General features: G+C 53.3%; 205 protein-coding genes, 11 tRNA genes, 2 other RNA genes, 9 pseudogenes and 1 riboswitch (1 of these 228 running past the window's edge). Of the genes and pseudogenes, 109 read left to right on the plus strand and 118 right to left on the minus strand.

Annotation, left to right across the window (positions count from 1 at the left end):
• Positions 1 to 57: 57 nt before the first annotated feature.
• Positions 58 to 486 carry a universal stress protein UspG gene (gene uspG / locus N7E69_RS15330; RefSeq protein ID WP_000278499.1) on the minus strand — a complete coding sequence of 143 codons (429 nt, stop codon included), beginning with the start codon at positions 484 to 486 and terminating at the stop codon, positions 58 to 60.
• Positions 487 to 708: 222 nt separating this feature from the next.
• Here uspG and N7E69_RS15335 point away from each other — a divergent pair, with 222 nt between their 5' ends.
• On the plus strand, positions 709 to 1,947 hold the full coding sequence (locus N7E69_RS15335; RefSeq protein ID WP_000646104.1) for a zinc-dependent alcohol dehydrogenase: 1,239 nt from the start codon (positions 709 to 711) through the stop codon (positions 1,945 to 1,947).
• 82 nt (positions 1,948 to 2,029) lie between these two features.
• On the opposite strand, the gene rnk is transcribed toward N7E69_RS15335, so the two are convergent.
• From rnk to citC, 9 genes and pseudogenes are all read right to left on the minus strand, one after another.
• Positions 2,030 to 2,440, minus strand: a complete 411-nt coding sequence (rnk, locus tag N7E69_RS15340; RefSeq protein ID WP_000089748.1) for a nucleoside diphosphate kinase regulator — start codon at positions 2,438 to 2,440, stop codon at positions 2,030 to 2,032.
• Between the two features lie 234 nt (positions 2,441 to 2,674).
• Positions 2,675 to 3,479, minus strand: a pseudogene (gene rna / locus N7E69_RS15345) (ribonuclease I).
• Between the two features lie 109 nt (positions 3,480 to 3,588).
• On the minus strand, positions 3,589 to 5,052 hold the full coding sequence (citT, locus tag N7E69_RS15350) for a citrate/succinate antiporter CitT (RefSeq protein WP_000059029.1): 1,464 nt from the start codon (positions 5,050 to 5,052) through the stop codon (positions 3,589 to 3,591).
• Between the two features lie 37 nt (positions 5,053 to 5,089).
• On the minus strand, positions 5,090 to 5,986 hold the full coding sequence (citG, locus tag N7E69_RS15355) for a triphosphoribosyl-dephospho-CoA synthase CitG (protein ID WP_000982658.1): 897 nt from the start codon (positions 5,984 to 5,986) through the stop codon (positions 5,090 to 5,092).
• The gene (citX, locus tag N7E69_RS15360) at positions 5,958 to 6,509 is read right to left on the minus strand and encodes a citrate lyase holo-[acyl-carrier protein] synthase (protein ID WP_001236075.1); all 552 of its coding nucleotides are present in this window, start codon (positions 6,507 to 6,509) and stop codon (positions 5,958 to 5,960) included. The genes citG and citX overlap by 29 nt, the downstream gene beginning before the upstream one ends.
• Positions 6,510 to 6,512: 3 nt before the next feature.
• Complete coding sequence (citF, locus tag N7E69_RS15365) at positions 6,513 to 8,042, minus strand: citrate lyase subunit alpha (RefSeq protein ID WP_261743129.1); 1,530 nt, start codon at positions 8,040 to 8,042, stop codon at positions 6,513 to 6,515.
• Between the two features lie 9 nt (positions 8,043 to 8,051).
• The gene (locus N7E69_RS15370) at positions 8,052 to 8,960 is read right to left on the minus strand and encodes an aldolase/citrate lyase family protein (protein ID WP_001751630.1); all 909 of its coding nucleotides are present in this window, start codon (positions 8,958 to 8,960) and stop codon (positions 8,052 to 8,054) included.
• Entirely contained in the window at positions 8,957 to 9,253 is a 297-nt protein-coding gene (gene citD / locus N7E69_RS15375) for a citrate lyase acyl carrier protein (RefSeq protein WP_000700679.1), read from the minus strand. Before citD ends, N7E69_RS15370 begins: the two co-directional genes overlap by 4 nt.
• Positions 9,250 to 10,326 carry a [citrate (pro-3S)-lyase] ligase gene (gene citC, locus N7E69_RS15380; protein ID WP_000467872.1) on the minus strand — a complete coding sequence of 359 codons (1,077 nt, stop codon included), beginning with the start codon at positions 10,324 to 10,326 and terminating at the stop codon, positions 9,250 to 9,252. The genes citD and citC overlap by 4 nt, the downstream gene beginning before the upstream one ends.
• Before the next feature lie 384 nt (positions 10,327 to 10,710).
• On the opposite strand from citC, the pseudogene dpiB reads away from it, so the two are divergent.
• Positions 10,711 to 12,369: pseudogene (dpiB, locus tag N7E69_RS15385) on the plus strand (sensor histidine kinase DpiB).
• Positions 12,338 to 13,018 (plus strand): two-component response regulator DpiA, encoded by a 681-nt coding sequence (gene dpiA / locus N7E69_RS15390; protein WP_000138778.1) that lies wholly within the window; start codon positions 12,338 to 12,340, stop codon positions 13,016 to 13,018. Before dpiB ends, dpiA begins: the two are co-directional and overlap by 32 nt.
• Before the next feature lie 53 nt (positions 13,019 to 13,071).
• Here the strand turns inward: dpiA and dcuC are convergent, their stop codons facing one another.
• Entirely contained in the window at positions 13,072 to 14,457 is a 1,386-nt protein-coding gene (gene dcuC, locus N7E69_RS15395) for an anaerobic C4-dicarboxylate transporter DcuC (protein ID WP_000958611.1), read from the minus strand.
• Positions 14,458 to 14,835: 378 nt separating this feature from the next.
• Here dcuC and pagP point away from each other — a divergent pair, with 378 nt between their 5' ends.
• Together pagP and cspE are read left to right on the plus strand one after the other, a co-directional pair.
• On the plus strand, positions 14,836 to 15,408 hold the full coding sequence (pagP, locus tag N7E69_RS15400; protein ID WP_001574017.1) for a lipid IV(A) palmitoyltransferase PagP: 573 nt from the start codon (positions 14,836 to 14,838) through the stop codon (positions 15,406 to 15,408).
• 187 nt (positions 15,409 to 15,595) lie between these two features.
• A complete protein-coding gene (gene cspE / locus N7E69_RS15405) occupies positions 15,596 to 15,805 on the plus strand; it encodes a transcription antiterminator/RNA stability regulator CspE (protein ID WP_000034826.1) in 210 nt (69 codons plus the stop codon).
• Positions 15,806 to 15,862: 57 nt separating this feature from the next.
• Here cspE and crcB read toward each other — a convergent pair whose 3' ends face one another.
• Complete coding sequence (gene crcB / locus N7E69_RS15410) at positions 15,863 to 16,246, minus strand: fluoride efflux transporter CrcB (RefSeq protein WP_000939753.1); 384 nt, start codon at positions 16,244 to 16,246, stop codon at positions 15,863 to 15,865.
• A 90-nt stretch (positions 16,247 to 16,336) separates the two neighbouring features.
• Here crcB and N7E69_RS15415 point away from each other — a divergent pair, with 90 nt between their 5' ends.
• Positions 16,337 to 17,125: a deaminated glutathione amidase gene (locus N7E69_RS15415; RefSeq protein WP_000495790.1), complete on the plus strand. Its 789-nt coding sequence runs from the start codon at positions 16,337 to 16,339 to the stop codon at positions 17,123 to 17,125.
• Positions 17,126 to 17,253: 128 nt separating this feature from the next.
• Positions 17,254 to 17,457, plus strand: coding sequence for a twin-arginine translocase subunit TatE (gene tatE, locus N7E69_RS15420; RefSeq protein WP_000503938.1), 204 nt, complete (start codon positions 17,254 to 17,256; stop codon positions 17,455 to 17,457).
• Positions 17,458 to 17,542: 85 nt separating this feature from the next.
• On the opposite strand, the gene lipA is transcribed toward tatE, so the two are convergent.
• From lipA to N7E69_RS15475, 11 genes are all read right to left on the minus strand, one after another.
• Positions 17,543 to 18,508 carry a lipoyl synthase gene (gene lipA / locus N7E69_RS15425; protein ID WP_000042640.1) on the minus strand — a complete coding sequence of 322 codons (966 nt, stop codon included), beginning with the start codon at positions 18,506 to 18,508 and terminating at the stop codon, positions 17,543 to 17,545.
• 205 nt (positions 18,509 to 18,713) lie between these two features.
• Positions 18,714 to 19,667, minus strand: coding sequence for a YbeF family transcriptional regulator (locus N7E69_RS15430; RefSeq protein ID WP_001282817.1), 954 nt, complete (start codon positions 19,665 to 19,667; stop codon positions 18,714 to 18,716).
• Positions 19,668 to 19,968: 301 nt separating this feature from the next.
• Positions 19,969 to 20,610: a lipoyl(octanoyl) transferase LipB gene (lipB, locus tag N7E69_RS15435; RefSeq protein ID WP_000284009.1), complete on the minus strand. Its 642-nt coding sequence runs from the start codon at positions 20,608 to 20,610 to the stop codon at positions 19,969 to 19,971.
• Positions 20,611 to 20,709: 99 nt separating this feature from the next.
• The gene (ybeD, locus tag N7E69_RS15440) at positions 20,710 to 20,973 is read right to left on the minus strand and encodes a DUF493 family protein YbeD (protein ID WP_000850547.1); all 264 of its coding nucleotides are present in this window, start codon (positions 20,971 to 20,973) and stop codon (positions 20,710 to 20,712) included.
• A gap of 108 nt (positions 20,974 to 21,081) precedes the next feature.
• The gene (dacA, locus tag N7E69_RS15445) at positions 21,082 to 22,293 is read right to left on the minus strand and encodes a D-alanyl-D-alanine carboxypeptidase DacA (RefSeq protein ID WP_000858711.1); all 1,212 of its coding nucleotides are present in this window, start codon (positions 22,291 to 22,293) and stop codon (positions 21,082 to 21,084) included.
• A 139-nt stretch (positions 22,294 to 22,432) separates the two neighbouring features.
• Complete coding sequence (gene rlpA, locus N7E69_RS15450; protein ID WP_001231303.1) at positions 22,433 to 23,566, minus strand: endolytic peptidoglycan transglycosylase RlpA; 1,134 nt, start codon at positions 23,564 to 23,566, stop codon at positions 22,433 to 22,435.
• Between the two features lie 10 nt (positions 23,567 to 23,576).
• Positions 23,577 to 24,689 carry a peptidoglycan glycosyltransferase MrdB gene (gene mrdB, locus N7E69_RS15455; protein WP_000131713.1) on the minus strand — a complete coding sequence of 371 codons (1,113 nt, stop codon included), beginning with the start codon at positions 24,687 to 24,689 and terminating at the stop codon, positions 23,577 to 23,579.
• Between the two features lie 2 nt (positions 24,690 to 24,691).
• The gene (mrdA, locus tag N7E69_RS15460) at positions 24,692 to 26,593 is read right to left on the minus strand and encodes a peptidoglycan DD-transpeptidase MrdA (protein ID WP_000828700.1); all 1,902 of its coding nucleotides are present in this window, start codon (positions 26,591 to 26,593) and stop codon (positions 24,692 to 24,694) included.
• 30 nt (positions 26,594 to 26,623) lie between these two features.
• Positions 26,624 to 27,091: a 23S rRNA (pseudouridine(1915)-N(3))-methyltransferase RlmH gene (gene rlmH / locus N7E69_RS15465; RefSeq protein WP_000776107.1), complete on the minus strand. Its 468-nt coding sequence runs from the start codon at positions 27,089 to 27,091 to the stop codon at positions 26,624 to 26,626.
• A 3-nt stretch (positions 27,092 to 27,094) separates the two neighbouring features.
• The gene (gene rsfS / locus N7E69_RS15470; RefSeq protein ID WP_001161673.1) at positions 27,095 to 27,412 is read right to left on the minus strand and encodes a ribosome silencing factor; all 318 of its coding nucleotides are present in this window, start codon (positions 27,410 to 27,412) and stop codon (positions 27,095 to 27,097) included.
• Between the two features lie 328 nt (positions 27,413 to 27,740).
• Positions 27,741 to 28,349, minus strand: coding sequence for an adenosylcobalamin/alpha-ribazole phosphatase (locus N7E69_RS15475; RefSeq protein WP_001241913.1), 609 nt, complete (start codon positions 28,347 to 28,349; stop codon positions 27,741 to 27,743).
• 96 nt (positions 28,350 to 28,445) lie between these two features.
• Here N7E69_RS15475 and cobD point away from each other — a divergent pair, with 96 nt between their 5' ends.
• Positions 28,446 to 29,540 carry a threonine-phosphate decarboxylase CobD gene (gene cobD / locus N7E69_RS15480; RefSeq protein WP_001173267.1) on the plus strand — a complete coding sequence of 365 codons (1,095 nt, stop codon included), beginning with the start codon at positions 28,446 to 28,448 and terminating at the stop codon, positions 29,538 to 29,540.
• Here the strand turns inward: cobD and nadD are convergent.
• Genes nadD through leuS form a run of 4 tightly spaced genes read right to left on the minus strand, consistent with a single transcriptional unit; the run spans position 29,515 to position 34,376 of the window.
• On the minus strand, positions 29,515 to 30,156 hold the full coding sequence (nadD, locus tag N7E69_RS15485) for a nicotinate-nucleotide adenylyltransferase (protein ID WP_001518902.1): 642 nt from the start codon (positions 30,154 to 30,156) through the stop codon (positions 29,515 to 29,517). The two genes, cobD and nadD, sit on opposite strands and share 26 nt — an antisense overlap.
• A gap of 1 nt (position 30,157) precedes the next feature.
• Complete coding sequence (gene holA, locus N7E69_RS15490) at positions 30,158 to 31,189, minus strand: DNA polymerase III subunit delta (RefSeq protein WP_000620491.1); 1,032 nt, start codon at positions 31,187 to 31,189, stop codon at positions 30,158 to 30,160.
• Positions 31,189 to 31,779 (minus strand): LPS assembly lipoprotein LptE, encoded by a 591-nt coding sequence (gene lptE, locus N7E69_RS15495; protein ID WP_024139194.1) that lies wholly within the window; start codon positions 31,777 to 31,779, stop codon positions 31,189 to 31,191. Before lptE ends, holA begins: the two co-directional genes overlap by 1 nt.
• A 14-nt stretch (positions 31,780 to 31,793) precedes the next feature.
• Positions 31,794 to 34,376: a leucine--tRNA ligase gene (gene leuS, locus N7E69_RS15500; RefSeq protein WP_001157918.1), complete on the minus strand. Its 2,583-nt coding sequence runs from the start codon at positions 34,374 to 34,376 to the stop codon at positions 31,794 to 31,796.
• 236 nt (positions 34,377 to 34,612) lie between these two features.
• Between leuS and N7E69_RS15505 the strand changes: the two genes are divergently transcribed.
• The 5 genes and pseudogenes from N7E69_RS15505 to N7E69_RS15525 all read left to right on the plus strand — a co-directional run bounded on the left by N7E69_RS15505 (position 34,613) and on the right by N7E69_RS15525 (position 39,708).
• Positions 34,613 to 34,954 carry a UxaA family hydrolase gene (locus tag N7E69_RS15505; protein ID WP_001574029.1) on the plus strand — a complete coding sequence of 114 codons (342 nt, stop codon included), beginning with the start codon at positions 34,613 to 34,615 and terminating at the stop codon, positions 34,952 to 34,954.
• 16 nt (positions 34,955 to 34,970) lie between these two features.
• Positions 34,971 to 36,143 carry a UxaA family hydrolase gene (locus N7E69_RS15510; protein WP_001675440.1) on the plus strand — a complete coding sequence of 391 codons (1,173 nt, stop codon included), beginning with the start codon at positions 34,971 to 34,973 and terminating at the stop codon, positions 36,141 to 36,143.
• Between the two features lie 49 nt (positions 36,144 to 36,192).
• The gene (locus N7E69_RS15515) at positions 36,193 to 37,146 is read left to right on the plus strand and encodes a 2-keto-3-deoxygluconate permease (RefSeq protein ID WP_000694480.1); all 954 of its coding nucleotides are present in this window, start codon (positions 36,193 to 36,195) and stop codon (positions 37,144 to 37,146) included.
• Between the two features lie 67 nt (positions 37,147 to 37,213).
• A pseudogene (locus N7E69_RS15520) lies at positions 37,214 to 39,142 on the plus strand (sigma 54-interacting transcriptional regulator).
• A 92-nt stretch (positions 39,143 to 39,234) separates the two neighbouring features.
• Positions 39,235 to 39,708, plus strand: coding sequence for a zinc ribbon-containing protein (locus N7E69_RS15525; RefSeq protein ID WP_001044884.1), 474 nt, complete (start codon positions 39,235 to 39,237; stop codon positions 39,706 to 39,708).
• A gap of 38 nt (positions 39,709 to 39,746) precedes the next feature.
• Here the strand turns inward: N7E69_RS15525 and N7E69_RS15530 are convergent, their stop codons facing one another.
• The gene (locus tag N7E69_RS15530; RefSeq protein ID WP_001016627.1) at positions 39,747 to 40,742 is read right to left on the minus strand and encodes a tetratricopeptide repeat protein; all 996 of its coding nucleotides are present in this window, start codon (positions 40,740 to 40,742) and stop codon (positions 39,747 to 39,749) included.
• Between the two features lie 124 nt (positions 40,743 to 40,866).
• On the opposite strand from N7E69_RS15530, the gene N7E69_RS15535 reads away from it, so the two are divergent.
• From N7E69_RS15535 to N7E69_RS15550, 4 genes are read left to right on the plus strand one after another with little or no spacing between them, the layout of a single operon-like run.
• The gene (locus N7E69_RS15535; RefSeq protein WP_001575803.1) at positions 40,867 to 41,574 is read left to right on the plus strand and encodes a DUF1266 domain-containing protein; all 708 of its coding nucleotides are present in this window, start codon (positions 40,867 to 40,869) and stop codon (positions 41,572 to 41,574) included.
• Positions 41,571 to 43,004 carry a J domain-containing protein gene (locus N7E69_RS15540; RefSeq protein WP_000845205.1) on the plus strand — a complete coding sequence of 478 codons (1,434 nt, stop codon included), beginning with the start codon at positions 41,571 to 41,573 and terminating at the stop codon, positions 43,002 to 43,004. The genes N7E69_RS15535 and N7E69_RS15540 overlap by 4 nt, the downstream gene beginning before the upstream one ends.
• A gap of 11 nt (positions 43,005 to 43,015) precedes the next feature.
• Positions 43,016 to 43,711, plus strand: coding sequence for a DUF1266 domain-containing protein (locus N7E69_RS15545; protein ID WP_000356626.1), 696 nt, complete (start codon positions 43,016 to 43,018; stop codon positions 43,709 to 43,711).
• Complete coding sequence (locus tag N7E69_RS15550; RefSeq protein ID WP_001017751.1) at positions 43,708 to 45,180, plus strand: J domain-containing protein; 1,473 nt, start codon at positions 43,708 to 43,710, stop codon at positions 45,178 to 45,180. Before N7E69_RS15545 ends, N7E69_RS15550 begins: the two co-directional genes overlap by 4 nt.
• Before the next feature lie 21 nt (positions 45,181 to 45,201).
• Here N7E69_RS15550 and hscC read toward each other — a convergent pair whose 3' ends face one another.
• From hscC to miaB, 12 genes are all read right to left on the minus strand, one after another.
• Positions 45,202 to 46,881, minus strand: a complete 1,680-nt coding sequence (hscC, locus tag N7E69_RS15555) for a molecular chaperone HscC (protein WP_000368030.1) — start codon at positions 46,879 to 46,881, stop codon at positions 45,202 to 45,204.
• A gap of 75 nt (positions 46,882 to 46,956) precedes the next feature.
• Complete coding sequence (locus N7E69_RS15560; RefSeq protein ID WP_000498869.1) at positions 46,957 to 48,195, minus strand: hypothetical protein; 1,239 nt, start codon at positions 48,193 to 48,195, stop codon at positions 46,957 to 46,959.
• Positions 48,196 to 48,226: 31 nt separating this feature from the next.
• Positions 48,227 to 49,162, minus strand: coding sequence for a pyrimidine-specific ribonucleoside hydrolase RihA (gene rihA, locus N7E69_RS15565; protein WP_001207442.1), 936 nt, complete (start codon positions 49,160 to 49,162; stop codon positions 48,227 to 48,229).
• A gap of 116 nt (positions 49,163 to 49,278) precedes the next feature.
• Positions 49,279 to 50,004: a glutamate/aspartate ABC transporter ATP-binding protein GltL gene (gene gltL / locus N7E69_RS15570; protein ID WP_000631369.1), complete on the minus strand. Its 726-nt coding sequence runs from the start codon at positions 50,002 to 50,004 to the stop codon at positions 49,279 to 49,281.
• Positions 50,004 to 50,678, minus strand: a complete 675-nt coding sequence (gene gltK / locus N7E69_RS15575; RefSeq protein WP_000272794.1) for a glutamate/aspartate ABC transporter permease GltK — start codon at positions 50,676 to 50,678, stop codon at positions 50,004 to 50,006. Before gltK ends, gltL begins: the two co-directional genes overlap by 1 nt.
• On the minus strand, positions 50,678 to 51,418 hold the full coding sequence (gene gltJ / locus N7E69_RS15580; RefSeq protein ID WP_000020930.1) for a glutamate/aspartate ABC transporter permease GltJ: 741 nt from the start codon (positions 51,416 to 51,418) through the stop codon (positions 50,678 to 50,680). The genes gltK and gltJ overlap by 1 nt, the downstream gene beginning before the upstream one ends.
• A 159-nt stretch (positions 51,419 to 51,577) precedes the next feature.
• Positions 51,578 to 52,486 carry an amino acid ABC transporter substrate-binding protein gene (locus tag N7E69_RS15585; RefSeq protein ID WP_001518176.1) on the minus strand — a complete coding sequence of 303 codons (909 nt, stop codon included), beginning with the start codon at positions 52,484 to 52,486 and terminating at the stop codon, positions 51,578 to 51,580.
• 354 nt (positions 52,487 to 52,840) lie between these two features.
• Complete coding sequence (lnt, locus tag N7E69_RS15590) at positions 52,841 to 54,379, minus strand: apolipoprotein N-acyltransferase (RefSeq protein WP_001574036.1); 1,539 nt, start codon at positions 54,377 to 54,379, stop codon at positions 52,841 to 52,843.
• Positions 54,380 to 54,398: 19 nt separating this feature from the next.
• The gene (gene corC / locus N7E69_RS15595; RefSeq protein WP_001278615.1) at positions 54,399 to 55,277 is read right to left on the minus strand and encodes a CNNM family magnesium/cobalt transport protein CorC; all 879 of its coding nucleotides are present in this window, start codon (positions 55,275 to 55,277) and stop codon (positions 54,399 to 54,401) included.
• A 157-nt stretch (positions 55,278 to 55,434) separates the two neighbouring features.
• Positions 55,435 to 55,908, minus strand: coding sequence for an rRNA maturation RNase YbeY (gene ybeY, locus N7E69_RS15600; protein WP_000084480.1), 474 nt, complete (start codon positions 55,906 to 55,908; stop codon positions 55,435 to 55,437).
• Entirely contained in the window at positions 55,905 to 56,951 is a 1,047-nt protein-coding gene (locus tag N7E69_RS15605) for a PhoH family protein (protein ID WP_001018045.1), read from the minus strand. Before N7E69_RS15605 ends, ybeY begins: the two co-directional genes overlap by 4 nt.
• A 204-nt stretch (positions 56,952 to 57,155) precedes the next feature.
• Complete coding sequence (gene miaB / locus N7E69_RS15610; protein WP_001519200.1) at positions 57,156 to 58,580, minus strand: tRNA (N6-isopentenyl adenosine(37)-C2)-methylthiotransferase MiaB; 1,425 nt, start codon at positions 58,578 to 58,580, stop codon at positions 57,156 to 57,158.
• 143 nt (positions 58,581 to 58,723) lie between these two features.
• Here miaB and ubiF point away from each other — a divergent pair, with 143 nt between their 5' ends.
• Positions 58,724 to 59,899: a 3-demethoxyubiquinol 3-hydroxylase gene (gene ubiF, locus N7E69_RS15615; RefSeq protein ID WP_000184633.1), complete on the plus strand. Its 1,176-nt coding sequence runs from the start codon at positions 58,724 to 58,726 to the stop codon at positions 59,897 to 59,899.
• 66 nt (positions 59,900 to 59,965) lie between these two features.
• On the opposite strand, the gene N7E69_RS15620 is transcribed toward ubiF, so the two are convergent.
• The 13 genes from N7E69_RS15620 to nagB form a co-directional block, all read right to left on the minus strand.
• On the minus strand, positions 59,966 to 60,541 hold the full coding sequence (locus N7E69_RS15620; protein WP_001109069.1) for a hypothetical protein: 576 nt from the start codon (positions 60,539 to 60,541) through the stop codon (positions 59,966 to 59,968).
• Between the two features lie 135 nt (positions 60,542 to 60,676).
• Positions 60,677 to 60,751, minus strand: a tRNA-Gln gene (locus N7E69_RS15625).
• A 43-nt stretch (positions 60,752 to 60,794) separates the two neighbouring features.
• Positions 60,795 to 60,869: transfer RNA gene (locus tag N7E69_RS15630), tRNA-Gln, on the minus strand.
• 46 nt (positions 60,870 to 60,915) lie between these two features.
• A tRNA-Met gene (locus tag N7E69_RS15635) sits at positions 60,916 to 60,992 on the minus strand.
• Between the two features lie 15 nt (positions 60,993 to 61,007).
• A tRNA-Gln gene (locus N7E69_RS15640) sits at positions 61,008 to 61,082 on the minus strand.
• Between the two features lie 35 nt (positions 61,083 to 61,117).
• Positions 61,118 to 61,192 (minus strand) — tRNA-Gln (locus tag N7E69_RS15645).
• A gap of 23 nt (positions 61,193 to 61,215) precedes the next feature.
• Positions 61,216 to 61,300: transfer RNA gene (locus tag N7E69_RS15650), tRNA-Leu, on the minus strand.
• 8 nt (positions 61,301 to 61,308) lie between these two features.
• Positions 61,309 to 61,385 (minus strand) — tRNA-Met (locus N7E69_RS15655).
• A gap of 222 nt (positions 61,386 to 61,607) precedes the next feature.
• Positions 61,608 to 63,272, minus strand: a complete 1,665-nt coding sequence (asnB, locus tag N7E69_RS15660) for an asparagine synthase B (RefSeq protein WP_108610920.1) — start codon at positions 63,270 to 63,272, stop codon at positions 61,608 to 61,610.
• Positions 63,273 to 63,562: 290 nt separating this feature from the next.
• Positions 63,563 to 64,315 (minus strand): ribonucleotide monophosphatase NagD, encoded by a 753-nt coding sequence (gene nagD / locus N7E69_RS15665; protein ID WP_000153143.1) that lies wholly within the window; start codon positions 64,313 to 64,315, stop codon positions 63,563 to 63,565.
• A 46-nt stretch (positions 64,316 to 64,361) separates the two neighbouring features.
• Positions 64,362 to 65,582, minus strand: a complete 1,221-nt coding sequence (gene nagC / locus N7E69_RS15670) for a DNA-binding transcriptional regulator NagC (protein WP_000187578.1) — start codon at positions 65,580 to 65,582, stop codon at positions 64,362 to 64,364.
• A gap of 4 nt (positions 65,583 to 65,586) precedes the next feature.
• Positions 65,587 to 66,741: an N-acetylglucosamine-6-phosphate deacetylase gene (gene nagA, locus N7E69_RS15675; protein WP_000271186.1), complete on the minus strand. Its 1,155-nt coding sequence runs from the start codon at positions 66,739 to 66,741 to the stop codon at positions 65,587 to 65,589.
• A gap of 59 nt (positions 66,742 to 66,800) precedes the next feature.
• Positions 66,801 to 67,601, minus strand: coding sequence for a glucosamine-6-phosphate deaminase (gene nagB / locus N7E69_RS15680; protein ID WP_001237059.1), 801 nt, complete (start codon positions 67,599 to 67,601; stop codon positions 66,801 to 66,803).
• Positions 67,602 to 67,927: 326 nt separating this feature from the next.
• Here nagB and nagE point away from each other — a divergent pair, with 326 nt between their 5' ends.
• The 4 genes and pseudogenes from nagE (at position 67,928) to chiQ (ending at position 74,208) form a co-directional block, all read left to right on the plus strand.
• A complete protein-coding gene (gene nagE / locus N7E69_RS15685; protein WP_001023069.1) occupies positions 67,928 to 69,880 on the plus strand; it encodes a PTS N-acetyl glucosamine transporter subunit IIABC in 1,953 nt (650 codons plus the stop codon).
• 210 nt (positions 69,881 to 70,090) lie between these two features.
• Positions 70,091 to 71,758, plus strand: a complete 1,668-nt coding sequence (gene glnS / locus N7E69_RS15690) for a glutamine--tRNA ligase (protein WP_001287181.1) — start codon at positions 70,091 to 70,093, stop codon at positions 71,756 to 71,758.
• Positions 71,759 to 72,418: 660 nt separating this feature from the next.
• A pseudogene (chiP, locus tag N7E69_RS15695) lies at positions 72,419 to 73,826 on the plus strand (chitoporin ChiP).
• A 49-nt stretch (positions 73,827 to 73,875) separates the two neighbouring features.
• Positions 73,876 to 74,208 carry a ChiQ/YbfN family lipoprotein gene (gene chiQ / locus N7E69_RS15700; protein ID WP_000722258.1) on the plus strand — a complete coding sequence of 111 codons (333 nt, stop codon included), beginning with the start codon at positions 73,876 to 73,878 and terminating at the stop codon, positions 74,206 to 74,208.
• 48 nt (positions 74,209 to 74,256) lie between these two features.
• Here the strand turns inward: chiQ and tcuC are convergent, their stop codons facing one another.
• From tcuC to ybfF, 9 genes and pseudogenes are all read right to left on the minus strand, one after another.
• Positions 74,257 to 75,561, minus strand: coding sequence for a tricarballylate/proton symporter TcuC (gene tcuC, locus N7E69_RS15705; protein WP_000057014.1), 1,305 nt, complete (start codon positions 75,559 to 75,561; stop codon positions 74,257 to 74,259).
• A 50-nt stretch (positions 75,562 to 75,611) separates the two neighbouring features.
• The gene (tcuB, locus tag N7E69_RS15710; RefSeq protein WP_000811134.1) at positions 75,612 to 76,751 is read right to left on the minus strand and encodes a tricarballylate utilization protein TcuB; all 1,140 of its coding nucleotides are present in this window, start codon (positions 76,749 to 76,751) and stop codon (positions 75,612 to 75,614) included.
• A complete protein-coding gene (tcuA, locus tag N7E69_RS15715; protein WP_000228709.1) occupies positions 76,738 to 78,141 on the minus strand; it encodes an FAD-dependent tricarballylate dehydrogenase TcuA in 1,404 nt (467 codons plus the stop codon). Before tcuA ends, tcuB begins: the two co-directional genes overlap by 14 nt.
• Before the next feature lie 97 nt (positions 78,142 to 78,238).
• A complete protein-coding gene (tcuR, locus tag N7E69_RS15720) occupies positions 78,239 to 79,165 on the minus strand; it encodes a tricarballylate utilization LysR family transcriptional regulator TcuR (RefSeq protein ID WP_000423384.1) in 927 nt (308 codons plus the stop codon).
• A 114-nt stretch (positions 79,166 to 79,279) separates the two neighbouring features.
• Positions 79,280 to 79,732, minus strand: coding sequence for a ferric iron uptake transcriptional regulator (gene fur / locus N7E69_RS15725; RefSeq protein ID WP_000131700.1), 453 nt, complete (start codon positions 79,730 to 79,732; stop codon positions 79,280 to 79,282).
• A pseudogene (locus tag N7E69_RS15730) lies at positions 79,725 to 79,810 on the minus strand (ryhB-regulated fur leader peptide). Before N7E69_RS15730 ends, fur begins: the two are co-directional and overlap by 8 nt.
• A 203-nt stretch (positions 79,811 to 80,013) precedes the next feature.
• The gene (gene fldA / locus N7E69_RS15735) at positions 80,014 to 80,544 is read right to left on the minus strand and encodes a flavodoxin FldA (protein ID WP_001018621.1); all 531 of its coding nucleotides are present in this window, start codon (positions 80,542 to 80,544) and stop codon (positions 80,014 to 80,016) included.
• Positions 80,545 to 80,694: 150 nt separating this feature from the next.
• Positions 80,695 to 80,988, minus strand: a complete 294-nt coding sequence (gene ybfE / locus N7E69_RS15740; RefSeq protein ID WP_001040939.1) for a LexA regulated protein — start codon at positions 80,986 to 80,988, stop codon at positions 80,695 to 80,697.
• A gap of 133 nt (positions 80,989 to 81,121) precedes the next feature.
• On the minus strand, positions 81,122 to 81,892 hold the full coding sequence (gene ybfF / locus N7E69_RS15745) for an esterase (protein ID WP_000773245.1): 771 nt from the start codon (positions 81,890 to 81,892) through the stop codon (positions 81,122 to 81,124).
• A 184-nt stretch (positions 81,893 to 82,076) separates the two neighbouring features.
• Between ybfF and seqA the strand changes: the two genes are divergently transcribed.
• A complete protein-coding gene (gene seqA / locus N7E69_RS15750; protein ID WP_000848395.1) occupies positions 82,077 to 82,619 on the plus strand; it encodes a replication initiation negative regulator SeqA in 543 nt (180 codons plus the stop codon).
• Between the two features lie 24 nt (positions 82,620 to 82,643).
• Complete coding sequence (gene pgm / locus N7E69_RS15755; RefSeq protein WP_000974384.1) at positions 82,644 to 84,284, plus strand: phosphoglucomutase (alpha-D-glucose-1,6-bisphosphate-dependent); 1,641 nt, start codon at positions 82,644 to 82,646, stop codon at positions 84,282 to 84,284.
• Between the two features lie 114 nt (positions 84,285 to 84,398).
• Here the strand turns inward: pgm and N7E69_RS15760 are convergent, their stop codons facing one another.
• The 10 genes from N7E69_RS15760 to kdpF all read right to left on the minus strand — a co-directional run bounded on the left by N7E69_RS15760 (position 84,399) and on the right by kdpF (position 97,010).
• Complete coding sequence (locus N7E69_RS15760; RefSeq protein WP_001751712.1) at positions 84,399 to 84,884, minus strand: pyridoxamine 5'-phosphate oxidase family protein; 486 nt, start codon at positions 84,882 to 84,884, stop codon at positions 84,399 to 84,401.
• 64 nt (positions 84,885 to 84,948) lie between these two features.
• Positions 84,949 to 86,268 carry a putrescine-ornithine antiporter gene (potE, locus tag N7E69_RS15765; protein WP_000042658.1) on the minus strand — a complete coding sequence of 440 codons (1,320 nt, stop codon included), beginning with the start codon at positions 86,266 to 86,268 and terminating at the stop codon, positions 84,949 to 84,951.
• Complete coding sequence (gene speF / locus N7E69_RS15770; protein WP_001292402.1) at positions 86,265 to 88,463, minus strand: ornithine decarboxylase SpeF; 2,199 nt, start codon at positions 88,461 to 88,463, stop codon at positions 86,265 to 86,267. The genes potE and speF overlap by 4 nt, the downstream gene beginning before the upstream one ends.
• Before the next feature lie 379 nt (positions 88,464 to 88,842).
• A complete protein-coding gene (speFL, locus tag N7E69_RS15775) occupies positions 88,843 to 88,947 on the minus strand; it encodes a leader peptide SpeFL (protein ID WP_015632840.1) in 105 nt (34 codons plus the stop codon).
• A 277-nt stretch (positions 88,948 to 89,224) separates the two neighbouring features.
• Positions 89,225 to 89,902 carry a two-component system response regulator KdpE gene (gene kdpE, locus N7E69_RS15780; RefSeq protein ID WP_000186059.1) on the minus strand — a complete coding sequence of 226 codons (678 nt, stop codon included), beginning with the start codon at positions 89,900 to 89,902 and terminating at the stop codon, positions 89,225 to 89,227.
• Positions 89,899 to 92,583, minus strand: a complete 2,685-nt coding sequence (gene kdpD / locus N7E69_RS15785) for a two-component system sensor histidine kinase KdpD (protein WP_000997469.1) — start codon at positions 92,581 to 92,583, stop codon at positions 89,899 to 89,901. Before kdpD ends, kdpE begins: the two co-directional genes overlap by 4 nt.
• On the minus strand, positions 92,580 to 93,164 hold the full coding sequence (kdpC, locus tag N7E69_RS15790) for a potassium-transporting ATPase subunit KdpC (protein WP_001518103.1): 585 nt from the start codon (positions 93,162 to 93,164) through the stop codon (positions 92,580 to 92,582). Before kdpC ends, kdpD begins: the two co-directional genes overlap by 4 nt.
• Before the next feature lie 8 nt (positions 93,165 to 93,172).
• Entirely contained in the window at positions 93,173 to 95,221 is a 2,049-nt protein-coding gene (kdpB, locus tag N7E69_RS15795; RefSeq protein ID WP_000088025.1) for a potassium-transporting ATPase subunit KdpB, read from the minus strand.
• A gap of 20 nt (positions 95,222 to 95,241) precedes the next feature.
• On the minus strand, positions 95,242 to 96,921 hold the full coding sequence (gene kdpA, locus N7E69_RS15800) for a potassium-transporting ATPase subunit KdpA (RefSeq protein WP_000730072.1): 1,680 nt from the start codon (positions 96,919 to 96,921) through the stop codon (positions 95,242 to 95,244).
• A complete protein-coding gene (gene kdpF / locus N7E69_RS15805) occupies positions 96,921 to 97,010 on the minus strand; it encodes a K(+)-transporting ATPase subunit F (RefSeq protein ID WP_001670793.1) in 90 nt (29 codons plus the stop codon). Before kdpF ends, kdpA begins: the two co-directional genes overlap by 1 nt.
• A gap of 336 nt (positions 97,011 to 97,346) precedes the next feature.
• Here kdpF and N7E69_RS15810 point away from each other — a divergent pair, with 336 nt between their 5' ends.
• Together N7E69_RS15810 and phrB are read left to right on the plus strand one after the other, a co-directional pair.
• A complete protein-coding gene (locus N7E69_RS15810; protein WP_000401435.1) occupies positions 97,347 to 97,553 on the plus strand; it encodes a YbfA family protein in 207 nt (68 codons plus the stop codon).
• A gap of 111 nt (positions 97,554 to 97,664) precedes the next feature.
• On the plus strand, positions 97,665 to 99,086 hold the full coding sequence (gene phrB / locus N7E69_RS15815; RefSeq protein ID WP_001142033.1) for a deoxyribodipyrimidine photo-lyase: 1,422 nt from the start codon (positions 97,665 to 97,667) through the stop codon (positions 99,084 to 99,086).
• 38 nt (positions 99,087 to 99,124) lie between these two features.
• Here the strand turns inward: phrB and N7E69_RS15820 are convergent, their stop codons facing one another.
• Positions 99,125 to 100,606 (minus strand): MFS transporter, encoded by a 1,482-nt coding sequence (locus tag N7E69_RS15820; protein ID WP_001041123.1) that lies wholly within the window; start codon positions 100,604 to 100,606, stop codon positions 99,125 to 99,127.
• Between the two features lie 328 nt (positions 100,607 to 100,934).
• Here N7E69_RS15820 and ybgI point away from each other — a divergent pair, with 328 nt between their 5' ends.
• The 5 genes from ybgI (at position 100,935) to nei (ending at position 104,913) form a co-directional block, all read left to right on the plus strand.
• Positions 100,935 to 101,678: a radiation resistance protein YbgI gene (gene ybgI / locus N7E69_RS15825; RefSeq protein WP_000798844.1), complete on the plus strand. Its 744-nt coding sequence runs from the start codon at positions 100,935 to 100,937 to the stop codon at positions 101,676 to 101,678.
• 15 nt (positions 101,679 to 101,693) lie between these two features.
• A complete protein-coding gene (pxpB, locus tag N7E69_RS15830) occupies positions 101,694 to 102,350 on the plus strand; it encodes a 5-oxoprolinase subunit PxpB (RefSeq protein ID WP_001188371.1) in 657 nt (218 codons plus the stop codon).
• A complete protein-coding gene (pxpC, locus tag N7E69_RS15835; RefSeq protein WP_000932042.1) occupies positions 102,344 to 103,276 on the plus strand; it encodes a 5-oxoprolinase subunit PxpC in 933 nt (310 codons plus the stop codon). Before pxpB ends, pxpC begins: the two co-directional genes overlap by 7 nt.
• A complete protein-coding gene (pxpA, locus tag N7E69_RS15840; RefSeq protein ID WP_001017925.1) occupies positions 103,266 to 104,000 on the plus strand; it encodes a 5-oxoprolinase subunit PxpA in 735 nt (244 codons plus the stop codon). The genes pxpC and pxpA overlap by 11 nt, the downstream gene beginning before the upstream one ends.
• 121 nt (positions 104,001 to 104,121) lie before the next feature.
• Complete coding sequence (gene nei, locus N7E69_RS15845) at positions 104,122 to 104,913, plus strand: endonuclease VIII (protein ID WP_001113972.1); 792 nt, start codon at positions 104,122 to 104,124, stop codon at positions 104,911 to 104,913.
• Positions 104,914 to 104,967: 54 nt separating this feature from the next.
• On the opposite strand, the gene N7E69_RS15850 is transcribed toward nei, so the two are convergent.
• Together N7E69_RS15850 and N7E69_RS15855 are read right to left on the minus strand one after the other, a co-directional pair.
• Entirely contained in the window at positions 104,968 to 106,014 is a 1,047-nt protein-coding gene (locus N7E69_RS15850) for an AbrB family transcriptional regulator (protein WP_001122036.1), read from the minus strand.
• 136 nt (positions 106,015 to 106,150) lie between these two features.
• Positions 106,151 to 107,434 (minus strand): citrate synthase, encoded by a 1,284-nt coding sequence (locus N7E69_RS15855; protein ID WP_000785811.1) that lies wholly within the window; start codon positions 107,432 to 107,434, stop codon positions 106,151 to 106,153.
• A gap of 100 nt (positions 107,435 to 107,534) precedes the next feature.
• Between N7E69_RS15855 and N7E69_RS15860 the strand changes: the two genes are divergently transcribed.
• The 28 genes from N7E69_RS15860 to pnuC all read left to right on the plus strand — a co-directional run bounded on the left by N7E69_RS15860 (position 107,535) and on the right by pnuC (position 131,636).
• Positions 107,535 to 107,780, plus strand: a complete 246-nt coding sequence (locus N7E69_RS15860; RefSeq protein ID WP_001539488.1) for a hypothetical protein — start codon at positions 107,535 to 107,537, stop codon at positions 107,778 to 107,780.
• Between the two features lie 393 nt (positions 107,781 to 108,173).
• Entirely contained in the window at positions 108,174 to 108,578 is a 405-nt protein-coding gene (gene sdhC, locus N7E69_RS15865) for a succinate dehydrogenase cytochrome b556 subunit (protein WP_000263340.1), read from the plus strand.
• On the plus strand, positions 108,572 to 108,919 hold the full coding sequence (sdhD, locus tag N7E69_RS15870) for a succinate dehydrogenase membrane anchor subunit (protein ID WP_000254356.1): 348 nt from the start codon (positions 108,572 to 108,574) through the stop codon (positions 108,917 to 108,919). The genes sdhC and sdhD overlap by 7 nt, the downstream gene beginning before the upstream one ends.
• On the plus strand, positions 108,919 to 110,685 hold the full coding sequence (sdhA, locus tag N7E69_RS15875; RefSeq protein ID WP_000775561.1) for a succinate dehydrogenase flavoprotein subunit: 1,767 nt from the start codon (positions 108,919 to 108,921) through the stop codon (positions 110,683 to 110,685). Before sdhD ends, sdhA begins: the two co-directional genes overlap by 1 nt.
• Positions 110,686 to 110,701: 16 nt before the next feature.
• Positions 110,702 to 111,418 (plus strand): succinate dehydrogenase iron-sulfur subunit SdhB, encoded by a 717-nt coding sequence (sdhB, locus tag N7E69_RS15880; RefSeq protein WP_001537859.1) that lies wholly within the window; start codon positions 110,702 to 110,704, stop codon positions 111,416 to 111,418.
• Between the two features lie 525 nt (positions 111,419 to 111,943).
• Entirely contained in the window at positions 111,944 to 114,745 is a 2,802-nt protein-coding gene (gene sucA / locus N7E69_RS15885; protein WP_001181500.1) for a 2-oxoglutarate dehydrogenase E1 component, read from the plus strand.
• A gap of 14 nt (positions 114,746 to 114,759) precedes the next feature.
• Positions 114,760 to 115,968: a 2-oxoglutarate dehydrogenase complex dihydrolipoyllysine-residue succinyltransferase gene (gene odhB / locus N7E69_RS15890; RefSeq protein ID WP_108610922.1), complete on the plus strand. Its 1,209-nt coding sequence runs from the start codon at positions 114,760 to 114,762 to the stop codon at positions 115,966 to 115,968.
• A gap of 141 nt (positions 115,969 to 116,109) precedes the next feature.
• Complete coding sequence (gene sucC / locus N7E69_RS15895) at positions 116,110 to 117,276, plus strand: ADP-forming succinate--CoA ligase subunit beta (protein WP_001048588.1); 1,167 nt, start codon at positions 116,110 to 116,112, stop codon at positions 117,274 to 117,276.
• Complete coding sequence (sucD, locus tag N7E69_RS15900; protein ID WP_000114635.1) at positions 117,276 to 118,145, plus strand: succinate--CoA ligase subunit alpha; 870 nt, start codon at positions 117,276 to 117,278, stop codon at positions 118,143 to 118,145. Before sucC ends, sucD begins: the two co-directional genes overlap by 1 nt.
• Positions 118,146 to 119,727: 1,582 nt before the next feature.
• A complete protein-coding gene (gene cydA, locus N7E69_RS15905; RefSeq protein WP_024139210.1) occupies positions 119,728 to 121,296 on the plus strand; it encodes a cytochrome ubiquinol oxidase subunit I in 1,569 nt (522 codons plus the stop codon).
• A 15-nt stretch (positions 121,297 to 121,311) separates the two neighbouring features.
• Complete coding sequence (gene cydB / locus N7E69_RS15910) at positions 121,312 to 122,451, plus strand: cytochrome d ubiquinol oxidase subunit II (protein ID WP_000568258.1); 1,140 nt, start codon at positions 121,312 to 121,314, stop codon at positions 122,449 to 122,451.
• Between the two features lie 14 nt (positions 122,452 to 122,465).
• A complete protein-coding gene (gene cydX / locus N7E69_RS15915; RefSeq protein WP_000270278.1) occupies positions 122,466 to 122,579 on the plus strand; it encodes a cytochrome bd-I oxidase subunit CydX in 114 nt (37 codons plus the stop codon).
• The gene (gene ybgE / locus N7E69_RS15920; RefSeq protein WP_000148790.1) at positions 122,579 to 122,872 is read left to right on the plus strand and encodes a cyd operon protein YbgE; all 294 of its coding nucleotides are present in this window, start codon (positions 122,579 to 122,581) and stop codon (positions 122,870 to 122,872) included. The genes cydX and ybgE overlap by 1 nt, the downstream gene beginning before the upstream one ends.
• A gap of 228 nt (positions 122,873 to 123,100) precedes the next feature.
• Positions 123,101 to 123,505 (plus strand): tol-pal system-associated acyl-CoA thioesterase, encoded by a 405-nt coding sequence (ybgC, locus tag N7E69_RS15925; RefSeq protein ID WP_001046240.1) that lies wholly within the window; start codon positions 123,101 to 123,103, stop codon positions 123,503 to 123,505.
• A complete protein-coding gene (gene tolQ / locus N7E69_RS15930) occupies positions 123,502 to 124,194 on the plus strand; it encodes a Tol-Pal system protein TolQ (RefSeq protein WP_000131318.1) in 693 nt (230 codons plus the stop codon). The genes ybgC and tolQ overlap by 4 nt, the downstream gene beginning before the upstream one ends.
• A gap of 3 nt (positions 124,195 to 124,197) precedes the next feature.
• Positions 124,198 to 124,626: a colicin uptake protein TolR gene (tolR, locus tag N7E69_RS15935; RefSeq protein WP_000124676.1), complete on the plus strand. Its 429-nt coding sequence runs from the start codon at positions 124,198 to 124,200 to the stop codon at positions 124,624 to 124,626.
• A gap of 64 nt (positions 124,627 to 124,690) precedes the next feature.
• Complete coding sequence (gene tolA / locus N7E69_RS15940; RefSeq protein WP_001713081.1) at positions 124,691 to 125,824, plus strand: cell envelope integrity protein TolA; 1,134 nt, start codon at positions 124,691 to 124,693, stop codon at positions 125,822 to 125,824.
• A 123-nt stretch (positions 125,825 to 125,947) separates the two neighbouring features.
• Positions 125,948 to 127,240 carry a Tol-Pal system beta propeller repeat protein TolB gene (gene tolB / locus N7E69_RS15945; RefSeq protein ID WP_001562341.1) on the plus strand — a complete coding sequence of 431 codons (1,293 nt, stop codon included), beginning with the start codon at positions 125,948 to 125,950 and terminating at the stop codon, positions 127,238 to 127,240.
• Positions 127,241 to 127,274: 34 nt separating this feature from the next.
• The gene (pal, locus tag N7E69_RS15950) at positions 127,275 to 127,799 is read left to right on the plus strand and encodes a peptidoglycan-associated lipoprotein Pal (RefSeq protein ID WP_001176621.1); all 525 of its coding nucleotides are present in this window, start codon (positions 127,275 to 127,277) and stop codon (positions 127,797 to 127,799) included.
• Positions 127,800 to 127,808: 9 nt separating this feature from the next.
• Positions 127,809 to 128,597 (plus strand): cell division protein CpoB, encoded by a 789-nt coding sequence (gene cpoB, locus N7E69_RS15955; protein WP_000097553.1) that lies wholly within the window; start codon positions 127,809 to 127,811, stop codon positions 128,595 to 128,597.
• 164 nt (positions 128,598 to 128,761) lie between these two features.
• Positions 128,762 to 128,837: transfer RNA gene (locus tag N7E69_RS15960), tRNA-Lys, on the plus strand.
• Positions 128,838 to 128,874: 37 nt separating this feature from the next.
• Positions 128,875 to 128,950 (plus strand) — tRNA-Val (locus N7E69_RS15965).
• A 3-nt stretch (positions 128,951 to 128,953) separates the two neighbouring features.
• Positions 128,954 to 129,029: transfer RNA gene (locus N7E69_RS15970), tRNA-Lys, on the plus strand.
• 139 nt (positions 129,030 to 129,168) lie between these two features.
• Positions 129,169 to 129,244, plus strand: a tRNA-Lys gene (locus tag N7E69_RS15975).
• A gap of 29 nt (positions 129,245 to 129,273) precedes the next feature.
• A non-coding RNA gene (locus N7E69_RS15980) (RtT sRNA) lies at positions 129,274 to 129,399 on the plus strand.
• A 29-nt stretch (positions 129,400 to 129,428) separates the two neighbouring features.
• A non-coding RNA gene (locus tag N7E69_RS15985) (RtT sRNA) lies at positions 129,429 to 129,554 on the plus strand.
• Positions 129,555 to 129,848: 294 nt separating this feature from the next.
• Positions 129,849 to 130,892, plus strand: a complete 1,044-nt coding sequence (nadA, locus tag N7E69_RS15990) for a quinolinate synthase NadA (protein WP_000115339.1) — start codon at positions 129,849 to 129,851, stop codon at positions 130,890 to 130,892.
• Between the two features lie 24 nt (positions 130,893 to 130,916).
• Positions 130,917 to 131,636 (plus strand): nicotinamide riboside transporter PnuC, encoded by a 720-nt coding sequence (pnuC, locus tag N7E69_RS15995; protein ID WP_000345361.1) that lies wholly within the window; start codon positions 130,917 to 130,919, stop codon positions 131,634 to 131,636.
• Here the strand turns inward: pnuC and zitB are convergent.
• Both zitB and N7E69_RS16005 read right to left on the minus strand, forming a co-directional pair.
• Positions 131,633 to 132,571: a CDF family zinc transporter ZitB gene (gene zitB / locus N7E69_RS16000; protein ID WP_000951250.1), complete on the minus strand. Its 939-nt coding sequence runs from the start codon at positions 132,569 to 132,571 to the stop codon at positions 131,633 to 131,635. The two genes, pnuC and zitB, sit on opposite strands and share 4 nt — an antisense overlap.
• 110 nt (positions 132,572 to 132,681) lie before the next feature.
• Positions 132,682 to 133,068, minus strand: a complete 387-nt coding sequence (locus tag N7E69_RS16005) for a YbgS-like family protein (protein WP_000784385.1) — start codon at positions 133,066 to 133,068, stop codon at positions 132,682 to 132,684.
• 318 nt (positions 133,069 to 133,386) lie between these two features.
• Between N7E69_RS16005 and aroG the strand changes: the two genes are divergently transcribed.
• Positions 133,387 to 134,439 (plus strand): 3-deoxy-7-phosphoheptulonate synthase AroG, encoded by a 1,053-nt coding sequence (aroG, locus tag N7E69_RS16010; RefSeq protein ID WP_001109233.1) that lies wholly within the window; start codon positions 133,387 to 133,389, stop codon positions 134,437 to 134,439.
• Positions 134,440 to 134,532: 93 nt separating this feature from the next.
• On the opposite strand, the gene N7E69_RS16015 is transcribed toward aroG, so the two are convergent.
• Both N7E69_RS16015 and N7E69_RS16020 read right to left on the minus strand, forming a co-directional pair.
• Positions 134,533 to 135,078, minus strand: a complete 546-nt coding sequence (locus N7E69_RS16015; RefSeq protein ID WP_000970374.1) for a FumA C-terminus/TtdB family hydratase beta subunit — start codon at positions 135,076 to 135,078, stop codon at positions 134,533 to 134,535.
• A gap of 14 nt (positions 135,079 to 135,092) precedes the next feature.
• Positions 135,093 to 135,938, minus strand: coding sequence for a fumarate hydratase (locus N7E69_RS16020; RefSeq protein WP_000086834.1), 846 nt, complete (start codon positions 135,936 to 135,938; stop codon positions 135,093 to 135,095).
• Positions 135,939 to 136,067: 129 nt separating this feature from the next.
• Between N7E69_RS16020 and N7E69_RS16025 the strand changes: the two genes are divergently transcribed.
• On the plus strand, positions 136,068 to 136,958 hold the full coding sequence (locus N7E69_RS16025; RefSeq protein ID WP_000405927.1) for a LysR family transcriptional regulator: 891 nt from the start codon (positions 136,068 to 136,070) through the stop codon (positions 136,956 to 136,958).
• Here the strand turns inward: N7E69_RS16025 and N7E69_RS16030 are convergent, their stop codons facing one another.
• Positions 136,959 to 137,942 (minus strand): LysR family transcriptional regulator, encoded by a 984-nt coding sequence (locus N7E69_RS16030; protein ID WP_000282117.1) that lies wholly within the window; start codon positions 137,940 to 137,942, stop codon positions 136,959 to 136,961.
• A gap of 222 nt (positions 137,943 to 138,164) precedes the next feature.
• Between N7E69_RS16030 and N7E69_RS16035 the strand changes: the two genes are divergently transcribed.
• From N7E69_RS16035 to N7E69_RS16065, 7 genes are all read left to right on the plus strand, one after another.
• Entirely contained in the window at positions 138,165 to 139,433 is a 1,269-nt protein-coding gene (locus tag N7E69_RS16035) for an SLC13 family permease (protein WP_000074128.1), read from the plus strand.
• Positions 139,434 to 139,482: 49 nt separating this feature from the next.
• A complete protein-coding gene (locus N7E69_RS16040; protein ID WP_001089085.1) occupies positions 139,483 to 139,731 on the plus strand; it encodes an oxaloacetate decarboxylase subunit gamma in 249 nt (82 codons plus the stop codon).
• Between the two features lie 15 nt (positions 139,732 to 139,746).
• A complete protein-coding gene (oadA, locus tag N7E69_RS16045; protein WP_058113789.1) occupies positions 139,747 to 141,519 on the plus strand; it encodes a sodium-extruding oxaloacetate decarboxylase subunit alpha in 1,773 nt (590 codons plus the stop codon).
• 12 nt (positions 141,520 to 141,531) lie between these two features.
• Positions 141,532 to 142,833: an oxalacetate decarboxylase subunit beta gene (locus N7E69_RS16050; RefSeq protein WP_000444846.1), complete on the plus strand. Its 1,302-nt coding sequence runs from the start codon at positions 141,532 to 141,534 to the stop codon at positions 142,831 to 142,833.
• A 118-nt stretch (positions 142,834 to 142,951) separates the two neighbouring features.
• The gene (locus N7E69_RS16055; protein ID WP_001005987.1) at positions 142,952 to 143,650 is read left to right on the plus strand and encodes a triphosphoribosyl-dephospho-CoA synthase; all 699 of its coding nucleotides are present in this window, start codon (positions 142,952 to 142,954) and stop codon (positions 143,648 to 143,650) included.
• A gap of 379 nt (positions 143,651 to 144,029) precedes the next feature.
• Complete coding sequence (locus N7E69_RS16060) at positions 144,030 to 145,109, plus strand: FecCD family ABC transporter permease (RefSeq protein ID WP_000128331.1); 1,080 nt, start codon at positions 144,030 to 144,032, stop codon at positions 145,107 to 145,109.
• Complete coding sequence (locus N7E69_RS16065; RefSeq protein ID WP_001214704.1) at positions 145,109 to 145,885, plus strand: ABC transporter ATP-binding protein; 777 nt, start codon at positions 145,109 to 145,111, stop codon at positions 145,883 to 145,885. The genes N7E69_RS16060 and N7E69_RS16065 overlap by 1 nt, the downstream gene beginning before the upstream one ends.
• A gap of 90 nt (positions 145,886 to 145,975) precedes the next feature.
• Here the strand turns inward: N7E69_RS16065 and gpmA are convergent, their stop codons facing one another.
• The 8 genes from gpmA to modE form a co-directional block, all read right to left on the minus strand.
• Positions 145,976 to 146,728, minus strand: coding sequence for a 2,3-diphosphoglycerate-dependent phosphoglycerate mutase (gene gpmA / locus N7E69_RS16070; protein WP_000301552.1), 753 nt, complete (start codon positions 146,726 to 146,728; stop codon positions 145,976 to 145,978).
• Positions 146,729 to 146,951: 223 nt separating this feature from the next.
• On the minus strand, positions 146,952 to 147,992 hold the full coding sequence (gene galM, locus N7E69_RS16075; protein ID WP_000931426.1) for a galactose-1-epimerase: 1,041 nt from the start codon (positions 147,990 to 147,992) through the stop codon (positions 146,952 to 146,954).
• On the minus strand, positions 147,986 to 149,134 hold the full coding sequence (galK, locus tag N7E69_RS16080; protein ID WP_001049364.1) for a galactokinase: 1,149 nt from the start codon (positions 149,132 to 149,134) through the stop codon (positions 147,986 to 147,988). The genes galM and galK overlap by 7 nt, the downstream gene beginning before the upstream one ends.
• 2 nt (positions 149,135 to 149,136) lie before the next feature.
• Positions 149,137 to 150,183 (minus strand): galactose-1-phosphate uridylyltransferase, encoded by a 1,047-nt coding sequence (gene galT / locus N7E69_RS16085; protein WP_000187473.1) that lies wholly within the window; start codon positions 150,181 to 150,183, stop codon positions 149,137 to 149,139.
• Between the two features lie 10 nt (positions 150,184 to 150,193).
• Positions 150,194 to 151,210: a UDP-glucose 4-epimerase GalE gene (gene galE / locus N7E69_RS16090; protein ID WP_001265465.1), complete on the minus strand. Its 1,017-nt coding sequence runs from the start codon at positions 151,208 to 151,210 to the stop codon at positions 150,194 to 150,196.
• A 222-nt stretch (positions 151,211 to 151,432) separates the two neighbouring features.
• The gene (locus N7E69_RS16095; protein ID WP_000885531.1) at positions 151,433 to 152,341 is read right to left on the minus strand and encodes a DUF2167 domain-containing protein; all 909 of its coding nucleotides are present in this window, start codon (positions 152,339 to 152,341) and stop codon (positions 151,433 to 151,435) included.
• 170 nt (positions 152,342 to 152,511) lie between these two features.
• Positions 152,512 to 153,987 (minus strand): molybdate ABC transporter ATP-binding protein ModF, encoded by a 1,476-nt coding sequence (gene modF, locus N7E69_RS16100; RefSeq protein WP_000096940.1) that lies wholly within the window; start codon positions 153,985 to 153,987, stop codon positions 152,512 to 152,514.
• Positions 153,988 to 154,054: 67 nt separating this feature from the next.
• The gene (gene modE, locus N7E69_RS16105; protein WP_261743131.1) at positions 154,055 to 154,843 is read right to left on the minus strand and encodes a molybdenum-dependent transcriptional regulator; all 789 of its coding nucleotides are present in this window, start codon (positions 154,841 to 154,843) and stop codon (positions 154,055 to 154,057) included.
• Positions 154,844 to 154,971: 128 nt separating this feature from the next.
• Between modE and N7E69_RS16110 the strand changes: the two genes are divergently transcribed.
• The 4 genes from N7E69_RS16110 (at position 154,972) to modC (ending at position 157,811) form a co-directional block, all read left to right on the plus strand.
• Positions 154,972 to 155,121, plus strand: coding sequence for an AcrZ family multidrug efflux pump-associated protein (locus tag N7E69_RS16110; protein WP_000891513.1), 150 nt, complete (start codon positions 154,972 to 154,974; stop codon positions 155,119 to 155,121).
• Between the two features lie 166 nt (positions 155,122 to 155,287).
• Positions 155,288 to 156,061: a molybdate ABC transporter substrate-binding protein gene (modA, locus tag N7E69_RS16115; RefSeq protein WP_000951416.1), complete on the plus strand. Its 774-nt coding sequence runs from the start codon at positions 155,288 to 155,290 to the stop codon at positions 156,059 to 156,061.
• On the plus strand, positions 156,061 to 156,750 hold the full coding sequence (modB, locus tag N7E69_RS16120) for a molybdate ABC transporter permease subunit (protein ID WP_000604026.1): 690 nt from the start codon (positions 156,061 to 156,063) through the stop codon (positions 156,748 to 156,750). Before modA ends, modB begins: the two co-directional genes overlap by 1 nt.
• A 2-nt stretch (positions 156,751 to 156,752) precedes the next feature.
• On the plus strand, positions 156,753 to 157,811 hold the full coding sequence (modC, locus tag N7E69_RS16125) for a molybdenum ABC transporter ATP-binding protein ModC (RefSeq protein ID WP_000891710.1): 1,059 nt from the start codon (positions 156,753 to 156,755) through the stop codon (positions 157,809 to 157,811).
• On the opposite strand, the gene N7E69_RS16130 is transcribed toward modC, so the two are convergent.
• The gene (locus tag N7E69_RS16130; protein WP_000127031.1) at positions 157,812 to 158,630 is read right to left on the minus strand and encodes a pyridoxal phosphatase; all 819 of its coding nucleotides are present in this window, start codon (positions 158,628 to 158,630) and stop codon (positions 157,812 to 157,814) included.
• A 163-nt stretch (positions 158,631 to 158,793) separates the two neighbouring features.
• Between N7E69_RS16130 and pgl the strand changes: the two genes are divergently transcribed.
• Positions 158,794 to 159,789: a 6-phosphogluconolactonase gene (gene pgl / locus N7E69_RS16135; protein ID WP_000815468.1), complete on the plus strand. Its 996-nt coding sequence runs from the start codon at positions 158,794 to 158,796 to the stop codon at positions 159,787 to 159,789.
• A 143-nt stretch (positions 159,790 to 159,932) separates the two neighbouring features.
• Here the strand turns inward: pgl and N7E69_RS16140 are convergent, their stop codons facing one another.
• Positions 159,933 to 161,216, minus strand: coding sequence for a putative acyl-CoA thioester hydrolase (locus N7E69_RS16140; RefSeq protein ID WP_001094776.1), 1,284 nt, complete (start codon positions 161,214 to 161,216; stop codon positions 159,933 to 159,935).
• Positions 161,217 to 161,453: 237 nt separating this feature from the next.
• Between N7E69_RS16140 and hutI the strand changes: the two genes are divergently transcribed.
• From hutI to hutH, 5 genes are all read left to right on the plus strand, one after another.
• A complete protein-coding gene (gene hutI / locus N7E69_RS16145; protein WP_001249485.1) occupies positions 161,454 to 162,677 on the plus strand; it encodes an imidazolonepropionase in 1,224 nt (407 codons plus the stop codon).
• Complete coding sequence (gene hutG, locus N7E69_RS16150; protein WP_000195683.1) at positions 162,674 to 163,615, plus strand: formimidoylglutamase; 942 nt, start codon at positions 162,674 to 162,676, stop codon at positions 163,613 to 163,615. The genes hutI and hutG overlap by 4 nt, the downstream gene beginning before the upstream one ends.
• Before the next feature lie 44 nt (positions 163,616 to 163,659).
• Complete coding sequence (locus N7E69_RS16155; RefSeq protein ID WP_000287413.1) at positions 163,660 to 164,385, plus strand: histidine utilization repressor; 726 nt, start codon at positions 163,660 to 163,662, stop codon at positions 164,383 to 164,385.
• Between the two features lie 196 nt (positions 164,386 to 164,581).
• Complete coding sequence (hutU, locus tag N7E69_RS16160; protein WP_001115195.1) at positions 164,582 to 166,267, plus strand: urocanate hydratase; 1,686 nt, start codon at positions 164,582 to 164,584, stop codon at positions 166,265 to 166,267.
• A gap of 1 nt (position 166,268) precedes the next feature.
• Positions 166,269 to 167,789 (plus strand): histidine ammonia-lyase, encoded by a 1,521-nt coding sequence (hutH, locus tag N7E69_RS16165; RefSeq protein WP_001095241.1) that lies wholly within the window; start codon positions 166,269 to 166,271, stop codon positions 167,787 to 167,789.
• Positions 167,790 to 167,873: 84 nt separating this feature from the next.
• Here the strand turns inward: hutH and N7E69_RS16170 are convergent, their stop codons facing one another.
• Entirely contained in the window at positions 167,874 to 168,350 is a 477-nt protein-coding gene (locus N7E69_RS16170) for a kinase inhibitor (RefSeq protein ID WP_000767403.1), read from the minus strand.
• Positions 168,351 to 168,397: 47 nt separating this feature from the next.
• On the minus strand, positions 168,398 to 169,696 hold the full coding sequence (gene bioA, locus N7E69_RS16175; RefSeq protein ID WP_000205516.1) for an adenosylmethionine--8-amino-7-oxononanoate transaminase: 1,299 nt from the start codon (positions 169,694 to 169,696) through the stop codon (positions 168,398 to 168,400).
• Between the two features lie 86 nt (positions 169,697 to 169,782).
• On the opposite strand from bioA, the gene bioB reads away from it, so the two are divergent.
• The 7 genes from bioB (at position 169,783) to slrP (ending at position 178,824) form a co-directional block, all read left to right on the plus strand.
• Positions 169,783 to 170,823 (plus strand): biotin synthase BioB, encoded by a 1,041-nt coding sequence (bioB, locus tag N7E69_RS16180; protein WP_000090727.1) that lies wholly within the window; start codon positions 169,783 to 169,785, stop codon positions 170,821 to 170,823.
• On the plus strand, positions 170,820 to 171,977 hold the full coding sequence (bioF, locus tag N7E69_RS16185) for an 8-amino-7-oxononanoate synthase (protein WP_000118940.1): 1,158 nt from the start codon (positions 170,820 to 170,822) through the stop codon (positions 171,975 to 171,977). The genes bioB and bioF overlap by 4 nt, the downstream gene beginning before the upstream one ends.
• A complete protein-coding gene (bioC, locus tag N7E69_RS16190; RefSeq protein WP_000079917.1) occupies positions 171,961 to 172,716 on the plus strand; it encodes a malonyl-ACP O-methyltransferase BioC in 756 nt (251 codons plus the stop codon). Before bioF ends, bioC begins: the two co-directional genes overlap by 17 nt.
• Entirely contained in the window at positions 172,709 to 173,395 is a 687-nt protein-coding gene (bioD, locus tag N7E69_RS16195) for a dethiobiotin synthase (protein ID WP_000167219.1), read from the plus strand. Before bioC ends, bioD begins: the two co-directional genes overlap by 8 nt.
• Positions 173,396 to 174,045: 650 nt before the next feature.
• Complete coding sequence (gene uvrB / locus N7E69_RS16200; protein WP_000042502.1) at positions 174,046 to 176,067, plus strand: excinuclease ABC subunit UvrB; 2,022 nt, start codon at positions 174,046 to 174,048, stop codon at positions 176,065 to 176,067.
• A 308-nt stretch (positions 176,068 to 176,375) separates the two neighbouring features.
• A complete protein-coding gene (locus tag N7E69_RS16205; protein ID WP_001575831.1) occupies positions 176,376 to 176,549 on the plus strand; it encodes a hypothetical protein in 174 nt (57 codons plus the stop codon).
• Positions 176,550 to 176,556: 7 nt separating this feature from the next.
• Positions 176,557 to 178,824 carry an SPI-1 type III secretion system effector E3 ubiquitin transferase SlrP gene (slrP, locus tag N7E69_RS16210; RefSeq protein ID WP_000482010.1) on the plus strand — a complete coding sequence of 756 codons (2,268 nt, stop codon included), beginning with the start codon at positions 176,557 to 176,559 and terminating at the stop codon, positions 178,822 to 178,824.
• A gap of 91 nt (positions 178,825 to 178,915) precedes the next feature.
• Here the strand turns inward: slrP and yvcK are convergent, their stop codons facing one another.
• A complete protein-coding gene (yvcK, locus tag N7E69_RS16215; protein ID WP_001246038.1) occupies positions 178,916 to 179,824 on the minus strand; it encodes a uridine diphosphate-N-acetylglucosamine-binding protein YvcK in 909 nt (302 codons plus the stop codon).
• Between the two features lie 264 nt (positions 179,825 to 180,088).
• Positions 180,089 to 180,233, plus strand: a riboswitch (molybdenum cofactor riboswitch).
• On the opposite strand from yvcK, the gene moaA reads away from it, so the two are divergent.
• The 9 genes and pseudogenes from moaA (at position 180,221) to N7E69_RS16260 (ending at position 185,727) form a co-directional block, all read left to right on the plus strand.
• Positions 180,221 to 181,210, plus strand: coding sequence for a GTP 3',8-cyclase MoaA (moaA, locus tag N7E69_RS16220; RefSeq protein WP_000168181.1), 990 nt, complete (start codon positions 180,221 to 180,223; stop codon positions 181,208 to 181,210). Its footprint overlaps the riboswitch before it by 13 nt.
• 21 nt (positions 181,211 to 181,231) lie before the next feature.
• The gene (moaB, locus tag N7E69_RS16225) at positions 181,232 to 181,744 is read left to right on the plus strand and encodes a molybdenum cofactor biosynthesis protein B (protein WP_000084604.1); all 513 of its coding nucleotides are present in this window, start codon (positions 181,232 to 181,234) and stop codon (positions 181,742 to 181,744) included.
• A gap of 2 nt (positions 181,745 to 181,746) precedes the next feature.
• Complete coding sequence (gene moaC, locus N7E69_RS16230) at positions 181,747 to 182,232, plus strand: cyclic pyranopterin monophosphate synthase MoaC (protein WP_000080898.1); 486 nt, start codon at positions 181,747 to 181,749, stop codon at positions 182,230 to 182,232.
• Positions 182,225 to 182,470 (plus strand): molybdopterin synthase sulfur carrier subunit, encoded by a 246-nt coding sequence (gene moaD, locus N7E69_RS16235; protein ID WP_000598596.1) that lies wholly within the window; start codon positions 182,225 to 182,227, stop codon positions 182,468 to 182,470. Before moaC ends, moaD begins: the two co-directional genes overlap by 8 nt.
• Before the next feature lies 1 nt (position 182,471).
• Positions 182,472 to 182,924, plus strand: a complete 453-nt coding sequence (gene moaE / locus N7E69_RS16240; protein ID WP_001209387.1) for a molybdopterin synthase catalytic subunit MoaE — start codon at positions 182,472 to 182,474, stop codon at positions 182,922 to 182,924.
• 47 nt (positions 182,925 to 182,971) lie between these two features.
• Positions 182,972 to 183,676, plus strand: a complete 705-nt coding sequence (locus N7E69_RS16245; RefSeq protein ID WP_000373611.1) for a Bax inhibitor-1 family protein — start codon at positions 182,972 to 182,974, stop codon at positions 183,674 to 183,676.
• 144 nt (positions 183,677 to 183,820) lie between these two features.
• On the plus strand, positions 183,821 to 184,528 hold the full coding sequence (locus N7E69_RS16250) for a Bax inhibitor-1 family protein (protein WP_000529062.1): 708 nt from the start codon (positions 183,821 to 183,823) through the stop codon (positions 184,526 to 184,528).
• 23 nt (positions 184,529 to 184,551) lie between these two features.
• Positions 184,552 to 185,160, plus strand: a complete 609-nt coding sequence (locus N7E69_RS16255; protein ID WP_001574057.1) for a hypothetical protein — start codon at positions 184,552 to 184,554, stop codon at positions 185,158 to 185,160.
• Positions 185,161 to 185,167: 7 nt separating this feature from the next.
• Positions 185,168 to 185,727 (plus strand): annotated as a pseudogene (locus N7E69_RS16260) (hypothetical protein).
• Between the two features lie 2 nt (positions 185,728 to 185,729).
• Here the strand turns inward: N7E69_RS16260 and N7E69_RS16265 are convergent.
• From N7E69_RS16265 to N7E69_RS16275, 3 genes are read right to left on the minus strand one after another with little or no spacing between them, the layout of a single operon-like run.
• Positions 185,730 to 186,692 (minus strand): YbhN family protein, encoded by a 963-nt coding sequence (locus tag N7E69_RS16265; RefSeq protein WP_001129817.1) that lies wholly within the window; start codon positions 186,690 to 186,692, stop codon positions 185,730 to 185,732.
• A complete protein-coding gene (gene clsB / locus N7E69_RS16270) occupies positions 186,692 to 187,933 on the minus strand; it encodes a cardiolipin synthase ClsB (protein ID WP_000649641.1) in 1,242 nt (413 codons plus the stop codon). Before clsB ends, N7E69_RS16265 begins: the two co-directional genes overlap by 1 nt.
• Positions 187,930 to 188,688, minus strand: coding sequence for an endonuclease/exonuclease/phosphatase family protein (locus tag N7E69_RS16275; protein ID WP_000192039.1), 759 nt, complete (start codon positions 188,686 to 188,688; stop codon positions 187,930 to 187,932). Before N7E69_RS16275 ends, clsB begins: the two co-directional genes overlap by 4 nt.
• A gap of 132 nt (positions 188,689 to 188,820) precedes the next feature.
• Here N7E69_RS16275 and N7E69_RS16280 point away from each other — a divergent pair, with 132 nt between their 5' ends.
• Complete coding sequence (locus N7E69_RS16280; RefSeq protein ID WP_000871968.1) at positions 188,821 to 189,231, plus strand: YbhQ family protein; 411 nt, start codon at positions 188,821 to 188,823, stop codon at positions 189,229 to 189,231.
• Here N7E69_RS16280 and N7E69_RS16285 read toward each other — a convergent pair.
• The 5 genes from N7E69_RS16285 to cecR form a co-directional block, all read right to left on the minus strand.
• Complete coding sequence (locus N7E69_RS16285; protein ID WP_000469051.1) at positions 189,193 to 190,299, minus strand: ABC transporter permease; 1,107 nt, start codon at positions 190,297 to 190,299, stop codon at positions 189,193 to 189,195. The two genes, N7E69_RS16280 and N7E69_RS16285, sit on opposite strands and share 39 nt — an antisense overlap.
• Before the next feature lie 115 nt (positions 190,300 to 190,414).
• Positions 190,415 to 191,545 carry an ABC transporter permease gene (locus N7E69_RS16290; RefSeq protein WP_000045765.1) on the minus strand — a complete coding sequence of 377 codons (1,131 nt, stop codon included), beginning with the start codon at positions 191,543 to 191,545 and terminating at the stop codon, positions 190,415 to 190,417.
• Positions 191,538 to 193,274 (minus strand): ATP-binding cassette domain-containing protein, encoded by a 1,737-nt coding sequence (locus tag N7E69_RS16295; protein WP_001287611.1) that lies wholly within the window; start codon positions 193,272 to 193,274, stop codon positions 191,538 to 191,540. The genes N7E69_RS16290 and N7E69_RS16295 overlap by 8 nt, the downstream gene beginning before the upstream one ends.
• Positions 193,267 to 194,262 (minus strand): secretion protein HlyD, encoded by a 996-nt coding sequence (gene hlyD / locus N7E69_RS16300; protein ID WP_000743436.1) that lies wholly within the window; start codon positions 194,260 to 194,262, stop codon positions 193,267 to 193,269. The genes N7E69_RS16295 and hlyD overlap by 8 nt, the downstream gene beginning before the upstream one ends.
• A complete protein-coding gene (gene cecR / locus N7E69_RS16305) occupies positions 194,262 to 194,936 on the minus strand; it encodes a transcriptional regulator CecR (protein ID WP_001025254.1) in 675 nt (224 codons plus the stop codon). The genes hlyD and cecR overlap by 1 nt, the downstream gene beginning before the upstream one ends.
• A 229-nt stretch (positions 194,937 to 195,165) precedes the next feature.
• On the opposite strand from cecR, the gene rhlE reads away from it, so the two are divergent.
• From rhlE to ybiB, 3 genes are all read left to right on the plus strand, one after another.
• Positions 195,166 to 196,527: an ATP-dependent RNA helicase RhlE gene (gene rhlE, locus N7E69_RS16310; protein WP_000007065.1), complete on the plus strand. Its 1,362-nt coding sequence runs from the start codon at positions 195,166 to 195,168 to the stop codon at positions 196,525 to 196,527.
• 207 nt (positions 196,528 to 196,734) lie between these two features.
• Positions 196,735 to 198,879 (plus strand): ATP-dependent DNA helicase DinG, encoded by a 2,145-nt coding sequence (dinG, locus tag N7E69_RS16315; RefSeq protein WP_001218635.1) that lies wholly within the window; start codon positions 196,735 to 196,737, stop codon positions 198,877 to 198,879.
• A 29-nt stretch (positions 198,880 to 198,908) separates the two neighbouring features.
• Entirely contained in the window at positions 198,909 to 199,883 is a 975-nt protein-coding gene (ybiB, locus tag N7E69_RS16320) for a DNA-binding protein YbiB (RefSeq protein ID WP_000386476.1), read from the plus strand.
• A 155-nt stretch (positions 199,884 to 200,038) separates the two neighbouring features.
• Here ybiB and ybiJ read toward each other — a convergent pair whose 3' ends face one another.
• Both ybiJ and N7E69_RS16330 read right to left on the minus strand, forming a co-directional pair.
• Positions 200,039 to 200,299 (minus strand): DUF1471 family protein YbiJ, encoded by a 261-nt coding sequence (ybiJ, locus tag N7E69_RS16325; RefSeq protein WP_000849089.1) that lies wholly within the window; start codon positions 200,297 to 200,299, stop codon positions 200,039 to 200,041.
• Between the two features lie 284 nt (positions 200,300 to 200,583).
• Positions 200,584 to 200,850, minus strand: a complete 267-nt coding sequence (locus N7E69_RS16330) for a DksA/TraR family C4-type zinc finger protein (protein ID WP_000146332.1) — start codon at positions 200,848 to 200,850, stop codon at positions 200,584 to 200,586.
• Positions 200,851 to 201,054: 204 nt separating this feature from the next.
• Here N7E69_RS16330 and rlmF point away from each other — a divergent pair, with 204 nt between their 5' ends.
• A complete protein-coding gene (gene rlmF / locus N7E69_RS16335; protein ID WP_001275962.1) occupies positions 201,055 to 201,981 on the plus strand; it encodes a 23S rRNA (adenine(1618)-N(6))-methyltransferase RlmF in 927 nt (308 codons plus the stop codon).
• Here the strand turns inward: rlmF and ybiO are convergent.
• The 6 genes from ybiO to rhtA form a co-directional block, all read right to left on the minus strand.
• Complete coding sequence (gene ybiO / locus N7E69_RS16340; protein WP_001267699.1) at positions 201,978 to 204,200, minus strand: mechanosensitive channel protein; 2,223 nt, start codon at positions 204,198 to 204,200, stop codon at positions 201,978 to 201,980. The two genes, rlmF and ybiO, sit on opposite strands and share 4 nt — an antisense overlap.
• Positions 204,201 to 204,318: 118 nt before the next feature.
• The gene (gene glnQ / locus N7E69_RS16345; RefSeq protein ID WP_000569093.1) at positions 204,319 to 205,041 is read right to left on the minus strand and encodes a glutamine ABC transporter ATP-binding protein GlnQ; all 723 of its coding nucleotides are present in this window, start codon (positions 205,039 to 205,041) and stop codon (positions 204,319 to 204,321) included.
• On the minus strand, positions 205,038 to 205,697 hold the full coding sequence (gene glnP / locus N7E69_RS16350) for a glutamine ABC transporter permease GlnP (RefSeq protein WP_001159076.1): 660 nt from the start codon (positions 205,695 to 205,697) through the stop codon (positions 205,038 to 205,040). The genes glnQ and glnP overlap by 4 nt, the downstream gene beginning before the upstream one ends.
• Before the next feature lie 143 nt (positions 205,698 to 205,840).
• Positions 205,841 to 206,587: a glutamine ABC transporter substrate-binding protein GlnH gene (glnH, locus tag N7E69_RS16355; protein ID WP_000838673.1), complete on the minus strand. Its 747-nt coding sequence runs from the start codon at positions 206,585 to 206,587 to the stop codon at positions 205,841 to 205,843.
• 476 nt (positions 206,588 to 207,063) lie between these two features.
• On the minus strand, positions 207,064 to 207,567 hold the full coding sequence (gene dps / locus N7E69_RS16360) for a DNA starvation/stationary phase protection protein Dps (protein WP_000100805.1): 504 nt from the start codon (positions 207,565 to 207,567) through the stop codon (positions 207,064 to 207,066).
• 302 nt (positions 207,568 to 207,869) lie between these two features.
• Positions 207,870 to 208,730: a threonine/homoserine exporter RhtA gene (gene rhtA / locus N7E69_RS16365; protein WP_001119556.1), complete on the minus strand. Its 861-nt coding sequence runs from the start codon at positions 208,728 to 208,730 to the stop codon at positions 207,870 to 207,872.
• Positions 208,731 to 209,083: 353 nt separating this feature from the next.
• On the opposite strand from rhtA, the gene ompX reads away from it, so the two are divergent.
• Positions 209,084 to 209,599: an outer membrane protein OmpX gene (ompX, locus tag N7E69_RS16370; RefSeq protein ID WP_000716763.1), complete on the plus strand. Its 516-nt coding sequence runs from the start codon at positions 209,084 to 209,086 to the stop codon at positions 209,597 to 209,599.
• A 61-nt stretch (positions 209,600 to 209,660) separates the two neighbouring features.
• On the opposite strand, the gene N7E69_RS16375 is transcribed toward ompX, so the two are convergent.
• Together N7E69_RS16375 and mntS are read right to left on the minus strand one after the other, a co-directional pair.
• The gene (locus N7E69_RS16375; RefSeq protein WP_079945309.1) at positions 209,661 to 211,241 is read right to left on the minus strand and encodes a phosphoethanolamine transferase; all 1,581 of its coding nucleotides are present in this window, start codon (positions 211,239 to 211,241) and stop codon (positions 209,661 to 209,663) included.
• A gap of 264 nt (positions 211,242 to 211,505) precedes the next feature.
• Positions 211,506 to 211,634 (minus strand): manganase accumulation protein MntS, encoded by a 129-nt coding sequence (gene mntS, locus N7E69_RS16380; RefSeq protein ID WP_001001755.1) that lies wholly within the window; start codon positions 211,632 to 211,634, stop codon positions 211,506 to 211,508.
• Positions 211,635 to 211,819: 185 nt separating this feature from the next.
• Here mntS and mntR point away from each other — a divergent pair, with 185 nt between their 5' ends.
• Both mntR and N7E69_RS16390 read left to right on the plus strand, forming a co-directional pair.
• Entirely contained in the window at positions 211,820 to 212,293 is a 474-nt protein-coding gene (gene mntR, locus N7E69_RS16385; RefSeq protein WP_000533542.1) for a manganese-binding transcriptional regulator MntR, read from the plus strand.
• Positions 212,290 to 213,402 (plus strand): anion transporter, encoded by a 1,113-nt coding sequence (locus N7E69_RS16390; protein ID WP_000050089.1) that lies wholly within the window; start codon positions 212,290 to 212,292, stop codon positions 213,400 to 213,402. The genes mntR and N7E69_RS16390 overlap by 4 nt, the downstream gene beginning before the upstream one ends.
• A gap of 43 nt (positions 213,403 to 213,445) precedes the next feature.
• On the opposite strand, the gene ldtB is transcribed toward N7E69_RS16390, so the two are convergent.
• Positions 213,446 to 214,366 carry a L,D-transpeptidase gene (ldtB, locus tag N7E69_RS16395; RefSeq protein ID WP_001056409.1) on the minus strand — a complete coding sequence of 307 codons (921 nt, stop codon included), beginning with the start codon at positions 214,364 to 214,366 and terminating at the stop codon, positions 213,446 to 213,448.
• Positions 214,367 to 214,584: 218 nt separating this feature from the next.
• Here ldtB and N7E69_RS16400 point away from each other — a divergent pair, with 218 nt between their 5' ends.
• Together N7E69_RS16400 and N7E69_RS16405 are read left to right on the plus strand one after the other, a co-directional pair.
• On the plus strand, positions 214,585 to 216,177 hold the full coding sequence (locus N7E69_RS16400) for an ABC-F family ATPase (RefSeq protein WP_000961477.1): 1,593 nt from the start codon (positions 214,585 to 214,587) through the stop codon (positions 216,175 to 216,177).
• Positions 216,178 to 216,784: 607 nt separating this feature from the next.
• A pseudogene (locus tag N7E69_RS16405) lies at positions 216,785 to 217,528 on the plus strand (DUF4261 domain-containing protein).
• A gap of 28 nt (positions 217,529 to 217,556) precedes the next feature.
• Here the strand turns inward: N7E69_RS16405 and N7E69_RS16410 are convergent.
• Positions 217,557 to 218,288, minus strand: a pseudogene (locus N7E69_RS16410) (Cof-type HAD-IIB family hydrolase); the annotation flags it as partial.
• Between N7E69_RS16410 and N7E69_RS24595 the strand changes: the two are divergent.
• Positions 218,279 to 218,362, plus strand: a pseudogene (locus tag N7E69_RS24595) (hypothetical protein); the annotation flags it as partial. The pseudogenes N7E69_RS16410 and N7E69_RS24595 overlap by 10 nt on opposite strands.
• 121 nt (positions 218,363 to 218,483) lie before the next feature.
• Here N7E69_RS24595 and N7E69_RS16415 read toward each other — a convergent pair.
• Positions 218,484 to 219,749: a DUF1479 domain-containing protein gene (locus N7E69_RS16415; RefSeq protein ID WP_000210956.1), complete on the minus strand. Its 1,266-nt coding sequence runs from the start codon at positions 219,747 to 219,749 to the stop codon at positions 218,484 to 218,486.
• 261 nt (positions 219,750 to 220,010) lie between these two features.
• Here N7E69_RS16415 and N7E69_RS16420 point away from each other — a divergent pair, with 261 nt between their 5' ends.
• Entirely contained in the window at positions 220,011 to 220,820 is an 810-nt protein-coding gene (locus N7E69_RS16420; protein WP_000217910.1) for a Cof-type HAD-IIB family hydrolase, read from the plus strand.
• 77 nt (positions 220,821 to 220,897) lie between these two features.
• Here the strand turns inward: N7E69_RS16420 and N7E69_RS16425 are convergent, their stop codons facing one another.
• The 4 genes from N7E69_RS16425 to moeA form a co-directional block, all read right to left on the minus strand.
• On the minus strand, positions 220,898 to 223,330 hold the full coding sequence (locus N7E69_RS16425; RefSeq protein ID WP_000192665.1) for a glycyl radical protein: 2,433 nt from the start codon (positions 223,328 to 223,330) through the stop codon (positions 220,898 to 220,900).
• Positions 223,331 to 223,335: 5 nt separating this feature from the next.
• Entirely contained in the window at positions 223,336 to 224,235 is a 900-nt protein-coding gene (locus N7E69_RS16430) for a glycyl-radical enzyme activating protein (protein WP_000576953.1), read from the minus strand.
• A 277-nt stretch (positions 224,236 to 224,512) separates the two neighbouring features.
• A complete protein-coding gene (gene moeB / locus N7E69_RS16435; RefSeq protein WP_000829280.1) occupies positions 224,513 to 225,262 on the minus strand; it encodes a molybdopterin-synthase adenylyltransferase MoeB in 750 nt (249 codons plus the stop codon).
• Positions 225,262 to 226,497, minus strand: coding sequence for a molybdopterin molybdotransferase MoeA (moeA, locus tag N7E69_RS16440; RefSeq protein ID WP_000395783.1), 1,236 nt, complete (start codon positions 226,495 to 226,497; stop codon positions 225,262 to 225,264). The genes moeB and moeA overlap by 1 nt, the downstream gene beginning before the upstream one ends.
• A gap of 203 nt (positions 226,498 to 226,700) precedes the next feature.
• Here moeA and iaaA point away from each other — a divergent pair, with 203 nt between their 5' ends.
• The 3 genes in view from iaaA to gsiB are tightly spaced (at most 32 nt apart) and all read left to right on the plus strand, a layout consistent with a single transcriptional unit that may run on beyond the window.
• Positions 226,701 to 227,642 carry a beta-aspartyl-peptidase gene (gene iaaA / locus N7E69_RS16445; protein ID WP_001030488.1) on the plus strand — a complete coding sequence of 314 codons (942 nt, stop codon included), beginning with the start codon at positions 226,701 to 226,703 and terminating at the stop codon, positions 227,640 to 227,642.
• 10 nt (positions 227,643 to 227,652) lie between these two features.
• Positions 227,653 to 229,524 (plus strand): glutathione ABC transporter ATP-binding protein GsiA, encoded by a 1,872-nt coding sequence (gsiA, locus tag N7E69_RS16450; RefSeq protein WP_001120577.1) that lies wholly within the window; start codon positions 227,653 to 227,655, stop codon positions 229,522 to 229,524.
• Positions 229,525 to 229,556: 32 nt separating this feature from the next.
• Positions 229,557 to 230,686: the 5' portion of a glutathione ABC transporter substrate-binding protein GsiB gene (gene gsiB / locus N7E69_RS16455; RefSeq protein WP_000191440.1), read on the plus strand. The gene runs 409 nt beyond the window's last position; 1,130 of the gene's 1,539 nt are visible here — the first part of the coding sequence; it begins with the start codon at positions 229,557 to 229,559; its stop codon lies beyond the right edge, outside the window.

Genomic DNA, 230,686 nt, shown 5'->3' on the forward strand with positions numbered 1-230,686 from the left:
GTAAAAAGCCCTGCCAGGCGTGACCTGGCAGGGCGTGTAAGTTTTTAGCCACCAGGGTTAACGCACGACCAATACTGGCAGCGTCGCATGGCGCACCACGCTTGAGGCGTTAGACCCCAACAGGTGTGTCGTGATGGACGGATTACGCGAACCGATTACCACGACATCCGCATCCAGTTCTTCGCCCATCTCATTGACGACATCGCGCACGCTACCAAAGCGAACATGCGTTTTAATTCGTGAAGGATCGATACTGAAGTGTCCCACCATCGTTTGCAGACGCGTTTCCGCCTCATGCTGTAAATGTTCTTCAAAGCGACGCACGTCGGCGGCAAAGCGGTGCAGACTCATGCTCGCGGACCCAGGCAGTACATGCAACAGATGAATGACGCCATCCTGTTGCGCCAGAAACTCAGCGTGGCGAATGGCTTTATCGCTAAGTTCCATTTCAAAAACATCAACCGGCATAATGATTGTCTTATACATACCCGTTACTCCCTGTTAATCAATACTGAATTTATTCAAGCATATAATAATGTTTCTTTCTGCTATTTGTCTGGCAATTTTAAATATTACGGCAACCTGACGTTAAAAAAGTCGTGTATTTTCCAGGAAAAATCCTAAAGCCGCCTGTTTTGCCGGCAGTCTCTCCGGGATAGCTACCCTTTTATAGTCGAACGCAACATTCACCGTTACCCCGGAGGCTGCATGAAAGCATTGACGTATCACGGTCCACATCACGTAAAGGTTGAAAACGTACCCGATCCCGGCATTGAGCTGCCTGACGATATCATTTTGCGTGTTACCGCCACCGCAATTTGCGGATCTGATTTGCATCTCTATCGCGGCAAGATCCCACAGGTAAAACATGGTGATATTTTCGGCCATGAATTTATGGGCGAGGTGGTGGAAACCGGACATGATGTGAAGAATATTCGGAAAGGGGATCGGGTCGTTATCCCGTTTGTCATTGCCTGTGGTGACTGTTTTTTCTGTCGGCTACAGCAATATTCAGCGTGTGAAAACACTAACGACGGACACGGCGCGGCGATGAATAAAAAACAGATCCCGCCACCGGCGGCGCTGTTTGGGTATAGCCATCTGTATGGCGGCGTTCCCGGCGGACAGGCCGAATATGTTCGCGTGCCAAAAGGTAATGTTGGTCCATTTAAGGTGCCGCCGCTGTTATCTGACGATAAGGCGCTGTTTCTTTCTGATATTTTGCCTACCGCCTGGCAGGCGGCAAAAAATGCCCAGATTCAGCAAGGTTCCAGCGTGGCGGTTTTTGGCGCAGGGCCTGTAGGATTACTGACTATCGCCTGTGCGCGACTGCTGGGCGCGGAGCAGATCTTCGTCGTTGATCACCACGCCTGGCGCTTGCGTTTCGCCGAAGAACGTTACGGCGCGATACCGATCAACTTCGATGATGAGAACGATCCGGCGGAAAAAATCATCGAGCAGACGGCAGGACACCGCGGCGTGGACGCGGTAATTGATGCCGTAGGCTTTGAAGCGAAAGGCAGCTTGACGGAGACGGTGCTGACGAACCTTAAACTGGAAGGCAGCAGCGGCAAAGCGCTGCGACAATGTATCGCGGCGGTCAGACGCGGCGGCGTGGTCAGCGTGCCCGGCGTGTATGCCGGTTTTATTCACGGCTTTTTATTCGGCGACGCCTTTGATAAGGGGCTAACTTTTAAAATGGGTCAAACCCATGTTCACGCGTGGCTGGGGGAACTATTACCGCTTATTGAAAAAGGGTTGCTGAAGCCGGAGGAGATTGTCACGCACTATATGCCGTTTGAAGAGGCAGCGCGCGGCTACGAAATTTTCGAAAAACGCGAAGAAGAGTGCCGGAAGGTTATCTTGGTGCCGGGAGCGACGTCGGCACAAGCGGCGCAGAAACAGGCGACGGGAGTAATCAATCCGATGCCAGGCGGCGTTGTCTGAAGCAGGCAGAAATGAAAGGGCTAACGGAAAGAGGATGCGCAGGCATCCTCTGTGTAAACGCATTAACGCTTATGCAGATGGTTTAACGCAGGAAGTCGCCCGCGGCTTCAGGCTGATATTCGAGTTCCAGCACTTCGAGATGGGTGGAGGCGCCGCCCGGCAGTTCCCAGTGAATGGTGTCGCCGACGCGCAGTCCCAGCAACGCCGCGCCGACGGGCGCCATTACCGAAAGCTGGGTACTGCTATCCGTCATATTGGCGGGGTACACCAGCGTCCGCACGCGTGTTTCACCATCGCTCAAATTGCGGAATTTAACGCGGCTGTTCATGGTGACGACATCGTTCGGCATCTCTTGTGGGGAACACATTTGCGCGCGATCCAGTTCGGCGTTGAGCGCGTCGGCAATCGGCAGATCCGCATACGCAGGCTGTTCCAGAAGACGATCAATACGTTCGGCGTCAAGGTCGTTAATGATAATAGTGGGTCTGGACATTTCTTACTCCATGTCATCGATACTGCGAGTAGTGCAGGTAAATGGTCCCAAAAGAAAACCCTCACCGTCTGGCGGCGAGGGTTTAACTCTCATGATGATACTGAGACTTACCCCGTCTTTGAAGTGATTTAGTTCACATTCGGGTAAATCCTCAAACGTCATAGCCCTGAGTGAATTTTAGTCTACATTCGGGCGTGTTCTCAAATGTGGCTACGGTTTTAAACCTCTGCTTCGTCAATAACCGGCTTTATCGATAATAAACTGTTTCCCGCAGTTGCCGGGATGCGGCTGTGGCAGGAATGAGGCAGAGGAGAGCGACGCGTTAATCATCGACGCCTTTAATGAAAACTGAATCTCTGTTAAATAGGCGGGATTGCCATGGCAGTTTACTTTAACGGCTTTGACATTATCCTGGCCCCACATTTGTGCGACGACGCTATCAAACTCAGCGCGGCTAACGGTCTTGCCGTAATTATCCGCCAGAAACTGCCCCAGCGCGCTGTCTTTTATCGCCTTATCCAGCCGTATCATGGTGCCGAAATAGGCATTGTGATCAAACCCGAAACAGGCGCCATGTTTGGCATATTCGTAGCGCTCCAGACAGGAATTCCCCCCCGCGCCGGGCATCACTTCCTTAAGCGCTGTCGCGATGTCAGGCGAAAGTCCGGGGGGGGGCTGAGCATTTCCGACTGGCCTTGACTTCAGGCAGATTCGGGATTGGCCGCGTCGCACAACCAAAGCGCTGCCAGCGTCTCTGGTCAACACCGCGTGCGGCGATAGATTTGGGTAATCCTGGCCGCAGGCCGTGGACGGTCAGAAAGTCTGCTTTGTTGGCTGGCTCTTTTTGCAGACGGCACTCATCGGGCTCCCGATGGCGGCGTTCATGCTGGCTTTGACAAAAACCGGTTTGCCAGGAAAGCGCCAGCACATAGTCAGTGAAATCACCGTACTGTTGCGCCTGAAGTTCGTCGGCGTTGGCGGCAAAAATCGGGGTTAAGAGGGCAGCCAGCAGCGGACTGTAATGCCATATTGTGTTCATGATGAATTCGATAATTTATACACATTATGAATGTTACCCATTTAATCATAAAAAATGCCGCTCAGGTGAACCTGAACGGCATCATTTTTAACCTGCGTTGGCGTAATGTTTAATTCCACATTGCCAGAATCGGCCAGCCCACCAGCAACAGCATCGCGATATAGATAACGCCAAAGATTGCGCCAAGCCGCCAGTAGTCTCTGGATTTCACGTAACCGCAGCCGTAGATAATCACACCAGGGCCGGTGGCATACGGCGTCAGACAGCCCATGATACCGATAGACAGCACCAGCAGAATACACAGTTGTTCCATCGGAACGCCCGGAATGCCTTTACCCACCGCCAGAATGACCGGCAGCATGGTCGCGGTGTGAGCGGAAAGACTGGCGAACAGATAGTGCGCGAAATAGAACACCAGTACCAGTACAATCACGGTTGCATCCGGCGAGAAACCTTCCAGATGCGTACTCATGGTATTGGCGAACCAGTCAATAAAGCCGGAGCGGGTTAAGCCATTGGCCATGACCACCAGCGTAGCGAGGTTCACCAGGGTGTTCCAGGCGCTGTTGTAGCGCGTAATATCTTTCCACGGCACAACATGCAACGCCAGCATCAGCGAGACGGCCAGCAGACCCACGGCAGTGGCGTTGATGATTTTTCCACCAAAAACCCACAATCCTAAGCTAAGCAGCACCAGGCCAATCAGCGTCCACTCTTTGCGGGACAGACGCCCCATGTTTTTTAACTCGCCGCCAGCCCAGGCCGCGACTTCCGCACTGTGGGTCACTTCAGGTTTATAAAGTACATAGGAGAGCCACGGCGCAACGATCAGTAAAATAATCCCTACCGGCAGAAAGCTGAGAAACCACTGCAGCCAGCTAATCTGGACGCCAGCGATCTTGCTGACGAACTCCAGACCTAATACGTTCGGGGCCGCGCCAGTGACAAACATCGAAGAGCTCAGGCTGGTACTGATCACCATCATCCACATCAAATAACCGCCGATGCGGCGTGCGGAAGGATCGTTTGGAAACGATTTAAACAGCGGCGGCAGGTTCTTGATGACCGGGAAGACAGTCCCGCCGGTACGAGCCGTATTGGAGGGAGTAAACGGCGCCAGCAAAATATCGATAATGACAATCGCATAGCCGAGCGTCAGCGTGCGTTTACCCATGAATTTTACCAAAAACAGCGCAATGCGGCGCCCCAGCCCGGTCACTTCGTAGCCCAGCGCGAAAATAAACGCGCCGAAAACCAGCCAGACCGTGGTGCTGGAGAAACCGGCAAGCCCCCATTTCAGCGCCTGTTTACTGGCTTTAAACGCCGGATCGGCCAGTTCTGAAGCGTCAAATAGCAGGTAATTGCTGCCGATAACGCAAATGGTTACGGCGATAAAACTGATCGCTGTCGCCGGGATCGGCTCCAGGATCATACCGACAATCATCGCGACGAAAACCGCAAAATAGTGCCAGGCCTGCGGCGGCATACCATCTGGAACAGGAATTAGCAACATGACGCCCATCACCACTAATGGGGCCAACAACTTCCATATATTATCTTTGGATAAAGACATAACTGACTCTCCGGAAAGGATATTTTCTATAATTGTGTTAATGATTAACTTGCGAAATTTGCGCTAAAAACCAGGTCACGATCAGCAGATCGGCGCTACCGCCTGGGCTGAGATTGCGTTCAATGCATTGCTGATCGAACCGGTGGAGATAAACGAGATCATCAGGCGTCCGTATGCCGCCCTGATGTAATAAGACCGCCGCCTGCTGCTGTAACCAGCGCAGACCGTCCGCCCCGCTGCGCGACGCGACGTTGGTATCGCCGTTAAGCGACATCAGCAGCAGTAAGGTATCAAGCAGCGCCAGTTCCGGATCGCGCCCCTGCGCCAGCAATGCGCGGTAGTGCGGCAACGCGTGGCGGATGACCAGCGGATAGCCCGCTTCCGCTTCACCGCGCGCGCCGGTTAATCCCAGTTGCTGATACAGCCGCTGGCCTGCGGTGAGCTGTAGGTTGTTCTGGCGCAGTTCGCGCGTGGTCAGGCCGCGGCAAAAATCGGCGGCGGTAGCGCAGAGTGTTTCTGCGGCGATCGGCTGGCGTAGCTGATACAGGCGGCCAATGGCGGCGCACAGTAACCCCAGCGAGAAAATGCTGCCTTTATGGGTATTGACGCCCGCCGTTGCGCGAAACATCGCTGCTTCACAGGCCATCCCCAATGGACGCAGGCCCGCCAGAACTGACTCTGGCGGCAGGCGCGTGCAGCTGGCGCCATATTCCATAAAGCGCGGCAGCCAGTGTCGAATCGCCTCCGCGCTGCGGTGAAAATCCGCCAGCGCCATATCTTTGTGCGCGCCGCAGTTTAGTCGGTCTACCAGACCGGGTTTTGGCGATAAATTTACCTCGGTCAGCATGGCGCGCCAGGCCAAATCGGCCCAGGCGTCATACAGCGACTGAGGCTGAATGGAGGCGTTAGTCGGGTTGGCGGGAATCGGCATCATGCAGCAGCGCCTCCATATGAGTCAGTAAATCAGTCAGCGCGTGGGTTTTACCCCGCGCGCATTCAGCCGCGCTTTGCCCGCACAGCAGACAGCGGCGAGCGGGAAGCGCGAAATGGCGGCGGGAGAGTATTTCGCCTTCCGCCGTCAGGACATCGATATCCCACAGGCGACCCAGTGGATAACGCTGTTCAAGTGCGATGGTCGCCTGTTTGAGCGCCTGAGCGGGCGCGTCAATCGCCAGCAGCCCTTCCGGCCCGCTGGCGGAAACCAGTGCAGCCTGCTCCCGGATAGTCCAGCCATACTCTTCTGCCAGCGTGTGCAGGGCAGTCACGCCGTGATTAAAGATCCGGCGGGTTAACGCGCTGTCTTTCATCGGGCCTGGCGCCACCACGGTAAAGGAGACCAGCGGAGTGGCGTGACGCGTTAGCCAGGCGCGCTGTCTTGCTTGTCTCTCATCCCGGCTGGCGAGCAGCTCAGGAATAGAAACGTCGTGACAGGTGGCGAGTTCAGGAAACAGGCGCATGGCTTATTCCTTCACCTGATGCACCACATCGATCACTGAACCGTCGCGATAACGCACGACAGCAATCACGCGGTCGGTGAATTCGATAGGGCGGGGCTGACCGGTAAGCAGTTGCGCGCGTTCGCGCAGCCACTCAATCGATACCACTTTCATTCCCGCTGCTTGCAGTCGTTCAGCCAACTCCGGACGCGCCGGATTGACGGCGATACCGTGATCGGTGACCAGAATGTCAACGCTGGAGCCCGGTGTGACGCAGGTGGTGACGTTATCAACCAGCGTTGGGATGCGACCGCGCACCAGCGGCGCGACGATGATGGACAGCGCCGCCGCGACGGCGGTATCGCAGTGACCGCCGGACGCGCCGCGTAGAACGCCGTCGGAGCCGGTCAGCACGTTAACATTGAAGTGGGTGTCTACTTCCAGCGCGCTCAGTACCACCACGTCCAGACGGTCGACGGAAGCGCCTTTAGAGCCCCAGTTGGCGTACTGGTTAGCGCTGATTTCGATATGGTTCGGGTTGCGGGCCAAAGATTGCGCAGCGTTACGATCGAAGCTCTGAACGTCAAGCAGTTTGCGGATTAAGCCCTTTTCATGCAGGTCGACCATGGTGGCGGTGATACCGCCCAGCGCGAAATTAGCCACAATGTTGCGGCTACGCATTTTGTCTTCCAGGAAGCGGGTGACCGCCAGCGATGCGCCGCCGGTGCCGGTTTGTAGGGAGAAACCTTCGTTGAAGTAGCCGGAGTGAGCAATGACTTCCGCCGCGCTGCGGGCGATCAGCAGTTCACGCGGATTAGTGGTCATGCGGGTCGCGCCAGCGCCGATTTTGTTTGCATCACCGACTTCTTCGATTTGCACGATCAGATCAACCTGATCCTGAGCGATGCTTGCCGGGTTATGCGGATACGGCAGCAGTTGCTCCGTCAGCATCACGACCTGCTTCGCGCTATCGGCATCCACCATCGCGTAGCCCAGTGAACCGCAACAGGCTTTGCCGGTATAACCATTAGCATTACCGAATTCATCGCAGGAGGGCACGCCAAGAAACGCAACATCAATGTTGAGTTCGCCGCTTTGTACCAGATGTACACGACCGCCGTGGGAGTGAATCTGAACCGGCTCAGCCAGCAGGCCGCGAGAAATTTCTTCCGCCAGCGGGCCGCGCAAGCCTGACGTGTAGATGCGGCTGACCACCCCGTTACGAATGTGTTCAACCAGCGGCGCATGGCAGTCGCTCAGCGAACTGGAGGCCAGGGTCAGGTTTTTGAAGCCCATCTTCGCGATGGTTTCCATCACCAGGTTAATCGTCAGATCGCCGCTGCGAAACGCGTGGTGAAAGGAGACCGTCATGCCGTCGCGTAAACCGGAACGGCGGATGGCCTCTTCCAGGCTGGCGCACAGTTTGTGGTCGCGCGGTTTTTGCGCTTGTAGATCCAATTTTGCCGCACTGTGGTAAGCGCTCAGTTCGCTTTCAGCGTGACGGCTCCAGGCGGCTACGCGATTCTGGCGTTGAGATTCATTTTTCTGCGTCATTTTTTTGCCTTATTCTTCGCGAATACCGGAAAGTTCTGCACGGGAGAGCACCAGACGGGCGCGTTCAATCACCGGGCTGTCGACCATCTTGCCGTTAAGGGAAACGACGCCGAGACCTTCGCGGGCGGCGGCTTCTGCGGCCTCAACGACCAGACGCGCATGGGCGACCTCTTTACGCGTCGGCGCATAAAGGTTGTGCAGCAGTTCTATTTGGCGGGGGTTGATCAGTGACTTACCGTCAATGCCCAACTGTTTAATGTGGGCGGCTTCTTGCAGGAAACCGGCTTCGTTGTTGGCGTCGGAATAGACGGTATCGAAGGCCTGAATGCCGGCGGAACGCGCGGCCTGCAAAATGGCGCAGCGGGCGAACAGCAGTTCGGTGCCTTCCGGAGAGCGTTCGGTGCGCAGGTTGCGAACATAGTCTTCCGCGCCCAGCGCAATCCCGATCAACCGTTCAGAGGTGTGGGCGATTTCTACCGCGCGGGTAATACCCAGCGGCGATTCCACGGCGGCTAACAGGCCGGTACTGCCCGGTTCGCGACCGCAGGCGTTTTCAATGCGCAGAATTTCGTTTTCGATATCAATGACGTCCTGCGCGGTGTCGGTTTTCGGTAAACGCACCACGTCCGCGCCGCCGCGCACGACCGCTTCCAGATCGTTGACGCCCCATTCGGAATCCAGCGCATTCACGCGGACAATGGTTTCGACGTCACGGTAAAGCGGGTGTTGCAGCGCGTGATATACCAGACGGCGCGCCGCGTCTTTTTCGCGTAATGCAACGGAGTCTTCCAGGTCGAACATCAGCGCGTCGGCCGGGTAGATAAACGAATTGCTCACCATCGCCGCGTTGGCGCCCGGTACGAATAACATACTGCGGCGGGTGCGGGTTTTACGTTGTTGCAGAGAGGCGGAAATCATTGGCGATCCTCCCAGGGCAGAGCGGCAATACCGCTGGCGCGCGCCAGTAGTGTTTCCAGTCGGGCGCGCAAAATGCAGTCCAGAGCGCCTTTATCATCAACGTTCAGTTGTACGCCGCGCACGTCGTAGCGAGAAAGCACCTCCAGGATGGTGGCGCGAATGGCCTCGCCAAACTGTTTTTCAACGCTACTGTTGATTTGCAGGTCAATATCCTGCGTATCGAGCGGCGCAATGCGTATCATCACATCGCCGGACTCAAGCGTGCCTGCGACGGCTAGCTGGTTTATTTTCATTTTTCACCTGTTGCTAATACGGGGGACTTTTGACGGGCTGCCGCGCTGCCCGGATGGCGTTCGACCATGCCCTGCAAATAGCGCAGGGTGGCGTCGGGAACCAGCGGCGCGATAGCCGTGAGATCGTGTTTAACCAGCAGCTTGCGTACCCAGGAGGCGGATATCGGCGTCTCCTGGAAGCAAAGCCGCTCTATTTCCACCAGCGTAATGGGTGGGGCGGGAAGCGTTGGCGTCTCCAGCCAGAAACGCATATCAAGGTTGTACTGGGCGGTAACGGTGCAAAACGGCTCCGTACCGACAAAGCGGTGTGTGATGCCAAGCGCGGGCGCCAGATACTGGCGGAAAATCTTCAGGTCGATTTCGGTATAACAGTGATTAATGACGCTCTGCTCTTTAATGAAATAGCAGGGGAACGTCGCCCGAGAGATAATGTATTCGGAGCCGCGGTGAACGGTTAAGCGCGGGATATCGGTGGTCCCTTTAAGGACCAGATCGAGTCGGTCTTCATAGGGAAAGCGTGACGTATCTTCTTTGACCAGGAACAGATGCAGCCAGTCGCACTGTGCCGCCGCCTGTTGGATCAGATAGCGATGGCCGTGCGTGAAAGGATTGGCGTTCATCACAATACAGCCAATTTTCTTTCCCTCATGACGCAATGTCGCCAGCGATTCCGCATACCGTTTCAAGCGGGTCGCGCTATTTTCCATTAAGACCATTACGCCAGGGACGCTGGCTATCGTCGAAAAGCTGCACTGTTTAAACAGCGCTTCGTATTCCGTTTTGGTATAAATAAAAAGATGGGTGCAGTGCCGTTCCCAGGCGAGATTAATCAATTCCGTCGCCAGCGTTAACGCTAAGCCTTCGCCGCGTACTGATTCGCTAATGGCCACGCATTTAATGATATTTCCGGCAATACCGCCGCAGGCAATAAGACGGTCATCACGGCTGACGGTAATAAACACTTCTACAGTGGTATCGACGCTTAAATCATTCTCTTTGAGAAAGTGAGCGATCTCCGCCATTTTTTTATTTTCAGAGCGTTTTACCCGAGTGAATACATTATTGCCAAACATAGTAAGAAATATCCTGGTGATATGCTTGTTGCCACTTTTCTGTATATGTTGCGCTGTGTTGCAACTTGATAACTTTTTCTTTTCAGTCAGAGTGGGAGTTTTTTTATGACGAGTTATTTATTTTTCTCTCTGACGTATACATCGTAAGGAGTATTTTGGTGGTAAATTTTGATTTATTTCACAAAGCGTTAGATGGTTTTTAAGTGTTTTATGGTTTTAAGTTTTTTAATTAATTTAATCGCCATTCCGGCGGTGGGTTTTAGTTGTTTAATTGATTTAATGTGGGGAATCTGTAACGATTGGTTTTTATATGCATCAAGATGCTGAAAACATTTTTATTACATTTGCGATAAATCTGAAGAGAAATGCCCATAAGGAACCTTAATGTCCTATCAGAAAAATAAAAAGCTGTTTCCTTTTTTTCGGCAACTCGCGTTTCCGTTACGTATTTTTCTGCTCATTCTGGTGGTTTCTGTTTTCATCGTGGCAGCGTTAGCACAATATTTGTCTGCCAGTTTCGAAGATTATCTGGCGTCCCATGTTCGTGATATGGCGATGAATCAGGCAAAAATTATTGCTTCTAACGACAGCATTATCGCTGCCGTAAAAAGCCGGGACTATAAACGCCTGGCGATAATTGCGAATAAACTGCAGCGCGGGACGGATTTTGACTATGTGGTGATAGGCGATCGCCACTCGATCCGGCTTTACCATCCGAATCCGGAAAAAATCGGCTATCCCATGCAGTTTACGAAACCCGGCGCGCTGGAAAGAGGAGAAAGTTATTTCATTACCGGTAAGGGCTCAATAGGGATGGCGATGCGCGCCAAAACGCCTATCTTTGACAACGAAGGCAACGTGATCGGCGTTGTTTCAATTGGCTATCTGGTCAGTAAAATCGACTCCTGGCGGCTGGACTTCTTATTACCGATGGCGGGGGTTTTTGTCCTGTTGCTGGTGGTATTAATGCTGCTTTCCTGGTTTTTCGCCGCGCATATCCGCCGACAAATGCTGGGCATGGAGCCGAAACAGATTGCGCGCGTGGTACGCCAGCAGGAGGCGTTGTTTAGCTCGGTTTATGAAGGGCTGATCGCCGTTGATCCGGAGGGACATATTACCGCGATTAACCGCAGTGCGAGAAAAATGTTGGGGCTGCCGTCGCCGGGGCGTCAGTGGCTGGGCAAGCTGATCGCGGAAGTCGTCAATCCGGCAGACTTTTTTACCTGCCAGATCGCAGAAAGACGCAAGGACGTGATGGCCAACTTCAATGGCCTGAGCGTCATCGCCAATCGTGAGGCTATCCGTTCCGGCGAGGAGCTGCTGGGCGCTATTATTAGTTTTCGCAGCAAGGATGAAATCGCGACGTTGAACGCGCAGCTAACCCAGATTAAACAGTATGTTGAGAGCCTGCGCACGCTACGCCATGAGCACCTGAACTGGATGTCGACTCTGAACGGCCTGCTGCAAATGAAAGAGTATGATCGGGTCAGAGAGATGGTGCAGGGTGAGTCGCAGGCGCAGCAGCAACTTATTGATAGTTTACGCGGCGCCTTCGCCGATCGCCAGGTGGCCGGTTTGCTGTTTGGCAAAGTTCAGCGCGCGTGAACTGGGGCTCAAGATGGTGATTGTTCCCGGCAGCCAGCTACATCAACTGCCGGAGGGGCTGGATAGCACGGAGTTCGCCGCCATCGTCGGGAATCTGCTGGATAACGCGTTTGAGGCGAGTTTGCGTACACAGGAAGGCGACAATACCATCGAACTTTTCCTGAGCGACGAGGGCGACGAGGTGGTGATAGAGGTCGCTGACCAGGGCTGCGGCGTTCCTGAAGCGCTGCGGGAAAAAATTTTTGAACAGGGCGTAAGTACCCGCACCGACGAACCCGGTGAGCATGGTATCGGGTTATATCTGATTGCAAGTTATGTGGGGCGCTGTGGCGGGGTCATTACGCTGGAAGACAATGATCCTTGTGGCACCTTATTTTCTTTATTCCTTCCGAAAGTGAAAAAAACGATGACAGAACCATTAACCCTATTGATCGTTGAGGATGAAACGCTGCTGGCGGAAATGCACGCAGAATATATCCGCCATATTCCTGGCTTTAAGCAGATATGGCTGGCGGGCAATCTGGCGCAGGCGAGAATGATGATTGACCGGTTCAAACCTGGATTAATTCTGTTAGATAATTATCTGCCGGATGGGAAGGGGATTACGCTGCTGCATGAATTAATGCAGTCGCGCTATCCCGGCGGCGTCGTGTTTACGACCGCCGCCAGTGACATGGAGACGGTAGCGGAAGCGGTACGTAGCGGCGCGTTTGATTATCTGGTCAAACCTATTGCTTATGAACGTTTGGGACAGACGCTGACCCGCTATCAACAGCGCAGACGTATGCTGGCGAGCGCGGATAGCGCAAGCCAGAAGCAGATAGATGAAATGTTCAACGCCTATGCGCGCGGCGAACCGAAAGGGGATTTGCCGACCGGTATTGATGCCTTAACCCTTAATGCGGTGATGAAGCTGTTTGCCGATCCAACCGTACGCCATACGGCTGAAACGGTCGCGCAGGCCTTAACGATAAGCCGCACCACATCCCGACGCTACCTGGAATATTGCGCGAGTCAGCACCTGATTGTCGCAGAGATTATTCATGGCAAAGTGGGCAGGCCGCAGCGTATTTACCACGGCGGCTAAGCCTGGTTTAAGATGCCGGGGCGATGTTTTCCCTCGCCCCGGCTTACCGGCTATCAGCCGCCAGTAACGGCGGAAGAGGCGCCTGGCACCATAATTTCCGTGGCGATAATGACGATCAACAGACCGACGATGACCGGAACGGACGTGCGCTTCACCACTTCAAACGGTGATATTTTAGCCATCCCGGCGACAGCGACCACGACGCCGGAGACCGGCGAAATCGTGCGCCCCAGGTTTGAGGCTTGCAGCATTGGGATGGATAAATAGGCTGGGTTGATACCGGAGGAGTGCGCCAGTTTAGGGATCATCTCAACAAAGGCGTAAAAAGGCGCATTGCCTGAACCGGTGGTCATCGCGGCCAGCATGGTTAAAATCACTAAGACCAGCATCAGAATAATGCTGGCGGAGCCAAAAGAAGTGGCAATCGAGATCAGACTTTGGATAAAGCCAATGGTGCTCAGCCCCTGGGCGAAAACGCCCGCCGAGACCAGCAGCATCACGACGCCGGCAAACGCATCCGCCATGCCGCGATAAGCCACTTCCAGGCCGGAAAACACATTTTGCGTGTTGAAGCCGCGCACGAATTCCAGCACGGCGGCCAGCAGCATACAGATCACCAGGATGGTAATAATGTGCAACTGCGGCCCCCATTTACCGTCAAAAATCAGTACGCCGATAATGGGCGTGAACGGCAAAAGGGCATAAAACGCCGGGGCCGTGGTGGTAATCTCCGCCACGTCCAGCATCTCATGTGAAATGTTCTCTTTTTTATCCAGATAGCGTTGCCAGAAAAAGTGCGCAATCGCCATACCGATAATTGCGGCGATGGAAATCGGCAGCGTGGTTTTGAACGCGAAATCGATTAACGGCATCTCCGCCGCTTTTGCGGCTAAAACCACATCGCCAGACGTTGGCGAGAGGATGATGGCGGCCGGAGAGGCGCAAATAGCCGCCGCCGCGCCGCGGCTAATGCCGACGTTGACCATCACCGGGAAGAGAGTAGCCATGAGCAGTACGCCAAGCCCCGTCGCGGAAGAGACGGCCAGCGACATCAGGCAGGCGACAAAATAGGCAGCAATCATCAACAGGTAGGGCGAGTTTATGTACTGTAAAGGTTTCGACGCCAGCTTCACGACCATATCATTCGCGCCGATATGCGTCATATAGGCGGCAAAGCCGCACAGCATCATGATCATCATGCCAAGATCGCCGCCGCGACTCATAAGCAAAATTTTGATGTATTCAACAATATCTGTTGCGGTATAGCCGGTACTGGTTTCGCTGGCAGGTAATACCTTATGCCCCATCAGCGCGCTGATAATAAGCAGAGCCAGACCGCCGACAAATAAAACGCCAGTGGCGGAATATCCCTTAATGATGTAGCGCGCTACACCCACAATAACGACGACTCCGATAAGGAGCTCTATAACTGTTAGCATTGTTTCCCCTGTCTTATCGACACCCAGAGTAAAAATAAGAACCACAAAAGTGGTATAAAAATGTACCGAATAAAGGATGGCGCCTTACTGATTAAAATCACGGCGCGGTTATTTTTTCATGTCATTGCTAAAGATGAAATATACTTATACGAATTTTCTGTAGCACTATAAGTATTAATTTATTGTTATTTTATTGTTTTATTTGTTGTGCTTTGTTTTGTGTTTTTTGTGAAAGCTTATTAAGGAGCGCGTGACGGTTCTGAGTGCTAAATCAAACGCCGTTAACCCGATACTCTCTCAGATTATTCTCTGTTTATAGTTTGTTAAGATTTTATTCAGGTTAATGTTGTTATTATCACAGTCGAATTTTTGAACGGTATGTATGTTGTGATGATCATCAGAAAGTATTTTCTTATTATTGCTCTCCTTTTGATGCCATGGCTGGCTATTCCTTCAGTCTCTGCGGCGGATAAAGGGTGGTTTAACACGTTTACCGATAACGTCGCAGAAACGTGGCGACAGCCTGGGCATTATGATTTGTATGTCCCCGCCATTACCTGGCATGCGCGCTTTGCCTACGATAAAGAGAAAACGGATCGCTATAACGAGCGGCCGTGGGGCGTTGGTTTTGGTCAGTCGCGCTGGGACGACAAAGGCAACTGGCATGGCCTCTATATGATGGCCTTTAAAGATTCATTTAACAAATGGGAACCCATAGGCGGTTATGGTTGGGAAAAAACCTGGCGACCGCTGGAAGACGATAATTTTCGTCTGGGACTGGGCTTTACCGCAGGCGTTACCGCGCGCGACAACTGGAATTATATTCCCATCCCTGTGCTGTTGCCTTTAGCGTCGATAGGCTATGGTCCCGCTACCTTTCAGATGACCTACATTCCGGGTTCGTATAACAACGGAAACGTCTATTTCGCCTGGATGCGTTTCCAGTTTTGACGGGGAAGGGCATTGTTCTGTTGTGAATTAAAAATCCTTAAAAAACAATAAGTAGATAGGGTTAGCTAAAAATTAACGCGATATTTATCACTTTTTCGCAAAGTTCGACTGGACAAAATGCATCACAATTGTTGTACTGGTATCCGACACAGCATTTGTGTCTATTTTTCATGTAAAGGTAATTTTGATGTCTAAGATTAAAGGTAACGTTAAGTGGTTTAATGAATCCAAAGGATTCGGTTTCATTACTCCGGAAGATGGCAGCAAAGACGTGTTTGTACACTTCTCTGCAATCCAGACCAATGGTTTTAAAACTCTGGCTGAAGGTCAGCGCGTAGAGTTCGAAATCACTAACGGTGCCAAAGGCCCTTCCGCTGCAAACGTAACTGCTCTGTAAGCATACGTCCGACAGCAAGATTTCAAAACCCGCCCTTTCGGCGGGTTTTTTTTGCGCTTAACGCGCCGCTGCGGCGGAAAATAGCCAGAATGCCAGCGCCGTCATGGCAAACGAACCCAACAGGTTAATCAGCACATTCAGCAGCGCCCAGCCAAAGCGCCCCTCTTGCAGCAAGAATACCACTTCGGCAGAAAAAGTAGAAAAGGTCGTCAGGCCGCCGCAAAAGCCGGTCGTAATGAGCACTTTCCACATCGGATCGATATGTGTCATGCGGTTAAACCAGGCGAACCCCATGCCGATAATAAACGCGCCAAGCAAATTTGCTGTTAGCGTACCGATGGGAATCGCCTGATGAAGCGGATTAAAACGCATACTTAGCATCCACCGGGCTACGCTCCCCGTTCCACCGCCGATAAAAACTGCTAAAAGAAGCTGTAACACTGCCGAATCCTTTATTTAGTTGCTATACAGGAGGAGTGTAACGCCGAACACGCATAATTGGCGAGTCCTGACAGAGGTGTGGGAGGGGATATGTTCGTTGCAGCCGGGCAGTTTGTGGTGAGTTCTGTATGGGAAAAGAATGCGCAAGTTTGCGTTTCGTTAATGGCTCAGGCGGCGGGCCGCGGCGTATCGCTTCTGGTGCTGCCTGAGGGGATATTAGCGCGAGATGACATCGACCTTGACCTGCCGATTCGCGCCGCGCAGCCGCTGGATGGCGCGTTTATGACGCGGCTTCTGGAAGAAAGCGCTCATAATAATATGACGACGATATTCACTATCCTTGTCCCGTCAACGCCTGGACGGGCGGTTAATATGCTGGTGGCGCTACGGGCGGGTCACATTGTCGCGCGTTACGCGAAGCTGCATCTCTATGATGCGTTTTCGATGCAAGAATCCCAAAGTATTGATGCCGGAACCGTTATCGCGCCGGTGCTGGACGTGGAGGGGGTTAAGGTGGGGCTTATGACCTGTTATGACCTGCGCTTTCCGGATATGGCGTTAGCGCTGGCTTTACAGGGGGCTGACGTATTGGCGCTGCCGACGGGCTGGGTTCGCGGCCCGTTGAAAGAGCAGCAGTGGTCGACGCTGCTGGCGGCGAGAGCGCTGGATACCACCTGCTATCTGATTGCGGCCGGGGAGTGTGGTAATCGTAATATTGGTCAAAGTCGTATTATCGATCCGTTGGGGGTAACGATAGCCGCGGCAGCCGATCGTCCGGCGCTGATCGTCGCGGAAATATTCAGAGAACGAATAGACCAGGTGCGGGAGCAACTTCCTCTTTTGCAGCAACGACGATTTGCGCCACCGCAATTATTATGATGTTTTTTTACGCAAAGCTTGATTCACCTTGTTACAGATTGCTATTGTGTGCGCGCGTCGAAAGACCGTTAATATTCTCAGGTTAATCCGGCGCGTTACGCAGCCTGTTTTTAGTGAAGAAGGTATCTATGGGTGAGATTAGTATTACCAAACTGCTGGTGGTTGCCGCACTGGTTGTTCTGCTGTTTGGTACCAAGAAGTTACGTACGCTGGGCGGAGACTTGGGCACGGCGATTAAAGGATTCAAGAAAGCAATGAACGATGAAGACGCGGGCGTTAAGAAAGACGTCGACGGTAGCGTTCAGGCTGAAAAACTCTCGCATAAAGAGTAATAGCGCAACGCGCTTGCTCCGCAGAGTAAAAAAACCGGCGAGTTGCCGGTTTTTTTTGCCTGAAATGTAAGCGTCTATTACACGATCATTTCACTTCCATGCCTTTGGCCTGGAGATCAGCATGGTACGAAGAACGTACAAAGGGGCCACAGGCGGCATGGGTAAAGCCCATCGCCAGAGCTTCCGCTTTCATCTCGTCAAACTCTTCCGGGCTCACATAACGCTGTACCGGCAGGTGATGGCGGCTTGGCTGTAGATACTGACCAAGCGTCAGCATGGTAACGCCGTGACGGCGTAAGTCGCGCATAACCTCAATGATTTCCGCATTGGTTTCGCCTAAGCCCACCATCAGACCCGATTTTGTCGGAATTTCCGGGTGCGCTTCTTTGAAGCGTTCCAGTAATTTCAGCGACCAGTTGTAATCGGCGCCCGGACGAACCTGGCGGTAAATACGCGGCACGTTTTCCAGGTTGTGGTTAAACACATCCGGCGGCGTCGCGTTAAGGATATCCAGCGCGCGATCCATACGTCCACGGAAGTCTGGCACCAGGGTCTCTATTTTTATCTCCGGGCTTTTGGCGCGGATGGCGGTGATGCAGTCAGCAAAGTGCTGGGCGCCGCCGTCACGCAGATCGTCACGGTCGACAGAGGTGATGACCACATAGCGTAGCGCCATGTCGGCGATCGTTTGCGCCAGTTTCTGCGGCTCTTCCGCATCCGGCGCAACGGGGCGGCCATGGGCGACATCACAGAACGGACAGCGGCGAGTGCAAATGGCGCCAAGGATCATAAACGTAGCGGTACCGTGGTTGAAACATTCAGCCAGGTTTGGGCAAGACGCTTCCTCGCAGACAGAATGCAGGCCATTTTTGCGCATTGCGGCTTTGATGCCCTGGATACGGGTAGAATCCGCCGGAAGTTTTATTTTCATCCATTCCGGTTTACGTAGTAGAGCGTCGCGCTCTGTGACCACATTTTTAACCGGGATAAGAGCCATCTTATCGGCATCGCGGTATTTTACACCGCGTTCCATCACAATGGGTTTACTCATAGCGTGCGTGTTCCAGTTGCGAATAACGAAGGAAAGCGTTTCAATTCAAGGGAAAGTTGTATTTATCAACTATTTTTGAATTTGTGACACGCAGTATATCATTGATAAGGGCCATAAAGCAGCCTGACAGCCCGGCAAAATGTAAAATAGTTGTTGTTTTGTGCTGTTTGCCCATATCTTCCGTGACCTGAATGCAACATTTTTGTCAGAACGCCTCACGGATGATATCAATGACGTTCTCCAGCACCGGATCGCGCAGACTCAGTTTATTGTAATGCAGCGAGAACTCGACCTGTTCACTATTCACCGGCGCGTAGGGAAGGCGTTCAAGCGGCCAGCAACGGCTAAATAAGTCGTAGAAGCGGGTGGGCATCAGTCCCAGCAGATCGCTGCTGGCGATCAGCGAGGCAATGGTAAAAATATTGTAGCTGCTAAAACTGATTTGCTGATCGGGAAATGTCTCCTGCAGTCGCTGGCGCAGGAGGGAAAGATGTTGTCCCTCCAGCATCAGAAAGGTGTGATCCGCGCTGTTCAGTCTCTCTTCAGTAATGGCGTTCGCCAGACACGGGTGATGCTGGCGGCAGACAATCTCAAGCGTATCGCTAAACAGGACGTGATGCTGGATGCTCCGGTTGTTATAGCTATGGGTATTGATAATGAGATCGGTCTGAAACTGGCTAAGCTGGCTTTCGGCATCGTCTACCGGAATGTTGCGCAGCAAAAGCTGAGGATAACGCGGCCTGATGGCCTGGTAAATAATCGGCATCACTAGCGCGCCGACCGAAGGCGTCGTGCCAATTGTAATGGTGCGTTGCTTATCATAGCTGCCCGTAAGATCCAGGGCGCCAAGAATAGATTCCAGCCCCTGGCTGATGTATTCGTGCAGATGCGTAGCATACGTCGTGGGCGTTACGCCCTGGCCTTTGCGAATAAACAGCGGATCGGGAAATATAGTCCGTAATTTTTGAATGGACTGGCTAATGGCTGACGGCGTCAGGTTAAGAATTTTCGCTGCATTGACGATCCCTTTATGGACATATACGGCCTCGAAAATCGTCAACAGATTGAGGTCAATATTTCTCAGTGTTCTGAAAATTTGCGGTTTGTCCTGTAGGTGTTGATCGGCCGGTTGTCTTTCTGCCTGATTATTATCACTCACGCTCTGGCTCCGAATTCATTCGTATTATGAATAATAGATGAAATAGTATATTTTGCATTTATGGGTTGGTTTTAAAATTACTCTTATGAATGTATTTTTAGTCATTTCAATAAGATAAGTAACAGCAAGGCCGGGATTTTGTTCACGGAAAATTCCTCATCATGAGGACTGAAGAGGCCATGCCGCCTGGCGGCTACAGCAGGGATATAACGAAAATATAGAAAGCGGGGGGAGAAGTAAAGCATTCAAATCATATATGATTAATGACCCATAAATTTCTTGGGCCATTATATTTTACGCATTAAGCAGCAATATATTCATACGGTGGATTATTTAGCAGAGCTAAAATATTCGCCAGCAAGCGGGGCGCAATATTATCCGTGGTAGCGTCTTCCTTCCACTGCGTTATTTTGGCCATTTCCATGCCGGCATAACCACACGGGTTGATGCGCAGGAAAGGAGAAAGATCCATGTTAACGTTTAGCGCTAAACCGTGGAATGAGCAGCCGCGACGGATACGTAAACCTAGCGAGCAGATTTTCTTTTCACCCACATAGACGCCCGGCGCATCGGCGCGCGGATGCGCCTCAATACCAATTTCAGCCAGCGTATTCACCACGGTCTGTTCAAGTAGGGTGACTAAATCACGCACGCCCAGTTTACGTCGTTTCAGGTTAAGTAAAACGTACATTACCTGTTGGCCCGGACCATGATAGGTCACCTGTCCTCCACGATCGCTCTGCACAACGGGAATATCGCCAGGCATCAATATATGTTCCGCTTTACCGGCCTGGCCCTGGGTAAACACCGGGTAATGCTCAACCAACCAGATTTCATCATGGCTGTTTTCATCGCGCATATCGGTAAAGTTATGCATGGCCTGAGAGATAGCTTCATAGGGCTGAAGGCCGAGCTGGCGGACAAGGATTTTATCCTGATACAAAACGGCATCTCCGTAGAGAATGAAAAAAGAGAGGAAAGTATATCACAGCGGGGGAGGCGGGGAGTTACCCGGATAAGACCGGGTAACCGTCTGGATGTATTACAATACCATTCGCACGATATCAATATTGCCCAGTTCTTCGTACAGCGTTTCAACCTGTTCAATATGGGTGGCATTAATGGTGATAGAGACCGAGTGGTAGTTGCCTTTGCTGCTCGGTTTTACCGTCGGAGAGTAATCACCAGGCGCATGGCGCTGTACCACTTCAACCACCTGATCAACCAGCTCAGGTAACGCCTGCCCCATTACTTTGTAAGTAAATGGCGTAGGGAATTCAAGCAGTTCGTTAAGTTTGGTTTTCATGTCAGCTCCGGCATTACGTAAAAAAAATAACAACTCCCGCCACAGGGCGGGAGTTTTACTGATGCATAGTATATGGGGACGAAAATCACACTTTCAAGCGTGCAATTTTTATCCAAACCAGTGATGGAACATTAATTTAATGTAATCAATGATTTTACCGAAGAAGTTCCCTTCCGGGATCTCTTGCAGTACGACCAGCGGACGCTGCTCGATGGTTTTACCGTCCAGCTGGAAGTTGATGGTGCCGACCACCTGGTTTTTCTGCAGCGGCGCGTGCAGTTCTGCGGTATTCAGTACATAGCTCGCTTTCAAATCTTTCATGCGGCCGCGAGGGATCGTCAGGTAAACGTCTTTATCAACGCCCAGCGAGGCGCGATCGGTATTACCAAACCAGGCGGGTTCAGAGGCGAACTCTTTACCAGCCTTCAGCGGATTAACGGTTTCAAAGAAACGGAAGCCCCACGTCAGCAGTTTTTTGCTTTCTGTTTCACGGCCTTTATAGGTCCGTCCGCCCATCACGGCGGAAATCAATCGCATCTGGCCTTCGGTTGCGGAAGCGACCAGATTATAGCCCGCTTTGCTGGTATGGCCGGTTTTGATGCCGTCCACATTCAGGCTGTTATCCCACAGCAGACCGTTACGGTTTAACTGGCGAATGCCGTTAAAGGTGAACTCTTTTTCTTTATAAACGGCATATTCGTTAGGCACATCGCGAATTAACGCCTGACCAATCAGCGCCATATCGCGAGCTGAACTGTATTGTCCGTCGGCGTCCAGGCCGTGTACGGTCTGGAAGTGGGTATTTTTCAGCCCCAACGCGTTCACATAGCTGTTCATCAGCCCGACGAAAGCATCCTGGCTACCGGCGGCGAAATCAGCCATCGCCACACAGGCGTCATTGCCGGATTGCAGATTGATGCCGCGTATCAACTGAGAGACCGGTACCTGCATTCCCGGCTTGAGGAACATCAGCGAGGAACCTTTAAATACCGGATTGCCGGTGGCCCAGGCGTCATTACCGACGGTAACCAGGTCGGTTTCTTTAAATTTACCCGCTTTCATTGCCTGTCCGATGACGTAACTGGTCATCATCTTTGTCAGACTGGCCGGGTCGCGACGTTCGTCGGCGTTTTGTTCCGCCAGAACTTTGCCGGAGTTGTAGTCGATCAGGATGTAGGATTCCGCATCGATCTGCGGAACGCCCGGGATCATAGTTTTGATATTCAGGTCATCGGCATGTGCGGTTGAGATAAACGCGGCACAAAGCGCCGTGGTGAGCGCCATGCGCTGCATAAAACGAGCGGAAAAAGTGGTCTTCATGGTCTGAACTACGACGTCCGTGATGAAATTAAAAAAAGAGCCCTACTATAGCAAAAGCATAACTGGCAGGCATCTGACTTTCCGCGTGACTTTGTTAATGTCATTTACAGAAATTGACAGTACAGATACCTGCGATCGGTTACTGCGCGCTGGCGATAAAGGACTGTAATTGTGCTTCTGTTTGCAAACGTTGCTGTAACGCGCTGGCTTCGGCTTTACTGGCAAAAGGCCCCAGTTGAATACGCCAGACCGCGCCGTTTTGTATTACGCGCCCTGGTACGCTGAACTGCTGGCTTAAACGCTGTTGGTACTGCTGCGCACGCGTTTGATCGCTGACGGCGCCGACCTGGACGACGAAACGACCGCTCGCCGCGGCGGCAGGCGCGCTCACCGGGGCAGATACCGGGGCCGCGGCAGCAGGCGCGCTCACCGGCGTCGCAGTCGCTGGAGCCGTCACCGGCGCGGAAACCGGCGCTGTCTGTGGTGCCGGCGTCGGTTCATTACTCTCCAGCACGCCAGGCGCCAGCGTAGTCGGCGCGCCGAGGAAGCCGCTGCTGCTCACCGGCGCGCCGGTGGTATCGTCACTTTTCAACGTGGAATTACTGACCGGAAGAACGTCGCCTTGCGGTTGCGCAGGCGCTGAAGAGGCGCTTCCCATTCCGCCGCTTAAATCAGGGCGCGGGGGCAGAGCGTAGGTCTGTTTCGCCACCGTCGTACAGGCCATCCCCGGGCCGGAGAGCGAACCATCCGGCGCTACGATAATGGGGTCAATCCGTACTTTAGTATTATTCGAGGTATTCAGACGATCCGCCGCTGCGCGGGACAGGGAGATGACCCGATCGGTGCCATAGGGGCCGCGATCGTTAATACGCACGACGATCATGCGACCGTTGGCCAGGTTGGTGATTCGCGCATAGCTGGGGATAGGCAGTGTCGGATGGGCGGCGGTAAGCTGCATCGGATCGAACATCTCCCCGGAGGCGGTTAAATTACTGCCGGGTTCCGCATCATAAATAGCGGCCAGGCCAGCCTGGCTAAAGCGGGACGGGTCCTGAACGATTTTATAACTTTTACCGTCACGCTGATAATCCTGGTTTGCGGTCGGATTCAGAGGTTCATAACGCGGTTCCGCTCCGCTGATTTCCACAGTCGGACCATTACATACCGCAGGTTGCGGCGCGACGGTGGTTTGCTGCTGACCGCCGTCATTAGTACATGCCGCGAGTAGTACTATCCCTGCCGCGACGCAGATTACAGGCAACTGCTTACGCATTGCGCACCCCTTATACGCTTTTCGACAACATTTTTCTGTGGGTGTGGATCGACATCACAATCCCGAACCCGGCCATCAGCACAATCAGTGCGGAGCCCCCGTAGCTGACCAGGGGTAAAGGTACTCCAACCACAGGCAGAATACCGCTCACCATACCAATATTTACGAAGACATAAACGAATAATATTAACATTAATCCGCCAGCCATCACGCGACCAAATGTAGTTTGCGCTCTGGCGGCAATCCACAGACCGCGCATTATTAGCAAAATATAGAGCGCGAGCAGAATCAGGATGCCCACCAGACCGAGCTCTTCCGCCAGTACCGCGAAAATAAAGTCGGTATGGCGTTCGGGTAAAAACTCCAGCTGCGACTGGGTGCCGTGGAGCCAGCCTTTACCGCGCAGGCCGCCTGAGCCAATGGCGATTTTAGACTGAATAATATGATAGCCCGCGCCCAGCGGATCGGTCTCCGGATCAAGGAGCATCATGACGCGCTGGCGTTGGTAATCGTGCATCAGGAAAAACCACAAAATAGGAATAAACGCAGCGATCAATACAATGGCGACCCCAATTAAGCGCCAGCTCAGGCCAGACAAAAATAGGACAAAGAGACCGGAAAGGGCGACCAGAATAGACGTCCCCAGGTCCGGCTGGGCGGCGACCAGCAGGGTAGGCATAAAGATTAATACCAGGGCGATGGCGGTATTTTTCAGCGAGGGCGGGCAGACGTCACGGTTAATAAAGCGGGCGACCATCAGCGGCACGGCGATTTTGGCTATTTCCGAAGGCTGAAAGCGAACGATTCCCAGATCGAGCCAGCGCTGCGCGCCTTTGGATATTGCGCCGAAGGCATCAACGGCGACCAGCAAAATGATACAAATGATATAAAGATAGGGCGCCCAGCCTTCATACACGCGCGGCGGGATCTGCGCCATCACCACCATGACCACCAGCCCCATCGCAATCTGACCGATTTTACGCTCCATCATGCCGATGTCCTGGCCGCTGGCGCTCCAGATGACCAACGCGCTGTAAACCAGTAACGCCAGCAGAATGAGTAGCATCGTGGGATCGATATGAATTTTATCCCAGAAGGTTTTTTTGTTCGGATTATCCGTCATGATTATTGGTCCTCCGCCGCTGCAACCACCGGGTTTTCCGCAGGCAAATGGGTGTTGTTGTCGCCCAGCATGATGTGATCAAGGATTTGGCGCATGATTGTGCCTACTGCCGGGCCTGCACCGCCGTTTTCAAGGATGATCGCGACGGCGACCTGGGGATTGTTATACGGCGCAAAGGCGGTCATTAATTTATGGTCGCGCAGGCGCTCGGCGATTTTATGCGCATTGTACGTTTCGTTGGCCTTCAGGCCAAAGACCTGCGCGGTGCCCGACTTCGCCGCGATTTTATAGGGCGCGCTGGCAAAATATTTATGCGCTGTGCCGTTAGGGCGGTTGGCGACGCCATACATGCCATCTTTCGCAATTTCCCAGTAGCCGGAGTGAATATCGCCCACCGGCGGCTCATGCGGCTGTACCCACGGCACCTGTTTACCGTTTTCCGCGGTGCTCATTAACAGGTGCGGGACTTTAACTACACCGTCGTTAATAAGGATCATCAGCGCCTTACTCATCTGAATCGGCGTCGCTGTCCAGTAACCCTGGCCGATGCCCACCGGAATCGTATCGCCCTGATACCACGGTTTTTTAAAGCGTTTCTGTTTCCACTCGCGGGTCGGCATATTACCAGAGCGCTCTTCTGCGAGATCAATTCCGGTGTAGTGACCATAGCCGAACTTACCCATCCATTCTGACAGGCGATCGATCCCCATATCATAGGCAACCTGATAGAAGAAGGTATCCGCCGACTCTTCAAGGGATTTGGTGATATTCAGATGCCCGTGGCCCCATTTTTTCCAGTCGCGATAACGTTTCTCAGACCCCGGCAACTGCCACCAGCCAGGGTCGAAAAGACTGGTGTTACGGGTGATGACGCCAGCGCTTAACGCCGATACGGCGACGTAAGGCTTAACGGTAGAAGCAGGTGGGTAGACACCCTGAGTCGCGCGGTTCACTAATGGCGTGTTCGGGTCGTTAAGCAGCCCGGAATAATCTTTGCTGGAGATGCCATCCACGAAAAGGTTAGGGTCGTAACTTGGCATGGAGACCAGCGATAGCACGCCGCCGGTACGCGGATCGGTGACAATCACCGCCGCGCGACTGCCTGCCAGCAGCGTTTCAATATACTGCTGGAGCTTGAGATCCAGCGTCAGGTAGATATCGTGTCCGGCCTGCGGCGGCACCTCTTTGAGTTGGCGAATAACGCGACCGCGGTTGTTGACTTCAACCTCTTCATAACCGGTTTGCCCATGCAGAATATCTTCATAGTAGCGCTCAATGCCCAGCTTGCCGATGTCATGGGTGGCGGCGTAGTTCGCCAGTTTGTTTTCTCTGTCGAGACGCTCGACGTCTTTATCATTGATTTTCGATACGTAGCCGATAACGTGGGTCAGCGCCGATCCGTATGGATAATAGCGGCGTTTATAGCCTTTGACTTCGACGCCCGGAAAACGGTACTGGTTGACGGCAAAGCGCGCGACCTGAACTTCCGTCAGGTTTGTTTTCACCGGAATAGAAGTAAAGCGATGGGATCGGGCGCGCTCTTTTTTAAAGGCGGCGATATCGTCGTCGTTTAAATCGACCACACTGCGTAGCGCATCCAGCGTTTGCTGAACGTTATCCACCTTTTCCGGCATCATTTCAATCTGATAGATAGTGCGGTTCAGCGCAAGGGGAATGCCGTTACGGTCGTAGATTATCCCGCGGCTTGGCGCAATTGGCACCAGCTTGATACGGTTTTCGTTCGAGCGGGTCTGGTAATCGGTAAAACGAAGGATTTGCAGATTATACAAATTGGCGATCAGTACGCCGGTCAGCAGCAAAATACCCAAAAAGGCGACCAGCGCCCGACGCACAAACAGTGCGGACTCAGCCGTATAGTCACGAAAAGAATTTTGTCGTTTCATCCGCTGCTTAATCTTCTCAAGACTTCACGATCACTCACGGTGATAAGGGTGGTTGGTTGTGATGCTCCACGCCCGGTACAAACTCTCCGCGACCAGAACCCGAACCAGCGGGTGAGGGAGCGTTAACGCCGAGAGCGACCAGCTTTGTTCCGCTGCCGCTTTGCAGGCGGGAGATAATCCTTCCGGGCCGCCAATCAGCAAACTGACGTCGCGCCCGTCCTGTTTCCAGCGCTCCAGCTCATTGGCTAACTGCGGCGTATCCCACGGCTTGCCTGGAATATCCAGGGTAACAATGCGATTCTTACCGGCGGCGGCCAGCATCTGCTCGCCCTCTTTGTCGAGAATGCGTTTGATATCCGCGTTCTTGCCGCGTTTGCCCGCAGGGATTTCGATCAGCTCAAAGGGCATATCTTTCGGAAAACGACGCAGATATTCCGTAAATCCCGTTTGAACCCAGTCGGGCATCTTCGTGCCGACAGCGACAAGTTGCAGCTTCACGCATTAACTCCAGAGTTTTTCCAGTTCATACAGGCGGCGACTTTCTTCCTGCATGACATGCACAATCACATCGCCCAGATCGACGACAATCCAGTCAGCCGCATTTTCGCCTTCGACGCCTAACGGCAGCATACCGGCCGCGCGCGACGACTGCACCACGTGGTCGGCAATAGACATAACGTGACGGCTGGAGGTGCCGGTACAAATAATCATACAGTCGGTGATACTGGATTTACCCTGAACATCTAAGGCGATGATGTCCTGACCTTTCAGGTTATCAATTTTGTCGATAACAAAATCCTGGAGTGCTTTACCCTGCAAGTTTTCCCCCTGGGTGAATAATTGCGTTATAACGATAGAAAAAAGGCCAACAGGCTGGACCGGTAAGGCGTTGCGAGTTAACGCTAACCTTCCGGCGGGACGCCGTGTAGTATACCTGAATCAGCGGCGATACCGGGACTTATGTCGCCGGATCGGCGTTTAAAACCAGATTATCATCCCATCCCACGTCACAGAAAGCATCGCCATTTTTGTAAAACAATTTCTGCAAAGCTCTGCAAGGTGAAAAAAGCCTGGCTGCGGAGAATAACAGCCTGTCGGGGGCTGTCAATGGGCGAAACCGCTGCGGCGAGAAAAAACGGAAAATTCATCACTCAGGCCGCCAGACGGCACGACTATTTAATACTTTCAGGGTGGCGAACCCTTCGCATATGTCGATTGCGCTCCAGCATCCCTGTTCTACCCGGAAATGCCATAGCGAGGCGGCGGGCATTGCGAGAAGACGGGCAATCAACAGGCTGAGTACGCCCTGATGGCTGACGATCAGCAGGTTCTGGCAATCGCTGAACGCGTCGAGTCGCGAGATAAAGCGCTCTACGCGCCGGGTAAAAGCCTGAAAACCCTCGCCATTGGTCGGAACCGCATTCTGCCAGTCCGTACACCAGGCGGCATAGCTTTCGGCATCTTCATGGGTGAGGTCGCGGTGATGGCGCATTTCCCAGTCGCCGAAGTACATCTCATTAAGCTCAGGTAAGATGTGTTGCGGCGTATCCCGGCCCTCCAGTACGAGCTGGGCGGTATGGCGCGCGCGCTCCAGCTCGCTGCATAACACTCGGTCAAATGGCGCGTGGCGCAATAAAGTATGTAGCGTTTTCGCCTGGCCAATCCCTTTTTCCGTTAACGGCGTGGGAGCATGTCCGCTATACAACCCGGCGACATTGGCCTCGGTTTCGCCATGACGCACCAGCCACAATCGCATGGTATTCCTCATGAGGTTAAATGCGCAAAACATGATAATGCCCCTGATTGCGCAACGTTTTTTTCACTAAAATAGCGTTTTTTGGCCGGAGGCATAATGGCGTTATTCAACAGCGCGCATGGCAGTAATATTCGGGAAGCCGCGACGGTGTTGGGCATCTCGCCTGACCAGTTACTGGATTTTAGCGCAAACATTAATCCGCTGGGTATGCCTGTCAGCGTGAAACGCGCGCTTATCGACAATCTGGACTGCATTGAGCGCTACCCGGACGCCGATTATTTTCATTTGCACCAGGCGCTGGCGCGTCATCATCAGGTGCCGGCATCGTGGATACTGGCGGGAAATGGCGAGACGGAGTCAATCTTTACCGTGGCGAGCGGTCTTAAACCGCGTCGTGCAATGATTGTCACGCCAGGTTTCGCGGAGTATGGCCGGGCGCTGGCGCAAAGTGGCTGTGAAATTCGTCGCTGGTCTCTACGCGAAGCGGATGGCTGGCAGCTTACCGATGCCATTCTTGAGGCGTTGACGCCCGATCTGGACTGCCTGTTTCTGTGTACGCCCAATAATCCTACCGGCCTGCTGCCGGAGCGGCAGTTATTACAGGCCATTGCCGATCGCTGCAAATCGCTGAACATTAACCTGATCCTGGATGAAGCGTTTATCGATTTTATTCCGCATGAGGCGGGCTTTATTCCTGCTCTTAAAGATAATCCGCATATCTGGGTGCTGCGTTCGCTGACCAAATTTTATGCCATTCCCGGCCTGCGGTTGGGATATCTCGTCAACAGCGATGACGCGGCGGTAGCGCGGATGCGTCGCCAACAAATGCCGTGGTCGATTAACGCGCTGGCGGCGCTGGCCGGTGAGGTAGCGTTACAGGATAGCGCCTGGCAACAGGCGACCTGGTATTGGTTACGGGAGGAGGGCGCCCGGTTTTATCAGGCGCTTTGTCAGCTCCCCCTGCTGACGGTCTATCCCGGGCGGGCAAACTATCTGTTGTTACGCTGTGAGCGAGAGGATATTGATCTGCAGCGACGGTTGCTGACGCAGCGGATTTTAATCCGTAGCTGCGCTAACTACCCGGGGCTGGACAGCCGCTATTATCGTGTGGCGATACGCAGCGCTGCGCAAAACGAGCGTCTGCTGTCGGCGCTGCGCAATGTGCTTACCGGTATAACCCCTGCTGATTGATGTAGTTCAGCACGTTTTCCGGCAACAGATCGTCGCAGGACTCGCCTTTTTCCAGCCGTTCGCGGATGAGGGTTGCGGAGATATTAAGCCAGGGCGTTTCCGCCAGGTAAATTTTACCGGCTGGCAACTGGTGCAGATCGTCTGGCGTATGGGTCAGATGCTGTTCCAGCCACTGCTGGTGTTGCGCCTGCGTCATTTCAAGGGGATAGCCCGGACGACGACAAACGATCAGGTGAGTGTTATCAAGGATGGTGTCGTAATCATGCCAGGTGGGGAAGTTAAGCAGCGAGTCCTGGCCGATAATAAACGCCAGCGGCGCTTCGGGGCCCTGTTCTTCGCGCCATGCTTTCAGCGTTTGCGCAGTGTAAGAGGGCGCGTTTCGCTGTAGCTCGCGTTCATCCAGCGTAAAAAGCGGCTTATCGGCGATAGCCAGCTCCAGCATATATTTACGCTGCGCGCTGGAGGCTTCCGGCTGGGGGCGATGCGGCGGCACATTGTTAGGCATAATAATCACCCGCGATAAGCCGATCAGATTCGCCAGCGTTTCAACAGGTTTAAGATGTCCATAATGCACCGGATCAAAGGTGCCGCCGAATAAAGCCTGTAACGATTTCATATCACCCATCAATAAATACGTCTGCCAGCGCCTTATGGCAGAGCAGGAGCGACAGCCCTTCAAGATCTGCCCATACCGACTGACCATAATCCTGTTTGAGCGTAATTTCTGTACGCGTCAGTAACTGCACGGCCTGGCGAAGCTGCGCAGGATGGAGACGCTGCAACGCGTCGCCGATCATGGGGCGACGGTTTTGCCAGACCCGGTGTTTATCAAACAGCGCGCGTAACGGCGTATGCGCGGACTGACGTTTGAGATTTACCAGTAGCAGCAGCTCTCGCTGGAGGGTGCGCAGCAGAATAACCGGTTCGCTGCCTTCAAGGCGTAGCTGTTGCAGAATATGCAGCGCGCGTTTGCTTTTCCCCATCAGTAACGCATCCACCCAGTGGAAAGGGGTAAAGTGGGCGGCGTCATTGACGGCCTGCTCTACGCGAGGAAGCGTTAACTTACCGTCAGGCCAAAGCAGCGACAGCCGTTCCAGCGCCTGCGCCAGCGCCAACAGATTGCCCTCATAGCAATAGCACAGCAGTTGGTTCGCGGCGTCATCCAGTTGCAAATTCTGTGCTTTCGCTCTGGCGGCCACCCAGCGGGGAAGCTGCGCCTGCTCCGGCGTCTGACAACTGACCTGAACGCTACGGTCTGCCAGCGCGGTATACCAGGCGGCGTTTTCCTGCGCTTTGGTGAGTTTGTTTCCGCGTACTATTAATAACAGGTCGTCATGCAGCAGCTCGCTCAGGGTGGCGAGTTGCTCATTCATTGCCGCGTTAGGCCCGTTTTCCGGCAGTTGCAGCACCAGCGTTTGACGGCTGGCGAACAGGCTCATCGCCTGGCAGAGTGAGAAAAGCGATCCCCAGTCGGTACTGGGATCGAGAGTAAAAGCGTGGTGCTCTTCGAAGCCTTGCGACGCAGCCGCCAGACGAATAGCGTCCTGACTTTCCTGCAGCAGCAGCGGATCGTTGCCCAATAGCAGATATGCCGCGCGCAGCCCTTCGTTGAGCTGCGCGCGGAGTTGTTCAGGATACAACCTGATCATTAGTTACTCAGCGTAGTGGAGACGCGTGCTGGCGTAGAGGCGGGCGCCGCCGTCTCATTGTCGGCGGTAGCCTCCTCTTTCGTCGCCTGAATATCCGCCGCGCGGACGCTGGTCAGCTTACGAATCAGCTGTTCAGCGGCTTTGTCGTACATCTCCTGAACGAGCATGGCCTGCTCGTTATCCTTCGCCAACGCCATCTGCGGGTTATCGAAGAACGAACGGTACACTTTCGTGCTGATAGGATAGATGTCATGGCCAGGAATCAATACCGAGGCATTGACGGTCATCACCATCTGATATTCCGCCGTCTGGCCGTCCTGGAACACTGACGCCGTATCCTGCGAAATAGTCACCGTTCCAAGCCGCAGAGACGGAACGTCTTTGCGCGTTGTGTCTTTATCAAGCAGGTTTACGTTATTCAGCCGTAACTGATTACGTACCGCACGACTTAGCGGACCGTTCGGATCGCCGGAATCGAGGATCATCGTTTTCATTGAAGCCGGAACCTGCGTAGTGCTACGCAGATGCCAGCCGCATCCGGCGGTGACCAGCACCGCCAGAGATAACAACAGTGTTACCAGATATCGCACGCTTCCTCCCGCGCTTAGCCAACAACCAGATTGAGGAGTTTACCCGGAACGTAAATCACTTTACGCACGGTAACGCCATCAAGATATTTTGCCACCAGATGTTCCTGGCCTGCACGTTCACGCACCTGTTCTTCGGTAGCATCCACCGGTACGGTGATTTTCCCGCGAACTTTACCGTTAACCTGCACGACAACCAGCGTGGTGTTTTCCACCATTGCCTGCTCGTCGGCTACCGGCCACGGCGCGTTGTCGATATCGCCTTCGCCACCCAGCTCCTGCCACAAGGTAAAGCAGACGTGCGGCGTGAACGGGTTAAGCATACGCACGACGGCCTGCAGCGCTTCCTGAAGCAGTGCGCGGTCTTGTTCGCCTTCCTGCGGGGCTTTCGCCAGTTTGTTCATCAACTCCATGATCGCCGCAATGGCGGTGTTGAACGTCTGACGGCGGCCGATATCATCGGTCACTTTGGCAATGGTTTTATGCACATCGCGACGCAGCGCTTTTTGATCTTCGCTCAGCGCATCGACGTTCAGCGCCGCGACAGGACCTTTAGCGGTGTGTTCGTAAACCAGCTTCCAGACGCGTTTAATAAAGCGGTTTGCGCCTTCTACGCCGGACTCCTGCCATTCCAGAGTCATATCCGCCGGAGAAGCGAACATCATAAACAGGCGTACCGTGTCCGCGCCATAACGTTCAACCATTACCTGCGGGTCGATACCGTTATTTTTCGACTTGGACATTTTACTCATGCCAGTGTAGACCAGCTCATGACCCGCTGCGTCTTTTGCTTTGACAATGCGGCCTTTTTCATCGCGCTCGACGATAGCGTCAACTGGCGAAACCCAGTTACGTTCGCCGTTCTCGCCGACATAATAGAACGCATCCGCCAGTACCATGCCCTGGCACAGCAACTGTTTAGCCGGCTCGTCAGAGGTGACCATGCCCGCATCGCGCATCAGCTTATGGAAGAAGCGGAAGTAGAGCAGGTGCATGATGGCATGTTCAATACCGCCGATGTAGATGTCGACCGGCAGCCAGTAGTTTGCCGCTTTCGAATCCAGCATTCCTTCCTGATACTGCGGGCAGGTGTAACGCGCGTAGTACCATGACGATTCCATAAAGGTGTCGAAGGTGTCGGTTTCACGCAGCGCCGGCATACCGTTAACGGTGGTTTTCGCCCACTCAGGATCGGCTTTAATCGGGCTGGTGATGCCGTCCATGACGACATCTTCCGGCAGAATAACCGGCAGTTGATCTTCCGGCGTCGGCAGCACGGTGCCGTCTTCCAGGGTGACCATCGGGATCGGCGCGCCCCAGTAACGCTGACGGGAAACGCCCCAGTCACGCAGACGATAGTTCACTTTACGTTCGCCGACGCCTTTTTCCGCCAGTTTATCGGCAATGGCGTTAAACGCCGCTTCAAAGGCCAGACCGTCGAACTCGCCGGAGTTAAACAGCACGCCTTTTTCGGTCAGCGCCTGTTCGGAAAGATCCGGCTCGGAACCGTCGGCGGCCAGAATCACCGGCTTGATGGTCAAACCGTATTTGGAGGCAAATTCGTAGTCGCGCTGATCGTGACCCGGAACGGCCATCACCGCGCCAGTGCCGTACTCCATCAGCACAAAGTTTGCCGCCCAGACCGGGATCTCTTCGCCAGTTAACGGATGAATCGCTTTATAGCCGGTGTCGACGCCTTTTTTCTCCATGGTCGCCATTTCGGCTTCGGCCACTTTGGTGTTACGGCATTCGTCGATGAACGCCGCCAGCTCGGCGTTGTTCGCCGCCGCTTTTTGCGCCAGCGGATGACCGGCGGCCACCGCCAGGTAAGTGGCGCCCATAAAGGTATCCGGGCGGGTGGTATAGACGGTCAGGGTGTTATCGTAACCCTTCACATCGAAGGTGATTTCCACGCCTTCAGAGCGGCCAATCCAGTTGCGCTGCATCGTTTTTACGGTATCAGGCCAGTGGTCCAGCTTATCCAGATCGCGCAACAGCTCGTCTGCGTAAGCGGTGATTTTGATAAACCACTGTGGGATCTCTTTACGCTCAACTTTGGTGTCGCAGCGCCAGCAGCAGCCGTCGATCACCTGTTCGTTGGCGAGAACGGTCTGATCGTTCGGGCACCAGTTAACGGCAGAAGTCTTCTTGTACACCAGGCCTTTTTTATACAGCTCGGTGAAGAACTTCTGTTCCCAACGGTAGTATTCCGGGGTGCAGGTCGCGATTTCACGGCTCCAGTCATAGCCAAAACCCAGCGTTTTGAGCTGGTTTTTCATGTACGCGATGTTGTCGTACGTCCACGGCGCTGGCGCGGTGTTGTTCTTCACCGCCGCGCCTTCCGCCGGCAGGCCGAAGGCGTCCCAGCCGATTGGCTGCAGCACGTTTTTGCCCAGCATACGCTGGTAGCGGGCAACCACGTCGCCGATGGTGTAGTTACGTACGTGGCCCATGTGTAGTCGGCCAGAAGGATAGGGAAGCATCGACAGGCAGTAATACTTCTCTTTGCTCTCGTCTTCGGTCACTTCAAATGTGCGCTTCTCATCCCAGTGAAGCTGTACTTTGGATTCTATCTCTTCCGGGCGGTATTGCTCTTGCATGGCAGCCAGTAGTCCTGTTTTCGATACAGCTACAAATGTAGCTTTAGAGGTGGTGTTTAGATCCGCATAGCATAGCCCAAACACGCACGTCAAAACAGGGGGTAGAACATTTGTCGCGCCAGGCGTCCATGAGCAGGTGACGCAAAATGCGACACGACTGAGGCAAATTACCGCAGTTCCTGTCACCGCCAGATCGGCCCATAAAAATAAAGTCATATAAAACATACAATTAAAAAATGGCACGCCTTTTGATTAGGGAAGACAGGACTAAAGCAAAGGAGTTAATCGTGAAAAAAAATGCAGTGGTGATTCACCCTCAGGATTGCGTCGCGACGGCTATTACGGCGCTCAAGGCCGGCGAAACCGCCACAATGTTCATTGGCGAACGCGAGATAAGCGTTGTGTTACATCAGGATGTGCCATTTGGCCACAAATTCGCCATCTGCGATGTGCCTTTTCATGGCGAAGTTTATAAATATGGCGAATCCATTGGCCGCGCCACTCAGGAAATAAAAAGTGGCGACTATGTGCACGTCCACAATGTGGAAAGTGAACGCGGACGTGGTGACTGGAAATAATATAAAACAAGGGAAAATGATTATGAGCAATGAGACTTTTTTGGGGTTCCGCCGCCCTGACGGCCGTTTTGGCATCCGTAATTATGTACTGATTTTACCTACCAGCGTTTGTGCGAATAAAGTCGCCCGGGATATTGCCCGGCAGGTAAAAGGCGCGACATGGGTGAATAACGATTTTGGCTGCTGCCAGGTAGCAGGCGATGCGCGTCTGACGGAAAAGACATTGATTAATGTGGCGAATAATCCCAACGTCGGCGCTATTGTGGTTGTGGGCTTAGGCTGTGAAGGCGCGGAGCCGCTGCGCATCGCAGAAGAGATTACCGCATTTGGCAAACCGACTTCCTGCATTACCATTCAGGAAGAGGGCGGCACGCTTAAATGTCAGGCCAGGGGGATTTCGCTGGCCCGCGACTATGCGCAACAACTCTCCATGCAAAAACCGCAGCAAGCACCGGTTAGCGAGCTGCTGCTGGCGATGGAGTGCGGCGGGTCAGATACGACATCGGGGCTGGCGTCTAACCCTTCCTGCGGGGTCGCCTCGGATAAGCTGATACGCTGTGGCGGAAGCTCAATTCTTTCTGAAACGACGGAATTTATTGGCGCCGAGCATGTGATGGCGAAACGCGCGGTGACGCCGGAGGTTGGTCAACAGCTCATTGATTTAGTGGTCGGCTGCGAGGCGCGAGCAAAAGCGCTGGGCGAGGATATTCGCGGGGGACAGCCGACGCCGGGCAATATTAAAGGCGGGCTGACTACCATTGAAGAAAAATCGTTAGGCTGTATGCATAAAGCAGGCCATGCGCCGTTACAGGGCGTCCTGGAATATGCCGATAGTCCAACGCATCCGGGCCTGTGGATTATGGATACCCCGGGGCAGGATATTGAATCTATTTCCGGCATGGTGGCGGGTGGAGCGCAGATCGTTATTTTTACTACCGGTCGCGGAACGCCTGCCGGTAACCCAATAGCGCCGGTAATAAAAATTACGGGTAATAAAGCAACGTGGGAAATGATGCAGGACAATATTGATATTGATGTGTCCGCCATTATGTCTGGCGAGGCTTCTATTACGCAAATGGGCGAGGAAATTTATCAGGAAATTTTACGCGTCGCGAATGGGAAAACGACTAAATCAGAAGATTTAGGTCATAACGAATTCTCTATTTATAAGATCGCGCCGACGTTCTGATACCAAATCGGGCAGCACAAGCTGTCCGGTTATCTCCTGGGAATAAGCTATGAAAATTAAAAAAACACTGGAACGTTTTCCTGGTGGTATGATGGTTGTACCGCTAATCATCGGCGCATTGTTTAAAACTTTTGCGCCGGAGGCGCTGGAAATAGGCGGTTTTGTCACCTCTATTTCGCATGGCGCAATGGCGATTTTAGGCATGTTTTTAGTCTGTATGGGCGCGGATATCCAGTTTAAAGCCGCGCCGAAAGCGTTGAAAAAAGGCGCTGCTATCACCTTTGCGAAATTTGCCAGCGGCGTGATTATTGGCATTCTGGTCGGAAAATTTTGCGGCCCGGATGGGTTATTAGGTCTGTCGGCTTTAGCGATTATTTCGGCGATGACCAACTCGAACAGTGGGTTATATGCAGCGTTGGTGGGGGAGTACGGCGATGAAACCGACGGCGGCGCGATTGCGGTAATATCGTTGAACGATGGTCCCTTTTTCACCATGCTGGCGTTAGGATCGGCAGGCATGGTGTCGATACCCTTTATGAATCTGGTGGCGGTTATTATTCCCATTATCATTGGCATGATTTTGGGTAATCTGGATGAGGACATGCGCAAGTTTCTTAAACAGGGCAGCGTGGTAACGATTCCCTTTTTTGCCTTTGGGTTAGGATACGGTATTGATTTCGCAAGACTTATCACGGCAGGTTCTTCAGGCATTTTACTGGGACTCATGACGGTGGCGATTGGCGGATTTTTTAATATTTTCGCCGATCGTGTGACGGGAGGCAGTGGCGTGGCAGGCGCGGCGGTATCCACCACCTCTGGCAACGCCGTCGCGACGCCAGCGGCAATCGCGCTGCTCGATCCGCATTTTACCGACCTGGCGTCGACGGCGGCGGCACAGGTGGCGGCCTCGACGATTATTACCGCTCTGTGCGCCCCCTTCCTGACCGTATGGATAAAAAAACGCTACGATCGTAAACTGAACCCAGCCGCCGCAGGCGGTTAGCGTTTCGGCGGAAAATAAATCACGACGGGCGGTCTCGCCCGTTCATAAACCAACAGGATGGTGAGTGATGAATAAGACGAAAGATATAGCCGCATCTCCTCTCTGTTTTGTCTCTCCTTACCCGCAACTGGCAAAGGCTGCCGAGGCGCTGGTCGCGCAGTTGGATTACGCCGTCACTATTCATCAAACGACGCTTAATCGTATCCTGGATGAGCTACCTTTATTAGAGTCCCGTGGGCACCAGGTACTGATTAGTCGTGGCGGCTGTGCGGAAATATTAAAAAAGCACAGTAAATTACCGGTAGTCGAAATTAAAATGTCCGGCTACGACATTCTTGATGCGCTTATCCCTTTTAAAGGACAAAAAGGCACTGTCGGTATTGTCGGCTTTTCCAGTGTGATCAAAGGATGCGCGCGCGTAGCGGAACAGTTAAATATTAACTATAAAATTTTTACCTTACAGGGAAATGATAAAGAAACGATTTCTTGCCTGAAGCGGCAATTAGCGTCCACGCCATTAGATTGCATTGTTGGCGATACCGTTTGTCAGGATTATTTTTCACCGCTGGGCTCGCAATTCCGTTTACTTGATTCCAGCCCCGCCTCAATAACCGAAGCTCTGGAAGAAGCCCGCTCATTATATCTGGCTTTTCGCAGCCAATTACTCGAGCGTCATCATCTGCAGCTGATTCTCGATCAGTTTGATAAAGCTGTTATCACGCTTGATGATACCGGCGCGTTACTGCATTACAATAAATATGCGAGCCAACTTTTTAAAATTAACGCCTCCGGTGAGATTTATGACGCATCTTTCCTGAAACAGGTATTGCACTAGGAGCGGCATACATTACGTGAGGGAAAAACCGTCAGCGCGAAAGTCGTCGATACGCCGCAAGGCGCGATGGTGGTTAATCTGTATCCGGTATTTGCGGCCAGACAGTTAAGCCGGGTAGTGTTGACGATGCAAACCGTCTCCAGTTTACAGGGGGCAGAACATCATGTTCGCCGCCAGGAACTGTCTCGCCGCGGCTTGAGCGCCCGCTATCATTTCGACGATCTGCTTACCGAAAACCCGGAAATGCTGCGTCGTCTGGCGATCATTAAAAATTATGCCGGTACGGACGCGACTATCTTAATTAATGGCGAAAGCGGGACGGGGAAAGAGGTGCTGGCGCAAAGTATTCATAATGCCAGCCAACGCGTCAACGGCCCGTTTGTCGCCATTAACTGCGGCGCGATGGCCCCTCAGATTCTGGAGAGCGAACTCTTTGGCTATGTCGCCGGCGCATTTACCGGCGCGTCGCCGAAAGGCAAAATAGGCCTGTTTGAATTAGCGCACCACGGTACCATTTTTCTGGATGAGATTAGCGAGCTGGATAAACCGCTACAGACGCGCTTATTACGGGTATTGCAGGAGCGGCAGATTATGCGGCTGGGCTCAGACCAGATGATACCTGTTGATATTCGCGTGATTGCGGCGACCAATCAGACGTTAACGAAGCTCATTGCGGACGGGACATTTCGCGAAGATCTTTACTATCGGCTTAACGTATTAAAAGTGACCACCATCCCGCTACGCAAACGTCCGGAGGATATCAAAGCCATCGGCCTGTCGCTGCTTACTAGTTTCAGCCAGCATTATAAACGCCCGGCACTAACGTTAACCCCGGCGCTGTGGCAAGAGCTTCAGCGCTTCGCCTGGCCCGGAAACGTCAGGCAGTTAAGCAATATTATCGAACGGCTGGTGCTCTCTATTGATCACTCCCCGGCAACGCTGGATGAGGGCCGCCTCTTGCTGGACGATCTGGAAGAGGGGAGCCGACGCGAGCCAAGTACCTGCCACGACTGCCAGATGCTGGCTGGCGATTATAAAACGATTCGCCTGCGTATTTTGAGAAAATTATTAGAGGCGGAAAGGGATAATAAATCGTTAGTGGCGAAACGGTTAAATGTCGATCGTACCTCGCTGACGCGCTGGATACGCGAGTCGGCCTGACAAGAATTTACAGACTCTGTGGGCAGCCTTGCAAAGCGTAACGCAAATAACGTCTATTATTATAGGCAGTTAACGATCCAAGAGGTGAAGTGATGAACAAGGTTGCTCAATATTACCGTGAACTGGTGGCCTCATTAAGCGAGCGTTTACGCAATGGCGAGCGCGACATTGATGCGCTGGTGGAGCAGGCGCGCCAGCGCGTGATGCAAACAGGGGAGTTAACGCGAACCGAGGTGGACGAACTGACGCGCGCTGTCAGACGCGATCTGGAAGAGTTCGCCATGAGCTACGAAGAGAGCCAGGACGATAGCGTCTTCTTACGGGTGATTAAAGAGAGTCTCTGGCAGGAACTGGCGGACATTACCGACAAAACCCAGCTGGAATGGCGCGAGGTATTCCAGGATTTGAATCACCACGGCGTGTATCACAGTGGCGAAGTGGTGGGATTGGGGAATCTGGTGTGCGAGAAATGCCACTATCATCTGGCGGTTTACACGCCGGATGTGCTGCCGCTCTGCCCGAAGTGTGGGCACGATCAGTTCCAGCGCAGGCCGTTTGAGCCGTAAGGTTCATTATCGTGAGCGGACGGTTGCCGTCCGCCATGTTAAGCGTGCAGTTGGGCTTCCAGTTTGCGGATCTCTTCGTCGACGTTCCATTTGCCCGTGGGCTGTGCTTTTTTGAACCAGTAGAGCGCTTGTTGTAGGTCTTGTGCGGTACCGTATCCATCTCTGTACATGCATCCGAGGTTGTACCAGCCCGATGAATTGTTACATTCTGCTGATTTGTGGAACCATTCCAGTGCTAGCGAATAATTTTGCTCGACGCCATGACCGCATTTGTACATCCAGCCGATACTGTTATAGGCATCATCGTCACCCTGGTCTGCCGCTTTTCGAAACCAGTATATTGCCTGCTGGTAATCTTGTTTGATACCTTTTCCGATGTAATAACAATAGCCCATCTGATATTGCGAGTAGCTGCTCTCTTGTAGCGCGCTCTTCTTGTACCAAAGGGCGGCAAGGGATAAATTTTTCCGACATCCTTTCCCATTGCCATACATATACGCCAGTCTTTCCTGGCTGGCGCAATGGCCTTGTAATGCTGCCTGTTTAAACCAGTAGAGTGCCTGTGTATCATTTTGCTCTACGCCAGTTCCTGAATGATACATTCTCCCGAGATTATATTGCGCAAGGTTGTGGCTCTGTTCTGCTCCTTTGCGATACCAGGCAACGGCCTGGGCATAATCTGGCGCCATCCCGGTTTCTCCTTCCTGAACCCAGCCTAATGTGTTGAAAGCGTGGCGGTGTCCTTGCTGTGCAGCTTTTTCTGACCAGAATAAAGCCAGCGTATTATCTTTCATGTCGGTAGGCGTGTCTTTGTATCGTAAGCCGAGCCAATATTGTGCCTCGCAGTGTCCTTGTTCAGCTGCCTGCTGCAACCAATAAAAAGAGAGCTTATCCTCTTCGCTGCCATCTATACGTTCGTCATTATATAAACGGCCTAATATATATTGAGCTTCACTATTTCCTGACTGCGCCAGTTCGGTTAATTGTGCTAAAGATACGTTGTCGCAGGGATGACTGGTTATGGAATGATTCATTTTTTAATTTATCCCGCCATTGTTTTTTAGATTAATAATATATTGCGATTTGGCTTTGTTGTACTCTATTTTAGTTTTCAATTGCGTTTTTATTTGTGGTGTGAATATATTTTGGCGATTTATTATGGATAAAGAATCACAATATTTACTCTTTGCACTTTCCTCGCCGATGGAAGTATTGAACGAGGACTGTTTACCTTCACATTCGTCACCGAAAATGTATTTAGGTGTAAAACGTTTCGATCTTGAATCGTCGTGGGGTATTGAAAATCGCGATGAACTGCTTCAGACCATTTCCCGCATGACGGATGACGGTCATGCCACGCAACTGGAATGGCTATATCGCCGCTGGTTTAGGTATGCGCCGCAGGAGTGGCAGGAGTATACCGACGCGCTGGACGAGGGAGATCGCATTTATGCCCGATTCGTCGCTGATACCGCCGTGTGTTGCGGCGAAGGTGGTATTCGCAGTTGGGATTATGTGCGGATGGGATTTCTCTGCCGCATGGGCGTGCTCAATGAATGGCTGACGGAAGAGGAGAGCCTGTGGCTGCAGTCGCGGATACAGCTTCGCGCGCTCAGCTATTATTCCGGCTGGTTGCCGTATTTCAGCGCTTATTACACCGGGCGTTTGTACTGGCAGTTACGGAATGGCGATAACCTACCGTTGCTACGCGAGACATTCGCCCGTAAGGAGTTTGATGACGCGGGGCGACGTATGATGAATAAGCTGATCGCAGGGAAGGACAGTTTTTACGCCACGCTGCCGTGGCGCTACCTGCCCCATTACCCTGAATGCCCGGACACGCTTCAGGAGGTGAGCGATCTATGAAAACCTGTTGGCAAGTCCTTGGCATTGAGGCCACCACGGATACCGACGCCATTCGTCAGGCTTATCTGGCGCTGCTGCCGTCATTTCATCCGGAAACCGATCCGCAGGGTTTTAAGCAATTGCGAGAAGCCTATGAGAATGCATTGCAGGGGACAACATCGCCCGCCATTACGGTGGTTGATGAGGATCCCGATACCCCGTGGGTGAATTATCTCAGGGAGATATTCGGTGATTTGCTGGCGGATGGCGAACGGCGATTTCAGCCGCAGGCATGGCAGGAGTTTATCCAACAGATCAATAAATTATCGATTTCACAGGTCGAAAAATCGCGCTGGTGGCTGTGCGCTATCGCGATGAAGACCTTTCCTATTTCGTACTCGTGTCTGAAACTGCTGTCAGATCGCCTGGCCTGGGAACAGGGGAGTGATAATCGAGATGTCGATGCCGAGGAGGTGGAGGATCTTTTGTTTGAAATCCGCCGTGGCGACCTGTTTGATTATTCGCTATTGCTGCATTTGCCAGTGGCGGTACAAAACCAGACCATTGCTTTTTATGATGCCCTGGACAACACCTTTTTCGAGCATCCTCTCTATTTCGCCCAACTTATGGCCCAGCACGGCCCGTGGATTATCCCGGACAATCTACGCTTTCAACGACGTCTGTTACGCTGGTTCAGCACCTTGCACTGGGGTATTGCGGAGCTGCTGCCTGTCGCCCTGGCATGGCAGGAAGCCGAACCCGATAACGCAACGCCGGGTTATTACTACTTAGCCCAGCGCGTATTTTGCGGTGAAGGCGATAGCCTGCTGCCAGAACTTTACGCGCAGTGGTGGGCGCATCCTTCTACCCAGCTTGACGATCTGTTGCTGCGCTGGTGCCGTCAGCATCGACCGGACTTTTTCCCGCTGCTGGTGATGGCGGTTGAGGGGCGTGAGCAGGTGGATATTAACGCTGAACAGCTGCTGTATATTCCCGGCTCAAGCGCTCGTTCCTGCTTGCTGTGGGCCGAGGCGCTGCACAGCGGCGCATTATCGCCACTAAGCGAAAGTTTTATTGCGCGGCGTTTGAATTATGGCGCGCCAGCGGTGAGTGAGGCGCATAGCCAGCATCCATACTGGCTGTTGTATCAGGTGGCGGATAGCCTGGCGTGCGCCGAGGAGCCGTCAGCGGCATTGTTACAGAGTCTGGTAACGAAGCTTGATGCGCCGGATATCTGCCCGTTGGAAGCGCTGGTTATTCGCGGGGTGCTGGGGCGGGCTGCGGCTGTCGCCACACCGTGTGAAGCTGTAGTCGCAGATGAAGAACCGGTGACGACGGTGACTTCGCCGAGTACGGAGGAATCTGGCGGCGGCTTTGGCCTCTGGCAGGTGATTAAAATCATTTTATTTATTGGCGTTGTCGGCCATGTATTACGCCAGTTTATGCATTAGGGATATCGAATATGGACAAGGAAGAACAATATTTACTTTTTGCGCTCTCCACGCCGATGGAGGTGCTATATATCGGCAATGAGCCTTCGCATACCTCTCCAGCAATGTATACCGGAATTCCTGCTGTCGATCTCTCCGATTCATGGGGGATTGATAACCGTGAAGATCTTATTCAAACCATCTATCGGATGACGGACGATGGTCATGCGGCAGATTTGGCTCCCTTTTATATCCGCTGGTTTACGCTATCTCCTCGTCAATGGCGCGAATTTACCGTGCAGTTTGGCGAGCAGGGCCAGATTTATGCGCGATTTGTTGCCGAAACCGCACTATGCTGCGGGCGCGGAGGCATTAAAGCCTGGGACTATGTGCGTATGGGGTTTTTATGCCGGATGGGGGTGTTGAATCAATGGCTGACGGAAGAGGAAAGCCTGTGGCTGCAATCGCGTATCTATGCGCGGGCGTACTATTTTTACGACGGTTGGACGCAATATTTTGCCGCCTATTCGTTGGGTCGGCTGTACTGGCAGGCTAAAGGGGACACCATACAGGCATATTTCGCTCACCTAAAGTACGACGCTTCAGGCGCGCGGATGTTTAATGAACTGGCCTCTACGACAGAGAGTTATTATGCGCAGCTACCGTGGCGTCCGCTCAACGAACAACCGACATGCCCGGAAACGCTTAAAGGAGTGAGCGATTTATGAATATCTGTTGGGAAATCCTGGGCATTGAACCTACCACCGATCTGGAATGTATCCGTCAGGCTTATCTTGCCCTGTTGCCCTCATTCCACCCTGAGAGCGATCCGCAGGGTTTTAAGCGATTGCGCCAGGCCTATGAAGAAGCGCAGCACTGGGCCGCCTCGCCTGCGGAGGACGCAAAAACGGAAGAGGTGGGCGACGAACATGAAATACTGGTGGCGTTCAGGGAATTGCTGGCATCAGAGCGCGATCGCTTTCAGCCCTCGGCATGGCAGAAATTTATTCAGCAATTGAACCAGTGTTCAATGGATGAGATAGATAAGCTGCGCTGGCAGTTGTGCGACATCGCCATGAAAACGGAAACGATCTCGCTGTCTTGCCTGGCATTGTTGGCGCAGCGTCTGAACTGGCAGCCGCAGGAAGCAGACGATGATGCTGATGGAGAAGAGCTGGAAGCATTTCTGGAGACCGTAAAGCGGGGCGATGCGTTTGATCTGCTAAGTCTGGCCAAATTGCCTCTTGTTGTTCAAGACCAAACTGACGCCTACTTTTTTAAGCTTGAGCGTATCTGGCGCTTTTATCCCGAACATTTTGCCGACGCTCTGCAGGTTCAGGTAGCCTGGATAATTCCCGATGATAAACAGCTGCATCGTAAACTATTACACTGGTTTAGCGCCGAGCAGTGGGGCATGGCGGAACTGGTCGATATTGCTCGTCGCTGGCAGGCCGCGGAGCCGGATAACGAAGATGCGCACTATTACCTGTGCAAACAGCGTTTGCTCTGCGGTGAAGGGGAAAGCCTGTTGGCCGATCTTTGCGATTTCTGGCAGCGTTATCCCTCCACGCAGGCGGACGACCTGTTGCTGGGCTGGTGCCGCCAGCATCGGCCTGATTTCTTCCCGCTGGCGGTGATGGCGGTCGAAGCGCGCTGTATGGTGGATGCCGAATATGTGCCCGGTGAAAGCGCGCGCACGCGTTTACTGTGGGCGGGTATTTTGCACAGCGGTAGGTTATCACCGCTGGGGCGTTCATTTGTTGACTCCCTGTTTTATAAGCGAAAAGCGATGGCGTGGGCAAATTCGCGGCTGAGTACCCAGGGGGAACCCGAAACGCCGCTGTTGGATCTGTACCGGACGGCGGAGCAGGTGGTGCTGGAAGCGTTTCCCAAAGAAAAGCCCTTTTTTCGCCTGCTGATCCGGCTGGAGGAGGGGCAATCCTGTCCGCTGGAGGCGCTGATAACGCAGGCATTGTCATCTAAAATCGCCATGAAGCCAGGCGATATTCGTGACAAAAAGGAGCTGGCGGAAGAGCTCAGGCTGGCAGCTGAGAAAGAAGAGACAAAATTGTCTTCTGAAGCGAAAACCGAAGCACCCCGTCAGGCGGAATCTGGCGGGGTGATGAAAATCATGAAGATTGTCGGTTTGATCGCGTTGATTGTCTGCGCGTTAAATCGATTCTTCCATTTTTTCTGAACAGGGGCAGTGAAAGCGCCGTTACGGCGCTTTCGGCTCGTCAATACCCAGATATTCACAGGCGCGACGGCGCACGTCATCGACGCGCTGCATATCATTAGACAGCAGGGCCGCGTCGAAATCGGTAATAATCTCCCCCAGCATTTCGCGTTCATCGCCTAACGCGCGTGACCACTGCTCCTCTAACTGTGCTTTAAACGTCCGGTTAATCAGCATATCGCGGGGATAAATTTTCAGCGCCAGCAGCCGCTCGCGGCTGGCGTCGATTTGCTGCGTCGTCAGTGAGGTGGCATTGTGACTGATGATTCTAGATTCACTCTTGCCGTCTTCCAGCAGCACGTCAACTTCCAGCAGACCATTAATATCGTAGCTAAAACGAATATCAATGGCCTGAATGTGCCCGTTCGGCTTCAGCATGACGTCAAAAGAATCGATCAGGATATTATTTTTCACCTTGTGACTTTCGCCCTGGTATACCCTGACGCAAATAGAGTCCTGCTCAGGGTGCATGGTGGAGTACGTTTCCACTTTTGACACCGGAACGGTGGTATTGCGTTCAATGATGGGCGAGAAAATACCTGGCACGCCCTGTCGGTTGACTTCCACGCCCAGCGAGTAGGGGCAGATATCCGTGAGGATCACCTCTTCAACGTCTTCATGGCGCAGGCGACAGGCGGCCTGAGTCGCGGCGCCAAGCGCCACGATGGTACTGGGATCGTAACTTTGATAGGGCAATTTACCGAATAAGCGCACCGCGATGCGTTGCACCAGCGGCATCTGTGACGCGCCGCCGACCAGCACCAGGCTGTCAATTTGCTCCGGTTTGAGTCGGGAATCGCGCAGCGCCTGCTCAATGGGCGTGCGCAGCCGGTTGAGCAACGGTAGCCACAGGGCTTCCAGCTCATCGTCATAAAACGTGCTTTCCAGAACGCTCTCCTGATAAAGCCAGCTCATGCGCAGCGGGGAGCCGCTGGCGCATTTTGCGGCTTCAACACAGGCATACAGCGCAGCCAGATCGCTATCCGTCAGCGCTGATTTATCGAGGTTCCAGCGTTTCAGCACTTCATCAAGCAACAAATGCGTGAAATCTTCGCCGCCGAGGTAGTTATCGCCAGCGGAGGCGTGAACTTCGATAATCGGCGTAGCGTATTCCAGAACGGTTACATCAAAGGTTCCGCCCCCCAGATCGAAAACCAGCGAACGGCTGTTTTGCTGCGTATGCAGGCCATAAGCCATTGCCGCCGCCGTGGGTTCATTGATCAAGCGCACGGCGTTTAACCCCGCAAGCTCAGCGGCAAGGCGTGTATGCTTACGCTGCTCATCGCTGAAATAAGCCGGAACCGAGATCACGACATCCTTGATTGGCTGCTGAAGGTAGTCTTCCGCATCTTCTTTCAGCGAGCGTAAAACCAGCGAAGATAATTCCGGCGCATTAAACGACTCTTCACCCAAATGCCAGTGAGTATTACTGCCCATTGCGCGTTTAAATAAGGCAGCGGTTTTATCTGGATGAGATGTTTTACGGGCTGCGGCAGGTTTTCCCACCAGAATTTGTTTATTTTCATCCATACTAATTATGGATGGTGTTAAATATTCACCAAATTTATTAGGTATTAATTGTGCGGCTCCGTCTTGCCAGACGGCGATTAAACTATTAGTGGTGCCGAGATCGATACCAATCGCTAACGTTGCATTATCCATTGCGTTTAATTTATCGGGAAAGAGAGTTTATAGAATAAAGAACACCACCCTCTGGCGTGGTGATCTTTATCAATGTCACGCCTGGAGAAAGTATTCATCCATAATGTTCGTCAACTCCGGGCGCTCGCCGTCATCATTGATGGCGAAATCGAGGAAAAAAGCATCGGCCTGTGGCGTGCGTTTCTGGGCCAGTAAACGAAACGCCAGCGGGTAGTGGCAAGCATAATCGGGGGTGCGAGTCAGAAAACGGACAAAATCAATCAACAAGGGGGAATGGGTATAAAACAGCGCGCGTAACAATACGGCGGGAAATCCCTCTTCGGTGATCCCTTGCGCCATGATTTTGTTGAGGCCGGCCTCGCTCAGATCGCCTGCGGCAATAATGTCTGCGCAGGCCGCAAGATTGGGATAATTCGCCGCGCAGTTAGCCAATGCGTTCGGCCAGTTGACGCGGGTATAACGTTCGTCATGGCGAGTAAAGTAATCCTCCCAAAGGGATGGCGGTAGTTTTTCGTACTGTATTTTCAGGGGGATGCGGCGCTGAAACTGGGCTTCTTCCAGGCGCGCGCCGTTATAAAATCGCAGGTATTGCTGTCGCGTCTCGTAGCATGACACCGCTACCGGCTGGCTGATGACCCAGGTCTTCACGGGCCGGCCTTCCAGCGCGGCGGCGGTGGCTTTATGGTGACCATCAAGCAGGACGCAAAGCCAGCTGTCATTCATATACCAGGCCAGCGCGTGGCTCTCTGGCTTATCGCGGTAATACTCGGCGCGTTGTGGGTTAAATCGCGATGGGGGCTGGCCTGGCAGTAAAAAACAGGGTTCGCCGGACTGGTAGTGATAGTCCACGTCAGCAATCCACTGCCCTGTGGTCGCGGGATTCGGTTGTTTTTCGTTACCCACCGCCCAGAAAAAATGCCCGTTGCCATCCGTCGGATAAAGTTCGCGTTCTTCCAGCCGGTAATAGCCATCGGCAAAGAGTGAAAACAGCGGCGTCAGGGCGGTAAATGCTTCGTTCAACCCGACTCCTGGCTGATTCCACTCGGCAAGTGAGGATAAAAACTGCGCGGCGCCTTCATCATCATTGCTAAAACCGGCATAAACAAATTCTGCGCAGGTTGGGCACCAGGATTCAGAGAAAAAACGAATCAGCGGCGAGCCATGCCAGGAGAGCGTATGAATACCGGCGTCAGAGTCGGGAGCGTGGATAACGCAGGGACGAAGCAATGCTTTTCCGTTACGTACTGAAAACGTTATATGGGCTACGTCGTGCTGTAGCAGGCTGATTTCAGGTCTATTGTTACGCCAAAACATCGCTGTTCATCCCTGGGTTCTACTTTGCGCTTTATGCGTAGTATTGCAGCCGTTCCGCCAGCAAATCGACAAATCCCTGGCGGTCTACATCGACCATCACCGTCGCATTCGGCTTATTCCCCGTCAGAAAATAATAATCCACCACCGTCATCCCCTGGGTGTATTTCCCCTGGGTTTCCACGCCAACCCAACGCTCAACGGTGGTGAAAATCTCGGGCTTGAGCAGCCAGGCGATGGTGCACGGGTCGTGCAGCGGCGCGCCGACAAATCCCCATTTTTCGTCTTTGTGGTACTCCATAAAGAAGTCCAGCAGTTCGGCGACGATGGTGGAAATCGGGTTACCGATGGCGCGAAAGCGTTCGATATCGGCGGCGTGAATCTGCGCCTTATGGGTGACGTCCAGCCCGGCCATCACCACCGGAATGCCTGACTGGAAGACAATTTCTGCCGCTTCCGGGTCGACGTAAATATTAAATTCCGCAGCGGGCGTCCAGTTACCCAATCCCATTGCGCCGCCCATGATCACAATGCGGGCGATTTTCGTATGCAGTTCCGGATGGCTATTCAGCAGCAGCGCCACGTTGGTCTGTGGGCCAGTAGAGACGATGGTGACCGGCTGTGAGCTCTCGCGCAGTGTTTTTGCCATCAGCTCAACGGCAGTGCCGCTTTGCGGGGCGAATGACGGCTCGGGCAGCGCCGGGCCGTCGAGGCCGCTTTCGCCGTGAACGTTATCGGCGATAATCAGTTCGCGCATGAGAGGTTTCACCGCGCCGCCCGCCACCGGAATATCCGGGCGTTTGAGCAGTGTCAGCATCCGCAGCACGTTGCGCAGGGTCTTCTCCGGCGTCTGGTTACCGGCGGAAGAGGTGATCGCTTTCACTTCCAGTTCAGGGGAGGCGAGGGAGAGAACGAGGGCGATCGCGTCATCATGACCCGGATCGCAATCAATAATAATGGGCAGTGCCATTGTGGCTCCTTGTAAGCGGTACTTTGTGACAAGGTTAACGCCCGGCTGGATACGTTTCGAGAAGCGAAGAAGTAAAGCGTGAGATAGCGCGCACTCTGACGTGCGCGCCGGGAAGATTAGTGCAGGATTTTCGCAAGGAAGTCTTTTGCGCGATCGGAACTGGGGTTAGCGAAGAACTCCTCTTTTGGCGAATCTTCGACGATTTTACCTTCATCCATAAAGATCACCCGGTTAGCCACTTTACGGGCAAAGCCCATTTCGTGCGTCACCACCATCATGGTCATCCCTTCGTTCGCCAGTTCGACCATCACGTCCAGCACCTCGTTGATCATTTCCGGATCGAGCGCGGAAGTCGGTTCATCGAATAACATGGCAATGGGGTCCATACATAGCGCGCGGGCGATCGCCACGCGCTGCTGCTGGCCGCCGGAAAGCTGCGCCGGGAACTTGTTGGCATGTGCAGACAGGCCAACGCGCTCCAACAGCTTCAGGCCTTTATCGCGGGCGGCGGCCTTATCGCGTTTCAGCACTTTCACCTGCGCCAGCGTCAGGTTTTCGATGATCGACAGGTGGGGAAATAGTTCGAAGTGCTGGAATACCATGCCCACGCGGGAACGCAGTTTCGCCAGATCGGTTTTTTTGTCGTTCACAATAATGCCGTTAACGGTAATTTCGCCTTTTTGCACCGGTTCCAGACCATTGACGGTCTTAATCAGCGTGGATTTACCGGAACCCGATGGCCCGCAGACTACCACCACCTCACCTTTTTTCACTTCTGTTGAACAATCGGTCAGCACCTGAAAGTGACCATACCATTTTGAAACATTTTTCAGGGTAATCATTAAACTGTCCTTTTCTTCAAATAGCTGACCAGCAACGACGCGCTCAGGCTGATAACAAAATAAACGGCGCCGGCGAACAGAATCATTTCGACCTGAGTTCCGTCACGCTCGCCGATAGTCGACGCGGTGCGGAAGAAGTCCGCCAGGCTGAGTACATAAACTAAAGAGGTGTCCTGAAATAGCACGATGCCCTGCGTAAGCAACAGCGGCACCATCGCCCGAAACGCCTGCGGCAGAATAATGAGCTTCATCGACTGCCAGTGGGTCATCCCCAGCGCCAGCGCGGCGCTGGACTGCCCGCGGGAAATACTTTGAATACCGGCGCGAATAATCTCGGAATAGTAGGCCGCTTCAAACATGGAGAATGCCACCATCGCGGAGATCAGGCGGATATCGGTTTTCGGCGATAGTCCCAGCACGTTTTGCAGAAAGCCGGGTACAATCAGATAGAACCACAGCAAGACCATCACCAACGGGATGGAACGGAAAACGTTAACATACGCTTTAGCAAACCAGGCGATAGGGGCAAAGCTTGAGAGGCGCATGACGGCCAGAATGGTTCCCCAGACTATCCCCACGATAACGGCGGTGACGGTGATCTTCAGCGTGATGACCAACCCGGCCAGTAGGTAAGGCAGTGAGGGGATAATCGAACTCCAGTCAAATTCGTACATTATTTGCTCCCCACGTTGCCCGGCAGGCGGACTTTGCGTTCAACCAGGCTCATGACCAGCATGATAACGGCGTTAATCAGCACATAGGCCAGCGTAATGGCGGTGAAGGATTCCCAGGCGTGCGCCGAGTAATCCAACAGTTTGCCTGCCTGCGCCGCCATATCCACCAGGCCGATGGTTGAGGCAATAGCCGAGTTTTTCACCAGGTTCATCATCTCTGACGTCATTGGCGGTACGATAACGCGATAGGCATTCGGCAGCAGGACATAGCGATAAGCCTGCGGCAGCGTTAGCCCCATCGCCAGCGCCGCGTTCTTCTGCCCGCGAGGCAGAGACTGAATCGCGGCGCGCACCTGTTCGCAAACGCGGGCGGCGGTAAACAGTCCCAGACAGATCATTGAGGAGAGGAAAAACTGAATATTGGGATCGAGTTCCGCCTTAAACCACATGCCAAGATCTTCCGGCAACAGTTCAGGCACCACCAGGTACCAGGTGAAGAATTGCACGATCAGCGGCACATTACGGAACAGTTCTACGTACAACGTGCCCAGTCCGGAGAGGAAACGGTTGGGAACGGTACGTAAAATGCCGAAAATAGATCCTACCAGGAAAGCGATAATCCAGGCGGTAATCGAAAGGGCGACGGTGACCTGAAAACCACTCCATAGCCAGCCGAGATAGGTGGTATTGCCGAAGGGGGCTTCCTGTAAAAAAATACCCCAGTTCCAGTCTATTGACATACATCTACTCCGAAAAAAAAGGGTAGCAGCGCTACCCTCGAAGATTGTTGCCCGGCGATTTGCGGCTTCAGGCCCGATGGGGAACGACCATCAGGCTTATAGTCTGTCCGTGCTGAGCGACAATCGAGAGGACAGGAGTCCCGTCCCATTTAGTTTTAGTTAGTTAAGCGCTTTATCATTCGGTGCTTTGAACAGGGCTTTCATCTCGTCAGACAACTCGAAATTCATGTTCAGGTTTTTCGGTGGGATCGGATTTTTAAACCACTTATCAAACCACTTTTCCGCTTCGCCGGAGGTTTGCGCCTGGGCGATGGTATCGTCCATCAGCTTTTTAAACTCAGGGTCGTTTTTACGCAGCATACAGCCGTAGGCTTCCTGGGACTGCGGTTTACCGACAATCTCCCAGTTATCCGGTTTCTTGGCTTTGGCGCGCTCGCCGGCCAGCAGCGCGTCATCCATCATAAAGGCGACGGCGCGACCGCTTTCCAGGGTGCGGAACGAGTCACCGTGGTCTTTCGCGCTAATAATACGCATCCCCATCTTTTGCTCTTCGTTAAGCTTATGCAGCAGAATTTCAGAGGTCGTCCCGGAGGTGACGACGACCGCTTTGCCTTTCAGATCCGGGAAATCTTTAATATCGCCGCCTTTTTTAGTCAGCAGTCGCGTCCCGACGACGAAAATCGTATCGGAGAAGGCGGCCTGTTTTTGGCGCTCAAGGTTGTTAGTCGTTGAACCACATTCAAAATCGAAGGTTCCGTTTTGCAACAGCGGAATACGGTTTTGCGAGGTGATCGGGATCAGCTTCACCTGCAGATCGGGCTTGTTAAGTTTCTTTTTTACCGCTTCTACAATGGCGTTGGAGTAGTCCTGGGAATAGCCGACCACTTTCTGCTGGTTGTCGTAATAAGAAAAGGGCACAGAAGATTCGCGATGCCCGACGACGATCACGCCATTTTTAGCGATCTTGTCCAGGGTGCTACCAGCGGCAGGCGCGCCATCTTCTGCGTGCGCAAGGCCCGCAGACAGTCCCATGACCAGCATTGCTGTGGTTAGCTTACGTAATTGCATATCCAACTCCTTTATCATCTGCGCCGTCGACGCATTGATAGCTATTGTGATGTTGTTATTGCCTGCAACTTGCGCGTGCAGTGTTATGTGTGTTTGTTAACATTTAGTGTGGCTTGTTGTAAATATTTTGCTGCGATATTGTTTATTTTTGCGAAGTGCGCCGCACCGTTCAGAGGCAAAAATCCTACATTGCACCGTTCAGGTGCTACCGATGATCGATTTTGGTGCGACCAGGTTGCACAAGCAGCCAGAACAGGTTTGCCATGTTTAACAAAGCAATAGACGTGCCAGAATGAGGGAAAAAGGAGGATTTTCAGGCCGGATAAATGAAGCGCTATCCGGCCTGGGGAGAGATTATTTCCGTCGTTGTCGCAGACTCATCACTACCGCGCCAAAAGCAAACAGCGCGGTCAGTACCCATAGCGGCCAGTTGCCGGTACGGGCATAGGGAGTTAACCCCGTGGTTGGCGTGACGTGGGTGGTCAGTACCTGGCGTGTGAACTGCGGGATCATCGCCTGGATTTCGCCCTGCGGGCCAATCACCGCCGTAATACCGTTATTAGTACTGCGCAGTAACGGACGCGCCAGCTCCAGCGAACGCATCCGCGCCATCTGGAAATGTTGCCACGGGCCAATGGACTTACCAAACCAGGCGTCGTTAGAAATCGTCAGCAGGTAGTCGGTGTCCGGGCGGAAGTTATCCCGCACCTGTTCGCCAAGAATAATTTCATAACAGATTGCCGCCGTCAGCTTATAGTCGTGCGCATGTAACTGCGGCTGGATATAAGGGCCGCGGCTAAAGGAGGACATGGGCAGATCGAAGAACGGCGCCAGCGGACGCAAGATAGACTCCAGCGGAACGAACTCGCCAAAGGGTACAAGGTGATTTTTATTGTAGCGATTGGGCGAGTCATAACTGTATGGATTATCCTTGCCCAACGTAATAATCGTATTGTAGGTGTCGTATCGATTCTGTTTATTGAGACGCGCATCGACAATACCGGTGATCAGCGTGCTATTTTTTTCGCGTAACATCTCGTCCAGCGAACGAAGGAAAGGCTGCTGATTGATTTCGAGATCCGGAATCGCCGACTCAGGCCAGATAATAATCTGTGATTTGCCTAACTCTGGGCGAGTTTCGTTGAGATAAATTTTTAGCGTATTCAGTAGCTGGTTTTCGTCCCACTTCAGCGACTGCGGAATATCGCCCTGCACCAGCGATACCTGGGTCGCTTTGGTAGGTTCCAGCGTAAACCACTGGATATAACGTAGCGGAAAGGGCAAAGCAAACAGAATCACGGCGACAGCCAGCGGACGCCAGTTCCGCGTCGCCAGTGCCAGCGCTAACAGGCCGCTGACCATCATCAGCAGGAAGTTGATCGCTTCGACGCCCATTACCGGCGCCAGGCCTTTTAGCGGGCCATCGACCTGACTATAGCCAAATTGCAGCCAGGGGAAGCCGGTCAGCACCCAGCCGCGTAAAAATTCGGTGATTTGCCATATTGCAGGCGCGGCGATAGCGACGCGCAGCCAGTTGGTTTTTGGCCACAGGCGCGACAAAATCCCGGCAAACAGTCCGGTATACAGCGAGAGATAAGCTGCAAGCAGCACCACCAGAAAAACGTTAACCGGGCCCGGCATGCCGCCAAACTGCGCGATACTGACATAAACCCAGTTAATCCCGCTACCGAAAAGTCCGAGTCCCCAGCAATAGCCGATGGCGGCAGACTGGAGCGGGCGGCGATTAAACGTTAAGGCCTGCAGCCCGATAAGCGACACTATCGCTGCGGGCCAGACGTCATACGGAGAGAAAGCCAGTGTTCCGCAGGCGCCGAATAATAACGCCAGCAGCAGGCGAATACGCTGGCGTTCAATTAACGAGGCAAATGCCATTTTTAGTCCACTATTGCTGTTATTCGTCCAGTTTTGGCTGGGGCGAGTCATCCGGGATCCTGACATGCACCTGAATAATACGACGACTATCGGCCATCGCCACTTTGAACTGGTAACCATCAATGTCAATGGTTTCGCCGCGGGCCGGTAAATGGCCGAACGCCTGCATCACCAGCCCGCCGATGGTATCGACCTCTTCATCGCTGAAGTGGGTGCCGAAAGCGTCATTGAAGTCTTCAATCGACGCCAGCGCGCGAATCGTCCAAGTATGGCGGCTAAGCTGACGGAAGTCAATATCGTCTTCTTCGTCATACTCATCTTCAATTTCACCGACAATCAGTTCGAGGATGTCTTCGATAGTCACAAGGCCGGAAACGCCGCCAAACTCATCAATCACGATCGCCATATGGTAGCGCTGGGAGCGGAATTCCTTGAGCATACGGTCAACCCGTTTGCTTTCCGGTACGACAACCGCGGTGCGTAACACTTTGTCCATGCTGAAGGCTTCGGCATCGCTGCGCATAAACGGCAGCAAATCTTTGGCCATCAGAATCCCTTCAATGTGATCTTTATCTTCGCTGATCACCGGAAAACGCGAGTGGGCGGACTCGATGATAACATCGAGACATTCGTCCAGCGTCTGGTTGCGTTTCAGGGTAATCATCTGGGAGCGCGGGATCATAATATCGCGAACGCGCTGGTCGGCGATGTCCATTACGCCTTCGAGCATATCGCGCGTATCTTCATCGATAAGCTCGTTCTGCCCGGAATCACGGATCAGCGCCAGCAACTCATCACGGTTTTTAGGTTCACCGTGGAAAAGCTGGCTGAGTAGCAGGGAAAAAAATCCCTTTTTACTGTTTACTGTGTCACTACTGTGTGAATTGTCGTCGCTCATGGCGTCGTATGGGTTCTCATGTTAGTTAATACAAAGCTCGTCATGCGTATACTCAGCTGTGACGGCATGTTTTGCCTGATGGCGCTACGCTTATCAGGGCTACAAAAGGCATTAATGTAGGCCGGATAAGGCGCAAGCGCCGCCATCCGGCAAGCTACTATTCTGCAATCTTCTCGGCAATGTACGGATCCTCATAGCCCATAGCAAGCATAATCTCCGTTTCGAGAGACTCCATCTCTTCCGCTTCGTCATCGTCGATATGATCGTAACCCAGCAAATGCAGGCTACCGTGCACGACCATGTGCGCCCAGTGCGCTTCCAGCGGCTTGCTCTGTTCCTGCGCTTCCTGCTCCACGACCTGACGGCAAATAATCAGATCGCCCAGTAGCGGCATTTCAATACCGGGGGGCGCTTCAAACGGGAAGGAGAGAACATTAGTGGGTTTATCTTTCCCGCGGTACGTCAGATTAAGGTCGTGGCTTTCGGTCTCATCCACCAGACGGATTGTGACTTCCGCCTCTTCCTGAAACTGCGGAATAACGCCGTCCAGCCAGCGTTGAAACTGAGCTTCATCCGGCAGGCCCGCGTGGTTTTCACAGGCCAACTGTAAATCGAGGATCACCTGGCTCATTTCTGTTCCTGCTCCTGGGCTTCACGCTTACGCTCTGCCGCCAACGCCGCTTTGCGTTTTTGTTCGGCCTCTTCCCAGGCTTCATAGGCGTTAACAATGCGGGCAACGACCGGATGGCGCACCACGTCTTCGCTGTGGAAGAAGTTGAAACTGATTTCATCGACTTCCGCCAGCACTTCAATGGCATGACGCAAGCCGGATTTGGTGTTGCGTGGCAGGTCAATCTGCGTCACGTCGCCGGTGATCACCGCTTTCGAGTTAAAGCCGATACGCGTCAGGAACATCTTCATCTGTTCGATAGTGGTGTTCTGGCTTTCATCCAGAATGATAAAGGCGTCGTTTAATGTGCGTCCGCGCATATAGGCCAGCGGCGCGACTTCAATCACATTGCGTTCAATCAGCTTCTCGACTTTTTCAAAGCCGAGCATTTCGAACAGCGCGTCATACAGCGGACGCAGGTACGGGTCCACCTTCTGACTTAAATCGCCTGGCAGAAAGCCGAGTTTTTCGCCCGCTTCCACCGCCGGACGGGTCAGTAGAATACGGCGAATCTCCTGGCGCTCCAGGGCGTCTACCGCAGCGGCGACCGCAAGATACGTTTTACCGGTACCCGCCGGGCCGACGCCAAAGGTAATATCATGATCGAGAATATTGGCGATGTACTGTGCCTGGTTCGGGGTACGCGGTTTAATCACGCCGCGCTTGGTTTTGATATTAATCGCTTTGCCATAGTCAGGCACACTTTCCGCGCTCTGTTCCAGCACCCGCGCTTCTTTGATCGCCAGATGAATTTGTTCCGGTTCGATATCCTGAGTCTGACCGCGCATCGGTGCGGTATCGACATACAGACTTCGCAAAATATCTGTCGCCGCGGTCACGCAAATCGGACGACCGGTCAGTTTAAAGTGATTGTCACGGCGGTTGATTTCAATACCGAGACGACGTTCGAGCTGTTTAATATTGTCATCAAACGGCCCGCAAAGGCTCAACAGACGGGCGTTGTCTGCAGGCTCAAGGGTAATTTCGCGAGTGTCTATATTCAAACTGTTCCTCTTGTGTCTGTATCGCCGGACGCTGAACATTTACCGGCATCTAAGGAAATTATTCACGCCATAGGGAAAAGGCGCAAGCATTGCAATGAAGATGGGGATGAAGAGAGAAAATTGCAAGGCCCGTCGGGCGACAGGCCATGACCAGGAAGCCCGACAGGCGTAGCGCCATCGGGCATTATTGCCTTTCCTGCAGGATTAAGGCTGGTAGAATCCTACGCCCAGCTCATTTTCTTTACGGGTACGGGCAATGACGGACTCCGGCGTTTCGGCGACGCGCAGCCCCATTTCATCTTCGGTACGCACCACTTTTCCGCGCAGGGAGTTCGGATAGACGTCAGTAATTTCCACATCGACAAACTTACCAATCATCTCCGGCGTGCCTTCAAAGTTCACCACCCGATTGTTTTCGGTACGGCCAGACAGTTCCATAATGTTTTTACGTGACGTGCCTTCCACCAGAATGCGCTGTGTCGTGCCGAGCATACGGCGGCTCCATGCCATCGCCTGCTGATTGATACGCTCTTGCAGAATATACAGACGCTGCTTCTTCTCTTCTTCCGGTACGTCATCAACCATATCGGCAGCCGGCGTTCCCGGACGCGCAGAGAAGATAAAGCTGTAGCTCATATCAAAGTTGACGTCAGCGATAAGCTTCATGGTTTTTTCGAAATCATCGGTAGTTTCGCCAGGGAATCCGACGATAAAGTCAGAGCTTATCTGAATGTCCGGCCGCGCCGCGCGCAGTTTACGGATGATTGCTTTATATTCCAGCGCAGTGTGGGTGCGCCCCATCAGATTCAACACGCGATCGGAACCGCTCTGTACCGGCAGATGCAGGAAACTGACCAGTTCCGGCGTATCGCGGTACACCTCGATAATATCGTCGGTGAACTCAATCGGATGGCTGGTGGTAAAGCGAATACGGTCAATGCCGTCGATGGCGGCAACCAGACGCAGCAGATCGGCAAAGGTACCGGTGGTGCCGTCGTAGTTTTCTCCGCGCCAGGCGTTAACGTTCTGGCCCAGCAGGTTGACCTCACGCACGCCCTGCGCCGCTAACTGGGCGATTTCGAACAGGATATCGTCTGAGGGACGGCTGACTTCTTCACCGCGGGTATACGGTACCACGCAGTAAGTACAATATTTATTGCAGCCTTCCATGATAGAAACGAAAGCGGTCGGGCCTTCGGCGCGCGGTTCCGGCAAACGGTCGAACTTCTCGATTTCCGGGAAGCTGATATCGACCACCGGGCTGCGGTCGCCACGCACGGAGTTAATCATCTCCGGTAGGCGGTGTAAGGTTTGCGGGCCAAAAATAATGTCGACGTAATGGGCGCGTTGACGAATGTGCTCGCCTTCCTGGGAAGCCACGCAGCCGCCGACGCCGATAATCAGATCGGGATTTTTCTCTTTTAACAGTCTCCAGCGACCTAATTGATGGAAGACTTTTTCCTGAGCCTTCTCGCGGATTGAGCAGGTATTCAACAGCAGCACATCCGCCTCTTCCGCCACGTCGGTCAGTTGATAGCCGTGGGTGGCGTCCAGCAGATCGGCCATCTTCGATGAATCGTACTCGTTCATCTGACAGCCCCAGGTTTTAATATGGAGTTTTTTAGTCATCGACTTGCTCTTGCGAAATAGTGGCTGAAAAGCAGGGCGCATAGTGTAATGCTTTGGCGCGGTTGTGACCAGTATGACTGACGTCAGCCCTAATGGGTAAAAAATCCTGTAAACTTGTCTAAAACGTAACAGGATGAATGACCATGACAAATCAACCAACGGAAATTGCCATTGTCGGCGGGGGAATGGTCGGCGGCGCGCTGGCGCTGGGTCTGGCGCAGCAAGGGTTTACGGTGATGGTAATAGAACATGCCGCGCCTGCGCCGTTTGTGGCGGACAGCCAGCCTGACGTGCGGATTTCGGCCATTAGCGCGGCATCCGTGGCGCTGCTCAAGGGACTGGGCGTTTGGGAGGCGGTGCAGGGGATGCGTAGCCATCCTTATCGGCGACTGGAGACCTGGGAGTGGGAAAACGCCCATGTGGTGTTCGACGCCGCTGAACTCAAGCTGCCGCTGTTAGGCTATATGGTAGAGAACAACGTCCTGCAACAGGCGCTATGGCAGGCGCTGGAAGCGCACCCCGGCGTGACGCTGCGCGTTCCGGCTTCACTGGCGGCATTGCAACGCCGCCACGATGGTTATGCGCTGGAACTGGCCGACGGCGAATGTATCACGCCGAAGTTAGTGATTGGCGCCGACGGCGCGAATTCGCAGGTTCGGCAAATGGCGGGAATTGGCATTCATGCCTGGCAATATGCGCAGTCGTGTATGCTTATCACCGTCAAGTGTGAAAATGCGCCAGGCGACAGCACCTGGCAGCAGTTTACGCCAACGGGGCCGCGCGCTTTTTTGCCGCTGTTCGACGATTGGGCGTCGCTGGTGTGGTATGACGCTCCGGCACGTATTCGCCAGTTGCAGGGTTTATCGATGACGCAATTGCAGGTGGAAATTAACCAGCACTTTCCGGCGCGTCTGGGGGCGGTGATGCCTGTCGCGGCGGGCGCGTTTCCGCTAACCCGTCGTCACGCGTTGCAGTATGCGCAACCGGGGCTGGCGCTGGTAGGCGACGCGGCGCATACCATTCATCCGCTGGCCGGGCAGGGCGTCAACCTGGGGTATCGGGATGTTGATGCGTTGATTGATGTGCTGGCGAGTGCCCGTAGCTATGGCGAGTCCTGGGCCAGCCATTCGGTGTTGAAACGCTATCAGACGCGGCGCATGGCAGATAATTTTATGATGCAAAGTGGAATGGATCTGTTTTATGCCGGGTTCAGCAATGAACTGCCGCCGCTGCGTATTTTACGCAATATGGGGCTGATGGCGGCGCAGCGCGCAGGCGTGCTAAAACGTCAGGCGCTGAAGTATGCGTTGGGGTTGTAACCCGCTGAATGCCTTACCCGGTTTGTAAAAACGCTCAATTGCAGGTCGGGTAAGCGTATTGACATCTTACTTTACTGCAAATAAAGCACATAAACCTAATTTCCCTTTGAAATCAATTTCATACCAAGGTGATGCCATTTCAATTGTGCATACGTTGTATTGGCAACGTACTACTTTATGTAGCATCAGTAATGTGGAACTCATTGATTTTACAAGAATCGCCAGGGTGATTAATGCGGCGAGAATCCGATACCACGTCAGTGTTGCATGTTGGACATCAAACCACAGAATATAAAAAGTGATGATGTGAAGAATGACTTTGCTGGACAGGGCGCGAATATAGAATCCGTGCAGCGCCGTTTTCGAGGAAAACGCGACATTAATCAGCGCGCTTTGTTTTTCTTGCACAGGGATCCCTGGCAGATACACTATCCATTCCGCACTATTCTGGCGTAGCATGACCGCCTTTTTCTGGTGCAGTATATGTAGCCTCATTGACACTGCCACGGGGTAAATCAGACCCAAAATAATCAACCAGGCGGCGCTGGCCGTGATATCAATGAAGGTGAAAGCGCAGAGCAAGACGACCATAAAAAATGTTAATGGCTGCAAAAAGAGATACCAACAAAACTGGTAATTCATTGTGAGGTTACCGAACGCTCCCTGTAAGGCTTTATCATAGCGTTTTACTGATAGCAGGGCATTAAGGGGGAAACCTCTTTCGGAATTTATAAACGCAGAAAAGCAAAAAGCTCGCCGAAGCGAGCTTTTTAAAGGTGGCTGGGGTACGAGGATTCGAACCTCGGAATGCCGGAATCAGAATCCGGTGCCTTACCGCTTGGCGATACCCCAATTGTCGTACTTCTTGCGCTCGTTAGTAGAGCGTCTTTAAAACTGGCTGGGGTACGAGGATTCGAACCTCGGAATGCCGGAATCAGAATCCGGTGCCTTACCGCTTGGCGATACCCCAACAAATTATTTTCGAACCGGTCGAATACCTCAACGCGTTCTGAATATGGTGGCTACGACGGGATTCGAACCTGTGACCCCATCATTATGAGTGATGTGCTCTAACCAACTGAGCTACGTAGCCAGATGATTTCTTCGATGGCTGGGGTACCTGGATTCGAACCAGGGAATGCCGGTATCAAAAACCGGTGCCTTACCGCTTGGCGATACCCCAATACCGTCGCGGTGAACCGCAAACTCGAAGAAATATGGCTGGGGTACCTGGATTCGAACCAGGGAATGCCGGTATCAAAAACCGGTGCCTTACCGCTTGGCGATACCCCATCCGTACAACGCTTATCGGTGAATGGTGCGGGAGGCGAGACTTGAACTCGCACACCTTGCGGCGCCAGAACCTAAATCTGGTGCGTCTACCAATTTCGCCACTCCCGCAAAAAAGATGGTGGCTACGACGGGATTCGAACCTGTGACCCCATCATTATGAGTGATGTGCTCTAACCAACTGAGCTACGTAGCCATCTTTTTTTCGCGTTACCTTATCGGCGTTGCGGGGCGCATTATGCGTATTGAGCCTTGAAGCGTCAACCTCTTTTTCATCGAAAAACGTCGGAAAGTGTCTGTTTGGTTAGGTTGCGAACAGCGTGGCGCAATATTCGGCAATTATTGGTTATTAATCGTTTTTCCGAAAGTAGTTTGCTATAAAAAAAGAGCCCCTAAGGGCTCTTTCGTCATCGTTAATTTACTGGTACGCCGACTGATGCACGCCGACCGCGCGGCCTGACGGGTCATCCATCGTTTTGAATGCTTCATCCCACTCAATGGCTTTGGCGGAAGAACAGGCCACGGACGGGCCGCCGGGTACGCATTCCGCCGCGCTCGGCACCGGGAACAGCTCTTCAAAAATTTCGCGGTACAGATACGCCTCTTTAGACGACGGCGTGTTGTATGGAAAGCGGAAGCGGGCGGTTTCCAGTTGTTGATCGGAAATCTGTTTCGCCGCCACCTCTTTCAGCGTATCAATCCAGCTGTAGCCTACGCCGTCAGAGAACTGCTCTTTCTGACGCCACGCGACGCTTGCTGGCAGATAAGACTCGAAGCACTCGCGCAGCACGTGTTTTTCCATCTTGCCGTTGCCGCACATTTTATCCTGTGGGTTGATACGCATCGCCACGTCGAGGAATTTTTTATCCAGGAACGGTACGCGCGCTTCCACGCCCCAGGCGGACATCGCTTTGTTGGCGCGGGCGCAGTCATACATATGCAGCGCCTGTAGCTTACGGACCGTCTCTTCATGTAACTCTTTGGCGTTCGGCGCTTTATGGAAGTACAGGTAGCCGCCAAACACCTCATCGGAACCTTCGCCGGAGAGCACCATTTTGATGCCCATCGCTTTGATCTTACGCGACATCAGATACATCGGCGTTGAGGCGCGGATAGTGGTCACGTCATAGGTTTCAATGTGATAGATAACATCACGAATGGCATCAAGGCCTTCCTGCACGGTGAAGTGAATTTCATGGTGCACGGTGCCGAGGTGGTTAGCCACTTCCTGGGCCGCCTTCAGGTCAGGCGAACCTTCCAGACCGACCGCAAAAGAGTGCAACTGTGGCCACCAGGCTTCGGAGCGCTCCTGATCTTCGACGCGACGGGCGGCGAATTTTTTGGTGATTGCCGAAATAACCGACGAGTCCAGACCGCCGGAGAGCAGCACGCCATAGGGCACGTCGGACATCAGGTGGCTTTTTACGGATTCTTCCAGCGCCTGGCGCAGCGCGTTTTTGTCGGTGACGTTGTCTTTTACCGCATCGTAATCGAACCAGTCGCGCTGATAGTACTGACGAATTTCGCCGTCTTTGCTCCACAGGTAGCTGCCCGCCGGGAACTCTTTAATGGTGCGGCAGACCGGGGTCAGCGCTTTCATTTCTGACGCTACGTAGAAGTTGCCGAATTCGTCATAGCCCATATAGAGCGGAATAATACCGATATGGTCACGACCAATCAGATAAGCGTCTTTTTCGCTGTCATACAGGGCGAAGGCGAACATCCCCTGTAAATCGTCAAGGAAATCCGGCCCTTTTTCCTGATACAGCGCGAGAATAACTTCGCAGTCGGAGCCTGTCTGGAACGCGTAACGATCGCCATACTCCGCGCGTAACGTCTGATGGTTATAAATTTCACCGTTCACCGCCAGTACGTGGGTTTTTCTGGCGTTATACAGGGGCTGGGCGCCAGCGTTAACATCAACAATCGACAAGCGTTCATGTGTGAGAATCGCGTTATCGCAAGCGTAGATGCCGGACCAGTCCGGGCCGCGATGGCGCATCAGGCGTGACAGTTCAAGGGCTTTTTTACGCAGTTCCGCTGCATCTGTTTTGATATCGAATACGCCGAAAATAGAACACATAGCCTTCTCCGTTAATCTGTTGCGTCGTACTTTTTGTATTTGCTTGACTAAAAAATGCCGCAAAGGCGTGGAAGGCGCAAGGGGATTACGGTCTGAAAAAATGAAAAATGCAATCGTCATTGTTGATTAGTGAAAAATGATTACGTATTGCGCGGATTTATTGATGGATCTTCAGTTTTATCGTGGTTTAATTGAATTATGTTTTTCCTGATGACGTTTCGCTTATCAGGCCTACAATGTTGTTCGAACCGTAGGCCTGAAAGCGGCGCGTCATCGGGCAGGGGACAGGTTTAGATAACGTCTATCTCGGCGACGGAAGGGTAAATCCAGCTTGGGCGGAACGGCATACTGTCAATATCATTGATTGTTGATACGCCTGAAAGCACCAGAATGGTCTCCAGACCGGCCTGGAACCCCGCCAGAATGTCGGTGCGCAGGTTGTCGCCGACGATAACGGTCTCTTCCGAGTGCGCCTGCATTTTGTTTAACGCCGCGCGGATGATCCACGGGCTGGGTTTGCCGACATAAAACGGCTTCCGGCCGGAAATTTTTTCAATGCCTGCGCACAGCGCGCCGCAGGCCGGATAAAAGCCGCGACCGTGAGTATCCGGGTTGGTAGCGATAAAGCGCGCGCCATTGGCGACGAAAAATGCTGCTTTATGCATCATGTCCCAGTTGTAGGAGCGGGTTTCTCCAACGATGACAAAATCAGGGTTCACATCGGTAATGGTAAAACCTGCTTTATAGAGCTCGTGAATAAGCGCGCCTTCGCCCACGACATACGCTTTTTTACCTTCCTGACGGCGCAGAAAATCGGCTGTCGCCATTGCTGACGTATAAAACACGCTGTCCGGCACGTTAACGCCAGCGGTAGCAAAACGGTTCGCCAGATCCTGGCCGGTTTGCGACGGGTAATTGGTCAGCAGCACCAGCGGCAGACCTTTTTCCAGAATCCCCGTCAGAAATTCCGCCGCACCGGGTACGGCTACGTTGTCGTGCATCAGCACGCCGTCGATATCGCAGATTACATTCTTGATGGTCATGAACTACCCGGGGAATTTGTGAATAATCCGATACTATAAGAGCGCATCAACTTTCCAGCAAACGTTGCAGCAATGTTCCGTTGAGCATGGCGCGTTTAACTAAGGCAAATGCGCCGATAGCAGAACGGTGATCCAGCGTGGAGCGTACCACCGGCAAATTTTTGCGAAATGCCTTTAACGCCTGCGTATTGATACAGCTTTCGATAGCGGGCAACAGGACTTTATCGGCTTCAATGATCTCGCCGGCAATGACGATTTTTTGCGGGTTAAACAGGTTGATAGCAATGGCGATCGTTTTGCCCAAATGGCGACCAACATGCTCAATGACTTCCGAGGCCAGGCTGTCGCCCCGGTTTGCCGCCTTACAGATGGTTTTAATCGTGCAGTCGTCAAGCGGAACACGGCTTTGATACCCTTGTTTAAGCAAATTCAGCACCCGTTGTTCAATCGCCGCATTGGCGGCAATGGTTTCCAGACAGCCGAAATTACCGCAGTGGCAGCGCTCGCCCAGCGGCTCCACCTGAATATGCCCAATTTCACCGACGTTGCCGTTACGGCCAATGAAGATGCGTCCGTTGGAGATAATCCCGGCGCCTGTACCACGATGAACGCGCACCAGAATCGAGTCCTCGCAATCCTGACTGGCGCCGAAGTAGTGTTCCGCCAGCGCCAGGCTACGGATATCGTGTCCCACGAAACAGGTAACGTGAAACCGTTTTTCCAGCGCTTCGACCAGTCCCCAGTTTTCAACCTGAATGTGCGGCATGTAACGAATCACGCCGCTTTCCGGATCGACAAGCCCTGGCAGGATCACCGAGATAGCGATCAATTCACGAATTTTACGCTGACAGCTATCAATAAAGACGGCGATGGTGTTGAGCAGCGCATGTTCCAGCGTCTCCTGGGTGCGCTCCGGTAGCGGATAATGCTCCTCAGCGACCACTTTACTGCTCAGATCGTAGAGCGTTAAAGTGGTGTCATGACGGCCCAGGCGAACGCCAATGGCGTGGAAGTTACGGGTTTCCGTGACGATAGAGATAGCGCGGCGGCCTCCGGTAGAGGCCTGCTGATCGACTTCTTTGATCAGCCCGCGTTCAATGAGTTGACGCGTAATTTTCGTTACGCTGGCGGGAGCAAGCTGGCTTTGCTCGGCAATTTGTATGCGCGAGATAGGACCATGCTGGTCAATCAGGCGGTAAACGGCCGCGCTGTTAAGCTGTTTTACGAGATCAACGTTACCTATCTGAGCTTGTCCGCCTGGTGTCATATTCTCACTTACTCAAGTCAACGACCTCGTCACCATTAACGATGGTCTTGATAATTTTAAAATCGTGGGTGAACGCGGTCAGGTTGGCGACTTTACCCGGCGCAATGCTACCGAGATGCTTATCAACGCCGATAGCGCGTGCCGGATAGAGTGTTGCCATGCGCAGCACTTCATCCAGCGCGATGCCGCAATGCGCGACCAGGTTGCGTACGCCTTCAATCATGGTTAAGGACGAACCGCTCAACGTACCGTTTTCATCCACACACAGTCCATTGCGGTAGTATATTGTTTTACCTGCGAAAATGAACTGCTCAATATTGGCCCCCGCCGGTGCGGTGGCGTCTGTCACCAGACAAAGTTTGTCGCCTTTAAGGCGTTTGGCATTGCGAATGTTGGCGTAGTCGACATGCAGACCATCGGCGATAACGCCGCAATAAATATCCGCTTCGTCCAGAACAGCGCCAGCAAGGCCCGGCTCACGCCCTGTAATGTACGGCATCGCGTTAAACAGGTGAGTCGCAAAAGTAATCCCGGCGCGGAAGCCTGCTTTCGCCTCTTTTAACGTCGCGTTGGAGTGACCTGCGGAAACCACAATGCCCGCATTCGCCAGTTTAGCGATTACGTCAGCAGGCACCATTTCCGGCGCGAGAGTGACTTTGGTGATGACGTCGGCATTATCGCATAAGAAATCGACCAGCGCAGCGTCTGGTTTACGCACGAAATCAGGATTATGGGTGCCTTTTTTTACCAGATTAAGCCAGGGGCCTTCCAGGTGGAGACCCAGCGCCTGGTGCGGATGTTTTTCCAGGTATTCGCGCATGACGCGAATGCCCTGTTTCATCAATTCGTCGCTGGTAGTGATAAGCGTTGGCAGAAAGTTAGTACAGCCCGATTTTTCATTGGCTTTCTGCATAATTTCCAGCGTTTCAACGCTGACGGCTTCTGCGGTATCGTTAAACTGCACGCCGCCGCAGCCGTTTAGCTGCACATCAATAAAACCGGGGGAGAGAATGGCCCCATTCAATGAGCGTTGTTCTATTCCCGGCGGCAGTTCGGCCATCGGACAAACGCGGTCAATCAGGCCATTAGCGACAACAAGCGCATGGTCATCAAGAATTTCGTGACCGGTAAAGATCCGGCCCTGGGTTAAAGCATACATTCCGACCCCCGATATCAAAAATTTACCGCCCCGCATTGACTGGCGGGGCGGAGACAACATTACAGACCTTTAATATTTTCTGCTTCTAATTCATTGAAATATTTCAATGTTTTAACTTTAAGTTCCATTGTGGACGGCTCATCGCATACCACAACCGCTTTCGGATGGAGTTGCAGGCAGCTAATGGTCCACATGTGGTTGACGTTGCCTTCAACCGCCGCCTGCAGCGCCTGGGCTTTCTGATGGCCCAGCACCAGAATCATCACTTCTTCCGCATCCAGCAGCGTGCCTACGCCTACCGTCAGCGCGTATTTCGGCACCTGGTTTACGTCACCGTCAAAGAAGCGGGAGTTCGCTACGCGAGTATCATGGGTTAACGTTTTGATACGGGTACGGGAAGCCAGGGAAGACGCCGGTTCGTTAAAGGCGATGTGACCGTCGTTGCCGACGCCGCCCATAAACAGATGGATTTTACCGTAAGAACGAATTTTTTCTTCATATTGACGGCATTCCGCATCGATATCCGGTGCGTTACCGTTGAGAAGATTGATGTTTTCTGCTGGAATATCAACGTGATCGAAAAAGTTACGATGCATAAAGCTGTGGTAGCTTTCCGGGTGCTCTTTCGGCAGGCCAACATATTCGTCCATATTAAAGGTGACCACATGCTTAAAGCTGACCTCGCCCGCTTTGTGCATCTCAACCAGCGCTTTGTACGCCGTTAGCGGCGTGCCGCCGGTAGGCAGTCCAAGGACAAACGGACGATCGGCGGTCGGTTTGAACGCATTAATACGGTTAACGATATGGCGAGCGGCCCATTTGCCAACCTGTTCTGCGGTACTCAGGGGGATCAGTCTCATTCTTCACCTCGATAATCAATGTCAAAATTTGGCGGATCGTATTAAGCGTAACCTGGATATCCAGGGTTCGTGTTCAATCCGTCCTGATTTTTTGAATCATAAAATAAGTTTTCCGTGTTAGCCAGTGGATGGTGGGGGTGATTACGATATTTAGTGATTATAATCACAAAAAACACCCGTTTAATTTGCGAGGCGAATTAATTTTCCACACACTCTGCAGAAGATGATCTCACCGTTCGATTACAGAACATCACGTTTTTAACGTTTGCAGCACAATAAAAAACGGCTTCAAAGAAGCCATATCGGCGTCTCGTAGGGGGAATAAGATGAATATTTTAGGTTTTTTCCAGCGGCTGGGTAGGGCGTTGCAGCTCCCTATCGCCGTGTTGCCGGTGGCAGCGTTGTTGCTGCGATTCGGCCAACCAGATTTGCTGAATATGCCGTTTATCGCGCAAGCGGGCGGGTCTATTTTCGATAACCTGGCGCTGGTTTTCGCTATCGGCGTGGCCTCCAGTTGGTCTAAAGATAGCGCGGGCGCGGCAGCACTGGCGGGAGCCGTGGGTTACTTCGTCATGACCAAAGCGATGGTGACGATTAACCCGGAAATCAACATGGGCGTGCTGGCGGGGATTATTACCGGTCTGGTCGGCGGCGCGGTTTATAATCGTTGGTCTGGTATCAAACTGCCTGATTTTCTCAGTTTCTTCGGTGGAAAACGTTTTGTGCCGATCGCAACGGGCTTTTTCTGTCTGGTGCTGGCCGCTATTTTCGGTTACGTCTGGCCGCCGGTACAGCATGGCATCCATGCGGGCGGTGAATGGATCGTTTCCGCAGGCGCGCTGGGTTCCGGTATCTTTGGCTTCATCAACCGTCTGCTGATCCCCACCGGTCTGCATCAGGTACTGAACACCATCGCCTGGTTCCAGATTGGCGAATTCACCAATGCCGCAGGCACTGTATTCCACGGCGACATCAACCGCTTCTATGCTGGCGACGGCACGGCGGGGATGTTTATGTCCGGCTTCTTCCCGATCATGATGTTTGGTCTGCCGGGCGCCGCTCTGGCGATGTATTTCGCCGCGCCGAAAGAACGTCGTCCGATGGTGGGCGGTATGCTGCTGTCTGTCGCGATCACCGCGTTTCTGACCGGCGTAACCGAGCCGCTGGAATTCCTGTTTATGTTCCTGGCGCCGCTGCTGTACCTCCTGCACGCCATTTTGACTGGTATCAGCCTGTTCGTCGCGACGTTGCTGGGTATCCATGCGGGCTTCTCTTTCTCGGCAGGCGCGATCGACTATGTTCTGATGTATAACCTGCCAGCGGCCAGCAATAACGTCTGGATGTTGCTGGTGATGGGCGTTGTATTCTTTATCATCTACTTCCTGCTGTTCAGCGCGGTTATTCGTATGTTTAACCTGAAAACGCCGGGCCGCGAAGATAAAGTTGATGAGATGGTAACGGAAGAAGCCAACAGCAACACCGAAGAAGGGTTAACGCAACTGGCGACCAGCTATATTGCTGCGGTTGGCGGTACGGACAACCTGAAAGCGATCGATGCGTGTATTACCCGTCTGCGCCTGACCGTGAATGACTCTGCTCGCGTTAACGATGCGGCCTGCAAACGCCTCGGCGCTTCCGGGGTGGTTAAACTGAACAAACAGACCATTCAGGTTATTGTCGGCGCGAAAGCAGAATCGATTGGCGATGAAATGAAGAAAGTGGTGGCGCGGGGGCCGGTCGCGGCAGCGTCTGCTGATGCGGCTCACGTTGCAACACCTGCTCCGGCGGCCAAACCCCAGGCGGTGCCGAATGCGGTGACTATCGCTGAACTGGTCTCTCCGATTACCGGTGAGGTAGTGGCGCTGGATCAGGTACCGGATGAAGCTTTCGCCAGCAAAGCGGTCGGCGACGGCGTGGCGGTGAAACCCACCGATAAAACCGTGGTTTCTCCGGCGGCGGGTACTATCGTGAAAATCTTCAACACTAACCACGCGTTCTGTCTGGAAACCGAAAAAGGCGCGGAGATCGTTGTCCATATGGGTATCGATACCGTCGCGCTGAACGGTCAGGGCTTTAAGCGTCTGGTAGAAGAGGGTGCGGAAGTCACGGCGGGTCAGCCGGTGCTGGAACTGGATCTGGACTTCCTGAATGCCAATGCGCGTTCCATGATAAGCCCGGTTGTTTGCAGCAACAGCGATGACTTCAGCGCTCTGGTCATCAAAGCGGATGGTCACGTGGTGGCGGGTCAAACGCCACTGTACGAGATCAAGAGCAAATAATCGCTTCCTGGCCGGATAAGGCGTAAGACGCCATCCGGCGATATCACAGAAAACATAAGCGGCAGAGGGGGACCTTCGCCGCTTTTTTTTACCGCAATTAGCCCCAATATTTTCTGCAAAGCCACTTTTTAAGTAACTAAAGGTTGTCAGTCTGTCCGGCTTATAAGATCATATGCCGTTATACGTTGTTTACGCTTTGAGGAATCCACGATGAGTGAGGCTGAAGCCCGCCCGACTAACTTTATTCGTCAGATTATTGATGAAGATCTGGCGAGTGGTAAACATACCACTGTCCATACCCGTTTTCCGCCGGAGCCGAATGGCTATCTGCACATCGGCCACGCGAAATCTATCTGCCTGAACTTTGGCATCGCGCAAGATTATCAGGGCCAGTGCAACCTGCGTTTCGATGACACCAACCCGGTAAAAGAAGATATCGAGTACGTTGATTCGATCAAAAACGACGTCGAGTGGTTAGGCTTTCACTGGTCTGGCGATATTCGCTACTCCTCCGATTACTTTGACCAACTGCACGCCTATGCGGTCGAGCTAATCAATAAAGGCCTGGCCTACGTTGATGAGCTGACGCCGGAGCAGATCCGTGAATACCGCGGTACGCTGACCGCGCCGGGTAAAAACAGCCCGTTCCGCGATCGCAGCGTGGAAGAGAACCTCGCGCTATTTGAAAAAATGCGTACCGGCGGTTTTGAAGAGGGTAAAGCCTGTCTGCGCGCTAAAATCGACATGGCGTCGCCGTTTATCGTGATGCGCGATCCGGTGCTGTACCGCATTAAATTTGCTGAACACCACCAGACCGGCAACAAGTGGTGCATCTACCCGATGTACGACTTTACTCACTGCATCAGCGATGCGCTGGAAGGCATTACTCATTCTCTGTGTACGCTGGAGTTCCAGGATAACCGTCGTCTGTACGACTGGGTGCTGGACAACATCACCATTCCGGTTCACCCGCGCCAGTACGAATTCTCGCGCCTGAATCTGGAATACACCGTGATGTCCAAGCGTAAGCTGAACCTGCTGGTGACCGACAAACACGTCGAAGGTTGGGACGATCCGCGTATGCCGACTATTTCCGGTCTGCGCCGTCGCGGCTATACCGCAGCTTCTATTCGTGAGTTCTGCAAACGCATCGGCGTCACCAAGCAGGACAACACCATTGAGATGGCGTCGCTGGAATCCTGCATTCGCGAAGATCTGAACGAAAACGCGCCGCGCGCGATGGCGGTAATCGATCCGGTAAAACTGGTTATCGAAAACTACCCGCAGGGCGAGAGCGAAATGGTTACCATGCCTAACCATCCGAATAAACCGGAGATGGGCAGCCGTGAAGTGCCGTTTAGCGGTGAGATCTGGATCGATCGCGCAGATTTCCGCGAAGAAGCGAACAAGCAGTACAAGCGTCTGGTGATGGGCAAAGAAGTGCGTCTGCGTAATGCCTACGTCATTAAAGCGGAGCGCGTAGAGAAGGATGCCGAAGGGAATATCACCACCATCTTCTGTACCTATGATGCCGATACGCTGAGTAAAGATCCGGCTGACGGGCGTAAAGTGAAAGGCGTAATCCACTGGGTTAGCGCAGCACATGCGTTGCCGATTGAAATTCGTCTCTACGACCGTCTGTTCAGCGTGCCGAATCCAGGCGCCGCGGAGGACTTCCTGTCTGTTATCAACCCCGAATCATTAGTGATTAAGCAGGGTTATGGTGAGCCGTCGCTGAAAGCGGCGGTAGCAGGAAAAGCTTTCCAGTTTGAACGTGAAGGCTACTTCTGCCTCGACAGCCGCTATGCAACGGCCGATAAGCTGGTCTTTAACCGCACCGTGGGCCTGCGTGATACCTGGGCGAAAGCGGGCGAGTAAGCACTGCGCCAACAGACGAATGCTGTAAAAATACCTTGTCAACGCCGCGTTTTGCGGCGTTTTTTCTCTGCATTTCCAAGAGCCTATCCCATTAGGGCTATTTTACTTGCCATTTTGGACCTGGGCAGTGCTCGCCAAAACGCGTTAGCGTTTTGAACGCCGCTAGCGGCGGCCCGAAGGGCGAGCGTAGCGAGTCAAACCTCACGTACTACGTGTACGCTCCGGTTTTTGCGCGCTGTCCGTGTCCAAACTGGCTGCGCCAATAACGCCTGGTGGGATAGGCTCTAAGTCGATTCTCTTTTTTGCGAGGCGAATTAATTATTCTCTGAAAATTATTGATCTGATAAATGATTATTAATCTAAATGTTATAAGCGTCAGGTCAACAGGAGACAATTATTTTCATGCCTATGGAAAACAAGTCAATTTTCTTTCTGGCGGTCTGCTTCCCCCACCAGCAGTCGAATGTAACAGAAAGCAATTAAATATGTGCGGTTGCTCATATTATTACATACTGGTTACAGAAAGAGATTGATAATTCGCATCGCGAAAAATGGTCTATTTAACGTAGTAAATGAGGTTTCTCAGCGCTACTTTTTATTTTTATTTTTTCGCTGTTCGCTTTTGTCGGCAGCAATTTATACGTCAAAGAGGATTAACTTATGCGTACGTTTAGTGGCAAACGTAGTACGCTGGCTCTGGCTATCGCCGGTATCACAGCAATGTCGGGGTGGATCGTTGTTCCGCAGGCGCAAGCCTCCGGCTTTTTCGACGACTCCACGTTAACGGGCGGCATCTATTATTGGCAGCGTGAACGCGATCGCAAAGATGTGACCGACGGCGACAAATATAAAACTAACCTTTCTCATGCGACCTGGAACGCTAACCTGGATTTTCAGTCTGGTTACGCTGCGGATATGTTCGGTCTGGATATCGCGGCGTTTACCGCGATTGAAATGGCAGAAAACGGCGACAGCGGTCATCCAAACGAAATTGCCTTCTCGAAAAAGAATAAAAGGCTACGACGAAGACTATTCCGGCGATAAGAGCGGTATCAGTCTTTATAAAGCCGCCGCGAAATTTAAATATGGCCCGGTCTGGGCGCGTGCCGGTTATATTCAGCCTACCGGTCAGACGCTGTTAGCGCCGCACTGGAGTTTTATGCCGGGTACTTATCAGGGGGCGGAAGCCGGCGCCAGTTTTGACTATGGCGATGCGGGCGCGTTAAGTTTTTCCTACATGTGGACTAACGAATATAAAGCGCCGTGGCATACCGAAATGGATAAGTTTTATCAGGCGGATAAAAAAACTAATGTGGACTACCTCCACTCCATCGGCGCGAAGTACGACTTCAAAAATGATCTGGTGCTGGAAGCGGCGTTTGGTCAGTCCGAAGGCTATGTCGATCAATATTTCGCAAAGGCCAGCTATAAATTTGATTTAGGCGGCAATCCGTTCACCACCAGTTACCAGTTCTACGGCGCGCGCGACAAAGTAGACGATCGCAGCGTGAATGATATTTACGACGGTACGGCCTGGCTGCAGGCGTTGACCTTCGGCTACAAAGTCGCGGAAGTGGTTGACCTGCGTCTGGAAGGCACCTGGGTGAAAGCGGACGGTCAGCAGGGCTATTTTCTGCAACGTATGACGCCAACCTACGCCTCTTCAAACGGTCGTCTGGATATCTGGTGGGATAACCGCTCCGACTTTAATGCTAACGGTGAAAAGGCGGTTTTCTTCGGCGCGATGTATGACCTGAAAAACTGGAATCTGCCGGGCTGGGCTGTGGGCGCGTCTTACGTTTACGCTTGGGATGCTAAACCGGCAACCTGGCAAAGTAACCCGGATGCTTACTACGACAAAAACCGCACTATCGAAGAGTCCTCATACAGTCTGGATGCGGTCTATACCCTGCAGGAGGGGCGTGCCAAAGGCACCATGTTCAAACTGCACTTCACCGAATATGACAACCACTCCAATATTCCAAGCTGGGGCGGTGGTTACGGCAACATCTTCCAGGATGAACGTGACGTGAAATTTATCGTTATTGCGCCATTCACTATTTTCTGATGTCAGATGCGGCAGGCTGCCGGTCTGCCGCGCTGTTGAGGAACGACCTATGAAAAAAATTTTACTCATCGCCAGCATGACCGCCGGTTTGACGGCCTGCGCGTCATCACCCGCGCCGGAAGAAGATAGCCGGCTGAAAGAGGCGTACAGCGCCTGTATCAATACCGCACAGGGCTCGCCTGAGAAGATAGAGGCCTGCCAAAGCGTACTGAATGTCCTTAAAAAAGACCGCAAACATCAGCAATTTGCTAACGAAGAAAGCGTGCGGGTACTGGACTATCAGCAGTGCATTCAGGCGACGCGCACGGGTAACGATCAGGCGGTCAAGGCTGACTGCGACAAGGTCTGGCAGGAAATTCGCAGTCATAATAACGTGCAATAAAAACCTGCCTTGCCACCCACGGGCGAATGTTTTCCGCCCGTGGTTTTTTCAGGCTTTATTTTCTGCCGCGATATAGCCGCGACTCAGACGTACAAACAGCATCGCCGTCGCGGCAAGTCCACATAATGCCGCGCACATCAGCCACCAGCCGGGCGAGCTTTTGTCGCCGGTTAACTTTACCAGCGCGGTAGAGATGGCCGGCGTCAGGCCGCCAAAAATCGCCGTCGCCAGGCTAAAGGCCAGCGAGAAACCAACGGTACGCACATAGACTGGCATCACTTCGGTTAACGCCGCGACCATTGCGCCGTTATACATGCCAAAAAAGAAAGAGAACCACAGCAGTACCAGCGTCATGCGGGTAAAGTCGGGCGCGGCGGTCAGCCATTGCATGACGGGCCAGGTGGTGATCAGCGCCAGCAACGTAATGCCCATTAATACGGCGCGACGGCCAATCCGGTCGGAAATCGCGCCGCCAATGGGTAACCAGATAAAATTGGACACCCCCACCAACATGGTGACGATCAAACTGTCCCGCGCGCTGAGATTAAGCACGGTTCTGCCATAGGTCGGCGTATAAACGGTGATAAAATAAAACGTTGTGGTGGTCATCGCCACCAGCAGCGTTCCGGCCGTAATAATGCGCCAGTTTTTGGCGATAGTTGCAAAAATTTCCCTGGTGTCGGGGCGATGCTTGCGTTGTAAAAACGCCTCTGTTTCTTGTAATGAACGACGTAAAACAAAAATCAGCGGAATGATCATACAGCCGATAAAGAACGGAATTCGCCAGCCCCACTCCGATATCGCGTCGTGTCCCAGCGTGATATTCAGGCTATAACCAATCAACGCGGCAACAACGATCGCGACCTGCTGACTGGCGGATTGCCAGCTGGTATAAAACCCTTTATTGCCTGGCGTTGCGATTTCGGACAGATAGACCGAGACGCCGCCTAACTCAACGCCCGCAGAAAATCCTTGTAATAACCGGCCCAACAGCACCAACGCAGGCGCTGCCAGGCCGATCGTTTGGTAGCCGGGGACGAGGGCGATGAGCAACGTACCGCAGCCCATAATCGCCAGTGTCACCATCAGCCCTTTACGGCGTCCGATTCTGTCAATATAGGCGCCAAGCACAATCGCGCCGACGGGGCGCATTAAAAAACCGGAGCCAAAGACGGCAAAGGTCAACATTAATGAGGCAAATTCGCTTTCCGCCGGAAAAAACGTTCTGGCGATATAGGTGGCGTAAAATCCGAACAAGAAAAAATCAAACTGTTCAAGAAAATTGCCGCTTGTCACGCGCAGTATTGCGCCGAACGTGCCGGCGCGCGATGTTGCAGGTGTGTGTTGTGCCATAGGGTTTGCTCTCCACTGTCTTTATTGTTTTATGGGTAAGATGTTGCGGGTCAGTTGCCTGTATCCCCCGCATGTTTTCCGCGTCGCTTCTCAACTGCCCATTTGAGTAAGGCCGCGCAGCGGAAAAATCCGTGGGCGAATTTTCCGTAGGGAAGGGTGAGAAAGAGCGCCATCACCACGCCTAAATGGAGCGCCAGCAGTATGCCCATTCCGCTGGTGTCTCTGCCTGCCAGCAGCGCCAGCCCGGTCAGACTGGTTAAGAACAGCAGCAGAATAAAGCCGCGATCCATGGGTTTCTGGCGCGCATCGCCATGTAACGGCGACCGCCGCAGATTGAGCCACAGTAGCCCGGCCGGGCCGATAAGCAGACCGATACCGCCCAGCGTGCCGAGCATGACCGGCAGGCTAAAAAACGGGTAGGGCGCTTCCCAACCGGCGACGTAGTGATAGCCCGTCGCCACGACCGTGGCGGCAAAACAGAGCATAAAACCGTAAAAGGTAAAGTGATGAAAGCGACGGCGCAGCAGCGTGAACGCATCGTCCGCTTCGTTACAGCCTTTGCCGTGACCGCCGTCGAGATATTTCAGCGTTAACGCATTGTGCGACGCTTCCGCAATCTCTGCCGAACGCGGTACGCCCGGCGAGATCTCACGCCAGAAGCGAATTACGCCCGCCATAAGCAAACCGATTGCCAGCACAAAAACTGAGCCAAACATCCATGCCAGCAGGCTATGCGGAAAAATTTGATAGAAGTCACCGGCCAGCGGCGGATGAATCAGCGACCCTTTCAGCGCCATCGCCAGTAATAAAAAGAGCGTCAGACCGACTATCAGCGCCAGCGCGACGGTGATCCCCGCCCGGCGGTATAACGCGCCAAAAGCGGCGGGCTGGGCATACTGTTGATACGTCTCCAGGCGGGCTTGCGCCATCGCTTTCGGCACGTTAATGGCAAATTCATGGGGCGGCGCATACTGGCATGCGTGCAGGCAGGCGCCGCAGTTATGACATAAATTCGCCAGATAATGAATATCGGCTTTACCGAATTCGAGCCGCTGGGTCATCGCCGGAAATACCGCGCAAAAACCTTCGCAGTAGCGACACGCGTTACACACTTGCATGACGCGTTCGACCTCGGCTTCCGGTTCGGTAAGCACGGTGGCCTCAATGATTAATTTTTCAAGCTGTTTCATGCTGCGCCTCCTTGTGCGCCGCGCGGGCGGCTTCTATTCCCGCAATGCGGCCAAAGGTTGTGCCGATAGACATGCCTACGCCTGCGGTATACCCCTTGCCCAGTACATTTCCTGCCATCATCTCGCCGGCAACAAACAGGTTGCGGCTTGGATGACCGGCAAAATGCACCGCGGCACGTTCATTGACTTTCAGACCCAGGTAGGTAAACGTGATGCCGGGTCGCAGCGCATAACCGTAGTAGGGCGGCGCATCAAGCGGGCGCGCCCAGTGGGTTTTCGCCGGCGTCAGGTTTTTAGTGGCGCAGTCATCAAGCAAGGTATGATCAAAATGACCGGGCTGGCAGGCCTGGTTATACTGCGTGACGGTATGGGTAAATTTTTCCGCGTCCAGCCCCAACTGGCAGGCCAGCTCAGCCAGCGTATTGGCCTGCGCGCCAGGAAAAACCGGCGGCATAAAGTGGCCGATGGCTTTGCTGTCAATAATCGAATAGCCAATTTGTCCTGGCTGTTGAGCCACCAGCCGCCCCCAAATGGCGTAACGCTTCGGCCAGAAATCTTCGCCTTCATCATAAAAACGTTCGGCGTCGCGATTCACGACAATACCCAGCGATACGCAATCCACGCGAGTACAAATACCGCCGTCGTACAGCGGCGCCCTGGCATCAATCGCTACGCAGTGCGACTGGGACGGATCGCCAATGATATCCGCGCCGGCATCCATCATAAATTTGAGTAATACGCCCTGGTTAAAACGCGTGCCGCGAATCAGGAAATTATCCGCGGGCCATTCGCCGCGGGCGTTTTCTCCCCAGGCCTCCCGCAGCCATTCACGGTTTGATTCGAAACCGCCAGCCGCTAATACGCAGGCTTTGGCGGTAATCCGTTCGCTACCCGCCAGCGCCGCCACGAATTCGCCGTCATGAAGTTCAAGCGCGTGAACCGGCGTGTTATAGCGAACCTGTACGCCCAGCCGTTCGGCGCTACGGTAATAGGCATTGACGAGCGCTTTCCCGCCGCCCATAAAAAACGCATTGGTGCGCGCAACGTGGAGCGCACCTGATAGCGGCGGTTGAAAGTTAACGCCATGTTTGCGCATCCAGTCGCGGCATTGCGAAGAGGTGCGAATGACCAGCCGCGCCAGCGCCTCGTTGGTGTTGCCGTCGGTGACTCGCCACAGATCCTGCCAGAATTCCTCTTCAGGATAGCTTTCTACCAGCACATCCTGCGGCGCATCATGCATACAGCGCAGGTTTCGTGTGTGCTGAGAATTTCCGCCGCGCCATTCCCGCGGGGCAGCCTCCAGCAGCAGAACCGATGCGCCCGCTTCCCGTGCGGTCAGGGCGGCGCATAATGCGGCATTGCCTCCGCCTATCACCAGTACATCAACCATCTTATACTCCCGTACCATTTAACTATTTGTTAAATTTGTAATTGAAATGTATACGGATAAATAAGCGGCGCGCTATCAGGTAGCGCTAAACAGGGGTTTAGTAAGCGTAAAGGGTTGCGCCTGGCCATTCACCGGCGTCGACTAACTGACGCATAACTTTGGTAAGGACTACTCTGGCGGCAAGGCCGGCGGGCGTCAGTTCATCATCCGACAGGCTGACTAAAAAATTGGGGCGGCTGAGTACCGGATTATGGACGCCGATCACGCGTAGCGCGTCGTTATCCAGATGAGAAATCGCCGCGCCGGGCTGCAACGTGGCGCCAAGACCGTCGCGCACGGCGCGCATCAACAACGCCAGACCGTCAATTTCCGCGACGATCTCAACGTTAAGCGCATGTTCCTGGCAGACAGCGTCCAGCCTGCCGCGCAGCCCATGTCCCTGGCTTGGCATAATGAGCGGAATGCCTGCCAGTTGTTCAGGTGTGATCGGGTTATCAGGAAGCGCCGCCAGCAGGGCATGGGAGCCAATCAGAAAAAGCTGTTCTTCAAGGATCGGTCTGGCGCTCCAGCGCAGGATTTTATCTTTTTGAAAGACAACGGCTAAATCAATCTGGCGGGTATTGATCATTCTTTCCAGATTACCGGACAAGCTTTCCACCACATGCAGTCGAACATCGGCATAGTTTTCCTGCATGGCATGGATAAACGGTATACCCAGTATGGAGGCGGTACTGGGGGCCGTTCCTACGCTCACATGACCGGAAAGGCGCGCTTCTCTGGCGGCGAGAATTGCGTCGTCGGCATGACGCAGGGCGAGTTGCGCCTGCGAATAAAAGGCCAGCCCGGCGTTGGTTGGCGTTACGCCGCGCGAAGTGCGCTGCAGCAGACGGATGGCAAGCTCGTTTTCCAGACGGGACATCTGTTGACTTAATGCTGAAACGCCAATATCAAGATCCTGTGCGGCGCTGCCCATACTGCCGGTTTCAATAATACGCACGAAATAGCGTAACTGGCGAAGCTCCATTCCTGCTCTCCTGAGATGCGATAGCGTTTTTTACATTAAATCAACATCAAGCGGCAGGAAAGAGGAGGATATAAAAAAGCCAACCGGGCGGTTGGCTCTTCGAAAGATTTACACTTATTTAGTCACGTCATCGTGCGCGTGCTCGTCTTCGCGGCAGTCGCCTTCAGCGCAGTGGCCGTAAAGATAGAGGCTGTGATTAGTTAAACGAATACCGTGTTTCGCCGCAATTTCACGCTGGCGCGCTTCAATAGAGTCATCACTAAATTCAATCACTTTTCCGCAGTCAAGGCAGATAAGATGGTCGTGATGATGCTGTTGCGTCAGTTCAAAAACGGATTTACCGCCTTCAAAATTATGGCGGGTCACGATACCGGCATCGTCAAACTGGTTCAGCACACGGTATACTGTTGCCAGACCGATTTCTTCACCCATGTCGATCAGGCGTTTGTATAAATCTTCCGCACTGACGTGATGGTTATCTGGTTCCTGAAGAACTTCCAGAATTTTTAAACGAGGAAGCGTTACTTTCAGGCCAGCCTTCTTTAATGCGGTATTGTTGTCAGTCATGCGGAATCTGTCCTGTTGCTAAACGATTCACTTCATTAGAGAAGTGACAGAAATTGCACTCAAGATAATGCGTATCATTATAGGACTGCCATGCCGAAATGAAAACCGCAAGTCTCTCGCAGATGTTAATAAAACTGTGGTTTTGCCTGCAAATTCTGGCGCCACCTGATTACACCCGGACATTGTACAGGGATGGGTGCGAAAGTTACAAATTTGTAGCAATTATTTTGATTGGTCTTGTCTATTGATGCGGCGCAGATATAACGCTGCGCCGCATAAGATTAGGCGTTGAGGATGTCGTCGAGGTGCAATTCAGCCGAAACTTGCTTAACCCATTTTTCAACACGCTCGGCGGTCAGTTCAGGCTGACGGTCTTCGTCAATCGCCAGACCGACAAAATGATCGTCGTCAGCCAGACCTTTAGAGGCTTCAAAATGATAGCCTGCAGTTGGCCAGTGACCCACAATCGTGGCGCCGCGCGGCTCAATAATGTCGCGAATCGTGCCCAGCGCATCACAGAAGTATTCCGCGTAGTCTTCCTGATCGCCACAGCCAAACAGCGCCACCAGCTTACCGTTAAAGTCAATCTCTTCGAGAGTCGGGAAGAAGTCATCCCAGTCACATTGCGCTTCGCCATAGTACCAGGTTGGGATGCCCAGCAGCAGAATGTCATACCCTTCCAGGTCTTCTTTACTGCTTTTTGCAATGTCATGCACATCGGCAACGTCTTTACCAAGCTGTTTTTGAATCATTTTTGCGATATTTTCGGTATTACCGGTGTCGCTGCCGAAAAAGATGCCAGTGATTGCCATGAGTAAAATAACCTCTTGAAACTTATTGAAATGGTGGTGGCGAATTGCCCACGGATAAGGGCAATCATAGCAGAACAGGCAGATATGCGGAAACAGCAATCACGCGGGACTGCACGCTCTGCTACACGAAATATGAAACAAAACTTATTTTCAGACTAAACCCTGGCCGCGCAGCGCCATAAGCTGCTTCATTAATATTTCTTCAATGAGCTCGCTGCGGCTAATGTTGCGCGCTTCGGCCAGCTCATTCAGCGCGTCAACCGCTTGTGCGTTGAGTTTTAATTCGACACGCTTGAGGCCACGAACTTTGTCGCGTTTTAACTGGTTGCGCTTGTTGATGCGTAACTGTTCATCGCGCGAAAGCGGATTCGTTTTAGGTCGTCCCGGGCGACGCTCGTGCGCGAACAGATCTAATGTCGTACGGTCCGTTTGTTCTTTGGCCATGATTTTGGTGACTTCGGGGGAAACAATCAGCCAGGCTTATGCCCGGATGGATAGCGCGCCATCATACATCAGCGAGGAAGCGACGCCAACGCCCGCGCGCGTAATCGCGCACAGGCGATGAGTTTTTAATCAGTTAGCGTTTATCGTGCAGATAACGGCGGATGGCGCGCAGAACCGCCTCTGGTTTTTCGGCATGTACCCAGTGGCCCGCGCCGGCGATCACATGCGCGCGCGCCAAAGGGAATTGCGCCAGCAGCGCGTCGCGGTACGCTTCGGTCACGTACGGCGAGTTACCGCCTGGAATAAACAGCGCCGGATGTTCCCAGGGCGGAATGGTTTCCCAGCCGACGATATGCGGATACTGCTCCCATAATACCGGAACATTAAAACGCCATTCGCCTTCAGCCCAGGATTTTAACAGAAACTGGATCACGCCTTCTTCGTTGAGGTGTTGGCGCATAATCCCTGCCGCCTGTTGGCGGGATGTCGCGTCGGATTCGCTGACGGCATTAATGGCCGCGAAAATGCGATCGTGGCGGCGAACGTGATAATCCACGGGGGCGATATCAATCGCGACCAGACGATCGATGCGATCGGGCGCCAGCGCCGTCAGCGCCATTACCGCTTTTCCGCCCATGGAATGACCAATAAACGTCGCTTTTTCAATCTGCTGCGCGTCAAGCGTATCCAGAAGATCCTGGGCCATTGCCGGATAATCCATGACCGGATCGCGCGGCGATAAACCATGATTGCGCATATCGACCTGAATAATGTCGTGATCGGTCACCAGATCGCGCGCCAGTACGCCGAGGTTGTCCAGGCTGCCAAACAGACCATGAACGAGAACGATGGGGGAATTATTGTGCAGGTTTTGTGCAGATTGCGCTCGGATGTTTAATTTCATGGCAAAGTTCTTTTTTTCGCTCTGTCGGGTTAGGGTATTATGTTGACCATTCTGCCACTGGGCTGCAACCTCTAAGGTTTACTCCGAGTTTTTTTGTCAGCCGGGCTTAACGCTATCCGCTGTTGGGATTTGTTCCTATAATCCCAATGACTTGTATTCAGCAAAGACATCGCACTGGATTAAGATGAAAACGATTGAAGTTGATGATGAACTCTATAGCTATATTGCCAGCCACACCAAGCATATCGGCGAGAGCGCATCCGACATTTTACGGCGTATGTTGAAGTTTTCCGCCACGACACAGCCAACGGCTTCAGCGGTGAAGGGGACGCCTGCGGCGCAACCCGTTGCCGAAGCGAAACCGGTTAACCCGGTAAAAGACAAAGTTCGCGCGATGCGTGAGCTGTTGTTGTCTGACGAATATGCCGAGCAGAAAAAAGCGGTCAACCGCTTTATGCTGATTCTGACTACACTCTATTCACTGGATCACCACGCGTTTGCGGAGGCGACGGAGTCGTTGCATGGCCGCACGCGCGTCTATTTTGCGGCGGATGAACAAACGCTGCTGAAAAATGGGAATCAAACTAAACCTAAGCACGTTCCCGGCACGCCGTACTGGGTGATCACCAACACCAACACCGGCCGTAAATGCAGCATGATCGAACACATCATGCAGTCAATGCAATTCCCGGCGGAATTGATTGAAAAGGTTTGCGGAACAATTTAATCCTTGCATTAGAAGGACCAGGCAATGGCAATCCACAACCGCGCAGGACAACCCGCGCAACAGAGTGATTTGATTAACGTCGCCCAACTGACGGCGCAGTATTATGTACTGAAACCGGAGGCAGGGAATGCAGAACATGCCGTGAAATTTGGCACTTCCGGCCATCGCGGTAGCGCAGGTCGTCACAGTTTCAACGAACCGCATATTCTGGCGATCGCCCAGGCGATTGCTGAAGAGCGGGCGAAAAATGGCATTACCGGCCCCTGCTATGTGGGGAAAGACACCCATGCGCTCTCGGAACCGGCCTTCATTTCCGTGCTGGAAGTGCTGGCGGCAAACGGCGTAGACGTTATCGTGCAGGAAAATAATGGCTTTACGCCAACGCCTGCCGTGTCAAATGCTATCCTGGTCCATAACAAAAAAGGCGGCCCGCTGGCTGATGGTATTGTCATTACGCCGTCGCACAACCCGCCGGAAGATGGCGGTATTAAATATAATCCGCCCAATGGCGGCCCGGCGGATACCAACGTCACTAAAGTGGTAGAAGATCGTGCCAATGCGCTGCTGGCGGGCGGCCTGCAAGGCGTTAAGCGCATCTCTCTGGATGCGGCAATGGCCTCGGGCCACGTTAAAGCGGTAGATCTGGTACAGCCGTTTGTCGAAGGGCTGGCGGATATCGTTGATATGGCGGCGATTCAGAAAGCCGGTCTGACGCTGGGTGTCGATCCGCTGGGCGGCTCCGGTATTGAATACTGGAAACGTATCGCTGAGCATTACAAACTTAACCTGACGTTAGTTAACGATCAGGTTGATCAAACCTTCCGCTTTATGCACCTTGATAAAGATGGCGCGATCCGTATGGATTGCTCCTCCGAATGTGCGATGGCGGGTTTGCTGGCGCTGCGTGACAAGTTTGACCTGGCCTTCGCCAACGACCCGGACTACGACCGTCATGGCATCGTGACGCCTGCAGGGCTGATGAACCCGAACCATTATCTGGCGGTCGCCATTAACTATCTGTTCCAGCATCGTCCGCTGTGGGGCAAAGACGTGGCTGTCGGTAAAACGCTGGTCTCTTCCGCGATGATTGACCGCGTGGTGAATGATTTGGGACGCAAGCTGGTAGAAGTGCCGGTTGGCTTCAAATGGTTTGTTGACGGTTTGTTCGACGGCAGCTTTGGTTTCGGCGGGGAAGAGAGCGCGGGCGCTTCGTTCCTGCGTTTCGACGGTACGCCGTGGTCTACCGATAAAGACGGGATCATCATGTGCCTGCTGGCGGCGGAAATCACCGCCGTTACCGGGAAAAACCCGCAAGAGCATTACAATGAACTGGCAGCGCGTTTTGGCGCGCCGAGCTATAACCGTCTGCAGGCGGCAGCGACCTCGGCCCAGAAAGCGGCATTGTCTAAACTGTCTCCGGAAATGGTGAGCGCCAGCACGCTGGCAGGCGACCCGATTACCGCGCGTCTTACCGCAGCGCCGGGTAATGGCGCATCGATTGGCGGCCTGAAGGTAATGACCGACAACGGCTGGTGCGCCGCGCGTCCATCCGGTACGGAAGACGCTTACAAGATCTATTGCGAAAGCTTCCTGGGGGAAGAACATCGCAAGCAGATTGAGAAAGAAGCCGTTGAAATCGTTAGCGAAGTATTGAAAAACGCCTGATGGGCGATATGGAAGAAAAAGGAGCCTTACGGCTCCTTTTTTGTATTAACGGCGCTGCGCTTATCAGGCCTGTAAACCGCCTCCAGGCCGGATAAGGCGCTTGTGATATCTGACTTATTCGCTCTGAGTCGCCAGATGTCGGCGGCAGGTGAGGGCGTCGCATTCAATACGCACCACGCAAACCACTTTCATCATATCTTCCCGATAACTGAAGGTTTTTCCCGGATCGGTCTGACGCATAATGACGTCCAGGCCGTAGCGCATCTCCTCGCGTGTTTGCAATATCGATGCCAGTCCGGTGGCGAAAACGCTGGTGTAGGCGTAGGTATAATCACAGGGGTCATCGGCACGTAGTAATGCATGGTCGCCGTCCATTTCAATGCATACTGCCGGGTTCTTACGTAACAGACGCATCTTTTTCCCGGTGCGTGCGCCGTGAAAATAAAATATCCAGCGTCCGTTCTGATACTCGTAGCCAAAATTTACGGGGACAACATACGGACAGAGATTGTCGTTAAACCCTATCCGACACACTTCGTGTTTACTGAGAATAGCCTGTATTTCTGCTATATCAGTGACTTCCCGTTCTGGATTACTCATTTCTATTATCTTATTCAAAGAGTGAAAATGCCCGGACTACCGTTACCGCAGCCCGGGCGCGCCATCAGCCGTGTTTATTTTTCAATTCAAAACGCGGTGAGACCAGGCCGTATAACGTCCAGCCGAGGAAGGTCACAATTGAGCCGTACAGCATGGCTTCTTCACCGGAGGAATAGAGCGCGTAGAAGCTATACATGGCGCCAACGAAGGCCACGAAGTTAGCGACTTTCGCTTTTGATGACGGCACATTCGCCATTTTCTGAATGATAACCAGCGCGGCCATCGACAGAATATACGGAATAATGTTCGTCACCACCGCCAGGTTAACCAGGACGTTAAACTGACTATTCAGCGACGGGCTAATGGTCATCAGCGACAGGCCAGTCTGAATAATCACAATAATCAGCATCCCCTGTACCGGCGCGTCGACTTTCGTTACACGAGAGAAGACTTTCGGGAAATAGCCTTCGTCAGCGGAGGATTTAAATACCTGGGCGATAGTGAACTGCCAGCCCAGCAGCGAGCCGCAGCAGGACATTACCATCAGCGCCATGATCACTTTACCTACCGCAGGCGTGAACATCTGTGCAAACGCCAGACCAAACGGCGCCGTGGAGTTCGCCAGATCCATGTTCGGCACAATCCCGGCAATCACGTTAGTCGAAACGATATAGATGACCGCCGCGCCCAGCGTACCGCCCAGTACCGCGATGGGGACGTTCTTTTCCGGATTCTCGACCACGTCTGCGTTGGCGCAGGCGGATTCCAGTCCAAGAAATGCCCATAACGTCATGGCGATGGAAGAACCGACCGCGCTAAAGAACGGAACATGGTGCGGGTTCCATGACGCTACGTACATGCTGGGGCTAAACCAGAACCAGCCAATGATGCACAGGCCGACAACCGGAATGATGACGCCCCAAACGGTAACGCTACTGATCTGTCCGGTAATACGCGCGCCGCCAAAGTTTGCGATGGTACAAACCCACAATACGGCGATAGTCGCCAGACCGATCTGGAGCGGCGTCAGCGCGGCGCCGAACAGTTCGGTACCATAGCCGACAGCGGAGATGGCGATAGCCACGTTGGCGATCAGCAGCGAGACGCCGTAGGTATAGTTCGCCATAAAGTTGCCGGATTTACCGAAGGCATATTCGGCGTAACCGCCCATGCCGCCGGATTTACGGCTAAACATACCGCATTTCGCAAACGCCCAGGCCAGTGCCATCGAGCCGACGGCGGTGACCAGCCAGGAGATAATGGATATCGTGCCGACTTCAGACAGTTTGGTCGGTAGCATGATGATCCCGGAGCCCATCATGTTGACCATAGTCAGAATTGTGAGCTGCACGACACCCATTTTATTGGATTTAGGTTTACTCATAATTTTTCCTCCTTCAGCAGGGAGCGCTGCGCGTCACGAGGTTTAATGACGTAGCACCAGACCTGCTTACGGCCGTCGTGTTCTTCGATATAAACGCCCTGCAGTTCAGGCGCAAAGCCCGGCAGCAGGTTGATCCCTTCTTCCAGGGCGCTGAAGTAACGCAGGACAGAACCGCCCCAGATTTCACCCGGAACTACACACAGCACTCCCGGCGGGTAAGGCAGAGCGCCTTCAGCCGCGATACGACCTTCCGCTTCCGGCAGGCGAACCAGTTCGACCTCGCCGCGCAGATAGGCATAGTTGGCCTCTTGCGGATTCATACTGACTTTCGGGAAATGCGATTTACGGAACATCTCTTTTTGCAGCTGTTTCACGTTGTGCCGCGCATAGAGATCGTGCATCTCCTGGCAAAGCTGACGCAGGGTATAGCCGGCATAACGCGCTTCATGCTGTTTGTAGATGGACGGTAATACTTCCGCTAACGGCGCATCAGCTTCCAGCAGTTTTTCGAAACGAGCCAGCAGGGCGACAAGCTGTTGTAACTTCGCCATGTCTTCTGCCGGCGTCAGCAGGAACAGAATGGAGTTGAGGTCGCATTTTTCCGGCACAACGCCGTTCTCGCGCAGGAAGTTGGCGAGGATCGTGGCAGGAACGCCAAAGTCTTCATATTCGCCGCTCGCTGCATTAATGCCCGGTGTGGTGAGCAGCAGTTTGCAAGGGTCGACAAAGTACTGATGTTCGGCATAGCCTTCAAACGCATGCCAGTGTTCTCCCGGAACGAAGTGGAAGAAGCGCAGATCGCTGGCGATCTCTGACGTCGGGTATGACTGCCACGGCTTACCATCAATCAGTTCCGGTACGAACGGACGGATGTGATGACAGTTTTCGAGGATCAATTTACGGGCATCGATGCCGTTAACCACGCAATCCATCCACATATTGCGACCGCTGACGCCTTCGTGCATTTTGGCGTTAACGTCCAGCGCAGCGAACAGCGGATAGAACGGGCTGGTGGAGGCGTGCATCATAAAGGCGTTGTTCATGCGCTTATGCGGAACGTAGCGCGATTGCCCTTTGATATGGCTATCTTTTTTATGGATCTGCGAGGTCTGGGAGAAACCGGCTTGTTGTTTGTGAACGGACTGCGTCACCAGAATACCCGGATCGTTTTCGTTCAGTTCCAGCAGCAGCGGCGAACAATCGGCCATCATCGGAATAAATTGTTCATAGCCGACCCAGGCGGAGTCAAACAGGATGTAGTCGCACAGATGACCAATTTTATCGACGACCTGACGGGCGTTATAAATGGTACCGTCGTAGGTGCCTAACTGGATGACGGCCAGACGGAATGGACGTGCTTCGCGGGCACGCTGCGGCGCGACTTCGCTAATCAGCTCGCGCAGGTAATCTTCTTCGAAGCAGTGAGCGTCGATCCCGCCGATAAAACCATACGGGTTACGCGCGGTTTCCAGATAAACTGGCGTTGCGCCCGCCTGCAATAATGCGCCGTGGTGGTTAGATTTGTGGTTGTTACGGTCAAACAGTACCAGATCGCCCGGCGTTAACAGCGCGTTGAGTACGACTTTGTTAGAGGAGGAGGTCCCGTTCAGCACAAAGTAGGTCTTATCGGCGTTAAAGACTTTCGCCGCATGTTGCTGCGCAATGCAAGGCGCGCCTTCGTGAATCAGCAGATCGCCCATCGCCACGTCCGCGTTGCATAGGTCGGAGCGGAAGAGCGTTTCGCCAAAGTATTCCACGAACTGATTACCGGCAGGATGACGGCGGAAGAATTCGCCGCCCTGATGTCCCGGGCAGTCAAATGCGCTGTTGCCCTGGTTGACATAATCCACCAGCGCGCGGAAAAACGGCGGACGTAACTGCGTTTCGTAGTGGCTTGCTGCGGTTTCCAACTGGCGGCCATAGAAGGCAGTACGGGATTCATTATATTCGAATACACCAGAGATACGCGGCAAATACTCAGGCGGTACGCGCCCTTCGTCATGAGTCGCGACAAACACGGGAATACCGTAACCCGTTGCGTCGATTTCATCGAGTTTTCCGTGTTCAATGTCGTCGATGGATAACACGATGGCAGCCACGTCGATGAAACGACTCTCATCAACATTTACAATATTACGGTGTGTAGAAAAACAATCCGGGCAATGACGGCTAACGGCAATTTTTAATTCTGACATTTTTCATCTCTTTATTTCAGGTAATAGCAGGCCCTCAATTTCTCGCATGAGAAACTGATTCTTCCGGAAAAAATCAAAGCTATCCCGCTGATAAAAAAATCAGTAAATTAGCTTTATTTTAGATGTAATAAATCCCAACCCGTCCGGTTGCAGGAAATTCAGGATTTAAGGAGTTGAGTACTACGATATACAGGCAGAAACCGCGATAACTAAAATTGCGCTGAGTCGGAATTTCTTCTGTCAAACTATATAGTTAGCTGGCTTGGTGTAAAAGAATTACCGTACTGTCGCTTTTAACAATTCGAGTTATTTAGGCAATAGACCTGAATGACATAAGGGTCGGAAAGACCTGTATGCTGAAGTACCCGTAGCAGAAAAACTACCGGGCATTAAAAAAATGAAAGTCGAAACTATTACGGTGGGCAAACATCATAATATGCGTTGTCCGCCTTATATGGGGCATAAAACGATTATTATTTTCCATTTTGAGGTCCTTTCATTGATTTATTGAAAGCATGGATATTTTATCCAGGAAGCGCCAGCAATCTGTGAACCAGATCAACAAAAAACGATCATTTGAAAAATAATTAGTCGGCGATTATGCATATCGTGCTGTGAAATAACGGATTGTTTCTTAAATGTTAATTATATGTTTTTTATATCCTCTATAAAATATAATATCGCCGCGAAAATAATTATTCGCGACGCCGAAAATAAATGACATAAAAATTAGAAGTTATTTAAAAATAATGAATAGCTATTCACGGCATAAAGCGATAGCCAATTCCGGTTTCGGTAATAAAATGGCGTGGGCGGGTGGGATCTTGTTCCAGTTTCTGGCGTAAATGTCCCATATAGATGCGCAAATAGTGGCTATGCTCCACGGCGTTAGGCCCCCAGACCTGGTTTAATAACTGCCGTTGGGTTAATACTTTGCCGGTATTATTGAGTAATACCGCCAGCAGGCGGAACTCAATCGGCGTCAGATGGATTTCTTCGTCGCCACGGTGGATCAACCGTGCGGCGAGATCGACCGTCACGCCGGAAAAACGGACGATCGGATCGGCGCTAGGGCTGGCGGCGTGCCGTCGCAGCGCGACACGCAAACGCGCCTGCAACTCGCCAATGCCGAATGGCTTGCTCAGGTAATCATCAGCTCCGGCGTCAAGCGCGGCAATCTTATCGCTTTCTTCGCTGCGGGCGGAAAGGACAATCACCGGTATTGCGCTCCACTGACGCAGGTCGCGAATGAAATCGATTCCGTCGCCGTCCGGCAGGCCGAGATCGAGAATAATCAGATCGGGCTTTCGCGTGGCGGCTTCCAGTAAACCACGTTGTAATGTTTCAGCTTCATACACGCGCAGGCCGTCGCCTTCCAGCGCGGCGCGCAGAAAGCGGCGGATGGCCTGTTCATCTTCAACAATCAGAACGTTTGTCACATATCCTCATGAAAATCGTCAAGTTCAGGTGGTTTTCCTTGCGGCAGCGTAACACGGAAACAGGCGCCGCCCTGCGGTCGATTATAGGCGGTAAGCGTGCCGCCGTGTACCTCTACGATAGCATGGCAAATCGCCAGCCCCAGCCCCACGCCGGGGACGGCGGACTCTTTGTTGCCGCGGGCGAACTTATCGAAAATCTTCTGTTCTTGCCCCGCAGGAATACCCGGCCCGTTATCCCAGACATCCAGTTGTAAACGATCGTCCTTAACCGCAGCATCAATGCCGATACTGGCCTGCGGCCCGGCGTACTTAACGGCGTTTTCCAGCAAGTTGATCAGGACGCGCTCAAATAAGGGGCCATCGACATGGATAAGCGTTAACTGTTGCGGCAGCGACAATGTAATCGGATGCAATAAACCCGGCTCTAACATCTGTAACGCGCTCCCGACGACCTCTTCCAGCGTCAGCCACTCTTTTTTAAGATTAAACCCGCCGGACTGAATACGCGCCATATCCAGCAAATTATTCACCAGCCGGGTGGTGTTGAGAATATGCTGGCGGATTTCACTGGCCTGACGCGCGTGGGGCGATCCTGCGCTGGCTAAATCCAGCGTCAAAATTTCCGCCTGGCCGAACAATACCGTCAGCGGCGTGCGTAAATCATGCGACAGTGCCGCCAGCAGAGCGTTGCGAATACTTTCGCGCTCGCTGGCGAGACGCGCCTGTTCTTCGCTGGCGGTCAGCGTCAGTCGTTCCAGCGCGTTGGCGACAAGCAGAGTAAATGTTTCCAGCAGGCGTTGCTGCTCCGGCACCATTAACTGACGCAAATTACCCGGTTCGACGATAGCCAGACCGTACGTTTTATCGGCGCTTTTCAGCGGCAGGATTTGATAAGGCACGCCAGGGAGGGTATCGGTGCCTGCGCCGGCAGGCTGGCCTTTATCAAAACTCCAGCGCGCAATTGCGTCGTCCCACGGCGTCATGCCTTGCTGGTGGGTGAGAGGCAGCAACTTACCGTTAGCATCAGGTAATAAAATTTGGCTGCGCGCCTGAAACGTCGAGGCGATAAACCGCTCGCTGGTCGCGGCGATATCATGTTCACTACGCCCGACGGCCAGCGCTTTAGACATTTCATATAAATGACGGGTACGCTGTTCCCGATAACGGGCGACGCGCGCCTGATAGCGCACCCCGGCAGTAAGATTGCCAATCACCAGACCAACCGTCAGCATCACGGCAAAAGTCAGCAGATACTGCACGTCCGAAACGGCGAGCGTACCGCGTGGCGCGATAAAAAAGAGATCGAAACTCGCCACGTTAATCACCGTCGCCACCACCGACGGCCAGCGCCCGTAAAGCAGCGCAATCACCACTACGCCCAGCAAATAGAGCATCACCAGATTGGCGGCGTCGAAGGTGACAAGCCACTGCATAGCGATAAGCGTGGTGATGGCGCAAAGCGCCACGGCGACCAGACAGCCCTGAATCTGCCCACGCCATTTCTCTTTAAAAGGACGGTTATCAGGCGTTTGCGCCAATGCGCGGGCTGGCGGCTCTTCCAGCGCGACGATCACCTGATCGAGATCCGGCGCGCGCCTGGCAAGACGGTCGGCGAAAGCGTCACGTCGCCACCAGCGTCGCGACGCCGGGCGGCCCATGACGATTTTCCCCAGATTATGCTCGCGGGCATAGCGCACGACCGCTTTCTCTTCGGCGGGATCGGACAGGGTGGCGGTTTCCGCGCCAAGCTCCTGCGCCAGGCGCAGCGCGCTTAAAATAGCCCGCCGTTGTTTTTCCGGTAAGCGGTGTAACGTTGGCGTTTCGACATAGACGGCGTGCCAGACGCTGCCGAGCCGGGAGGCCAGACGCGCCGCGGTACGCACCAGTTTTTCGCTGCCGGTGTTATGCCCGATACACAGTAAAATCGCATCGCGGGTGTGCCATACTTTTTCTTCGCCCGGATGCGCGCGCCAGGCGCGCATCTGATCGTCCACGCGATCGGCTGTCCGGCGTAGCGCCAGCTCGCGGAGGGCGATCAGATTGCCCTTGCGGAAAAAATGTTCAATAGCGCGTTCCGCCTGACCGGCGATATACACTTTACCTTCGTTGAGCCGTTGGCGCAGATCGTCGGGCGGCAGATCGACCAGTACGACTTCATCAGCGGCATCAAAAAAGGGATCGGGGACGGTTTCGCGCACCTGAATCCCCGTGACGCCGCTCACCACATCGTTCAGACTTTCCAGATGTTGTACGTTCACGGTGGTGAAAACGTCGATTCCCGCTTCCAGCAGCTCTTCAATATCCTGCCAGCGCTTAGGATGGCGTGAGCCAGGCGCGTTACTGTGCGCCAGCTCATCCATTAAAATCAGCGCCGGACGCCGGGCGAGGGCGGCATCCAGGTCAAATTCGCGAATTTGCCGCCCCCGGTGCGAGTGACGTTTTGGCGGCAGAATGGTCAGCCCGTCAAGTAGTGCGGCGGTCTCTTCACGGCCGTGCGTCTCTACCACGCCGATCACCACATCCAGCCCCTGCGCTCGCAGCCGCTGCGCTTGCGCCAGCATCGCCCAGGTTTTTCCGACGCCTGCGCAGGCGCCGAAGAAAATTTTCAACTTCCCCCGGTGGGGCGGGGGCGTTTGTTCCAACAAGCGATCCGGATCAGGACGCAAGGGTTCGTCGTTCATTTCGCTCTGTGTCCCTGTAGCGCATCCAGCGCCAGATTAAGCTCAACAATATTCACCACCGGTTGCCCAAGAAAGCGCGCCAGCGGCCTGTGCGTATATTCTGCAACCAGTTGCGCGACCTGTTCAACGGGAAGCTGGCGAGCCGCCGCCACGCGGGGGATTTGCCATGCCGCGGCGCCGGGCGTCAGATTATTATCCAGCCCGCTTGCCGAGGCCGTCGCCAGCTCAACCGGAACCGCGGAACTCGCCTGGGGGTTAGCGGCGCGTAGCGCGGCGACGCGGGACTGTATTTGCGCATCCAGTTCGGGATTGCTGGCGGCCAGGTTGCTTCCGCCCGACGCCAGTGGATTATAAGGCGTATCGGCGGTGGCGGAGGGCCGGCCATGAAAATAACCCGCGGCGGTAAACGATTGTCCGATAAGCGCTGAGCCGCGTATCACATTGTCTTTATGAATCAGCGAGCCATTAGCCTGCCAGGGAAACCACCACTGCCCCAGCGCCGTGGTCAGAAGCGGATACACGCCGCCGGTCAATAACAGCAGAAATAACATTGTCGAAAAAGCAGGACGTAAACCGATCATCATACACCTCACGCCAGACCCAGCAGGGTCAGCAGCACATCAATCACTTTGATACCAATAAACGGCACCAACAGACCACCCAGACCATAGATCCATAAATTACGGCGCAGCATGGCCGATGCGGAAAGCGGCTTATAACTCACGCCTTTTAATGCCAGCGGGATCAGAAAAATAATAATCAGGGCGTTAAAGATCACCGCGCTCAGAATGGCGGAGTTCGGCGAATGCAGCCCCATCACGTTGAGCGCGTTTAGCTGCGGATAGGTAGCGGCAAACGCGGCGGGAATAATGGCGAAATATTTCGCTACATCATTCGCGATACTGAAGGTGGTGAGCGAGCCGCGCGTCATCAGCATCTGCTTACCGATATGCACCACTTCAATCAACTTGGTTGGGTTAGAGTCCAGATCCACCATATTACCGGCTTCTTTCGCCGCCTGGGTGCCGGAGTTCATCGCCACCGCGACGTCAGCCTGCGCCAGCGCCGGGGCATCGTTAGTGCCGTCGCCGGTCATGGCGACCAGCCGTCCTTCCGCCTGATATTGACGGATCAGCGCCAGCTTGGCTTCCGGCGTGGCTTCGGCAAGAAAATCGTCCACACCGGCTTCGGCGGCAATCGCTGCCGCCGTCAGGCGGTTATCGCCAGTGATCATCACCGTTTTAATACCCATCTTTCGCAGCTGGGCGAAACGTTCTTTAATACCGCCTTTAACGATATCCTTGAGGGCGATAACACCCAGTACGCGCGCGCCCTCCACGACCACCAGCGGCGTCGCGCCCAGGCGCGCCACGTTCTCGACGTTTTGCTCGACATCGGCGGGAAAATGGCCGCCATTGCTCTCGACATGACGCCGAATCGCGTCCACCGAGCCTTTACGGATCATCCGGTTATCGATATTAATCCCGCTCATGCGGCTTTGTGCGGTAAACGGAACAAAGGTGGCATGAAGCGACTGCACATCGCGTTCACGCAGGTTAAAGCGCTGTTTGGCGAGGATCACAATGCTGCGACCTTCCGGCGTTTCGTCGGCCAGCGAAGCGAGCTGCGCGGCGTCAGCCAGCGTGCGTTCGTCCACCCCTCGGGCGGGTATAAAATCGGACGCCTGGCGGTTGCCGAGCGTGATAGTGCCGGTTTTATCCAGCAGCAGCACGTCGACATCGCCCGCGGCTTCTACGGCGCGGCCGCTGGTGGCGATGACGTTCGCGCCCAACATTCGGCTCATTCCGGCTACGCCAATGGCGGAGAGTAGCCCGCCGATGGTGGTGGGGATCAGGCACACCAGCAACGCCACCAACACGGTGACGCTGACCGCATTACCGCCCCAGGCGGAGAAGGGCCACAGGGTGGCGGTCGCCAGTAAAAAGACAATGGTCAGGGCGATGAGCAAAATCGTCAGGGCAATCTCGTTAGGCGTTTTCCGCCGCTGCGCGCCTTCCACCATCGCGATCATCCGGTCAAGAAAGGTTTCGCCAGGATTGACGCTACAGGCAATCACCAGCCAGTCGGAAAGAATTCGCGTGCCGCCGGTGACAGAGGCGAAATCGCCGCCGGACTCGCGGATCACCGGGGCGGATTCGCCGGTAATCGCACTTTCATCCACCGACGCGCCGCCTTCGATGACCTCGCCGTCGCAGGGAATAATATCGCCCGCTTTGACCAGGACAATGTCGCCTTTTCGCAGTTCAGCGGCGGGCACGTTATCGGCCTGCGCATCATGGCGCGGGGCGCGCAGCCGACGAGCGAACGCGGTCTTTTTCACCCCTTTCAGACTGTTTGCCTGGGCTTTGCTGCGGCCTTCCGCCAGCGCTTCGGCAAAATTGGCGAACAGTACGGTGAACCATAACCACAGGCTGATAATCCCTGTAAACAAGGCGCTTCCCGCTATTTGTCCTGTTACCATAGCGAGCGTTAACAGAGTGGTTAGCACGCTGCCGGCCCAGACCACAAACATCACCGGGTTACGCCACTGGGCGCGTGGGCTTAATTTTTTTACGGCATCCGTTAGCGCCTGTACGAGTAAAACAGGTTCAAACAGCGCCAGTTGCTTGCGACTCATATCAATGTACTCCGCATCGCTCAAGGTAAAGAGAAATGTTCCGCTACCGGGCCAAGCGCCAGGGCAGGAATAAACGTCAGCGCGCCGACCAGCAGTACCGTGCCGATGAGCAGCCCAATAAATAGCGCGCCGTGGGTCGCCAGCGTTCCCTGACTGGCCGGCTGTACTTTTTTACTGACCAGCGATCCGGCGATGGCCATGACAGGAATAATCACGCCGAAACGGCCGACGAACATGCAGAACGCCAGCAAACAGTTCCAGAAAGGCGAGTTAGCGCTCAGACCCGCAAAGGCGCTACCGTTGTTGTTGGCGGCAGAGGAGACGGCATATAGCACTTCGCTAAAACCGTGCGGGCCAGGGTTCAGCATTGCGCTGCGTCCGGCATCCGTCATCATCGCCAGCGCCGAACCCAACAAGACCAACATCGGCGTGACCAGAATCGCCAGCGCGGTCATTTTCATTTCGCGCACGTCGATTTTTTTCCCCAGATATTCCGGCGTGCGACCGATCATCAGCCCCGCGATAAACACCGCCAGCAGGACAAACAGCAACATGCCATACAGGCCTGAACCGACGCCGCCAAAGACCACTTCGCCAATTTGCATCAGCCACATCGGCACCATACCGCCCAGAGCGGTAAACGAGTCGTGCATGGCATTTACCGCCCCGCAGGACGCCGCGGTCGTGACGACGGCAAACAGGCTGCTGGCCAGCACGCCAAAGCGCGTTTCTTTACCCTCCATGTTGACGCTACTGTCCGCGCCCGCCGCCAACAGATGTGGATTTCCCTGAACTTCCGCCCACATCACTACCGCTACGCAGACCACAAAAATGAATGACATTGCCCACAGTAGCGCGCGTCCCTGACGGCGATCGCCCGCCGCTTCGCCAAAGGCGAAACAGAGCGCGGCTGGAATCAAAAATATCGCCAGCATCTGCGCCAGATTAGTGAGCGCGGTAGGGTTTTCGAACGGATGCGAAGAGTTGGCGTTAAAGAAACCGCCGCCGTTGGTGCCAAGCATTTTGATCGCCTCCTGCGAAGCAACCGGACCCATCGGCAAAAGTTGTTTAGCGCCTTCAAGGGTGGTGATGGGCTGATAAGCCGACAGATTTTGCGGTACGCCTTGTTGGATAAAAAACAGCGCGATAATTAACGCGACAGGAAATAATATCCATAGCGTAATGCGTACCAGATCCTGCCAGGCATTACCCAGCGTGTGCACATTCTGGCGCGTAAAGGCGCGGATAAGCGCAAAAACCACCGCAATCCCGGTCGCCGCCGACAGGAAATTTTGCACCGTCAGCCCGGCCATCTGGCTAAAGTAGCTCAGCGTGCTTTCGCCGCTGTAGGCTTGCCAGTTGGTATTGGTGACAAAGCTGACGGCGGTATTCAGCGCCAGATCCCTGGACAGCCCCGGTAGCCGCTGCGGATTTAAGGGCAGCCACTCCTGCCAGAACAGCAGGCAAAACAGGATGCCCAGTCCCAGCAGATTGAGCGTCAGTAGCGCCAGTAAATACTGACGCCAGTTCATTTCGTGGTCGGTAATGCCAAGAGTCCGCCAGAGGATACGCTCAACGCCAGCCACGCCCGGCAACGGAACGGCGGCGATGAGCCTTGCCAGGCCCGAACCCAACGGTTTCGCCAGTACCAATAAAATCAGTAAAAAACTGGCGATCAGTAAAAATCCTTGCGCGGCCATCAGAACGCCTCCGCATTAATCAGGGCATAGACCAGATAACCTAAAAGTAAGAAAACCAGCACGATGCCGGTTATCACGCCTGCACTCACAGAGCACCTCCAGTGGCATTGTTTTACTCCTGAGAAAGGTAATTTTTTGGCTGCAAAGATTTCGCAAAAATTGGCGGGCAGAGTGTAAAAAAAGTATAAAAATGGCAAAGACCATTATTTAACTAATGATTAGTATTAATTTAACCTTTTTGTAACTAATTTACGCTTTGAATGTAAATCTGCTGGAAAAGCGTGAAAATAAGTGGTCGGATGAGTAGTAAAATTACACCGAAAGCGGTACTATTTTAATCAGGTAACGAGGTTCAATTTTTCGGTGCTATTCACCGATTCAATCTATACCGGGGCGGATAGCGTCGGTATAAAGGGGGGAAACGTATGGAACACTATAAAGACTATCCAGCGCATGTCATTTTTGCACGTCGTGCTTTCGCGGTGACCGCAGGCGTGCTGGCGTTGCCGGTGATGCTCTTCTGGAAAGACCGCGCGCGTTTTTATAGTTATCTGCACCGTGTCTGGTCGAAAACCAGTGATAAACCGGTATGGATGGCGCAGGCTGAAAAAGCCACCTGCGACTTTTATTAATCGCGACCAGCCTGAAAAAACCGTCAGCCGCCACGCTGGCGGTTTTTTTATGCGCCAGGGTCTACACTGTTTAACGCTATTCGCCGTGACGTTTTATCTTTCAGGAGTTGTATGCCCACCCATTTAGTCTGGTTCAGGCGCGATCTGCGTTTACAGGATAACCTTGCGCTGGCCGCCGCCTGCCGCGATGCATCCGCGCGGGTGCTGGCGCTTTATATTTCCACCCCCGCGCAGTGGCAGGCCCATGGTATGGCGCCGCGGCAGGCGGCATTCATCAGCGCGCAGCTCAATGCGCTACAGGCGGCCCTTGCAGAGAAAGGCATTCCGCTGCTGTTTCATGAAGTGGCGGATTTTAACGCCAGTATTGAAACGGTCAAAAACGTTTGCCGACAGCATGACGTCAGCCATCTGTTTTATAACTATCAGTATGAGTTTAACGAGCGTCAGCGTGATGCGGCGGTGGAAAAAACGCTGCCCTCTGTCATCTGCGAAGGCTTTGACGATAGCGTGATTCTGGCGCCCGGCGCGGTGATGACCGGCAATCATGAAATGTATAAAGTTTTTACGCCGTTTAAAAATGCCTGGTTGAAACGGCTAAAAGAGGATATTCCGCCGTGCGTTCCGGCCCCGAAGATCCGGGTGAGCGGCGCGCTTTCTACACCCTTAACGCCAGTCTCGCTTAACTACCCGCAACAGGCGTTTGACGCCGCGCTTTTCCCGGTGGAAGAAAACGCGGTCATCGCGCAGCTACGTCAGTTTTGCGCGCAGGGCGCAGACGGGTATGCGTTACGGCGCGATTTCCCTGCGGTTGACGGCACCAGTCGGCTTTCCGCCAGCCTGGCGACGGGCGGCCTGTCGCCGCGACAGTGCCTGCACCGATTACTGGCGGAGCATCCGCAGGCGCTGGACGGCGGACCGGGAAGCGTCTGGTTGAATGAACTCATCTGGCGGGAATTTTACCGTCATTTAATGACCTGGTATCCGGCATTATGCAAACACCAGCCGTTTATCCGCTGGACAAAACGCGTCGCGTGGCAGGAGAACCCGCACTATTTTCAGGCATGGCAGAAAGGCGAAACCGGTTATCCCATTGTCGATGCGGCGATGCGCCAGCTTAACGCGACGGGCTGGATGCATAACCGTTTACGCATGATTACCGCCAGCTTTCTGGTAAAAGATCTGTTGATTGACTGGCGGTTGGGGGAGCGCTATTTCATGTCGCAGCTTATTGACGGCGATCTTGCCGCCAATAATGGCGGCTGGCAGTGGGCCGCCTCAACCGGTACTGACGCCGCGCCTTATTTTCGTATTTTTAATCCCACGACTCAGGGAGAGAGGTTCGATCGCGACGGCGAATTTATCCGCCAGTGGCTACCGGCATTACGCGATATCCCTGGAAAAGCGATTCACGAGCCGTGGCGGTGGGCGGAAAAAGCGGGAGTCGTGCTTGATTATCCTCGGCCTATTGTGGAACACAAACAGGCGAGAATCGCGACGCTTTCCGCCTATGAGGCGGCGAGAAAAGGGGCGTGATACAGGCCCGGTAGCGCAAACTACCGGGCCTTCTGCTATCAGGATTCGACGGCCAGCGCGCGGCTTTTGAATTTGAAGGACTGATACAGCCAAATCAGCAGGACAACCCCTACGCAGGCTAGCGCGCCCCAGGTGATCTGTTCAAAAACATCCACATAGGCGTTGATGGCGTAATTAACCGCGCCGCTGGCGTCGAAGGCGCTTTGCGAGGTCTGGTCAGCGATGACGCCTGCCAGATAGTTAGCTATCGCGCCGGACAGCAGCATATAAATTCCGGTTAATACGCCGGTGACGCCGGGGATATCAATGCGCGTAATTTGCGACATGGCGACCGGGTCGATAAACAGCTCGGCAAAGCCCATCACCGCCAGTCCCAGCACCATTAGCGGCATTGAAGAGTGTCCGTAAGCGGCGGACCAGCGTGCGCTCAGGGTCAGAATACAGAATCCGGCGCTCATCAGACCGAGACCCAGCGCGAATTTGCCCCAGATACGCACGGTGCGATTACCGCTTACGCTCTCTTTAACCAGCCAGGCCAGGACGACCCCACACAGCATCACGGCAAAGGCGTTCACCGACTGGAACATGGCGGTAGGAACGGAATAGCCCAGAATATCGCGGTTCACAAAGCGGTCGATATACAGGCTGATAGAACTGCCGCCCTGCTGGGCAAACGCCCAGAACAGCATACTGAACAGGGTCAGGGTGACAATCAGCCCCAGTTCTTTGCGCTGTTTGGCCGTTTGCGCCTGACGATAAATTTTTGCCAGCACGACCAGGCCGATCGCGGTCGCCACGATTAAGGCATAGACAGACCATTCTTTCCAGAACAGAACGGTAATCAGCAACGGCGCCGCTACCAGCAGAATTAACAGCCAGCCCCAGTTCGGCAGCAGGTAGTTTCTGGCGCACAACACGGCTTTATTAACGCCGGTGGTGTGGGTGAAATGACGATTTCCACACAGGAAGATCACTAACCCCGCCAGCATACCAATGGCGGCGAGCGCAAAGCCCATCGCCCAACTGTACTCCTCTTGCACATAGCCGCAGGCGATAGGCGCCACGATCGAACCAATATTGCCCGCTGCGTAAAGCAGCGAGAACCCGCCGTCGCGGCGCGGATCTTCCGGCTGGTACAGTTCGCCCAGCAGGCAGCTAATATTCGATTTAAACAGGCCGTAGCCGCAGACAATGATCGCCAGCGACAGATAAAGGAATGTCGGCGCGATCTCACTGGCGCCCAGCACTAAATGACCTATAGCCATTAAAAATGCGCCCAGCATGACTGCCATTCGGTTGCCAAGCACCTTATCCGCCAGATAGCCGCCAAGAATCGGCGTTACGTAGACCAGCGAACAATAAGCGCTGAATAACTCATAGGCGTGGTTATCGTCGTATTTTAGCTGATTGGTGAGATAAAGAATCAGTAGGGCGCGCATACCATAAAAGCTGAAGTACTCCCAAATTTGCAGGGCGACAACGTAGTAAATAGCGCGGGGTTGAGATGCTTGTTTATTCATCGTATTTCCGGGATAGAGACGCTGCGGCAAGAAAGCGGCATTCTCAGATAATGCCTTTCTTTGTGGGCTTATTAAGCCTGCCGCATCGCCGTGTTTCCTTAAAGTTACCAACATGATACAGAACTGATTTTTTCTGCAATATGCGTTCTGATTGCATAAATATACATGAAACCGATCGTGTTTTGCTAAGTAATTTGCGCCAAACCCGGGGGTGATTGTTTCTTGATGTGTCAAACAAATGTTTATCGACGAACGGCTAACGGGAGGCTATGTTAACGGAGGCTGAACCCGTAACGGGAAAGTAGAACGTGGGTTAAAGGGAGCGATGATGAAAAACACCGAGCTGGAACAACTGATTAACGACAAGCTGAACAGTGCGGCAATAAGCGATTATGCGCCGAATGGTTTACAGGTCGAAGGAAAAGAGACGGTACAGAAAATCGTTACCGGCGTGACCGCAAGTCAGGCGCTGCTCGATGAGGCGGTGCGTTTGCAGGCCGATGCGGTCATTGTTCATCATGGTTACTTCTGGAAAGGCGAGTCTCCGGTTATTCGCGGTATGAAACGCCGTCGCTTAAAAACGTTACTGGCAAATGATATTAACCTTTACGGTTGGCATCTGCCGCTGGATGCGCACCCTGAGCTGGGCAACAATGCGCAGTTGGCGGCGCTATTAGGCATTACCGTGAAAGGAGAAATTGAGCCGCTGGTGCCGTGGGGAGAGCTCTCAATGCCGGTGCCAGGGCTGGAACTGGCCTCATGGATTGAAGCGCGTCTGGGGCGTAAACCGCTATGGTGCGGCGATACCGGGCCAGAGAATGTGCAGCGTGTCGCCTGGTGTACCGGCGGCGGGCAAAGTTTTATTGATAGCGCCGCCCGCTTCGGCGTGGATGCTTTTATTACCGGCGAGGTGTCTGAACAGACCATTCATTCCGCGCGCGAACAGGGGCTGCATTTTTATGCCGCCGGGCACCATGCCACTGAACGCGGCGGTATTCGCGCCCTGAGCGAATGGTTGAACGAAAACACGGCGTTGGATGTGACGTTTATTGATATCCCTAACCCGGCATAACTGAGAGGCAATAAAGTGCAGCGAGCGCGTTGTTATCTGTTAGGCGAAACGGCGGTCGTTCTGGAACTTGAACCGCCGATTACGCTGGCGAGCCAGAAACGCATCTGGCGTCTGACGCAGCGTCTGGTCGATATGCCGAACGTGGTGGAAGCCATTCCCGGGATGAACAATATCACCGTGATCTTGCGGGAACCGCAAACCCTGGCGCTGGATGCGATTGAGCGTCTGCAGCGCTGGTGGGAAGAGAGCGAGGCGCTGGAGCCGGACTCGCGTTCGGTTGAGATCCCGGTGATCTATGGCGGCGCAGGCGGGCCGGATCTGGCGGCGGTGGCACGGCACAGCGGTTTGAGTGAAAAGCAGGTCGTGGAGCTACATGCCTCCGTTGAGTATGTCGTCTGGTTTTTAGGCTTTCAGCCTGGCTTTCCCTATCTTGGGAATTTACCAGAGCCGCTCCATATGCCCAGACGCGCGGAGCCGCGCCTGCAGGTTCCGGCCGGTTCTGTCGGCATCGGCGGCGCGCAGACGGGTATTTATCCATTATCCACGCCGGGCGGCTGGCAGCTGATCGGCCTCACGCCGTTGAAGTTATTCGATCCGATGCGGGAGCCCCCGGTTCTGCTACGCCCTGGCGACAGCGTACGCTTTGTGCCGCAAAAGGAGGGAATATGCTGAATATTATTCGCGCGGGGATTTATACCTCCGTGCAGGATAGCGGGCGTCACGGCTTTCGTCAGTCGGGGCTGAGTCACTGCGGCGCGCTGGATAAACCCGCCTTTCAGACCGCTAATCTCCTGGTCGGGAACGATGCGAATGCCCCGGCGCTGGAAATCACTCTCGGCCAACTGGTTGTCGAATTTGAAAATGAGACCTGGTTCGCTCTTACCGGCGCAGGCTGCGAGGCGCAGTTGGATGATCAACCGGTCTGGACCGGCTGGCGATTGCCGGTAAAAGCGGGTCAGCGTCTTACGCTGCATCGACCGCTTCACGGGATGCGTAGCTATCTGGCGGTGGCGGGCGGTATTGCTGTGCCGGAGGTGATGGGATCGTGTAGTACCGATCTGAAGTCCGGCATCGGTGGGCTGGAAGGACGGCTGCTAAAAGATGGCGATCGGCTGGCGACGGGTAAACCATCGCGACAGTTTAGCGGGCCGCAGGGCGTGAAGCAGTTACTGTGGGGGAATCGCATCCGTGCGCTACCGGGGCCGGAATACCGTGAGTTCGATCGCGCCTCGCAAGAAGCGTTCTGGCGTTCGCCATGGCAGCTCAGCCCGCAAAGTAATCGCATGGGCTATCGTTTGCAGGGACAATCGTTAACGCGGACAACGGATCGCGAACTGCTGTCGCACGGTTTGCTGCCCGGTGTCGTGCAGGTGCCTTACAACGGCCAACCTATTGTGCTAATGAATGATGCCCAGACAACTGGCGGCTATCCGCGCATTGCCTGCATCATCGAGGCAGATATGTACCATCTGGCGCAGATCCCGCTAGGGCAACCGATCCATTTTATGCAATGTTCGCTGGAAGAGGCGCTCAACGCGCGCCGCGAGCGTCAGCGCTATCTGGAACAGCTTACCTGGCGGCTTCAGCATGAACATTGATTTAAATGCGGATGTGGGCGAAGGCTGCGCCAGCGACAGCGAATTATTAACGCTGGTCTCCTCCGCCAATATCGCCTGTGGTTTTCACGCCGGTGATGCGCAAACCATGCTGACCAGCGTGCGCGAGGCGCTGAAAAACGGCGTGGCGATCGGCGCGCATCCCAGCTTTCCGGATCGGGATAATTTTGGGCGGACGGCGATGGCTTTGCCGCCGGAAACGGTATACGCCCAGACGCTGTACCAAATCGGCGCGCTGGGGGCGATTGTTCAGGCGCAAGGCAGCGTGATGCGCCATGTCAAACCGCACGGTATGCTCTATAACCAGGCGGCGAAAGATCCCCATCTGGCACAGGCGATTGCGAAAGCGGTACACGACTATGATCCGTCACTGATACTGGTTGGACTGGCGGGAAGTGAGCTGATCCGGGCCGGTGAGCGCCATCGCCTGGTGACGCGGCAGGAGGTGTTTGCCGATCGCGGCTATCAGGCCGACGGTAGCCTGGTGCCGCGCATGCAACCTGGCGCGCTGATTCACGACGAAGAGCAGGCGCTGGCGCAAACGCTGGATATGGTACAAGCCGGGAGAGTGAAAAGCGTTACTGGCGTGTGGACGACTGTCACGGCGCAAACGGTGTGCATTCATGGCGACGGCGAGTATGCGCTTGCATTCGCTCGCAGGTTACGCGCCGCGTTCAATGCGCGTAATATACACGTTATTGCCTGAGAGCCCGACGATTGAAGCTATTATATTACGGCTGTGGATATTCATTATGGCGTTCGATGTGCATTCCCGATAGTCAGAGGCGGTGTAGTCCATTAATCAACTGTTAACAAAGGATATTATTATGCCTGAAGGCCCGGAAATTCGTCGTGCGGCGGATAATCTGGAGGCGGCAATCAAAGGCAAACCCTTAACCGATGTCTGGTTTGCCTTTGCACAGTTAAAACCGTATGAATCGCAGCTTACCGGTCAACTTGTTACCCGGATAGAGACGCGGGGAAAAGCGTTATTGACCCACTTTTCAAATGGCCTGACGCTCTACAGCCACAACCAACTCTATGGCGTATGGCGGGTGATCGATACTGGTGAAATACCGCAGACCACGCGTATATTGCGCGTCAGGCTACAAACGGCGGATAAAACTATTCTGCTTTATAGCGCGTCTGATATCGAAATGCTGACAGCAGAGCAGCTCACGACGCACCCTTTTTTACAGCGGGTCGGTCCGGATGTGCTGGACGCGCGTCTCACTCCGGAAGAGGTTAAAGTTCGATTGCTGTCGCCGCGTTTTCGCAACCGACAATTTTCTGGGCTGTTGCTGGATCAGGCCTTTCTGGCGGGATTGGGGAATTATCTGCGCGTTGAAATCCTCTGGCAGGTAGGGTTAACCGGACAGCATAAAGCGAAAGATCTCAACGAGGCGCAACTGAATGCGCTTTCTCACGCGCTGTTGGATATTCCGCGCCTGTCCTACACGACTCGCGGTCAGTCGGATGAAAACAAGCATCATGGCGCACTGTTTCGCTTTAAGGTTTTCCATCGTGACGGCGAAGCGTGCGAGCGGTGCGGCGGCATTATTGAAAAGACAACACTGTCCTCACGCCCGTTTTACTGGTGCCCGCATTGCCAGAAATAGCCGGAACCGCCATCGGCGAGCGGCTATTGCCTGATGGCGCGACGCTTATCAGCCCTACAAAGGTTGTCTGGGCGCATAGGTTGATATAAAACGGGCCACTGCTGGCCCAGTTAACAGAATGCTGAACAGCCGTAGGGTTTGCATTGCCATGATGAGCGCCATATCGGCACTGCTTCCTGCCGCGATCGCGGCAACCGTATCCAGACCACCGGGACTGGTGGCGAGATAAGCCGTCATAAAATCAATCTGCATGTAGTAAGCCATTCCCCACGCCATCGCGGCGCAAATCGCCATCAGCGCGAAAATTGACAATAAGATTTGCGGCAATGGCCGCAGCGCCATAAAAAACACCTGTCTGTCAAAACCCAGCCCAATACGCCAGCCTATCGCCATATACGCCACGGCCAGCAGCCATTCGGGTAATTCAATTTCAATGATGCCTTGCGAATGGAGAATCGCGCCTGCCAACATGGGGAGCAGCATCGTGCCGGAAGGGATACGCAACAGGCGACCGGCAATGCCCGCCACGATCGCTAATAGCAGCGTCGTCAATAAATTACCGCTAAGCGGTGGAAACCAGATCACCTGTTGGCTGACCGCTGCCGCGCTGTCGCCGAGTATCAGGCGTGTCACCAGCACCGCCGCGCCAGCCACAAACAGTACCCGTAGATACTGCATAAACGCCACCAGGCGGATATCCGCCCCGTAATCTTGCGCCATCGCTACCATTGCCGCCGCGCCGCCCGGCGAAGACCCCCATGCGCCGGTGTTGCCGGGCAGCGAGCTGTAGCGTACCAGCAGCCAGCCGACTATCGCGCTGGAAAGCAGCGTCACCAGCAACACTAAAAGCACGACCGGCCAGTAGAGGGCGAGGGTGGTCAATATCGAACCGGTTAGATTTTGGGCGATCATACAGCCGAGAATCGCCTGCGCGGCGAGAAAAATACCGCGCGGAAGTTGTAGCGTACTACCTCGCAAACTCAACACGATACCCGCAATCATTGGACCGAGCAGCATCGCCGCCGGAAGGTGCAGCCAGAGAAAAATAAGGGAAATGAGCAGCGATAACAGGAACAACAAAAACCACTGCAGAATCGGCATTCCATGCTCCCTGAATGATATTTAGCGAAACCTTAATTAATCATAGAGAGTAACGGGGTAAGAATAAAATAATGAGGATAAGAAAAAAGGGAAAATGTACCGGATGGCGAGGGTTGCGTCGCCATCCGGTTGTCAATTAACGCTTCAGCGCCGATTTAAAATCGCGTTTATCGTAGCCGGTATACAGCTGACGAGGACGGGCGATTTTCATGCCGTCAGTGTGCATTTCATTCCAGTGTGCAATCCAGCCAACGGTACGCGCCATGGCGAAGATCACGGTGAACATGGAGGACGGAATGCCCATCGCTTTCAGAATGATGCCGGAGTAGAAGTCTACGTTCGGGTACAGTTTCTTCTCGATGAAGTACGGGTCGTTGAGCGCAATGTGCTCAAGCTCCATCGCCACTTCCAGCAGATCATCTTTGGTGCCCAGCTCTTTCAGCACTTCATGGCAGGTTTCACGCATCACGGTGGCGCGCGGATCGTAGTTTTTGTAAACACGGTGACCGAAGCCCATCAGGCGGAAAGAATCATTCTTGTCTTTCGCACGGCGAACAAATTCCGGAATGTGTTTAACAGAGCTGATTTCTTCCAGCATTTTCAGCGCGGCTTCGTTGGCGCCGCCGTGCGCGGGTCCCCACAGGGAGGCGATCCCGGCGGCAATGCAGGCGAATGGGTTGGCGCCGCTTGAACCTGCGGTACGTACCGTTGACGTTGAGGCGTTCTGCTCATGGTCAGCGTGCAGGATCAGAATACGGTCCATCGCGCGCTCCAGTACCGGATTCACTTCATAGGTTTCACACGGCGTGGAGAACATCATGTTCAGGAAGTTACCGGCGTAGGAAAGGTCGTTGCGCGGATAAACAAACGGCTGACCGATGGAATATTTGTAACACATCGCCGCCATGGTCGGCATTTTGGACAGCAGGCGGAACGCCGCGATTTCACGGTGGCGCGGATTGTTCACATCCAGCGAGTCGTGGTAGAACGCCGCCAGCGCGCCAGTGATCCCGCACATTACCGCCATCGGATGTGAGTCGCGACGGAAAGCATGGAACAGGCGAGTGATTTGCTCATGGATCATCGTATGGCGGGTGACTGTCGTTCTGAACTCGTCATACTCTTCCTGCGTCGGTTTTTCGCCGTACAGCAGGATGTAACAGACTTCCAGATAGTTGGAATCGGTAGCAAGCTGGTCAATCGGGAAACCGCGATGCAACAAAATGCCTTCGTCGCCGTCGATGAAGGTGATTTTAGATTCGCAGGATGCGGTAGAGGTGAAACCAGGGTCAAAAGTAAAAACTCCTTTTGAACCGAGACTACGAATATCAATAACATCTTGACCGAGTGTACCTTTTAGCACATCCAGTTCAATAGCAGTGTCACCAGTAAGGGTGATTTTTGCCTTTGTATCAGCCATTTACGGTCTCCTTAGCGCCTTATTGCTTAAGACTGCCGGAACTCAGACTTGCCTTCTCCACGTCATCTTCCTCGTCGTTAGTGCAGGGAAGATTCTGTGTATGCATCAATCAACCGTTACCAGTTTGTTATTTGGCTCGCCGCTCTGTGAAAGAGGGGATGACCTGGGTACAGAGCAATGGGCGCTTGCAGGTAACGGCTTGATTAATTTCGAATTAGCAGCAAATCAGGAACGTAGCAATCCGAGTAATGTAACCTGTCTATCACTAATAACTGTCCTGAAAGAATGGGTCAATATCATTGTACTGTTACATAACTTATTAACAGGTGAAAGAGTGACCCCATAACTTTTACGCATTATATGCTTTTTCTGGTGTCGTTTGTAACAATTTTGTTTAATGTTTGTCAAATCAGATGATTGAAAATTAAAAAAATGTTGTTATCGTGACCTGTGTCACTGTTCAGGATAAAACCCGACAAACTATATGTAGGTTAATTGTAATGATTTTGTGAACGTCCTATACTGCCGCCAGGTCTCCGGAATACCCTGCAATCCCGAGCCACCCAGCGTTGTAACGTGTCGTTTTAGCTACTGGAAGCAGTGTTTTACATGACGCGCAGTTATAGAAAGGACGCTGTCTGACCCGCACGCAGACCGGAGGAAGGAAATCCCGTCGTCTTTCTGGCTACAGGTAGATTCACCTCTGTAACCGAAGTCTTAAGGGAATAATAAGAACAGCATGTGGGCGTTATTCATGATAAGAAATGTGAAAAAACAAAGACCTGTCAATCTGGATCTACAAACGATTCGGTTCCCCATCACAGCGATAGCGTCCATTCTCCATCGCGTATCCGGTGTGATTACTTTCATCGCCGTCGGCATACTACTGTGGCTACTGGGCACCAGCCTCTCTTCTCCGGAAGGATTCCAGCAGGCCGCCGATATCATGGACGGCTTCATCGTTAAATTTATCATGTGGGGCATCCTTACCGCGCTGGCGTATCACGTCATCGTGGGAATTCGTCACATGTTAATGGATTTTGGCTATCTGGAAGAAACATTCGAAGCGGGTCAACGCTCTGCCAAAATCTCTTTTGTTATCACTGTCGTGCTTTCACTTCTCGCAGGAGTCCTCGTATGGTAAGCAACGCCTCCGCATTAGGACGCAATGGCGTACATGACTTCATCCTGGTCCGTGCTACCGCTATCGTTCTGACGTTATACATCATCTACATGGTGGGTTTTTTCGCCACGAGCGGCGAACTGACCTTTGAAGCCTGGACCGGTTTCTTCTCATCGGCCTTCACCAAAGTCTTCACCCTGCTGGCGCTTTTTTCCATCTTGATTCATGCCTGGATCGGCATGTGGCAGGTGTTAACCGACTACGTTAAACCACTGGCAGTGCGTCTGATACTGCAACTCGTTATTGTTGTTGCGCTGGTGGTTTACGTCATCTATGGATTTGTTGTGGTGTGGGGTGTGTAATGAAACTGCCAGTCAGAGAATTTGATGCTGTTGTGATTGGTGCCGGTGGCGCAGGTATGCGCGCGGCGCTGCAAATTTCCCAGAGCGGCCAAACCTGTGCGCTGCTCTCGAAAGTCTTCCCGACCCGTTCCCATACCGTTTCCGCGCAGGGCGGTATCACCGTGGCGCTCGGCAATACCCATGAAGATAACTGGGAATGGCACATGTACGATACCGTAAAAGGGTCGGACTACATTGGTGACCAGGATGCTATCGAATATATGTGTAAGACCGGACCGGAAGCGATTCTGGAACTGGAGCACATGGGGCTACCGTTCTCCCGTCTTGATGATGGACGTATCTATCAGCGCCCGTTCGGCGGCCAGTCGAAAAACTTTGGCGGCGAGCAGGCGGCACGTACCGCGGCGGCGGCTGACCGTACCGGTCACGCCTTGCTGCACACGTTGTATCAACAGAATTTGAAAAACCACACCACGATTTTCTCCGAATGGTATGCGCTGGATCTGGTGAAAAACCAGGATGGCGCGGTGGTGGGGTGTACCGCACTGTGCATCGAAACCGGTGAAGTGGTGTACTTCAAAGCCCGCGCGACGGTGCTGGCGACCGGCGGCGCAGGCCGTATCTACCAGTCCACCACCAACGCTCACATCAACACCGGTGACGGTGTCGGTATGGCGCTGCGTGCCGGTGTCCCGGTGCAGGACATGGAAATGTGGCAGTTCCACCCGACCGGCATCGCCGGGGCGGGCGTGCTGGTGACAGAAGGCTGCCGCGGCGAAGGCGGTTACCTGCTGAACAAACACGGCGAGCGCTTTATGGAGCGTTATGCGCCGAATGCCAAAGACCTGGCGGGTCGTGACGTGGTGGCGCGTTCCATCATGATCGAAATCCGTGAAGGCCGCGGCTGTGATGGTCCGTGGGGGCCGCACGCTAAACTGAAACTGGATCACCTGGGTAAAGAGGTGCTGGAATCTCGCCTGCCGGGTATCCTGGAGCTGTCCCGTACTTTCGCCCACGTTGACCCGGTGAAAGAGCCGATTCCGGTTATCCCGACCTGCCACTACATGATGGGCGGTATTCCGACTAAAGTGACCGGTCAGGCGCTGACCGTGAACGAGCAGGGCGAAGACGTGGTCATTCCGGGGCTGTTTGCGGTAGGCGAAATCGCCTGTGTATCGGTTCACGGCGCCAACCGTCTGGGCGGTAACTCACTGCTGGATCTGGTGGTCTTTGGCCGCGCGGCGGGGCTGCATTTACAGGAATCCATCGCCGAGCAGGGCGTGCTGCGCGACGCCAGCGAGTCTGACGTTGAAGGTTCTCTGGAGCGCCTGAATCGCTGGAACAATAACCGCAATGGCGAAGATCCGGTGGCTATCCGCAAAGCGTTGCAGGAGTGTATGCAGCATAACTTCTCCGTATTCCGTGAAGGCGACGCGATGGCGAAAGGGCTTGAGCAGTTGAAAGTGATCCGCGAGCGTCTGAAAAACGCCCGTCTGGATGACACGTCCAGCGAGTTTAATACCCAGCGTGTTGAGTGTCTGGAGCTGGATAACCTGATGGAAACCGCCTACGCCACTGCCGTATCAGCCAACTTCCGAACGGAAAGCCGCGGCGCGCATAGCCGCTTCGATTTCCCGGAGCGTGATGATGCCAACTGGTTGTGTCATACCCTGTATCAGCCGCAAACGGAATCCATGACGCGCCGAAGCGTCAATATGGAGCCGAAACTGCGTCCGGCGTTCCCGCCGAAGATTCGTACTTATTAATTGCGGAGACAGGATGATGAAACTCGAATTTTCGATTTATCGTTATAACCCGGATGTCGATAACGCTCCGCGTATGCAGGATTACACCCTGGAAGGCGAAGAAGGGCGCGACATGATGCTGCTGGATGCGTTAATCCAGCTTAAAGAAAAAGATCCCAGCCTTTCTTTCCGCCGTTCCTGCCGCGAAGGTGTGTGCGGTTCTGATGGTTTGAATATGAACGGTAAGAATGGTCTGGCCTGTATTACCCCTATTTCGGCGCTGACTCAGCCGGGTAAGAAGATTGTGATTCGCCCGCTGCCCGGTTTGCCGGTGATCCGCGATTTGGTGGTAGACATGGGGCAATTCTACGCACAATATGAGAAGATTAAGCCTTACTTATTGAATAATGGGCAAAATCCACCGGCTCGTGAGCATCTGCAGATGCCGGAGCAGCGTGAAAAACTCGATGGGCTGTATGAATGTATTCTTTGCGCCTGTTGCTCAACATCCTGCCCGTCATTCTGGTGGAACCCGGATAAGTTTATCGGTCCGGCGGGGCTGCTCGCGGCGTATCGATTCCTGATCGATAGTCGTGATACCGAGACCGACAGTCGTCTGGAAGGGATGAGCGATGCATTCAGCGTATTCCGCTGTCACAGCATTATGAACTGCGTCAGTGTATGTCCTAAGGGACTGAACCCGACGCGCGCTATCGGCCATATTAAGTCGATGCTGTTGCAGCGTAGCGCATAAGTAGTTGTAGTGGTTGCCGGATGGCGACGTACCGTCTTATCCGGCCTACAGGTTACGTATTCTGTAGGCCTGATAAGCCAGGCGCCATCGGGCAATAGAAGTGCAGGAAACCTCTAAAAACTGCCATATGATTAGTAATAATCGAGATGTTCAGAGCGAGACAAGGCGCGGTCTGAACGAATCTTCGGGAGCATAGTTAACTATGTGACCGGAGTGAGCGAAGGCCGCAACGCAGTCGTAGCCTGAACAGCGAAGATTATTAGACAGTTTTTAAAGGTTCCTTAGCGGACGCAGATGACACGACAGTCCGCAACAAGTGAACCCCGGCACGCATACGGCGTATGCGTGGTTAGTATCCACGGCGAAATACTCGTCATAGTTCACGTTGCATGTGCGTTGGCTGCACTTGCTCACCCCGGTCACTTACTGGATGTAAGCTCCCAGGGATTCGCAAGCTTGCCGCCTTCCTGAAACGTGACCTATTTAGAGTATTAAATAAGCAGAAAAGATGCTTAAGGGATCACGATGCAGAACAGCGCTTTGAAAGCCTGGTTGGACTCTTCTTACCTCTCTGGTTCGAATCAGAGCTGGATAGAACAGCTCTATGAAGACTTCTTAACCGATCCTGACTCGGTAGACGCTAACTGGCGTTTGACGTTCCAGCAGTTACCTGGTACCGGAGTCAAACCGGATCAACTCCATTCAAAAACACGTGAATATTTCCGGCGGCAGGCGTTGGCTGGCTCACGTCACTCTTCTACGATTTCCGACCCTGACACCAATGTGAAGCAGGTTAAAGTCCTGCAGCTTATCAACGCTTATCGTTTCCGTGGCCATCAGCATGCAAACCTCGATCCGCTGGGACTGTGGAAACAAGAACGCGTGGCGGATCTGGACCCTTCTTTCCATGATTTGACCGAGGCCGATTTCCAGGAAACCTTCAATGTCGGCTCCTTTGCCAGCGGCAAAGAGACGATGAAGCTGGGCGAGCTGCTCGACGCGCTCAAACAGACCTACTGCGGCCCGATTGGCGCTGAGTATATGCACATCACCAGCACCGAAGAGAAACGCTGGATCCAACAGCGCATCGAATCCGGTCGTGCGGCCTTTAGCGCTGACGAGAAAAAACGTTTCCTGAACGAACTGACCGCCGCTGAAGGGCTGGAACGTTATCTGGGTGCCAAATTCCCGGGTGCGAAACGTTTCTCGCTTGAGGGGGGAGATGCGCTGATACCCATGCTGAAAGAGATGGTTCGCCATGCGGGTAACAGCGGAACTCGCGAAGTGGTGCTGGGGATGGCGCACCGCGGTCGCCTGAACGTGCTGATCAACGTACTGGGTAAAAAACCGCAGGATCTGTTCGACGAGTTTGCCGGTAAACATAAAGAACATCTGGGTACCGGCGACGTGAAGTATCACATGGGCTTCTCGTCAGATATCGAAACCGAAGGCGGTCTGGTTCACCTGGCGCTGGCGTTTAACCCATCGCACCTGGAAATTGTGAGCCCGGTGGTGATGGGCTCCGTGCGTGCCCGTCTGGACCGACTGGACGAACCGAGCAGCAACAAAGTGTTGCCGATCACTATTCACGGCGACGCCGCGGTGACCGGCCAGGGCGTGGTTCAGGAAACCCTGAACATGTCGAAAGCGCGCGGTTACGAAGTGGGCGGTACGGTACGTATCGTTATCAACAACCAGGTGGGCTTCACCACCTCTAACCCACTGGATGCGCGTTCAACGCCTTACTGCACCGATATCGGTAAAATGGTCCAGGCGCCGATTTTCCACGTCAATGCGGACGATCCGGAAGCCGTCGCTTTTGTGACCCGTCTGGCGCTGGACTTCCGTAACACCTTTAAACGCGATGTGTTCATCGATCTGGTGTGCTACCGCCGTCACGGCCACAACGAAGCCGACGAGCCAAGCGCAACCCAGCCGCTGATGTACCAGAAAATTAAAAAGCATCCGACGCCGCGTAAAATCTACGCCGACAAGCTGGAAGCGGACAAAGTCGCGACGCTGGAAGATGCCACCGAAATGGTTAACCTCTATCGCGATGCGCTGGATGCAGGCGAATGCGTGGTGAAAGAGTGGCGTCCGATGAATATGCACTCGTTCACCTGGTCGCCGTATCTAAACCACGAATGGGATGAAGCATACCCGAACAAGGTAGAAATGAAGCGTCTGCAGGAGCTGGCAAAACGTATCAGCACTGTGCCGGAAGCCATTGAAATGCAGTCTCGCGTGGCGAAAATTTATGGCGACCGTCAGGCAATGGCGGCAGGCGAGAAATTGTTTGACTGGGGCGGCGCGGAAAATCTGGCTTACGCCACGCTGGTCGATGAAGGCATTCCGGTGCGCCTGTCCGGGGAAGACTCCGGTCGCGGCACCTTCTTCCATCGTCATGCGGTGATCCACAACCAGACGAACGGCTCAACGTATACGCCGTTGCAGCATATTCACAGCGGTCAGGGACAGTTTAAAGTCTGGGACTCCGTGCTGTCTGAAGAAGCGGTACTGGCTTTTGAATACGGTTATGCCACGGCGGAACCACGTACCCTGACTATCTGGGAAGCGCAGTTTGGCGATTTTGCCAACGGCGCGCAGGTAGTGATTGACCAGTTCATCTCCTCCGGCGAGCAGAAATGGGGCCGGATGTGCGGTCTGGTGATGCTGTTGCCGCACGGCTATGAAGGGCAGGGGCCGGAGCACTCTTCCGCGCGTCTGGAACGTTATCTGCAACTTTGCGCCGAGCAGAATATGCAGGTTTGCGTGCCGTCCACCCCGGCGCAGGTCTACCATATGCTGCGCCGTCAGGCGCTGCGCGGGATGCGTCGTCCGCTGGTGGTGATGTCGCCGAAATCGCTGCTGCGTCACCCGCTGGCGGTTTCCACGCTTGATGAACTGGCGAACGGTTCCTTCCAGCCGGCCATTGGCGAAATTGACGAGCTGGACCCTAAAGCCGTAAAACGCGTGGTAATGTGTTCTGGTAAGGTTTATTACGACCTGCTGGAACAACGTCGCAAAAACGACCAGAAAGATGTCGCTATCGTGCGCATCGAACAGCTCTATCCGTTCCCGCATAAAGCGGTGCAGGAAGCGCTGCAACCATACGCTCACGTCCATGATTTTGTCTGGTGCCAGGAAGAGCCGCTCAACCAGGGCGCATGGTACTGCAGCCAGCATCATTTCCGTGAAGTGATTCCGTTTGGGGCCGCTCTGCGTTATGCAGGTCGCCCGGCCTCCGCCTCTCCGGCGGTAGGGTATATGTCCGTTCACCAGAAACAGCAACAAGATCTGGTTAATGACGCGCTGAACGTCGATTAAATAAAGGATAAATAATGAGTAGCGTAGATATTCTTGTTCCCGACCTGCCTGAGTCCGTAGCGGACGCGACCGTCGCCACCTGGCATAAAAAACCGGGCGATGCGGTTGTTCGTGACGAAGTGCTGGTAGAAATCGAAACTGACAAAGTGGTACTGGAAGTACCGGCATCAGCGGACGGCATTCTGGATGCGGTTCTGGAAGAGGAGGGGACGACTGTCACCTCTCGCCAGATCCTGGGTCGCCTGCGTGAAGGCAACAGCGCGGGTAAAGAGACCAGCGCGAAATCTGAAGAGAAAGCGTCTACGCCGGCACAGTGCCAGCAGGCTTCGCTGGAAGAACAAAACAACGATGCGCTCAGCCCGGCGATCCGTCGCCTGCTGGCTGAACACAATCTGGAAGCCAGCGCCATTAAAGGCACTGGTGTGGGTGGGCGTCTGACCCGTGAAGATGTGGAAAAACATCTGGCGAAAGGCGAGTCTAAAGCACCCGCTGTTGAACCTGCAGCGCAACCCGCTCTGGGCGCGCGCGGCGAAAAACGCGTGCCAATGACCCGCCTGCGCAAGCGCGTGGCCGAGCGTCTGCTGGAAGCGAAAAATTCCACCGCCATGCTGACGACCTTCAATGAAGTCAACATGAAGCCGATTATGGATTTGCGTAAGCAGTATGGCGAAGTGTTTGAAAAACGTCATGGTATCCGCCTGGGCTTTATGTCCTTCTACGTGAAAGCGGTAGTGGAAGCGCTGAAGCGTTATCCGGAAGTGAACGCCTCTATCGACGGCGATGACGTGGTGTATCACAACTACTTTGATGTGAGCATGGCGGTGTCTACGCCGCGCGGCCTGGTCACGCCGGTCCTGCGTGACGTGGATACGCTGGGCATGGCTGACATCGAGAAAAAAATTAAAGAACTGGCTGTCAAAGGCCGCGACGGCAAGCTGACCGTAGAAGATCTGACCGGTGGTAACTTTACCATTACCAACGGCGGCGTATTCGGTTCGCTGATGTCTACCCCGATCATCAACCCGCCGCAGAGCGCGATTCTGGGAATGCATGCTATTAAAGACAGGCCGATGGCGGTGGATGGCAAGGTGGAAATCCTGCCGATGATGTACTTGGCGCTCTCTTACGATCATCGCCTGATCGATGGTCGTGAATCCGTGGGCTTCCTGGTCACCATCAAAGAGTTGCTGGAAGATCCGACCCGTCTGCTGTTGGACGTGTAGTCAGCAAGAGCATCACCTGCTACCTGTAGGCCGGATAAGGCGTTCACGCCGCCATCCGGCGATGGTGTAATGCCTGATGGCGCGCAGCTTTCAGGCCTACAGGTCTAAAGATAACGATTACCTGAAGGATGGACAGAACACATGAACTTACATGAATATCAGGCAAAACAACTTTTTGCCCGCTATGGCTTACCGGCGCCGGTGGGTTATGCCTGTACTACTCCGCGTGAAGCCGAAGAAGCCGCGTCTAAAATCGGTGCCGGCCCGTGGGTAGTGAAATGTCAGGTTCACGCTGGCGGCCGCGGCAAAGCGGGCGGTGTGAAGGTAGTAAAAAGCAAGGAAGAGATTCGCGCCTTTGCGGAAAACTGGCTGGGCAAACGTCTGGTGACCTATCAAACAGACGCTAATGGCCAACCGGTAAACCAGATTCTGGTTGAAGCGGCGACCGACATCGACAAAGAACTGTATCTCGGCGCGGTGGTTGACCGTAGTTCTCGTCGCGTGGTCTTTATGGCGTCTACCGAAGGCGGCGTAGAGATCGAAAAAGTCGCGGAGGAAACCCCGCATCTGATCCATAAAGTCGCGCTCGATCCGCTGACCGGCCCGATGCCGTATCAGGGGCGGGAGCTAGCGTTCAAATTGGGTCTGGAAGGTAAACTGGTGCAGCAGTTCACCAAAATCTTTATGGGCCTGGCAACCATTTTCCTTGAGCGCGACCTGGCGCTGATCGAAATTAATCCGCTGGTGATCACTAAGCAGGGCGATCTGATTTGCCTCGACGGCAAGCTGGGCGCTGACGGCAACGCGCTGTTCCGCCAGCCGGATCTGCGTGAAATGCGCGACCAGTCTCAGGAAGACCCGCGTGAAGCGCAGGCGGCGCAGTGGGAACTGAACTACGTCGCGCTGGACGGCAACATCGGTTGCATGGTGAACGGCGCGGGCCTGGCGATGGGCACCATGGACATCGTTAAGCTGCATGGCGGCGAACCGGCTAACTTCCTTGACGTAGGCGGCGGCGCAACCAAAGAGCGCGTCACCGAAGCGTTTAAAATTATCCTCTCGGATGACAACGTGAAAGCGGTTCTGGTTAACATCTTCGGCGGTATCGTCCGTTGTGACCTGATTGCCGACGGTATCATCGGCGCGGTGGAAGAAGTGGGCGTTAACGTTCCGGTGGTGGTGCGTCTGGAAGGCAACAACGCCGAACTCGGCGCGAAGAAACTGGCTGACAGTGGCCTGAATATTATTGCAGCGAAAAGTCTGACGGATGCAGCTCAGCAGGTTGTTGCCGCAGTGGAGGGGAAATAATGTCCGTTTTAATTAATAAAGATACCAAGGTTATCTGCCAGGGCTTCACCGGTAGCCAGGGGACTTTCCACTCCGAACAGGCGATTGCTTACGGTACGCAGATGGTCGGCGGCGTAACGCCGGGCAAAGGCGGCACCACGCATCTGGGTCTGCCGGTGTTCAACACCGTGCGCGAAGCGGTAGAAGCTACCGGTGCGACCGCATCCGTTGTCTACGTGCCGGCGCCGTTCTGCAAAGACTCCATTCTGGAAGCGATCGACGCAGGCATCAAACTGATTATCACCATCACCGAAGGTATTCCGACGCTGGATATGCTGACCGTGAAAGTGAAGCTGGACGAAGCGGGCGTACGCATGATCGGCCCGAACTGCCCAGGTGTGATCACCCCGGGCGAATGCAAAATCGGCATCATGCCGGGTCACATTCATAAGCCGGGTAAAGTGGGTATCGTTTCCCGTTCCGGCACGCTGACCTATGAAGCGGTTAAGCAGACCACCGACTACGGTTTCGGCCAGTCCACCTGCGTGGGTATCGGCGGTGACCCGATTCCGGGCTCTAACTTCATCGACATCCTGAAATTGTTCCAGGAAGATCCGCAGACTGAAGCGATCGTGATGATCGGCGAGATCGGCGGTAGCGCAGAAGAAGAAGCGGCGGCTTATATTAAAGACCACGTGACCAAGCCGGTTGTTGGCTATATCGCGGGTGTTACCGCGCCGAAAGGCAAGCGTATGGGCCACGCTGGCGCCATCATTGCCGGTGGTAAAGGCACTGCGGATGAAAAATTCGCCGCGCTGGAAGCCGCGGGCGTGAAAACCGTTCGCAGCCTGGCCGATATCGGCGAAGCGCTGAAAGCAATTATAAAATAAAACTCGCTGTTCCTGCGGGAACAGATAAATGTCCGTTTTCGACATGGTTGGCCACCTTTACGGTGGCCTTTTTTATGGCTTTATTGTTTGTGGCAAAGTACGGGTGAAGCATCCGGGATATAAAATTATTGGCTTTGTAAATATTGAACTATAGGAAAATGATGCCTCATTAAAAAAACATGGTGGAGTCTAAAAATAATTGATAATAACCGTCTGGCAGCGGCAGTAAATTTACTCAGATTGCTGGTTAACTCTTTTTCAGCAAATACAGATGCTGTCTTAGTGAAAGACCTGCCGACCTCACTGGAGACGGATTATGCGCTTTCCGCCATGAAAAAAACGCATCGCAGCATTACACTATGTTGACGCTAACCTCTATAGTAAATTGACGCTTGACTCTGTGGCCGCGCATGTTTGCCTGAGCGCGAACTACATGTCTCCTCAGATGTATCGCGCTTACACAGACTGCTTGTTTAATAGCAGAATAAAACAGCTATTTTAATCATAAGAGTACCGACATTATTTCCATGAAGTATTAAAGATATCGTTTAATAAATCATATGAACTTTTGCTGGTTAAAAGAGGTTAACTTTAAAAATTATTAAGAACTTATTGGCACTATTCGTTCGTGATTAATCATGTTTAAAGGGTATTTATGGCTGCGAATAAACAGAATTATTACTATGAGTGACGTAGAAATTGAGGGTAAATCTGTGAAGGTGATAACAGAATCTTCACTATAATAATTATAGAGAGGCAAATACGGTGTTATTGAAATAAAGAAAAATTAGCGAATAAAATGTTTGTTTCTGGCTATCTGGAAAGCTTATTAGCGATAATTAAGGCGATAACCTGGCAAGATGATCCTGGCCGTTAGTCGTCGGGAAAGGGAAGTTGGGGCAGGGTAATCCCGGTGGGATGATGGCGCGTGTGCAATGAGATAGTTTCTTTGCGGTGTTAATTATAAGTAAAATAAAAATAGACTAAATGTATAAAATAATAAGTGTTGATAATCTGCAGAAAAAATCTGTGAGCTATTTAGCAATAATTGAACATCAATGTGGAATGTTTTTTACGGGATGCGGGGCAGTAAAAAACGCACAAAATGTTTAGCCTTATCGAATAAGCCTCTTTTTACAGGGGGTTTGAAATTACTCTTTGCAAAAACAAAAAGTTAACAAAAAATTCACCATGCATTCAATGAATAAACATTATTAACATTAACTTCAAAAATTGATTTTAATCAATATTTAAATGTTGGAAAAGAGCATCAAAACTGGTTAAATTGTCCGTGATCAAATTCCCTGAAAAGCGATAGATTAGCCATAAATTGATCGCTGTCGAAAAAAGCAAATCTGACCCACTAAAAACCTGTTTATTGTAAGGGTTTTACGGCGTAATATATTTGCGGGATCAATTTGGGTTTTTTATTAACATGTTTGTAACCTTTCATCATTACTGTTTCCTTCCCGAGGGGATAGTACGATGGAAGGCCGCAAATAAATTTGTATTGGGGCATGCGTGTGACCCTTTCTAACGGGGTTCACTCTCGGAGTCTTCATGCGATGAGCAAGGAGTCATGATGTTAGATATAGTCGAACTGTCGCGCTTACAGTTTGCCTTGACCGCGATGTACCACTTCCTGTTTGTGCCGCTAACGCTCGGTATGGCGTTCCTGCTGGCCATTATGGAAACGGTATACGTCCTTTCCGGCAAACAGATTTATAAAGATATGACCAAGTTCTGGGGCAAGTTGTTTGGTATCAACTTTGCTCTGGGTGTGGCTACCGGTTTGACCATGGAGTTCCAGTTCGGGACAAACTGGTCGTACTACTCCCACTATGTTGGGGACATCTTCGGTGCGCCGCTGGCCATCGAAGGTTTGATGGCCTTCTTCCTCGAATCCACCTTTGTAGGTCTGTTCTTCTTCGGCTGGGATCGTCTGAGTAAAGTTCAGCATATGTGCGTCACCTGGCTGGTGGCTCTGGGGTCCAACCTCTCCGCGTTGTGGATTCTGGTAGCGAACGGCTGGATGCAAAACCCAATCGCTGCGGATTTCAATTTCGAAACCATGCGTATGGAAATGGTGAGCTTCTCTGAACTGGTGCTGAACCCGGTAGCACAGGTGAAATTTGTTCACACTGTGGCGTCCGGCTATGTCACCGGCGCGATGTTCATCCTCGGTATCAGCGCTTACTACATGCTGAAAGGTCGTGACTTCGCCTTTGCTAAACGCTCCTTTGCTATTGCTGCCAGCTTCGGTATGGCTGCCGTACTGTCCGTTATCGTACTCGGTGACGAATCCGGTTACGAAATGGGCGACGTGCAGAAAACCAAGCTCGCTGCGATTGAAGCAGAATGGGAAACGCAACCTGCTCCGGCCTCCTTTACCCTGTTCGGCATTCCTGACCAGGACAAACAGGAAAACCATCTGGCGATTCAGATCCCTTATGCGCTCGGCATTATCGCTACGCGTTCCGTGGACACGCCGGTTATTGGTCTGAAAGATCTCATGGTTCAGCATGAAGAGCGTATCCGTAACGGGATGAAAGCCTATGAACTGCTGGAGCAGCTGCGCGCCGGTTCTACCGACCAGGCTGTTCGCGACCAGTTTAACAGCATGAAGAAAGATCTCGGTTACGGCCTGCTGCTGAAACGCTATACGCCTAATGTGACTGACGCGACCGAAGCGCAGATCCAGCAAGCGACGAAAGATTCCATTCCTCGCGTTGCGCCGCTGTACTTCGCTTTCCGTATCATGGTGGCGTGCGGCTTCCTGCTGCTGGCGATCATCGCACTTTCCTTCTGGAGCGTGATTCGTAACCGCATCGGTGAGAAAAAATGGCTGTTGCGCGCGGCGCTGTACGGTATTCCACTGCCGTGGATTGCGGTTGAAGCAGGTTGGTTCGTCGCCGAGTATGGTCGTCAGCCGTGGGCGATCGGCGAAGTGTTGCCGACAGCCGTGGCGAACTCATCGCTGACCGTGGGCGATCTGCTGTTCTCCATGTTCCTGATTTGCTGCCTGTATACCCTGTTCCTGGTGGCAGAATTGTTCCTGATGTTCAAATTTGCACGCCTTGGCCCAAGCAGCCTGAAAACCGGTCGCTATCACTTTGAGCAGTCCACCGTGACTTCTCAGCCGGCACGCTAAGACAGGAGTCGTCAAATGATCGATTATGAAGTACTACGTTTTATCTGGTGGCTGCTGGTTGGCATTTTGCTAATTGGTTTCGCCGTCACCGATGGGTTCGACATGGGGGTGGGGATGCTCACCCGTTTCCTCGGTCGTAACGACACCGAACGTCGAATTATGATTAACTCTATCGCCCCACACTGGGACGGTAACCAGGTGTGGTTGATCACCGCGGGCGGTGCGTTGTTTGCTGCCTGGCCGATGGTTTACGCCGCGGCGTTCTCCGGTTTCTATGTAGCGATGATCCTGGTGCTGGCGTCTTTGTTCTTCCGTCCGGTCGGTTTTGATTACCGTTCCAAGATTGAGGACCCGCGCTGGCGCAACATGTGGGACTGGGGCGTGTTCATCGGTAGCTTTGTGCCGCCGCTGGTGATTGGCGTGGCCTTTGGCAACCTGTTGCAGGGCGTACCGTTCCACGTGGATGAGTATCTGCGTCTGTACTACACCGGTAACTTCTTCCAGTTGCTGAACCCGTTTGGTCTGCTGGCGGGTATCGTAAGCGTAGGGATGATCATCACGCAGGGGGCGACTTACCTGCAAATGCGCACCGTTGGCGAACTGCACCTGCGCGCGCGCGCCACCTCGCAGATTGCGGCGCTGGTGACATTAGTGTGCTTTGCGCTGGCGGGCGTTTGGGTAATGTATGGTATTGATGGTTATGTCGTGACATCCGCGATTGACCATCATGCCGCCTCTAACCCGCTGACTAAAGAAGTGGCGCGTGAAGCTGGCGCCTGGCTGGTGAACTTTAATAATGCTCCGATCCTGTGGTTGGTTCCGGCTCTGGGCGTGGTTCTGCCGCTGCTGACTATCCTGACTTCCCGTATGGAGAAAGGCGCGTGGGCATTCCTGTTCTCTTCGCTGACCCTGGCCTGCATTATTCTGACGGCGGGTATCGCTATGTTCCCATTTGTGATGCCGTCCAGCACGATGATGAATGCCAGCCTGACCATGTGGGATGCGACATCCAGCCAGATGACGCTGAACCTGATGACCTGGGTTGCGGCGGTGTTCGTACCGATCATTCTGATCTACACCAGCTGGTGTTACTGGAAAATGTTCGGTCGTATCACTAAAGAACATATTGAAAGCAACACCCACTCTCTGTACTAAGTAAGGAGCTTAAAATGTGGTATTTCGCATGGATTCTGGGAACGCTTCTTGCCTGTGCATTCGGGATCATTACCGCCCTGGCGCTTGAGCACGTTGAAGCGGGTAAAACCGGTCAAGAAGAAAGCTAATGACCCATATTATCGCAAAACTGTATGCGGTAATGGACAAGCGCCCGTTAAGGGCGCTTTCCTTCGTGATGGCGATAGTGCTGGCAGGATGTATGTTCTGGGACCCGTCACGGTTTGCCGCCAGGACCAGCACGCTTGAAATCTGGCACGGATTATTGCTGATGTGGGCGGTTTGCGCAGGCATAATCCACGGCGTGGGTTTTCGCCCTGAATCCGTACACTGGCAAGGGATTTTTTGTCCGCTCCTTGCGGATATCGTCCTTATCGTCGGCCTGATTTTCTTCTTCTTGTGAATAAGAAACCTCCTTAAAAATATAGGGGCTTGCATAAGCCCATATATTTTTACTCTCCCTTAACTTCCCCCCATTCCCAAGCCTCATTCCCACGCGTATAGTAGCAACGTTTAAAAGCTCTACTTTTGTTGCATTACCGGGATGTAAAGTGAATACAAGGCGATATACAACGGCATTCTTGAGGCATTACGGCGGCAAGCGGATGACGCCAATAAAGAGGCTGCAGGGATGAATAAGTATATGTTTCGATGGCCAATTCGAGTTTATTACGAAGACACGGACGCCGGCGGTGTGGTTTATCACGCCAGCTATGTCGCTTTTTATGAAAGAGCGCGCACGGAGATGCTGCGTCACCATCACTTCAGCCAACAGGTGCTGCTGGCGGAGCGGGTCGCCTTTGTGGTGCGCAAGATGACGCTGGAATACTATGCGCCTGCGCGGCTCGACGATATGCTTGAAGTTCAAACAGAAATTACGTCAATGCGTGGCACCGCTTTGGTTTTCACGCAACGCATTGTCAACGCAGAGAACACGCTGCTAAATGAAGCAGAGGTTCTGATTGTTTGCGTTGATCCACTCAAAATGAAGCCTCGTGCGCTTCCTAAGTCTATTGTCGCGGAGTTTAAGCAGTGACTGACATGAATATCCTTGATTTGTTCCTGAAGGCAAGCCTTCTGGTTAAACTTATCATGTTGATTTTGATTGGTTTTTCAATAGCATCCTGGGCCATCATTATCCAGCGAACGCGTATTCTGAACGCCGCTGCGCGTGAGGCGGAAGCGTTTGAAGATAAATTCTGGTCCGGAATCGAACTATCGCGTCTGTACCAGGAAAGCCAGGGGAGGCGCGATAGTCTGTCGGGCTCGGAACAAATCTTTTATAGCGGGTTCAAAGAGTTTGTCCGGCTCCATCGCGCCAACAGCCATGCGCCGGAGGCAGTGGTAGAGGGGGCGTCGCGTGCGATGCGCATCTCCATGAACCGAGAGCTGGAAACGCTGGAAACGCATATCCCGTTTCTTGGCACGGTAGGCTCAATCAGTCCTTATATCGGTCTGTTTGGCACCGTATGGGGGATTATGCATGCGTTTATCGCCCTGGGCGCGGTGAAACAGGCGACTCTGCAAATGGTTGCGCCGGGTATTGCCGAAGCATTGATTGCCACGGCGATTGGTCTGTTTGCCGCCATCCCTGCGGTTATGGCTTACAACCGACTGAATCAGCGCGTGAACAAGCTGGAACTGAATTACGACAACTTTATGGAAGAGTTCACCGCGATTCTGCACCGCCAGGCGTTTACCGTAAGCGAAAGCAACAAGGGGTAAGCCATGGCCAGAACGCGTGGACGAGGTCGTCGCGAACTTAAGTCCGAAATCAATATTGTACCGCTACTCGACGTACTGTTGGTGTTGCTGCTGATCTTTATGGCAACCGCGCCGATCATTACCCAGAGCGTGGAGGTCGACTTGCCGGAGGCGAATCAGTCGCAGGCGGTCAGTAGTAACGACGATCCACCGGTCATTATTGAGGTTTCCGGAGTAGGGCAATACAGCGTAGTGGTTGATAAAGATCGAATGGATCAACTGCCGTCTGAACAGGTGATCGCAGAAGTAAAGCGTCATCTGCAGGCTAATCCGAAAACAGTCTTTTTAATCGGCGGCGCGAAAGAGGTGCCGTACGATGAAATAATTAAAGCGCTGAACTTGTTACACAGCGCGGGCGTAAAATCGGTTGGCTTAATGACGCAGCCAATCTGAAGTCTGCGTCCCGTTGGCTTGAAAGACGGCGAGTAACAGGCGAACAGTTTTTTGGGAACCGAGAGTGTCAAAGGCAACCGAACAAAACGACAAGCTCAAACGGGCGATAATTATTTCAGCCGTGCTGCATATCATCTTATTTGCAGTGCTGATCTGGAGTTCGTTTGATGAGCATATAGAGGCTTCTGCCGGCGGCGGCGGTGGTTCCGCTATCGACGCGGTGATGGTCGATCCTGGCGCCGTTGTGCAGCAGTACAACCGTCAGCAGGATCAACAGGCCAGCGCCAGACGCGCGGAAGAAGAGCGTAAAAAGCTGCAACAGCAGCAAGCAGAGGAGCTGCAGCAGAAGCAGGCTGCCGAACAGGAGCGGTTGAAACAACTTGAGAAAGAACGTTTAGCGGCTCAGGAGCAGCAAAAGCAGGCTGAAGAAGCGGCAAAACTGGCGCAACAGCAGCAGCAACAGGCCGAAGAAGCGGCGAAAGCGGCGGCGGACGCGAAGAAAAAAGCGGAGGCCGAAGCGGCGAAAGCGGCGGCGGACGCGAAGAAGAAAGCGGAGGCCGAGGCGGCGAAAGCGGCGGCGGACGCGAAGAAGAAAGCGGAAGCCGAGGCGGTAAAAGCGGCAGCGGACGCGAAGAAGAAAGCGGAAGCCGAAGCGGCGAAAGCGGCGGCGGAGGCGAAGAAGAAAGCGGAAGCCGAAGCGGCGAAAGCGGCGGCGGAGGCGAAGAAGAAAGCGGATGCCGCGGCGGCGAAAGCAGCGGCGGACGCTAAGAAGAAAGCGGCTGCCGAAAAAGCGGCCGCCGCAGAAGGCGTCGACGATCTGCTTGGCGATCTCAGCTCGGGTAAGAATGCGCCGAAAACCGGCGGCGGCGCGAAAGGGAATGGTCAGCCATCGAAAGATAGCGGTACATCGGGCGCTAACGGTGGGGCGACAGGCGCTGATATCAGCGCCTACGCGAAACAGATTCAGGTCGCCATTCAGAGCCGTCTGTATGATGCGAGCCTGTATCAGGGCAAACAATGTGTCTTGCATATTAGCCTGGCGCCGGATGGCTCATTAAAAAGCATTACGTCTGAGGGCGGCGATCCGGCGCTTTGTCAGGCGGCGTTAATGGCGGCAAAAACCGCGAAAATTCCTAAACCGCCAAGCCAGGCTGTTTATGAGAAAATAAAGGATGCCAAACTAGACTTTAAACTGTAGATACTTTTCTTTATGGAAGTTGGAGCGGTTGAGTTGTTACTGGTCCTGGTGGTTTTGTGTATTTGAGTTTGTTAACATTCTGCTAAATTATCGTGGGTCGCAGGCCCAGGTATGGGAGATATGATGAAGCAGGCATTACGAGTAGCATTTGGTTTTCTGATGCTGTGGGCGGCGGTGCTGCACGCAGAAGTCCGTATCGAGATCACCCAGGGGGTGGACTCGGCGCGACCGATTGGCGTTGTGCCTTTTAAATGGGCCGGGCCGGGCGCTGCGCCTGAAGATATCGGCGGCATCGTGGCGGCAGATTTACGTAATAGCGGTAAATTTAATCCGTTAGACCGGTCCCGACTGCCGCAGCAGCCAGCCACCGCTCAGGAAGTTCAGCCTACCGCATGGTCTGCGCTGGGTATTGATGCCGTCGTCGTTGGGCAGGTAACGCCGAATCCGGACGGTTCCTACAATGTTGCTTATCAGCTGGTTGACACTGGCGGCGCGCCGGGGACTGTACTGGCGCAAAATTCTTATAAAGTGAACAAGCAGTGGCTGCGTTATGCAGGTCATACCGCCAGTGACGAAGTCTTTGAAAAACTGACGGGCATTAAGGGCGCGTTCCGTACTCGTATCGCCTATGTGGTACAGACTAATGGCGGTCAGTTCCCGTATGAACTGCGTGTGTCGGATTACGATGGTTACAATCAGTTTGTGGTGCACCGTTCTCCGCAGCCGTTGATGTCTCCGGCGTGGTCTCCGGACGGCTCAAAACTGGCTTACGTGACATTTGAAAGCGGTCGCTCCGCGCTGGTTATCCAGACGCTGGCAAACGGCGCAGTGCGTCAGGTTGCGTCCTTCCCGCGTCACAACGGCGCGCCGGCCTTCTCGCCGGATGGGACGAAACTGGCGTTCGCGTTATCGAAAACCGGAAGTCTGAACCTGTACGTTATGGATCTTGCTTCCGGCCAGATTCGTCAGATAACGGACGGGCGTAGCAACAATACGGAGCCGACCTGGTTCCCGGACAGCCAGACTCTGGCCTTTACCTCTGACCAGGCTGGACGTCCGCAAGTGTATAAAATGAACATTAACGGCGGTGCGGCGCAGCGTATTACCTGGGAAGGTTCGCAAAACCAGGATGCGGATGTCAGCAGCGACGGTAAATTTATGGTAATGGTAAGCTCAAATAACGGGCAGCAGCACATTGCCAAACAAGATCTGGTGACGGGTGGCGTACAGGTTCTGTCGTCAACGTTCCTGGATGAAACGCCAAGTCTGGCACCTAACGGCACGATGGTAATCTACAGCTCTTCTCAGGGGATGGGATCTGTGCTGAATTTGGTTTCTACAGATGGGCGTTTCAAAGCGCGTCTTCCGGCAACTGATGGTCAGGTGAAATCGCCTGCCTGGTCGCCGTATCTGTGATAATAATTAATTGATTACTAAAGGAATTAAAGAAATGCAACTGAACAAAGTGCTGAAGGGCCTGATGATTGCCCTGCCTGTTATGGCAATCGCGGCATGTTCTTCCAACAAGAACGCCAGCAATGACGGTAGCGAAGGCGGCATGCTGAACGGCGCCGGCACTGGTATGGACGCTAACGGCAACGGCAACATGTCATCTGAAGAGCAAGCGCGTCTGCAGATGCAGCAGCTGCAGCAGAACAACATCGTTTACTTCGATCTCGACAAGTACGATATCCGTTCTGACTTCGCGGCAATGCTGGATGCGCACGCTAACTTCCTGCGTAGCAACCCGTCTTACAAAGTCACCGTAGAAGGTCACGCGGACGAACGCGGTACTCCGGAGTACAACATCTCCCTGGGCGAACGTCGTGCTAACGCCGTTAAAATGTACCTGCAGGGTAAAGGCGTTTCCGCTGACCAGATCTCCATCGTTTCTTACGGTAAAGAAAAACCTGCCGTACTGGGCCACGACGAAGCGGCTTACGCTAAGAACCGTCGCGCTGTACTGGTTTACTAAGAGAATTGCATGAGCAGTAACTTCAGACATCACCTGTTGAGTCTGTCGTTACTGGTTGGCATAGCGGCCCCCTGGGCCGCTTTTGCTCAGGCGCCAATCAGTAGTGTCGGCTCAGGCTCGGTCGAAGACCGCGTCACTCAACTTGAGCGTATCTCTAACGCTCACAGCCAGCTTTTAACCCAACTTCAGCAGCAGCTCTCCGATAATCAGTCCGATATCGATTCTTTGCGCGGCCAAATCCAGGAAAATCAGTATCAACTGAATCAGGTGATGGAGCGCCAGAAGCAAATTATGCTGCAGCTGGGGAGCTTGAATAATGGCGGCGCAGCGCAGCCAGCAGCTGGTGACCAGAGCGGGACGGCAACCACTGCGACCCCCGCCCCGGATGCCGGTACGGCAACCTCAGGGGCGCCGGTACAAAGTGGCGATGCGAATACCGATTACAATGCGGCAATTGCGCTGGTGCAGGATAAGTCTCGCCAGGATGATGCGATTGTGGCGTTTCAGAACTTCATCAAGAAATACCCTGATTCTACTTATCAGCCGAACGCCAATTATTGGCTGGGCCAGTTGAATTACAACAAGGGTAAAAAAGATGACGCCGCCTATTATTTCGCCTCGGTAGTAAAAAACTATCCTAAGTCGCCGAAGGCTGCGGACGCGATGTACAAAGTTGGCGTTATCATGCAGGACAAAGGTGATACGGCAAAAGCGAAAGCGGTTTATCAGCAGGTGATTAACAAATATCCTGGCACTGATGGCGCGAAACAGGCGCAGAAGCGTCTTAACGCGATGTAATGCGTACCATGCGACCAGAAAACGCCTTTTTTCTGGTCGCGTCGTGCGATTCCTAAGCAGTTGAGCCCTCTGCGTCGAAATTTTTGTTGCGCTCAAATCTGAAATCAGTAATATATGCCGCCGTTGCCACGGGATATTAAACAACTCGAAAGCAACGCAAAAGTGGGTCGTTAGCTCAGTTGGTAGAGCAGTTGACTTTTAATCAATTGGTCGCAGGTTCGAATCCTGCACGACCCACCACTAACTTCGGTTAGTCAGTAATATCCAGCGTAGTATCGGGTGATTAGCTCAGCTGGGAGAGCACCTCCCTTACAAGGAGGGGGGCGGCGGTTCGATCCCGTCATCACCCACCACTTGGGTCGTTAGCTCAGTTGGTAGAGCAGTTGACTTTTAATCAATTGGTCGCAGGTTCGAATCCTGCACGACCCACCAATTTAACATCAAACTCAGATGTTGAACGTGAAGGATAACGTTGCGTCAGCAACCTGTAGGGCGAGGCGAAGCCGAGTCATCCTGCACGACCCACCATCTTTAGATGGTCCGAGTAAAATCTTTCAGGCAGCACCTGTATGGGTCGTTAGCTCAGTTGGTAGAGCAGTTGACTTTTAATCAATTGGTCGCAGGTTCGAATCCTGCACGACCCACCAATGTAAAAAAGCGCCCTAAAGGCGCTTTTTTGCTATCTGCGATATGGAAGATTCGAACCTGCCGCAGGTCCGGGTCTCACGTAGTGAGACAACGGAGCCGCTTGCGGCGACGGCCCGAAGGGCGAGCAAAGCGAGTCATCCTGCACGACCCACCAATGTAAAAAAGCGCCCTAAAGGCGCTTTTTTGCTATCTGCGATATGGAAGATTCGAACCTGCCGCAGGTTCGGGACTCACGCAGTGAGACAACGGAGCCGCTTGCGGCGACGGCCCGAAGGGCGAGCGAAGCGAGTCATCCTGCACGACCCACCAATGTAAAAGAGGGCGCTGGCGGCGCCTTTTTGCTATCTGCAATATGGAAGATTCGAACCTGCCGCAGGTTTGGGTCTTGCCTGATGCGCTGCGCTTATCAGGCCTACAGACGGCACCGCTCACGTAGGCCAGATAAGACGTTACGCCGCCATCAGATATGGGGCTACGTAATTATTGTGACTTTCCTTATTGAATCAGCTATCTTGTTTAGCATATAAAACAAATTAACCGATTGTGGCGTTTGTTACGCTTTCATTCGGTTATTTCGTTAAGTCAGTAAAACGAGAAACCACGATGAGCGTAATGTTTGACCCACAAGCCGCAATCTACCCGTTCCCGCCGAAACCAACGCCGTTGAACGACGATGAAAAGCAATTTTATCGTGAGAAAATCAAGCGTTTGCTCAAAGAGCGCAATGCCGTCATGGTGGCGCACTACTACACCGATCCGGAAATTCAACAGTTAGCAGAAGAAACCGGCGGCTGTATTTCCGACTCGCTGGAAATGGCCCGTTTCGGCGCGAAGCACGCCGCATCCACGTTACTGGTAGCGGGCGTACGGTTTATGGGGGAAACCGCCAAAATCCTCAGCCCGGAAAAAAACATTCTTATGCCTACGCTGGCGGTGGAATGTTCGCTGGATTTAGGCTGCCCAATAGACGAATTTAGCGCTTTTTGTGATGCGCACCCTGACAGAACCGTAGTGGTCTATGCTAACATCTCGGCTGCTGTTAAAGCGCGTGCGGACTGGGTTGTGACCTCCAGTATCGCCGTAGAACTGATTGAGCATCTGGATAGTTTGGGGGAAAAAATTATCTGGGCGCCGGACAGACACCTGGGGAATTACGTGCAAAAACAGACCGGGGCCGATGTACTGTGTTGGCAAGGGGCGTGTATCGTGCATGACGAGTTTAAAACCCAGGCGTTGACCCGTTTAAAAAAAATCTATCCCTATGCCGCTCTTCTGGTTCACCCTGAATCGCCGCAGTCCATTGTCGAGATGGCCGATGCGGTGGGCTCCACCAGTCAGCTTATTAAGGCGGCAAAAACGCTGCCGCACAGACAGCTTATCGTGGCGACCGATCGCGGCATCTTCTACAAAATGCAGCAGGCGGTGCCTGAAAAAGAACTGCTTGAAGCGCCCACGGCTGGCGAGGGGGCGACCTGCCGTAGCTGCGCGCACTGTCCGTGGATGGCGATGAATGGCCTGAAAGCCATTGCTGAAGGGCTGGAGCAGGGAGGCGCGGCGCATGAAATACAGGTTGATGCGGCGCTACGCGAGGGCGCATTACTGCCGCTCAACCGGATGCTGGATTTTGCGGCTACACTTCGGGCGTAAAGACGGAAATCTTTGGGGGAGAGAATGGATTTTTTTAGTACGCACAACATACTGATTCATATTCCGATTGGCGCTGGCGGGTACGATCTCTCGTGGATCGAAGCGGTAGGAACCATCGCCGGCCTGCTCTGTATTTGGCTTGCCAGTCTGGAGAAGATCAGCAACTACTTTTTTGGACTGGTTAACGTCACCCTGTTTGCGATTATTTTCTTTCAGATCCAGCTTTATGCCAGCCTGTTGCTGCAACTCTTTTTCTTTGCCGCCAATATTTATGGCTGGTATGCGTGGTCGCGGCAAACAAAGGATAATGAAGCCGAGCTTAAAATCCGCTGGCTGCCGTTGCCAAAAGCAATGGCATGGCTGGCGATATGTGTGATAGCTATCGGTTTGATGACGCGATATATCGATCCCGTATTCGCCGTCCTGACGCGCGTGGCCGTCGCCATTATGCAGATGCTGGGGTTACAGGTGACAATGCCTGTACTGCAACCGGACGCTTTCCCGTTCTGGGACTCTTGCATGATGGTGCTGTCTATCGTGGCGATGATTTTGATGACACGCAAATATGTCGAAAACTGGCTCCTGTGGGTGATAATCAACGTAATCAGTGTGGTGATTTTTGCTTTGCAGGGCGTCTATGCGATGTCGCTGGAATATCTGATCCTGACATTTATCGCCGTGAACGGTAGTCGCCTGTGGATAAACAGCGCGCGGGAGCGAGGATCGCGCGCGCTTTCCCGTTAATGGTGATGAACATGCCCGGATGGCGTCTGATTCAGATGACAGTCCGGGCCGTGACACACTTGATACTCCATCTGAATCGTAGCGTGCGCAATATGGTATTCGTGCATCAGGAAATCCTGGATACGTTCCAGCAGCGCATCATGGTCGTGTGGCGGAATGACCTGAGCGTGCAATGTCATGACCGGTTTTTCGCCGACCATCCAGACATGCACATGGTGTACGTTGCGGACTTCGGGGATTTCCCGGCTTAAATGGCGCTGTAAGGCATTAATATCCAGTGAAACCGGCGCGCCTTCCAGCAATTCGTTGACGCTATCTTTTAACAAACGCCAGGCGCTGCGTAGTACCAGTACCGAAACCAGAATAGAGAGAATCGGGTCCGCTGGCGTCCAGCCCGTCCAGATAATGATCAACGCGGCGACTATTGCGCCGACGGAACCCAGCAAATCGCCCATCACATGTAGCGCGGCAGCGCGCACGTTCAGGTTTTTTTCATCGCTTCCCCGATGGAGTATCCAGAACGCAAACAGGTTCGCCAGCAGACCCGCAACCGCAATTACCATCATCAGATTGCCCGCCACCGGACGTGGCGTGTAAAAGCGCTCTATCGCTTCCCAGACAATGAGAAGGGTAATGACCACCAACGCAATGGCATTCACAAAAGCCGCCAGTGTGGTGAGTCTTAGCCAGCCAAAAGTGTGGCGAACAGTCGGGGGACGACGGGAAAATTGAACCGCCAGCAGCGCAAAAAGAAGGGCCGCCGCGTCGGTGAGCATATGTCCCGCATCCGCCAACAACGCCAGAGAGCCGGAGAGTATCCCGCCCACCACCTCAAGGAGCATAAATCCGGCAGTGACGATAAAGGCGAAAAGCAGGCGACGAGCATTATTATCTTTCGGCAGGTGTGAATCGGCATGAGAGTGTGAGTGCGCCATAACGTCATTCCTTTGTTATTCTCATCAATACTGTAGACATCATACTGATTTTTCGCTGACAAAATAAAAAGGAGAGCGAAAGCTCTCCCGTTATCAGACTTTTTTCTGCATTACTGTGTGGTACCGTCGGTTTTGGTATTCACGTCATTATTGACGCCATTACCGGTTTCCACTTTTTTATTAATATCCGGGCAGCGACCGTCTTTACACATGGTATTTTTATGCTCTTCATCCTTGGTCATTCCGTCATGATTCATGGTTGAACCGTCTGGATGCTGCATCGTGCTGTTAGTATTGCCGTTGGTATTGATGTCGTTGTTATTCACATCATTCGGCGCCACATTCTGGCGGGCGTCCGGGGCAACCTGACCGGCATTTGCCGCCGAGTTCGCCTGGCCATTACTGGATTGCGCGTTAGATTCAGCAGCTAACGCTGTGCCGCTGGCAAGGCCGAGGGTAGCGGTGAGTAAAAGCGTAGTCAGTTTTGTCATTTTCATAAGATGCTCCTGTTATGGTGGATATGTCGGATAACCTCTTCCAACAGTGCACGTGTCAGTCAAATCCTCAAATAAGGGATAAAAAACGTTCGCCGCCGCGGGTTAACGCAGCAGAGAATCTTGCAATAATTCATAAACAGAGTGGTTACAGTTAAAAAGTGTAGGTTAGATCCCATTTTTCGCTACATTTGTGCGTTTTTTCCTGAATTCCAGGATTATTCCGTTCAAAGTGTAAAAGCCCGTTTACACTATTTAATTGAAGAGATAGATTGGAGGGATTGCATTCATTGGGATAAGTACGGCAACACTGGAATAAACATGAATTATCAGAACGACGATTTACGCATTAAAGAAATCAACGAGTTATTACCTCCGGTCGCGCTGCTGGAAAAGTTTCCCGCCACGGAAAATGCAGCAAATACCGTTGCTCACGCGCGCAAAGCCATCCATAAAATTCTCAAAGGCAATGACGATCGTCTGCTGGTGGTGATCGGTCCTTGTTCAATTCATGATCCGGCAGCGGCGAAAGAGTATGCCGCCCGTTTGCTGGCGCTACGTGATGAGCTTCAAGGCGAGCTTGAAATTGTCATGCGCGTCTATTTTGAGAAACCGCGTACCACCGTCGGCTGGAAAGGGCTGATTAACGATCCGCACATGGATAACAGCTTCCAGATTAACGACGGTCTGCGTATTGCGCGCAAACTGCTGCTGGATATTAACGACAGCGGCCTGCCTGCCGCCGGCGAATTCCTCGATATGATCACGCCGCAATATCTGGCCGATCTGATGAGCTGGGGCGCCATTGGCGCGCGGACTACTGAATCCCAGGTTCATCGCGAACTGGCGTCTGGCCTCTCTTGTCCGGTCGGTTTTAAAAATGGTACTGATGGCACGATTAAAGTTGCCATTGACGCCATCAACGCCGCCGGCGCGCCGCATTGCTTCCTCTCCGTCACTAAATGGGGTCATTCGGCGATTGTGAATACCAGCGGCAACGGCGACTGCCATATCATTCTGCGCGGAGGTAAAGCGCCAAACTATAGCGCGCAACATGTTGCTGAGGTGAAAGAAGGCCTCATCAAAGCGGGACTGACGCCGCAGGTCATGATCGATTTCAGCCATGCCAACTCCTGTAAGCAATTTCAAAAGCAGATGGAGGTTTGCGCCGATGTCTGTCAGCAGATAGCGGGCGGTGAAAAAGCGATTATTGGCGTGATGGTAGAGAGTCATCTGGTAGAAGGAAACCAGAGTCTGGAAAGCGGTCAGCCGCTGACCTACGGTAAAAGCATTACTGACGCCTGTATTGGCTGGGAAGATACCGATGCGCTGCTTCGTCAGTTGTCGGCAGCGGTAAAAGCCCGTCGCGGCTAAGTTTAGTTTCTATCCTGTGGTGAAGTGCAGGATAGAAAACATATCGGTCCGGTAACAGCCTACCGGACCGATATTGCCAATATTAATGTATTATTATTTGGCGTACTTGGGTACTTCCTGCTTCTGGAGAGTATTTCCTTCCGAATCAATTCCTACAATGACTCTATAGCGGTCAAAATATAACTTCTTAATGGATTCTGTTCCTAATTCTTCGTAGGCAACAATTTCTACTGATTTAACATGTTTTGTATTAATTGCAGACGCTCCTCCAATCCCGAGTAGCGAAACCCCACCGTATTTTTTACAAAGCTCAGCGACATAATCAGCACGATCGCCTTTGCCAAGAAACGCAGTTGCCCCTTGTTGAAACATCATTTCTACAAATGGGTCCATACGCGCGGCCGTTGTAGGACCGTTGGAGCCAATAGGTAAACCAGGTCTGGCAGGGCAGGGGCCAGCATAGTAAATCGTTTGGTTTTGAAAATCGACCGGTGATTTTTCTCCGTTACTAAGCGCTACTTCGATTTTTTTATGCGCGGCGTCACGGCAGGTGTAAGCAAATCCAGTGAGAAATAATATATCGCCGACCTTAAGAGTTTTCGCTTTCTCTTTAGTCAATGGTAATGTTAATTCCATCATAGCTTCTCCAGGTATTAAATGATTTCACTAGCGTGGCGGCTTGCATTACATTGGAAATTGATTGCGACTGGCAGTGCAGTGATATGGCAAGGATAGTAATCGACATGCACGCCTAACGCCGTAATACGCCCGCCCATACCTAAAGGGCCGATCCCTGTATTATTCACGGCCTCTAATAATTCAGCTTCGAGCTGGGCATAAAGTGGTTTAGCATTGAACTCACCAAGAGGGCGTAATAATGCTTTCTTAGCCATCCACGAACAGTGATCCATTGTACCGCCAACGCCGATACCAATAATATAAGGAGGGCATGGATTGCCTCCTACACGACGGACAGTTTCCAGAACAAAATCTTTTATACCATCAATACCATCGCCGGGAAGCAATGTTTTAAAAGTTCCCATATTTTCGCTACCGCCGCCCTTTGGCATAACGGTAATTGTCACTCGGTCACCATCAACAATTTCAGTATGTAAAATTGCAGGAGTATTATCATTAGTATTAATACGTTCTAATGGATCTGCAACCATGGATTTTCTTAAGTATCCATTTTCATAGCCCTGGCGAACACCCTGGTTCACCTGATCTTTAAGCGGCTTACCTTCCCAGCATACATGTTGTCCAATTTCCATTATAACGATACAAGTGCCGGTATCATGGCAGCATGCAAGTTGTTCTTTTTTTGCATACTCTCCATTATCAATTAATATCTTAATGGTTTCCTTGCCGATCTTTGACTCTTCTTTATCATATGCTTTACGAAAAGAACACATGAGATTATCATCCAGTTCATAACAAGCTTTTTTTACAAGTTTTTCGATAACCGAAATGATAATTTCTGTATTTAATATACGACTCATACTCCCTCCAGTGCTATGTTGCATTGTTTTATCCATTGATCACATTTTCATGATATTCGTATTCATTGTAGGAAGGAAATATGTTATTTTTATTAAATGATAAATTTTATTTATAGTAGTGGAAAATAGATGGAAATTAGACAATTAGAATATTTTGTAAGCGCTTCTTTGTTAGGTAACTTAACCAGAGTTGCTGAGCGGCATTTTGTTTCTCAACCTAATATCACCATTGCTATTAAGAAGTTAGAGACTGAATTAGGGGTGACATTATTTGATAGAAAGAAAAATAAACTTGTCCTTACTGAGGAGGGCATGTTTTTCTTACAAAAAATTGAACCTATCCTTATTGCGTTAAAAAATAGCGTAGCGGAAATGAAAGATTATCGTAATGAAAATGGTGGCATAGTAACTTTGGGGATCCCACCGATGATAAGTTTGTTTCTTTTTTCACCGCTCTTCAAGCATTTCCGAGAGATTTATCCAGAGATGGAACTCTCTCTTGTTGAAGAGGGGACTTTTGGTTTACATGATAAACTTTCTGCTGGAGAGCTGGATCTTGCTATTGTTATTATTAATGACTGTCCAAAAGAATTAGTTACGGTACCATTAATGACTCAGCAGCACGTGGTATGTATGTCAGATAAACATCCCCTGGCAAAAAAGGATAGTATCGATTGGGAAGATCTACAATATGAGCCATTGATACTAATGAAAAAAGATTCCTGGCATAGAAAAACGATTATTGAAGAATGTACAAAGCGAGGAATTCATACACATATTTTTCTATCATCAAACAGGGTTCAAACCAACATAGATCTGGTTGCTAAAAATGAAGGAATTTCTTTCATTTTGGACGCTGTCGATCTTAAAGCCGAAAAAGTAATAACCAAGGCCATGACTGAGCCGACTTATGTTACGATTGGTTTGGCCTGGAAGAAAGATAAATATTTATCATATGCAACCAGAGCGTTAATTAAATTTATTGAGGATTATATTAAAGAACATTTTACAATTAAATAATTATATTTGTTCTTCAACAAAAATTTCCCATAGCTCTTCGGCATCTGGAGGCATTCTCTTGGCTGGTCTATAAAGTCTTATTTCTATGGGTACCCATAAATTGCTTTCTTTTTCCGCTGCAGTAACAATAGTTTTAGCCTCTATATCTTGCCTGGCAAGGCTTTGAGGTATCCAGGCAACACCATCGCCAGATCTGACCATTGCCAATAGTGTTGCTGCCAGATCGGCCACAAAGGCAACATTTATATTATGGGTAATTCTGTTAATAGACGCTGTATTTGCTATTATTCTTCCCAGACCTGATTGTGATGAAAAAGAAAGGTAAGGGAATTGAATCTTATTATTTATATTCCACAACGGTTTTAACGTTTCTGAGTCTGGTTTACTGAATGGAATTAATGTATCAAACCCAAGACGAATGCTCATAAAGTGATTTTTATTTAAATTTAGATGCATATGTGGGTGATGGTGACACAGCAAAAATTGTGAATCTCCCTGCCGCATCATTTTTTCGCACGCATTCAATGAGTCAGATAAAAGACGAAATGAACCAAATTTTGCAATTTTATCACTTTGCTTTAACAAGTGCGGTACAAAAGAGAAAGACAAAGCATGCGTTGCTGAAAAAACAAGACTAGGTTGTTTATTACCTGCAGCCTCAAGGGTATCACTTTTCAATGTGTACAAGGAGTGGATCAGTTCGGGAAGCTGGTCTGTAAATACTTCTCCGGCCTTGGTAAGGGTGACTCCCCGTTTACTTCTTTCAAAAAGGGGCGTACCCACCCATTCTTCGAGAGATTGTATCCGACGACTAAATGCGGGTTGAGTCACATATCTTGAGGCAGACGCTTTTGAGAAATTCAACGTTTCTTTTAGAGCCAGACAGTCTTCGAGCCATGTTAGTTCGAGGTGATGCCGATATTGCATAAGCTGCAACCTTATTAGCATTGGATGAGTTTCATTTATATAAGTAGCATTATACACAGACAGATTTTAAGAGGAAATTATTTGATTAAACAGAAACAAAAGCAGTAAGAATATGTTATTCCTTTGTCGGGTAAGTGTTGTTATTTATGTGAGTGTATTCTTTCTCAATAGAAATTAATTAGATGTAATTTTAGTATAATATGTGATTTATGCTTGTTGCAGTTGTATTCATGACTGTAATGAGTTGTTTTTATACCCTAATAATATAAGGACGTATACATGTCACCAGCGATTATTACTTTGTTGGTTTTAGTGGTTGCAATAATTATCTTTGTTAGCGATCGTCTTCCTATGGGATTAGTTGCATTTATGGTCCCAATGGCACTTTATTTTACCGGTGTTATCGATGCTAAGGATATTTTTGCTTCAATCGTAAATGCGAATGTTATTCTTATCGTCGCCATGTGTGTACTCGGTGCGGCATTTTTTAAAACAGGTTTGGCATGGCAATCAAGTAAAATTTTACTAAAATATGCTAAAACAGAAAGAAGCCTTAGTGTATTGATTTTTCTTATTGGTGGAGTTATGTCTGCCTTTGTTTCTAATAGCGGAACAGTTGCTGTGCTAATTCCTATTGTTTTAGGTATTGCCGCCAGTAGTCAGATTAAGCCTATTAAACTTCTTATGCCTCTGGTTTTTGGGGCAACAATCGGTGCTGATATTTCTATTATCGGTTCGCCAGGAAATCTGATTGCTAAAAATACTATTGAAACTTTTAGTAAGGGAAGTCTGTCGGTGCCATTTTTCGAATACGCTAAAATTGGTATTCCTTTGCTGATTGCATGCTCTATATTTCTCTATTTCTTCGGTTCAAAACTCATCGCAGATCGTGATGGAAATACACAATCTGATTCTCAAATGGATTATAGCCAAATTCCGGCCTGGCATAGAAATTTAACTTTAGCCGTTTTTATTCTGTCTATCGCTGGAATGGTGGCAACTGATTATATTAAGTTTCTGCCTCCAATGCATATTATTGCGTGTTGTGCGGCTATTGTTCTTGTATTTGCTGGCGTTTTGACACAAAAGGAAACTTTTAATTCTTTTGAAACACTAACTGTTTTCATGCTTGCGTTTATGATGCCTTTAGGAGCCGCGCTGAATTCTACTGGTGCTGGAGAAATGATTGCTAATGCCGTTATTTCAGTAACCGGAGATTCTGGCGTTATGATTATTATGGCGTCATTGTGGATACTTACATGGGCTTTGACTCAAGTTATGAGTAACACTGCAGCATGTACGTTGTTATGCCCGGTAGGATGGACTATCGCACAGTCTATTGGCGCAGACCCTCGTGCAGTTGTTATTGCTGTTTTTATTGCGAGTAGTGTTGCTGTTTGTACCCCAATGGCTATTCCAGCAAACTCAATGATTATTGGCCCGGGGAATGTTAAATTTAAAGATTTTTTAAAACCCGGATTGGCGATTAGTTTGGTTTGTTTTATCGTTAGTATGATTTTACTACCGATATTTTATCCCTTCTATTAATGCCTGATATTACTTTTCTATTTTAGATTATTAAATTTGAGACTTTATTATGAATAGTTCGGTGCTATTAGGTGAAGGCTTCACCCTGATGTTCCTCGGCATGGGGTTCGTGCTGGCGTTTCTGTTCCTGCTGATTTTCGCCATCCGCGGCATGTCCGCCGCCGTCAACCGCTTCTTCCCTGAACCGGCTCCGGCGCCAAAACTGGCACCTGCCGCCGCCGCGCCCGCGGACGACTTTGCCCGCCTCAAGCCGGTGATTGCCGCCGCTATCCACCACCATCGCCGCCTTAACCCTTAATTCCCGGAGGAATCCATGACCATTGCCATTACCGACGTCGTCCTGCGTGACGCCCACCAGTCCCTTTTCGCCACCCGTCTGCGCCTTGACGATATGCTGCCGATTGCCGCCGCGCTCGACGACGTGGGCTACGGGTCGCTGGAGTGCTGGGGCGGCGCCACCTTTGACGCCTGTATCCGCTTTCTCGGCGAAGACCCGTGGGTCCGCCTGCGCGAACTCAAAAAAGCCATGCCCAAAACCCCGCTGCAGATGCTGCTGCGCGGCCAGAACCTGCTCGGCTACCGCCACTACGCCGATGATGTGGTGGAACGCTTCGTTGAGCGGGCGGTGAAAAACGGCATGGACGTGTTCCGCGTCTTCGATGCCATGAACGACCCGCGCAATATGAAGGCCGCCCTGCAGGCGGTGCGCAGCCACGGCGCGCACGCCCAGGGCACGCTGAGCTATACCACCAGCCCGGCGCACACCCTGCAGACCTGGCTGGATTTAACGGAGCAACTGCTGGAAACCGGCGTTGACTCGATTGCCATCAAGGATATGTCCGGCATTCTCACGCCGATGGCGGCGTATGAGCTGGTCAGCGAAATCAAAAAACGTTTTGAGGTGCGCCTGCACCTGCACTGTCACGCCACCACCGGGATGGCGGAGATGGCCCTGCTGAAGGCTATCGAGGCGGGTGTTGACGGCGTGGACACGGCGATTTCCTCCATGAGCGCCACCTACGGCCACCCGGCCACCGAGGCGCTGGTGGCGACGTTGGCAGGTACTGAGCACGACACCGGGCTGGATATCCTGAAGCTGGAAAACATCGCCGCCTACTTCCGCGAGGTGCGCAAAAAGTATCACGCCTTTGAAGGCCAGCTGAAGGGCTACGACAGCCGTATTCTGGTGGCCCAGGTACCGGGCGGAATGCTCACCAACCTCGAAAGCCAGCTGAAGCAGCAGAACGCGGCGGACAAACTCGACCAGGTGCTGGCGGAAATCCCCCGCGTGCGCGAGGACCTCGGCTTTATCCCGCTGGTGACCCCGACCTCGCAGATTGTCGGCACCCAGGCGGTGCTCAATGTCCTGACCGGCGAGCGCTACAAAACCATTGCCAAAGAAACGGCGGGCATTCTGAAAGGCGAATACGGCCACACCCCGGTGCCGGTGAACGCCGCGTTACAGGCCCGCGTGCTGGAAGGGGGCGCTCCGGTGACCTGCCGCCCGGCGGACCTGCTGAAGCCGGAGCTGGCTGAACTGGAAGCGGACGTCAGGCGCCAGGCGCAGGAGAAGGGCATTCAGCTTGCGGGAAACGCCATCGACGACGTGCTCACCGTGGCGCTGTTCCCGCAGATTGGGCTGAAATTCCTCGAAAACCGCCATAACCCGGCGGCGTTTGAGCCACTGCCGCAGGCGGAAGCCGCGCAGCCGGTGGCAAAAGCAGAGAAGCCTGCCGCTTCCGGTATCTACACCGTGGAAGTGGAAGGCAAAGCCTTTGTGGTGAAGGTCAGCGACGGCGGCGATATCAGCCAGCTTACTGCGGCTTCGTCTGCGCCGGTTCAGGCGGCATCCCCGGTTGCTCCGGCGGGCGCCGGCACACCGGTCACCGCGCCGCTGGCGGGCAACATCTGGAAGGTGATTGCCGCTGAAGGCCAGACGGTGGCCGAAGGCGACGTGCTGCTGATTCTGGAAGCCATGAAGATGGAAACCGAAATCCGCGCCGCGCAGGCCGGGACGGTACGCGGTATCGCGGTGAAGTCCGGGGACGCGGTTTCCGTGGGCGACACCCTGATGACGCTGGCGTAACGGAGAACTGAAATGGAAAGTCTGAACGCCCTGCTTCAGGGCATGGGGCTGATGCACCTTGGCGCAGGCCAGGCCATCATGCTGCTGGTCAGCCTGCTGCTGCTGTGGCTGGCGATTGCGAAAAAGTTCGAACCGTTACTGCTGCTGCCGATTGGCTTCGGCGGCCTGCTCTCCAACATCCCGGAAGCGGGTATGGCGCTGACCGCGCTGGAGAGCCTGCTGGCGCATCACGACGCCGGGCAGCTGGCGGTGATTGCCGCGAAGCTCAACTGCGCGCCGGACGTGCATGCCATTAAAGAGGCGTTAGCGCTGGCGCTGCCCTCCGTCCAGAACCAGATGGAAAATCTGGCGGTGGACATGGGCTACACGCCTGGCGTACTGGCGCTGTTCTACAAAGTGGCGATTGGTTCCGGTGTCGCGCCGCTGGTCATCTTCATGGGCGTCGGCGCGATGACCGACTTCGGCCCGCTGCTGGCCAACCCGCGCACCCTGCTGCTGGGGGCGGCGGCGCAGTTCGGTATCTTCGCCACGGTGCTCGGGGCGCTGACGCTGAACTACTTCGGCCTTATCAGCTTCACCCTGCCGCAGGCGGCGGCCATCGGCATTATCGGCGGCGCGGACGGCCCGACGGCGATTTACCTGTCGGGCAAGCTGGCGCCGGAGCTGCTGGGGGCCATCGCGGTGGCGGCGTACTCGTATATGGCGCTGGTGCCGTTAATCCAGCCGCCGATTATGAAGGCGCTGACCACGGAGACGGAGCGGAAAATCCGCATGGTGCAGCTGCGCACCGTCAGCAAGCGGGAAAAAATCCTCTTCCCGGTGGTGTTGCTCATGCTGGTGGCGCTGCTGCTGCCGGACGCCGCGCCGCTGCTGGGGATGTTCTGCTTTGGCAATCTGATGCGTGAAAGCGGCGTGGTGGAGCGTCTGAGCGACACGGTACAGAACGGGCTGATTAATATCGTCACCATCTTCCTCGGGCTGTCGGTGGGCGCGAAGCTGGTGGCGGACAAGTTCCTGCAGCCGCAGACGCTGGGCATTCTGCTGCTGGGGGTGGTTGCCTTTGGTATCGGGACGGCGGCCGGGGTACTGATGGCGAAGCTGCTGAACCTGTGCAGTAAGAACAAAATTAACCCGCTTATCGGTTCGGCGGGGGGCTCGGCGGTGCCGATGGCGGCCCGCGTATCGAACAAGGTGGGCCTGGAGTCGGACCCGCAGAACTTTCTGCTGATGCACGCGATGGGCCCGAACGTGGCCGGGGTGATTGGCTCGGCGATAGCCGCCGGGGTGATGCTGAAGTACGTGCTGGCGATGTAAATCTGTTCCTTTCCCGGAGGCGGCGCGTTGCGCCTGTCCGGGCTACCGGATTGCATGGATCTGTAGCCCGGACAGATGCGCAGCATCGTCTCCGGGAATGTCCCATAAGGAGACTTTGATGAATGAAACCATAGCATTTCGTCCGGAAGGCCGGGCATCGATAAAAGATGTGGTTGTCAATTATACGCTGGCATCACTGGACGAGCTTGAACAACTGCACCCGGCGCTGAATCTGCTGGCGCACCCGTCAATTGTCCGTGGCAGCCATGATTTCTTTGTCTGTTGTTATAACGCGGGCGTACAGCATGCGCAGGCCGGGGCGGCTGAAACGGTAGCGGTTTTGCCTGATTCGCTGCCACAAGAACGGCAAAGGAGCGGGCTGCTGTGTGCCGCAGCAGGTCGTCTGGATGCCCTGCGCCAGCCGCTGACGCACAATCGTTTATGTTACCTGGCCAGTCAGTTCTGTGCTGGCATGGCAGATGTTGACAGCGAAACCCGCAGCGGTTTTTATACCGTGCGCAGCATATCGCTGCCGGTTTACCGGCGGCTGTTGCGGGATCAACATTCTCACGGTGTCTGCCTGCAGCAGGCTCTACTGCACCTGCTGGCCTGGAAGAGCGATTCCCCCTGGGCGCGGCAGCAGGCGCAGCGGCTGCTCTGGCAGGGCGGCGTGCTGGGCGATAAAGGTGAGTTTGCGCTTATGACGCTGGATGATGAACTGCGGGAGCGCCAGATTGAGTGGCCCGGGCTGTGGTCGCTGCTGGCCGTCACCGGGTTTCTGGCGAAATTCCCTGCCGGACCGATATTTGCTGACTGAAAAATGAGGACTGCTGACAATTATCTGTTGTGTTGGCATTTCTGCGAGAGGCAGCTAGCGCTTTGCCTGACTTACGAAACGAGAATATCAACAGATTACGTACTTTTTGTAGGTCCGTGGTTGGAACATTGCCACCTGGTTACATTTTGTCAACAGCCTCAAGCGTGGATGGCTCCACGCTTTTTTTGTCTATGGAAAACCCCCAGCCAGGCCCTGTGTCTTGATCAGGAGATCTGATCAAGACACAGGGCTATGCCGGAGGATATTTATTGGAAACCGGTGAGATAGGCCACCGTGTCATTAATCGAAATATAAATAAATATATAACGAAATAATTCGGCGCTATAATTCTCCTCTGATTAATAACGTAGCCCGAACCATGACCTGTCAGGACAAATCACTTTTAGCCCCCGCTCTCGCTTCCACGCCCGTCATTCCGCGCTATCGCCAGATCATACGCAAACGGGCTGTGCTCATGTTAGCTATTGCGTTGGCGATGATGACTTCACTGATGGTGGATGTAACCTGTGGGTCTTCTGGTTTACCGCTCAGTGCGCTATGGCAGGCGCTTTTTCAACCGGAAAAGGTGAATGCGGGCATACACGTTATTGTCTGGGATATTCGTTTACCCTATGCCCTGATGGCCCTACTGGTGGGCATGGCGTTAGGGTTAGCGGGCGCCGAAATGCAAACCATTTTAAATAATCCGCTGGCGACGCCGTTTACCCTCGGCGTATCGTCCGCGGCGGCTTTTGGCGCTGCGCTGGCGATTGTGTTGGGGATCGGTATTCCCGGTATTCCTGCCGCCTGGTTTATCCCGGCCAATGCGTTCATCTTTGCGCTTTTATCCGCGTTACTCCTGGACGGTATTACCCGTTGGACAGGCGTCGCCGCATCCGGAGTGGTGTTGTTCGGTATTGCACTGGTATTCACCTTTAACGCGTTGGTCGCCATTATGCAGTTTGTGGCTGATGAAGATACGCTGCAGGGGCTGGTATTCTGGACGATGGGGAGCCTGGTCCGCGCGTCGTGGGAAAAATTGGGCGTACTGGCCGTGGTGTTTATTGCTGTGCTTTTTTGCGCGTTACGAAGCGCCTGGCAACTCACGGCATTACGTCTGGGCGAAGAGAGGGCGATGAGCTTTGGGATTCATGTCCGCCGTTTACGCCTGCTGTCATTGTTGCGTATCAGCTTGTTATCAGCGCTGGCGGTAGCTTTCGTCGGGCCGATTGGTTTTATTGGTCTCGTTGCACCGCACATTGCACGAATACTTTTGGGGGAAGATCACCGTTTCTACCTTCCGGGCAGCGTGCTGATAGGCGGGCTGGTGTTATCGCTGGCCTCTATTGCGGCGAAAAATAGTATTCCGGGCGTCATGGTGCCGGTGGGGATTGTCACCTCGCTGGTCGGGGTTCCGTTCTTTTTAAGCATTGTATTGCGACATCGGGGGAGTCTCTGATGCGCGGGTTAATGCTCCGCTCATTTAGCGCCGGCTATTCCACTCAGCCGGTTATTGCAGATCTCAACGTTCCCTTACTGCCGCGCGGGAAAATTACCATTTTGCTGGGGCCGAACGGCTGTGGTAAATCGACGTTACTACGTTCGCTGGCCGGGCTGAATAACGCCGACGGCGAGGCGCTGCTTGATGGCGAAGATCTCATGTCGTTATCGTTTGCCGAGCGGGCGCAGAAAGTTGTGTTTTTGCCGCAGTCATTACCGCAGGGCGTACATCTGCATGTACTGGAGTCGATTATCGTGGTATTGCGGGCATCAGGCGGCAGAGACAATGCGCAGGGCAGAGCGCAGATACTGGCTATCCTTGAGCAATTGGGCATAACGCATCTGGCGTTGCAGTATCTCGACCAGCTTTCCGGCGGTCAGCGGCAGTTAGTGGGTCTGGCGCAATCGCTGATTCGTCGCCCTGAACTTCTGTTGCTGGATGAGCCGTTCAGCGCGCTGGATTTAAACTATCAGTTTCACGTAATGGATCTCGTGCGTCGGGATACCCAGGCGCAAAATAGGGTGACGATAGTCGTGGCGCATGACATTAATATTGCACTGCGTCATGGTGACCATGTCCTGATGCTAAAAGACGGCAGGCTGGTCGCCAGCGGCGCGCCGGAGACGGTGATTACTGCGGAGCGTCTGGCTGAAGTGTACCGGGTACGAGGACGCGTGGAGCGCTGTTCGCAGGGGAAATTGCAGGTGGTGCTGGATGGCGTGATCGCTGTTTAAGACATATTGTCTGATGGCGCTGCGCTTACCCGGCCTACCCATTGCTCGTAGGCCGGATAAGGCAGTTATACCGCCATCCGGAAAAGGTGATTACTTCGCTTTACCCTGATTCGCCACGGCAGCCGCTTTCGCAGCGATCTCGTCAGCGTTGCCCAGATAGTAATGTTTGATCGGCTTGAAGTTTTCGTCGAACTCATACACCAGCGGCACGCCGGTTGGGATGTTTAACTCAAGAATCTCATCTTCACTCATGTTATCCAGGTATTTCACCAGCGCACGCAATGAGTTACCGTGAGCGGCGATGATCACGCGCTCACCGCTCTTCATACGCGGCAGGATGGTGTCGTTCCAGTAAGGAATAACGCGGTCGATGGTCAGCGCCAGACTTTCGGTCAACGGCAGCTCTTTCTCGCTCAGTTTGGCATAACGTGGATCGTGACCCGGATAACGCTCATCATCTTTGGTCAGTTCCGGCGGCGTCACGGCAAAACCGCGGCGCCACTGCTTAACCTGCTCGTCACCATATTTTTCTGCCGTTTCCGCTTTATTCAGCCCCTGCAACGCACCATAGTGACGTTCATTGAGTTTCCAGGATTTTTCCACCGGCAGCCACGCCTGATCCAGTTCATCCAGTACGTTCCACAGCGTATGGATAGCGCGTTTCAGTACGGAAGTGTAGGCAAAATCAAAGCTGAAACCTTCTTCTTTTAGCAGTTTACCCGCTGCTTTTGCTTCGCTTATGCCTTTTTCAGACAGGTCAACATCATACCAGCCGGTGAAACGGTTCTCTTTGTTCCATTGACTTTCACCGTGACGTACCAGAACCAGCTTAGTTACAGCCATACTCTCACTCCTATAAATCATATGTAATGATAATAATTCTCATTATATTGCCGCGAGGTGTTGGCGGCAATGCTTACGCATAACCATAGCGAAAATAGTGGCGCAGTGTAAGGTTCTTGTGAACTCAGAGTTGCGATTTTGTCTTTAAGTGGTGGAGGTTTGAGCAGGGCAATGGCGCGTAGGCCCGATAAGCTTGCGTCATCGGGCATGTAGCGGCATATCGTTAGAACGGAATAAACTGATACTCGGTCAGGCTGGCGTACTCCTCGCCAGGGCGAAGGATACAGTCAGGCTGCGGCCATTCAGGATGATTCGGACTGTCCGGCAGCAGTTCGCTTTCCAGCGCCAGCCCTTGCCAGTCGGCATAAGGTTCCGGCCCGCGGGAAGGTGTACCCGCCAGATAATTGCCGGAATAAAACTGTAACGCCGGGGCGGTGGTGTAAACCATCATTTGTAGCTTTCCATCCTGTGACCACAGACGGGCCGCCGGCTTTTTGCCATCACCCTGCGTCTGTAGCAGGAAAGCATGATCGTAGCCTTTAACCTTGCGCTGATCGTCATCGGCGAGAAATTCATTGGCAATGACTTTTGGCATCCGGAAGTCAAACGAGGTATTGGCTACCGATTTTAGCCCCTGGCGTGGAATACCGGATTCATCTACCGGCAGATACTCATCCGCCAGAATTTGCAGCTTATGTTGGCGCACGTCGGTCCGATCGCCGTCCAGATTAAAATAGACGTGGTTGGTCAAATTCACCGGACAGGGTTTATCGACCGTTGCCCGGTAGGTGATGGAGATTCTATTGTCATCGGTCAGACGATATTGCGCCGTGGCGCAAAGATGGCCAGGAAAGCCCTGGTCGCCGTCATCAGAGGTGAGCGCGAATAATACCTGGCGATCGTTCTGGTTCACAATTTGCCAGCGGCGCTTGTCAAAGCCTTCCGGTCCGCCGTGTAGCTGGTTCTCGCCCTGGCTTGGGCTTAACTGTACGGTTTCGCCGGCAAACGTATAACGGCTATTGGCGATACGGTTCGCGTAACGGCCAATAGAGGCGCCGAGGAACGACGTCTGTTCAGGGTAGTGTTCCGGGCTGGCGCAGCCCAGCAATGCTTCCCGAACGCTGCCGTCAGACAGCGGAATACGGGCGGAAAGAAGAGTGGCTCCCCAGTCCATCAGCGTTACCACCATCCCTGCGCTGTTGCGCAGGGTTAGCAGGCGGTACGGTTGACCATCGGGGGCCAGTGCGGGCGTTTCATTTAGCACTGTCCTGCTCCTTGTGACGGTTTGCATACATAAAAGGTTTCTTTGATTCCGGTTTTCGCTTCGTACTGTTGCGCAACGGCCTGCTGCACAGCGGGAACCAGATCTTCCGGGATCAGCGCGACAACACAGCCGCCGAAGCCGCCGCCGGTCATGCGCACGCCGCCTTGATCGCCGATGGTCGCTTTGACGATGTCTACCAGCGTGTCTATCTGCGGGACGGTAATTTCGAAATCATCGCGCATTGAGGCATGGGACTCCGCCATCAGTTGGCCCATACGTTGCAAATCACCTTTCTCCAGCGCGCTTGCCGCTTCAACGGTGCGCGCATTTTCGCTCAATACATGGCGAACGCGTTTTGCGACTACCGGGTCCAGTTCGCTGGCAACGGCATTGAACGCCTCAAGGCTGACATCGCGCAGGGCCGGCTGCTGGAAGAAACGGGCGCCGGTTTCGCACTGTTCACGGCGGGTATTATACTCGCTGCCCACCAGCGTGCGCTTAAAGTTACTGTTGATGATCACCACGGCGACACCTTTCGGCATGGAAACCGCTTTGGCGCCGAGCGTACGGCAATCAATCAGCAGCGCATGATCTTTTTTGCCGAGCGCAGAGATGAGCTGATCCATAATGCCGCAGTTACAGCCGACAAACTGGTTCTCGGCCTCTTGTCCGTTGAGCGCAATTTGCGCGCCGTCCAGCGGCAGGTGATAAAGCTGCTGGAAGACGGTGCCCACCGCCACTTCCAGCGAGGCGGAGGAGCTTAACCCGGCGCCCTGCGGCACATTGCCGCTGATGACCATATCCACGCCGCCAAACGCGTTGTTACGCTGTTGCAGGTGTTTCACTACGCCGCGCACATAGTTAGACCACTGCTGGCTATCGTGGGTCACGATCGGCGCATCCAGTGAAAATTCGTCCACCTGATTGTCGTAATCGGCGGCAATCACCCGTACGGTACGATCGTCGCGCGGCGCACAGCTAATTACGGTCTGGTAATCGATAGCGCAGGGCAGAACAAAACCATCATTGTAATCAGTGTGCTCGCCGATCAGATTGACGCGGCCTGGCGCCTGAATCGTGTGGGTAGCAGGGTAGCCGAAAATTTCAGCAAACAGCGCGCGCGTTTTCTCTTTCAGATTCATTTTTATACTCCGGATTCGCGAAAATGGATGTCGCTGACCGCGCGCAGGCGTTCAGCCGCTTGTTCTGCGGTTAAATCACGCTGGGTTTCCGCCAGCATTTCATAGCCGACCATAAATTTACGGACGGTCGCAGAGCGCAGCAGCGGCGGATAAAAGTGCGCGTGCAACTGCCAGTGCGCGTTTTCTTCACCGTTAAACGGCGCGCCGTGCCAGCCCATTGAGTAGGGGAAGGAACACTGAAACAGGTTGTCATAACGACTGGTCAGCTTTTTCAACGCCAGCGCCAGAGAGTCGCGCTGCTCGTCGCTTAAATCGGTAATGCGCAGGACATGCGTTTTGGGTAACAGTAGTGTTTCGAACGGCCACGCCGCCCAGTAAGGCACCACCGCCAGCCAGTGTTCGGTTTCGACCACGGTGCGGCTGCCGTCCGCCAGTTCTCGCTGGACATAATCCACCAGCATTGGCGAGCGCTGCTCGGCGAAGTAGGCTTTTTGTAAACGATCTTCGCGTTCGGCCTCATTCGGCAGGAAGCTGTTGGCCCAGACCTGGCCATGCGGATGCGGGTTCGAACAGCCCATCGCCGCGCCTTTATTTTCAAAGACCTGCACCCACGGATAGGTTTTGCCTAACTCGGCGGTCTGCGTTTGCCAGGTTCTGACGATTTCCGTCAGCGCGGGCAGGCTCAACTCCGGCAGCGTTTTACTGTGATCGGGAGAAAAGCAGATCACGCGGCTGGTGCCGCGCGCGCTCTGACAGCGCATCAGCGGATCGTGGCTGTCCGGCGCATCCGGCGTGTCGGCCATCAGCGCCGCGAAATCGTTAGTAAAGACGTAAGTCCCTTTGTAATCGGGATTTTTATCGCCGGTGACACGCGTATTGCCCGCACACAGGAAGCAGTCCGGATCATGGGCCGGCAGCATTTGCTGAGACGGCGTTTCCTGCGCCCCCTGCCAGGGGCGTTTTGCGCGATGCGGCGAAACCAGAACCCACTGGCCGGTAAGCGGGTTATAACGGCGATGCGGATGATCGATGGGATTAAATGGGGTCATAACAACGTCCTTAATCTGGGTATCCCTGCGGATGGCGTGACTGCCAGTGCCAGGTGTCCTGCGCCATTTCGTCAAGCGTGCGGGTGACGCGCCAGTTCAGCTCGCGATCGGCTTTGCTGGCATCCGCCCAATACGCCGGGAGATCGCCGTCGCGACGCGGCGCGAAGTGGTAATTAATGGGTTTACCGCAGGCTTTACTAAAGGCGTTGACCACATCCAGGACGCTACTGCCGACACCCGCGCCGAGGTTATAAATATGTACGCCGGATTTGTCCGCCAGTTTTTCCATCGCCACGACGTGCCCGTCGGCTAAGTCCATAACGTGAATGTAATCGCGTACGCCGGTGCCATCCTCGGTCGGGTAATCGTTGCCGAAAACGGCGAGCGATTCGCGACGACCCACGGCGACCTGGGCGATATAGGGCATCAGGTTATTCGGAATACCTTGCGGATCTTCTCCCATGTCGCCCGACGGGTGCGCGCCGACCGGGTTGAAATAACGCAGCAGCGCAATACTCCACTCCGGCTGGGCTTTTTGCAGATCGGTGAGGATCTGTTCTACCATCAATTTACTTTTGCCGTAGGGGCTTTGCGGCGTGCCGGTAGGAAAACTTTCGACGTAAGGAATTTTGGGCTGATCGCCATAAACGGTGGCGGAGGAGCTAAAAATAAGGTTTTTAACGTTGGCCGCACGCATGGCGCTGACCAACCGCAGCGTACCGTTGACGTTGTTGTCATAGTACTCCAGCGGCCTGGCGACCGATTCGCCGACGGCTTTCAGGCCGGCAAAGTGAATCACGGTATCAATCGCGTGATCGTGCAGAATTTCGGTTATAAGCGCTTCGTTGCGAATATCGCCTTCGACAAAGGTCGGGTGCTTACCGCCCAGACGTTCAATCACGGGCAGCACGCTGCGCTTGCTGTTGCAGAGGTTATCGAGGATGACGACGTCATGACCATTTTGCAGCAATTGTACGCAGGTATGACTTCCAATGTAACCGCTACCACCTGTAACCAATACTCTCATAATTCGCTCCGTTAAGCCTATGGTATGGAATAACCATAGCATAACAAAGATGCGAAAAGTGTGACATGTAATAAATTAGTGGAATCGTTTACACACTGGTGATTTTACGCATTTATATCAATTAAATGATTACAAATCATCTGGCTTGAGAATGCTTCTGCTTTTTATCCGAAAAAAAGGCGCGTTACGCGCCTGGGAATGAAACGGACGGGGCAGGAGCTGTCAGTCTTTTTTACGCGAGAGTAGCTTCCTGGCGAGCGCCCCGACGGCAACGACGCCGATGGCGGTCACTTTCCAGAACTTAAGCAACGCGATACCGAGCATAGCAAGCAGACCTACTTTTTTGGCCGCGATACCGCCAATCAGCGCGGCGAGCCCATACTCCGCTATTTTGTCCGTTGATTCGTTGAAGTCAGCGTAGCGTTGTCCAGCGTTGAACTTGACGGAACTGAGAATTCTTTTCGCCAGAGGGATTTCGTGGTCAACAGAACCTCTGTCGGTCACCAGATTTAAAGAAAAATAGCCTTCACGTCCCAGCAGATAGGTGTTGTAGTTCACGCCTTGTTCATTCAGTGGTTCGTTGGTGCCGATATCCTGGATGGCGGCGGACCAGATCAGACGATGATTGGTTGCATCGTAGGTAGGCTTCTCGATCCAGCCAATAATTTCTATCGGCTCAATGCCTTTTGCAATACGATCTTTATTCGCTTCTTTTGTGCCTTTGCGCAGGTTATCCATTAATTCATCGGCATCCCAATTTTTTGCATCATCATCTTTTACATAACCAGAATCATCATATTCGATAGAAATAAATCCATTCATTTCCTTTTTAAATACGAGACCGTAAAAATATTCATCGTCAACATAGTTACCAATTTCACGCATAAATACCGCCGCTTCTTTTGCGGGTATCCAGGTAAATCCTTCCGGCAGATTAAGCGTGGCTTTATCACCTAAACTAATCTTTGTCGGACCCGCAACGGCGGCGCGACTCATGCCTTCAACAGCGACCTCAACGGCGGTTTTACGCGCTTCCTGCGCAGCGGTCGGCTTTTGCTCAGCATAACTGCTGGGGCAAAATAACATGGCTGCCAGTAAAAATAGTATTATTTGTGGAAAACGAAAAGCCATAATGAATCCCTTATATTCACATACGACATCATTGTCGAAAATTTCAGGATTATTATGACAATGAGGCGGTCAGCGATTCAAGAGATAGTAAGCTTATCGACCGTTATTATTATTCTTAATAAAAGGAGAGTGGTTCCAGAATGGCGCGCGGCGCCATTCTGATAATACATTTAATTATTGCATCGTCCGGAAACGTACTTATAACGTTCGCCCTCTGGTACAAATTCCAGCCGGTGGGTAATACAGGCAGGCGCATCCTCTGCATGATGGGAAACGAACAGCAGTTGGGTCTCTCCCTGGCGAATTAATACATCTACAAAACGGCGTACCAGTTGGCGGTTCAGCGGGTCCAACCCTTGCAGCGGCTCATCCAGAATCAACACTGTCGGATGCTTAACCAGCGCGCGCACGATCAGCGCCAGCCGCTGCTGTCCCCAGGAGAGACTGTGGAAGGGGGCATCCGCCGTACGCTTATCGATTCCCAGAATATCCAGCCACTGTTGCGCCAGTTTTCGTTGCCTGTCTGAAACGGCCTGGTAAATGCCGATAGAATCGAAATAGCCGGAGAGAATGACATTGCGCACCGTGGTACTGACGCGGTAATCCAGATGTAAACTGCTGCTGACGTAGCCGATATGTTTTTTGATATCCCAGATTGTTTCGCCGCTTCCTCGCCGCCGCCCGAACAGCGTAAGATCGTTGCTGTAGCCTTGCGGATGATCGCCAGTAATAAGGCTAAGCAACGTAGACTTACCCGCTCCGTTAGGACCGACGATCTGCCAGTGTTCGCCCGGATTGACTCGCCAGCTTAGGTGGTGGAGGATAGGGCGATCGTTATACGAGACTACGCCATCGTTAAGTACGATCCGTGGTTCGCCATCGGGTAACGCATGGCGGGCGGAAGGTTCGTCCGGTTCGGGTAATTGTACGTCGGTCAGACGCTCGCTGTGCGCGAGTTGAGCAACCAACGCCCGTTGCAGCAACTCCGCCGTCGTTCCGGTCTCCGCCAGCGTACAGTCGGCAAGCACGCCGGCAAACTGCACGAAGTCCGGGATTTCATCAAAACGGTTGAGTACCAGTGCCAGGGTCATACCCGCCTGGTTCAACGCCGTCAGGCGTTGCGCCAGTTGTTGACGGGCGGTCACGTCAAGTCCGTCGAACGGTTCATCAAGGATTAATAACTCCGGCTCAGACATCAGCGCCTGACACAGCAGCGCTTTTCGCGTCTCGCCGGTAGAAAGGTATTTAAAACGCCTGTCGAGTAAAGCGGAAATGCCGAACTGCTGCGCCAGCATCGCACAGCGGGCAGGATGGTGAACTTCATCCTGAATAATTTCCGCGGTAGTGCGCCCGGTATCGTCTTCGCCAGGACTGAGCATATCGGTGTTATTACGTTGCCACTCATCGCTGACCAGCTTTTGCAATTGTTCAAAGGACAGACGAGTAATGCGGGTAAACCGACACTGGCGCTCGCCTGTTAATAACGGCAGTTCACCCGCCAGCGCGCGGGCGAGCGCCGACTTCCCGCTCCCGTTAGCCCCAACGAATGCCCAGCTATCGCCCGCATTGAGCGTCAGCGAATCCAGATGAAGTGTTTTTGTATCACTCAGACGAAACGTGCCTTGCGAAATTTGCAACGATGACATTTTGCATCCCATTTTTTGCAGCGATGAATGACAGGGATACGTCTTTCGGCAACGGATGTCAATGTGCTTAGCACAACGTTGCAATAATCACTCTGTCCGCATTAAACCAGGCAATCACGTCATCGCCTTCCTTTAACGTGGCGGCATCTGAAGTCGGTATCGTGGCGCACAGCGTCTGGCCGTCCGGCAGCGCCATCAACACTTCACACTGTTCCGCGCCGCGCTCGATATGGCTGATCGTTCCCGACAACTGATTGTCAGCGGCGCGCGCAATGGCTGCATCCCGGGTAATGCCAACCCACGGCGCTTTTAGCAGGATCAGCACTTCTTTTCCCTCCTCCAGGCCGAGACGCTCGCCGCTTTGCGCCGTCAGCGCGACTTTGAGCCGCGTTTTGCCGTCGGCCAGCAGCACGTCGACATGCTGTTGCACCTGATCGCGATCGCGGGCGGTAATGGTGCCGAACCACTGATTTCGGGCGCTGGTTTGCAGTGAAAAGCGGGAGATAGCGGCCAGCAGACTGTCAAGCGGCAGGGCGTCATCGTCGCTTAACACATCGAACGCTTTTTGCTGAATTTGGCCCAGCAAATCGTAAAGCTGGATCAGACGCTGGCCATAGCGGGTTAATACCGCGCCGCCGCCGCCTTTGCCGCCCGTTGCGCGTTCAACCAGCATATGTTCGCTAAGCTGGTTCATGTCGTTTATCGCATCCCTGGCGCTCTTATAGCTGATTCCCGCGTCTTTCGCGCCCTGACTAATCGAGCCGGAAAGCGCAATGTGTTTCAGCAGAGAGATACGTCGGGGATCGGCAAAAAGCTTTTGCTGAAGTTTCAGGGTAAGAAGGATTTCGGCCTGCATAACCAGCTCCTGGTAAAAAGACTATTGTGACTGAAAAGCGCGTCAGCGCAAAGCCGACCGCACAAAAGGGGAGTGCTTTTCTGTGTGATGCGGTTAAAATACAAAAAGGACTATATCTGGAGTTGCCCATGTTAGAGTTATTAAAAAGTCTGGTATTCGCCGTCATCATGGTACCGGTAGTGATGGCCATCATCCTCGGTCTGATTTACGGTCTGGGTGAGGTGTTCAACATTTTTTCCGGTATCGGTCAGAAAGACCAGTCCAGACAGAACCGCTGATTTCCCCAAACGCCCGCTCAGTCGGGCGTTTTTGTTACTCAAGATCCTGCTTTTCCTGCCGATATTTTCTGTGTTTAATCGTTAATGGGTATGAATAACCGCTGGGAAACCCCTGAGATTATCGTTATATTGTCGCTTACATAACGAAACACACAAGGAGTTACAGATGGCGCATTCCTGGTTACGCCTGGTCGCAGGGGCAACATTATCTTTCGTCATCGCCGGTCATGCGCTGGCGGATGAAGGCAAGATCACCGTATTTGCCGCCGCGTCGCTAACGAACGCGATGCAAGACATTGCGGCAGAATATAAAAAAGAGAAAAATGTGGATGTGGTCTCCTCATTCGCCTCCTCTTCAACGCTGGCGCGCCAGATAGAAGCGGGCGCGCCGGCGGACCTGTTCATCTCTGCTGATCAGAAATGGATGGATTACGCAGCCGATAAAAAAGCGGTGGATACCACGACGCGCGAAACATTGCTTGGCAATAGCCTGGTGGTGGTGGCGCCGAAAGCCAGCGAGCAGAAACCGTTTACCATCGACAACAAAACGGACTGGATTCGTCTGTTGAACGGCGGGCGTCTGGCAGTGGGCGATCCGCAACACGTACCGGCGGGAATTTATGCCAAAGAAGCGCTGCAAAAGCTGGGCGCATGGCAAACGCTTGAACCGAAACTGGCGCCGGGCGAGGATGTGCGCGGCGCGTTGGCGCTGGTCGAACGTAACGAAGCGCCTTTGGGCATTGTATATGGTTCTGATGCGGTTGCCAGCAAGGGGGTCAACGTGGTGGCGACGTTCCCGGAAGATTCACATAAAAAAGTGGAATACCCCATCGCTATCGTGGAGGGGCATAAAAATGCGACCGTCAGCGCGTTCTATGATTACCTGAAAGGACCGCAGGCCTCGGCAATCTTTAAACGTTATGGATTTACGACGAAGTAATGATACTGACCGATCCAGAATGGCAGGCTGTCCTTCTTAGCCTGAAAGTGTCTTCCCTGGCCGTGCTGTTTAGCCTGCCGTTTGGGATCTTTTTTGCCTGGTTACTGGTACGATGCCGGTTTCCGGGCAAAGCCTTACTTGATAGCGTCCTGCATCTGCCGCTGGTGCTGCCGCCGGTGGTGGTCGGCTATCTGCTGCTGGTGTCGATGGGGCGACGCGGGTTTATTGGCCAGTGGCTGTATGACTGGTTCGGTCTCACGTTTGCCTTTAGCTGGCGCGGCGCCGTGCTGGCGGCGGCGGTGATGTCCTTCCCGCTGATGGTGCGGGCCATTCGGCTGGCGCTGGAGGGGGTGGATATCAAGCTTGAACAGGCCGCCAGAACGCTGGGCGCCGGGCGCTGGCGCGTTTTTCTGACTATCACCTTACCGCTTACCCTGCCGGGCATTATTGTCGGTACGGTGCTGGCGTTTGCCCGTTCGCTTGGCGAATTTGGCGCGACCATTACCTTTGTTTCTAATATTCCGGGCGAAACCCGCACCATACCTTCCGCCATGTATACCTTGATCCAGACGCCGGGCGGGGAGAGCGCGGCGGCGAGGCTGTGCGTGATTTCGATTGTATTAGCGCTGATTTCGCTGTTGATTTCTGAATGGCTGGCGCGGATTAGCCGTGAACGGACGGGGCGCTAACCATGCTGGAGCTTAATTTTTCCCAGACGCTGGGAACGCACTGTTTAACCCTCAACGAAACGCTGCCAGCCAGTGGGATCACGGCTATCTTTGGCGTCTCCGGCGCGGGAAAAACCTCGCTGATTAATGCCATCAGCGGTTTGACTCGCCCGCAAAAAGGACGCATCGCGCTGAATGGCCGGGTGTTGCATGACGCGGAAAACGGTATCTGTTTAACGCCGGAAAAGCGCCGCATCGGTTATGTTTTCCAGGATGCGCGCCTGTTCCCCCATTACAAAGTACGCGGCAATTTGCGCTACGGCATGGCGAAAAGCATGACCGGTCAGTTTGATAAGCTGGTGTCGCTGCTGGGAATTGAAGCGTTGCTTGATCGCCTGCCGGGGAGCTTGTCCGGCGGAGAAAAACAGCGCGTAGCGATAGGCCGGGCATTGCTCACCGCCCCGGAGTTGCTGCTGTTGGACGAACCGTTGGCCTCGCTGGATATCCCGCGTAAACGCGAATTACTGCCGTACCTGCAACGGCTGGCGCGGGAAATCAATATTCCCATGCTGTATGTCAGCCATTCTCTCGATGAAATTCTCCACCTGGCGGATAAAGTCATGGTGCTGGAGGATGGACAGGTTAAAGCGTTTGGCCCGCTGGAAGAAGTCTGGGGAAGCAGCGTTATGCACCCGTGGCTGCCGAAAGAGCAACAGAGCAGTATTCTGAAAGTTAGCGTGCTGGAGCATCACCCACATTATGCCATGACCGCCCTGGCGCTTGGCGACCAGCACCTGTGGGTAAATAAACTCAATCAGCCGCTGCAATCCACACTGCGTATTCGTATACAGGCGTCGGATGTCTCGCTGGTACTACAGCCGCCGCAGCAGACCAGTATCCGCAACGTATTGCGGGCAAAAGTGGCGAATTGTTATGACGATAACGGACAGGTGGAAGTCCAGCTTGAGATAGGCGGCAGAACGCTGTGGGCGCGAATAAGCCCGTGGGCCAGGGATGAGCTGAATATCAAGCCTGGCCTGTGGCTTTACGCGCAGGTGAAAAGCGTTTCTATCACCGCCTGACTATAGTAGGTGGGTGTAAATAAATTTGGCGATGCTATCGGTAGTGTTATCGCCGATCACAACGTCAGCGCGCGCTTTCACCGCCTCATCGGCGTTGCCCATCGCAACGCCGGTGCCTGCCGCCTCCAGCATACTGATGTCGTTGTAGTTATCGCCGAAAGCGATCACATTTTTCATTGACCCTCCCTGCGCTTCTATCCACTGGGTAAGGCGCTTGCCTTTACTGTTGCCTTTGCGCGCGATATCCACCTGATCGTGCCATGACCATTCGCACTCCAGGCCAAGCGCCTGTTCAACATGCTGACCGAACCGCTGTAGCCTGGGAATATCTTCATCGGTAAGCGCAAACTTCCACACGGCATTCACGTCGCGCGCCGCCTGCGCCAACGAAGAGACCTGTGTAAAGGTCGGACGTTGCTCCGGCGGCAAGGTCTGCGCCCACCGGGAGGTACGCACGACGTGACCGGTTGGGTGTTCGTAAAGCATAGCGTCATCAACATACATCAGGCCGTGAATCTGATGCTCATCCAGTAAATCAATCAACTGCAACGCCTTATCCACGGGCATAGGATCGGCATCCAGGACAGTTTTAGCTTGATAATCATACAAATAGGTGCCGTTGCAGCAAATAGCAGGTGTTTCCAGCGCCAGCGCCTGATAAAAAGGATGAATAGCAACGTGATGGCGACCCGTGACAATGATAAGTTGAAAGCCCGCCTCTTTGGCGCGTGATAGCGCTTCAAGCGAGGAGGGGAGTAAGGTTTTATGCGGGGTTAATAATGTTCCGTCTAAATCGAGGGCAATCACGCGTGCAGTCATAATTTTTTCCAGATTAAGAGTAATAATTCCGTCTGTCGGCATGGTACACCGGGACGGTAAGCAGACAAAATTCTGCGTCTGAATTCAGCATTCGCCGTCAAAAGCGACTACGTTAAGCTGTGTCCTGTTATTGCAGCTACATGCCATATGCAAAGGAGTATTCATGAAACAAACAGTCTATACCGCCAGCCCTGAGAGTCAGCAAATTCACGTCTGGAGCCTGAACCACGAAGGGACGCTGACGCTGGTGCAGGTCGTGGATGTGCCCGGTCAGGTTCAGCCGATGGTGGTCAGTCCGGATAAACGCTACCTCTATGTCGGCGTGCGCCCGGAGTTTCGTGTCCTGGCGTATCGTATTGCGCCGGATGATGGCGCGCTGACGTTTGCCGCCGAATCCGCCCTGCCGGGTAGCCCGACCCATATTTCTACCGATCATCATGGTCGTTTTGTCTTTGTCGGATCGTATAACGCCGGTAATGTCAGCGTGACGCGCTTACAGGATGGCCTGCCGGTTGAGTTGGTGGATGTGGTGGAGGGGCTGGACGGCTGCCACTCGGCAAATATTACGCCTGATAACCGTACCCTGTGGGTGCCTGCGCTAAAACAGGATCGCATTTGTCTGTTTACGCTAAGCGATGACGGCCATCTGGTGGCCCAGGAGCCGGCGGAAGTAAATACAGTTGAAGGGGCAGGCCCGCGTCATATGGTCTTCCACCCGAATCGACAATATGCGTATTGCGTCAATGAACTGAACAGTTCGGTGGATGTCTGGCAGCTTAAAAATCCGCATGGCGAGATAGAGTGCGTGCAAACGCTGGATATGATGCCCGCCGATTTTTCCGATACCCGCTGGGCGGCGGATATTCATATTACGCCGGATGGACGGCATCTGTATGCCTGTGACCGCACCGCCAGTCTGATTACCGTCTTTAGTGTCTCCGAAGATGGCAGCGTACTGAGCGTTGAAGGCTTCCAGCCGACGGAAGCCCAACCGCGCGGCTTTAATATCGACAATAGCGGAAAATACCTGATTGCTGCGGGTCAAAAATCACATCATATCGCGGTCTATGAAATTACGGGCACTCAGGGGTTGCTGACGGAAAAAGGCCGTTATGCCGTCGGCCAGGGGCCAATGTGGGTTGTGGTGAACGCGTACTAAAGCGCTGTGTGCCGGATGGAGGCGGGCTGGAACTCATCAAGGCGGGATGCCTGATTAATTTCAATAAACATTGCTTGCAGTAAAACCACGGGCCGCCACATCTGCTGCGGCGGCCCGTTTATAAGCCTGAACCGGAACGGTGATTACTGCTTAGGTTCCGCCACTACTTTACTGCCTACACCGCGGTTGTTGTATTCCCACATGCGGTTGTAGTTAGTGTCGTTCAGATTACGCTGCACCTCGTCTTTGTCATCCACGGTCCCCGTATTTCCAGCAAACGGACGTTTCGAGATGACCGCGTCGGCCCACGGTTTGGCAACGTTGAAGCCCTCGTTAATCACGCTGTCGCGGATCACGACCTGACCGTTGGTGTTGGCGTCGACATCCAGCGAGCGGCCAAGCTGCGCAACGCCATCGCCGGAGGCGTTAAAGCGGCTGTTGATCGCCAAAAAGCCATAGTAAATATTGGACAGCGTCGCCGGGGCGAAGACGTAGGCTTCCTGCTGTGTGCGGGAGTTGACGACCTGGAAGTTGGTGTTATCGAACACCACGGCGCCGCGTCCGGAAACCATATCCACATCGCCTTCAATATAGCTGTTCGTCACCAGCGTACGCGGCTGGCGATCGGTTTGCAGACGGTTCTGCACGCCGCTGTTGGTCACAAAGAAGGTGTTCTGGCGGCCAAGGATATTGACCTTGTTAATCTGGACTTTGTCGCCATCGGTACGCAACGCCACCGCCGGATGGTTTCCGGCATCGACGCTGTCGCCTAGCGTGTTCTCGATGGTCAGATTTTGTAGCTGCAGACCGTTATTCTGCGACCAGAACGCGGCAGAACACATCACACCGATCGTCGCGGCGTGTTTGCTTTGGCAGTTATCGAACATATACCAGGCGGGTTTACCAGGCATATATTTCCCGCCGGGATTCACCGCGCGGCGCCAGTCAGCGACGCTCATTTCACCATCAATCGCCATCCCAATTTTCACATCGATCGGTTTTTCACCGGTCCCGTACAGGGTCAGACTTCCCGGCGCGGCGGGAACATACACGGTCCCCTGATAGTCGCCCGGCATAATAGCAATGTACTGGCGTTTGTTCGTGCGTTTAACCATTGCCGCATCGACCGCGGCCTGAATCGAGGTGTGCGTAACGCCTGGCGTACCTGCCGGCCCCACCACAAAGTCAGGCTGTGCGGGCAGGGTAATCGGCGACGGCGACCACGGGGCGGTATTCGGCGTCAGGGAGGCAAAATAGCGCGCCGCAACGAAGTTTTTCGCTTCATTTGCCGACAGAATTGGGCGCGAGGCGGTGCCAGGCGCGGTTTGATCGGAAGGGATCTGATCGGGTGGCGTAGAGCTACAGGCGCTCAGCGTCACGCCAAAAGCCAGTGCCAGCGCCAGACGGGAAACCGATAATGTATTCACAGGTTGCTCCGGGCTTGAAAAAGTTAAATGACATCCATTGAAGCCTGCTTTTTTATACTAAGTTGAACGAAACGGGAAGGCGAAAAGGTAAAAAGTTCCTTTTCAGGCCGGAAACACCTGTAGCATCAGATAGTTTTATCACAATTAAGCAACAACTTTCGCGCTTTGAGTTGACAATCCGGAGCAGAAAGAAAATAAATGTCTATACAACTCATGACAGGCAAGAGAGCGACAGGAATGCGGCAACTTTTACCGGGCGATACTGTCTGGCGAAACATCAGGCTGGCGACAATGGACCCGCAGCGGCAAGCCCCGTACGGGCTGGTGGATAACCAGGCGCTGATTGTACGCGAAGGGCATATTTGCGATATCGTGCCAGAGACGCAGCTTCCTGTCAGTGGGGACAATATCCATGATATGCAGGGACGACTGGTAACCCCGGGACTTATCGATTGCCACACGCATCTGGTGTTTGCCGGTAACCGCGCCGCAGAGTGGGAGCAGCGGCTTAACGGCGCGTCATACCAGCATATTAGCGCTCAGGGCGGCGGCATTAACGCGACGGTATCAGCAACCCGCGCCTGTGCGGAGGAGACGCTCTACCTGCTGGCGCGCGAACGCATGATGCGCCTTGCCAGCGAAGGCGTTACGCTGCTGGAGATTAAATCCGGCTATGGCCTGGAGCTGGCGACAGAAGAAAAGCTGTTGCGCGTTGCTGCAAAACTTGCCGCCGAAAACGCTATCGACATTAGCCCCACGCTATTGGCCGCTCATGCTACGCCAGCGGAGTATCGTGACGACCCGGACGGCTACATCACTCTGGTCTGCGAGACGATGATTCCGCAGCTCTGGCAAAAAGGGTTATTTGATGCGGTAGACCTCTTTTGCGAGAGCGTCGGCTTTAATGTGGCGCAGAGTGAGCGCGTATTGCAGACGGCGAAGGCGTTAGGTATTCCCGTTAAAGGCCATGTTGAGCAGCTTTCGCTGTTGGGCGGCGCGCAGCTGGTGAGTCGCTATCAGGGTTTATCGGCGGATCATATCGAATATCTTGATGAAGCGGGCGTCGCGGCGATGCGTGACGGCGGTACTGTCGGCGTGTTGTTGCCTGGCGCGTTTTATTTTCTGCGCGAGACGCAGCGCCCGCCGGTGGAACTGCTGCGCCGCTATCAGGTGCCTGTCGCCGTCGCCAGCGATTTCAATCCCGGCACCAGCCCGTTTTGCAGTTTGCATCTGGCGATGAATATGGCCTGCGTACAGTTTGGTCTGACGTCGGAAGAGGCATGGGCGGGCGTTACGCGCCATGCCGCTCGTGCGCTGGGAAGACAGGCGACGCATGGGCAGCTCAGGGCCGACTACCGGGCGGATTTTGTGGTGTGGGATGCTGAACAGCCGGTAGAGGTTGTGTATGAGCCGGGGCGTAATCCTTTATATCAGCGGGTATACAGAGGACAAATCTCATGACGCAATGGTATCCGGCTTCTCCGGCGCTCTGGCAGGGGCGCGATGACAGTATAGAAGCGCCGGATGCGCGGCGTCTGTTTCAGACCGTCACGCGCAGCGAGACCTTTTCCCCCGAAAACTGGCAGCAAAAGATCGCGTTAATGGGATTTGCCTGCGACGAGGGGGTAAAACGCAATGCAGGGCGTCCCGGCGCGGCAGGCGCCCCGGATGCGTTGCGTAAAGCGCTGGCGAATATGGCCAGCCACCAGGGACATGAACGGCTAGTGGATTTAGGCAATTGGGTTGCGCCTACGCCCGATCTGGAAGGCGCGCAGCAGGCCTTGCGCGATGCGGTAAGCCGCTGTCTGCGGGCCGGGATGCGCACGCTGGTGCTGGGCGGTGGGCATGAAACCGCGTTTGGACACGGCGCGGGGGTGCTGGACGCGTTTGCGCAGGAAAGCGTAGGTATCATTAATCTTGATGCGCATCTGGATCTCCGTCAGACCGACCGGGCAACATCCGGGACGCCGTTTCGTCAACTGGCGCAGCTATGCGACGCGCAGAGCCGCGCGTTTCATTATGCCTGTTTCGGCGTGAGCCGTGCGGCGAATACGCAGGCGTTGTGGCGGGAAGCGCAGTGGCGGAATGTTACCGTGGTGGAGGATCTTGACTGCCATGACGCGCTGGCGCAGATGACGCAGTTTATCGACAAGGTGGATAAAATTTATCTGACTATCGATCTCGACGTATTGCCTGTCTGGGAAATGCCGGCCGTCTCCGCTCCCGCAGCGCTGGGCGTGCCGCTGATACAGGTTCTGCGTTTAATTGAGCCGGTTTGCCGCAGCGGAAAATTACAGGCGGCGGATCTGGTTGAGTTTAATCCACGCTTTGATGAAGATGGCGCAGCGGCGCGCGTGGCGGCGCGGCTTGGCTGGCAAATCGCGCACTGGTGGCGTTAATCTGTCATCCGGAAAACACTCTCCGCATAAGGAAGGCTTCACGCATGTATTCATCCCGCTCCCGTTCTGCACCTGCGCCTTTTTACGAAACGGTGAAACAGGACATCTGTAAAAAAATAGCCGGCGGCGTCTGGCAGCCGCACGATCGCATTCCGTCGGAAGCTGAACTGGTCGCTCAGTATGGCTTTAGCCGAATGACCATCAACCGGGCGCTGCGTGAGCTGACGGATGAAGGGTGGCTGGTGCGTTTACAGGGCGTGGGGACGTTTGTCGCCGAACCGAAAGGCCAGTCCGCGCTGTTTGAAGTCCGCAGTATCGCCGAGGAGATTGCCGCCCGCCGTCATCAGCATCGTTGTGAGGTGCTCACGCTGGAGCGCGTGCGGGCAAACGCCATCCAGGCCAGCGCTCTCAACGTCAATGAGAGCGATGTCATTTTCCATTCCATCATGGTGCATTATGAAAACGATCTGCCGGTACAAATTGAAGATCGCTGCGTGAATGCGGATATTGCCGTGGATTACCTGACGCAGGATTACCGTCAGACCACGCCGCACGCTTATTTGTCGCGGATCGCGCCGCTAACGGAAGGGGAACATATTGTGGAGGCGGTGCGCGCCACGGCGCAGGAGTGCGCGTGGTTAACTATCAAAGAGCATGAGCCTTGTCTGCTCATTCGTCGTACAACCTGGTCCGCGTCGCGGATTGTTTCTCACGCCCGCTTACTTTTCCCCGGGTCGCGCTATCGGCTACAGGGACGATTTATCTCCTGAGCGGGCCGCTGCCGGAAAACGTGATTGCTGACACAATATAACAAAATTGTATCATTTTTGTTAATTCTATTCTTGTGCTTACTTGTATAGACAAGTATATGTCTGATTCTTATCTGTGGGTCTGCGGCGGTGCCTGATAGTGGCGTTTTAGCGTTATTTGGCGATGGCAGACCGATAATAATGAGGAGTCATTGCTATGCCTGAAAGCAAGTATCGTCAGCAGACTATCCGCGCGCCCCGAGGCACGGTATTAACGGCGAAAAGCTGGCTGACAGAAGCCCCGCTGCGGATGTTAATGAATAATCTCGATCCTGACGTGGCGGAAAATCCGCATGAGCTGGTGGTCTACGGCGGGATTGGTCGCGCCGCGCGCAACTGGGAATGCTATGACGCTATTGTTGATGCGCTCACCCGGCTGGAGGCGGACGAAACGTTGCTTATTCAGTCTGGCAAACCGGTCGGCGTATTTAAAACGCACGACAACGCGCCGCGGGTATTAATCGCCAACTCCAACCTGGTTCCCCACTGGGCGACATGGGAACACTTTAACGAACTGGATGCGAAAGGGCTGGCGATGTACGGTCAAATGACGGCCGGAAGCTGGATCTATATCGGCAGTCAGGGAATCGTGCAGGGAACATACGAAACCTTTGTCGAGGCGGGGTGTCAGCACTATAACGGCACGCTGGCGGGACGCTGGGTGCTGACCGCCGGACTGGGCGGCATGGGCGGCGCGCAACCGCTAGCCGCGACGCTGGCCGGAGCGTGTTCGCTGACGATTGAATGCCAGCAAAGCCGTATCGATTTTCGTCTGCGTACTCGTTACGTGGATGAGCAGGCCGCCACGCTGGATGACGCGCTGGCCCGCATTACGCGCTACACCCGCGAGGGGAAAGCCGTGTCCGTCGCCCTGTGCGCGAACGCGGCGGATATCCTGCCGGAACTGGTTAATCGCGGCGTGCGCCCGGACCTGGTGACCGATCAGACCAGCGCCCACGATCCGCTACATGGCTATTTACCCTCCGGCTGGCGCTGGGAGGAGTATCAGAAAAACGCGCAATCCGATCCCCACGGGACGATGCAGGCAGCAAAACGTTCCATGGCGGCGCATGTTCGGGCGATGCTGGCGTTCAGTAAAATGGGCGTGCCGACCTTTGACTATGGCAACAATATTCGTCAGATGGCGAAAGAGATGGGGGTGGAAAACGCCTTTGATTTTCCGGGATTTGTGCCAGCCTATATTCGTCCGCTGTTCTGTCGTGGTATCGGGCCGTTTCGCTGGGTGGCGCTGTCCGGCGATCCGCAGGATATCTATAAAACCGATGCCAAAGTCAAAGAGATAGTGGCTGAGGATAAACATCTGCATCACTGGCTGGATATGGCGCGCGAGCGCATTCATTTTCAGGGGTTACCGGCGCGTATCTGCTGGGTAGGCCTGGAGTGGCGGCAAAAACTGGGGCTGGCGTTCAACGAAATGGTGCGTTGCGGCGAGGTATCCGCGCCCATTGTGATTGGCCGCGATCACCTGGATTCCGGCTCTGTCGCCAGCCCTAACCGTGAAACCGAAGCGATGCGCGACGGTTCCGACGCGGTTTCCGACTGGCCGCTGTTAAATGCGTTGCTGAATACCGCCAGCGGGGCGACATGGGTATCGCTCCATCATGGCGGCGGGGTGGGAATGGGGTTTTCGCAACACGCCGGTATGGTGATTGTCTGTGATGGCACTGACGAGGCCGCCGCGCGTATTCGCCGCGTGTTACACAACGATCCGGCGACGGGCGTCATGCGCCATGCCGATGCCGGATATGATCTCGCGGTGGAATGCGCTGTTGAGCAAGGTCTGAATTTACCGATGGTTGCGGCGACGCAGGGGAAAGGCTGATATGAACACCATGACACTCACTCCGGGGCAGTTAAGCCTCTCTCAACTGTACGATGTCTGGCGTCATCCGGTACAGCTTCGGCTGGACGCCAGCGCCATTGACGGCATTAACGCCAGCGTCGCGTGCGTCAATGATATCGTTGCCGAAGGGCGTACCGCCTACGGCATCAACACCGGTTTCGGCCTGCTGGCGCAGACGCGCATCGCTGATGAAGACTTGCAAAATCTACAGCGATCGTTGGTGCTGTCTCACGCCGCGGGCGTAGGCGACCCACTGGATGACGCGATGGTGCGTCTGATCATGGTATTGAAAATCAATAGCCTGGCGCGCGGGTTTTCCGGAATTCGGTTGAGCGTGATAGAAGCGCTCATCGCTCTGGTGAATGCCGGCGTGTATCCGCTGATTCCGGCAAAAGGCTCGGTTGGCGCGTCGGGCGACTTAGCGCCGCTGGCGCATCTGTCGCTGACGCTGCTTGGCGAAGGAAAAGCGCGCTGGCAGGGCGAATGGCTTCCGGCGCAGACGGCGCTAAAAAAGGCCGGACTGGAGCCTGTCGCGCTGGCGGCCAAAGAGGGGCTGGCGCTGCTTAATGGCACCCAGGCATCAACGGCCTTCGCGCTGCGCGGTTTGTTTGAGGCACAGGAGTTATTTGCCTCCGCCGTTGTCTGCGGCGCGCTGACTACCGAAGCCGTACTGGGATCGCGCCGTCCTTTTGATGCGCGCATTCATGCCGCGCGCGGACAACAGGGGCAAATTGACGTCGCGCGGTTGTTCCGGCACCTGCTGACCGATACCAGCGCCATTGCTGAATCACATCACCACTGTCATAAAGTTCAGGACCCGTATTCCCTTCGCTGCCAGCCGCAGGTAATGGGCGCTTGTCTGACCCAGTTACGTCAGACGAAAGAGGTACTGCTGGCTGAGGCCAACGCGGTATCCGATAATCCGCTGGTCTTTGCCGATGCGGGGGAGGTGATCTCCGGCGGTAACTTCCATGCTGAACCGGTTGCCATGGCGGCGGATAATTTGGCGCTGGCGATAGCGGAAATCGGCGCGCTATCGGAGCGGCGCATCGCGCTGATGATGGATAAACATATGTCGCAGTTACCGCCGTTCCTGGTGAAAAATGGCGGCGTTAATTCCGGTTTTATGATTGCCCAGGTCACCGCCGCGGCGCTCGCCAGCGAGAATAAAGCGCTGGCGCACCCGCACAGCGTGGATAGCCTGCCGACCTCGGCGAATCAGGAAGATCATGTCTCAATGGCCCCGGCGGCAGGGCGGCGACTCTGGGAAATGGCGGCGAATACCCGCGGCATCATTGCCGTGGAGTGGCTGGCGGCCTGTCAGGGGATAGATTTACGGGAAGGGTTAACCTCCAGCCCGTTACTGGAACAGGCGCGGCAGACACTGCGCGAGCAGGTGGCGCACTATACGCAGGATCGTTTTTTCGCGCCCGATATTGAGTGTGCGACGGCGCTGCTGGCGCAAGGCGCGTTACAGCGTCTGGTGCCGGACTTTATGTGAATGCTGCCGGATGGCGCGGCGCGTATTCGGCTTACCCAACCCGTTGGCAGGGTAAGACGTTTACGCCGCCATCCGGCACAGCGTTTAACTGAACATCGCCGTGATCGAGGCGCTGGCGAGCGAATGGAAATGCACATTAAAGCCGACCATCGCGCCGCTGGCGTCTTCATCAACGTCAAGACGCTCGACGTCCAGCGCGTGAACCGTAAAGATATAGCGGTGCGTTTCCCCTTTAGGCGGCGCCGCGCCGCCGTAGCCCGCTTTACCGAAATCGGTACGCGTCTGAATGACGCCGTCTGGTACGGCCACCAGGCCTGAGCCGAACCCCTGGGTCAGTACGCGCGTATCCGCCGGGAGGTTCACCACCACCCAGTGCCACCAGCCGGAGCCGGTCGGCGCGTCGGGATCGTAACAGGTCACGACAAAACTTTTGGTGCCCATCGGCACGTCGTCCCAGGCCAGATGCGGCGAAATATTATCGCCATCATAGCCCATACCGTTAAAAACGTGGCGATGAGGAAGTTTATCTCCATCGCGCAAATCGTTGCTGATAAGTTTCATGCGCTCTCCTTTTGACTCACCAGAAGTGTAGCCAGAAGCAGCATCGCTTACCGCTGATTAATGGCTAAAAATGTTTCATTGTGTACCGCGTCATTGACCGCCTGGGTCAAACGGCGCAGTTGATCCGGACGAATAATGTAGGGCGGCATCAGGTAGATTAGCTTGCCGAACGGCCTGATCCAGACGCCTTGCCCGACGAAGAAGCGTTGAAGCGCCGCCATATTGACCGTGTGCGTGGTTTCAACCACCCCAATCGCGCCCAACACCCGCACATCCGCCACCCAGGGCGAACTTTGCGCGGGGGCTAACTCAGCGCGTAACTGAGACTCGATAGACGCCACCTGCTGACGCCATTCGCCGCTTTCCAGCAGCGTCAGGCTGGCGCAAGCGACGGCGCAGGCCAGCGGATTCCCCATAAACGTCGGGCCATGCATAAAACACCCCGCCTCGCCGTTGCTAATAGTCTCTGCAACCTGGCGTGTCGTGAGCGTTGCCGAGAGGGTCATGGTGCCGCCGGTTAAGGCTTTGCCGAGACACAGAATATCCGGCGCGATCCCGGCGTGCTCGCAGGCGAACAGTTTGCCGGTACGGCCAAACCCGGTGGCTATTTCATCGGCAATCAGCAGAATGCCTTCGCGATCGCACATGTTACGAATACGCCTGAGCCATTGTGGATGATATATGCGCATCCCGCCCGCGCCCTGAACGATAGGTTCCAGAATCACGGCGGCTATTTCATGGCGATGCGCGGCCATCAGGCGGGCAAATGGCGCGATGTCGCTTTCATCCCATTCGCCATCCATCCGGCTTTGCGGCGCCGGCGCGAACAGGTTTTCCGGCAGATAGCCTTTCCACAAGCTGTGCATGGAGTTATCCGGATCGCACACCGACATCGCGCCGAACGTGTCGCCATGATAACCGTGGCGAAACGTCAGAAAACGCTGACGCGATTCGCCGCGCGCCTGCCAGTATTGCAGCGCCATCTTCATGGCCACTTCTACCGACACCGAACCAGAGTCGGCCAGAAAGACACACTCCAGCGGCTCAGGCGTTATCGCGACCAGCTTACGGCACAGATTCACCGCAGGTGTATGGGTTATGCCGCCGAACATGACATGCGACATGGCGTCAATTTGCGCTTTCATCGCCGCATTCAATTGCGGGTGGTTATAACCATGAATGGCCGCCCACCAGGAGGACATCCCCTCAATCAGGCGTTCGCCCGAGGCGAGAACCAGCTCGCAGCCTTCGGCCCGCTCAACGGGATATACCGGCAGCGGCGAGGTCATGGAAGTGTAAGGATGCCAAATATGGCGTTTATCGAAGGCCAGATCGTCCGTTGTCATAATCGACTTGTAAACCAAATTAAAAAGATTTAGGTTTACGAGTCTACACCATATCAAAAACAAACAACATATTTTGGAGAAGCCCGATGGCTCGCCACCCACGCTGGACACTGTCGCAAGTAACCGAATTATTTGAAAAACCACTGCTGGAATTGCTGTTTGAAGCGCAGCAAATTCATCGCCAGCATTTCGATCCGCAGCAGGTACAGGTTAGTACGCTGCTGTCGATCAAAACCGGCGCCTGCCCGGAGGATTGTAAATACTGCCCGCAGAGCTCGCGCTATAAAACCGGGTTGGAAGCCGAGCGTTTAATGGAGGTAGAGCAGGTACTGGACTCCGCCCGTAAAGCGAAAAACGCCGGTTCGACCCGCTTCTGTATGGGAGCGGCCTGGAAGAATCCGCATGAACGCGATATGCCTTATCTGGAGCAGATTGTACAGGGCGTCAAAGCGATGGGGCTGGAAACCTGTATGACGCTCGGCATGTTGAACGAGAGCCAGGCGCAGCGTCTGGCTAACGCCGGGCTGGATTACTACAACCACAACCTCGATACCTCGCCGGAGTTTTACGGCAATATCATCACTACCCGTACCTATCAGGAGCGCCTCGACACGCTGGAAAAAGTCCGTGAAGCAGGGATTAAAGTGTGCTCCGGCGGCATTGTGGGTCTGGGCGAAACGGTTACCGATCGCGCCGGACTGTTGTTGCAGTTGGCGAACCTGCCGACGCCGCCGGAAAGCGTGCCAATCAACATGCTGGTGAAGGTGAAAGGCACACCGCTTGCGGATAACGATGACGTGGATGCGTTTGATTTTATTCGTACTATCGCCGTGGCGCGCATCATGATGCCGACCTCATACGTGCGTCTTTCCGCAGGGCGTGAACAGATGAACGAGCAGACCCAGGCGATGTGCTTTATGGCCGGGGCGAACTCGATTTTCTATGGCTGCAAATTGTTAACTACGCCAAATCCGGCAGAGGACAAGGATCTGCAGTTATTCCGTAAGCTGGGACTGAATCCGCAGCAGACCAGGGTGCTGGCGGGCGATAACGAGCAGCAGCAACGTCTGGAGCAGACGCTGATGACGCCTGACACCGATGATTATTACAACGCGGCAGCCTTATGAGTTGGCAACAACGCGTCGACGATGCGCTGACGGCGCGTCGGGCGACGGATACGTTGCGCCGCCGCTATGTGGTGTCGCAGGGCGCCGGACGCTGGCTGGTAGCGAACGGGCGACAGTATCTTAACTTTTCCAGCAATGATTACCTCGGCTTAAGTCAACATCCGCAGATTATTCGCGCCTGGCAACAGGCAGCGACGCGTTTTGGCGTCGGCAGCGGCGGGTCGGGTCATATCAGCGGTTATTCCGTGGCGCACCAGGCGTTAGAGGAGGAACTGGCGCAATGGTTAGGATATCCACGCGCGCTGCTGTTTATCTCTGGCTTTGCGGCGAATCAGGCGGTCATTACCGCCTTAATGAAAAAAAATGACCGGATTGTGGCCGACAGGTTGAGTCATGCTTCCCTGCTGGAAGCCGCTAATCTGAGTCCGGCGCAGCTTCGCCGCTTTATCCATAACGATACGCAGCATCTGTCGCGTTTACTGCAATCGCCCTGCGTGGGTCAGCAACTGGTGGTGACAGAAGGTGTATACAGCATGGACGGCGACAGCGCGCCGCTGGCGGAAATCCAGCACATTGCCCGCAGGCATCATGCCTGGCTGTTGGTTGATGATGCGCACGGCATCGGCGTGACTGGCGATGAGGGGCGGGGCACCTGCTGGCAGCGGGGGGGGAAGCCTGAGTTGCTGGTGGTGACTTTCGGTAAGGGGTTTGGCGTCAGCGGCGCAGCGGTGCTCTGCTCGGAAAGCGTCGCAGATTATCTGCTGCAATTCGCCCGTCATCTGGTTTACAGCACCAGTATGCCGCCCGCCCAGGCGCAGGCGTTAAGCGCCTCGCTGGCGGTGATCCGTAGCGATGAAGGTCGTGAACGGCGCGAAAAACTCGCCGCTCTGGTTCAGCGCTTTCGGGCCGGCGTTAACGCGTCCCGATTTACGCTACTGAATGCCCATAGCGCCATCCAGCCGTTAATCGTGGGCGATAACAGCCGTGCATTGCGCCTGGCGGAGGCGCTGCGTCAACAAGGATGCTGGGCGACGGCGATTCGTCCGCCGACGGTGCCTGTCGGTACGGCGCGCCTGCGCTTAACGTTAACGCAGGCGCATGAAGCGTGCGATATAGACCGTCTGCTGGAGGTGCTGCATGGCGCAGGTGAATAAGCAGGCTATTGCGGCGGCGTTTGGCCGGGCCGCATCGCAATACGAACAGCACGCCTCTTTACAGCAACACAGCGCGGATGCGCTGCTGACGCTGTTGACAGGCCGCCAGTTTGCCAGTGTGTTGGACGCAGGCTGCGGCCCCGGACGTATGAGTCGTTACTGGCGAGAGCGGGGGAGCGAAGTGACCGCCCTGGATCTTTCGCTGCCGATGCTGCAACAGGCTCGCGATCGTCAGGCGGCGCATCACTATTTGCTGGCGGATATCGAAGCGATTCCCCATGACGCCGGCGTTTTTGACCTGGCCTGGAGCAACCTGGCGGTCCAGTGGTGCGGCGATTTACGCGATGCGTTGAGCGAGTTGTATCGGGTTGTACGGCCCGGCGGCGTGGTGGCGTTTACCACCTTGTGCCAGGGGTCGTTGCCGGAGCTGCGTCAGGCATGGCAGGCCGTCGATAATCGCGCTCACGCGAATAGCTTTTTGCCGGAAGAGGCCATTGACCACGCGCTACGCGGCTGGCGGGCGTCTCGTCATACTCAGGCGATGACATTGTGGTTTGAGGATGCCCTGAGCGCGATGCGTTCGCTCAAAGGCATTGGCGCCACCCATCTTCATGAAGGGCGGGAGACGGATGTATTAACCCGCGCCCGGCTTAGACAGATTCAACTGGCATGGCCGCAGCGGCAGGGGAAATATCCGCTGACGTACCACCTTTTTATGGGAGTGATTGAACGTGACTAAACGCTATTTTGTGACCGGTACTGATACTGAAGTCGGTAAAACGGTCGCCAGTTGCGCCTTATTGCAGGCCGCAACGCAGTTAGGTTATCAAACCGTAGGCTATAAGCCCGTCGCTTCCGGCAGCGAAATGACAACCGACGGGCTACGCAATAGCGATGCCCTGGCCTTGCAGCGTAACAGCAGCCTGCCGCAACCTTATTCCGCTATCAATCCTTATACTTTTGCCGAGCCTACTTCTCCCCACATCGCTAGCGCCGACGAAGGCCGGGCGATAGACGCGGCGGTGTTATCACGCGGATTACGAACGCTGGAGGCGCAGGCAGACTGGGTGTTGACAGAAGGGGCGGGCGGCTGGTTTACACCGCTCTCTGCCACGCTGACGTTTGCCGACTGGGTACAGACGGAGCAGCTGCCGGTGATTCTGGTTGTTGGCGTCAAGCTGGGCTGTATTAATCACGCCATGCTGACGGCGCTGGCGGTAGAACAGGCCGGATTACCGCTTGTCGGATGGATAGCCAACGACATGCAGCCGCCAGGCGCGCGTCATGGTGAATATCTCGCGACGCTTCGCCGCGTCATACCGGCCCCGCTGTTAGGGGAAATCCCGTGGCTGGGCGTTTCTCCATCGCAGGCGGCGACAGGACAGTATCTGGACCTTAGCCCCCTGGAACGCGCCTGACCGCGCTTAAAAACCGCCTTCTTGCAGGATCAGACGATCCTGCTGTTCTTTCGCCAGACCCTCCTGACGTCGCCATGCTAAAAATGTGCAAAATGTGAGCGTCTACGCCTCAATTTTTGCCTTCTCGTTAGCCAATAATCTGCCAAAAATAGCGATAATTTTTTTTTATCGCCCGGCGAAAACGTCAGGGGCTGATTTTGCCAGGCGGCAGGGGATACGGGCTGGAAGCAGTTATCCACTATTCCTGTGGATAACCTTGTGTATTAGAGTTAGAAAACACAACGTAAGCGAGAGGCGACGCGGCCTGCGACTAAATTGGCGCGAAAGACGGCTTGAGAAAATATCCCTTTTCAGACAGCAAGTTATATAAAATCAATGGTTGTAAAGGAAGGAGGATACGTTGACATAAAACTTTCATCATCCGACTTGACAAATGTTAAAAAAGACTCTGGTCTGGGGATAACCAGCACACTGCTGGAATTTTACCCCGCGACTGTCTATGTTTTACCTCTAAATAGCGTGGGGTATCTACCGATAGCCATTATACACTGGAGTGTTACTGTTTTTTCATCCAGTATTTTTTATTGGCAATATTCACCGTCGAGAGTAAAATTACATCCCTGCCCGCTCACTCCTTCAGGTAGCCGCTCATGAGTAAACCGTTCAAACTGAATTCCGCTTTTAAACCTTCTGGCGATCAGCCGGACGCTATACGTCGTCTGGAAGAGGGGCTGGAGGACGGGCTGGCGCATCAGACGTTATTGGGCGTGACCGGCTCCGGGAAGACATTCACCATTGCCAACGTCATTGCGGACTTGCAGCGGCCAACGATGGTGCTTGCGCCCAATAAAACCCTGGCGGCGCAGCTCTACGGCGAAATGAAAGAGTTTTTCCCGGAAAACGCGGTGGAGTATTTCGTCTCCTACTATGACTACTATCAGCCGGAAGCGTATGTGCCAAGTTCGGATACGTTTATCGAAAAAGACGCTTCGGTAAACGAACATATTGAGCAAATGCGGTTGTCGGCAACGAAAGCGTTGCTTGAGCGACGCGATGTCGTGGTGGTGGCTTCCGTGTCCGCGATTTACGGTCTGGGCGATCCGGATCTCTACCTGAAAATGATGCTGCATCTGACGGTGGGAATGCTGATTGACCAGCGCGCGATTTTGCGTCGGCTGGCGGAATTGCAATACACCCGTAACGATCAAGCTTTTCAGCGTGGTACCTTTCGCGTGCGCGGCGAAGTGATCGACATCTTCCCGGCTGAATCTGACGACATCGCGCTACGCGTTGAGCTGTTTGATGAAGAAGTGGAACGCCTGTCGCTGTTCGACCCGTTAACCGGGCAGGTAGAGTCAACGGTGCCACGTTATACTATCTATCCCAAAACGCACTACGTGACGCCGCGCGAGCGTATTCTGCAGGCGATGGAAGAGATAAAAGATGAGCTGGCGGACAGGCGTAAGGTCTTGCTGGCGAATAATAAGCTGCTTGAAGAGCAGCGATTAAGCCAGCGCACGCAGTTCGATTTAGAGATGATGAACGAGCTGGGCTACTGCTCAGGCATTGAAAACTATTCCCGCTTTCTGTCGGGCCGCGGGCCGGGCGAACCGCCGCCAACCTTGTTCGATTATCTGCCCGCCGACGGACTGCTGGTGGTGGATGAGTCTCATGTCACCATCCCGCAGATAGGCGGCATGTACCGCGGCGACCGGGCGCGCAAAGAGACGCTGGTCGAGTATGGCTTCCGTCTGCCTTCGGCGCTGGATAACCGTCCGCTGAAGTTTGAGGAGTTTGAAGCCTTAGCGCCGCAAACTATCTATGTTTCCGCCACGCCCGGCAACTATGAGCTGGAAAAATCTGGTGATGAGGTGGTGGATCAGGTCGTGCGACCGACCGGGCTGCTGGACCCGATTATTGAAGTGCGTCCGGTGGCGACCCAGGTGGACGATCTGCTGTCCGAAATTCGTCAGCGTGCGGCCATTAATGAGCGTGTCCTTGTCACTACGCTTACCAAACGGATGGCGGAAGATTTGACCGAATATCTGGAAGAGCACGGCGAGCGCGTGCGTTACCTGCACTCAGATATTGATACCGTGGAGCGCATGGAAATCATCCGCGATTTGCGTCTGGGCGAGTTTGACGTTCTGGTGGGGATTAACCTGCTGCGCGAAGGGCTGGATATGCCGGAAGTCTCGCTGGTGGCGATTCTGGACGCCGATAAAGAGGGCTTCCTGCGCTCCGAGCGCTCCCTGATTCAGACCATAGGGCGCGCGGCGCGTAACGTTAACGGTAAAGCGATTCTGTATGGCGATAAAATCACGCCGTCGATGGCGAAGGCGATTGGCGAAACCGAGCGACGTCGCGAGAAGCAGCAGAAGTACAACGAAGAGCACGGTATCACTCCGCAGGGGCTGAACAAAAAAGTGGTCGACATCCTGGCGCTGGGGCAGAACATTGCGAAAACCAAAGCGAAGGGGAAAGGCAAGGGCCGTTCTACGGCAAAAGCCGGAATTGTCGAACTGGATATGACGCCGAAAGCGTTGCAGCAGAAAATTCATGAACTGGAAGGGCAAATGATGCAGCACGCGCAAAATCTGGAGTTTGAAGAAGCCGCGCAAATTCGCGACCAGTTGCACCAGTTACGCGAGTTGTTTATCGCGGCGTCCTGACAATGTGTCGATCGCCAGCGAGTCATCGTTACCATGGCTCGCTTTTGAGAATTTCAGTTCAATAGTAAGGGCTAAGTCAGTCAGGAATGAAAAACAGTGACAGGCTTTGACTAACGAGATTGTCGAAAAACTCAAAACATCAATGGGGTAGCTAGTTTAATCACAACTGAAGAAAATTAGCGTTGAGGCTGAACCCAACGCTAATTTTCCCTCTCTCCTCGGCTATGAAAAAAAACGCCCCGTATTATCGGTATAGCTATCCTCATGATCGTCATTTTAATCTTATGTGAGTTCGTTGAAAGCGTGTCATGGCAACAGATTACATCATTCTACTTAAAAAAGAGGTGATGGAAGCGCGAGCATTTATAAGTCAAGCGCTGCAAATACTGAATGATTTGTCCGAAATAATGACGACTGTGACCTCTTATTTAAAGTTGAGAATATCCTTATCTGTTACTTTAGGTTACGTTCAGATCAGGTAGGGAAAATATGTTTAATATTACTAATATACAATCTACGGCAAGGCATCAAAGTATTAGCAATGAGGCCTCAACAGAGGTGCCTTTAAAAGAAGAGATATGGAATAAAATAAGTGCCTTTTTCTCTTCAGAACATCAGGTTGAAGCACAAAGCTGCATCGCTTATCTTTGTCATCCACCTGAAACCGCCTCGCCAGAAGAGATCAAAAGCAAGTTTGAATGTTTAAGGATGTTAGCTTTCCCGGCGTATGCGGATAATATTCAGTATAGTAGAGGAGGGGCAGACCAATACTGTATTTTGAGTGAAAATAGTCAGGAAATTCTGTCTATAGTTTTTAATACAGAGGGCTATACCGTTGAGGGAGGGGGAAAGTCAGTCACCTATACCCGTGTGACAGAAAGCGAGCAGGCGAGTAGCGCTTCCGGCTCCAAAGATGCTGTGAATTATGAGTTAATCTGGTCTGAGTGGGTAAAAGAGGCGCCAGCGAAAGAGGCAGCAAATCGTGAAGAAGCCGTACAACGGATGCGTGACTGCCTGAAAAATAATAAGACGGAACTTCGTCTGAAAATATTAGGACTTACCACTATACCTGCCTATATTCCTGAGCAGATAACTACTCTGATACTCGATAACAATGAACTGAAAAGTTTGCCGGAAAATTTACAGGGAAATATAAAGACCCTGTATGCCAACAGTAATCAGCTAACCAGTATCCCTGCCACGTTACCGGATACCATACAGGAAATGGAGCTGAGCATTAACCGTATTACTGAATTGCCGGAACGTTTGCCTTCAGCGCTTCAATCGCTGGATCTTTTCCATAATAAAATTAGTTGCTTACCTGAAAATCTACCTGAGGAACTTCGGTACCTGAGCGTTTATGATAACAGCATAAGGACACTGCCAGCACATCTTCCGTCAGGGATTACCCATTTGAATGTGCAGAGTAATTCGTTAACCGCTTTGCCTGAAACATTGCCGCCGGGCCTGAAGACTCTGGAGGCCGGCGAAAATGCCTTAACCAGTCTGCCCGCATCGTTACCACCAGAATTACAGGTCCTGGATGTAAGTAAAAATCAGATTACGGTTCTGCCTGAAACACTACCTCCCACGATAACAACGCTGGATGTTTCCCGTAACGCATTGACTAATCTACCGGAAAACCTCCCGGCGGCATTACAAATAATGCAGGCCTCTCGCAATAACCTGGTCCGTCTCCCGGAGTCGTTACCCCATTTTCGTGGTGAAGGACCTCAACCTACAAGAATAATCGTAGAATATAATCCTTTTTCAGAACGAACAATACAGAATATGCAGCGGCTAATGTCCTCTGTAGATTATCAGGGACCCCGGGTATTGTTTGCCATGGGCGACTTTTCAATTGTTCGGGTAACTCGACCACTGCATCAAGCTGTCCAGGGGTGGCTAACCAATCTCGAGGAGGAAGACGTCAACCAATGGCGGGCGTTTGAGACGGAAGTAAACGCGGCAGCCTTCAGCATGTTTCTGGATCGTCTTAGCGATACGCGGAACACCCGACACCCGGATTTTAAGGAACAAGTCTCCGCCTGGCTAATGCGCCTGGCTGAAGATAGCGCACTAAGAGAAACCGCATTTATTATAGCGATGGGTGCAACGATAAGCTGTGAAGATCGGGTCACACTGGCATACCACCAAATGCAGGAAGCGACGTTGGTTCATGATGCTGAAAGAGGCGCCTTTGATAGCCACTTAGCGGAACTGATTATGGCGGGGCGTGAAATCTTTCGGCTGGAGCAAATAGAATCGCTCGCCAGAGAAAAGGTAAAACGGCTGTTTTTTATTGACGAAGTCGAAGTATTTCTGGGTTTTCAGAATCAGTTACGAGAGTCGCTGTCGCTGACAACAATGACCCAGGATATGCGATTTTATAACGTTTCGGGTATCACTGAGTCTGACCTGGACGAGGCGGAAATAAGGATAAAAATTGCTGAAAATAGGGATTTTCACAAATGGTTTGCGCTGTGGGGGCCGTGGCATAAAGTGCTGGAGCGTATAGCGCCAGAAGAGTGGCGTGAAATGATGGCCAAAAGGGCTGAGTGTATTGAAACGGATGAGTATCAGAGCCGGGTCAATGCTGAACTGGAAGCGTTAGGAATAGCAGGTGATCCTGACGCAGAGCGCATGGCTGGAATGCGGATAATGGAAGAGATCAATCAGACCCTCTTTACTGAGATCATGGAGAATATATTGCTGAAAAAAGAGGTGAGCTCGCTCATGAGCGCCTACTGGCGATAGCTGAACGCAGTTTATCAGAAGAGGGAGAGAGCCTGTTTACCCTTCGGTGTAAACAGGCTTCTGATAAGCGCAGCGTCGTCGGTAAACGGGCTTAACCCAACGCCTGTAGCGCTTTTTCTAGCGCATTATGTAATAACTGACGATCGTGGCGATAGGGGATATCGCTGGCCTCCAGCACTTCCTGAATCACCAGCCGATCGTTCACCGCACTGACGTCAACTCGCGGCCCAACCACTACTGCGTCAATGACTTTTTTGCCAATATATTGCTCCATCATTGCCAGCTTATCGACCAGCGTTAAACTGGCGGCGGGCAGACTCAGTTCGCGACCCAGATTGCCGATATACACCATTGGCGCTGGGGTGCGCCGCAGCGCCTGCGCCAGTTCATCCAGCAGCAGGCAAGGCATCAGGCTAGTATAAAAACTGCCAGGGCCAATCAGAATCAGATCCGCGTCATTAATGGCCTGTACCGCTTCCCGCGTCGCCGGAACGTTCGGCGTTAACATGATCTCCTGCGGCGGCGTCGCTAACTGATCGATATTCACCTCGCCGTAAATCTCATGCCCCTGTTCGTCAATCGCCATCAGATCTACCGGTAGCTCCGACATCGGGATCAGCTGCGCGTCCACTTTAAGCAGATTACGAATTAAATTAATCGCTTCCAGAGGCCGCACGCTCAGGTGATCTAACGCCTTTAACATCAAATTTCCGAGGTTATGACCAGAAAGTTCGCCATTACCGCCAAAACGATACTCAAACATAGCGGACGCGACGCTAGGTTCGGTAATTAACTGATTCAGACAGTTGCGCATATCGCCCCAGGCGATCCCGCCTTCCGAGCGGCGAATACGGCCAGTTGACCCCCCGTTATCTGTGGTAGTCACAATGCCGGTCAGGCGCGAACCTAATGAAGAAAGCGAGGAGAGGACGCGTCCTAATCCATGCCCTCCGCCGAGGGCAACGACACGATCAAGGTCAGCCAGCGTACGATTGCGCATAAAAATTCCTGAAGTCAAATAAGCAGCGCTACAGTAGCGCAAGTCGCGGGTTTTCAGCAATTAGCCGACCGGCTAAAAGACAATTAATTATTCCCGACTACCCCTTTATAGCGAGGGCGTTACCACGGCTAAATGATATATATCAATGTAAAAGTGTGATTTTCACGTATTCTGTCGCTAAATAGCACGATCATATCGCTATGTATATGTTTATATAGCGAAAGCGTGATGGCGAAATTGTCATTTACACGCTAGTATCGGCGTAACCACAGTAAACACTCTAGCCTCTGCACCTGGGTCATTTTTGATACGGTGCTTTGGCCGTGACAACGTTTAACGTTTGCCACCAGGGCGCAGGAAGAAATGACTCCGCCTCCCGTATTTGGAAAGGTGTACATGGCTTCACAACTTACCGATGCTTTCGCGCGTAAGTTTTACTACTTGCGTTTGTCGATTACCGATGTGTGTAACTTTCGTTGCACCTACTGTCTGCCGGATGGCTACAAACCTGGCGGCGTCACTAACAACGGTTTCCTTACCGTCGATGAAATTCGTCGCGTTACGCGCGCTTTTGCCAGTCTTGGCACGGAGAAGGTGCGTCTTACCGGCGGCGAGCCTTCATTACGCCGCGATTTTACCGACATCATTGCCGCCGTGGGTGAAAATGATGCTATTCGCCAGATCGCGGTGACCACTAACGGTTATCGACTGGCGCGCGATGCCGCGAACTGGCGCGAAGCGGGGCTGACGGGCGTCAATGTTAGCGTGGATAGTCTGGATGCGCGTCAGTTCCATGCGATTACCGGTCAGGACAAATTCCGCCAGGTGATGGCGGGCATCGATGCCGCCTTTGACGCCGGTTTCGAAAAGGTGAAAGTCAACACCGTGCTGATGCGCGACGTGAATCACCATCAGTTGGATACCTTCCTTGCCTGGATTCAGCCTCGCCCCATTCAGCTACGCTTCATTGAACTTATGGAGACGGGCGAGGGGAGCGATCTCTTCCGCAAACATCATATTTCGGGTCAGGTATTACGCGACGAGCTGATTAAGCGCGGTTGGATCCACCAGCTCCGCCAGCGCAGCGATGGCCCGGCGCAGGTTTTTTGTCATCCCGATTACGCCGGTGAGATCGGCCTCATTATGCCGTATGAAAAAGATTTCTGCGCCACCTGTAACCGCCTGCGTGTTTCGTCCGTCGGTAAGCTGCATTTATGTCTGTTTGGCGACGGCGGCGTGAGTTTACGCGACCTGTTACAGGATGACGCGCAGCAATACGCGCTTGAGAAACGTATTTCCGACGCGTTGCGGGAGAAAAAGCAGACCCATTTCCTTCACCAGAGCAATACTGGTATTACGCAAAATTTATCTTACATTGGCGGTTAATCCTTAATAAGGAGATTTCAGATGAGTCAGGTCAGCGCTGAATTTATCCCGACCCGCATCGCTATTCTTACTGTTTCCAGCCGACGCGGCGAAGAAGACGACACCTCCGGTCATTATCTGCGTGATTCGGCGCAGGAGGCCGGGCATGAAGTGGTGGCGAAAGCCATCGTTAAAGAGAACCGTTACGCGATTCGCGCCCAGGTTTCCGCCTGGATCGCCAGTGATGAGGTGCAGGTCGTATTGATAACTGGCGGGACCGGTTTGACCGAAGGCGATCAGGCGCCGGAAGCGCTGTTGCCGCTGTTCGATCGTGAAGTGGAAGGATTTGGCGAAGTGTTTCGCATGCTCTCGTTTGAAGAGATCGGCACCGCAACTCTGCAGTCGCGCGCGGTAGCTGGCGTGGCGAATAACACCTTGATTTTCGCCATGCCGGGCTCCACAAAAGCGTGCAGAACCGCATGGGAGAATATCATTGCGCCGCAGCTGGATGCCCGTACACGCCCATGTAATTTTCACCCTCATTTAAAGAAATAACGATGTCGCAATTAACCCATATAAACGCCGCAGGCGAAGCGCACATGGTGGACGTTTCCGCGAAAGCGGAAACCGTTCGTGAAGCGCGTGCGGAAGCATTCGTTACCATGCGTAGTGAAACGCTGGCGATGATTGTTGATGGCAAACACCACAAGGGCGATGTTTTCGCCACCGCCCGAATTGCCGGTATTCAGGCCGCCAAACGCACCTGGGAGCTGATCCCGCTGTGCCACCCGCTACTGCTAAGTAAAGTGGAGATTCAGCTTCAGGCCGAGCCGGAGTATAACCGCGTGCGTATTGAGTCTCTGTGCCGTCTGACCGGTAAAACCGGCGTCGAAATGGAAGCGTTAACCGTGGCGTCCGTCGCGGCGTTAACCATCTACGACATGTGCAAAGCGGTACAAAAAGATATGGTAATTGGTCCGGTGCGCCTGCTGGCGAAAAGCGGCGGCAAATCGGGGGATTTTAAGGTGGATGCGCATGATTAAGGTGCTTTTCTTCGCCCAGGTTCGCGAGCTTACAGGAACTGATGCGCTGGATCTTCCAGCAGATTTTTCCACCGTTGAGTCGCTGCGACAGCATCTGGCGACAAAGAGCGATCGTTGGGCGCTGGCGCTGGAAGACGGTAAGCTGTTGGCGGCGGTCAACCAGACGCTGGTAAGTTTTGACCATCCGCTGACGGCGGGCGATGAAGTGGCGTTTTTCCCGCCAGTCACGGGGGGCTAACATGCGTGAAACGCGAATTGTAGTCGGCCCTGCGCCGTTTAGCGTCGGGGAGGAATATTCCTGGCTGGCGGCGCGCGACGAAGACGGCGCGGTCGTCACCTTTACCGGAAAAGTGCGCAATCATAACCTGGGCGATAGCGTTAAGGCGCTGACGCTGGAGCATTATCCCGGCATGACTGAGAAAGCTCTGGCGGAGATCGTCGTTGAGGCACGTTCCCGCTGGCCGCTGGGGCGGGTCACGGTGATTCATCGCGTTGGCGAATTATGGCCGGGCGATGAGATTGTGTTTGTCGGCGTCACCAGCGCGCACCGCAGTAGCGCGTTCGACGCCGGTCAGTTCATTATGGATTATCTGAAAACCCGTGCGCCGTTCTGGAAGCGTGAAGCCACGCCGGAAGGCGATCGCTGGGTCGAAGCGCGCGACAGCGACCAGCAGTTGGCGAAACGTTGGTAGCAGAATGTGATACGCTTTAGGGTATCATTTCCACACAGGAGTTCATCATGGACAGATTTCCACGATCTGATTCAATAGTGCAGGCGCGGTCCGGCCTGCAGACCTATATGGCGCAAGTGTATGGCTGGATGACGGTCGGACTGTTACTGACCGCGTTTATCGCGTGGTATGCGGCTAATACGCCAGCCGTCATGATGTTTGTCTTTTCCAGTAAGATCACTTTCTTTGGCTTAATTATTGCCCAGCTTGCGCTGGTGTTTGTTCTGTCGGGACTGGTGCATAAACTTAGCGCCGGAATGGCGACGACGCTGTTTATGCTCTATTCGGCGCTAACCGGATTGACGTTATCCAGTATTTTTATCGTTTACACCTACTCCTCTATCGCCAGCACGTTTGTGGTGACGGGGGGAATGTTTGGCGCCATGAGCCTGTACGGGTACACCACTAAACGCGATCTTAGCGGTTTCGGCAATATGCTGTTTATGGCGCTTATTGGTATCGTTCTGGCGTCGCTGGTCAATTTCTGGCTGAAGAGTGAAGCGCTGATGTGGGCGGTAACCTATATCGGGGTGGTGGTGTTTGTCGGTCTGACAGCCTATGACACGCAGAAACTGAAAAATATCGGCGAGCAAATAGATACCCGCGATAGCGCTAATCTGCGTAAATATTCGATTCTCGGCGCGTTAACGCTGTACCTGGACTTTATCAACCTGTTCCTGATGTTACTGCGTATTTTTGGTAATCGCCGCTAATTATAGCGATCTCTTAAAATCCTGGCCTTGCGCCAGGATTTTTTTAGGACTATATTTAGGGCGAAACAGCATAAATATCTTAGAAATGTTTTCCTGCGCTTGCCATTCTTATCACGTGATCATGTGAAGAGTGATAAATGACAAGTGGGACCTCTGGCTGCAATACGTATACGGCAAATAGCATTTATTCCCGCGACAATGTTATCCCTTACCTATTGGTATACTGCGTTGGGACTATGGTGTACCGCCGGCATTATATGGTTAACGTTGTATACTCATTTTTTGATAACCCACGTTCAACCTGTTGTTGTTTTGTGGATATCAGCACTTTTGCTTGGTCTGGGGTATGGGGCCGTTACCTGTCTTTCCCGCTTTGGCACTGTTGTCGCAACGTTGATATATATTGCCATCATTACGCTTACCGGCGTGTCATTAGCTTACCTTTTCTCAAGTGGCGCGACCATTTTCGTGATTGTTGGAATCATGTTTAGTCTTAATGCCTTATTTATTTTCTACCTGAATATCAGTTCTGGTCTATTCAGGCCGTTAATCTTCATGGCGGTAAGCGGGATCATCGCTGCGATAGTTGTCAATAGCCTGGTGGCCAGTAGCACTATGGTCTGGATAGTCAGTATGCTGACGGTATTGGTATGGACATTGATTACAGCACTAGAAAAATCGACACTTCATGGTTATGCCCGCATGTTATATCACAGCGAGTTTTCATCCCTGTCTCGTTGCGCTTTATTTGGCGCGCTGACGCTTTACCTTGGCATTATTAATGCTGTGGTTACGCTGTGTCGTTATATCATTTTGATGATTCTGGAAATACTATTATCTTTCAGGCCGTAGGCGTTGCAGGTTTTTTATTCAGGTTGGTGATGATGGGTATAATGAGTAAATTATGTGGCAAACAATTTTGGTTAGCGTTTTGTGAAGCTAAAGACGTCACTCGCGCCATTAAAAATGGCGGCGAGGATTTTAATAAGAAATGCCCGCCAGCGCTGATTTCTCATTTCATTACCGGATTTTCATGGGAACATTCATTACCTAATCCTGCGCCTGTTTGCGCGTTTAGTTTTATGCTTCTTGTGGGAGGTGTGTGCAGTGCGCATTTTGTTTTTGATAAGTTTATCCTGTATTGGCCACTAAATATAATTATTTATTTTGGCAGTGCTATAGGTATGATGCTATGTGTTATGGCTGAGGTATGGCTTATTGCCAAAGGTTTTATCCTGGGGTTGCGCCTCTGCGTTTTACTGTTTTTATTAAATATTATGCTCTGTGGTACTGGATTATTTGACGTGTTGTGCCATCAAAATAGCGAACTAAAGAGTGATCTGGTTATCGCGATTATTATGGTTGTGCTTTGCCGCTGGGTGATGAATGGCGAAACGTTTACGATGATGATTCGTTTCTGCCTGGGGCGTCGATTAGTGCGAGTCGCATTACAAAAATATCTCACCTCACAGACAAGGAAATGATAAGCCCATGAACCTGATGACGTGGCTAACAGGAAAAACACTGGCGGAGCTGGTGAAAAAAGGGCAGTTGATCCCGCCAGAAATTAAGTTACCTGTGTATCCGGCCAGCCACTACAAAAAAACTGGTATGAACAAGGTATTCCTCACGGAGGCGTTATTGGGCTTACGGCGATTATGATGACCATGACATGGATCGTCAGTATAAACATGGTTATTGCGCAGTTTGAGCTGCACAATAAAAAGCATCTGGAGCTGGTCTTCTTCCTGGCCGTGGGCTATATCGCTTTTCTTACCCCGTCAAATCAGCTCCTGCTTAAAGGAAGAATGAGCGGGGTCATTATTTACCGCTATGCGCTATTACTGGCCATTATTTCCGTTACGTTGGCAACGTTCTGTACCCTGTCATCAGTATTCATGGGTGAGTTTAACGAAGTGCTCCTGCTGCTGTTTAGCTGGTCATTGCTGCTTTTTTCCCGCTTACAGATGAATACGTCTTTTTTCTCAGCATATGTTTATTTTTACCGGATAAAACGCGTTGTGCTGGAAAGCGAAAACGCGTCTGCTTAAATTCATTTCGCCATCGCCCGCTCGTTTTTCGCCCGCAGCTTCTTCGCCCGGCTCTCCAGGATCAGATAGCACACCAGCGCCAGCAACAGGGGAATAAAATAGTAAAGCACACGGTACGCGAGCAGGGCGGCGATAATCGTGCCTTGCGACGTATGTTCGCCCGCCAGCAACGCGAGGAATACGGCCTCCAGCACGCCGATGCCTGCCGGAATATGCACGATGACGCCCGCGATACTGCTCACCAGCAGTACGCCCAGCACAAAGAAATAGTTCACATCCTGACCCATCAGCAGCCAGATGATGGCGCCCATCGCCATCCAGTTCGCGCTGGAGATCGCCATCTGCGCCAGCGCGAATTTCCATGACGGCAGCACCAGTTTCTGTCCTTTAATCGTCATATGCCGCCGCTTCGCAAAGGCGCAAAACCACAGATAGACCGCGATAATCAACAATAAAACGATACCGAGAATTCGTAGCGTGCCTTCATCGATATACCAGTGGTCGGGAAGCTGGACAATGCCGAAGGTAAAAATGATGCCGCCAAGCAGAATATAGCCCAGCCAGTTAGTGGTAATGCTGAGTGAGAAAATACGCGTGATAGTACTGCCGGGCAACCCGAGGCGAGAGTATAGTCGGTAACGCATCCCGATCCCGCCGACCCAGGTGCTGAGCGTCAGGTTAAAGGCATAGCAGACGAACGATACCAACATCACCTGTCGCTTCGCCAGTTTATGGCCGCAATAAAGCCGTCCAAGCAGGTCGTAGCAGCCGTACAGAAGATAGCTAACGATCACCAGTCCCACAGCGCTTAAAAGCGCCGTGCGGTTATAGTCGCGGATGACGGTCCAGACATCGCCCCAGTCGACCTTTTTAGCATAAACCACCAGCAGAACGACGACCGCAATAAAAAACAGCCAGGTCAGCACTTTTTTAGCCAGCCGCCAGCGCGGATGCGATTTAGCCATTAGGGCTTCACTCCTGTATTTTCTGGATCAACGCGATCCTGGGTTTCCATTTCTGGCTGGGCAGGCGGGGGAACCTGCGCCAGATGCGGGGTATGCGCAGATAGCCAGCCGACCAGCGCCGGGAAATGACGTAAAAAGTGGAACGCCAGCACGCTTTTGGTCAGGTTCCACCAGGTGCGTTTTGGCAGCATAGACTCATCGACCTGCTTACAATCATTCACGATGATGCCTTGTAAATTATCGCGCAGGGTCTGGTTAAAGGTACGATCGTGAATGATCAGGTTAGCTTCAAGGTTAAGCGACAGGCTGAGCGGATCGAGATTACTCGACCCTACCGTGGCCCAGTGATCGTCCATCAGCGCCACTTTGCCATGCAGCGGACGGCGTCGGTATTCATAAACCTGCACGCCGCCCTTCACCAGATAGTTATAGAGCAACCGCGCGCCGACTTTGACTATCGGCATGTCTGGTTCCCCCTGGACAATCAGTTTTACGCTCACGCCACGGCGGGCGGCTTTACGCATTGCGTGGAGCAAGCGATAGCCGGGGAAAAAATAGGCGTTAGCGATAATCACTTCACGCTTTGCCTGGGTCAGCATTTTCAGATAATGACGTTCGATATCGTCGCGGTGTTCTTCATTATCCCGCCAGACAAACAGCGCCTGCGCTTCGCCGGGGTGACGGTTTTCTTCAGCCTGGTGATGGCGCTTCCACCAGCGGCGCGCGGGGCTTTGCCCCGGCAGATTCTCGACTTCGAATTGCAGGATATCGGCCACTACAGGCCCTTCGACCCGTACCGCGTAGTCTTGTTTCGCCTGCGGGCCGTAATCCGACATATGTTCGGCGGAGTAGTTAATGCCGCCGACAAAAGCAATACGATCATCAATCACCACAATTTTGCGGTGCATTCGGCGGAAGATATTGGTTCGCAACCCCAGTAGACGCGGGCGGGGGTCGTAATAGCGAAAAATCACGCCCGCTGAGGTCAATTCGCCGACAAACGCGTCGCTGAGATCGGGAGAGCCGTAGCCGTCGAGTAATACTTCGGCTTTTACGCCGCGCTGTGCGGCTTTTAGCAGAGCGGCATGGAGTTTTTTACCCACCTCATCTTCAAACAAGATAAAGGTTTCCAGAATGATTTTTTGCTGTGCCTGAGCGATAGCCTCAAACACGGCAGGATAGAACTGGTCGCCGTTTTCCAGTAGCTGAATTTGATTACCTTCACGCCAGCCGCATTTCATAGATGGATCTCCGCGCTAAGGGGGGCATGGTCTGATAAATGTCGCCAGTTCCGCAGCGGCAGCGCCGTAGGAGAACTGGCGTTCGCATTCTTGACGTAAATACGATCGAGTCGCAGCAGCGGCATACTCACCGGGAATGTGCGCGCCGGTCGGCCATGGGCACGGGTGAATATCTCCTCCAGCCCGGCCGCGTTTAACGGCGGGCCGGCTTTTTGCCGCCAGTCATTAAAGTCTCCGGCCACCAGCACCGGTTCTGATTCCGGCAAGGCATTCACCCATCCCGCCAGCATGGTTAACTGCGCCTGACGGTGGCTCTCCCGCAGGCCGAGATGTACGCACATGACGTGGATAGGGCGGTTGAGCATGGGCGGCGTAATGCGGCAATAGAGCACGCCGCGTTTTTCGCTACCGCCGACCGAGACGTCGCGATTTTCATAATGTTCAATGGGATAGCGAGAAAGAACCGCGTTACCGTGGTGGCCTTCCGGATAGACCGCATTGCGGCCATAGGCGAAATCGCTCCACATGGTGTCGGCTAAAAATTCATAGTGGGTAGTGTCCGGCCAGTTTTCGATATGCAGCGGATGCACTTCGTGCGCGCCCATCACTTCTTGCAGACAGACGATATCGGCGCCGACCGTTCTGACGGCGTCGCGCAGCTCCGGCAGGATGAAGCGTTTATTAAAGGCGGTAAAACCTTTGTGCGTATTAATTGTGAGCACTTTGAATGAAAAATTTCGCGTGTGTTGAGTCATTTTCTTCCTGTCCGCGTCACTATCCTGATTGAAATAGTGTAGTCGTCGTCACAAAAAGATGCGGTCTTACGGAATTTTCCGTAAAGTTCGGTACTCTGAATAATGAGAGAAAAATGCTTCAGGAGAAAAGCCATGAAGTGGCAACAACGCGTTCGTGTCGCAACCGGCCTCGGTTGTTGGCAGATTATGTTGCATTTACTGGTAGTGGCGATGCTGGTAATAGGCTGGATGAGCGGCACATTAGTGCGCGTCGGCCTGGGATTATGCGTGCTTTATGGCGTGACGGTACTGCTGATGCTGGCGTTGCAGCGCCATCATGAGCAACGCTGGCGCGATGTGGCGGATGTGCTGGAAGAGCTGACTACCACCTGGTACTTCGGCACCGCGCTGATTGTCCTCTGGCTGCTATCCCGCGTATTGCAAAACAATGTCTTGCTGGCGCTGGCGGGGCTGGCTATCCTGGCCGGGCCCGCCTTGGTCTCGCTACTGGCGAAAGATAAAAAGCTACATCACTTTGCGTCTAAACATCACATACGCCGCTGAACCCGTGGTGGCCGCTATCACCAGTAGCGGCCACAAACTTCCCCAGACAATTCCCAGACTTGCATCCTTAAGATAAATTTGCTTGGTAATATCAGTAAAGTGGCGGATAGGATTTATCCACGTCAGGTTTTGCAGCCAGACCGGCATATTTTCCACCGGCGAGACATAACCCGAGAGCAAAATCGCCGGCATCATAAAGACAAAGACGCCGATAAACGCCTGCTGTTGCGTGGCGCAAAGCGATGATATCAGCAAGCCAAAGCCTACCAGCGACAGCCCGTAAATCACCATCGTGAAATAAAACAGCGCTAACGAACCGGCGAAGGGAATTTGGTATGCCCAAATGCCGATAGCCAGCACGATCGTGGCCTGGAAGGTCGCGACAATCAGCGCCGGCACCGCTTTACCAACGAAAATCTGCCAGGTGGTGAGCGGAGAGACCAGCAGCTGATCCAGAGTGCCTTGTTCACGCTCGCGGGCGACGGACAGCGAAGTGACGATCATCACGCCAATAGTGGTGATCATGGCGATCAGCGAGGGCACCACAAACCACTTGTAGTCCAGATTCGGGTTATACCAGTTGCGTACCACCAGTTCGCTATTGTTGGGCTTTGGCTTGCCGTCCATCAATGTCTGCTGATACTCCTTGACGATCTGTTGCAGATAATTGGCGGCGATTTGCGCGCTGTTGGAGTTACGTCCATCAAGAATGAGTTGCATCGGCGCAGGCTGGAAGGTATCCAGATTCCGCGAGAAATCCGCCGGGAAGCGTACCAGCAGCAGCGCTTTTTGCGTATCGATAGTCGGCTGGATCTCCTGCGGACTGTTCAGCAATAGCACATGGGTAAACGCTTTCGCGCGGGCAAAGCGCTGGGTAAGTTCTACCGAATGTTTGCCGTTATCTTCGTTATAGATGGCGATAGTCGCGTTAGTGACTTCAAGCGTCGCGGCGAACGGAAACAGGATGACCTGAATCAGCACCGGCAGAATCAGGATCGCGCGCGTTTGCGGTTCGCGTAAAAGCGATTGCAGTTCTTTGCGAATTAACGTCCATAAACGATGAAACATGCCCGTCCTCTCAGTCCAGTTTGCAGGCCTGATAAGCAAAGCGTATCAGGCATAATACCGGATGGCGGCGTGAACGCCTTATCCGGCCTACGACGACAATTATCCATACACATAGTTAATCCAGCCGTCGTTTGGTTTTTAGCCACGTCAGGCCAATAAACATCACCGCCGAGGCGATTAAAAACAGTACGTTAACGCCTAACACGACCGGAATATTGCCGGCCAGAAACAGACTTTGTAGGGTGCTGACAAAATAGCGCGCCGGAATAATATAGGTCACCGCGCGGATCACCGCAGGCATACTGTCTATCTGGAAGATAAATCCGGACAGCATAATCGAGGGCAAAAACGCGGCGTTCAGCGCCACCTGCGCGGCGTTAAACTGGTTGCGAGTGATAGTGGAAATCAACAGCCCCATCCCCAGCGTACTCAGTAAAAACAGACTGGTGATGATAAACAGAATCACCAGCGAACCGCGATACGGCACGCCGAGAATAAACACCGATACCAGCATACAGAGCAGCATCGCCAGCATACCGAGAAAGTAATAGGGAATAAGCTTACACAGCAGCAGTTCAACACGCGTCACTTCGGTTGAGAGCAGCGCCTCCATCGTGCCGCGCTCCCATTCGCGGGCAACGACCAGCGAGGTGAGGATTGCGCCAATTACCGTCATGATAATGGTCACCGCCCCGGGAATAATAAAATGCTGACTGATCGCCGCCGGGTTAAACCAGTAGCGCGTCTGGACGTCGATGAGCGGTTCAAAGGTGTCGCCGCGATCTTCCGCCCGCTGCTGTTGCCAGATTTGCCAGATGCCTTCCACATAACCCTGAACGAAGTTGGCGGTGTTTGGCTCGCTGCCGTCGGTAATCACCTGAATCGGCGCGCTGTCACCGTCGCGCGCCATTTGCTGCGCGAAATCCACCGGAATCACCACCAGTCCGCGAATGCGTCCGGCCTGCATTTTTTCAATTAATTCATGGCGGTTATCGCTAATGGTCGCGTCGATATAGGGTGAACCGGTCATCGCATGAGTGAAATCCAGCGCCTCCTGGCTTTGTTGTTCAAGCAGAATCCCCACCCGCAGTTTGCTGGAGTCGAGGTTAATGCCGTAACCAAAAATAAACAGCAACAGCAGCGGGATCACCACCGCAATCAGCCAGCTACTGGGATCGCGCACGATCTGGCGCGTCTCTTTGACGCACAACGCACGCACGCGGCGCCAGGAGAGAGACTTACTCATGCGTATGCTCCTTATCCCAGTCATTGATGAGAGTGATAAAGGCCTGCTCCATCGTTGGATCGGCCTGTTGCTCATCGGCGGCCTGCGCTTTGAGATCGTCCGGCGTACCGCTGGCGATAAGCTTCCCGCGATAAACCAGTCCGATGCGATCGCAATATTCCGCCTCATCCATAAAGTGGGTCGTCACCATTACCGTGACCCCTTTTTCCACCATGCTATTAATGTGCAGCCAAAATTCACGACGGGTGAGGGGATCAACCCCGGACGTTGGTTCATCAAGGAATAAAATATCCGGTTCGTGCATCAGCGAGCAGGCCAGCGCCAGTCGCTGTTTAAAGCCCAGCGGCAGCGCATCGGAGGGATGCGACGCGATGCTTTTCAGACCAAACGCTTCACTCATGCGCTGAATTTTTTCATTTTGCGCGCGGCCCCGCAAACCGTAGACGCCGGAGAAAAAACGCAGGTTCTGCTCAACCGTCAGGTTGCCGTAAAGCGAAAATTTTTGCGCCATATAGCCCAGATGCTGACGGGCTTTGCCGGAGCTGACTTTCAGGTCCATATCCAGCACCAGCGCCTTGCCGGACGTCGGCACCAGCAGGCCGCACATCATTTTAAAGGTGGTTGATTTACCCGCGCCGTTCGGGCCGAGCAGGCCAAAAATCTCGCCGCGTTGTACGACGAAATTAACATGGTCCGTGGCCGCGAAATCGCCAAATTTTTTCGTCAGTTCCTGCGCTTCAATCACCGTTTCGCCGGCAGTGCCTTCAACCGTATGCAGGATTGAACCCAGCGGAGACTCCGAGGTTCCCGCTCCGCCAAGCAGATCGATAAACGCATCTTCGAAGCGCGGCGCGGTCTCATTGAGGGTGATTTCCGGCATTCCTTCGGCCTGACGAATATCTGCTGCGGTCGCCTCTTTTTTCAGGATCAGGCGTACCGAACGCCCCTGAATCATGCCGTCGCTCACCTGCGGCAGTCTGAGCGCTCTCTGTAGTAACTTACGGTTGTTTTCCTGTGGACTGCTCATCAGAAAGCTACGACCGGCCATCGTTTGCGTCAGCGCTTTAGGTTCGCCCTGATAGAGCAGCTCGCCTTCATTCATCAGCAGCACATCGCGGCACTGTTCGGCTTCATCCAGATAGGAGGTGCTCCATAAAATCAGCATCCCGTCGCCCGCCAGTTCGTGGACCATTTGCCACAACTCGCGCCGTGAAATCGGGTCAACGCCAACGCCCGGTTCATCCAACAGCAGCACTTTCGGTTCGCCGACCAGCGTACAGGCCAGCCCCAGTTTTTGCTTCATCCCGCCGGACAATTTTCCTGCCAGACGGCCAGTGAAAGGGCCGAGGGCGGTAAACTCCAACAAACGGGCAAAGGTCTTTTCCCGTATCTCGCCGGTAACGCTGCGTAAATCGGCATAGAGATTAAGGTTCTCCATGACGGTAAGATCTTCATACAGACCGAATTTCTGCGGCATATAGCCCAGAACCGCGTGCAGCTCGCTGTCGTTTTGTATCGGGTCGAAGCCCAATACTGACGCGTTGCCGCCATCGGCTTTGAGCAGGCCCGCCAGCATACGCATCAGCGTGGTTTTTCCTGCGCCGTCCGGCCCTACCAGCCCGGTGACATAACCGGAATGAATGGTACAGTCGAGCGGCGCGACGGCGGGTTTATCCATTCCCGCAAAGCGCTTCGTCAGACCGTGCAGCGTAATAACGGCCTCACTCATGCCGTGCCTCGTCATTAAATTTCACCGTGACTGGCATCCCCTGGCGTAACGCATCGTCCGCATCGGTGACGATAATGCGCAGGCGATAGACGAGATCGGTACGCAGATCCGGCGTTTCGACGGTTTTCGGCGTAAATTCCGCGGTGGGCGAAACGAAACCAATCTTGCCGTGGTAAGGTTTGTCAGGACGACCGTCGGTATACAACAGAATGTCGCGCCCCGGTTGCGTCTGACTGAGGTTGCGTTCATCGACATAGGCGCGCACCCAGACGGGGCGGGTCAGCGAGAGCGTTAATACCGTGCTGCCGGCGTTCAGCATACTGCCAGGCTCGACCGCGCGGGTGAGCAAGGTTCCGTTGGCAGGCGCGATAAGCGTGGTGTCCTGCAAATCAAGCTGCGCCTGCGCCAGTTGGGCCTTTGCCTGTTCCAGGCTGGCTTTCGCCTGGGCGATATCCTGTTCACGATTACCGGTACGGTACTGGCTCAGTTTATCCTGCGCGGACTTCAGCGTCGCCTGCGCCTGATCGCGCGATGAGCGGGCGTTTTCCAGATCGTTAGCGGAAATGGTGCGGCTTTTCCACAAACCTTGCTGACGGTTATAAAAGTTTTGCGCGTAGTCATAGGCGGCTTGCGCCTGTCTGACGGCGGCGGCGGCCTGGGCTATCTCTTCATCGCGATAGCCTGCCAGCATCAAATCATATTGCGCCTGCGCGACCGACACGCCAGCTTTCGCCTGCATTAGCGCGTTTTCGTATGGCGCGTGATCCAGTTCGCCGAGCACCTGTCCGGCTTTGATAGTATCGCCTTCATCAACATTCAGCGACGCCAGCCTGCCGCCGACGCGAAAGCTGATATTGACGGTACGGATATCGACATTACCGTATAGCGTCAGCCCATCGTCCTGCCGACTTTGATACCACCAGGTTCCACCGGCAATCACAGCGACGATCGCTGCGATTGCCAGTCCGATAACGACAGGTTTTTTCATCAGTCCAGACTCCTTTGCGTTAAACCGTGCAGAATAAGATCGATGTGGCAGGTTACCGTCTGGTAAATCAGCTCCGCTTTTTCTTCATCAAACTGCGGCCAGCCGGTACGTAACAGAATAGTTTCTTTGCCGAGACGAAACGCCAGTACTTCTCCCAGTAAGGCATGGGTATGCAAAATCATGCGCGTATCATTGGCGTCGCAGCCGGTATAAGCGGCAACCAATCTTGTCAGATGGGTGTGCAACGGATCGATAACCTGTTCATGGACCAATTGATAGGCCGACGTGGGAGAGAGCTGCTCGCGTGAAATAAATTTGCTCAGGTTAACGGTGTCTTCCTGCGTCAGCAGCATAATCATGTTCTTGCAGGCGAGCAGAATGAGCTCGCGTATGGCGTCCCGGTCAGGGGCAGGCTGGCTAAACAGACGCTCCGCTTTTTCAGCATGGGGGCGAAATTTTTCGCCAAGAAAATCGGCAATCCACTGGGCGCAGGCGAGGTATAAATCCTCTTTTGAGCCGAAATAGTAAGTAATGGCGGCAATATTTTGCCCCGCCAGCGCAGCGATATCGCGCGTGGTAGCATGGAGGCCATACTCGCCAAACTGCGCCAGCGCGGCGGCAATGAGCTGACTTTTCGCCTGCTCGCCCTTGGTGGTCGTAGTGGGAATATTCATCACACGCCCTAAGTCTTAATCAATCGATTGATTAAGACTATGACTCATAATGGTACTTGTCCAGTGTGGTCGATTAATTTGTCTTTGCTACCTTCCGGGATAATTTATGCGCCGCATCACAAAAACTGCTACACTCCGCCCCTTCATGACATTGTGGTTTTTGTCATTCCAAATTTGAGCATCTCCCTGAAAACTACACCGGCAACGGTCGGGGCGGTCCGGAGTAGTTATGTCTTTTGATTCCCTGGGATTAAACCCTGATATCCTGCGCGCCATTGCCGAGCAGGGTTACCGTGAACCTACCCCTATTCAGCAACAGGCGATTCCCGCCGTGCTGGAAGGCCGCGATCTGATGGCCAGCGCCCAGACCGGAACCGGTAAAACGGCGGGTTTTACCCTGCCATTATTGCAGCATCTGATTACCCATCAGCCGCACGCTAAAGGTCGTCGCCCGGTGCGCGCGTTGATCCTCACGCCAACCCGCGAGCTGGCGGCGCAAATTGGCGAAAACGTCAGAGATTACAGTAAATATCTCAACATTCGCTCGCTGGTGGTATTTGGCGGCGTAAGCATCAATCCGCAGATGATGAAACTGCGCGGCGGCGTGGATGTGCTGGTGGCGACGCCGGGACGTCTGCTCGACCTGGAACATCAAAATGCCGTGAAGCTGGATCAGATTGAGATTCTGGTACTGGATGAAGCCGACCGTATGCTGGATATGGGCTTCATTCACGACATTCGTCGCGTGCTGGCGAAACTGCCGGCGAAGCGTCAGAATCTGCTGTTCTCCGCCACGTTCTCTGACGACATCAAAGCGCTCGCCGAAAAGCTGTTGCGCAACCCGCTGGAAATCGAAGTGGCGCGCCGCAACACGGCCTCAGAGCAGGTAACGCAGCACGTGCACTTTGTCGATAAAAAACGCAAACGTGAACTGTTGTCGCAGATGATTGGCCAGGGCAACTGGCAGCAGGTGTTGGTCTTCACCCGCACCAAGCATGGCGCGAACCATCTGGCGGAACAGCTTAATAAAGACGGTATTCGCAGCGCGGCGATCCACGGTAATAAATCGCAGGGCGCACGTACCCGCGCGCTGGCCGATTTTAAATCCGGCGATATTCGCGTGCTGGTGGCGACGGATATTGCGGCGCGTGGTCTGGATATTGAAGAACTGCCGCACGTGGTCAACTATGAACTGCCGAACGTACCGGAAGATTATGTACACCGTATTGGCCGTACCGGTCGCGCGGCGGCAACTGGCGAGGCGCTGTCGCTGGTCTGTGTTGACGAGCATAAATTGTTGCGTGATATCGAAAAGTTGCTGAAAAAAGAGATCCCACGCATTACGACGCCGGGCTATGAGCCGGACCCGTCGATTAAAGCGGAGCCGATTCAGAACGGTCGTCAGCAGCGCGGCGGCGGCGGTCGTGGACGCGGACAAAATCAGGGGGGAGCGGGGCGCAGTCAGCAGCCGCGACGCCAGGATAGCGGGGCGGCGAAGGCGAAACCAAAACCGCGCACAGGCGAGGGGAAACCCGCGGGCGACAAAGCACGTCCGCCGCGTCGCCCGCGCAGAATCACGCCTGCCCAGTAAATTTTATCCGGCAACATGCCCGGTAGTGCGACGCTTACCGGGCCTACGGACTATGCAAATACGTAGGCCGGGTAAGGTGCTTGCACCGTCATCCGGCAAAATACACATCGCGTTGCGAGCCGCCTTCCAGAACCGGCAAAAAAGGTACTTCCCGCCCCTGAAATGTGCCACAATAGTGGCTGTTTATACAGTACTTCAGGTTTTCTCATGGCATTGACCGCTGCGCTGAAAGCGCAAATCGCCGCCTGGTATAAGGCGCTTCAGGACCAGATTCCCGACTTTATTCCCCGTGCGCCGCAGCGGCAGATGATTGCTGACGTCGCCAGAACGCTGGCCGGGGAAGAAGGGAGACATCTGGCTATTGAAGCGCCGACCGGCGTCGGGAAAACCCTCTCCTATCTTATTCCCGGTATCGCCATTGCCCGGGAAGAGCAAAAAACACTGGTGGTCAGTACCGCTAACGTGGCGTTACAGGATCAGATCTTTAGCAAAGATTTGCCGCTGCTACGAAAAATCATCCCCGATCTGCGCTTTACCGCCGCCTTTGGCCGCGGGCGTTACGTGTGTCCGCGAAACCTGGCGGCGCTCGCCAGTAGCGAGCCTACGCAGCAGGATCTGCTCGCCTTTCTTGATGACGAACTGACGCCTAACAACCAGGAAGAGCAAAAGCGCTGCGCCAGGCTGAAAGGGGATCTTGACGGTTACAAATGGGATGGTCTGCGGGATCATACCGACATTGCTATTGACGACGATCTGTGGCGGCGATTAAGTACCGATAAAGCCAGTTGTCTGAACCGCAACTGTCACTATTACCGCGAGTGTCCATTCTTTGTCGCCCGACGTGAAATACAGGAAGCGGAAGTCGTGGTGGCGAATCACGCGCTGGTAATGGCGGCGATGGAAAGTGAAGCCGTACTGCCGGAACCAAAGCATCTGCTGTTGGTACTGGATGAAGGTCATCATCTGCCCGATGTCGCTCGCGATGCGCTGGAGATGAGCGCGGAAATTACCGCCTCCTGGTATCGCTTGCAACTGGATCTGTTCAGCAAACTGGTGGCGACCTGCATGGAGCAGTTTCGCCCTAAAACCACGCCGCCGTTAGCGAACCCTGAGCGACTTAACGCCCATTGCGAGGAGGTGTACGAACTGATCGCCTCGCTCAATGCCATTCTTAATCTGTATATGCCCGCAGCGCAGGAGGCGGAGCACCGTTTTGCAATGGGCGAGTTGCCTGATGAGGTCATGGAAATCTGCCAGCGACTGGCGAAGCTGACCGAGACGCTGCGTGGGCTGGCGGAGTCCTTTCTCAACGATCTCAGCGAAAAAACCGGGTCGCACGATATTGTGCGTTTGCATCGGGTGATTTTACAGATGAACCGGGCGCTGGGAATGTTCGAGGCGCAAAGTAAATTATGGCGGCTGGCTTCGATGGCGCAGTCTTCAGGCGCGCCGGTGTCCAAATGGGCGACGCGTGAAATACGCGAAGGGCAACTCCACGTCTGGTTCCATTGTGTCGGTATCCGCGTCAGCGAGCAGCTGGAAAGATTGTTATGGCGCAGCGTACCGCACATTATTGTCACCTCGGCGACACTGCGCTCGCTCAATAGCTTTTCGCGCCTGCAGGAAATGAGCGGCTTAAAAGAAAAAGCCGGCGACCGCTTTGTGGCGCTGGATTCGCCGTTTAATCATGTGGAACAGGGGAAACTGGTGATTCCTCAAATGCGCTACGAACCCACCATTGATAACGAAGAGCAGCATATTGCCGAAATGGCGGCCTATTTTCGTGAGCAACTGGAGAGCAAAAAACATCATGGTATGCTGGTACTGTTCGCCAGCGGGCGGGCGATGCAGCGTTTTCTGGAGCATGTCGCTGATGTGCGCTTACTCCTCCTGGTCCATGGCGACCAGCCGCGTTACCGGCTGGTGGAGCTACACCGTAAACGGGTGGAGAGCGGCGAACGCAGCGTGCTGGTTGGGCTTCAGTCTTTTGCCGAAGGGCTGGATCTTAAAGGCGAGCTGCTGACGCAGGTCCATATCCATAAAATTGCCTTCCCGCCGATCGACAGCCCGGTCGTGATCACCGAAGGCGAATGGCTAAAAAGCCTGAATCGTTATCCGTTTGAGGTACAAAGTTTACCAAGCGCGTCTTTTAATTTAATTCAGCAGGTAGGGCGATTGATCCGTAGCCATGCCTGTCGGGGAGAAGTGGTCATTTATGATAAGCGTTTGTTGACCAAAAACTACGGACAGCGTTTACTGAATGCCTTACCTGTTTTTCCGATAGAGCAGCCTGCCGTGCCAGACGTTATAGTAAAACCAAAAGCAAAACCTGCACGCCGCCGACGGCGTTAATGCTGTGAGCACACTTCAAGGAGCTTTCAATGGATTATCGCAAGATCATCAAAGAGATCGGGCGAGGTAAAAATCACGCCCGCGATCTGGATCTGGATACCGCGCGCGGTTTGTATACCCGAATGCTGAATGGCGACATCCCCGACCTGGAAATGGGCAGTATATTGATGGCGCTGCGTATTAAAGGCGAAGGCGAAGCCGAAATGCTGGGCTTTTATGAGGCCATGCAGAATCATACCATCAAACTGACACCGCCCGCAGATAGGCCGTTGCCGGTCGTTATTCCCAGCTATAACGGCGCGCGTAAACAGGCGAATTTAACGCCGCTGCTGGCTATCCTGCTGCATAAATTGGGCTTCCCAGTCGTAGTACACGGCGTCAGTGAAGATCCGACCCGCGTACTGACGGAAACTATATTTGAGCTGATGGGGATTATCCCCACCCTACACGGTGGACAAGCGCAGGCCAAACTGGACGGGCGCCAGCCGGTGTTTATCCCGGTGAGCGCGCTCTGCCCGCCGCTGGAAAAACAGCTGGCGATGCGCTGGCGGATGGGCGTGCGTAACAGCGCGCATTCACTGGCCAAGCTGGCGACGCCATTTGCTGAGGATGCCGCGCTGCGTTTATCAAGCGTTTCTCATCCTGAATATGTTCCGCGTGTGGCGACCTTTTTTAGCCGCATTGGCGGGCGGGCTTTGCTGATGCATGGTACCGAAGGCGAAGTCTATGCCAACCCGCAACGCTGTCCGCAAATCAGCCTGATTGATAGCCGCGGCGTGCAGGTACTGCATGAGCGTCAGAGCGACACGCACGACGAGCCGCTTTCACTGCCTGCGACTAAAGATCCTGAAATCACCGCGCGCTGGATTGAGCGCTGCCTTGCCGGCCATGAGCCGGTGCCGCAATCATTAAAAACGCAAATGGCCTGTTGTCTGGTTGCGACGAGAGAGGCGGCGACGTTAGAAGACGGGCTTGCGCGCGTCGAACAGGCTTTTAGCGAATAAAAAAAGCCCGTCCAGTGACGGACGGGCAAATAAGGGTAACAAACAGGGTTAATGAGGGTTGGAGCAGTGGGTCTGTTGGCAAACAGACGAGGGTAATACCCGTCAGAATTCAAACAACAGCGATGTTACAGCCTGAAATCTGGCGGGCAGGTAAATTATTTATAAATCACCGCAGTGCCGCTCATTTTGTCATTACCCACGGCGGAGGTGATGTTATAAGCGCTTGCGCCAGCAGCGGCGGCTTTTTCAGCCAGTTTAGCTTCCAGGCCATCCAGCGTGGTGGCGCCATCGGCAGACACTACGCCGATTTTATGCAGGTTTTGCGTCTGAGACGCGCTAACCGGTTCTGCGGCAAAAGCGCCAAAAGAAAGGGTGGAAAGCGCGATGGCTGCAACAGCATATTTAATGGTTTTCATGATTAATCTCTCGCAGGTTATTCTGTTTATGGGACGATGTTCCGTCGATGTGATGAGTATCACGGTTTTTTGCGAAAGATAAAATCGAATAGAATTGACGGCCTTGCTCAAAATTTTTGAATGACAAATAACCTATTGATTATTAATTAATTCAACGGTGGAATTTACCGTTCTTGTCATCTGGCTTTACAGAGTCGAGGTTAACGGCACATTCTGCGACGCAGAACGCTAAAAAGCATGAGCGTAAAGGAATGGATGATACTGGCGGTTTCGGTAAAGAAAAGTCAGCGTAACTGGCTGTCTTTTGAACCTCTGCGATTATATCCTGAAAATGTTGCGTTATGTAAATCTTTCTCCTGCTGGCAGGATATGCATAACCGAACGCCCGGTACGGCTTTACGCCGCGCTTCAGGGATAGGGTCGCCGCACGATTCGCATTCATCGCGACTTTCGCCGTGGGGAAGTTCGCCGCGAGCGCGGGCAACGGCATCTTCAATGGTATTGTTGATTTGTTCATTCACTGCGTCGTCATTTGCCCAGCCGGATGCCATCACGCTCTCCTGATTTTAGGGTACCTGAGGTTAAGTGTAGCGCCGTCAGGTGAAAAAATCGCATCGCGCGATCTTTTCAGACCATGAGCAGAACCAATGTCATTCAGATATCCGATCAAACGAGCGAGGCAGGGAATTCGCGGTGGTATATTTACCCCGTGGCGTTATACGGGTATCTTACGCCGCTGCTAAAAGGAGAATGCCATGTCCGCCCAGAAACCGGGGTTACACCCGCGCAACCGCCACCAACACCGTTATGATCTCGCCGCACTGTGTCAGACCACGCCGGAATTGACGTCCTTTCTTATCCGCACGCCCGCCGGTGAACAGAGCGTTGATTTTGCTAATCCGCAAGCGGTAAAAGCGCTCAATAAGGCGTTGCTGGCGCATTTTTATGCCGTTACACACTGGGACATTCCGCCAGGGTTTTTATGTCCGCCGGTGCCTGGTCGTGCGGATTATATCCATCATCTGGCGGATCTGCTTGGCGAAACGACAGGGAGTATTCCGGCGCAGGCAACTATTCTGGACGTGGGGGTGGGCGCCAATTGTATTTATCCGCTTATCGGCGTACATGAATATGGCTGGCGATTTACCGGTAGTGAAGTCAGCGACGCAGCGATGTCCAGCGCGCAGGCTATCATTCAGGCTAATACGGGGTTAAGCCGCGCCATTCGTCTGCGTCGGCAAAAAGATCCGGCGGCCATTTTTACCGGTATTATTCATAAAAATGAATTTTATGACGCAACGCTTTGTAACCCGCCTTTTCACGACTCCGCCGCCGCAGCCCGCGCGGGCAGCGAGCGTAAGCGCCGCAATTTGGGGCAGAATAAAGATGATGCGCTGAACTTTGGCGGTCAACAGCAGGAGCTATGGTGTGAAGGCGGCGAAGTCGCCTTTATTAAAAAAATGATTGCTGAAAGCCAATCCTTCCGCCGTCAGGTGTTGTGGTTTACGACGTTGGTGTCGCGCGGCGAGAATTTACCACCGCTTTACCGGGCGTTGACGGAGGCTGGCGCGGTGAAAGTGGTGAAAAAAGAGATGGCCCAGGGGCAAAAGCAAAGCCGCTTTATCGCCTGGACCTTTATGGATGACGACCAGCGTCGCCGTTTTATCACCCGTAAACGCTAAATCGTCGGTTCGCGCGGCGGCAGTGAATCAGGCGGCGGGCCGCCGGCGGGGGCGGGCAGAACCTGATACGTTTGCACCGGCGCGCGCACATTAGCCAGATCAAAATGCTTTTTCACCTGGCTATCAAGGGCAAAACGCACCGTCCACTGCTTGAGCGGTAGGGTGGTGAACGATACGCGTAAAGTAAACGCCGTGTTCGTTAAACCGACAATACCGGCGAACGTGGGTTCGCCGATAATCAGCCCGCGAATATCCTCCGTCTCCATCAGCGCCGTTACCGCGTCTTTCAGCGCCTGATTCGCTTTATCCGCATCCTCATGGCGATCCACGTCATAGTTGGCGACAACTGAGCCGATACCGCGCACAAAGTTGGCGAAAGTGGTGATCGAGGACCACGGGATAATATGGTATGCCCCGGTATCCTGCCGCACGCCGACGGAACGAATCGACATTCTTTCGACCGTCCCCGTCAGCGGGCCTATGGTGACTAAGTCGCCGGTATTCATCCCGTTTTCAAACTGAATAAAGACGCCGGTAATAATATCTTTCACCAAGGTTTGCGAACCGAAAGAGATAGCCAGACCTAACGCCCCCGCGCCAGCCAGCAATGGCGCGATATTGACGCCGATTTCCGATAACACGATCATGATGGTTATGGTACTGATAATCACTGCCAGCGCATTGCGGAACAGCGTCAGCAGCGTGCGCGTGCGGGCGCTGGGTAGCGGGCGGCCATGAATATCGGAGGCCAGACGATTCTCAATCAGACTGGCGAGGATCGTCCATCCCACGGCGGAGAAGAATAAGATTAACGCGATACGGATAAGGATATCGACCATCTTTTCCCCCGCGCCATAATGTAGCCAGTGCCAGAAATCGAATAGCCCCCAGGCGTTGAGCAACAGCATAACGGCGACGCAGACGGTCAAAAAGCGTGCGACTTTTAGCGCTGAGGAGAGCCAGCCGTTAAGCCGCTTTTGTAATTCCGGGTAGTTGCGCTGCGTATGGGGCGACAGGGTGATGGTTTTCGCTATCCAGCGGGTAAAAATACCGGAGATAAACGCCGCGATGCCAATAATCGCCAGACTGCGCACGGTCGCGCCCATCATAAACTTCAGGCTATTGCCTGGGTCGAATAACGAGAAGAAAAACAGCACGATAAAGTAAGCGCTGGCCAGCCAGTGCCACACCAGCGCAAAGGCGCGGATAAACAGGCTAAAAAAGGCTAATGATCGTTCCGCCAGACTTAATAAATGTTGCGTAATCTCCGCTTTGTTTTTAAAGATCAGGTACAGCGCCCAGATGGTGATGCAGAGCATGATCGCCACATTAGCCATCGCGCCAACCTGAACATTCACCTGGTTGGAAATAATCGGAACGGCAACAATCAGCCCGTAGCCAATCAAGCTGCTAAGGGAACTCATACGGCGATTCCAGTAACGCGCTGTCGCATCCTGAATCGCGAATGGGCGTAACTCCGGTACATTAGGGCAAAAAATAAGCCGCAGAATCGCTTTAAAGAACTCTATTAGCGCGAAGGCATTCAGGAACAGGCTTTGCTGAAAAGCGATAGTTCGACTTCCCGCATGGAAATTATCACTGAGCATCTGACCGATAAATAAGGTGAGCGCCAGTAGCAGGAGGTCGATAATAAACGCGCCGACGATCATCGCCGGGAGCTGTAACCAGTTGCTGCGTTCACGGTTTTTCTTGCGTGCCCACAGGCCCATTTTTCGATATAACGGCAGGGCGCAAAGCCGTATCACGCTATAAAAACCAAATACCGCGACGGCCAGAAATAAAAAGTGGGTTAACGCGTTGGTGAAGGTTTGCGAGTTAAACGGCTTGTGCGGCGCATCGGTGATGTTGCGATAAAGCTGGGCGAAACGGGTAGCGAAAGCATCGCCGTACTGACGGGTAACGGTGGTGACGTTCTCCAGTACCGTTTTCTCATCTTTGGCCGCAGGCGGCGCAAGCGCTGGCGCTGGCTCGGTCGGCGGCGTGGTTGAGGCTTCGCGGAGTTGCGCTATCAATTCGTTACGTGAAGCCTCGTTCTCCAGTACGTCAGCCAGGGCCGCATAGGCCGCTTTTTTTTGTTCAGGACTGGGCTCTGGCGCTGCTTGCTGGCTGGTTGATGTCCCCGTGGTCACGCCGGGTATGGCGACCGCATGGGCAGGTGCGCCCAGTAGACAAAAAAGGATGAACAGGGTCCACCGCATGACTCCTCCAGTGAGAAAAGAGACGCAAAACACTAAGTATAGATGGCGCAGGGGAGGGAAAATGAAATGGGACTATTCCATGATGCCCTTCCTGCCGCAGGGCTGGAAGGGCGATATCTCAGGAGACGTGCTGTAAAAATTCCTGTAAACGTGGGCTTGGCGGGTTTTCGATCAACGCCTGCGGACTGCCATCTTCGGCAATACGGCCTTTATCGATGAAAATCAGCCGTGAGGCGACTTTTTCGGCAAAGCCGATTTCGTGAGTGACAATGACCATGGTCATGCCTTCTTCCGCCAGATCCTGCATGACTTTCAGCACTTCATGGCGCAGTTCAGGGTCCAGAGCGGAGGTTGGCTCGTCAAAGAGCATCATTTTCGGCTTCACTGCCAGCGCTCGGGCAATGGCGACGCGCTGTTGTTGACCGCCGGAAAGCTCGGAGGGGTAGTGATGCGCCCGTTCCGCCAGTCCAACTTTCGCTAACAGAGCTTTCGCCTGTTTTTCCGCTTCTTCTTTCTTTACGCCGCGCACGCGCAGAGGACCGAACATTACGTTTTCGAGCGCGGTCAGATGCGGGAACAGATAAAACTGTTGAAACACCATGCCGGCTTCCTGGCGAATCAGCCGTTCGTCTACTTTAGGATCGTTGACTTTCAGACCATCGACAATCAGATCACCGGAGGTGATCTCTTCCAGTTTATTGATACAGCGTAATAACGTGGATTTACCCGAACCGGAAGGGCCGATAATCACAACCACTTCGCCCTGACGGATGTTTAAATCAATGTTATGTAGCACCTGGGTGGGGCCAAAGTGCTTGGAGACGTTTTTAAATTCAATCACAGGATTTTCATCCTTCTTTCAAGACGACGCAAAATAAAGCTCAGCACCAGCGTAATGATCAAATAGAAGACGGCCACGGCGCTCCAGATTTCCAGGGCGCGAAAGTTACCGGCAATAATTTCCTGGCCCTGACGGGTCAGCTCGGCTACGCCGATAACAATAAACAACGAGGTGTCTTTGATGCTAATGATCCACTGATTGCCCAGCGGCGGCAGCATACGGCGCAGAGCAAGCGGTAAAATAACATGGCGGATGGTTTCCCGGCGAGAAAGGCCCAGCGCCAGACCCGCTTCGCGAAAACCTTTGTGAATGGATAGTACTGCGCCACGAGTAATTTCCGCGATATAAGCGCCGGAGTTAATCATAATTGTCACGACCGCTGCGCTGAACGGATCAATACGCAAATCATTAAATGCCATCGGCAGGGCAAAGTAGATAAACATGACTTGGACAACGATGGGCGTGCCGCGAATAATTTCAATGAAAACCAGGGCGATGTGGTTGGCGAACCAGCCGCCAAACGTACGGGCAAAACCTGCCGCCAGTCCAATAACCAGGCCGCCAGCCAGACCGAGGACCGAGATCCACAGGGTCATTTTAGCGCCCTCAAGCAAAAGCGGAATGGCGGGCCAGATGGCGCTCCAGTCAAACTGCATATGTCGTTCCTGTTACCGTGGTGTAAATAGTCAAATGCTCTATCCGGCGCGGAAATGGCGGAAAGTGTCTTATCCGTCACGGAAAGAGCTGTAGGCCCGGTGAGCGTCCTCACTACCGGGCCACAAGCCAACATCAGGTCGTTTTATTTAGGTTCTGTACCGAACCATTTTTTGTAGATTTCGTTATAGGTGCCATTCTCACGCAGCGTTTTCAGCGCGCCGTTGACTTTCTCGCGCAGTTCATCGCTGCCTTTCGGGAAGGCAACTCCGTATTGCTGTGCTTCCAGCGATTCGCCTACCGCCTTGAACTGGCCGTTGCCTGCGGTTTTGATAAAGTACAGGATGTTCGGCGTATCGTGCAGAACGGCGTCTGCGCGGTTGGTGCCTAATTCCATGTACGCGTTATCAATGTTCGGGAACTGACGCAGGTCTTTGGTTTTGATATTCGCTTTCGTGTAATCCACCGACCCGGTTCCGCTCTTCACGGCAACGACTTTGCCATCGAGGTCTTTAACGCTTTTAATATCGTTATTGTTGGCTTTCACCATCACGAGCAGACCGCTTTTGTAATAGCCATCGGAAAAGTCGATCGCTTTTTTACGCTCGTCCGTAATCGTAATACCCGCCAGCGCCAGATCGATATTTTTGGTTTGTAATGCCGGAATAATGCCGCTGAAATCCATCGGTTTCAGGGTGTAGTCCAGCTTCAGTTCTTTCGCGATAGCGTCCCACAGATCAACATCAAAACCGACGTATTTGTCGCCCTGTTTAAATTCAAACGGAACGAACGCCGTATCGGTTGCCACAACGAGTTTCTTATCCGCGGCGTGCGAAGACACCGCAAAAGCCAGGGTAAGTGCAGCCAGTGAAACTTTTAATAGAGACTTCATAGCATTTCCTTTTCTATCCACGGGGCGATCCCCTGCGAGAACATGTAGCGTAATGAAAAAATCATGCCAATTATGTAACTCATTGTTTTAACAGAAGCGTGAAACATTCCTGTGCACAATAAGTCGGGCAAAACCAGTATGCCGCACCGTTTTGGGGCACTGATTTAGTGCATGAATAACAAAGTAGAGATACAGGGTCTATTTAGCGTAAAAATCGTTGTTAAAACAATCTTTAATTAACGATTGTGTGATGTAATTATTACAAATAATTCACTTTTGTCGGAGGGGAGTACAAGACGTGTGCACTATTTAAGTGCAAAACCCCTGTGCCAGGCAGGGGTATAGGGATGACTTATATACCTGTGTACATCAAGTTGCAGGTGCGTTCGCTTCAGTGACCGACGGAAGTCAGGCTTCTGCGGATTCGCTGCGTTTGTACCTTCCTGCAACTCGAAGTATTCAGGGTAGAGATAGATTTATTCGATGTTGGATTCGATAAACCACAGGAATTTATCGAGGTCGCGTGATGCGGCGGTAAAGATATCGGCAGTGTCTTCATCTTTGGCTTCACCAATAGCTTTGCGAACATCATTAGCGACAACAGCGTAGCGATCGGCCAGTTCTTTTAAGTGATCCTGCACGTTATGGATGTCGAGCGGATAGCTTTTCAGTGGAGTTTTGCTGTTGATAACTTGCGTGGTGCCTAACGCCACACCGCCAAGCTGTACGGCACGCTCGGCCATAGTATCCAGATGATCGGTCAGTGCGGTACGGAAGCCATCCAGCATCTCATGAACGGCAATAAAGTTAGCACCGCGCATGTTCCAGTGGGCCTGTTTCGTGATCAGCGACAGGTCAATGAACTGGATCACCTGACGATTAAGCAACTCAACCGTCGCTTTTTTATCGCTCTCTGATACATCGTTACGGGTATAAAGCAGATTAGACGCTTTTGTTTTTACCAGTTTAGCGGTACTCATAATCTCATATCCTCTTGATGTTTGTGTCCCAGGTAATTAACGAAAATAAGTATAGCACCGGTTTTTAACTTTGCTTTTTTGAATTTACCTATCACTTTAATAGTACAGACAAGATTTAATATTTATTATGATTAAAAATCAATTAGTTAGATGAGTTTGCTGTTTGGTGGGTAATAATTCTCATTTTAATGTAAAAAATGAGAAAAAATATGACAAAAAATGACGAAGTAATAGCGCAATAATAAAAGGTGAATAACGAGGTGATATTCTGCATGATTATGCACATCATGCAGAATAAGAAACTATTTTACGTCAACTTGTTTAATTTGCGGTTCGCGTCGAATCGTTAGGGTAGAACCCATTGAGGCGGCAATGATGGCGCACAGGGCCAGGATTTGTATGCCCGTAAGCGTTTCGCCCAGCGCGGGTTCCATGCTCATCAGCGTACCGAAGGTGCGGGTTGGCAGGCGCGTCAGTGCAATCATTTCCAGTGAATAAGGCAGCGCCGTAGAAAGCACAGCGACCGCTAACCCTAAGGGAAGAATCGACCAGTGCCATAGCGCGTCGCCAGCCTGAACTGCGCCAATCGGCACGAAAATGATGGCGGCAATCAGCGAGCCTACCGCCACCGTGGCCGGACCATGTTCCGCGCCTGCTCGCTGGCCGGTAAGAATATAGACAGCCCAACAGGCGCCAGCGCCGAGCGCCAACGCGGCCCCGGTAAGATCGACGTGAGACATATCTTGCCCTAATGGCAGCAGGAACCAGAGCCCAAGCACAGCCAGTACGACCCAAATAAAATCTACCGGCCGCCGGGATGAAAACAGCGCGACCGCCAGAGGACCGGTAAATTCCAGCGCGACCGCAATACCCAACGGCACCGTCTGAATCGACAGATAGAATAGATAGTTCATCCCGCCCAGCGACAGACCATAAAACAGTAAAGGCAGCCGCTGCTCTTTGGCAAAACGCAAACGCCAGGGTTTGAAAAAGGCGATAAGGATAAGCGTTCCCAACGCCAGACGAAGCGCCGTTACGCCCGGCGCGCCGACAAGAGGAAATAACGATTTTGCCAGTGAAGCGCCACTCTGAATAGAGGACATGGCAATGAGCAAAACCAAAATGGGCAACCAGACTGGTAGTTTACGTGTTGACCCCGGCATCCTTTCTCCTGTCAAAAAATGTCAGTACGAGTAAAGGTGGCAGTGTAATGGAAATTCCCCGGAGCGGTTGAGGATTCGTTGAAAAAAAATTTCCAGGATTCCATAAAATGAACTTAAATTGATGGATAAATAGACTGTTAGTTTAGGAATAATCTGGATGAATGTATCGCGCCACACGCGCATTATTGGTGCAATCAGCCGGAAAAGTGATGTTAATTGAATAAGATAGCGCGATATGGAAACGTTCTGTTACATGAAAGGCGCCCTTAGACACCGTGAATCGCAAAGAGTTTCCCATTAATTTTTGATATATTTAAAACTTAGGACTTACTTGAAGCACATTTGAGGTGGTTATGAAAAAAATTGCATGTCTTTCAGCACTGGCCGCTGTTCTGGCTTTTTCCGCAGGTACTGCAGTAGCTGCTACTTCTACCGTTACCGGTGGTTACGCTCAGAGCGACGCGCAGGGCGTAGCGAATAAAATGAGCGGTTTCAACCTGAAGTATCGTTACGAGCAGGACGACAACCCGCTGGGCGTAATCGGTTCCTTCACCTACACCGAAAAAGATCGTACTAACGGTGCGGGCGATTACAACAAAGGTCAGTACTACGGCATCACTGCCGGCCCGGCTTACCGTCTGAACGATTGGGCGAGCATCTACGGTGTAGTCGGTGTGGGTTACGGTAAATTCCAGACGACCGATTACCCAACCTACAAACATGACACCAGCGATTATGGCTTCTCCTATGGCGCTGGTCTGCAATTCAACCCGATGGAAAATGTTGCTCTGGACTTCTCTTACGAGCAGAGCCGTATTCGTAGCGTTGACGTTGGCACCTGGATTGCTGGCGTGGGTTACCGCTTCTAATCACGTCGGTGAAAATGAAAAATCCGCCTTTCGGGGCGGATTTTTTTGCCTGAAACGTGCATTATTTTAGTGAAAAAATATCGCTGCCCAGATGGTTATAGTCCACTTTCTGTAATTTGAAATTGGTGATATAAACGGGCCCGGCTTTCTGTTCCGAAATAAATCGATAGCGATTTTTGATCTCTTTAGCGCTAATTCCTGTCCATTGCGAGAAAAAACTCAGGAAATCGTTCGCGGAACGGCGAGCTTTAATGATCCGATGCGCTTTACTGTCGCTGGATAGCACCATAAACGGCACCTGGAAGTTTTGCTGGAATTTGTCGTCATGCGCCAGGTACTGTACCGCTTTGCCGCGCTCTTTAAACGCCAGCCCGTGATCGGAGAAATAGACGAGCGAAAAACTGTCGCCGCTATGACGAAGCTGAGTATAGAGCTGACGGAGCAAATCGTCGGTTTGCGTCATGGTGTATAAATAACAAGACGTCTCTTTCGACTGGACAAACGTCGCGTATTTTCCCTGAGTACGGTCGCAGGCCTGGGGATGCGATCCCATTAAATGCAACACAATCAACTGCGGTTGCGTGCGTTCTGTCGCCAATACCTGCGCCGTCATGGTTAACAGCGCGTCGTCGCGAGTATTTTTATCCGCTTCAAAATCGCCGTTTTTCAGGAAATGCGCTTCATCGGCGCGTTTGGCGATACTGGCGATGGCCGTGTCGTATTCGCCAATTTGCCCCTGATTGGAAAACCACCATGTCTGAAAACCGGCGCGGTTAGCCAGCGTGACGAAGTTATCCTGATACTGCGGTTTGTTATCCACCACGCGATTGAGCGTTAAACCAAGCGATTTTTGCGTTGAGCCGCTGGCGGCGATGTAATCCATAAAGAAGTCGCCATTCACATGGCTGGCGAAGGGGGTATTATCCCAGTGGCCGCCGAAAGCGCCCATGGCATCCCGTCGCGCGCTTTCACCAATCACCACGACATAGATGTGATATCTGGGTTTCACCGCAGTAACCGTCCAGCTATCTTTTATGCCGGATAGCTGCGCCATACGGTGCTGCTCTTCAATGACTTCGTTGTTATTGACGATAACGTCTTTGGCGAAGCGAAAAACCGGATAGCCGGTATCAATAACCTTAAAAACGCCGCCCCACGCCAGATTTTGTACCGGCGCGACGAAAAATGCCGCGACGCTAATCAGCAGGCACAGGCTGTCGAGGTTATTCCAGCGCGGCTTGACCTCTTCTTTTCGGCGGCGAAGCGCAATAATACCCAGCGCAAAAATAAAAAGTCCGGTCAGGTAGCTATACCACGGGAAGATGGTCAGGATTTCGCTCGACTCTTCCATATTGGTGGAGTGCAGCGCCAGCAGCGTATTAAAGTTCGGCGCGCCGTAAGCCTGGCCAAAGGGAAAATAGCAAGCAGCTACCAGCGAACAGATGCCGAGCAGCGCTTTTTGTCCGCGGGGCAGGTAGCGCCAGAGCAACAGCAACAGGCAGGTAAACGCCGCGGTATAAAGCAGGCTAAAGGGATAGCCGAGCGCGAGGTTAATCAGCAGCGACTGTAAAAAGTAGAGGCCCGCCCACGGGCTTACAGCCCGACGACGGGCGAGAAGTGAATCGATAAGGGTTGAATTCATATGCCACTATTGCAAAAACGCCATGTGCTAACCCTGGCGCGAAGGGTCATTACCTGCCTGATTATGCGTAAAAAAGGTATTGGGTTCGCAACGGCGAGTCGCAAAATATTCAGGGCTGCCAGAAGATAGAGCGTGCGGGTAAGAAGGTCAACCGCCGGAAAGAAAATGTTTTGCGAAGAGAATAGCAAAACCACAAAAAAACAGGGGAAATGGGCGCCATTTCCGTTGAGGATGCAAAATAAAGCGGCGTACCGCACCGCCGCTTTATTTCGTGGAAGGGTTATCCTGCTCCGGTTTGCCGTTGATCATATCGCACAACATAGAGAGCAGCATTAACCGGACTTTAAAGGGAGAGTGACTGAACACGCGTATACACCTCTTAAATTCGTTCATATAAACCTCCTGATGTTTCTATCCCATCGATCCGTGAGGGATGTCTGCATTACATACAGATATAGCACAGGCTATGTTTTATAGCTATTGCTAAAACGTTAATTTTTTGTGCCCGGACAACTCTGGTTTACAATGAGCGCTCTGTCAGCTGACGCGTTAACGCGTCACAGAAACGAGGAAGCAAAATGGGTCGTCGCGCAGGTACGCCAACAACAAAAAAAGTGACGCAATTGGTGAACGTAGAAGAACACGTTGAAGGATTTCGTCAGGTCAGAGAGGCGCATCGCCGTGAGTTGATAGACGACTACGTTGAGCTGATTTCCGATTTAATTATTGAGGTAGGGGAAGCGCGTCAGGTGGATATGGCGGCGCGGCTCGGCGTCTCCCAGCCGACTGTGGCCAAAATGCTTAAGCGCCTGGCATCGTTAGGATTTATTCAAATGATCCCCTGGCGCGGCGTTTTTCTGACGCCGGAAGGGGAGAAGCTGGCGCAGGAAAGCCGCGAGCGGCACCAAATTGTCGAAAATTTTTTACTGGTATTAGGCGTAAGTCCGGAGATCGCGCGTCGTGATGCGGAAGGGATGGAACACCATGTCAGCCAGGAGACATTGGATGCCTTTTTGGCCTTCACGCAACAGCATGGAACATCTGCAGAATGAGTCTGGCCTTTTTACGGGCGCTGCGGCGTGACCGTTTTTTTCAGTTGTTGATCATTGTGGGGATGGCGTTAAGCCTGTTTGTTCCTTTTGCGCCCCGCGCCTGGCCTGGCGCGATTGACTGGCACACCATTATTACCCTCAGTGGGTTAATGTTGCTCACTAAAGGCGTTGAGCTGAGCGGCTATTTTGATGTGCTGGGACGCAAGATGACGCGCCGATTTCATACCGAGCGGCAACTGGCGATGTTCCTGGTGCTGGCTGCGGCGGCGCTGTCGACCTTTCTGACAAACGATGTCGCGCTGTTTATCGTTGTGCCGCTGACGATAACGTTAAAAAAACTGTGCGCGATTCCGGTCAACCGATTGATTATTTTTGAAGCGTTGGCGGTGAACGCCGGTTCGCTGCTGACGCCTGTCGGTAATCCGCAAAATATTCTGTTGTGGGGACGCTCCGGCTTAACCTTTGCTGAATTTAGCGGGCAAATGGCGCCGCTTGCCGTCATGATGATGCTGACGTTACTGCTCCTGTGCTGGTTTTGTTTTCCGGGTAGGGCGTTACAGTATCATACCGGTACGCGTTCGCCGCAGTGGCAGCCCCGTCTGGTGTGGAGTTGCTTGGCATTATATGTCGTTTTTCTTACCGCGCTGGAGCTCAGGCAAGAGTTATGGGGACTGGTGTTGGTGGCGGCTGGGTTTATTGTGCTGGCGCGCAGGGTGATAGTCAGCGTGGACTGGACGCTGCTGCTGGTATTTATGGCGATGTTTATTGATGTCCATCTGCTAACGCAATTGCCGGCGTTGCAGGGCGTTTTCAACCAGGTTGGCGCACTGTCTCACCTGGGGCTTTGGCTAACCGCTATCGGCCTGTCGCAGGTTATCAGTAATGTGCCCAGTACCATTCTCCTGCTGAACTATGTACCGGCCTCGACGTTGCTGGCGTGGGCGGTGAATATCGGCGGGTTTGGTCTGCTGCCGGGGTCGCTGGCAAATCTTATTGCTTTACGGATGGCGAACGATCGCCGAATCTGGTGGCGATTTCATTTCTATTCGCTGCCGATGCTGGCATGGGCGGCGCTGGTGGGATATGGATTATTGCAACTGATGCCGTAAGAGAAGCCCGATAGTGTCTATCGGGCTTCGCAGGCAGAGTCTGTCAGTTCAGACGAACCGGCATCCCGGAACGATCCTGAACTGCCTGTTGTACGACGGTCTGATCAACGTCAGGCTCGTTGGTGACGGCCAGGATACTCTTATTAAGCGTGATCGGCACCGCTTCCTTACCTTCAAACTGCGCTTCCGTCGTTGACAGCGGGTTATGCACCTCAATGTAACGGCTACCGTCCGGCTCGGTGGTGGCTTTTACCGGTTCATCGATAAACTGCACGCGGGTACCGACCGGCACATTTTCAAACAGGAATTTGATATCGTCGTTGCGCAGACGTACGCAGCCGTGGCTCACGCGAAGCCCGATGCCGAAGTTGGCGTTGGTGCCGTGAATAGCATACAGGCGACCGATGTACAGCGCGTACAGGCCCATCGGGTTATCCGGGCCCGCAGGCACGACCGCAGGCAGCGGCTCGCCGACGGCGCGATATTCAGCGTGCATTTTTGCCGTAGGCGTCCAGGTCGGACCGGCTTTTTTACGTTCAACTTTGGTCGTCCAGTTGATAGGCGTGTCTTTACCTAACTGACCGATCCCAATCGGCAGGACGATAACGGTGTTTGTGCCTTTCGGGTAGTAATAGAGGCGCATTTCCGCGCTATTGATGATAATGCCTTCGTGTACGGTATCCGGCAGGATCAGCTGCTGCGGAATATTCAGCACGGTACCGCCCTTCGGCAGGAAGGTATCCACGCCCGGGTTGGCTTCCAGCATGTTGGACAGCCCCATCTGATACTCCGCGGCAAAATACTCCAGCGGCTGGGTATTGCCCTCAGGAACGGTGATGACCTGATTTTGCCCAATTAAACGGCTACCATCGGTAGGCAGCGGGTAAGTGACTGCTGAGGCTGTTTTACAAAAAACAACTACAGCGAAAGCCGCCGCGAAAAGCGTTGTTAATTTCATATTCATGTTATGCGAGATTCTGTGCCAAGCAGGCTAGTAGGTTGAGAATTCTGTCATGTTGGGAGCGCATTATAGGTGCATTCCAGTAAACAGGGAATTCAGATGTGTACGAAATCACGTTTTTTTCCCTTACGGTTCAGTGTAGCCCTTTGTACAGGGCGCGATCTTATTTCAGACTTGTGGCATAATAAGCGGTTTGTCACATCTTTTTTCAGGATAAGCCTGTGTTAGTTTCCAGCAACGTTACCATGCAGTTCGGCAGTAAGCCGCTGTTCGAAAACATTTCCGTCAAATTTGGCGGCGGCAACCGTTACGGCCTGATCGGCGCCAACGGTAGCGGAAAGTCCACTTTTATGAAAATCCTCGGCGGCGACCTGGAGCCGACGCTGGGCAATGTTTCCCTCGATCCGAATGAGCGCATCGGTAAGCTGCGTCAGGACCAGTTCGCTTTTGAAACATTCACCGTACTTGATACTGTCATTATGGGGCATGGCGAACTGTGGGAGGTCAAGCAGGAGCGCGACCGTATCTACGCCTTGCCGGAAATGAGCGAAGAAGACGGCTATAAAGTCGCCGATCTGGAAGTAAAATACGGCGAGATGGACGGTTATTCCGCTGAGGCGCGTGCGGGCGAACTGCTGTTGGGGGTGGGCATCCCGCTGGAGCAGCATTACGGTCTGATGAGTGAAGTCGCGCCAGGCTGGAAATTGCGTGTGCTGCTGGCGCAAGCGTTATTCTCTAACCCGGACATCCTGTTGCTCGACGAACCGACCAACAACCTGGATATTGATACTATCCGTTGGCTGGAGCAGGTGCTGAACGAGCGCGATAGCACGATGATCATCATTTCGCACGACCGTCACTTCCTGAACATGGTTTGTACGCATATGGCGGATCTGGATTACGGCGACTTGCGCGTCTATCCGGGTAACTATGATGAGTATATGACGGCGGCGACCCAGGCGCGTGAACGTCTGTTGGCCGATAATGCGAAGAAAAAAGCGCAAATTGCCGAGCTGCAATCTTTTGTTAGCCGTTTTAGCGCCAATGCCTCTAAATCGCGTCAGGCAACGTCGCGCGCGCGGCAGATTGATAAAATCAAGCTGGAAGAGGTGAAAGCCTCCAGCCGTCAGAACCCGTTCATCCGTTTTGAGCAGGATAAAAAACTGTTCCGTAACGCTCTGGAAGTGGAGGCGCTGACGAAAGGTTTTGATAACGGTCCGCTGTTTAAAAATGTCAATTTGCTGCTCGAAGTCGGCGAGAAGCTGGCGGTACTCGGCACCAATGGCGTGGGTAAATCTACGCTGCTGAAGACGCTGGTTGGCGATCTGGACGCCGATCACGGCACCGTTAAATGGTCGGAAAACGCGCGTATTGGTTACTACGCGCAGGACCACGAATATGAATTCGAAAATGACCTGACGGTGTTTGAATGGATAAGTCAGTGGAAGCAGGAAGGCGACGACGAGCAGGCAGTGCGCAGTATTCTGGGCCGCCTGTTATTTAGCCAGGATGATATCAAAAAGCCTGCGAAAGTCCTCTCCGGTGGCGAGAAGGGCCGTATGCTGTTCGGCAAACTGATGATGCAAAAGCCGAATATCCTGATCATGGACGAACCGACTAACCACCTGGATATGGAGTCGATCGAATCGCTGAATATGGCGCTGGAGCTGTATCAGGGCACGCTGATCTTTGTTTCGCACGACCGTGAGTTCGTCAGCTCGCTGGCAACCCGCGTCATTGAAATTACGCCGGAGCGCGTGGTGGACTTCAGCGGCAACTACGACGATTATTTGCGTAGTAAAGGGATCGAGTAAGTTATTGTCTGTAACCCCGATAGCGTCGGGGTTACAGAATGTTAATAAGGTAATTTTTATTTTTTCCGAATGCAATGTGAAAATTATATATACTCTTAGAGCCTATCCCATTAGGGCTATTTTACTTGCCATTTTGGACCTGGGCAGTGCTCGCCAAAACGCGTTAGCGTTTTGAACGCCGCTAGCGGCGGCCCGAAGGGCGAGCGTAGCGAGTCAAACCTCACGTACTACGTGTACGCTCCGGTTTTTGCGCGCTGTCCGTGTCCAAACTGGCTGCGCCAATAACGCCTGGTGGGATAGGCTCTTAATATTCTATTTTAAAATTAAATGAAAGAAGAGGATCTATCATAAAAATTGCGAATATATTTTGTGGTAAACATATTGTAATGTTATTTTCTTTATAAGAATTCAAGTGCTATTTTATATTCCTTTATTGTTCAACAAAAGGAATAAATATGAGCATTTTGGAACGCTTTTTTGGCCGTAAAGAAAAAACTCATCTAATATACAAGGTGTTTTAGTAGCGAATGCTGAAATTGATAACCCACTAAGTTTAGTTGTTGTATTTGATACTCTCCCGGAAAATAATTCAAAAGAACTCACCCGCTTGTTGCGTAATTATCATTCCAGTATGAAACAGGCAACGTGTGAACTTGTCCCTGAACTGGATTTTTTTGGTTTAGCAGGATGGGGTAAGCATGTAATATCGATGGTTGGATTTAAAACGCCTTACCCCCAGGAATCAATCGAACAATGCGTCGCGCCAGCTCATTATCCCCAGGAAGTAAAAGAGCAAGTACGGGCAACCAGTGCAAATATTATTTTATAATATAAGGGGTATGATACTTCACCTTTAGAGCAATATGTTGCGTTGGCTGTGGTTGCAGGTGCATTAAGTAACATGGGGGCTGTCGCTGTATTAAATGAATCGGCTCACACTTCATTACCTGCGGGGGTATTTAAGTCTCAGGAGTTGGGTAAGCATAGTCTGGAAATGTTGCGTGAAGGTTTCCCGCTGACCTCTCTATTTTGTGGATTTGTGAAATATGAAGTTGAGGATATCGAAGGCGTATGGATGCGTACCTATGGTGCTGATTGCTTTGGGCTACCAGATTTCGCAGCACACGCACAAGGTCATCACGAAGGACCAAAATATTCTGATATTTTCAATAATGTTCTGCGTTACCTGCTTGAAAGTGGAGCAGAAATGGCTGCCGGGCATACCATGCAAGTCGGTAAAACGACATTTATGAAACTGCGCGATCCCCTTGACGATGAATATTACTTACAGGGGCCTGGAACCACATTAGTGGTTGAACTGATTGAAGAAGATGAGTGTAATGCTCATTGAGAAATCGGGGCAATTGCCCCGACTCTCGTTAAAGTGTAAACGGCACTTTATTTTCCAGCACAGCCTGAATCACATTCAGTGCGCCTTCATGATTATTATTATCGGTAGCGTAACGGGCGATTTATTTAATGTTTTCTGCGGCATTGTCCATCGCAAATGAATAACGCGCCATTTTAAGCATCTCTGCGCCATTGCCGCTGTCGCCAATCGCTACCACATTTTGTGGCGACAGATCCCAGCGTTTCAGTAACCGCGAAATACCGTTTGCTTTATTATGCAGGCCGGGAATAATCAGATCGATAAAGCCAAAACCACTTGTGACGGGCTTCATAATGTCATCGAGCGTAACGTGTAGTTTGTCGATCACTAACGGGATTTGTTCATCCGGTAGGTTGAGCGAAAACTTGAACAGTACGTCATCAATCTCCTGATAATCTTTTACGGGTTTCAGGCGATGGTAGTGTTTTGCCATCAGGGTAACGAATGCTTCTGGCGCATTTTCGCTGACATATGCACTTTGCAGACCGCAGGCGACAAAATTAAGTTGCTTATCTTTCAGCAACTCGCCAATAATAATCCGCGATTCATGTCGGGTCAGTTCGCCGTGGAACAGTTGCTTGCCATGTTCGTAAACCAGTGCGCCGTTTTCCGCGACAAAAGAGATCTCATCCTTTAGCTCAGGAAAGAACGAAATAAGCTGGTAATACTGATTACCGCTGGCGACAACGAACTCAATGCCGCGCTTTTTCAGTTCCTGAAATTACGCCGGAGCGCGTGGTGGACTTCAGCGGCAACTACGACGATTATTTGCGTAGTAAAGGGATTGAAAGCTAAACACTGACGCCCGGTGGCACTGCGCTTACCGGGCCTACGTATCCTGGCGCGTAGGTTCGGTAAGACGGGTGCGCCCAGGCAAAGGGCACACCGCAGGTGAGCGGGAAGGGCGGTACGACCGTCAAACGTCCATACCTAATGCCCGCTTGCCGTGAATATTCAGATCGCGCAGCGTGAAACACCCTTCCCAGGTGGTTTCATAGTCCTCGCGCGGGAAATCGCCCGGTGATGCGCCTGTCTCCAGCGCCGCTTTCACCTTACGCGCATAGGCCAGGTTTTTCTCACACATTGGCGCGGCAGGAATGTACATCACATTGCCCCAGCCCTGCTGATTTTCGACGGAGGCGACGGAGTGGATGACATCGCAATGCCACCACACGGAATCCCCGGCTTCCAGCGGCGGAATGCTGGTTAACGCCGCCATCAGTAAAGGATGCCACTGTTCAGAAATCGGCAGCACCCGGCCCGGCGCGACGCCGCATAATTCATCTTCCGGGACATCATCCAGCAGCGGGCGCAGCAGAATATACGCCATCGCCTCCGGGATAGGGACGACATGAAGCAACCCCTGACCGGGCAGCATATCGGAGAGCGCGGTCCAGCCCTGGAAGGTGCGAAATACCGAGCATTTGGTGGTGTTATCCACCGTATACTCTTCAACTTCGGTACGGTGTGCCGCATTCCACGGATCGTACTGCTCGACGTTGCCGTTAAACACGCTGGCGAATACCCGCTGATAGGCTGGCAGCAGCCAGCGCTCCAGCGCACCGGAGTCGGTATGCGCCCCCAGTCCTTTGGATGTGGTGCCCGGCGGGCGGCGGCGGATGCGATCCGGGTAAATGATGCTGATATCCGGATTAAACCATCGCTTGCCGTCGTGCTCTACCTGCCATAGACGGTTGAGGAACGACTGCGCCAGCGCCATCTCTTCACTTTGGCGGGCCTGCATTTGCGCCTGCGACCAGTAGACAGGATAGATTTCAGGCCGGGAGGCGCTCAGCGTACCGAAAAAATTATCCCCCGGTCCTTTATACACCTCGTCAAAATGGTTCTTGTCCAGATAGTCGAGCATCGACTGGTCCCATGCCAGCGCCTGTTCGCGTGGAAAATGACCTTTAATCACCGCGCACCCGCGGCGCTTAACCTCGGCGCGGGTGGCATCGCTAATGTTGCCCATCGCCAGTTCGCTAAAAGGGATAATTGGCCATACCGGCTGCCCCTGCGCCTTCAGATCGTTAATTTCCGCCACCCGGGCTGCTATGGTGGCGCTCAAACGGTCGAACACCGCCTGTACGTCGCCGATTTGCGCGCGTAGCGCCTGCTTCATCTGACGAATGGCCGCTTTTGGGTCGGCGGGCAGCGTTTCGTGGGTAAAAGGAGTCGTCATATCAACCTCATCATCTTTCGTTCGAAAGTAAAGTTAGTTACATCTGATACTTTAAGTTAAAATAAGGTTAATGCAAGTTTAAAATATTGCAGGAGCGCACAAGGAGAGAAGCGAGAGGAAAACGTAAGGTGGCCAGGACGCCTTAATGTCTTATGCGGCTATTCCTTTCGTTCAGCCACTTTTCATTCGAAATAAATTTGTGGTTCTGCTCACATTGTTATTAAAATGTTTCTGGTCGCAGTTACAGCCAGGAGCTTAAGTATGACCGTTAACGTTGTCGTTACAGATATGGACGGCACTTTTCTCGACGATGCCAAGCAGTACGATCGTGTACGCTTCATGGCGCAATACCAGGAACTGAAAAAACGTAATATCGAATTTGTGGTCGCCAGCGGTAATCAGTACTACCAGTTGATCTCCTTCTTCCCCGAGCTGAAAGACGAAATTTCCTTTGTCGCAGAAAATGGCGCGCTGGTGTATGAACATGGCAAGCAGTTGTTTCACGGGGAGCTAACCCGGCATGAATCGCGGATTGTGATTGGCGAACTGCTGAAGGATAAGCAGCTTAACTTCGTCGCCTGCGGTCTGAAAAGCGCTTATGTCAGCAAAAACGCTCCCGAGACTTTCGTGGCGCTGATGGCCAAACATTATCACCGCCTGCAGCCGGTAAACGATTATCACGACATTGACGATATCCTGTTTAAGTTCTCCCTGAATTTGCCCGATGAACAAATTCCGCTGGTTATCGACAAACTGCACGTATCTCTGGATGGCATCATGAAGCCCGTCACCAGCGGCTTCGGTTTTATCGACCTGATTATCCCGGGACTGCATAAAGCGAATGGCATCAGTCGTCTGTTAAAGCGCTGGAACAGGTCGCCACAGAATGTCGTCGCCATTGGCGACAGCGGTAATGATGCGGAAATGTTGAAAATGGCGCATTACTCTTTTGCCATGGGCAATGCCGCAGACAATATCAAAGCGCTTTCACGTTATCACACTGATGATAATAACCATCAAGGCGCGCTCAACGTCATTCAGGCCGTGCTTGACGGCACCGATCCCTTCTGATTAACAGGCCTGCGCAGGCCTGTTAAACGTAGCGCCATCAGGCAGTTCGGACATATTGCCGATGGCGCCTGGGCAAATTACAGCATATGTTCGGTACGGGCGATGATATCGTCCTGCGCATCCGGCGACAGCGCGGTGAAGAAGGCGGAGTAGCCTGCCACACGCACGACCAGATCGCGGTACTGGTCCGGATGTTTTTTCGCATCCAACAGCGTTTCGCGTGACACGATGTTGTACTGAATATGCCAGCCTTTATGCACCTCAAAGAACGTCCGTAGCAGAACCATCAGTTTCTGTTTGTCGGATTCGTTTTCCAGCGTCGTTGGGTTCAGTTTCTGATTGAGCAGCACGCCGCCGAGAATGGAACCGGTAGGTAATTTGCCTACGGAACCGATCACCGCCGTCGGGCCGAGATGATCCGTACCCGATGCAGGGCTTGCGCCTTCCGCCAGCGGCGTATGCGCTTTGCGACCATCCGGGGTAGCCATAGTCGCGGCGCCAAATGGCACGTTTGCTGAGATAGAGGACGTACCGGCGTAATAGTTGCCGCCCACAGGGCCACGACCATAGCGCGGGTTATGGTATTGCTTCAGCTCATCAATATAGGTCTGATAAGCGCGCGCCAGCAGGGTATCGACACTGTCATCGTCGTTACCGTACTTCGGCGCGCCGTTAATCAGACGCTGGCGCAGCTGCTCATGGGTCAGCCCGTCAAAGTCATCGGCCAGCGCGGCGGCAAGCTGCTGTTGACCGATAACGCCCTGTTCGAAGACCAGTTTTTTCACGGCGGCGAGGCTGTTGCCCAGGTTGGCGATACCGACCTGAAGACCGGATACCCAGTCATATTTAGCGCCGCCTTGCTTGATACTCTTCGCGCGTTCAATACAGTCGTCTACCAGCGCTGAGCAGAGAATATCGTGGACGTTCTCTTCCAACATGGTGTCGACCACATACTCAATTTCGATCGATTTGCGCGTGTAGTAGCGAATTTGGGTATCCCAGGCGGCCATCACTTCGTCAAAATTGTTAAAGTTGCCTGCGGAGAGCGCCTTTTCCTGCGGCAGAAATACCTTGCCGCTGGTGGCGTCGCGACCGCCTTCCAGCGCCGCCAGCATGACGCGGATGAAGTTAATAAAGCTCATGCCGGTGCAGCGATAACCCCATTTCCCGCCGACGGCGGTTTCGATACAGCCGATCGCCGCGTAATCGTAAGCGTCCTGTGGTTCGATCCCCAACTTGATAAATTCCGGGATGACGATTTCATCATTGTTAAACGCCGGCATCCCAAAGCCGCAGCGGATGACCTGGACGCAGGCGTCAAGGAAATCGTTACTCATTCCGGCGTGATAACGCACACTGAGGTTGGGCTGGGTAGAACGCAGACGTCCACAGGACTCCAGAATGGCGTAAGACAGCGGATTCACTGCGTCCATTGGCTGACCGTTGATGAGATTCTGACCGCCAATGGTGACGTTTTGATACAGCGGGCTGCCCGCGGAGGCTTTAGAGTGCGAACCGGAGCGGATCTTGTTTACTTCCAGCAGTTTCAGCCAGCAGCTGTGCAGCAGTTCAATGGCGTGCTCACGATCCAGCGTCTGGTTTAGTTCGACATCGCGACGATAATAGGGGTAAAGATACTGGTCCATACGACCAAATGACACCGAGTGACCGTTAGACTCAATTTGTAGAATCAGTTGGATGAAGTAGCACAATTGCAGTGCTTGCCAGAAGGTCTGCGGCGGTTGGTGGGCGATCACCTCGCAGTTTTCGGCGATGGTAAGTAGCTCTTTACGACGGCTTTCACGGGACTCTTCGCCCGCCATCTGGCGCGCCAGCGCGGCAAAGCGCGTGATGTGCTGGCTTACCGCGTCCAGCACAATATCAATCGCCTTCAGGAACTGCTCGCCATGCAGATCTTCCAGCACGGTCAGGTTGATGCGTGAGCGGCGCTCGGCGACTTTATCGCGCAGGCCATCAAGCCCTTTTTCCAGCAGCAGCGGGAAGTTCACCGCCAGGTGCGCATCGCCGGAAGTCATATTGCCTTCGGCTTTGATAATGCCAGTCGCCAGAAGCCCTTTTTGTTCATCGGTAAACATGCCGTAGCAGCGATCCTGGACGGTTTGACCGCGCCACCACGGACAGACGTCGTGCAGAATACGTTTGTTTTCTTCACTTACGGAAAAACCTGCGCCGGGCCGGTCTGCCAGGTCGTCGATCTCTTTTTCAATCCACGAGACGGTATATTCCGGGAAAATCGGCGCGGCGCGGACTTCACTTGCCTGGTTGCCGACGATCAGTTCATCGTGTTTTATCCAGATAGTGCGTTCCGCCAGGTGATGGGCCAGCGCCAGCGCGCGGCGTACCGGAATCGGTTTATCCAGATGTTGCTGATACATTTCGGTATAATGTTGCGCGCGCTCGGTACAGACCGGCGGTTTCACGATATGTACCAGCGCGGTTTTGTGCGCCTTAATGCGGTCACTGAGCGTGTCCAGTTTCAGTTGGGTCATGATAATTATCCTCGTAGGGTCGCGGTTAAACCTTTTTGGCAGGCGTACTTCTGGGCAAAATCAAGTAACGCCGGCGCATCCAGTGGTTTATCCGGGGCATGATAGGGCTGACTGAGTAAGTGGTATTTATTAATGCCCAGCGTGTGGTAGGGCAGAAAATGAATTTCCCCGACGTGCAGTTCGTCGGCGGCAAAGTCGGTAATGGCTTTAATGGCCTCCTCATCGGCATTAAATCCCTGAATCAGCGGGACGCGAATCACCATTTTTTTGCCCGCGGCGGCGAGTTTCCTGAGATTTTCCAACACCCGCGAGGCGCTGCCATCGGTCCACTGCTTAAACGGCCCGTCGGCGACATGTTTCAAATCAGCCAGAAACAGATCGATATAAGGCAGTGAGGGCGCAATGTATTTCCATGGAACATGCAGACAGGTCTCAACCGCCGTATGAATACCGGCGTCATGGCTGGCTTTAAACAGCTCTGCCGCCAGCTCCGGCTGCATAAACGGTTCGCCGCCGGAAAGCGTCAGACCGCCGCCGCTGCGATCGTAAAAAGGTTTATCGCGCAGTACCGTCGCCATGATCTCATCCACGCTTTTTATTTCGCCGCACACGGTTAACGCCTGTGTGGGGCAGCAATGCGCCAGGACTGAAAAATGGGCGTCGGTCAGTTTCTCGCGATGGATGAGCAGGCCGTTTAGCGCGCGCTCAATGACGTCCGGCGCGGCTTGCGCGCACAGGTCGCATCCTTCGAGACACAGCCGCGCGTCGTATAACAGATCCTGAGCGCGGGCGCGGCTTTCCGGGTTCTGGCACCAGCGACAGCCCAACGAACAGCCTTTGAGAAATACTACGGTACGGATACCGGGGCCATCGTGGGTAGAATAGCGCTGAATATTGAAGATCATAAACGGCCTCTCTTATTTCATATAAAGATTAAATTACTTTCGAATGAAAGTTATCTTGATGTGCGTCAACGAATGGAGAGGTTCTGACAAAGAGGCGTTAAATGAGGTACAACATCACGGTTTGAGGCTGTGATATGGCGTTTAAGATGATGCCGCGCTGCTTGAGCCGATCGTCAGTCGGAGCTTGGGTAAGCTGGCTTTTCGTCTGATGGCAGTAATTATCTGTTGATACAGCACGGCCATAAACCGTGCTTTGGTATGTTTATCCGTAAAGTGGCTACTGTCCGCAGACTTCACAGCCGGGGTTGCGCATTAACTTCATTTCGCGGAACTGACAGGTCATCGCATCGTACATGACGATTTTTCCGCTAGCGGGCTGACCGTAATGCGCCAGCAGCTTAATGGCCTCCATTGCCTGTAGCGAACCGATCACGCCAATCAGTGGCGCCATCACCCCTGCCTCTACGCAGGTCAGAGCGTTTTCGCCAAACAGACGGCTCAGGCAGCGGTAACAGGGTTCGTTTTCCCGATACGTAAAGACGGTAACTTGTCCTTCCATACGAATTGCCGCGCCGGAGATTAGCGGCACTTTCGCGGTATAGCACCCGGCGTTAAGTTGATTACGTACGCTAACGTTATCAGTACAGTCCAGTACCAGCGAATGCCCGGCAATCAGGCTGGTCATAGCGTCGTCGTCCAGCCGCGCGTTAACGGGCGTAATGGTAATATGCGGGTTGATTCGCGCCAGCGCGTCGCGGGCGGACTCAACCTTTGGCTGCCCGACCGTGGCGTCGCTGTGCAAGGTTTGACGCTGGAGATTGGAAACGGAAACGGTATCAAAATCGAGTAGCGTCAGTTGCCCGACGCCAGCGCCGGCCAGATACTGCGTTGCCGCGCAGCCGAGTCCGCCCAGCCCGACCACTAATACCCGCGCATCTTTTAACGCTTCCTGCCCTTCAAAATCGAAGCCGCGCAGAATAATTTGTCGGTTATAGCGCAGCATCTCCTGGTCGCTAAGTTCCGCCATTACAGGCCTCCGAACAGAGCATTAAACGGCTCGACTTCCACCCATTCTCCCGGCTCAACATTGCCGCGTTCACGCTCCAGCACAATAAAGCAGTTGCCCAGACTAAACGAGCTGAAAATATGTGAACCCTGGTGTCCGGTGGTCGTGACCTCCAGTTCGCCGTTGGCGCTACGTTGCAGAATGCCGCGCTGGAAATCGAGACGCCCCGGCGTTTTCTTCAGGCGAGATGCTGTGCGTACACGCTGGCGCGGCGGCACTGCGCTTGCCGTGTTGCCGCCAAGCTTCGCCAGTAAGGGCTGAACCAGTTGATAAAAAGTGAGCGCCGCAGAGACTGGATTCCCCGGCAGGCCACAGAACCAGCTATTACTGAGCTTGCCGAAGGCAAACGGTTTGCCTGGCTTGATAGCCAGCTTCCAGAAGGCGATTTCGCCCAGCTCCTCAAGGATGGTTTTGGTATAGTCCGCTTCACCAACCGAGACGCCGCCGGAGCTTATCACTACATCGGCCTGGCTGTCGGCGTCGACAAACGCGGCGCGAAGCTTACCGGGATCGTCAGGAATAATGCCTAAATTGATCACTTCGCAGCCAAGCTGTTGCAGCATCAAATGTATAGTTAGACGGTTAGTGTCATAAATTTGTCCCGCCTCCAGCGGCTGGCCCGGAAGCTGGAGCTCGTCGCCGGTCGAGAACAGCGCTACGCGCACTTTACGTACAACCTGTGCATCGGCAATTCCCAGCGACGCCAGCACTGGCAGTTCGGCAGTAGTCAGGCGCGTACCGGCCGGAAAGACCACCGCATCCTGGCGAATATCCTCGCCGCGGCGGCGGATGTTTTGTCCGCAACGAACATCGGCGGTAAAACGCACGCCGTCATCGGTTTGTTCCGTCTGCTCTTGCATAACTACCGCCTCGCAACCTGTCGGCACCGGGGCGCCGGTCATAATGCGAATGCAGGTGCCCGCAGGCCACTCTCCCTGGTAAGGCTGACCGGCAAATGCTTTGCCGGCGACGGGCAGCGGCTTATCGGCGGACAAATCCGCCATACGTACCGCATAACCATCCATAGCTGAATTATCAAAGCCGGGGACATCGAGGGGAGAAACGATATCGGTCGCCAGGATGCGGCCAAAGCAGTTCACCAGCGGCAACGTTTCTACAGCGGTGAGCGGGGTTATACGTGAAAGCATCTGGGTCAGCGCCGTTTCAAGCGGCATTAATCCGGCGGAAAATTCCATGAACATACTCCTGCGAGGCAAAATCGAATCTGGCTATTATGTCAGAAAACAGAGGCGGGCAGTATGCTACCTCGGTCTTAGAGACGGCCTTGCGCCTTTACATACCTTACGCATCTTTCTATATTCAAAAATCGAATGAATAACTCACAACAATTCTGATAGTTATAGTAAAAGTTGTGTGCCACCGTTAATGGACCCTAAAAATGAATAAAGCAGTGATTGCGATTCACGGCGGCGCAGGCGCGATTGCTCGCGCGCAAATGAGCCATGAGCAGGAGCTACGCTATATCCAGGCGTTGTCAGAGATTGTTGAAAGCGGGCAAAAGATGCTGGAAGCGGGTGACAGCGCGCTTGATGTAGTGATGGAAGCGGTGCGTCTGCTGGAAGCGTGTCCGCTCTTCAATGCGGGTATCGGCGCGGTCTATACCCGAGACGGGACTCATGAACTGGATGCCTGCGTGATGGACGGCAATACCCTGAAAGCCGGAGCCGTCGCGGGCGTGAGTCATGTTCGCCATCCTGTGCTCGCCGCCAGGCTGGTGATGGAGCGCAGCCCGCATGTACTCATGGTGGGGGAAGGGGCGGAAAATTTTGCCTTTTCACAGGGGATGGCGCGCGTTTCGCCGGATATCTTTTCCACCCCGGCGCGTTACGAGCAATTGCTGGCGGCGCGTGCGGCGGGTGAAATGGCGCTCGATCACAGCGGCGCGCCGCTGGACGAAACGAAAAAAATGGGTACAGTCGGCGCGGTGGCGCGGGATAAATTCGGCAATCTGGCGGCGGCAACGTCTACCGGCGGGATGACCAATAAATTGCCCGGGCGCGTCGGCGACAGCCCGCTGGTCGGCGCCGGGTGTTATGCCAACAACGCCAGCGTCGCCGTTTCCTGTACCGGAACGGGAGAGGTCTTTATTCGCACGCTCGCGGCTTACGATATCGCCGCATTGATGGAATATGGCGGACTCAGCCTTGCCGACGCCTGTGAGCGCGTGGTGATGGAAAAATTACCGGCGCTGGGCGGCAGCGGTGGATTAATCGCCGTTGATCACGAAGGTAATGTCGCGTTGCCGTTTAACAGCGAAGGGATGTATCGCGCCTGGGGATATGCCGGGGATACGCCTACCACAGGAATTTACCGGGAATAAGGAGCCGCAGGTGCCGCACAGCGATGAACTGGATAGCCGCGATGTTCTGTCCGTCAGTGGCCTGAATATCGCGTTTCACCACGAAGGGCAACAGGTAGACGCCGTGCGTAATGTGTCATTACGCCTGAAGCGTGGAGAGACTCTGGCGATTGTCGGCGAGTCGGGATCGGGAAAATCGGTGACGGCGCTGGCGTTAATGCGGCTGATTGAGCAGTCGGGCGCGAACGTGCGCTGCGGCGAAATGCTGTTGCGTCGGCGTAATCGCCAGGTGATTGAGTTGTCTGAGCAGAGTGACGCGCAGATGCGGCGTGTGCGCGGCGCGGATATCGCCATGATTTTCCAGGAGCCAATGACCTCGCTCAACCCGGTATTTACCGTTGGCGAGCAAATTGCCGAATCTATTCGTTTGCATCAGGGGGCCAGCCACGAAGAGGCGCTGGCGGAAGCGAAACGTATGCTCGATCAGGTACGGATCCCGGAGTCGCAGGCGATTTTATCGCGTTATCTGCATCAGCTTTCCGGCGGGATGCGCCAGCGAGTCATGATCGCGATGGCGCTATCCTGCCGTCCGGCGGTATTGATTGCCGATGAACCCACCACGGCGCTGGATGTCACTATCCAGGCGCAAATTCTGCAACTTATCAAAGTGTTGCAGCAAGAGATGTCGATGGGCGTGATTTTTATCACCCACGACATGGGCGTCGTGGCGGATATTGCCGATCGCGTGCTGGTGATGTATCAAGGCGAGGCCGTGGAAACCGGCAGCGTAGAGCAGATTTTCCATGCGCCGACGCATCCTTATACCCAAACGTTGCTGGCCGCCGTCCCTCAGCTTGGCGCGATGCGCGGCCACTCGCTGCCACGCCGTTTCCCGTTGATTTCCGCTGACGAACCGGCCCTTTATGAATCGCAGATTGAGCAAGACACGGTGGTGGAAGGCGAGCCTATTCTCCAGGTTCGGGGGCTGGTGACGCGATTCCCGCTACGTAGCGGTCTCTTTAACCGCGTTACGCGTGAAGTTCATGCCGTTGAGAATATCAGTTTCGATCTCTGGCCCGGCGAAACGCTATCGCTGGTGGGCGAGTCCGGTAGCGGAAAATCGACGACCGGACGCGCGCTGCTGCGGTTGGTTGAATCCCGGCAGGGGGAGATTATCTTTAACGGCCAGCGCATTGACTCGCTGTCTGCGGGCAAACTCCAGCCGTTGCGCCGCGATATTCAGTGTATTTTCCAGGACCCTTACGCCTCGCTCGACCCGCGCCAGACCGTGGGGTATTCCATTATGGAACCTTTACGGATTCATGGCCTGGGGCAGGGGGACGCTGCGGCAAAGCGCGTGGCCTGGTTGCTTGAGCGTGTCGGATTACGGCCTGAACATGCCTGGCGTTATCCGCATGAGTTTTCCGGCGGTCAACGTCAGCGCATCTGTATTGCTCGCGCGTTGGCATTGAATCCTAAAGTGATTATTGCCGATGAGGCGGTCTCCGCGCTGGATGTTTCCGTTCGCGGACAGATCATTAATTTACTGCTTGATTTACAACGGGAAATGGGGATCGCCTACCTGTTTATTTCGCATGATATGGCGGTCGTGGAGCGAATTAGCCATCGCGTGGCGGTGATGTATCTTGGTCAAATTGTTGAAATGGGGCCGCGGCGCGCCGTTTTTGAAAATCCGCAGCATCCTTATACGCGTAAATTGATGGCGGCGGTGCCGGTTGCCGATCCCTCCAGACACCGGCCGCGGCGCGTTCTGCTATCAGATGATATACCCAGCAATATTCATAAACGTGGCGAAGAGACGCCCGCCGTTTCATTACAGTTGGTCGGGCCGGGACATTATGTTGCGCGGCCGCTGCAGGATAATGCGCTCTCGCGCTTATAACATTCAGACAGGCAGGGTTTCAGGAGAACAACATGACGCAATTTATTACGCATAAATGGCTGGCGGCGCTGGGACTGGCCTCATCCATTGCGGCTTTTCCGGCCCTGGCGGCCAAAGATGTGGTGGTGGCGGTAGGGTCTAATTTCACCACGCTCGATCCGTATGACGCCAACGATACGCTCTCGCAGGCGGTGGCGAAGTCATTTTATCAGGGGCTGTTTGGCCTGGATAAAGACATGAAGGTAAAAAACGTCCTGGCGAAAGGCTATACCGTTTCTGATGACGGTCTGACCTACACCATTACCCTACGGCAGGGGGTGAAATTTCAGGACGGCGCGGATTTTGATGCGGCGGCGGTGAAAGCGAATCTCGATCGCGCCAGCAATCCGGATAACCACCTCAAGCGTTATAACCTGTATAAAAATATCGCAAAAACGGAGGTCGTCGATCCGGCAACGGTAAAAATTACCCTGAAACAGCCGTTCTCCGCTTTCATTAATATTCTGGCGCACCCGGCGACGGCGATGATCTCGCCGCAAGCGCTGGAAAAATATGGCAAGGATATTGGTTTTCATCCGGTCGGTACCGGTCCATACCAGCTTGAAACCTGGAATCAGACCGACTTTGTCAAAGTGAAGAAGTTCGCCGGTTACTGGCAGCAGGGCTTACCCAAGCTGGATTCTATTACCTGGCGTCCGGTTACTGACAACAATACCCGCGCGGCGATGCTGCAAACCGGCGAAGCGCAATTTGCTTTTCCTATCCCTTATGAGCAGGCCGCGTTATTGGCGAAAAATAAAAACCTCGAACTGGTCGCCAGCCCGTCCATTATGCAGCGTTATATCAGTATGAATGTGACGCAGAAGCCGTTTGATAATCCTAAGGTGCGTGAGGCGTTGAATTACGCTATCAATCGTCAGGCGCTGGTTAAAGTGGCGTTTGCCGGATACGCCACGCCGGCGACGGGCGTGGTGCCGCCGTCGATAGCCTATGCGCAAAGCTATCAGCCATGGCCCTATGATCCGGCTAAAGCGCGCGAACTGTTGAAAGAGGCGGGGTATCCAGACGGTTTCAGTACCACGCTGTGGTCATCGCACAACCATAGCACCGCGCAAAAAGTGTTGCAGTTTACCCAACAGCAACTGGCGCAGATTGGCGTTAA

The organism is Salmonella sp. 3C, from assembly GCF_025426275.1.
Classification (GTDB): Bacteria; Pseudomonadota; Gammaproteobacteria; order Enterobacterales; family Enterobacteriaceae; genus Salmonella; species Salmonella enterica.

Coding starts and splice junctions, on each gene's coding strand:
- uspG (WP_000278499.1), bottom strand. CDS start 486: ATGTATAAGACAATCATTATGCCGGTTGATGTTTTTGAAATGGAACTT.
- N7E69_RS15335 (WP_000646104.1), top strand. CDS start 709: ATGAAAGCATTGACGTATCACGGTCCACATCACGTAAAGGTTGAAAAC.
- rnk (WP_000089748.1), bottom strand. CDS start 2,440: ATGTCCAGACCCACTATTATCATTAACGACCTTGACGCCGAACGTATT.
- citT (WP_000059029.1), bottom strand. CDS start 5,052: ATGTCTTTATCCAAAGATAATATATGGAAGTTGTTGGCCCCATTAGTG.
- citG (WP_000982658.1), bottom strand. CDS start 5,986: ATGATGCCGATTCCCGCCAACCCGACTAACGCCTCCATTCAGCCTCAG.
- citX (WP_001236075.1), bottom strand. CDS start 6,509: ATGCGCCTGTTTCCTGAACTCGCCACCTGTCACGACGTTTCTATTCCT.
- citF (WP_261743129.1), bottom strand. CDS start 8,042: ATGACGCAGAAAAATGAATCTCAACGCCAGAATCGCGTAGCCGCCTGG.
- N7E69_RS15370 (WP_001751630.1), bottom strand. CDS start 8,960: ATGATTTCCGCCTCTCTGCAACAACGTAAAACCCGCACCCGCCGCAGT.
- citD (WP_000700679.1), bottom strand. CDS start 9,253: ATGAAAATAAACCAGCTAGCCGTCGCAGGCACGCTTGAGTCCGGCGAT.
- citC (WP_000467872.1), bottom strand. CDS start 10,326: ATGTTTGGCAATAATGTATTCACTCGGGTAAAACGCTCTGAAAATAAA.
- dpiA (WP_000138778.1), top strand. CDS start 12,338: ATGACAGAACCATTAACCCTATTGATCGTTGAGGATGAAACGCTGCTG.
- dcuC (WP_000958611.1), bottom strand. CDS start 14,457: ATGCTAACAGTTATAGAGCTCCTTATCGGAGTCGTCGTTATTGTGGGT.
- pagP (WP_001574017.1), top strand. CDS start 14,836: ATGTATGTTGTGATGATCATCAGAAAGTATTTTCTTATTATTGCTCTC.
- cspE (WP_000034826.1), top strand. CDS start 15,596: ATGTCTAAGATTAAAGGTAACGTTAAGTGGTTTAATGAATCCAAAGGA.
- N7E69_RS15415 (WP_000495790.1), top strand. CDS start 16,337: ATGTTCGTTGCAGCCGGGCAGTTTGTGGTGAGTTCTGTATGGGAAAAG.
- tatE (WP_000503938.1), top strand. CDS start 17,254: ATGGGTGAGATTAGTATTACCAAACTGCTGGTGGTTGCCGCACTGGTT.
- lipA (WP_000042640.1), bottom strand. CDS start 18,508: ATGAGTAAACCCATTGTGATGGAACGCGGTGTAAAATACCGCGATGCC.
- ybeD (WP_000850547.1), bottom strand. CDS start 20,973: ATGAAAACCAAACTTAACGAACTGCTTGAATTCCCTACGCCATTTACT.
- dacA (WP_000858711.1), bottom strand. CDS start 22,293: ATGAAGACCACTTTTTCCGCTCGTTTTATGCAGCGCATGGCGCTCACC.
- rlpA (WP_001231303.1), bottom strand. CDS start 23,566: ATGCGTAAGCAGTTGCCTGTAATCTGCGTCGCGGCAGGGATAGTACTA.
- mrdB (WP_000131713.1), bottom strand. CDS start 24,689: ATGACGGATAATCCGAACAAAAAAACCTTCTGGGATAAAATTCATATC.
- mrdA (WP_000828700.1), bottom strand. CDS start 26,593: ATGAAACGACAAAATTCTTTTCGTGACTATACGGCTGAGTCCGCACTG.
- N7E69_RS15475 (WP_001241913.1), bottom strand. CDS start 28,349: ATGCGATTGTGGCTGGTGCGTCATGGCGAAACCGAGGCCAATGTCGCC.
- cobD (WP_001173267.1), top strand. CDS start 28,446: ATGGCGTTATTCAACAGCGCGCATGGCAGTAATATTCGGGAAGCCGCG.
- nadD (WP_001518902.1), bottom strand. CDS start 30,156: ATGAAATCGTTACAGGCTTTATTCGGCGGCACCTTTGATCCGGTGCAT.
- holA (WP_000620491.1), bottom strand. CDS start 31,189: ATGATCAGGTTGTATCCTGAACAACTCCGCGCGCAGCTCAACGAAGGG.
- leuS (WP_001157918.1), bottom strand. CDS start 34,376: ATGCAAGAGCAATACCGCCCGGAAGAGATAGAATCCAAAGTACAGCTT.
- N7E69_RS15505 (WP_001574029.1), top strand. CDS start 34,613: ATGGCACGCCTTTTGATTAGGGAAGACAGGACTAAAGCAAAGGAGTTA.
- N7E69_RS15510 (WP_001675440.1), top strand. CDS start 34,971: ATGATTATGAGCAATGAGACTTTTTTGGGGTTCCGCCGCCCTGACGGC.
- N7E69_RS15515 (WP_000694480.1), top strand. CDS start 36,193: ATGAAAATTAAAAAAACACTGGAACGTTTTCCTGGTGGTATGATGGTT.
- N7E69_RS15525 (WP_001044884.1), top strand. CDS start 39,235: ATGAACAAGGTTGCTCAATATTACCGTGAACTGGTGGCCTCATTAAGC.
- N7E69_RS15530 (WP_001016627.1), bottom strand. CDS start 40,742: ATGAATCATTCCATAACCAGTCATCCCTGCGACAACGTATCTTTAGCA.
- N7E69_RS15535 (WP_001575803.1), top strand. CDS start 40,867: ATGGATAAAGAATCACAATATTTACTCTTTGCACTTTCCTCGCCGATG.
- N7E69_RS15540 (WP_000845205.1), top strand. CDS start 41,571: ATGAAAACCTGTTGGCAAGTCCTTGGCATTGAGGCCACCACGGATACC.
- N7E69_RS15545 (WP_000356626.1), top strand. CDS start 43,016: ATGGACAAGGAAGAACAATATTTACTTTTTGCGCTCTCCACGCCGATG.
- N7E69_RS15550 (WP_001017751.1), top strand. CDS start 43,708: ATGAATATCTGTTGGGAAATCCTGGGCATTGAACCTACCACCGATCTG.
- hscC (WP_000368030.1), bottom strand. CDS start 46,881: ATGGATAATGCAACGTTAGCGATTGGTATCGATCTCGGCACCACTAAT.
- N7E69_RS15560 (WP_000498869.1), bottom strand. CDS start 48,195: ATGTTTTGGCGTAACAATAGACCTGAAATCAGCCTGCTACAGCACGAC.
- rihA (WP_001207442.1), bottom strand. CDS start 49,162: ATGGCACTGCCCATTATTATTGATTGCGATCCGGGTCATGATGACGCG.
- gltL (WP_000631369.1), bottom strand. CDS start 50,004: ATGATTACCCTGAAAAATGTTTCAAAATGGTATGGTCACTTTCAGGTG.
- gltK (WP_000272794.1), bottom strand. CDS start 50,678: ATGTACGAATTTGACTGGAGTTCGATTATCCCCTCACTGCCTTACCTA.
- gltJ (WP_000020930.1), bottom strand. CDS start 51,418: ATGTCAATAGACTGGAACTGGGGTATTTTTTTACAGGAAGCCCCCTTC.
- N7E69_RS15585 (WP_001518176.1), bottom strand. CDS start 52,486: ATGCAATTACGTAAGCTAACCACAGCAATGCTGGTCATGGGACTGTCT.
- lnt (WP_001574036.1), bottom strand. CDS start 54,379: ATGGCATTTGCCTCGTTAATTGAACGCCAGCGTATTCGCCTGCTGCTG.
- corC (WP_001278615.1), bottom strand. CDS start 55,277: ATGAGCGACGACAATTCACACAGTAGTGACACAGTAAACAGTAAAAAG.
- ybeY (WP_000084480.1), bottom strand. CDS start 55,908: ATGAGCCAGGTGATCCTCGATTTACAGTTGGCCTGTGAAAACCACGCG.
- miaB (WP_001519200.1), bottom strand. CDS start 58,580: ATGACTAAAAAACTCCATATTAAAACCTGGGGCTGTCAGATGAACGAG.
- ubiF (WP_000184633.1), top strand. CDS start 58,724: ATGACAAATCAACCAACGGAAATTGCCATTGTCGGCGGGGGAATGGTC.
- N7E69_RS15620 (WP_001109069.1), bottom strand. CDS start 60,541: ATGAATTACCAGTTTTGTTGGTATCTCTTTTTGCAGCCATTAACATTT.
- asnB (WP_108610920.1), bottom strand. CDS start 63,272: ATGTGTTCTATTTTCGGCGTATTCGATATCAAAACAGATGCAGCGGAA.
- nagD (WP_000153143.1), bottom strand. CDS start 64,315: ATGACCATCAAGAATGTAATCTGCGATATCGACGGCGTGCTGATGCAC.
- nagC (WP_000187578.1), bottom strand. CDS start 65,582: ATGACACCAGGCGGACAAGCTCAGATAGGTAACGTTGATCTCGTAAAA.
- nagA (WP_000271186.1), bottom strand. CDS start 66,741: ATGTATGCTTTAACCCAGGGCCGGATCTTTACCGGTCACGAAATTCTT.
- nagB (WP_001237059.1), bottom strand. CDS start 67,601: ATGAGACTGATCCCCCTGAGTACCGCAGAACAGGTTGGCAAATGGGCC.
- nagE (WP_001023069.1), top strand. CDS start 67,928: ATGAATATTTTAGGTTTTTTCCAGCGGCTGGGTAGGGCGTTGCAGCTC.
- glnS (WP_001287181.1), top strand. CDS start 70,091: ATGAGTGAGGCTGAAGCCCGCCCGACTAACTTTATTCGTCAGATTATT.
- chiQ (WP_000722258.1), top strand. CDS start 73,876: ATGAAAAAAATTTTACTCATCGCCAGCATGACCGCCGGTTTGACGGCC.
- tcuC (WP_000057014.1), bottom strand. CDS start 75,561: ATGGCACAACACACACCTGCAACATCGCGCGCCGGCACGTTCGGCGCA.
- tcuB (WP_000811134.1), bottom strand. CDS start 76,751: ATGAAACAGCTTGAAAAATTAATCATTGAGGCCACCGTGCTTACCGAA.
- tcuA (WP_000228709.1), bottom strand. CDS start 78,141: ATGGTTGATGTACTGGTGATAGGCGGAGGCAATGCCGCATTATGCGCC.
- tcuR (WP_000423384.1), bottom strand. CDS start 79,165: ATGGAGCTTCGCCAGTTACGCTATTTCGTGCGTATTATTGAAACCGGC.
- fur (WP_000131700.1), bottom strand. CDS start 79,732: ATGACTGACAACAATACCGCATTAAAGAAGGCTGGCCTGAAAGTAACG.
- fldA (WP_001018621.1), bottom strand. CDS start 80,544: ATGGCAATCACTGGCATCTTTTTCGGCAGCGACACCGGTAATACCGAA.
- ybfE (WP_001040939.1), bottom strand. CDS start 80,988: ATGGCCAAAGAACAAACGGACCGTACGACATTAGATCTGTTCGCGCAC.
- ybfF (WP_000773245.1), bottom strand. CDS start 81,892: ATGAAATTAAACATCCGAGCGCAATCTGCACAAAACCTGCACAATAAT.
- seqA (WP_000848395.1), top strand. CDS start 82,077: ATGAAAACGATTGAAGTTGATGATGAACTCTATAGCTATATTGCCAGC.
- pgm (WP_000974384.1), top strand. CDS start 82,644: ATGGCAATCCACAACCGCGCAGGACAACCCGCGCAACAGAGTGATTTG.
- N7E69_RS15760 (WP_001751712.1), bottom strand. CDS start 84,884: ATGAGTAATCCAGAACGGGAAGTCACTGATATAGCAGAAATACAGGCT.
- potE (WP_000042658.1), bottom strand. CDS start 86,268: ATGAGTAAACCTAAATCCAATAAAATGGGTGTCGTGCAGCTCACAATT.
- speF (WP_001292402.1), bottom strand. CDS start 88,463: ATGTCAGAATTAAAAATTGCCGTTAGCCGTCATTGCCCGGATTGTTTT.
- speFL (WP_015632840.1), bottom strand. CDS start 88,947: ATGGAAAATAATAATCGTTTTATGCCCCATATAAGGCGGACAACGCAT.
- kdpD (WP_000997469.1), bottom strand. CDS start 92,583: ATGAACGACGAACCCTTGCGTCCTGATCCGGATCGCTTGTTGGAACAA.
- kdpC (WP_001518103.1), bottom strand. CDS start 93,164: ATGATCGGTTTACGTCCTGCTTTTTCGACAATGTTATTTCTGCTGTTA.
- kdpB (WP_000088025.1), bottom strand. CDS start 95,221: ATGAGTCGCAAGCAACTGGCGCTGTTTGAACCTGTTTTACTCGTACAG.
- kdpA (WP_000730072.1), bottom strand. CDS start 96,921: ATGGCCGCGCAAGGATTTTTACTGATCGCCAGTTTTTTACTGATTTTA.
- N7E69_RS15810 (WP_000401435.1), top strand. CDS start 97,347: ATGGAACACTATAAAGACTATCCAGCGCATGTCATTTTTGCACGTCGT.
- phrB (WP_001142033.1), top strand. CDS start 97,665: ATGCCCACCCATTTAGTCTGGTTCAGGCGCGATCTGCGTTTACAGGAT.
- N7E69_RS15820 (WP_001041123.1), bottom strand. CDS start 100,606: ATGAATAAACAAGCATCTCAACCCCGCGCTATTTACTACGTTGTCGCC.
- ybgI (WP_000798844.1), top strand. CDS start 100,935: ATGAAAAACACCGAGCTGGAACAACTGATTAACGACAAGCTGAACAGT.
- pxpC (WP_000932042.1), top strand. CDS start 102,344: ATGCTGAATATTATTCGCGCGGGGATTTATACCTCCGTGCAGGATAGC.
- pxpA (WP_001017925.1), top strand. CDS start 103,266: ATGAACATTGATTTAAATGCGGATGTGGGCGAAGGCTGCGCCAGCGAC.
- nei (WP_001113972.1), top strand. CDS start 104,122: ATGCCTGAAGGCCCGGAAATTCGTCGTGCGGCGGATAATCTGGAGGCG.
- N7E69_RS15850 (WP_001122036.1), bottom strand. CDS start 106,014: ATGCCGATTCTGCAGTGGTTTTTGTTGTTCCTGTTATCGCTGCTCATT.
- N7E69_RS15855 (WP_000785811.1), bottom strand. CDS start 107,434: ATGGCTGATACAAAGGCAAAAATCACCCTTACTGGTGACACTGCTATT.
- N7E69_RS15860 (WP_001539488.1), top strand. CDS start 107,535: ATGCATCAATCAACCGTTACCAGTTTGTTATTTGGCTCGCCGCTCTGT.
- sdhC (WP_000263340.1), top strand. CDS start 108,174: ATGTGGGCGTTATTCATGATAAGAAATGTGAAAAAACAAAGACCTGTC.
- sdhD (WP_000254356.1), top strand. CDS start 108,572: ATGGTAAGCAACGCCTCCGCATTAGGACGCAATGGCGTACATGACTTC.
- sdhA (WP_000775561.1), top strand. CDS start 108,919: ATGAAACTGCCAGTCAGAGAATTTGATGCTGTTGTGATTGGTGCCGGT.
- sdhB (WP_001537859.1), top strand. CDS start 110,702: ATGAAACTCGAATTTTCGATTTATCGTTATAACCCGGATGTCGATAAC.
- sucA (WP_001181500.1), top strand. CDS start 111,944: ATGCAGAACAGCGCTTTGAAAGCCTGGTTGGACTCTTCTTACCTCTCT.
- odhB (WP_108610922.1), top strand. CDS start 114,760: ATGAGTAGCGTAGATATTCTTGTTCCCGACCTGCCTGAGTCCGTAGCG.
- sucC (WP_001048588.1), top strand. CDS start 116,110: ATGAACTTACATGAATATCAGGCAAAACAACTTTTTGCCCGCTATGGC.
- sucD (WP_000114635.1), top strand. CDS start 117,276: ATGTCCGTTTTAATTAATAAAGATACCAAGGTTATCTGCCAGGGCTTC.
- cydA (WP_024139210.1), top strand. CDS start 119,728: ATGTTAGATATAGTCGAACTGTCGCGCTTACAGTTTGCCTTGACCGCG.
- cydB (WP_000568258.1), top strand. CDS start 121,312: ATGATCGATTATGAAGTACTACGTTTTATCTGGTGGCTGCTGGTTGGC.
- cydX (WP_000270278.1), top strand. CDS start 122,466: ATGTGGTATTTCGCATGGATTCTGGGAACGCTTCTTGCCTGTGCATTC.
- ybgE (WP_000148790.1), top strand. CDS start 122,579: ATGACCCATATTATCGCAAAACTGTATGCGGTAATGGACAAGCGCCCG.
- ybgC (WP_001046240.1), top strand. CDS start 123,101: ATGAATAAGTATATGTTTCGATGGCCAATTCGAGTTTATTACGAAGAC.
- tolR (WP_000124676.1), top strand. CDS start 124,198: ATGGCCAGAACGCGTGGACGAGGTCGTCGCGAACTTAAGTCCGAAATC.
- tolB (WP_001562341.1), top strand. CDS start 125,948: ATGAAGCAGGCATTACGAGTAGCATTTGGTTTTCTGATGCTGTGGGCG.
- pal (WP_001176621.1), top strand. CDS start 127,275: ATGCAACTGAACAAAGTGCTGAAGGGCCTGATGATTGCCCTGCCTGTT.
- cpoB (WP_000097553.1), top strand. CDS start 127,809: ATGAGCAGTAACTTCAGACATCACCTGTTGAGTCTGTCGTTACTGGTT.
- nadA (WP_000115339.1), top strand. CDS start 129,849: ATGAGCGTAATGTTTGACCCACAAGCCGCAATCTACCCGTTCCCGCCG.
- pnuC (WP_000345361.1), top strand. CDS start 130,917: ATGGATTTTTTTAGTACGCACAACATACTGATTCATATTCCGATTGGC.
- zitB (WP_000951250.1), bottom strand. CDS start 132,571: ATGGCGCACTCACACTCTCATGCCGATTCACACCTGCCGAAAGATAAT.
- N7E69_RS16005 (WP_000784385.1), bottom strand. CDS start 133,068: ATGAAAATGACAAAACTGACTACGCTTTTACTCACCGCTACCCTCGGC.
- aroG (WP_001109233.1), top strand. CDS start 133,387: ATGAATTATCAGAACGACGATTTACGCATTAAAGAAATCAACGAGTTA.
- N7E69_RS16015 (WP_000970374.1), bottom strand. CDS start 135,078: ATGATGGAATTAACATTACCATTGACTAAAGAGAAAGCGAAAACTCTT.
- N7E69_RS16020 (WP_000086834.1), bottom strand. CDS start 135,938: ATGAGTCGTATATTAAATACAGAAATTATCATTTCGGTTATCGAAAAA.
- N7E69_RS16025 (WP_000405927.1), top strand. CDS start 136,068: ATGGAAATTAGACAATTAGAATATTTTGTAAGCGCTTCTTTGTTAGGT.
- N7E69_RS16035 (WP_000074128.1), top strand. CDS start 138,165: ATGTCACCAGCGATTATTACTTTGTTGGTTTTAGTGGTTGCAATAATT.
- N7E69_RS16040 (WP_001089085.1), top strand. CDS start 139,483: ATGAATAGTTCGGTGCTATTAGGTGAAGGCTTCACCCTGATGTTCCTC.
- oadA (WP_058113789.1), top strand. CDS start 139,747: ATGACCATTGCCATTACCGACGTCGTCCTGCGTGACGCCCACCAGTCC.
- N7E69_RS16050 (WP_000444846.1), top strand. CDS start 141,532: ATGGAAAGTCTGAACGCCCTGCTTCAGGGCATGGGGCTGATGCACCTT.
- N7E69_RS16055 (WP_001005987.1), top strand. CDS start 142,952: ATGAATGAAACCATAGCATTTCGTCCGGAAGGCCGGGCATCGATAAAA.
- N7E69_RS16060 (WP_000128331.1), top strand. CDS start 144,030: ATGACCTGTCAGGACAAATCACTTTTAGCCCCCGCTCTCGCTTCCACG.
- N7E69_RS16065 (WP_001214704.1), top strand. CDS start 145,109: ATGCGCGGGTTAATGCTCCGCTCATTTAGCGCCGGCTATTCCACTCAG.
- gpmA (WP_000301552.1), bottom strand. CDS start 146,728: ATGGCTGTAACTAAGCTGGTTCTGGTACGTCACGGTGAAAGTCAATGG.
- galK (WP_001049364.1), bottom strand. CDS start 149,134: ATGAATCTGAAAGAGAAAACGCGCGCGCTGTTTGCTGAAATTTTCGGC.
- galT (WP_000187473.1), bottom strand. CDS start 150,183: ATGACCCCATTTAATCCCATCGATCATCCGCATCGCCGTTATAACCCG.
- galE (WP_001265465.1), bottom strand. CDS start 151,210: ATGAGAGTATTGGTTACAGGTGGTAGCGGTTACATTGGAAGTCATACC.
- N7E69_RS16095 (WP_000885531.1), bottom strand. CDS start 152,341: ATGGCTTTTCGTTTTCCACAAATAATACTATTTTTACTGGCAGCCATG.
- modF (WP_000096940.1), bottom strand. CDS start 153,987: ATGTCATCGTTGCAAATTTCGCAAGGCACGTTTCGTCTGAGTGATACA.
- modE (WP_261743131.1), bottom strand. CDS start 154,843: ATGCAGGCCGAAATCCTTCTTACCCTGAAACTTCAGCAAAAGCTTTTT.
- N7E69_RS16110 (WP_000891513.1), top strand. CDS start 154,972: ATGTTAGAGTTATTAAAAAGTCTGGTATTCGCCGTCATCATGGTACCG.
- modA (WP_000951416.1), top strand. CDS start 155,288: ATGGCGCATTCCTGGTTACGCCTGGTCGCAGGGGCAACATTATCTTTC.
- modB (WP_000604026.1), top strand. CDS start 156,061: ATGATACTGACCGATCCAGAATGGCAGGCTGTCCTTCTTAGCCTGAAA.
- modC (WP_000891710.1), top strand. CDS start 156,753: ATGCTGGAGCTTAATTTTTCCCAGACGCTGGGAACGCACTGTTTAACC.
- N7E69_RS16130 (WP_000127031.1), bottom strand. CDS start 158,630: ATGACTGCACGCGTGATTGCCCTCGATTTAGACGGAACATTATTAACC.
- pgl (WP_000815468.1), top strand. CDS start 158,794: ATGAAACAAACAGTCTATACCGCCAGCCCTGAGAGTCAGCAAATTCAC.
- hutI (WP_001249485.1), top strand. CDS start 161,454: ATGCGGCAACTTTTACCGGGCGATACTGTCTGGCGAAACATCAGGCTG.
- hutG (WP_000195683.1), top strand. CDS start 162,674: ATGACGCAATGGTATCCGGCTTCTCCGGCGCTCTGGCAGGGGCGCGAT.
- N7E69_RS16155 (WP_000287413.1), top strand. CDS start 163,660: ATGTATTCATCCCGCTCCCGTTCTGCACCTGCGCCTTTTTACGAAACG.
- hutU (WP_001115195.1), top strand. CDS start 164,582: ATGCCTGAAAGCAAGTATCGTCAGCAGACTATCCGCGCGCCCCGAGGC.
- hutH (WP_001095241.1), top strand. CDS start 166,269: ATGAACACCATGACACTCACTCCGGGGCAGTTAAGCCTCTCTCAACTG.
- N7E69_RS16170 (WP_000767403.1), bottom strand. CDS start 168,350: ATGAAACTTATCAGCAACGATTTGCGCGATGGAGATAAACTTCCTCAT.
- bioA (WP_000205516.1), bottom strand. CDS start 169,696: ATGACAACGGACGATCTGGCCTTCGATAAACGCCATATTTGGCATCCT.
- bioB (WP_000090727.1), top strand. CDS start 169,783: ATGGCTCGCCACCCACGCTGGACACTGTCGCAAGTAACCGAATTATTT.
- bioF (WP_000118940.1), top strand. CDS start 170,820: ATGAGTTGGCAACAACGCGTCGACGATGCGCTGACGGCGCGTCGGGCG.
- bioC (WP_000079917.1), top strand. CDS start 171,961: ATGGCGCAGGTGAATAAGCAGGCTATTGCGGCGGCGTTTGGCCGGGCC.
- uvrB (WP_000042502.1), top strand. CDS start 174,046: ATGAGTAAACCGTTCAAACTGAATTCCGCTTTTAAACCTTCTGGCGAT.
- N7E69_RS16205 (WP_001575831.1), top strand. CDS start 176,376: ATGGCAACAGATTACATCATTCTACTTAAAAAAGAGGTGATGGAAGCG.
- slrP (WP_000482010.1), top strand. CDS start 176,557: ATGTTTAATATTACTAATATACAATCTACGGCAAGGCATCAAAGTATT.
- yvcK (WP_001246038.1), bottom strand. CDS start 179,824: ATGCGCAATCGTACGCTGGCTGACCTTGATCGTGTCGTTGCCCTCGGC.
- moaA (WP_000168181.1), top strand. CDS start 180,221: ATGGCTTCACAACTTACCGATGCTTTCGCGCGTAAGTTTTACTACTTG.
- moaB (WP_000084604.1), top strand. CDS start 181,232: ATGAGTCAGGTCAGCGCTGAATTTATCCCGACCCGCATCGCTATTCTT.
- moaC (WP_000080898.1), top strand. CDS start 181,747: ATGTCGCAATTAACCCATATAAACGCCGCAGGCGAAGCGCACATGGTG.
- moaD (WP_000598596.1), top strand. CDS start 182,225: ATGATTAAGGTGCTTTTCTTCGCCCAGGTTCGCGAGCTTACAGGAACT.
- moaE (WP_001209387.1), top strand. CDS start 182,472: ATGCGTGAAACGCGAATTGTAGTCGGCCCTGCGCCGTTTAGCGTCGGG.
- N7E69_RS16245 (WP_000373611.1), top strand. CDS start 182,972: ATGGACAGATTTCCACGATCTGATTCAATAGTGCAGGCGCGGTCCGGC.
- N7E69_RS16265 (WP_001129817.1), bottom strand. CDS start 186,692: ATGGCTAAATCGCATCCGCGCTGGCGGCTGGCTAAAAAAGTGCTGACC.
- clsB (WP_000649641.1), bottom strand. CDS start 187,933: ATGAAATGCGGCTGGCGTGAAGGTAATCAAATTCAGCTACTGGAAAAC.
- N7E69_RS16275 (WP_000192039.1), bottom strand. CDS start 188,688: ATGACTCAACACACGCGAAATTTTTCATTCAAAGTGCTCACAATTAAT.
- N7E69_RS16280 (WP_000871968.1), top strand. CDS start 188,821: ATGAAGTGGCAACAACGCGTTCGTGTCGCAACCGGCCTCGGTTGTTGG.
- N7E69_RS16285 (WP_000469051.1), bottom strand. CDS start 190,299: ATGTTTCATCGTTTATGGACGTTAATTCGCAAAGAACTGCAATCGCTT.
- N7E69_RS16290 (WP_000045765.1), bottom strand. CDS start 191,545: ATGAGTAAGTCTCTCTCCTGGCGCCGCGTGCGTGCGTTGTGCGTCAAA.
- N7E69_RS16295 (WP_001287611.1), bottom strand. CDS start 193,274: ATGAGTGAGGCCGTTATTACGCTGCACGGTCTGACGAAGCGCTTTGCG.
- hlyD (WP_000743436.1), bottom strand. CDS start 194,262: ATGAAAAAACCTGTCGTTATCGGACTGGCAATCGCAGCGATCGTCGCT.
- cecR (WP_001025254.1), bottom strand. CDS start 194,936: ATGAATATTCCCACTACGACCACCAAGGGCGAGCAGGCGAAAAGTCAG.
- rhlE (WP_000007065.1), top strand. CDS start 195,166: ATGTCTTTTGATTCCCTGGGATTAAACCCTGATATCCTGCGCGCCATT.
- dinG (WP_001218635.1), top strand. CDS start 196,735: ATGGCATTGACCGCTGCGCTGAAAGCGCAAATCGCCGCCTGGTATAAG.
- ybiB (WP_000386476.1), top strand. CDS start 198,909: ATGGATTATCGCAAGATCATCAAAGAGATCGGGCGAGGTAAAAATCAC.
- ybiJ (WP_000849089.1), bottom strand. CDS start 200,299: ATGAAAACCATTAAATATGCTGTTGCAGCCATCGCGCTTTCCACCCTT.
- N7E69_RS16330 (WP_000146332.1), bottom strand. CDS start 200,850: ATGGCATCCGGCTGGGCAAATGACGACGCAGTGAATGAACAAATCAAC.
- rlmF (WP_001275962.1), top strand. CDS start 201,055: ATGTCCGCCCAGAAACCGGGGTTACACCCGCGCAACCGCCACCAACAC.
- ybiO (WP_001267699.1), bottom strand. CDS start 204,200: ATGCGGTGGACCCTGTTCATCCTTTTTTGTCTACTGGGCGCACCTGCC.
- glnP (WP_001159076.1), bottom strand. CDS start 205,697: ATGCAGTTTGACTGGAGCGCCATCTGGCCCGCCATTCCGCTTTTGCTT.
- glnH (WP_000838673.1), bottom strand. CDS start 206,587: ATGAAGTCTCTATTAAAAGTTTCACTGGCTGCACTTACCCTGGCTTTT.
- dps (WP_000100805.1), bottom strand. CDS start 207,567: ATGAGTACCGCTAAACTGGTAAAAACAAAAGCGTCTAATCTGCTTTAT.
- rhtA (WP_001119556.1), bottom strand. CDS start 208,730: ATGCCGGGGTCAACACGTAAACTACCAGTCTGGTTGCCCATTTTGGTT.
- ompX (WP_000716763.1), top strand. CDS start 209,084: ATGAAAAAAATTGCATGTCTTTCAGCACTGGCCGCTGTTCTGGCTTTT.
- N7E69_RS16375 (WP_079945309.1), bottom strand. CDS start 211,241: ATGAATTCAACCCTTATCGATTCACTTCTCGCCCGTCGTCGGGCTGTA.
- mntS (WP_001001755.1), bottom strand. CDS start 211,634: ATGAACGAATTTAAGAGGTGTATACGCGTGTTCAGTCACTCTCCCTTT.
- mntR (WP_000533542.1), top strand. CDS start 211,820: ATGGGTCGTCGCGCAGGTACGCCAACAACAAAAAAAGTGACGCAATTG.
- N7E69_RS16390 (WP_000050089.1), top strand. CDS start 212,290: ATGAGTCTGGCCTTTTTACGGGCGCTGCGGCGTGACCGTTTTTTTCAG.
- ldtB (WP_001056409.1), bottom strand. CDS start 214,366: ATGAATATGAAATTAACAACGCTTTTCGCGGCGGCTTTCGCTGTAGTT.
- N7E69_RS16415 (WP_000210956.1), bottom strand. CDS start 219,749: ATGACGACTCCTTTTACCCACGAAACGCTGCCCGCCGACCCAAAAGCG.
- N7E69_RS16420 (WP_000217910.1), top strand. CDS start 220,011: ATGACCGTTAACGTTGTCGTTACAGATATGGACGGCACTTTTCTCGAC.
- N7E69_RS16425 (WP_000192665.1), bottom strand. CDS start 223,330: ATGACCCAACTGAAACTGGACACGCTCAGTGACCGCATTAAGGCGCAC.
- N7E69_RS16430 (WP_000576953.1), bottom strand. CDS start 224,235: ATGATCTTCAATATTCAGCGCTATTCTACCCACGATGGCCCCGGTATC.
- moeB (WP_000829280.1), bottom strand. CDS start 225,262: ATGGCGGAACTTAGCGACCAGGAGATGCTGCGCTATAACCGACAAATT.
- moeA (WP_000395783.1), bottom strand. CDS start 226,497: ATGGAATTTTCCGCCGGATTAATGCCGCTTGAAACGGCGCTGACCCAG.
- iaaA (WP_001030488.1), top strand. CDS start 226,701: ATGAATAAAGCAGTGATTGCGATTCACGGCGGCGCAGGCGCGATTGCT.